175 protein-coding genes, 1 tRNA gene, 3 pseudogenes and 1 riboswitch (1 of these 180 only partly in view) are annotated in these 176,981 nt (G+C 73.8%); of the genes and pseudogenes, 102 read left to right on the forward strand and 77 right to left on the reverse strand.

Annotated elements, in window-relative coordinates:
• The 20 genes from tilS to PH191_RS18190 all read left to right on the forward strand — a co-directional run.
• A protein-coding gene (gene tilS, locus PH191_RS18095) for a tRNA lysidine(34) synthetase TilS (RefSeq protein ID WP_420791821.1) crosses the window boundary here: on the forward strand, positions 1-80 show its final stretch. It extends 958 nt beyond the left edge of the window; only the last 80 of its 1,038 coding nucleotides appear in the window; its start codon lies beyond the left edge, outside the window; the stop codon is at positions 78-80.
• Positions 81-94: 14 nt separating this feature from the next.
• Positions 95-640, forward strand: a complete 546-nt coding sequence (gene hpt / locus PH191_RS18100; protein ID WP_274196015.1) for a hypoxanthine phosphoribosyltransferase — start codon at positions 95-97, stop codon at positions 638-640.
• Between the two features lie 65 nt (positions 641-705).
• A complete protein-coding gene (locus PH191_RS18105) occupies positions 706-2,430 on the forward strand; it encodes an efflux RND transporter periplasmic adaptor subunit (protein WP_274196016.1) in 1,725 nt (574 codons plus the stop codon).
• 5 nt (positions 2,431-2,435) lie between these two features.
• A complete protein-coding gene (locus tag PH191_RS18110) occupies positions 2,436-3,146 on the forward strand; it encodes an ABC transporter ATP-binding protein (RefSeq protein WP_274189968.1) in 711 nt (236 codons plus the stop codon).
• A gap of 22 nt (positions 3,147-3,168) precedes the next feature.
• On the forward strand, positions 3,169-4,377 hold the full coding sequence (locus PH191_RS18115) for an ABC transporter permease (RefSeq protein WP_274196017.1): 1,209 nt from the start codon (positions 3,169-3,171) through the stop codon (positions 4,375-4,377).
• Positions 4,378-4,402: 25 nt separating this feature from the next.
• Positions 4,403-5,071, forward strand: a complete 669-nt coding sequence (locus PH191_RS18120) for a hypothetical protein (RefSeq protein ID WP_274196018.1) — start codon at positions 4,403-4,405, stop codon at positions 5,069-5,071.
• A 210-nt stretch (positions 5,072-5,281) separates the two neighbouring features.
• Entirely contained in the window at positions 5,282-6,853 is a 1,572-nt protein-coding gene (locus tag PH191_RS18125) for a helicase HerA-like domain-containing protein (RefSeq protein WP_274196019.1), read from the forward strand.
• A gap of 169 nt (positions 6,854-7,022) precedes the next feature.
• On the forward strand, positions 7,023-9,584 hold the full coding sequence (gene ftsH, locus PH191_RS18130) for an ATP-dependent zinc metalloprotease FtsH (protein ID WP_274196020.1): 2,562 nt from the start codon (positions 7,023-7,025) through the stop codon (positions 9,582-9,584).
• Positions 9,585-9,690: 106 nt separating this feature from the next.
• On the forward strand, positions 9,691-10,305 hold the full coding sequence (folE, locus tag PH191_RS18135; RefSeq protein WP_274196188.1) for a GTP cyclohydrolase I FolE: 615 nt from the start codon (positions 9,691-9,693) through the stop codon (positions 10,303-10,305).
• 70 nt (positions 10,306-10,375) lie between these two features.
• Complete coding sequence (gene folP, locus PH191_RS18140; RefSeq protein ID WP_274196189.1) at positions 10,376-11,194, forward strand: dihydropteroate synthase; 819 nt, start codon at positions 10,376-10,378, stop codon at positions 11,192-11,194.
• On the forward strand, positions 11,191-11,565 hold the full coding sequence (gene folB / locus PH191_RS18145) for a dihydroneopterin aldolase (protein ID WP_274196021.1): 375 nt from the start codon (positions 11,191-11,193) through the stop codon (positions 11,563-11,565). The genes folP and folB overlap by 4 nt, the downstream gene beginning before the upstream one ends.
• Positions 11,562-12,065: a 2-amino-4-hydroxy-6-hydroxymethyldihydropteridine diphosphokinase gene (folK, locus tag PH191_RS18150; protein WP_274196022.1), complete on the forward strand. Its 504-nt coding sequence runs from the start codon at positions 11,562-11,564 to the stop codon at positions 12,063-12,065. The genes folB and folK overlap by 4 nt, the downstream gene beginning before the upstream one ends.
• Positions 12,065-12,544 (forward strand): DUF3180 domain-containing protein, encoded by a 480-nt coding sequence (locus PH191_RS18155; RefSeq protein ID WP_274196023.1) that lies wholly within the window; start codon positions 12,065-12,067, stop codon positions 12,542-12,544. Before folK ends, PH191_RS18155 begins: the two co-directional genes overlap by 1 nt.
• A gap of 89 nt (positions 12,545-12,633) precedes the next feature.
• A complete protein-coding gene (locus tag PH191_RS18160) occupies positions 12,634-13,608 on the forward strand; it encodes a DUF6779 domain-containing protein (protein ID WP_274196024.1) in 975 nt (324 codons plus the stop codon).
• A gap of 51 nt (positions 13,609-13,659) precedes the next feature.
• On the forward strand, positions 13,660-14,880 hold the full coding sequence (locus tag PH191_RS18165; protein WP_274196025.1) for a PrsW family intramembrane metalloprotease: 1,221 nt from the start codon (positions 13,660-13,662) through the stop codon (positions 14,878-14,880).
• 196 nt (positions 14,881-15,076) lie between these two features.
• The gene (locus tag PH191_RS18170; RefSeq protein WP_274196026.1) at positions 15,077-16,060 is read left to right on the forward strand and encodes a Rossmann-like and DUF2520 domain-containing protein; all 984 of its coding nucleotides are present in this window, start codon (positions 15,077-15,079) and stop codon (positions 16,058-16,060) included.
• Positions 16,057-16,974: a pantoate--beta-alanine ligase gene (gene panC, locus PH191_RS18175; protein ID WP_274196027.1), complete on the forward strand. Its 918-nt coding sequence runs from the start codon at positions 16,057-16,059 to the stop codon at positions 16,972-16,974. Before PH191_RS18170 ends, panC begins: the two co-directional genes overlap by 4 nt.
• Before the next feature lies 1 nt (position 16,975).
• Entirely contained in the window at positions 16,976-17,572 is a 597-nt protein-coding gene (panD, locus tag PH191_RS30125; RefSeq protein ID WP_274196028.1) for an aspartate 1-decarboxylase, read from the forward strand.
• A 33-nt stretch (positions 17,573-17,605) separates the two neighbouring features.
• Positions 17,606-18,436: a type III pantothenate kinase gene (locus PH191_RS18185; protein ID WP_274196029.1), complete on the forward strand. Its 831-nt coding sequence runs from the start codon at positions 17,606-17,608 to the stop codon at positions 18,434-18,436.
• 153 nt (positions 18,437-18,589) lie between these two features.
• Positions 18,590-19,375, forward strand: coding sequence for a hypothetical protein (locus tag PH191_RS18190; protein ID WP_274196030.1), 786 nt, complete (start codon positions 18,590-18,592; stop codon positions 19,373-19,375).
• A gap of 14 nt (positions 19,376-19,389) precedes the next feature.
• Here PH191_RS18190 and PH191_RS18195 read toward each other — a convergent pair whose 3' ends face one another.
• On the reverse strand, positions 19,390-20,919 hold the full coding sequence (locus PH191_RS18195; protein ID WP_274196031.1) for a helix-turn-helix domain-containing protein: 1,530 nt from the start codon (positions 20,917-20,919) through the stop codon (positions 19,390-19,392).
• Positions 20,920-21,163: 244 nt separating this feature from the next.
• Between PH191_RS18195 and exaC the strand changes: the two genes are divergently transcribed.
• The 4 genes from exaC to PH191_RS18215 all read left to right on the forward strand — a co-directional run bounded on the left by exaC (position 21,164) and on the right by PH191_RS18215 (position 24,335).
• On the forward strand, positions 21,164-22,687 hold the full coding sequence (exaC, locus tag PH191_RS18200) for an acetaldehyde dehydrogenase ExaC (protein WP_274196032.1): 1,524 nt from the start codon (positions 21,164-21,166) through the stop codon (positions 22,685-22,687).
• A gap of 16 nt (positions 22,688-22,703) precedes the next feature.
• The gene (locus PH191_RS18205; RefSeq protein ID WP_274196033.1) at positions 22,704-23,141 is read left to right on the forward strand and encodes a DUF779 domain-containing protein; all 438 of its coding nucleotides are present in this window, start codon (positions 22,704-22,706) and stop codon (positions 23,139-23,141) included.
• A 102-nt stretch (positions 23,142-23,243) separates the two neighbouring features.
• Entirely contained in the window at positions 23,244-23,843 is a 600-nt protein-coding gene (locus PH191_RS18210; RefSeq protein WP_274196034.1) for a cysteine hydrolase family protein, read from the forward strand.
• Between the two features lie 120 nt (positions 23,844-23,963).
• Positions 23,964-24,335, forward strand: coding sequence for a histone-like nucleoid-structuring protein Lsr2 (locus tag PH191_RS18215; protein WP_274196035.1), 372 nt, complete (start codon positions 23,964-23,966; stop codon positions 24,333-24,335).
• Here the strand turns inward: PH191_RS18215 and PH191_RS18220 are convergent.
• Entirely contained in the window at positions 24,332-25,042 is a 711-nt protein-coding gene (locus PH191_RS18220; protein WP_274196036.1) for a Crp/Fnr family transcriptional regulator, read from the reverse strand. The genes PH191_RS18215 and PH191_RS18220 overlap by 4 nt on opposite strands.
• A gap of 275 nt (positions 25,043-25,317) precedes the next feature.
• Here PH191_RS18220 and PH191_RS18225 point away from each other — a divergent pair, with 275 nt between their 5' ends.
• The 3 genes and pseudogenes from PH191_RS18225 to PH191_RS18235 all read left to right on the forward strand — a co-directional run.
• Complete coding sequence (locus tag PH191_RS18225; protein ID WP_274196037.1) at positions 25,318-26,484, forward strand: M23 family metallopeptidase; 1,167 nt, start codon at positions 25,318-25,320, stop codon at positions 26,482-26,484.
• Positions 26,485-26,820: 336 nt separating this feature from the next.
• Complete coding sequence (locus tag PH191_RS18230; RefSeq protein WP_274196038.1) at positions 26,821-29,358, forward strand: ATP-dependent Clp protease ATP-binding subunit; 2,538 nt, start codon at positions 26,821-26,823, stop codon at positions 29,356-29,358.
• Positions 29,359-29,529: 171 nt separating this feature from the next.
• Positions 29,530-30,510 (forward strand): annotated as a pseudogene (locus PH191_RS18235) (oligosaccharide flippase family protein); the annotation flags it as partial.
• A 504-nt stretch (positions 30,511-31,014) separates the two neighbouring features.
• Here PH191_RS18235 and PH191_RS18240 read toward each other — a convergent pair.
• The gene (locus PH191_RS18240; protein ID WP_274196039.1) at positions 31,015-32,013 is read right to left on the reverse strand and encodes a helix-turn-helix transcriptional regulator; all 999 of its coding nucleotides are present in this window, start codon (positions 32,011-32,013) and stop codon (positions 31,015-31,017) included.
• A gap of 33 nt (positions 32,014-32,046) precedes the next feature.
• Positions 32,047-33,114 carry a YihY/virulence factor BrkB family protein gene (locus PH191_RS18245; RefSeq protein WP_274196040.1) on the reverse strand — a complete coding sequence of 356 codons (1,068 nt, stop codon included), beginning with the start codon at positions 33,112-33,114 and terminating at the stop codon, positions 32,047-32,049.
• Positions 33,115-33,188: 74 nt separating this feature from the next.
• Between PH191_RS18245 and PH191_RS18250 the strand changes: the two genes are divergently transcribed.
• Positions 33,189-34,289: a winged helix DNA-binding domain-containing protein gene (locus PH191_RS18250; RefSeq protein ID WP_274196041.1), complete on the forward strand. Its 1,101-nt coding sequence runs from the start codon at positions 33,189-33,191 to the stop codon at positions 34,287-34,289.
• A gap of 52 nt (positions 34,290-34,341) precedes the next feature.
• Here the strand turns inward: PH191_RS18250 and PH191_RS18255 are convergent, their stop codons facing one another.
• The 3 genes from PH191_RS18255 to PH191_RS18265 form a co-directional block, all read right to left on the reverse strand.
• Positions 34,342-35,124, reverse strand: a complete 783-nt coding sequence (locus tag PH191_RS18255) for an SIR2 family NAD-dependent protein deacylase (protein WP_274196042.1) — start codon at positions 35,122-35,124, stop codon at positions 34,342-34,344.
• 92 nt (positions 35,125-35,216) lie between these two features.
• Positions 35,217-35,531, reverse strand: a complete 315-nt coding sequence (locus PH191_RS18260) for an antibiotic biosynthesis monooxygenase family protein (RefSeq protein WP_274196043.1) — start codon at positions 35,529-35,531, stop codon at positions 35,217-35,219.
• A 9-nt stretch (positions 35,532-35,540) separates the two neighbouring features.
• A complete protein-coding gene (locus tag PH191_RS18265; RefSeq protein ID WP_274196044.1) occupies positions 35,541-36,428 on the reverse strand; it encodes an HhH-GPD family protein in 888 nt (295 codons plus the stop codon).
• A gap of 111 nt (positions 36,429-36,539) precedes the next feature.
• Here PH191_RS18265 and PH191_RS18270 point away from each other — a divergent pair, with 111 nt between their 5' ends.
• Positions 36,540-37,439: a DUF4232 domain-containing protein gene (locus PH191_RS18270; protein ID WP_274196045.1), complete on the forward strand. Its 900-nt coding sequence runs from the start codon at positions 36,540-36,542 to the stop codon at positions 37,437-37,439.
• Positions 37,440-37,460: 21 nt separating this feature from the next.
• On the opposite strand, the gene radA is transcribed toward PH191_RS18270, so the two are convergent.
• The gene (gene radA, locus PH191_RS18275) at positions 37,461-38,864 is read right to left on the reverse strand and encodes a DNA repair protein RadA (RefSeq protein ID WP_274196046.1); all 1,404 of its coding nucleotides are present in this window, start codon (positions 38,862-38,864) and stop codon (positions 37,461-37,463) included.
• 50 nt (positions 38,865-38,914) lie between these two features.
• The gene (locus PH191_RS18280) at positions 38,915-39,457 is read right to left on the reverse strand and encodes a copper chaperone PCu(A)C (protein ID WP_274196047.1); all 543 of its coding nucleotides are present in this window, start codon (positions 39,455-39,457) and stop codon (positions 38,915-38,917) included.
• Positions 39,458-39,677: 220 nt separating this feature from the next.
• Here PH191_RS18280 and PH191_RS18285 point away from each other — a divergent pair, with 220 nt between their 5' ends.
• From PH191_RS18285 to PH191_RS18310, 6 genes are all read left to right on the forward strand, one after another.
• Complete coding sequence (locus PH191_RS18285) at positions 39,678-40,160, forward strand: CarD family transcriptional regulator (protein WP_116707106.1); 483 nt, start codon at positions 39,678-39,680, stop codon at positions 40,158-40,160.
• 37 nt (positions 40,161-40,197) lie between these two features.
• A complete protein-coding gene (gene ispD / locus PH191_RS18290) occupies positions 40,198-40,890 on the forward strand; it encodes a 2-C-methyl-D-erythritol 4-phosphate cytidylyltransferase (protein ID WP_274196048.1) in 693 nt (230 codons plus the stop codon).
• 2 nt (positions 40,891-40,892) lie between these two features.
• Entirely contained in the window at positions 40,893-41,357 is a 465-nt protein-coding gene (ispF, locus tag PH191_RS18295; protein WP_274196190.1) for a 2-C-methyl-D-erythritol 2,4-cyclodiphosphate synthase, read from the forward strand.
• Between the two features lie 77 nt (positions 41,358-41,434).
• Complete coding sequence (locus PH191_RS18300; protein WP_274196049.1) at positions 41,435-42,856, forward strand: hypothetical protein; 1,422 nt, start codon at positions 41,435-41,437, stop codon at positions 42,854-42,856.
• Entirely contained in the window at positions 42,853-42,990 is a 138-nt protein-coding gene (locus tag PH191_RS18305) for a hypothetical protein (RefSeq protein WP_274196050.1), read from the forward strand. The genes PH191_RS18300 and PH191_RS18305 overlap by 4 nt, the downstream gene beginning before the upstream one ends.
• Positions 42,987-43,772, forward strand: coding sequence for an ESX secretion-associated protein EspG (locus tag PH191_RS18310; RefSeq protein WP_274196051.1), 786 nt, complete (start codon positions 42,987-42,989; stop codon positions 43,770-43,772). Before PH191_RS18305 ends, PH191_RS18310 begins: the two co-directional genes overlap by 4 nt.
• Positions 43,773-44,000: 228 nt before the next feature.
• Here the strand turns inward: PH191_RS18310 and PH191_RS18315 are convergent, their stop codons facing one another.
• From PH191_RS18315 to PH191_RS18325, 3 genes are read right to left on the reverse strand one after another with little or no spacing between them, the layout of a single operon-like run.
• Positions 44,001-44,927 (reverse strand): VWA domain-containing protein, encoded by a 927-nt coding sequence (locus PH191_RS18315; RefSeq protein ID WP_274196052.1) that lies wholly within the window; start codon positions 44,925-44,927, stop codon positions 44,001-44,003.
• A gap of 59 nt (positions 44,928-44,986) precedes the next feature.
• Positions 44,987-45,979, reverse strand: coding sequence for an AAA family ATPase (locus PH191_RS18320; protein WP_274196053.1), 993 nt, complete (start codon positions 45,977-45,979; stop codon positions 44,987-44,989).
• Positions 45,980-45,993: 14 nt separating this feature from the next.
• The gene (locus tag PH191_RS18325; RefSeq protein WP_274196054.1) at positions 45,994-47,118 is read right to left on the reverse strand and encodes an NDMA-dependent alcohol dehydrogenase; all 1,125 of its coding nucleotides are present in this window, start codon (positions 47,116-47,118) and stop codon (positions 45,994-45,996) included.
• 153 nt (positions 47,119-47,271) lie between these two features.
• Here PH191_RS18325 and cysS point away from each other — a divergent pair, with 153 nt between their 5' ends.
• Complete coding sequence (gene cysS / locus PH191_RS18330; protein WP_274196055.1) at positions 47,272-48,672, forward strand: cysteine--tRNA ligase; 1,401 nt, start codon at positions 47,272-47,274, stop codon at positions 48,670-48,672.
• Positions 48,673-48,677: 5 nt separating this feature from the next.
• Complete coding sequence (gene rlmB, locus PH191_RS18335; protein WP_274196056.1) at positions 48,678-49,700, forward strand: 23S rRNA (guanosine(2251)-2'-O)-methyltransferase RlmB; 1,023 nt, start codon at positions 48,678-48,680, stop codon at positions 49,698-49,700.
• 96 nt (positions 49,701-49,796) lie between these two features.
• Here rlmB and PH191_RS18340 read toward each other — a convergent pair whose 3' ends face one another.
• The 6 genes from PH191_RS18340 to PH191_RS18365 form a co-directional block, all read right to left on the reverse strand.
• The gene (locus PH191_RS18340) at positions 49,797-51,398 is read right to left on the reverse strand and encodes an adenylate/guanylate cyclase domain-containing protein (protein WP_274196057.1); all 1,602 of its coding nucleotides are present in this window, start codon (positions 51,396-51,398) and stop codon (positions 49,797-49,799) included.
• A gap of 53 nt (positions 51,399-51,451) precedes the next feature.
• Positions 51,452-51,823, reverse strand: coding sequence for a hypothetical protein (locus tag PH191_RS18345; RefSeq protein WP_274196058.1), 372 nt, complete (start codon positions 51,821-51,823; stop codon positions 51,452-51,454).
• Between the two features lie 102 nt (positions 51,824-51,925).
• Positions 51,926-52,687 carry a sulfite exporter TauE/SafE family protein gene (locus PH191_RS18350; RefSeq protein ID WP_274196191.1) on the reverse strand — a complete coding sequence of 254 codons (762 nt, stop codon included), beginning with the start codon at positions 52,685-52,687 and terminating at the stop codon, positions 51,926-51,928.
• Between the two features lie 8 nt (positions 52,688-52,695).
• Positions 52,696-53,544: a metal ABC transporter permease gene (locus PH191_RS18355; protein WP_274196059.1), complete on the reverse strand. Its 849-nt coding sequence runs from the start codon at positions 53,542-53,544 to the stop codon at positions 52,696-52,698.
• Positions 53,541-54,341, reverse strand: coding sequence for a metal ABC transporter ATP-binding protein (locus tag PH191_RS18360; RefSeq protein WP_274196060.1), 801 nt, complete (start codon positions 54,339-54,341; stop codon positions 53,541-53,543). Before PH191_RS18360 ends, PH191_RS18355 begins: the two co-directional genes overlap by 4 nt.
• Complete coding sequence (locus PH191_RS18365) at positions 54,338-55,270, reverse strand: metal ABC transporter solute-binding protein, Zn/Mn family (protein WP_274196061.1); 933 nt, start codon at positions 55,268-55,270, stop codon at positions 54,338-54,340. The genes PH191_RS18360 and PH191_RS18365 overlap by 4 nt, the downstream gene beginning before the upstream one ends.
• 189 nt (positions 55,271-55,459) lie before the next feature.
• Here PH191_RS18365 and PH191_RS18370 point away from each other — a divergent pair, with 189 nt between their 5' ends.
• Positions 55,460-56,548, forward strand: a complete 1,089-nt coding sequence (locus PH191_RS18370; protein WP_274196062.1) for a LacI family DNA-binding transcriptional regulator — start codon at positions 55,460-55,462, stop codon at positions 56,546-56,548.
• On the opposite strand, the gene PH191_RS18375 is transcribed toward PH191_RS18370, so the two are convergent.
• Together PH191_RS18375 and PH191_RS18380 are read right to left on the reverse strand one after the other, a co-directional pair.
• Positions 56,545-57,972 carry an alpha,alpha-trehalose-phosphate synthase (UDP-forming) gene (locus PH191_RS18375; protein WP_274196063.1) on the reverse strand — a complete coding sequence of 476 codons (1,428 nt, stop codon included), beginning with the start codon at positions 57,970-57,972 and terminating at the stop codon, positions 56,545-56,547. The two genes, PH191_RS18370 and PH191_RS18375, sit on opposite strands and share 4 nt — an antisense overlap.
• A complete protein-coding gene (locus PH191_RS18380) occupies positions 57,938-59,311 on the reverse strand; it encodes a threonine/serine exporter family protein (protein WP_274196064.1) in 1,374 nt (457 codons plus the stop codon). Before PH191_RS18380 ends, PH191_RS18375 begins: the two co-directional genes overlap by 35 nt.
• 337 nt (positions 59,312-59,648) lie before the next feature.
• On the opposite strand from PH191_RS18380, the gene PH191_RS18385 reads away from it, so the two are divergent.
• Positions 59,649-59,724, forward strand: a tRNA-Thr gene (locus tag PH191_RS18385).
• A gap of 54 nt (positions 59,725-59,778) precedes the next feature.
• Here the strand turns inward: PH191_RS18385 and PH191_RS18390 are convergent.
• The 10 genes from PH191_RS18390 to PH191_RS18435 all read right to left on the reverse strand — a co-directional run bounded on the left by PH191_RS18390 (position 59,779) and on the right by PH191_RS18435 (position 64,975).
• Complete coding sequence (locus PH191_RS18390) at positions 59,779-60,933, reverse strand: tyrosine-type recombinase/integrase (protein WP_274196065.1); 1,155 nt, start codon at positions 60,931-60,933, stop codon at positions 59,779-59,781.
• Between the two features lie 6 nt (positions 60,934-60,939).
• Positions 60,940-61,077, reverse strand: coding sequence for an excisionase (locus PH191_RS18395; RefSeq protein ID WP_274196066.1), 138 nt, complete (start codon positions 61,075-61,077; stop codon positions 60,940-60,942).
• A 119-nt stretch (positions 61,078-61,196) separates the two neighbouring features.
• Positions 61,197-61,526 (reverse strand): hypothetical protein, encoded by a 330-nt coding sequence (locus tag PH191_RS18400; RefSeq protein WP_274196067.1) that lies wholly within the window; start codon positions 61,524-61,526, stop codon positions 61,197-61,199.
• Positions 61,523-61,735, reverse strand: coding sequence for a hypothetical protein (locus PH191_RS18405; protein ID WP_274196068.1), 213 nt, complete (start codon positions 61,733-61,735; stop codon positions 61,523-61,525). The genes PH191_RS18400 and PH191_RS18405 overlap by 4 nt, the downstream gene beginning before the upstream one ends.
• Positions 61,732-62,163: a hypothetical protein gene (locus tag PH191_RS18410; RefSeq protein WP_274196069.1), complete on the reverse strand. Its 432-nt coding sequence runs from the start codon at positions 62,161-62,163 to the stop codon at positions 61,732-61,734. Before PH191_RS18410 ends, PH191_RS18405 begins: the two co-directional genes overlap by 4 nt.
• On the reverse strand, positions 62,160-63,668 hold the full coding sequence (locus PH191_RS18415; RefSeq protein WP_274196070.1) for an FtsK/SpoIIIE domain-containing protein: 1,509 nt from the start codon (positions 63,666-63,668) through the stop codon (positions 62,160-62,162). The genes PH191_RS18410 and PH191_RS18415 overlap by 4 nt, the downstream gene beginning before the upstream one ends.
• On the reverse strand, positions 63,665-63,874 hold the full coding sequence (locus PH191_RS18420; RefSeq protein WP_274196071.1) for a hypothetical protein: 210 nt from the start codon (positions 63,872-63,874) through the stop codon (positions 63,665-63,667). The genes PH191_RS18415 and PH191_RS18420 overlap by 4 nt, the downstream gene beginning before the upstream one ends.
• A 14-nt stretch (positions 63,875-63,888) precedes the next feature.
• On the reverse strand, positions 63,889-64,206 hold the full coding sequence (locus tag PH191_RS18425) for a hypothetical protein (RefSeq protein WP_274196072.1): 318 nt from the start codon (positions 64,204-64,206) through the stop codon (positions 63,889-63,891).
• Positions 64,206-64,571, reverse strand: coding sequence for a WhiB family transcriptional regulator (locus PH191_RS18430; protein WP_274196073.1), 366 nt, complete (start codon positions 64,569-64,571; stop codon positions 64,206-64,208). The genes PH191_RS18425 and PH191_RS18430 overlap by 1 nt, the downstream gene beginning before the upstream one ends.
• On the reverse strand, positions 64,571-64,975 hold the full coding sequence (locus tag PH191_RS18435) for a hypothetical protein (protein WP_274196074.1): 405 nt from the start codon (positions 64,973-64,975) through the stop codon (positions 64,571-64,573). The genes PH191_RS18430 and PH191_RS18435 overlap by 1 nt, the downstream gene beginning before the upstream one ends.
• A 158-nt stretch (positions 64,976-65,133) precedes the next feature.
• On the opposite strand from PH191_RS18435, the gene PH191_RS18440 reads away from it, so the two are divergent.
• Together PH191_RS18440 and PH191_RS18445 are read left to right on the forward strand one after the other, a co-directional pair.
• Positions 65,134-65,958, forward strand: a complete 825-nt coding sequence (locus tag PH191_RS18440; RefSeq protein WP_274196075.1) for an XRE family transcriptional regulator — start codon at positions 65,134-65,136, stop codon at positions 65,956-65,958.
• A 49-nt stretch (positions 65,959-66,007) separates the two neighbouring features.
• Positions 66,008-66,481, forward strand: coding sequence for an NUDIX domain-containing protein (locus tag PH191_RS18445; RefSeq protein ID WP_274196076.1), 474 nt, complete (start codon positions 66,008-66,010; stop codon positions 66,479-66,481).
• Here the strand turns inward: PH191_RS18445 and PH191_RS18450 are convergent.
• Positions 66,478-67,083 carry an HD domain-containing protein gene (locus tag PH191_RS18450; protein WP_274196077.1) on the reverse strand — a complete coding sequence of 202 codons (606 nt, stop codon included), beginning with the start codon at positions 67,081-67,083 and terminating at the stop codon, positions 66,478-66,480. The two genes, PH191_RS18445 and PH191_RS18450, sit on opposite strands and share 4 nt — an antisense overlap.
• 112 nt (positions 67,084-67,195) lie before the next feature.
• Between PH191_RS18450 and PH191_RS18455 the strand changes: the two genes are divergently transcribed.
• Positions 67,196-69,271, forward strand: a complete 2,076-nt coding sequence (locus PH191_RS18455) for a BbrUII/HgiDII family restriction enzyme (protein ID WP_274196078.1) — start codon at positions 67,196-67,198, stop codon at positions 69,269-69,271.
• 309 nt (positions 69,272-69,580) lie between these two features.
• Here the strand turns inward: PH191_RS18455 and PH191_RS18460 are convergent, their stop codons facing one another.
• The 6 genes from PH191_RS18460 to PH191_RS18485 all read right to left on the reverse strand — a co-directional run bounded on the left by PH191_RS18460 (position 69,581) and on the right by PH191_RS18485 (position 75,753).
• Complete coding sequence (locus PH191_RS18460) at positions 69,581-69,907, reverse strand: hypothetical protein (RefSeq protein WP_274196079.1); 327 nt, start codon at positions 69,905-69,907, stop codon at positions 69,581-69,583.
• Positions 69,908-69,988: 81 nt separating this feature from the next.
• The gene (locus tag PH191_RS18465; RefSeq protein ID WP_274196080.1) at positions 69,989-71,251 is read right to left on the reverse strand and encodes a hypothetical protein; all 1,263 of its coding nucleotides are present in this window, start codon (positions 71,249-71,251) and stop codon (positions 69,989-69,991) included.
• The gene (locus PH191_RS18470) at positions 71,248-72,801 is read right to left on the reverse strand and encodes an AAA family ATPase (protein WP_274196081.1); all 1,554 of its coding nucleotides are present in this window, start codon (positions 72,799-72,801) and stop codon (positions 71,248-71,250) included. The genes PH191_RS18465 and PH191_RS18470 overlap by 4 nt, the downstream gene beginning before the upstream one ends.
• 43 nt (positions 72,802-72,844) lie before the next feature.
• Entirely contained in the window at positions 72,845-73,273 is a 429-nt protein-coding gene (locus PH191_RS18475; RefSeq protein ID WP_274196082.1) for a very short patch repair endonuclease, read from the reverse strand.
• Between the two features lie 2 nt (positions 73,274-73,275).
• Positions 73,276-74,469, reverse strand: coding sequence for a DNA cytosine methyltransferase (locus PH191_RS18480; protein ID WP_274196083.1), 1,194 nt, complete (start codon positions 74,467-74,469; stop codon positions 73,276-73,278).
• A 150-nt stretch (positions 74,470-74,619) separates the two neighbouring features.
• Positions 74,620-75,753, reverse strand: a complete 1,134-nt coding sequence (locus PH191_RS18485) for a hypothetical protein (RefSeq protein WP_274196084.1) — start codon at positions 75,751-75,753, stop codon at positions 74,620-74,622.
• A gap of 806 nt (positions 75,754-76,559) precedes the next feature.
• Here PH191_RS18485 and PH191_RS18490 point away from each other — a divergent pair.
• Positions 76,560-77,222, forward strand: coding sequence for a hypothetical protein (locus tag PH191_RS18490; RefSeq protein WP_274196085.1), 663 nt, complete (start codon positions 76,560-76,562; stop codon positions 77,220-77,222).
• 731 nt (positions 77,223-77,953) lie between these two features.
• Here the strand turns inward: PH191_RS18490 and PH191_RS18495 are convergent.
• On the reverse strand, positions 77,954-78,745 hold the full coding sequence (locus PH191_RS18495) for a MerR family transcriptional regulator (protein WP_274196086.1): 792 nt from the start codon (positions 78,743-78,745) through the stop codon (positions 77,954-77,956).
• Positions 78,746-78,875: 130 nt separating this feature from the next.
• On the opposite strand from PH191_RS18495, the gene sigZ reads away from it, so the two are divergent.
• Positions 78,876-79,484 carry an RNA polymerase sigma factor SigZ gene (sigZ, locus tag PH191_RS18500; RefSeq protein ID WP_274196087.1) on the forward strand — a complete coding sequence of 203 codons (609 nt, stop codon included), beginning with the start codon at positions 78,876-78,878 and terminating at the stop codon, positions 79,482-79,484.
• Between the two features lie 47 nt (positions 79,485-79,531).
• Here the strand turns inward: sigZ and PH191_RS18505 are convergent, their stop codons facing one another.
• The 3 genes from PH191_RS18505 to PH191_RS18510 all read right to left on the reverse strand — a co-directional run bounded on the left by PH191_RS18505 (position 79,532) and on the right by PH191_RS18510 (position 81,673).
• Positions 79,532-79,996 (reverse strand): ArsI/CadI family heavy metal resistance metalloenzyme, encoded by a 465-nt coding sequence (locus PH191_RS18505; protein ID WP_274196088.1) that lies wholly within the window; start codon positions 79,994-79,996, stop codon positions 79,532-79,534.
• A 64-nt stretch (positions 79,997-80,060) separates the two neighbouring features.
• Positions 80,061-80,561, reverse strand: coding sequence for an HD domain-containing protein (locus PH191_RS30130; RefSeq protein WP_420791823.1), 501 nt, complete (start codon positions 80,559-80,561; stop codon positions 80,061-80,063).
• The gene (locus tag PH191_RS18510; protein ID WP_274196089.1) at positions 80,513-81,673 is read right to left on the reverse strand and encodes an MFS transporter; all 1,161 of its coding nucleotides are present in this window, start codon (positions 81,671-81,673) and stop codon (positions 80,513-80,515) included. Before PH191_RS18510 ends, PH191_RS30130 begins: the two co-directional genes overlap by 49 nt.
• Positions 81,674-81,730: 57 nt before the next feature.
• Here PH191_RS18510 and PH191_RS18515 point away from each other — a divergent pair.
• The 4 genes and pseudogenes from PH191_RS18515 to fmdA form a co-directional block, all read left to right on the forward strand.
• Positions 81,731-81,925 (forward strand): annotated as a pseudogene (locus tag PH191_RS18515) (fluoride efflux transporter FluC); the annotation flags it as partial.
• Between the two features lie 1,016 nt (positions 81,926-82,941).
• The gene (locus PH191_RS18520) at positions 82,942-83,178 is read left to right on the forward strand and encodes an FmdB family zinc ribbon protein (protein WP_274196090.1); all 237 of its coding nucleotides are present in this window, start codon (positions 82,942-82,944) and stop codon (positions 83,176-83,178) included.
• 84 nt (positions 83,179-83,262) lie between these two features.
• The gene (locus tag PH191_RS18525) at positions 83,263-83,934 is read left to right on the forward strand and encodes an AmiS/UreI family transporter (RefSeq protein ID WP_274196091.1); all 672 of its coding nucleotides are present in this window, start codon (positions 83,263-83,265) and stop codon (positions 83,932-83,934) included.
• A gap of 59 nt (positions 83,935-83,993) precedes the next feature.
• A complete protein-coding gene (gene fmdA / locus PH191_RS18530; RefSeq protein WP_274196092.1) occupies positions 83,994-85,247 on the forward strand; it encodes a formamidase in 1,254 nt (417 codons plus the stop codon).
• A gap of 469 nt (positions 85,248-85,716) precedes the next feature.
• Here the strand turns inward: fmdA and PH191_RS18535 are convergent, their stop codons facing one another.
• From PH191_RS18535 to PH191_RS18545, 3 genes are read right to left on the reverse strand one after another with little or no spacing between them, the layout of a single operon-like run.
• Positions 85,717-86,148 carry a chromate resistance protein ChrB domain-containing protein gene (locus PH191_RS18535; RefSeq protein ID WP_274196093.1) on the reverse strand — a complete coding sequence of 144 codons (432 nt, stop codon included), beginning with the start codon at positions 86,146-86,148 and terminating at the stop codon, positions 85,717-85,719.
• Positions 86,145-86,639, reverse strand: coding sequence for a Chromate resistance protein ChrB (locus PH191_RS18540; RefSeq protein ID WP_274196094.1), 495 nt, complete (start codon positions 86,637-86,639; stop codon positions 86,145-86,147). Before PH191_RS18540 ends, PH191_RS18535 begins: the two co-directional genes overlap by 4 nt.
• On the reverse strand, positions 86,620-86,850 hold the full coding sequence (locus PH191_RS18545; protein WP_274196095.1) for a hypothetical protein: 231 nt from the start codon (positions 86,848-86,850) through the stop codon (positions 86,620-86,622). The genes PH191_RS18540 and PH191_RS18545 overlap by 20 nt, the downstream gene beginning before the upstream one ends.
• A 393-nt stretch (positions 86,851-87,243) precedes the next feature.
• Between PH191_RS18545 and PH191_RS18550 the strand changes: the two genes are divergently transcribed.
• Genes PH191_RS18550 through PH191_RS18560 form a run of 3 tightly spaced genes read left to right on the forward strand, consistent with a single transcriptional unit; the run spans position 87,244 to position 88,757 of the window.
• Entirely contained in the window at positions 87,244-87,609 is a 366-nt protein-coding gene (locus tag PH191_RS18550) for a hypothetical protein (RefSeq protein WP_274196096.1), read from the forward strand.
• Between the two features lie 23 nt (positions 87,610-87,632).
• The gene (locus tag PH191_RS18555) at positions 87,633-87,917 is read left to right on the forward strand and encodes a chorismate mutase (protein ID WP_274196097.1); all 285 of its coding nucleotides are present in this window, start codon (positions 87,633-87,635) and stop codon (positions 87,915-87,917) included.
• A gap of 45 nt (positions 87,918-87,962) precedes the next feature.
• Complete coding sequence (locus tag PH191_RS18560) at positions 87,963-88,757, forward strand: alpha/beta fold hydrolase (protein ID WP_274196098.1); 795 nt, start codon at positions 87,963-87,965, stop codon at positions 88,755-88,757.
• A 7-nt stretch (positions 88,758-88,764) separates the two neighbouring features.
• Here PH191_RS18560 and PH191_RS18565 read toward each other — a convergent pair whose 3' ends face one another.
• On the reverse strand, positions 88,765-89,844 hold the full coding sequence (locus tag PH191_RS18565) for an AraC family transcriptional regulator (RefSeq protein WP_274196099.1): 1,080 nt from the start codon (positions 89,842-89,844) through the stop codon (positions 88,765-88,767).
• 146 nt (positions 89,845-89,990) lie between these two features.
• On the opposite strand from PH191_RS18565, the gene PH191_RS18570 reads away from it, so the two are divergent.
• Positions 89,991-90,395 carry a hypothetical protein gene (locus PH191_RS18570; RefSeq protein WP_274196100.1) on the forward strand — a complete coding sequence of 135 codons (405 nt, stop codon included), beginning with the start codon at positions 89,991-89,993 and terminating at the stop codon, positions 90,393-90,395.
• 15 nt (positions 90,396-90,410) lie between these two features.
• Here PH191_RS18570 and PH191_RS18575 read toward each other — a convergent pair whose 3' ends face one another.
• Complete coding sequence (locus tag PH191_RS18575; protein WP_274196101.1) at positions 90,411-91,307, reverse strand: AurF N-oxygenase family protein; 897 nt, start codon at positions 91,305-91,307, stop codon at positions 90,411-90,413.
• 103 nt (positions 91,308-91,410) lie between these two features.
• Here PH191_RS18575 and PH191_RS18580 point away from each other — a divergent pair, with 103 nt between their 5' ends.
• The 5 genes from PH191_RS18580 (at position 91,411) to PH191_RS18600 (ending at position 95,661) form a co-directional block, all read left to right on the forward strand.
• Positions 91,411-92,052: a TetR/AcrR family transcriptional regulator gene (locus tag PH191_RS18580; RefSeq protein WP_274196102.1), complete on the forward strand. Its 642-nt coding sequence runs from the start codon at positions 91,411-91,413 to the stop codon at positions 92,050-92,052.
• Positions 92,053-92,124: 72 nt separating this feature from the next.
• Positions 92,125-92,565: a VOC family protein gene (locus tag PH191_RS18585; RefSeq protein ID WP_274196103.1), complete on the forward strand. Its 441-nt coding sequence runs from the start codon at positions 92,125-92,127 to the stop codon at positions 92,563-92,565.
• A 2-nt stretch (positions 92,566-92,567) separates the two neighbouring features.
• Positions 92,568-93,233: a DUF3159 domain-containing protein gene (locus PH191_RS18590; RefSeq protein ID WP_274196104.1), complete on the forward strand. Its 666-nt coding sequence runs from the start codon at positions 92,568-92,570 to the stop codon at positions 93,231-93,233.
• A gap of 184 nt (positions 93,234-93,417) precedes the next feature.
• Positions 93,418-94,641 (forward strand): hypothetical protein, encoded by a 1,224-nt coding sequence (locus tag PH191_RS18595; protein ID WP_274196105.1) that lies wholly within the window; start codon positions 93,418-93,420, stop codon positions 94,639-94,641.
• A 108-nt stretch (positions 94,642-94,749) separates the two neighbouring features.
• On the forward strand, positions 94,750-95,661 hold the full coding sequence (locus PH191_RS18600; protein ID WP_274196106.1) for a S1 family peptidase: 912 nt from the start codon (positions 94,750-94,752) through the stop codon (positions 95,659-95,661).
• Positions 95,662-95,668: 7 nt separating this feature from the next.
• Here the strand turns inward: PH191_RS18600 and thiE are convergent, their stop codons facing one another.
• A complete protein-coding gene (thiE, locus tag PH191_RS18605; RefSeq protein WP_274196107.1) occupies positions 95,669-96,337 on the reverse strand; it encodes a thiamine phosphate synthase in 669 nt (222 codons plus the stop codon).
• Between the two features lie 32 nt (positions 96,338-96,369).
• Between thiE and thiO the strand changes: the two genes are divergently transcribed.
• The 3 genes from thiO (at position 96,370) to thiG (ending at position 98,591) form a co-directional block, all read left to right on the forward strand.
• Positions 96,370-97,503: a glycine oxidase ThiO gene (thiO, locus tag PH191_RS18610; protein WP_274196108.1), complete on the forward strand. Its 1,134-nt coding sequence runs from the start codon at positions 96,370-96,372 to the stop codon at positions 97,501-97,503.
• Between the two features lie 20 nt (positions 97,504-97,523).
• A riboswitch (TPP riboswitch) is annotated at positions 97,524-97,633 on the forward strand.
• Complete coding sequence (gene thiS / locus PH191_RS18615) at positions 97,630-97,833, forward strand: sulfur carrier protein ThiS (protein ID WP_274196109.1); 204 nt, start codon at positions 97,630-97,632, stop codon at positions 97,831-97,833. Its footprint overlaps the riboswitch before it by 4 nt.
• Positions 97,830-98,591: a thiazole synthase gene (gene thiG, locus PH191_RS18620; RefSeq protein ID WP_274196110.1), complete on the forward strand. Its 762-nt coding sequence runs from the start codon at positions 97,830-97,832 to the stop codon at positions 98,589-98,591. The genes thiS and thiG overlap by 4 nt, the downstream gene beginning before the upstream one ends.
• A gap of 65 nt (positions 98,592-98,656) precedes the next feature.
• Here thiG and PH191_RS18625 read toward each other — a convergent pair whose 3' ends face one another.
• Positions 98,657-99,196 carry a TetR/AcrR family transcriptional regulator gene (locus PH191_RS18625; RefSeq protein WP_274196111.1) on the reverse strand — a complete coding sequence of 180 codons (540 nt, stop codon included), beginning with the start codon at positions 99,194-99,196 and terminating at the stop codon, positions 98,657-98,659.
• Between the two features lie 71 nt (positions 99,197-99,267).
• On the opposite strand from PH191_RS18625, the gene PH191_RS18630 reads away from it, so the two are divergent.
• Complete coding sequence (locus PH191_RS18630; RefSeq protein WP_274196112.1) at positions 99,268-99,774, forward strand: nuclear transport factor 2 family protein; 507 nt, start codon at positions 99,268-99,270, stop codon at positions 99,772-99,774.
• A gap of 61 nt (positions 99,775-99,835) precedes the next feature.
• Here PH191_RS18630 and PH191_RS18635 read toward each other — a convergent pair whose 3' ends face one another.
• Entirely contained in the window at positions 99,836-101,122 is a 1,287-nt protein-coding gene (locus tag PH191_RS18635; protein WP_274196193.1) for a cytochrome P450, read from the reverse strand.
• A gap of 69 nt (positions 101,123-101,191) precedes the next feature.
• Complete coding sequence (locus tag PH191_RS18640; RefSeq protein ID WP_274196113.1) at positions 101,192-102,031, reverse strand: hypothetical protein; 840 nt, start codon at positions 102,029-102,031, stop codon at positions 101,192-101,194.
• A gap of 42 nt (positions 102,032-102,073) precedes the next feature.
• On the opposite strand from PH191_RS18640, the gene PH191_RS18645 reads away from it, so the two are divergent.
• The gene (locus tag PH191_RS18645; protein WP_274196114.1) at positions 102,074-103,033 is read left to right on the forward strand and encodes a D-2-hydroxyacid dehydrogenase family protein; all 960 of its coding nucleotides are present in this window, start codon (positions 102,074-102,076) and stop codon (positions 103,031-103,033) included.
• A 78-nt stretch (positions 103,034-103,111) separates the two neighbouring features.
• Here PH191_RS18645 and thiD (PH191_RS18650) read toward each other — a convergent pair whose 3' ends face one another.
• On the reverse strand, positions 103,112-103,948 hold the full coding sequence (gene thiD, locus PH191_RS18650) for a bifunctional hydroxymethylpyrimidine kinase/phosphomethylpyrimidine kinase (RefSeq protein WP_420791824.1): 837 nt from the start codon (positions 103,946-103,948) through the stop codon (positions 103,112-103,114).
• An 83-nt stretch (positions 103,949-104,031) separates the two neighbouring features.
• On the opposite strand from thiD (PH191_RS18650), the gene PH191_RS18655 reads away from it, so the two are divergent.
• Positions 104,032-105,039, forward strand: a complete 1,008-nt coding sequence (locus PH191_RS18655) for an NAD(P)H-dependent glycerol-3-phosphate dehydrogenase (protein ID WP_274196116.1) — start codon at positions 104,032-104,034, stop codon at positions 105,037-105,039.
• Positions 105,040-105,060: 21 nt separating this feature from the next.
• On the opposite strand, the gene thiD (PH191_RS18660) is transcribed toward PH191_RS18655, so the two are convergent.
• The 3 genes from thiD (PH191_RS18660) to PH191_RS18670 form a co-directional block, all read right to left on the reverse strand.
• Positions 105,061-105,894, reverse strand: coding sequence for a bifunctional hydroxymethylpyrimidine kinase/phosphomethylpyrimidine kinase (gene thiD / locus PH191_RS18660; RefSeq protein ID WP_274196117.1), 834 nt, complete (start codon positions 105,892-105,894; stop codon positions 105,061-105,063).
• Between the two features lie 52 nt (positions 105,895-105,946).
• Complete coding sequence (locus PH191_RS18665; protein WP_274196118.1) at positions 105,947-106,855, reverse strand: S1C family serine protease; 909 nt, start codon at positions 106,853-106,855, stop codon at positions 105,947-105,949.
• Positions 106,856-107,022: 167 nt separating this feature from the next.
• On the reverse strand, positions 107,023-107,610 hold the full coding sequence (locus PH191_RS18670) for a peptide deformylase (protein ID WP_274196119.1): 588 nt from the start codon (positions 107,608-107,610) through the stop codon (positions 107,023-107,025).
• Positions 107,611-107,752: 142 nt separating this feature from the next.
• Between PH191_RS18670 and PH191_RS18675 the strand changes: the two genes are divergently transcribed.
• Together PH191_RS18675 and PH191_RS18680 are read left to right on the forward strand one after the other, a co-directional pair.
• Positions 107,753-108,052, forward strand: a complete 300-nt coding sequence (locus PH191_RS18675; RefSeq protein ID WP_116707140.1) for a DUF3263 domain-containing protein — start codon at positions 107,753-107,755, stop codon at positions 108,050-108,052.
• 72 nt (positions 108,053-108,124) lie between these two features.
• The gene (locus PH191_RS18680; RefSeq protein WP_274196120.1) at positions 108,125-108,898 is read left to right on the forward strand and encodes a LytR C-terminal domain-containing protein; all 774 of its coding nucleotides are present in this window, start codon (positions 108,125-108,127) and stop codon (positions 108,896-108,898) included.
• 30 nt (positions 108,899-108,928) lie between these two features.
• Here PH191_RS18680 and PH191_RS18685 read toward each other — a convergent pair whose 3' ends face one another.
• The 4 genes from PH191_RS18685 to moeA form a co-directional block, all read right to left on the reverse strand.
• Positions 108,929-111,238: an AAA family ATPase gene (locus PH191_RS18685; protein WP_274196121.1), complete on the reverse strand. Its 2,310-nt coding sequence runs from the start codon at positions 111,236-111,238 to the stop codon at positions 108,929-108,931.
• Positions 111,235-112,380, reverse strand: a complete 1,146-nt coding sequence (pssA, locus tag PH191_RS18690; protein WP_420791829.1) for a CDP-diacylglycerol--serine O-phosphatidyltransferase — start codon at positions 112,378-112,380, stop codon at positions 111,235-111,237. Before pssA ends, PH191_RS18685 begins: the two co-directional genes overlap by 4 nt.
• Positions 112,381-112,388: 8 nt before the next feature.
• Entirely contained in the window at positions 112,389-113,153 is a 765-nt protein-coding gene (locus PH191_RS18695) for a phosphatidylserine decarboxylase (protein ID WP_274196123.1), read from the reverse strand.
• Positions 113,154-113,511: 358 nt separating this feature from the next.
• Positions 113,512-114,726, reverse strand: a complete 1,215-nt coding sequence (moeA, locus tag PH191_RS18700; protein ID WP_274196194.1) for a molybdopterin molybdotransferase MoeA — start codon at positions 114,724-114,726, stop codon at positions 113,512-113,514.
• Positions 114,727-114,856: 130 nt separating this feature from the next.
• Here moeA and PH191_RS18705 point away from each other — a divergent pair, with 130 nt between their 5' ends.
• The 6 genes from PH191_RS18705 to PH191_RS18730 all read left to right on the forward strand — a co-directional run bounded on the left by PH191_RS18705 (position 114,857) and on the right by PH191_RS18730 (position 122,815).
• A complete protein-coding gene (locus PH191_RS18705) occupies positions 114,857-116,293 on the forward strand; it encodes a serine/threonine-protein kinase (protein ID WP_274196124.1) in 1,437 nt (478 codons plus the stop codon).
• Between the two features lie 177 nt (positions 116,294-116,470).
• Positions 116,471-118,105 (forward strand): chaperonin GroEL, encoded by a 1,635-nt coding sequence (gene groL, locus PH191_RS18710; protein ID WP_274196125.1) that lies wholly within the window; start codon positions 116,471-116,473, stop codon positions 118,103-118,105.
• A 191-nt stretch (positions 118,106-118,296) separates the two neighbouring features.
• Positions 118,297-119,940, forward strand: coding sequence for an AMP-binding protein (locus tag PH191_RS18715; RefSeq protein ID WP_274196126.1), 1,644 nt, complete (start codon positions 118,297-118,299; stop codon positions 119,938-119,940).
• A gap of 16 nt (positions 119,941-119,956) precedes the next feature.
• Positions 119,957-120,970, forward strand: a complete 1,014-nt coding sequence (locus PH191_RS18720; protein WP_274196127.1) for an alcohol dehydrogenase catalytic domain-containing protein — start codon at positions 119,957-119,959, stop codon at positions 120,968-120,970.
• Positions 120,971-121,037: 67 nt separating this feature from the next.
• A complete protein-coding gene (locus tag PH191_RS18725; protein WP_274196128.1) occupies positions 121,038-122,336 on the forward strand; it encodes an MFS transporter in 1,299 nt (432 codons plus the stop codon).
• 44 nt (positions 122,337-122,380) lie between these two features.
• The gene (locus tag PH191_RS18730) at positions 122,381-122,815 is read left to right on the forward strand and encodes a YccF domain-containing protein (protein WP_274196195.1); all 435 of its coding nucleotides are present in this window, start codon (positions 122,381-122,383) and stop codon (positions 122,813-122,815) included.
• A 72-nt stretch (positions 122,816-122,887) separates the two neighbouring features.
• Here PH191_RS18730 and PH191_RS18735 read toward each other — a convergent pair whose 3' ends face one another.
• The 3 genes from PH191_RS18735 to PH191_RS18745 form a co-directional block, all read right to left on the reverse strand.
• The gene (locus PH191_RS18735; RefSeq protein ID WP_274196129.1) at positions 122,888-123,415 is read right to left on the reverse strand and encodes a cysteine dioxygenase family protein; all 528 of its coding nucleotides are present in this window, start codon (positions 123,413-123,415) and stop codon (positions 122,888-122,890) included.
• A gap of 10 nt (positions 123,416-123,425) precedes the next feature.
• Entirely contained in the window at positions 123,426-123,998 is a 573-nt protein-coding gene (locus PH191_RS18740) for a GNAT family N-acetyltransferase (RefSeq protein WP_274196130.1), read from the reverse strand.
• Positions 123,999-124,229: 231 nt separating this feature from the next.
• Positions 124,230-124,691, reverse strand: coding sequence for a GNAT family N-acetyltransferase (locus PH191_RS18745; RefSeq protein ID WP_274196131.1), 462 nt, complete (start codon positions 124,689-124,691; stop codon positions 124,230-124,232).
• Positions 124,692-124,802: 111 nt separating this feature from the next.
• Between PH191_RS18745 and PH191_RS18750 the strand changes: the two genes are divergently transcribed.
• Positions 124,803-125,264 carry an ester cyclase gene (locus PH191_RS18750; protein ID WP_274196132.1) on the forward strand — a complete coding sequence of 154 codons (462 nt, stop codon included), beginning with the start codon at positions 124,803-124,805 and terminating at the stop codon, positions 125,262-125,264.
• A gap of 15 nt (positions 125,265-125,279) precedes the next feature.
• On the opposite strand, the gene PH191_RS18755 is transcribed toward PH191_RS18750, so the two are convergent.
• On the reverse strand, positions 125,280-126,995 hold the full coding sequence (locus PH191_RS18755) for a DNA repair helicase XPB (protein ID WP_274196133.1): 1,716 nt from the start codon (positions 126,993-126,995) through the stop codon (positions 125,280-125,282).
• A 476-nt stretch (positions 126,996-127,471) separates the two neighbouring features.
• On the opposite strand from PH191_RS18755, the gene PH191_RS18760 reads away from it, so the two are divergent.
• Genes PH191_RS18760 through PH191_RS18775 form a run of 4 tightly spaced genes read left to right on the forward strand, consistent with a single transcriptional unit; the run spans position 127,472 to position 133,578 of the window.
• Entirely contained in the window at positions 127,472-131,854 is a 4,383-nt protein-coding gene (locus PH191_RS18760; RefSeq protein ID WP_274196134.1) for a nitrate- and nitrite sensing domain-containing protein, read from the forward strand.
• Complete coding sequence (locus PH191_RS18765) at positions 131,851-132,273, forward strand: roadblock/LC7 domain-containing protein (RefSeq protein ID WP_274189874.1); 423 nt, start codon at positions 131,851-131,853, stop codon at positions 132,271-132,273. The genes PH191_RS18760 and PH191_RS18765 overlap by 4 nt, the downstream gene beginning before the upstream one ends.
• A 23-nt stretch (positions 132,274-132,296) precedes the next feature.
• Positions 132,297-132,995: a DUF742 domain-containing protein gene (locus PH191_RS18770; protein WP_274196135.1), complete on the forward strand. Its 699-nt coding sequence runs from the start codon at positions 132,297-132,299 to the stop codon at positions 132,993-132,995.
• On the forward strand, positions 132,976-133,578 hold the full coding sequence (locus PH191_RS18775) for a GTP-binding protein (protein ID WP_274196136.1): 603 nt from the start codon (positions 132,976-132,978) through the stop codon (positions 133,576-133,578). The genes PH191_RS18770 and PH191_RS18775 overlap by 20 nt, the downstream gene beginning before the upstream one ends.
• A 152-nt stretch (positions 133,579-133,730) precedes the next feature.
• Here the strand turns inward: PH191_RS18775 and PH191_RS18780 are convergent, their stop codons facing one another.
• A complete protein-coding gene (locus PH191_RS18780; protein ID WP_274196137.1) occupies positions 133,731-136,103 on the reverse strand; it encodes a helicase-associated domain-containing protein in 2,373 nt (790 codons plus the stop codon).
• A gap of 111 nt (positions 136,104-136,214) precedes the next feature.
• Between PH191_RS18780 and PH191_RS18785 the strand changes: the two genes are divergently transcribed.
• From PH191_RS18785 to PH191_RS30135, 5 genes and pseudogenes are all read left to right on the forward strand, one after another.
• On the forward strand, positions 136,215-136,403 hold the full coding sequence (locus PH191_RS18785; RefSeq protein ID WP_274196138.1) for a hypothetical protein: 189 nt from the start codon (positions 136,215-136,217) through the stop codon (positions 136,401-136,403).
• A 44-nt stretch (positions 136,404-136,447) separates the two neighbouring features.
• Positions 136,448-137,011, forward strand: a complete 564-nt coding sequence (locus PH191_RS18790) for a nucleotidyltransferase family protein (protein WP_420791826.1) — start codon at positions 136,448-136,450, stop codon at positions 137,009-137,011.
• A complete protein-coding gene (locus tag PH191_RS18795) occupies positions 137,008-138,474 on the forward strand; it encodes an NAD-dependent malic enzyme (RefSeq protein ID WP_274196139.1) in 1,467 nt (488 codons plus the stop codon). The genes PH191_RS18790 and PH191_RS18795 overlap by 4 nt, the downstream gene beginning before the upstream one ends.
• Positions 138,467-138,976 (forward strand): cyclic pyranopterin monophosphate synthase MoaC, encoded by a 510-nt coding sequence (gene moaC / locus PH191_RS18800; RefSeq protein ID WP_274196140.1) that lies wholly within the window; start codon positions 138,467-138,469, stop codon positions 138,974-138,976. Before PH191_RS18795 ends, moaC begins: the two co-directional genes overlap by 8 nt.
• A pseudogene (locus PH191_RS30135) lies at positions 138,948-139,918 on the forward strand (molybdenum cofactor biosynthesis protein MoaE). Before moaC ends, PH191_RS30135 begins: the two are co-directional and overlap by 29 nt.
• A 3-nt stretch (positions 139,919-139,921) precedes the next feature.
• On the opposite strand, the gene PH191_RS18810 reads toward PH191_RS30135, so the two are convergent.
• Together PH191_RS18810 and PH191_RS18815 are read right to left on the reverse strand one after the other, a co-directional pair.
• The gene (locus PH191_RS18810) at positions 139,922-140,650 is read right to left on the reverse strand and encodes a LysM peptidoglycan-binding domain-containing protein (RefSeq protein ID WP_274196141.1); all 729 of its coding nucleotides are present in this window, start codon (positions 140,648-140,650) and stop codon (positions 139,922-139,924) included.
• 405 nt (positions 140,651-141,055) lie between these two features.
• Positions 141,056-141,685, reverse strand: coding sequence for a LysM peptidoglycan-binding domain-containing protein (locus PH191_RS18815; RefSeq protein WP_274196142.1), 630 nt, complete (start codon positions 141,683-141,685; stop codon positions 141,056-141,058).
• A gap of 524 nt (positions 141,686-142,209) precedes the next feature.
• Here PH191_RS18815 and PH191_RS18820 point away from each other — a divergent pair.
• From PH191_RS18820 to PH191_RS18830, 3 genes are read left to right on the forward strand one after another with little or no spacing between them, the layout of a single operon-like run.
• Positions 142,210-143,106: an AAA family ATPase gene (locus PH191_RS18820; RefSeq protein ID WP_274196143.1), complete on the forward strand. Its 897-nt coding sequence runs from the start codon at positions 142,210-142,212 to the stop codon at positions 143,104-143,106.
• Between the two features lie 28 nt (positions 143,107-143,134).
• Positions 143,135-144,382, forward strand: coding sequence for a vWA domain-containing protein (locus PH191_RS18825; protein WP_274196144.1), 1,248 nt, complete (start codon positions 143,135-143,137; stop codon positions 144,380-144,382).
• Complete coding sequence (locus PH191_RS18830) at positions 144,375-145,565, forward strand: XdhC family protein (protein WP_274196145.1); 1,191 nt, start codon at positions 144,375-144,377, stop codon at positions 145,563-145,565. The genes PH191_RS18825 and PH191_RS18830 overlap by 8 nt, the downstream gene beginning before the upstream one ends.
• On the opposite strand, the gene PH191_RS18835 is transcribed toward PH191_RS18830, so the two are convergent.
• Entirely contained in the window at positions 145,562-146,398 is an 837-nt protein-coding gene (locus PH191_RS18835) for a class I SAM-dependent methyltransferase (protein WP_274196146.1), read from the reverse strand. The genes PH191_RS18830 and PH191_RS18835 overlap by 4 nt on opposite strands.
• Before the next feature lie 180 nt (positions 146,399-146,578).
• Here PH191_RS18835 and PH191_RS18840 point away from each other — a divergent pair, with 180 nt between their 5' ends.
• The 7 genes from PH191_RS18840 (at position 146,579) to PH191_RS18870 (ending at position 154,688) form a co-directional block, all read left to right on the forward strand.
• Positions 146,579-149,242, forward strand: a complete 2,664-nt coding sequence (locus tag PH191_RS18840; protein ID WP_274196147.1) for an ATP-binding protein — start codon at positions 146,579-146,581, stop codon at positions 149,240-149,242.
• Between the two features lie 147 nt (positions 149,243-149,389).
• On the forward strand, positions 149,390-150,118 hold the full coding sequence (locus PH191_RS18845; RefSeq protein ID WP_274196148.1) for an AzlC family ABC transporter permease: 729 nt from the start codon (positions 149,390-149,392) through the stop codon (positions 150,116-150,118).
• Complete coding sequence (locus PH191_RS18850) at positions 150,115-150,417, forward strand: AzlD domain-containing protein (RefSeq protein ID WP_274196149.1); 303 nt, start codon at positions 150,115-150,117, stop codon at positions 150,415-150,417. Before PH191_RS18845 ends, PH191_RS18850 begins: the two co-directional genes overlap by 4 nt.
• Entirely contained in the window at positions 150,414-151,118 is a 705-nt protein-coding gene (locus PH191_RS18855) for a PIG-L deacetylase family protein (protein ID WP_274196150.1), read from the forward strand. The genes PH191_RS18850 and PH191_RS18855 overlap by 4 nt, the downstream gene beginning before the upstream one ends.
• A 127-nt stretch (positions 151,119-151,245) precedes the next feature.
• Positions 151,246-152,550 carry an iron-containing alcohol dehydrogenase gene (locus PH191_RS18860; protein ID WP_274196151.1) on the forward strand — a complete coding sequence of 435 codons (1,305 nt, stop codon included), beginning with the start codon at positions 151,246-151,248 and terminating at the stop codon, positions 152,548-152,550.
• Between the two features lie 57 nt (positions 152,551-152,607).
• Entirely contained in the window at positions 152,608-154,014 is a 1,407-nt protein-coding gene (locus PH191_RS18865; RefSeq protein ID WP_274196152.1) for a MadS family sensor histidine kinase, read from the forward strand.
• Positions 154,011-154,688, forward strand: a complete 678-nt coding sequence (locus PH191_RS18870; protein WP_274196153.1) for a MadR family response regulator transcription factor — start codon at positions 154,011-154,013, stop codon at positions 154,686-154,688. Before PH191_RS18865 ends, PH191_RS18870 begins: the two co-directional genes overlap by 4 nt.
• A 58-nt stretch (positions 154,689-154,746) precedes the next feature.
• Here the strand turns inward: PH191_RS18870 and PH191_RS18875 are convergent, their stop codons facing one another.
• Complete coding sequence (locus tag PH191_RS18875) at positions 154,747-155,625, reverse strand: sigma-70 family RNA polymerase sigma factor (RefSeq protein ID WP_274196154.1); 879 nt, start codon at positions 155,623-155,625, stop codon at positions 154,747-154,749.
• Between the two features lie 84 nt (positions 155,626-155,709).
• Here PH191_RS18875 and PH191_RS18880 point away from each other — a divergent pair, with 84 nt between their 5' ends.
• Entirely contained in the window at positions 155,710-156,162 is a 453-nt protein-coding gene (locus tag PH191_RS18880; protein WP_274196155.1) for a carboxymuconolactone decarboxylase family protein, read from the forward strand.
• A gap of 44 nt (positions 156,163-156,206) precedes the next feature.
• Here PH191_RS18880 and PH191_RS18885 read toward each other — a convergent pair whose 3' ends face one another.
• On the reverse strand, positions 156,207-156,749 hold the full coding sequence (locus PH191_RS18885) for a winged helix-turn-helix transcriptional regulator (RefSeq protein WP_274196156.1): 543 nt from the start codon (positions 156,747-156,749) through the stop codon (positions 156,207-156,209).
• 59 nt (positions 156,750-156,808) lie between these two features.
• Between PH191_RS18885 and PH191_RS18890 the strand changes: the two genes are divergently transcribed.
• Both PH191_RS18890 and PH191_RS18895 read left to right on the forward strand, forming a co-directional pair.
• A complete protein-coding gene (locus tag PH191_RS18890; protein ID WP_274196157.1) occupies positions 156,809-158,206 on the forward strand; it encodes an MFS transporter in 1,398 nt (465 codons plus the stop codon).
• Positions 158,207-158,239: 33 nt separating this feature from the next.
• Positions 158,240-158,764, forward strand: coding sequence for an OsmC family protein (locus PH191_RS18895; RefSeq protein ID WP_274196158.1), 525 nt, complete (start codon positions 158,240-158,242; stop codon positions 158,762-158,764).
• A 72-nt stretch (positions 158,765-158,836) separates the two neighbouring features.
• Here the strand turns inward: PH191_RS18895 and PH191_RS18900 are convergent, their stop codons facing one another.
• Together PH191_RS18900 and PH191_RS18905 are read right to left on the reverse strand one after the other, a co-directional pair.
• A complete protein-coding gene (locus PH191_RS18900; protein ID WP_274196197.1) occupies positions 158,837-159,943 on the reverse strand; it encodes an FAD-binding oxidoreductase in 1,107 nt (368 codons plus the stop codon).
• 867 nt (positions 159,944-160,810) lie between these two features.
• Positions 160,811-161,713, reverse strand: coding sequence for a superantigen-like protein SSL4 (locus PH191_RS18905; RefSeq protein WP_274196159.1), 903 nt, complete (start codon positions 161,711-161,713; stop codon positions 160,811-160,813).
• 863 nt (positions 161,714-162,576) lie between these two features.
• Here PH191_RS18905 and PH191_RS18910 point away from each other — a divergent pair.
• The gene (locus PH191_RS18910) at positions 162,577-163,731 is read left to right on the forward strand and encodes a nitric oxide synthase oxygenase (RefSeq protein WP_274196160.1); all 1,155 of its coding nucleotides are present in this window, start codon (positions 162,577-162,579) and stop codon (positions 163,729-163,731) included.
• A gap of 103 nt (positions 163,732-163,834) precedes the next feature.
• On the forward strand, positions 163,835-165,331 hold the full coding sequence (locus PH191_RS18915; RefSeq protein ID WP_274196161.1) for a long-chain-fatty-acid--CoA ligase: 1,497 nt from the start codon (positions 163,835-163,837) through the stop codon (positions 165,329-165,331).
• 65 nt (positions 165,332-165,396) lie between these two features.
• Here the strand turns inward: PH191_RS18915 and mftM are convergent, their stop codons facing one another.
• The 4 genes from mftM to mdo all read right to left on the reverse strand — a co-directional run bounded on the left by mftM (position 165,397) and on the right by mdo (position 170,595).
• Entirely contained in the window at positions 165,397-166,335 is a 939-nt protein-coding gene (gene mftM, locus PH191_RS18920) for a mycofactocin oligosaccharide methyltransferase MftM (RefSeq protein WP_274196162.1), read from the reverse strand.
• A gap of 7 nt (positions 166,336-166,342) precedes the next feature.
• Complete coding sequence (locus PH191_RS18925) at positions 166,343-167,887, reverse strand: VWA domain-containing protein (RefSeq protein ID WP_274196163.1); 1,545 nt, start codon at positions 167,885-167,887, stop codon at positions 166,343-166,345.
• Positions 167,888-167,916: 29 nt separating this feature from the next.
• Positions 167,917-169,176, reverse strand: a complete 1,260-nt coding sequence (locus PH191_RS18930; RefSeq protein ID WP_274196164.1) for an AAA family ATPase — start codon at positions 169,174-169,176, stop codon at positions 167,917-167,919.
• Between the two features lie 126 nt (positions 169,177-169,302).
• On the reverse strand, positions 169,303-170,595 hold the full coding sequence (gene mdo / locus PH191_RS18935) for an NDMA-dependent methanol dehydrogenase (RefSeq protein WP_274196165.1): 1,293 nt from the start codon (positions 170,593-170,595) through the stop codon (positions 169,303-169,305).
• 261 nt (positions 170,596-170,856) lie between these two features.
• Between mdo and PH191_RS18940 the strand changes: the two genes are divergently transcribed.
• Entirely contained in the window at positions 170,857-171,564 is a 708-nt protein-coding gene (locus tag PH191_RS18940) for an SDR family NAD(P)-dependent oxidoreductase (RefSeq protein WP_274196166.1), read from the forward strand.
• Between the two features lie 372 nt (positions 171,565-171,936).
• Here PH191_RS18940 and PH191_RS18945 read toward each other — a convergent pair whose 3' ends face one another.
• Together PH191_RS18945 and PH191_RS18950 are read right to left on the reverse strand one after the other, a co-directional pair.
• Positions 171,937-172,299, reverse strand: coding sequence for a GntR family transcriptional regulator (locus PH191_RS18945; protein WP_274196167.1), 363 nt, complete (start codon positions 172,297-172,299; stop codon positions 171,937-171,939).
• Positions 172,296-172,883, reverse strand: a complete 588-nt coding sequence (locus PH191_RS18950) for an acyl-CoA-like ligand-binding transcription factor (protein WP_274196168.1) — start codon at positions 172,881-172,883, stop codon at positions 172,296-172,298. Before PH191_RS18950 ends, PH191_RS18945 begins: the two co-directional genes overlap by 4 nt.
• A 145-nt stretch (positions 172,884-173,028) precedes the next feature.
• On the opposite strand from PH191_RS18950, the gene mftA reads away from it, so the two are divergent.
• The 5 genes from mftA (at position 173,029) to PH191_RS18975 (ending at position 176,142) form a co-directional block, all read left to right on the forward strand.
• On the forward strand, positions 173,029-173,121 hold the full coding sequence (mftA, locus tag PH191_RS18955) for a mycofactocin precursor MftA (protein WP_274196169.1): 93 nt from the start codon (positions 173,029-173,031) through the stop codon (positions 173,119-173,121).
• On the forward strand, positions 173,121-173,465 hold the full coding sequence (gene mftB / locus PH191_RS18960; protein ID WP_274196170.1) for a mycofactocin biosynthesis chaperone MftB: 345 nt from the start codon (positions 173,121-173,123) through the stop codon (positions 173,463-173,465). Before mftA ends, mftB begins: the two co-directional genes overlap by 1 nt.
• Positions 173,462-174,700, forward strand: coding sequence for a mycofactocin radical SAM maturase (gene mftC / locus PH191_RS18965; RefSeq protein WP_274196171.1), 1,239 nt, complete (start codon positions 173,462-173,464; stop codon positions 174,698-174,700). The genes mftB and mftC overlap by 4 nt, the downstream gene beginning before the upstream one ends.
• 165 nt (positions 174,701-174,865) lie before the next feature.
• Complete coding sequence (locus tag PH191_RS18970; protein ID WP_274196172.1) at positions 174,866-175,702, forward strand: alpha/beta fold hydrolase; 837 nt, start codon at positions 174,866-174,868, stop codon at positions 175,700-175,702.
• 110 nt (positions 175,703-175,812) lie between these two features.
• Positions 175,813-176,142, forward strand: a complete 330-nt coding sequence (locus PH191_RS18975) for a hypothetical protein (RefSeq protein WP_274196173.1) — start codon at positions 175,813-175,815, stop codon at positions 176,140-176,142.
• Positions 176,143-176,146: 4 nt separating this feature from the next.
• On the opposite strand, the gene PH191_RS18980 is transcribed toward PH191_RS18975, so the two are convergent.
• Entirely contained in the window at positions 176,147-176,689 is a 543-nt protein-coding gene (locus tag PH191_RS18980; protein ID WP_274196174.1) for a hypothetical protein, read from the reverse strand.
• Positions 176,690-176,981: the final 292 nt, after the last annotated feature.

The raw sequence follows: 176,981 nt of genomic DNA on the forward strand, positions 1-176,981 counted from the left end.
TCGTGCGGGCTCGTGGCAGGCTGCGCGTGGCTGCGGCCGGAGCAGGGACTGCGCCACACGCCCCACCACCGATCTGCTGAGGAGCTCGACAACGGTGTACGACGGCGACATCGCGTCCGTGCTGGTCACCGAGGAGCAGATTCAGAGCAAGATCGCCGACCTGGCGGCCGAGATCGGCGCCGCGTACGGCGAGCACGACCAGGACCTCGTCCTCGTCGGGGTGCTCAAGGGCGCCGTGATGTTCATGACCGACCTCGCGCGCAAGCTCCCGATGCCCACCCAGCTCGAGTTCATGGCCGTGAGCTCCTACGGGTCGTCGACGTCGTCCTCGGGCGTCGTCCGTATCCTCAAGGACCTCGACCGCGACATCTCCGGGCGCCACGTCCTGATCGTCGAGGACATCATCGACTCCGGGCTGACGCTGTCCTGGCTGCGCAAGAACCTGGAGTCGCGCGGCCCGGCGTCGCTGCAGGTGGTGACCCTCCTGCGCAAGCCCGAGGCGGCCAAGCTCGACGTGGACGTCGCCTACATCGGCTTCGACATCCCCAACGAGTTCGTCGTCGGCTTCGGTCTCGACTACGCCGAGCGGTACCGCGACCTGCCCTACATCGGCACGCTCGACCCGCACGTCTACGCCTGAACCGTCACTCACCCAGTGCGGACCCGGGCGTCGGGGCCGGGTGACGGCGGGATAACGTCCGCCACATGGCCGGTGGGCGTCGCTCTCTGTGGATCGTCAACGGGCTGATCGTGCTGGTCGTGCTGCTCGCCGCGGGCGGCGCGGTGGTGGCCCTGTCCTCGAGCGGCACGCAGGACGCCGGCCTGCGTACGACCCCGGTGGGACGCGGGACGGTCGCCGAGACCGTCACCGCCTCCGGCGCCGTGACGAGTGCCCGGAGCTCCACGCTGAACTTCGCCGCCGGCGGACGCGTCGAGGACGTCCGGGTGGCCATCGGGGACACGGTCACGGCCGGCGAGGTCGTCGCGACCCTCGACGCGGAGTACGCCGAGGCGAACCTCGAGGCCGCGCGCGCCCAGCGGGACTCCGCCCGCCAGCAGCTGCGCGACGCCCGCGAGGCGCGCGACAACCCGACGACCACCGCCGCGCCGGCCCAGCAGCCCGCGGCGCAGCAGCCGGCGGCCGGCGGCACGATGCCGCCGCCGGCGGGTGGGACCGTGCCGCCGGCAGGTGGTGGCGGTGGCGCTGCCACGGGTGGCGCCGGAGGACCGGGAGGCGCCGGGGGACCCGGCGGGACCGGTGGCGCCGGCGGAGCCGGAGGCCCGGGCGGAGCGGGCGGCGCAGGAGGTCCGGGTGGAGCACCGGGGCAGCCGGGTCAGCCGGGTCAGCCGGGTCAGCCGGGCCAGCCGGGTGGGCAGCCCCAGCAGCAGAACGGCCCGGTCGTCGGCGTCTACGGCTTCTCCTCATCACCGAAGGCCGCCGCCCCGACCCCCACGCCCACACCCACCCCGGGCACCGGCGGCACCGGCTCCGGCGCAGCCGGCGGCTCGGGCGCTGGCGCCGCGGGAGGCGCCGCCGGCGGCTCGACCCCCGAGGGCGCTGTGGCCTCCGCGGAGGCGGCGCTCGCGCAGGCCGAGGCGTCGGTCGTCCAGGCCGAGCAGAGCGCGGACGACCTCGAGCTGTCGTCCCCGCAGGACGGCACCGTGGTCAGCCTCGACATCGGACCCGGCCAGATCGTGCCGGCCGGCGCCACCGTGAGCAGCTCGACGTCGTCGGGCAACCCGACCGGCGGCACGCTGCCCGACGGCACCGCCGGCGGGACCGGTGCGGGCGCCTCCGCGGCGGCCGGCGCGGCCTCGGGTGGGGCCGGGGCGCAGTCGGGCGGAGGGACGGCGTCGGTCACGGGGTCGCCCACGGCCCCGGCGGCCATGACGGTCCTCGACCTCGCGACCCTCCAGATCCGCGCGGACGTCCCCGAGCTCGACGTCGGGCGGCTGACGGTCGGGCAGCCGGTGGCGGTCTCGGTGAACGCGCTGCCCGGGCAGTCGCTGCCCGGCACCGTGAGCGCGGTCGACCTGCTGCCCGGCGCCGGCACCTCGGTCGAGTACGGCACCGCCGTCACGCTCACCACCCCGCCGCCGAACCTGCGGCCCGGGATGTCCGCGAGCGTCGCCGTCACCGTCGCGCAGTCGCCGAACGTCGCGTTCCTCCCGTCGGTGGCCGTCACGCCGATCGGCGGGGAGAGCGCGACCTCCGGGACCGTGCAGGTCCTCGGACCCGACGGCGTCCCGCAGGCCCGCACCGTCGGGCTGGGGCTGAGCTCGGACACGCTCACCGAGATCCGCTCCGGCCTCGCGCCCGGCGAGCTCGTCGTCCTGCCCGACCCGAACACCGGCAACGCCTTCGCGCCGGGCGAGCCGCCGCCGCGTCTCGACAACAACGGTGGTGGCGGCTCCGGCGGGGGCGGGTGACGACGGTGTCGGCCATCGAGGGCGTCGGGGAGGTCGAGCACGTCCTCGACGTCCGCGGCCTCTCGAAGGTCTACGGCGAGGGCGAGACCGCGGTGCACGCGCTGCGGGACGTCGACTTCAGCGTGCGTCGCGGGGAGTACGTCGCGGTCATCGGCCAGTCGGGGTCGGGGAAGTCGACGCTGCTCAACATGCTCGGCTGCCTCGACGCACCGACCTCGGGTCGCTACCTGCTCGAGGGCCTCGACGTCGCGAACCTCGACGAGCGCCAGCAGGCCGTGCTGCGCAACCGGCAGATCGGCTTCATCTTCCAGGCGTTCAACCTCATCCCGCGCACCACGGCGCTCGCCAACGTCGAGCTGCCGCTGGTCTACGCGGGTGTCGGGCGGCGGGTGCGCCGCGAGCGGGCGGAGGCGGCGCTCTCGCTCGTCGGGCTCGAGGGACGGTCCGACCACCGTCCCAACCAGCTCTCCGGTGGGCAGCAGCAGCGGGTCGCGGTGGCGCGCGCCCTGGTCACGACGCCGGCGCTGCTGCTGGCCGACGAGCCCACCGGCAACCTCGACACGGCGAGCACCACCGACGTGCTCGGGCTGTTCGACCGCCTGCACGAGGCAGGGCGCACCATCGTGATCATCACCCACGACGACGAGGTGGCCGCGCGGGCCGAGCGCGTCGTCGTGGTCACCGACGGGCGGCTCACCGAGGCGGCGCGGCGGTGACCGGGCGGGTGGGTGACAACACATGAGCATCGTCGAGATCGTCCGCTTCGCGGTGCGCGGACTGATCGCCAACCGCCTGCGGTCGTTGCTGACGATGCTCGGGATCATCATCGGCATCGCCGCGGTCATCCTGCTGACGGCGCTGGGCAACGGGGCGTCGGTCTACATCCAGAGCCAGATCGCGGGCCTGGGCGCCAACAGCATCACGGTCCTGCCGCGCCAGCCTCCGGAGACCGCGGGCACCGACGGACGCCCGCTGACCTCGGCGGACGCCCGGGCGCTCGCCGATCCCCAGGGCGCGCCGGACGTCGCGTCGGTCTCCCCGGTGGTGACGCTCTCGGCGACCACGGCCGCGGGCCGGGCGACCAGCGACGTCACCGTCGTCGGCAGCACGCCGTCCTACTTCTCCGGCGCCAACGTGCAGATGGGCACCGGCCGCTTCTACACCGACGCCGACGTCGAGGCGGGCCGCAAGGTCGTGCTGCTCGGCCGCACGGCCGCCGACGACCTGTTCGGCGTCGGCTCGGAGCCGGTGGGTCGGGACGTGCTCGTGGACGACGTGCCGTTCCTCGTCATCGGCACCCTCGCACCCGCCGGCCAGGGGCAGGGGCTGTCGAACCCCGACGAGAACGTCCTCGCCCCGCTGACCGCGGTGCAGGGGTCGCTGACCGGGTTCGGCAACCTGAGCCAGATCGTCGTGCAGGCCCGGTCCACCGAGGCGCAGGCCGCCGCCGAGAGCGAGATCAACAGCATCCTGGACCGCCGGCACGGGATCGAGCAGCCCGACAACCGCGACTACCAGGTGCTCAGTGCACGCCAGCTCGCCGACGTCCTCGACGACACCCTCGGCGCGTTCACCCTGCTGCTCGCCGCGATCGCGGCGATCTCGCTGGTGGTCGGCGGCATCGGGATCACGAACATCATGCTGGTGTCGGTCACGGAACGGACCCGGGAGATCGGCATCCGCAAGGCACTCGGGGCACCGCCGTCGGCGATCCTCGGGCAGTTCCTCGTCGAGTCGATCATCCTCAGCGTGGTTGGCGGCATCCTCGGCGTCGCGGTCGGCTACGCCGGGACGCTCGTGCCGCTCGGCGACTTCCGGCCGGTGATCCTGCCCGCCGCGGTGGTGGCCGCCGTCGCGGTGTCGGCCGCCATCGGCATCTTCTTCGGTGCCTACCCCGCCCGCCGCGCCGCCCGCCTGCGGCCCATCGACGCCCTGCGCCGGGAGTGACACCCGTGGACCTCCAGGAGGAGCCGTGACCCAGCCGCCCGACCCCGACCAGGGGACGTCGACGGACACCGAGCCGGCGCGGGACGACCGCGACGCGAGCGACGGCCGTGACGCCCGCGACGGGCATGACGTCCGGGACGCCCGGGACGACGACGCGCCCGCGGCGGTGCACACGCCTGACGCCGCGCCGACCGAGCAGTTCCCCGTCCCGCCGCCGCCGGCGCGCCGGTCGGGGCCGGCCCAGCAGACCCGGCGGACCCCCAGGGAGGACGACGCGGCGTCGGTGCTCGACCGCCCCGTCGACGACGTGGACCTGGCCACCCGCCTGCAGCGTCCCGGGCTCGCGCGCTCCACCCGGATCCTGCTGCTGGTGCTCGGCGGGGTCGTCTGCCTGGTGCTCGGCGCCTTCATCGGCCGCGCGACCGCCCCGGACACCGGGCCCGGCTCGGTGCCCGACCTGCTCGGCGTCGTCGAGTCCGTCCAGCCGACGGGCGGCGGCTTCCCGATCGTCACGGTCCGCTCCGGCGACGGCACCCTCACGCCGCTGCGCACGACGGCGGGCACCGGCGTCGCCGTCCCGCGCCCCGACGGCCCGGCCGGCCTGCGCGTCGGCCAGCAGGTGACGGTGCACGCCGAGCGCGGCGCCGACGGCGCGATCACCGCGGTGCGCGTGGACGTCCCCGCGGGGTCCTGAGCGCTCCACAGGTGGTGGAGCGAGGGTCACCCCGGCTGCGTGGGAGGCAGCGAGGGCGTCCCTCGCTCACCGCTGCCCGCGGACCCGAGGTGGCGCGAGGGTCACCCCGACTGCGTGGGAGGCAGCGAGGGCGTCCCTCGCTCCCACACCCCCGCGGGCCCCGCACCGGTGATCCACCCCCGGAGAGGGCGGGCCCGCTAGCCTCCCCCCGTGGCCGACCAGGGTGCAGCTGCAGAGATCGCCGCCGGATACGCGACCGAGGCGGGAGCGCTCGAGCTGGGAGCCGTCGTGATCGACGGCGTCGCGGCGCCGGAGGCGCACGTCCGCATCCCGTTCGCGACGCTGAACCGTCACGGTCTCGTGGCCGGCGCGACGGGCACGGGCAAGACCAAGACGCTCCAGAACCTCGCCGAGCAGTGCTCCGCGGCCGGGGTCCCGGTGCTGCTCGCGGACATCAAGGGCGACCTCTCCGGCATGGCGCACCAGGGCGAGACGAGCGACCGCGTCACCCAGCGCGCGCACGAGACCGGGGACGACTGGGCGCCGACGGCCTACCCCGTGCAGTTCCTGTCGCTGGGGACGGGGATCGGCGTCCCGGTCCGCGCGACGATCACCGGGTTCGGGCCGATACTGCTGTCCAAGGTGCTCGGGCTCAACGAGACCCAGGAGTCGACGCTCGGGCTGATCTTCCACTGGGCCGACGGCCAGGGCCTCGCGCTGCTGGACACCAAGGACCTGCGGTCGGTCATCCAGTACCTGATCTCCGACGAGGGCAAGGCCGAGCTCAAGGGCATCGGCGGGGTCTCGGCGTCGACGGCCGGGGTCATCCTGCGGGCGCTCGTCAACCTCGAGGCCCGGGGCGGCGACGAGTTCTTCGGCGAGCCCGAGTTCGACCCGGAGGACCTGCTCGTCATCGAGCCGGACGGCAAGGGCCGGGTGACGCTGCTCGAGCTGGCCGACCAGCAGGCCGACCCGACGCTGTACTCGACGTTCCTCATGTGGCTGCTCGCCGAGCTGTTCGAGGAGCTCCCCGAGGCCGGCGACGTCGAGAAGCCGAAGCTCGTCTTCTTCTTCGACGAGGCGCACCTGCTCTTCAGCGACGCCTCGAAGGCGTTCCTCGACCGCATCGAGCAGACGGTCAAGCTCATCCGCTCCAAGGGCGTCGGCGTCTTCTTCTGCACCCAGCAGCCCACCGACGTCCCCAACGACGTGCTCTCCCAGCTCGGGGCGCGCGTGCAGCACGCCCTGCGCGCGTTCACCCCCGACGACCAGAAGGCGCTGACGAAGACGGCGCGGACGTACCCGAAGAGCGCGGTCTACGACATCGAGGAGCTGCTGACGACGCTGGGCACCGGCGAGGCGCTCGTCACGGTGCTCTCCGAGCGGGGGGCGCCGACGCCCGTGGCCTGGACGCGGATCCGCGCGCCGCGCTCGCTGATGGCCGCCATCGGGGAGCCCGCGGTCACCGAGGCGGCCCAGGGCTCGCCCCTGTGGCCGAAGTACGGGACGCCCATCGACCGCGAGTCGGCCCACGAGAAGCTCGCGGCGCGGACCGGGGCGACGAATGCGCCGGCCACGCCGCCTGCCGAGCCGGTGCCGCCGCAGCAGGCCCCGCAGGAGGCACCGCCGCAGGCCCCGCCGCCCGCCGAGGACGAGGGGCCGGGCATGGTCGAGAAGGCCATGGCCAACCCGGCGGTGAAGTCCTTCGTCCGCTCCCTCGCCAGCCAGCTCGGTCGTGAGATCACCCGCGGGCTGTTCGGGACCGCGCGCCGCCGTCGCTGAGGGCCACCGGGTCTTGCGCGCCCGGACCACCGTCGGGTCCGCGGGGTACATTGAGCAGATCAGGGCCCCACGGACCTCCGTGCGTGGGCGGACCCCGAGCCGAGACGACTGACACCGACCGCAGGGTCCACCCGGGGAGGGTCGAGGGCCGCCTGGAGGCCGCAACCGTATGGACCGCAAGCGCCTTCTCCGCAATCCACTCATCTGGATCGTGGTGTTCTTCCTCGTCTACCTCGGGGTCTCGTCGCTGCTCAGCGACACCCGCGGGTTCACCGAGGCCCCGACGTCGCTCGCCCTGCAGCAGGTCGAGGCCCGCAACGCGTCCGAGATCACGATCGAGGACAAGGAGCAGCGTCTCCGTCTGACGCTGACCAACCCCGTGCAGGTCCCCGGCGTCGACGGCGCCGCGCCCACGACGACCAACCAGATCTACGCGCAGTACCCCGCCGCCGCGACCGACCAGGTGTTCGCCCTGGTCCGCGAGAACCCGGCTGGGTCGGGCTTCGACACCCGGGTCACGCAGGACTCGATCCTGACCCAGATGTTGATCTACCTGATCCCGCTGGGCCTGGTGCTCCTGCTGCTGTTCTGGATGATGAACTCCCAGGGCGGGGGCAACCGCGTCCTGTCGTTCGGCAAGTCCAAGGCCAAGCAGCTCAACAAGGACATGCCGAAGACCACGTTCTCCGACGTCGCCGGGGCGAACGAGGCGGTGGAGGAGCTCTACGAGATCAAGGACTTCCTCCAGAACCCGGCCCGCTACCAGCAGCTCGGCGCCAAGATCCCCAAGGGCGTCCTGCTCTACGGTCCGCCCGGCACCGGCAAGACGCTGCTGGCCCGCGCGGTCGCCGGCGAGGCTGGTGTGCCCTTCTACACGATCTCCGGCTCGGACTTCGTGGAGATGTTCGTCGGTGTCGGCGCCTCCCGCGTGCGCGACCTGTTCGAGCAGGCCAAGCAGAACTCCCCCTGCATCGTGTTCGTCGACGAGATCGACGCCGTCGGCCGCCACCGCGGCGCCGGCATGGGCGGCGGCCACGACGAGCGCGAGCAGACGCTCAACCAGCTGCTCGTCGAGATGGACGGGTTCGACGCCCGCGGCGGCATCATCCTCATCGCCGCCACCAACCGGCCCGACATCCTCGACCCGGCGCTGCTCCGGCCCGGCCGCTTCGACCGCCAGATCCCCGTGGCCGCGCCGGACCTCGCCGGCCGTCGCGCGATCCTCGCGGTGCACTCCGCGGGCAAGCCGCTCGCCCCGGAGGCGGACCTCGACGGTCTCGCCAAGCGCACGGTCGGGTTCTCCGGCGCCGACCTCGCCAACGTCATCAACGAGGCCGCGCTGCTCACCGCCCGCCTGGGCAAGACGCAGATCGACAGCGCCGCGCTCGAGGAGTCCGTCGACCGCGTGATCGGCGGCCCGGCCCGCAAGAGCCGCATCATCTCCGAGCAGGAGAAGAAGGTCGCGGCCTACCACGAGGCCGGCCACGCGCTGGCCGCCTGGGCGATGCCGGACATCGAGCCGGTCTACAAGGTCACGATCCTCCCGCGCGGCCGCACCGGCGGCCACGCGCTCGTCGTCCCCGAGGACGACAAGGAGCTCATGACCCGCTCCGAGATGCTGGCGCGCCTCGTGTTCGCCATGGGCGGACGCTCGGCGGAGGAGCTCGTCTTCCACGAGCCCACCACCGGGGCGTCGTCCGACATCGAGCAGGCCACGAAGATCGCCCGCGCGATGGTCACCGAGTACGGCATGAGCGCCAAGCTGGGCGCGGTCAAGTACGGCCAGGAGCAGGGCGAGCCGTTCCTCGGCCGCTCGGCGGGCCGTCAGCCCGACTACTCGCTCGAGGTCGCCCACGAGATCGACGAGGAGGTGCGCAAGCTCATCGAGGCGGCGCACACCGAGGCGTGGGACATCCTCAACGTCCACCGCGACGCGCTCGACGCGCTGACCGGCGAGCTGATCGAGCACGAGACGCTGCAGCGCCGCGACCTCGAGCGAATCTTCGCGTCGGTCACCAAGCGGCCCCGCATCACCGCGTTCAACGACTTCGGTGAGCGCGTGCCGTCGGACCGGCCGCCGATCAAGACGCGGCGCGAGCAGGCCGCCGAGCGCGGCGAGCCGTGGCCCCCGCCCGGCGAGCAGCGCAGCGCCGACACCGAGCCCGCCACCGTCGGCTCCGTCGCCGGCAACGGCCACGCGGTGGCGCCCGCCGTCAACGGCTCCTACGGGGCCCACGCCGCGGGCAACGGTCACGACCGGTCCCAGGAGGCCGGCCAGTCGCCCACCCCGCCCCAGGGCACGCCCACCCAGGGCATCCCGGACGTCTACCGCAGCGGCGCCGGCGCCGGCGCCGGCTCGAACGGTGGCGGCGGCCGTCGCTCCGCCGAGGACAAGCCGTCCTCGGTGGCGCCGAACTACGGTGCCCCTCCCGGCTGGACGCCCGCGACCGTGCCGCACGGCACGACGTGGAACCCGGGCGGAGCCGGTCGCTCCGGCGGTCCGGGGCAGGGACAGGGCCCGGGCCAGTACGGCGCATCACGTGCGCCGGGCGAATCCGTGCCGAACCCGTACGGTGACCCGGATGGCCGAACCCGCGAGGGCCGGTCGGACGGCTGGCCGGAGGGTCGGCACACCGGTTCGTCGTCCACGGGCCGGGGTCACGACGGGTCCGACGGCACCACCGGCCCGTCCGGCACGGACGGACGGGACACCCCGCGCGGCCAGGGCTGAGCCCACCACTGGGCCCACCGCCGGGCCCACCACTCGGGCCACGGGCCGGCTGCCCGCCGGCCCGGTCGAGGAAGACCGCGAGGGAGACGTGACGACCAGTCAGGAACTGGACGGCCAGCCGACGAACGGCACCGGCCCCGTCCCGGAGCTGCCGCCGTTCGACGCCGAGCGCGCCGAGGCCGCCGTGCGCGAGCTGCTGATCGCCATCGGCGAGGACCCCGACCGCGAGGGCCTGCGGGACACGCCGGGCCGGGTGGCACGCTCCTACCAGGAGCTGTTCGCCGGGCTGCGCGCCGAGCCCGCGGCGGTGCTCGACCGCACGTTCTCCGAGAACCACGACGAGCTCGTCCTCGTCCGGGACATCCCGATGTTCTCGATGTGCGAGCACCACCTGCTGCCCTTCCACGGGGTCGCGCACGTGGCCTACATCCCCGGACCGGGCGGGCTCGTCACCGGCCTGAGCAAGCTCGCCCGGCTCGTCGACCTCTACGCCCGACGCCCGCAGGTGCAGGAGCGTCTGACCACCCAGGTCGCCGACGCCCTCGCCGAGCGCCTCGACACCCGGGGGGCGCTCGTGGTGATCGACGCCGAGCACCTGTGCATGTCGTCGCGCGGCGTCCGCAAGCCCGGGGCCCGCACGACGACGTCGGCCGTGCGCGGCAGCTTCAAGACCTCGGCCAGCACCCGGGCGGAGGCCCTCAACCTCATCCGGGGCGGCTGAGGTGGGGGCGCCCGGCGGCTCCGGGCCGGCCCGCTCGCACCGGTTGCCCGACCCGGGCCGGTGCGTCGTGATGGGCGTGCTCAACGTGACGCCGGACTCGTTCTCGGACGGCGGTCGCTGGCTGGACCGCGACCACGCGGTCGCCCACGGCATCGACCTGCACCAGCGCGGCGCCGACCTCGTCGACGTCGGCGGCGAGTCCACCCGGCCCGGCGCGGAACGGGTCGACGCCGCCACCGAGACCGCGCGGGTCGTGCCCGTGATCAGGGACCTCGTGGCGGCCGGGGCGCGGGTCACCGTCGACACCACGCGCGCGGCCGTCGCCGCCGCGGCCGTCGAGGCCGGCGCCAGCATGATCAACGACGTGTCGGGCGGCCTCGCCGACCCGCACATGGCGCGCACGGTGGCGGAGGCCGGCGTGCCCTGGGTGATCATGCACTGGCGGGGCCCGAGCGACCGGATGGTCGAGCTCGCCTCCTACGAGGACGTCATCGGCGAGGTGCGCGCCGAGATGGTCGAGCAGGTCGACCGCGCGGTGCTCGCCGGCGTCGACCCGTCGCTGCTGGTCCTCGACCCGGGCCTCGGGTTCGCCAAGACCGCCTCGCACAACTGGCAGATCCTGCGCAAGCTCTCGGTCTTCACCGGCCTCGGTTTCCCGGTGCTCGTCGGGGCCTCCCGCAAGCGCTTCCTCGGCGCCCTGCTCGCCGACGACGACGGCACGCCCCGCCCGCCCGACGGCCGGGAGATCGCGACGGCCGCCGTCTCGGCGCTCGCCGCCGCCCACGGCGCCTGGGGCGTGCGGGTGCACGAGGTCGGCCCGTCGCTGGACGCCGTGGCGGTCGCGGCGGCGTGGTCCTGGGGGACCTCGCCGGCGGAGATCGAGCCGTGAGCGATCGCATCGCCCTGCGCGGTCTCCGGGTGCGGGGGCACCACGGCGTGTTCGAGCACGAGCGCCGGGACGGGCAGGACTTCGTGCTCGACCTGGTGCTCGACGTCGACCTCGCGAAGGCCGGGGCGTCCGACGACCTCGCCGACACCGTCGACTACGGCGCGCTGGCCGAGGGCGCGGCGGCCGTCGTCGCCGGCCCGCCCCGGCGGTTGATCGAGGCGGTGGCGACCGAGGTCGCGCAGCGGGTGCTCGACGACGAGCGGGTCGCCGCCGTCGAGGTGACCCTCCACAAGCCGCAGGCCCCGATCACCGTGCCGTTCGACGACGTCGCGGTGGTGGTGCGGCGGTCCCGGGACGGGGAGCTCGGATGAGCCGGGCCGTGCTGTCGCTGGGCTCGAACATCGGCGACCGCCCCGCGAACCTGCGCGGCGCCCTCGCCACCCTGCGTGCCGCGGGCGCCCGGGTGGTGGCGGTGTCGCCGGTCTACGCCACCGCGCCGTGGGGCGGGGTGGAGCAGGACGACTTCCTCAACGCCGTCGTCGTCGTCGAGGACCCGAACTCGCGTCCGCGCGACTGGCTCGCCCGGGCCCGGGCCGCCGAGAGCCGCGCCGGCCGCACCCGGGACGTCCGCTGGGGCCCGCGCACCCTCGACGTCGACGTGCTCGACGTGGACGGGACCACCAGCGACGACCCCGAGCTCACGCTGCCGCACCCGCGCGCCGCGGAGCGGGCGTTCGTGCTCGTGCCCTGGCTCGACGTCGACCCCGAGGCCCGGATCGCGGGGCGCGGGCGGGTCGCCGACCTGCTCGCCGCGCTGCCCGACGCCGAGCGCGACGGGGTGCGCCCCGACCCCACGGCGCTGGTGTCGTGATGAGGACGCGCACGAGCCCCTCGCTGCTGGTGGTCGCCGCGGTCGCCGTCGGGCTGGCCGTCAACCTCGCGGTGCAGGTGGCCTACGGCGAGCTGCCGCCGCTGCCCCTGCTCGCCGGGCTCACCCCGCTGGTGCTGGGCATCGCCGAGCTCGTCCTCGCGGCGGTGCTGCGCGCCCGCATCCGGCACCGGCCCGGCTCGCGCCCGGTCGACGCGCTGGCCACAGCCCGCGCGGTCGCGCTGGCCAAGGCGTCGTCGGTGGCCGGCGCGGTGCTCGGCGGCGCGTGGCTGGGCGTCCTCGCCTACGTGCTCCCGCTGCGCGGGCAGGTCGACGCCGCGGGCGCGGACACCGCGAGCGCGATCGTCGGTGTGGTCGGCAGTGCGGTGCTGCTCGGCGCGGGGCTCTGGCTGGAGTACTGCCTGCGCATCCCCGACGACGGGGGCGACGACCGGGACGACCCGGATCGGCGGCGGCCCTGACCGCGGCGGCGGACCGGTCGTCGGTCGCGACCACGCGCTCGTCCGGCCGGGTGACCAGGACGGTCCCGGCGCGGCGCTATCCTGCGGCGATGAGCACCCCGGACGGGGAGCTGCGCGGACGCGCCGGCCCCGACCGCCGTCGCGCGGCGCTGCTGGCCACGGCGGCGACGCTCGCGGCGCTGGCCGCCGCGGCGGTGGTGCTCGCCGACGACGCCCGCTGGCTGCGCCTCGGCGTGGTCGCCGCCCTCTGGGCCGCCGTCGTCGCCGGCATCCTGGTCGCCCGCCATTCCCGCGGGGCGGCGGGAGCCGCCGAGGCGGCGCAGGACGCCGCCGCCGACCTCGCCGCGGCCCAGGACGAGGCCGACGAGAAGCTTGCTGCCCTGCGCCGCGACCACGACCTCCGGCTGGCCCGCGAGGCGGCCGCGCGGGAGGAGTCGGAGCGGGCGGCCGAGAAGGCCCGCGAGGACGCGGCGGCCCTGCGCGAGCAGCTCGAGCGGATGCGCGTCGACACCGCTGCCGACGCCGTGACGCTCCAGTCGGTCGGGATGCCCGTCCCGCCCCGGCCCCTGGCGCCCCGGTCCCGTGACACACGTCTGCGGGTCGTCGGTGACTCCGGGCCGCTGCCGGCCGGACGGTCCGCCGCCGTCCCGCCGCCGGTCCCGCCGCCCGCGCCCCTGCGCCCGGAGGTCCCCGTGGCGCCCGCGCCCCGCTCCGGCGGGGCCGCGAACGGTCGCCGGGCGGTGACGTCGCGGCCCGTGTCGCCGCCCCCGCCCCGGGCCGACCCGTCGCCGACCCCGGCCGACCCGTCGCTGCTCGCCACCGGGTCGTTCGTCGACCAGTACGTGCGCTCGGCGGGCTACGAACCCGCCGCCGAACCCGCCGCCGAGCCTGCCGTGGACCCGGGTCCCGGACGGCCCGACGAGCGCTCCGGCCGCCGCGCAGGCCCGGACGAGACGTCCCGCCGGTCCACCGACTCCGACTCCGGCGGGCGCACCGTGGCCGAGCTCCTGGCCGCCCACGCCGCCACCGGCCGCGCCGGCGGGAGGCGTCGCCGCGAGCCCTGACGCGGCGGTCGGGCGGGCTGGGCCGGGGAGGAGTCGTTACCCTCCGGCAGAGTGATCGCCCCTCCGGTACGGCTCGCGCCGCAGCAGCGCCGCACGCTCGTGTGGCCTGTCGTCGGCCTGATCGTGCTGAGCGTGTGCGGGCTCGTGACGGTCGGACTGGCGAGCACCGAGATCGGGGTCGTCGGCGTCGTCATCGGTGTCGTGCTGGCGCTGGTGCCCGTGGCGCCGGTCGTGGCGGCGTTCCTCTGGATCGACCGGTTCGAGCCCGAGCCCCCGCGGCTGCTGCTCGCGGCGTTCCTCTGGGGGGCCGGGCTCTCGGCGCTCGTGGCGGTCGTCATCAACTCCAGCGCGATCATCGCCGCCGAGCTGCTGCTCGGGCGCGGTCAGGGCGACGTGATCGGCGCGGTGATCTCGGCCCCGCTGGTCGAGGAGTTCGTCAAGGGCGCGTTCGTCGTCGGGCTCCTGCTGGTCCGGCGCCGGGAGTTCGACGGGATCGTCGACGGCGTCGTCTACGCCGGCATCACGGCGGCGGGCTTCGCGTTCACCGAGAACATCATCTACTTCGGGCGCGCCTTCACCGACGCCGAGGGCGCGCCGGCCACCGCCGTGCTCGCGACCTTCGTGCTGCGCGGGGTGCTCTCGCCGTTCGCGCACCCGCTGTTCACGGCCATGATCGGCATCGGGGTGGGCATCGCGTCGCAGGCGCGGTCGCGCGTCGTCGGGACGCTGGCGGTGCTCGGCGGCTACGTGCTCGCCGTCATCCTGCACGCGCTCTGGAACTCGTCGACGCAGCTCGGTGCCGGCTTCTTCGGCGTCTACGTCCTGATCATGCTCCCGCTCTTCGCCGGCATGATCGGGCTCGTCGTGTGGCAGCGACGCCGCGAGCGCGAGGTGCTCGCCCGCCAGATGCCGGGCTTCGCGGCCGCCGGGTGGATCGCGCCGAGCGAGGTCCCGCTGCTCTCCAGCCTCACCGGGCGGCGGCGCTGGCGCACGGCGGTGCACCGGCGGGCCGGGGCGCCCGCGGCGCGGGCGGTCGAGGACTACCAGCACGCGGTCACCGAGCTCGCGTTCCTGCGCGCCCGGGCCGAGCGGGGAGCCCTGCCGCCGCGGCCCGACTGGCACGCGGAGCTCCTCGACAACGTCGTGCGCGCCCGCCTCGCCGCGGTCAACGCGCCGGGCGTCCAGGGTCCCGCGGGGGCGCCGACGCAGGGGCACCTCGGCCCACCCCCGTCCTGGCCCGGCGGACCACCGCCGCGCCCGCCCGGTGCCTGAGCCCGGGACACCGGGAGCGAGGGTCACCCCGGCTGCGCCGGGAGCAGCGGGGGACGCCCTCGCTACCACCGTCCCGCGGGCGTGAACCCGCTCACCGCGGCGGCCGTCGCCGCCCCCGACGACTACCGTGGGTGCCAGTGATCGTCCGGTACCCGCGCTGGCGGGACGGGAACGAGCCGAGCGAGTGAGGTGGCGCGTGAGCACCGACGCCGACGGGGGCGCCGGGCGGTGGGAGCAGGGCTCCTCCGGTCCGTCGACGGGCGCGACCCCGACTCCTCGTGAGGGCTCACGGCTCGCGGTCGGCGTGGTCTCCGCCGGGCGGGTCGGCGCGGTGCTGGGCGCCGCGCTCGCGAACGCCGGCCACCAGGTCGTCGCCGCCTCCGCGGTCTCCCGCGCGTCGCGCGCCCGGGCCGAGGAGCTCCTGCCCGGTGCCGAGATCCTCCCGCCGGACGAGGTCGTGCGCCGCGCCGACCTCGCGCTGCTCGCCGTGCCCGACGACGTGCTGCCCGGCCTGGTCCGGGGCCTCGCGGCGTCGGACTGCCTGCGTCCCGGCCAGATCGTCGTCCACACGTGCGGCGCGGCCGGGGTCGGCGTGCTGGCCCCCGCCGCCGAGCACGACGTGCTGCCGATCGCCCTGCACCCGGCGATGACGATCACCGGGCGGACCGAGGACGTCGCGCGCCTCACCGGCGCCTGCGTCGGCGTCACCGCCCCCGAGGGCCCGGCGGAGGACGCGGAGGCCGCCTGGCTCGTCGGCGAGGCGCTGGTCGTGGAGATGGGCGCCGAGCCGGTGCGCATCCCCGAGGCCGTCCGCCCGCTGTACCACGCGGCGCTGGCGCACGGGGCGAACCACCTGGTCACGCTCGTGCGCGAGGCCGCCGACCTGCTCTCCGGCGCCGGCATCGAGCCCGCCGAGCGGGTCCTGGCCCCCCTGCTGTCCGCGGCCCTGGACAACGCCCTGCGCCACGGCGACCGCGCGCTCACCGGCCCCGTCGTGCGCGGCGACGCGGGCACGATCGCCACCCACGTCCGTCACCTCCAGGAGCGGGCCCCCGACGCGGTGCCGCTCTACCGGGCGCTGGCCCTGCGCACCGCCGAGCGCGCCCGCGCCGGCGGTCTGCTCGACGCGACCGCCGCGCAGGACGTGGTGGACGCCCTCGCCGAGAGGCCCCGCTCGTGACCAAGCCCTCCAGCCTGCGCACGCACGACCTCGTCGGTCGCGCCCGTCCGCAGTACCACGCCGACCGGCTCACGGTGCAGCGCGACCCGACCGCGCTGCGACGTGTCACGAAGGCCCTGCGCGGCGCCGGCCGTCGCGTCAACCTCGTGCCCACGATGGGTGCGCTGCACGAGGGCCACCGCGAGCTGATGCGCCGCGCGCGGGGCGTCCCGGGCTCCACGACCGTCGTCTCGATCTTCGTGAACCCGCGCCAGTTCGGGCCGTCCGAGGACTTCGACCGTTACCCGCGCGCCTTCGAGGGCGACCTCGAGATGTGCCGGGAGGAGGGCGTCGAGCTGGTGTTCGCGCCCGAGGTCGAGGACATGTACCCGGACGGATTCGCGACCTCGATCCACCCCGGGCCGCTGGGCGACGAGCTCGAGGGCGCGGTCCGCCCCGGGCACTTCGACGGGGTGCTCACCGTCGTCGCCAAGCTCTTCGCGATCGCCGTCCCGGACGTCGCGTTCTTCGGCGAGAAGGACTACCAGCAGCTCGCGCTGATCAAGCGGATGGTGCGCGACCTCGACATCGACATCCACGTCGTCGGCGTCCCGACGGTCCGCGAGCCCGACGGGCTGGCCCTGTCGAGCCGCAACGCCTACCTGTCGCCGGACGAGCGCGCGGCCGCGGTCGCGCTCTCGGCCGCGCTGTCCGCGGGGCAGTACGCCGGCGAGGAGGGCGCGGCCGCCGTCGTCGACGCCGCCCGGGCCGTGCTCGAGGCCGAGCCGCGCCTGTCCGTGGAGTACGTCGAGCTGCGCGACCCCGAGCTCGGGCCGACGCCCGACATCGGGGACGCGCGGCTCTTGATCGCCGCCCGCGCGGGGGGCACCCGATTGATCGACAACGCCGCCGTGTCCGTCGTGAGGAGAGTCTGACGTGCAGCGCACGATGCTGAAGTCCAAGATCCACCGTGCGACGGTGACGGACGCGAACCTGCACTACGTGGGCTCGGTGACCGTCGACGAGGACCTGATGCGGGCCGCGGACCTGCTCCCCGGCGAGCAGGTGGCGATCGTCGACGTCACCAACGGCGCGCGACTCGAGACCTACGTGATCACCGGTCCCGCCGGCTCGGGGGTCATCGGGATCAACGGCGCCGCCGCGCACCTGGTGTCGCCCGGCGACCTCGTCATCCTCATCTCCTACGGGGTGATGGACGACGCCGAGGCCCGCACCTACCAGCCGCGCGTGGTGTTCGTCGACGAGGCGAACCGCGTCCTCGACCGCGGCGCCGACCCGGCCCGGGTGCCCGCCGCCGCGCCGACGACGTCCCTGCTGCGCCCCGGCACCGAGGCCCGCCCGGCCGCGCGCCGCGAGGCCGTCGCCGGGCCCGCGATGACCACCGTCGGCAACAGCTGGGGCGCCGAGCCGGCCCCGCCGCCCCGGCCGCAGGCGAGCCGGCGTGGAGGGCGCAAGCCCGCCGAGACCACCGACGCCCGGCGCCTCGACGCGCTGCTGTCCGCCGACCACTAGGGCCCGGCACCCCGGGGGGAGGGCGCGGCCGTCGTGCTGCTCTGCGTGGACGTCGGCAACACCCAGACCGCGCTCGCCCTCTACCCGGACGACGAGGCCGGCGCCGCGGTCTGGGACGCCCGCCTGCGCACCGAGCCGCGCGCCACCGGCGACGAGCTCGCGCTGCTGGTGCGCGGTCTGCTCGGCACCCGGGTCGGTGACGTGTCGGCGGTGGCGGCCCTGTCCACGGTGCCGGCGCTGCTGCGCGAGCTGCGGGGGATGGTCACCCGGCACTTCGCGGGCCTGGACCACCTGCTCGTCGAGCCCGGCGTCCGCACCGGCGTGCCGCTGCTCGTCGACAACCCCAAGGAGGTCGGCGCCGACCGCGTCGTCCAGGCCCTCGCCGCCTACGAGCGCCACGGCGGGCCGTGCGTCGTCGTCACGTTCGGGACGTCGACGACGGTGGACGCGGTGTCGGCGCGCGGCGAGTTCCTCGGCGGCGCGATCGCCGCGGGCGTCGCCGTGTCCGCCGAGGCGCTCGCCGTGCGTGCCGCCGCGCTGCGCCCGGTCGAGCTCGTGGTGCCCCGCTCGGTGCTCGGGCGCAACACCGTCGAGAGCATGCAGGCCGGGCTGGTCCTCGGCGCCGCGGCCATGGTCGATGGCCTCGTGACCCGCGTGGCCCGCGAGATCACCAGCCGCGACCCCGAGGGGCGCGCGCCGGTCGCCGTCCTGGCCTCGGGCGGCCTGGCTCCGCTCGTGGTCGGCGAGTGCGCGACGGTCACCGAGCACGTGCCCGACCTGACCCTGCTCGGCCTGCGCACGGTGCACCGCCGGTGGCGCGAGCGGCGCGACGACCGGGCCGCCCGGCGGGCCACCCGCTCCTGAGGCACCACCTCCACGGCGGGGGGTACGCCCCCGCGCCCCGCGGGGGCGCGCCCGGCCCGGCACGGGGGCGCTCCCGATGGAGGGTCGCGGCCCGGCCGCGCAGGCTCGGACCGGCACGGGACACGCCGCGCACGGCCCGCCGGAGGAACGACCATGAGCCAGATCCACGAGCACCCCCACGGCGCCGGACCCCACCCGGGGACCTCCTGGCCGACGAGGCCGCCGCCGGCGCCCCACCCCTTCGTGCCCGCACCCCGCCGTGGTGACGTCCCGCCCGCCGGGCTGTCCTACGGCTACGGACCCCCGACCCCCTACGGCGCCGGACCGCCGACCTCGTGGATGCCGCCGGCGCCACCACCACCGCCGCCACCGCCCCGGCGCGGGAGGACGGCCCTGATCGCGGTCGTCCTCGGCCTGGTCCTGCTCGGCGGGATCGTCCTCGCCGTGACGATCATGGCCCGTGCGCTGCCGCCACCTCCGGCCTCCGGGCCCGTCGCGCCGCCGGCCCAGAGCGGACCCCCGTCGAGCCCCTACACGCTGACCAGCATGTTCGGGGGCAACGGCACCTGCACCCCGGCGACCGCCGACGCGCAGATCCCCATGAGCACGGAGGGGCTGACCTGCAGTGGGCAGGGCGACGGCACGGCGTTCGTCTTCTACGAGTACAGCGTGCCCACCGACACCTTCCAGGACACGATGGTGCGGGAGTGGGGAGGCTCGGGCCTGACGCAGCGCGCGCAGGACGACTGCCGCACCCAGTACACCGGCACCATCGACGTCCCCGGTGTCGGAGCCACCCCGGTGGTGGTCGACGTCTACCGGCACTCCCCGTTCATGGCCGTGACGGCATCCGTCGGTGGTGATGGTGGCGGCGGCACCGACTCCACCACCCCGCAGTACCGGGTCGCCGACCGCGGCGGCCTGTGCGCGGGGGGCTGACGCCGGACGGGAGCTCAGGCCGGGCGGTCGACGAGCTCGTCGCGGCGCGGGTCGCCGTCGGGCAGCAGGCGGCGCAGGCGCCGGGCGAGCTCGGGGTCCTCGGCGCCGGACTCGGTCCGGACGAGTGCCCACAGGGCGTCGACGTCCCCGCGACGCAGGACCGCACCGCGCACGCCGACCTCGATGATGTCGCGCTCCTCGCGCACACCGGGGGCGTCGGAGGTGGGCAGCAGGGCGCCGCGCCGCAGCACGTCGGGCGGGGGGAGGCGGCGCTCGCGCAGGGCGGTGCGGACGTCGATGAAGTCGGCGTCCACACGGGCCCGCAGCCGGTAGGGCTGGGTGCTGATGATGCTGTATCCGGCCTCCGGCGCGGCAGCTCCGCTGCGCTTCGTGCCGCAGGAGCCGAGGGCGGCGCGCAGGCGGTGGACCTCGGAGCGGACCGTCACGGGGTTGCCCGCGTCGCCGTAGAGCGCCTGGGCGAGCTGGTCGGCGGTGAGGCCGTCGGGGTGCAGGGCGAGGAGCACGAGCATCTCGGCGTGGCGCAGACTGATCCGCACCGGGCGCCCGTCGAGGCGGGCGACGGGACGCTCGGCGCCGAGGAAGGGCAGGGCGAGCGTCGGGCGTGACGTGGTGCGTGGCGCCAGGCGCAGCAGCCAGCCCTCGGCCAGTGGCTCGAGCAGGCCCTCGCCGCGGTCGCCGAGGTCGACGCGGTCGCCGTCCTGGGGGATCGACACCCGGTCGGGCAGCCAGCCGTCGGGCCGGGCGGTGAGCACCCGGCCGCGGGGCGCGAGCAGGGCGCCGGGCTCGCCGCGCAGCCCGTCGAGGTGGGGCTCGTTGCGCGCCCGCAGCCGCTCGTCACGCTCGACGAGACGCGCGCGCAGCGTCATCTCGGCGAGCTCGGCGGCGGCGCGCACGAGCGCCAGCGTGCTGGGGTGGAACGTCGTGAGTGGGCCGGTGAGGTCGACGGCCGCGATCACCTCGCCCGTGTCGGGGTCGTGGATCGGGGCCGCGGCGCACGTCCACGCGCGGTAGAGCCGCACCAGGTGCTCGGCCGAGTGGATCTGCACCGCGCGTCCGTCGGCCAGCGCCGTGCCCATGGCGTTGGTGCCGATCGAGTCCTCGCTCCAGCGCGTGCCCTCGACCAGGGCGACGTCGTCGGCGCGGCGCAGCACGCCGGTGTTGCCCTCGCGCCACAGGATGTGCCCGCGCGCGTCCGTCACGATCATCATGTGGACGGCCTCGTCGGCCGCGTCGAGCAGAGTGCGCCGCAGGACGGGCAGCGCGGGGGCGAGCACGTGGCTGCCGCGGACCTCGTCGAGCTCCTCGGCGCCGAAGACGTGACGGGGCCGCCCGTGGTCCGGGTCGACGTGCGCGTCGAGCGAGCGGCGCCACGACGCCGACACCACGTCGCGGGGCGAGGCGGGGCCCGTGCTGCCGGACAGGACGGCGTCCCGGACCCTCTCGAGCAGCCGGCCGCGCTCGACCGGGTCGCCGGTCGCGGTGCCCGTCGGGGGGCGTCCGCCATCGCCGTCGCGCTCCGGCATCGGCGCCCCCACCACTGGAACGGGAGGCGGGACCGGTGCCGTCGTGGCACGTCGGCGTCCCACCGGGGACACGGGTGTCCCTCCGAGAAGAGTGCTGCATCCCCGCGGGTGAGGCAACCCTTCATCGAAGCCGCGCGCGCGGTGCCGTTCGGCCGAGCTGCCCGAATCTGCGGTTGCAACGCCCGTGCAACCCCCGCGTGCCTAGTGTCCGCGATCACGTCACCCAGCATGTGGAGGTACACAGATGGCCATGTACGCGGCCCCGGGCACCGACGGCTCGGTCGTCACTTTCAAGCCCCGTTACGACCACTTCATCGGCGGCGAGTACGTCGCGCCGGCGAAGGGCCAGTACTTCGAGAACCCGACCCCGATCACGGGTCAGACGTTCACGGAGGTCGCCCGCGGCACCGCCGACGACATCGAGAAGGCCCTCGACGCCGCCGAGGCCGCTGCCCCGGCCTGGGGCAGGACCTCGGTCGGCGAGCGCGCGAACGTCCTGAACAAGATGGCGGACCGCATCGAGGCGAACCTCGAGATGATCGCCATCGCCGAGTCCTGGGAGAACGGGAAGGCCTGCCGCGAGACCCTCGTGGCCGACATCCCGCTCGCGATCGACCACCTCCGCTACTTCGCGGGCGCGATCCGGGCGCAGGAGGGCGGCCTCTCCCAGATCGACAACGACACGGTCGCCTACCACTTCCACGAGCCCCTGGGCGTCGTCGGGCAGATCATCCCCTGGAACTTCCCGATCCTCATGGCGATCTGGAAGCTCGCGCCCGCCATCGCGGCCGGCAACGCGGTGGTCCTCAAGCCCGCCGAGCAGACCCCGGCCTCGATCCACGTCCTCATGGACGTCGTCGCCGACCTGCTCCCGGCCGGCGTCATCAACATCGTGAACGGCTTCGGCGTCGAGGCGGGCAAGCCGCTGGCCTCGTCGAGCCGCATCCGCAAGATCGCGTTCACGGGTGAGACCACCACCGGGCGGCTGATCTCCCAGTACGCCTCGGAGAACCTCATCCCGGTCACCCTCGAGCTCGGTGGCAAGAGCCCCAACGTCTTCTTCGACGACGTCGCGGCGCAGCAGGACGCCTTCTACGACAAGGCGCTCGAGGGCTTCACGATGTTCGCCCTGAACCAGGGCGAGGTCTGCACCTGCCCGTCGCGTGCGCTCATCCAGGGCGGCATCTACGACGAGTTCCTCGGCCAGGCCGTCAAGCGGACCGAGCAGGTCAAGCAGGGCAACCCCCTCGACACCGACACGATGATCGGCGCCCAGGCCTCGAACGACCAGTTCGAGAAGATCCTGTCCTACATCGACATCGGTCGCCAGGAGGGCGCGAAGATCCTCACCGGCGGCGAGAAGGCCGACCTCGGCGGCGACCTCTCGGGCGGCTACTACATCCAGCCCACCGTGTTCGAGGGCGACAACAAGATGCGGGTCTTCCAGGAGGAGATCTTCGGGCCGGTCGTCTCGGTCGCGCGGTTCACCGACTACGACGACGCCATGAGCATCGCGAACGACACCCTCTACGGACTCGGCGCCGGAGTGTGGTCGCGGGACGCCAACACGGCCTACCGTGCAGGGCGGGACATCCAGGCCGGCCGTGTCTGGGTGAACAACTACCACGCCTACCCGGCCCACGCGGCCTTCGGCGGGTACAAGCAGTCGGGCATCGGGCGCGAGAACCACAAGATGATGCTCGATCACTACCAGCAGACGAAGAACATCCTGCAGAGCTACTCGGACAACGCGCAGGGCTTCTTCTGATCCTCGAGGAGGATCCATGACCGAGGCCACGACGGACACCGACGTCACGAAACCCGTCACCGCGGTGCCGGGGTCGGGCACGGCCCGGGTCGCGGTGACGCCCGCGGCGGCGGAACTGCTGCCGAAGCTCACCGAGATCCACGGACCGCTGATGTTCCACCAGTCCGGTGGGTGCTGCGACGGCAGCGCCCCGATGTGCTATCCGGACGGGGACTTCAAGATCGGCGGTTCGGACGTCCACCTCGGAGATCTCACGATCGAGGGGCTGGAGAAGCCGATCGGCTTCTACATGTCCTCGTCGCAGTACGAGTACTGGAAGCACACGCACCTCACCGTCGACGTGGTGAAGGGCCGTGGCAGCGGGTTCTCGGTGGAGGCGCCGGAAGGCGTGCGCTTCATCATCCGCTCGCGGCTGTTCACCGACGACGAGATGCGCGAGCTGGGCGACCTGTAGGGCGGTCTCCGAGCAGAGCACGATCGAGGGGCGCCCTGACTGCGTGGCACGCAGCCGGGGCGCCCCTCGCACGTTCACGACCCCCCGACAAGGAGTTCAAGGATGAGCACCCCGTCCACGACGCTGCGCGAGCTGACCGGCATGCCCGCGACGCCCGCGAGCCTGCGCGACTCCGCGCTGGTGATGATCGACCTCCAGAACACCTACACCCGGGGTGTCATGGCCCTCGAGAACGTCGAGCCGGCCATCGACGAGGCCGCCGCCCTGCTGGACCGCGCCCGCAGCGCCGGCATCCCGATCGTCCACGTGCAGCACGACGCCGGTGAGGGCACGCCCTACGACGTCCGCGACGAGATCGGCGCGATCGTCGACCGCGTGGCCGCCCGCGACGGCGAGCACCGCATCGTCAAGAACTTCCCCAACTCCTTCGTCGGCACCGACCTCGACGAGTACCTGCGCGGGGCGGGCGTGACGAATCTGGTCCTCGCCGGGTTCATGACGCACATGTGCGTGAACTCGACGGCCCGCGGCGCCTTCAGCGCCGGTTTCGCCCCGTCCGTCGTCGCCGGGGCCACCGCGACCCGCGCCCTGCCCGGCCCCGACGGCACGGTTTCCGCCGCGAGCCTCCAGGCGGCGAGCCTGGCCGCGATCAGCGACATGTTCGGTGTCGTCGTTCCGGACAACAAGGGGATCCCCGACTGAGGTTCAATTGTGGCCGTCCTGCGAAAATTCGCGTCGGGCGACGCGCGTCACTCGACAACTCCCGGCTCCGGAAATAGGGTCCGGCCACATTAATGGTCGGTTCTTGACGGAGGTCGCGTGATGGCGCAGAAAGTCGTGGTTTCCCTCGTCGACGACCTGGACTCGTCGGAGGCGGACGAGACCGTCGAGTTCGGGCTCGACGGTGCCACGTACGAGATCGACCTGTCGGACGCCAACGCGGCCGCCCTGCGCGACCGGCTCGCCGACTACGTGGCCCACGCCCGGCGCAGCGGCGGCCGGCGGCGGTCGTCGACCCCCGCGGCGTCGTCCTCGTCCGGCTCGCGCCGCGGCGGGGGCTCGGGCGGGCGTGCTGCCGTCGACCGCGAGCAGAACCAGGCCATCCGCGAGTGGGCCCGCAAGCAGGGCATGACGGTCTCCGAGCGTGGCCGCATCCCCAGCGAGGTCAGCGAGGCGTACCACAAGGCCCACTAGCGATCCGAGGCGTACGCGGCCAGGGCCGCGCGGTCGACGGTCAGCGTGCGGCCGCCGGGGTGGACGACGAGCAGGCCCCGGGCGGCCAGGCTGCGCAGCGCCGTGTTGAGCGTCTGGCGGGCCACCCCCAGGCGCTGGGCGAGCAGCACCTGCGGCCCGCCGAGGTCGATCCGGTCGTCCCGGTGCTCGAGCTCGAGCAGCAGGGTCGCGACGCGGTGGGTGACCGGGTGGAACACGCGCTCGACGACGGCCCGGTTCTGCAGCCGCACGATCCGCACGAGGTCCCCGAGCAGCGCGAAGAGCGTGTCGGGGCTGGAGCGCAGCACCCGGAGGGCGACCGCGGCGGGCAGGACGAGCACGGTCGCGTCGCGCAGCGCCACGGCGTCGTCGGCCCGCGGGCTCGGCCGGAGCACCTCGAAGTACCCGAAGGCCTGCCCCGCGACGGCGACCCCGACGTCGACGACGTCGCCGTCCGTCGAGCAGGTGCGCGCGACCACGGCGCCGCGCAGCAGCACGAACATCGACACGCAGGTCTCGCCCGTCCGGAACACCGCGTCCCCGGCGGCGTAGTGGCGCACCCACGCGGCCCCGGCCAGCGCGTCGAGGGCCGCGGGACCGAGCCCGTGGAGCTGCGGGCAGGCGAGGAGCGCGGCCCGGATGTCCTCGCGCCGGCCACCGACGGGCACGGCCGCCGCGGTCGTCGTCATGCCACCTCCCGGGAGGGGTCGGCCGTGGATCACTCCTCCGGCGCAGAGGTGCTGTCACGCCGGTGACAGCGTGTCGATCATCGGCTCCCTAGGTTCCCCGGTCGACGCCTCCGTCGGATCCCCGACAGTTGCCGGCGTCGGGACCCGGGGGAGACGGCGTGCGGACAGGTGGGCCTCGACGGGCGACGGCGATCGGGGCCGTGCTCGCGGCAGTGCTGGTGAGTGCGGCGTGCGGATCGCCCGCAGGGGGCCCACCGCCCCCGTCGGCGTCTCCCGTGGCCGGCGTCGCCTCCGTCGAGGGCCCGTTCGGCGGCCCGTCCGCCTCGGACACGGTGGCGGGCGGGGCATCGGTGTTCACCCCGGTGGCGGCGTCGGTGCTCCGGGCCCCGGTCCCGGTGCCCGCGACGGACGGCCGGGTGCACCTGGCCCACGAGCTCCAGGTCGACAACATCCTGGGCTCGCCGGCCACGATCGACGCGGTCGAGGTCGTCGGCGACGGTCGGTCGCTGCTGCGGCTGGAGGGCGACGCCCTCGCCGCCTGGATCAAGCCGTTCGGCGGGCAGCTGGGCTCGCGGGACCTGGAAGGGGGCCAGGGCGGGCTGATCTGGCTGGACGTGACCCTCGCGCCGACCGACCCCGTGCCCGCCCGCCTCGAGCACCGCCTCACGACGGCGTTCGCCCAGCCGTCGCCGCCGCTCACCCCACCGACCCTGACCGCGACGGTGGCGCCGACGGCGGTCGACCGGACGCCCCCGGCGCGCATCTCGCCGCCGCTGCGCGGACCCGGGTGGCTCGACGGCGACAGCTGCTGCCGCCTGGGCGCGCACCGGGGCGCGGTCAGCCCGATCGACGGGCAGCTGTTCGCGCCCGAACGCTTCGCCATCGACTACGTCCGGCTCGACGCGTCCGGCCGGATGGTGAGCGGGCCGCCGACGGACATCGCGAGCTACGCCTACGTGGTTGCCGACGTCCTGGCCGTCGCCGACGGGCCGGTCGTCGGGCTCGTGGGCGATCTCCCGCAGCAGCCGCCCGGGGCGAACCCGAGCGGCCTGACGCTGCAGCAGTACGGGGGCAACCACGTCGTGCAGGACATCGGCGGCGGGCGCTACGCCTTCTACGCGCACCTGCAGACCGGCAACCCGCTGAACCTCGCCGTGGGGCAGCAGCTGCGCCGCGGCCAGGTGCTCGGCAAGCTGGGCAACTCCGGCAACACCGATGCACCCCACCTGCACTTCCACGTGATGGACCGCCCCGACCCGCTCGCGTCGAACGGCCTGCCGTTCGAGTTCGACACCTTCACCCTCGAGGGCCGGGTGGTGTCCGAGGAGTCGTTGCAGCAGGGCACCGCCGGCCCGGTGCCGTTCGGGATCGACCGGGCGGGGGCCGGTCCGCGCGCGGGTGTGTCGCCGCTCGGCCTCGACGTGATGGGCTACGCGCCGTGACCGCGGTGACCTGACCCGGATAGGTGGTTCGCCCGTGGCGAACGCCTCGCGGGGATGAGGCGAACGTCTCCGGTGGTTGGAGAGGTCATGGTTCCCCGGGCTCCAGCGGCCCGGGGTGCAGGATCGATGTCGGCGCGCGTGACCGCCGTCACGGGCGCGGAACCGTCACCGTCCCGTGACGTCTCGCGCGACGACTAGGATGGGGCTGCGGTGTTCTGCCAGCTTGGGCATCGTGGGCGTCCCGATCCGTCATCGGGCACCAGCCAAGGGGCCACCGGGCCGTTCCTTCGTGGACACTCGGTGGAGGACCGCCGGCGCAGCAGTCAGGAGTGACGAATGTTCGAGAGGTTCACCGACCGCGCGAGGCGGGTGGTCGTCCTGGCCCAAGAAGAGGCCCGGATGCTCAACCACAACTACATCGGCACCGAGCACATCCTGCTCGGGCTGATCCACGAGGGCGAAGGCGTCGCCGCCAAGGCCCTCGAGTCGCTGGGCATCGCCCTGGAAGGCGTGCGCCAGCAGGTCGAGGAGATCATCGGTCAGGGCCAGCAGGCCCCGTCCGGCCACATCCCCTTCACCCCCCGCGCCAAGAAGGTGCTGGAGCTGTCGCTGCGCGAGGCGCTGCAGCTCGGGCACAACTACATCGGCACCGAGCACATCCTGCTCGGGCTCATCCGCGAGGGCGAGGGCGTCGCCGCACAGGTGCTCGTCAAGCTCGGCGCGGACCTCAACCGTGTGCGCCAGCAGGTGCTGCAGCTGCTCTCGGGCTACCAGGGCAAGGAGCCCGCGGAGTCCGGCAGCCAGCGTGGCGAGGGGACGCCGTCCTCGTCGCTGGTGCTCGACCAGTTCGGTCGCAACCTCACCCAGTCGGCCCGTGAGGGCAAGCTGGACCCGGTCATCGGCCGGGAGAAGGAGATCGAGCGGGTCATGCAGGTCCTCTCCCGGAGGACCAAGAACAACCCGGTCCTCATCGGCGAGCCCGGCGTCGGCAAGACCGCCGTCGTCGAGGGCCTCGGCCAGGCCATCGTCAAGGGCGAGGTCCCCGAGACGCTGAAGGACAAGCAGCTCTACACCCTCGACCTCGGGTCGCTGGTGGCCGGCTCGCGCTACCGCGGTGACTTCGAGGAGCGCCTCAAGAAGGTGCTCAAGGAGATCCGCACCCGCGGCGACATCATCCTGTTCATCGACGAGCTCCACACGCTCGTGGGTGCGGGTGCCGCCGAGGGCGCGATCGACGCCGCGTCGATCCTCAAGCCGATGCTGGCCCGCGGCGAGCTGCAGACCATCGGGGCCACCACCCTCGACGAGTACCGCAAGCACGTCGAGAAGGACGCCGCCCTCGAGCGCCGCTTCCAGCCCATCCAGGTGGGGGAGCCCTCGGTGGCGCACTCCATCGAGATCCTCAAGGGGCTGCGCGACCGCTACGAGGCGCACCACCGCGTCTCGATCACGGACCCGGCGCTGGTCGCGGCGGCCACCCTGGCCGACCGCTACATCAACGACCGCTTCCTGCCGGACAAGGCCATCGACCTCATCGACGAGGCCGGCGCCCGCATGCGCATCCGCCGCATGACCGCGCCGCCGGACCTGCGCGAGTTCGACGAGAAGATCGCCGACGTCCGTCGCGAGAAGGAGTCCGCGATCGACGCGCAGGACTTCGAGAAGGCGGCGCGGCTGCGCGACGAGGAGAAGAACCTCATCGGGCAGAAGACCGAGCGCGAGAAGCAGTGGAAGTCGGGTGACCTCGACGTCGTCGCCGAGGTCGACGACGAGCAGATCGCCGAGGTGCTGGCCAACTGGACCGGCATCCCCGTCTTCAAGCTCACCGAGGAGGAGACGACCCGTCTGCTCCGCATGGAGGACGAGCTCCACAAGCGGATCATCGGCCAGGAGGACGCCGTCAAGGCGGTCTCGCAGTCGATGCGCCGTACGCGGGCCGGCCTCAAGGACCCGAAGCGCCCGTCGGGCTCGTTCATCTTCGCCGGCCCCTCGGGTGTCGGTAAGACCGAGCTCACCAAGGCGCTCGCGGAGTTCCTGTTCGGTGACGACGACGCCCTCGTCCAGATCGACATGGGTGAATTCCACGACCGCTACACCGCCTCGCGGCTCTTCGGTGCCCCTCCCGGGTACGTCGGCTACGAGGAGGGCGGCCAGCTCACCGAGAAGGTGCGCCGCAAGCCGTTCTCGGTGGTCCTCTTCGACGAGATCGAGAAGGCCCACTCGGAGGTCTACAACACCCTCCTGCAGGTGCTCGAGGACGGTCGCCTGACCGACGGTCAGGGTCGCATCGTCGACTTCAAGAACACGGTCATCGTGTTCACGTCGAACCTCGGTACGCAGGACATCTCGAAGGCGGTCGGCCTGGGCTTCCAGTCCGGCTCCGACAGCGGCTCGAACTACGAGCGGATGAAGAACAAGGTCACGGACGAGCTGAAGAAGCACTTCCGTCCCGAGTTCCTCAACCGCATCGACGACATCATCGTGTTCCACCAGCTGACCGAGCAGGAGATCGTTCAGATGGTGGACCTGATGATCGGGCGCACCGAGAAGCAGCTCCAGAACAAGGACATGTCCCTGGAGCTCACCGACAACGCGAAGAAGCTGCTCGCCCAGCGCGGCTTCGACCCGGTGCTCGGGGCCCGGCCGCTGCGCCGCACCATCCAGCGCGAGATCGAGGACCAGCTCTCGGAGAAGATTCTCTTCGGCGAGATCGAGGGCGGTCAGATCGTGCTGGTCGACGTCGAGGGCTGGGAGCCCGAGACCGACGACAACGGGGTCACCAAGCAGGCCCCGGAGACGGCCACCTTCACCTTCCGCGGTGAGGCCAAGCCGACCCCGGTGCCCGACACCCCCGAGGTCGCCGCGGCGGAGTAAGCCCTCCGCCCGCTGCACGCCCGGAGCCCCGGTCCCCCTCGTGGGGGCCGGGGCTCCGGCGTGTGCGGGGAAGTAGGGCGTGCCCCACCTGCTCGGGGGGTCGGCTCCCTCCTGCCCGATCCCGTCCGCGACGAGGCTGGTGCCATCGCCGCAGGGAGAGGGCCGGAGACGATGCGCACGCTACGGGGACACCAGGAGGCCGCCGCAGGGACGGCCGTGCTGATGCTCGCGATCGTCCTGACCGCGCCCCTGCACTACGGCTTCGGGCTGGCGCTGACCTGGCTGCTGCCGGCGGCGGACTTCGGTGTCGTCAGCGTGCTGCTGACCGTCCTCCTGCTGGCCACCACGGTCCTCGCCGCCGGGTTCCCCTGGGCGCTGGCGCGCACCGTCGCCCGCGCCGGGGACGGCGACCCCGAGGCGGCCGCGGAGGTCGACGCCGCGTTCCGCTCCGCGCTGGTCGGCAACGTCGGCCTCGGCACGGCGCTCGCCCTCGGGTTCGCGGGCGTCCAGCTGACCACCGGCGCGATCCTCCCCGGCGTCGGCCCCGGCCTGACGATGCTGGCCGCCGGGACGATCGTCCTCGTCGCGCTCGGTCAGGTGCTCCTCGGCGGGCTGCAGGGGGCGCGGCGCTTCGCGGCGGTGAGCGGCGCCCGGATCGTCGAGGTCCTGGTCAAGGTCGTGGTCGGTGTCGGCGCGGTCGCGCTGATCGGGACCGGCGCCGTCGGGGTCGGCTGGGGTCTGCTGCTCGGCGCGGCCGTCGCCGCGCTCTGGGCCTGGTGGACGATGCGCGACCGCCTGCCGCGGCTGCGTGGCGCGCTCGCCGGATGGCGCTCCTTCGCGGCCGCCGCGCCGATGGCCGTCGGCACCACCGGCTTCGGTCTCATCGCCACGCTCGACGTCCTGCTGCTCGGCCCGCTGGGGCACGCGCACGGCGTCACGTTCGCCGCCATCGGCACCTACCAGGCCGCCGCGCTCCTGGCCAAGGCTCCGTTCCTGGTCGGCAGCACCCTGTCCGACGCCGTCTTCCCGTTCATCGCCCGGGCCCGCGGCGCCGCGGAGGCGCACGGCTGGGTCGTCGCCGCGATGCGCTGGGTGCCCCTGGCCCTCGTCCCCGTCCTGCTGGTCCTCGTGGTCACCCCCGACGCGCTGGTCGGCCGCATCTTCCCCGTCGAGCACGCCGCGGCCGGCGGCCTCGCCCGCCTGATCGCCGTCGGCACCCTCGGCCTGGTCCTCGGCGACATGCTGCTCAAGGCGCTGTTCGCCCGCGGCCTCGCCGGTGCCGCCGCGGCCCGCATCCCCGCCGCCGCGGTCGCCGAGGTGGCCACGATGGCGCTCCTCGTGCCGGGGTACGGCGCGGCGGGGGCGGCCGCCGGGTTCGCGGTCGGTGCCTGGGTCGGCGTCGGGGCGCTCGGCTCCGTCTACCTGCGCCACCACCGGCCGGGCGCGCTGCCCGCGCGCGCCGCGGTCGGCTGGGTCGTCGCGGCGAGTGCCATGACCGGCGTGCTCGCCCTCGCCACCGTCGCCGGGCCGGCCCTCGACCTGCCGCTCATCGCCCTGGCCCTCGTGGTCTACGCGGTGCTGGCCGTCCGCCTCGGGGCCGTGCCCGCCGCCGACGTCGACCGGGCCCGCGCCTGGATCGCCCGCGCGACCCGTGCGTCAGCCCGCGTAGAGCCCGGCGAGGGTGCGGGCGACGTCGGCCATCTGCTCGCGCAGGGCGACCGGGGCGAGCACCTCGACCTCGGCGCCGAGGCCCAGCAGCTCGGAGCGGGCGTGGGCGAGCGACTCGATCGGGATGACCGCGCGCACCCAGCCGTCGTCGTCGGTCGGCCAGCTGCCCTCGGCGAGCGCGCGGGCGGTGTGCGGGCGCAGGAGGGCCGGGGCCAGCTCCATCGCCCGCGGGGACAGGCGCACGGTCGCCTCGGCCTGGTAGAGGGCGTCGGCGAGTTCCTGGGTGCGCCGGTGCCAGTACTTCCAGAGGTCGAAGTCGTCGGGCCGGTCGAAGCGCACGTCGAGCGTCTCGAGCGCCAGGATGCGAGCGACGCGGTAGGTGCGCGGCGTCGCGCCGGGGTCGCCGCCGTGGGGGAGGGCCACCAGGTACCAGGTGCCGGCTTTGAGGACGACCCCGAGCGGTTCGAGCTCGCGCTCCACCTCCGGCTCGCGCCCGCCGGTGGCCCAGCGCCGGTAGCGCACGCGTAGCACGCGCTGGTTCCACACCGCGTCCGCGACGCCGGTGAGCGTGGGGACGTGGTCGGCCTCGCGGAACCAGCCGGGGGCGTCGAGGTGGAAGCGTTCGGCGATCCGGCCCGCGCGGTCGGAGAGCTCCCCGGGCAGGGCCGCCTGCACCTTGAGCTGCGCGGCCGCGAGCACCCGCCCGAGACCGAGCTCGGCGGCGGCCTCGGGCATCCCCGAGAGCGCGAGCGCGTCGGCCTCCTCGGCGGTCATCCCTGTCAGGTGGGTGCGGTAGCCCTCCAGGAGCGAGTAGCCACCGTCGGGGCCGCGGTCGGCGTAGACGGGCACCCCGGACGCCGAGAGGGCGTCCATGTCGCGGTAGATCGTGCGGATCGACACCTCGAGCTCGTCCGCGAGCTCGCGCGCGGTCACCCGTCCTCGGTTCTGCAACAGGAGGAGCACGGAGAGCAGCCGGCTGGCGCGCACGGGTCAGTCCTACCCCATCCCTGACATCCCCTGTCAGGCACGTCCCCCGTCCGGCGCCACGGGTTCAGCCGACTGCCGGTCCTGGGGCTCGGGCTGCAGCTCGTCGGGGATGCCGTCGGCGTCGTCGTCGCGCAGCAGCGGGTCGCCGATCCCGGCTCGCGCCCCCTCGAGCTGGGCGGCGACGGCGATCCCCAGGAGGAGCGCGACGCCGGTGACCGTCGCCCACAGCAGCAACGCCATGATCCCGGCGAGCGGGCCGTAGGTGTCGCTGAAGTCCCCGGACACGGCGACGTAGAGCGCCACGCAGCCCGACGCCGCCAGCCACAGGATCACGGTGAGGCCGGCGCCGAGCGCGAGCCAGGAGAGCCCGGGCTGGTGGCGCCGGGGCGAGTGCCGGAAGAGCACGGTGACGGCGACGACGAGGGCCGCGAGCCCGACGGGCCAGCGCAGGACGTCGAAGACCGTCTCCGCGACGTCGCCCCAGCGGTAGACCTGCTCCACGGCGTCACCGAGCGGCCCGCCGGCGATGATCAGCACGAGGCCCAGGCCCAGCGACGACCCCGCCGTCAGCGTGAGGACGGCGGCGCGGGTGTACTTGCGCAGGAACGGCCGGTCGCGCTCCGTGCCGTAGATGCGGTTGGTGCCGCGCTCGAGCTGGGCGATCGCGCTCGTCATGGCGAGGAATGCGGTGATCAGCCCGAACGCGACGGCGAACTCGCCGACGTTCTCCGAGCGCGTGTCGTCGCCGCCCGACTCCTCGGGGAGCTCGGCGGGCCCGCGGGCGACGACGTCGGCGAGCAGCTGGTCGCCCGCCCCGGGGGACACCGCCACGACGGTCTGCGCGACGACCTGCGCGACCGACTCGGCGCCCACGGCCGTCGCGAGTCCGCTGCCCGCGATGACGAGCGGGACGATCGCCAGCGCGAGCTGGAGCGCGAAGCCCCGCGCGTGGCTGAAACCGTCGCCGAAGCGGAACCGGACCAGCGCGTCCCGCAGCAGCGCGACCAGCCCGATCCGGCGCGCGGTGTGCCAGGCGTCGTCGGCCGACAGCGTGTCCCCGTCCATGTCCGTCGTGACGGGCACCGCGCGCACCGAGCTCACTCGCTCATCTTCCCCCGCAACCTGACGGGAGGTGTCAGGCACGGTGCGGAAAGCTGACCACCATGGTGGAGACGATGACGCGCGAGCAGGTCATGGCGCACCGGATCGCCGCGCAGGGCCTGCACCGCGACCGCCCCGGCGCGATCGCGGCCCTGGCCTCGCTCGGTATCCAGGACTCGGGTCCCACCGCGCGGCTCGTCCTCGCGGCACGCACCGACGGCGACGTCGACCCGGCCGCGCACCACCTGACGGACGGCTGGACCCACCGCGGCGCCCCGCACCACCACCCGACGCCACAGCGCAACGCGATCGCGGCGGCGGCGCGGCCGTTCGACGACGCCGACGCGGGCGCCCGCCTCAACTGGAGCGGGCCGGAGCAGCGGCGGGTCGGCATCCCGGCGCGGGAGGCGATCGACCGGGCGGCCGACGCGCTCGCCGAGGTCGTCACCGAGCCGATGACCAAGGGCGCGGCGAGCACCGCCGTCACGAAGCTGCTGCCCGACGCGCTGCTCCGCGACTGCCGGCCCTGCGCGTGCGTCCACGTCAACGAGCAGCTCATGCGGCTCTCGGCGTTGCCGGTCGGCGTCGGCCTGGACGCGACGGGCAGGACGCTGCTGCTCACCCCGCCGCCGCCCGACTGGTCCCGGCCGGTCGAGGGCGATCCGGCCCGCGCGGCGCGCCTGGTGCTCGACTACCTGCGGGTGCTCGGGCCGGCGGGGCCCCGCGAGGTCGCCGACTTCGTCGGCACGTCCCCGACCGCCTTCGCCCCCGGGTGGGAGGCCGCCCTGCCGGAGCTGGTCGAGGTCCGGGTGGACGATCGGCCCGCGTGGCTGCCGGCCACGGACCTCGACGCGGCGCTCGGCGCCCCGGAGCCCGACCTCGTGCGCTTCCTGCCGCCCCTGGACCCGATGCTCCAGGCCCGCGACCGTGAGCTCGTCGCACCCGACCCCGTGGTGCGCAAGGACCTCTACCGCGTCCTCGGGAACCCGGGCGCGCTGCTGGCCGACGGCGAGATCGTGGGGACCTGGCGCCCGCGGGCGTCGGGCAAGCGCCTGACGATCGAGATCGCTCCCGTCGCGGAGCTCGAGCCGGACGTCCGCGCCCGCCTCGACGACGAGGCCGAGCGCGTCGCCGCCGCCCGCGGCCTGACGCTCGCCGGCCTCACGGGCATCTAGGACGCAACGAACGAGCTGTTCGCTGCTTCTAGGCGCACGAAGTCCCCGTTGATCACGCGGGAAGGGCCGCGTCGATCGCCTCGAGCGTCGCCCGCGCCCCCGAGGCCAGGGAGACCCCGCGACCGTGGCGGATTCCCGGCTCGCGCACGTTGATCCGGATCAGCGCCCCGGAGGCCGCCGACGCCAGCTCGGCGTGCCGGCGGACCGTGGGGACCGCCGTCCCGGCGCCGAGCTCGACGACGACGAGGCCCTGCGCGTCCTGGGCGCGCAGCCACCGGCGATGGGCGGCCATGCGCTCGGCGTGGTGGCCGGGCACCCAGAAGCCGTCGCCGAACATCAGGATGTTGGGCCGCGCCACCGCACCGCACCGCGGGCACGTCGGCAGGGGAGGCCGGGCGCGCATCGTGTGCTCGTCGATCGCGACGTCGACCCGATCCCTCCTCCCCGTCGCTTCGCTCGCCGAACCGTCCGCCGACCAGGTCCCGTCGTGGCACGGCCGGGTGCACTGCAGCATCCCGATCGCGCCGTGGCACTCGACGACCGTCTCCGGGGTGAACCCCGCGGCCTGGAACGCGCCGTCGACGTTGGACGTGAACACCCGCGTCGGCCACCGATCCGCCCACCGGCGCAGGACGGCGAAGCCCGCGTGGGGCACGGTGCGCCGGTAGAGCGCGAGGCGGTGGCCGTAGAAGCCCCAGGCGAGCTCGGGGTCGGCGTGGAAGTGCTCGGGGTCGGCGATCTCCTCGAAGCGCAGCCCGAGCCGGCGGTAGGGCGGGTAGGCGCGCCAGAACCCCTCGGGTCCGCGGAAGTCGGGCAGCCCCGAGTCGACGCCCATCCCGGCCCCGGCGCACACCAGCAGCGCCGAGGCGCGCGCGAGTCGCTCCGCGGCCTCGGCGACGTCGTCGGGGTCCGGGGACTCCGGAGAGGTCAGGAGCCCGATCCGTCGACGTGCAGCACGACCTCGAACTCCATGAGGTCGGCGCCCGACGAGACCGGCTTGGCGCGCTCGCCCGCGTGGGCGGCGGCCGCGGCACCCCCGTCACGCCAGCTGGCGAACGCCTCCTCGGACTCCCAGCGGGTGTAGACGAAGTAGCGGTCATCCCCGGCGGTGGGACGCAGCAGCTCGTAGCCGAGGAACCCGGGTGTGTCCTTGATCGAGTCGCCCCGGGCGGCGAACCGGCGCTCCAGCTCGGCCTCGTTGCCCTCGGGGACCTTGATGGCATTGATCTTCACGACGGCCATGACCCGAGCCTACTGCTCTCCCGGCAAGCAGAAACGCCCGTCGGCGAGCTGCTCGACGAGCCCGTCGACGAGCAGCGAGTCGAGGCACCGGGCGCGCTGGGCGGGGTCGGTGAGCCAGGCCGCGTCGAGCGCCGCCGCCGGCACCGGCCCCGGTGCTCCCCGCAGCACGTCGAGCAGCCGCCCGCGGACCTGGCGGTCGGTGCCGGCCCAGCGCTGTGCCTTGCGCGCCGGACCGTCGCCGGCGGGACGCCCGAGGCGCTGCCAGGCGCAGGCGCCGGACACCGGGCAGTCGGCGCAGCGGGGGGTGCGCGCCACGCAGACCGTGGCGCCGAGCTCCATGAGCGCGGCGGACATGGTCGCCGCGTCGGCGGTGTCGTCCGGCAGCAGGGCCTCGGTGTCGGCGAGGTCGCGCGAGGCGGCGGCCCCGGCGTCCGCGCGGCCGAGCACCGCACGCGCCACGACCCGGCGGACGTTGGTGTCGACGACCGGGACGCGTTGGCCGTGGGCGAACGCCGCCACCGCGCGGGCCGTGTAGGTGCCGATGCCGGGCAGCGACTCGAGCGTCTCGACGTCGGCGGGGACGACGTCACCGTGGTCGGCGGCGATCGCCTGCGCGGCCGCGTGCAGGCGTAGCGCCCGGCGCGGGTAGCCGAGCTTGCCCCACGCCCGCAGCACCTCGGAGGCGGGCGCGGCGGCCATCGCCGACGGTCGCGGCCAGCGCTCGAGCCACGCGCGCCACGGCTCCTCGACCCGCGCCACGGGCGTCTGCTGCAGCATGATCTCGGAGACGAGCACGCCCCACGCCGTCGTCCCGGGGCGGCGCCAGGGGAGGTCCCGGGCGTGCGCGCGGAACCACGGGACGAGGACGTCGGCGAGGGTCGTGGTGGTGGGGCCCATCGACCGCCGATCCTGCCCCGGCCACCCGCTGACGCCACCGTCGGGTGAAACGGGCGGGCGACCGCGTGGTGGTCGGTCGCGGAGAGCTGAGTGGAACTTACTTTCCGTGACGTGTGGGAGCCGCTCGGACCGCTCGCGCCGTCGGTCTACTGGCGGCGCCGGATCGCCGCGCTCGGGGTGGTCCTCGCCGTGCTCGGCGGGTTCGTCTGGGCCGTGGCGGGTGTGAGCGGCGGCGAGCCCGACCGCGCCACCGTCGAGGCCCGCGCCCGGGCGGCCGCCATGGCGAGCGCGCCGACGCCGGAGCCCGCCGCTCCAGCAGAGACCGGTGCTCCCGGGCCCATCGAGGCCGCGCTGCCGGCGGTCGTCCCGCCCGGCGGGGCGCCGGGCCTGGTGGCGCCGCCCTCACCCGGCGACGCCCTGTTCGCGCCCCCGGGCGGCGACGGCTTCCGCGGGTTCCTCCCACCCGGGGTGCCGACGGGCTCGGCGGGGCCGCTGCTCTCGACGCCGACGAGCACCCCCGCCCCGGTCGTGCCGCCGAGCACGACGCCGCCGGCCACCTCGACGCCGACCACCGAGGCCGCGCCGGCCGAGCCCCCGCAGGAGCGGGCGGCCGCACCCGGCCCGTGCGCCGACGGCGACCTGAGGGTCACGGCGCGCACCGACGGCCCGCGCTACGCCGCCGGCACGAAGCCGGTGCTGAGCCTCGTCGTCACCAACACCGGCAGCGCGCCCTGCGTGCGCGACCTCGACGCCGCCAAGCAGGCCGTCGCCGTCGTCGTCCGCCCCGGCGAGGGGCTGTGGGGGAGCAACGACTGCTCGCCCGGCGACACCGACGACGTCCGCACGCTCGCGCCGGGCCAGGAGGCGGTGTTCTCGGTGCGCTGGTCGGGCAAGACCTCGGCGCCCGGCTGCGCGGGCACGCGGACGGTCGTGCCGCCCGGCGACTACCAGCTGCTCGCCCGCCTCGACGGCATCGTCAGCGAGCCGGCGCCGTTCACGCTCGCCGGCTGACCGTACGCCGACCGGCCGGGCTCAGACCGTCTGCGCCGTGGTCAGCCCGACGCGCAGCAGCGCGCCCTGGAGGTCGTCGACCTCCACCGCCCCGAGCCCCTTCGGCGTGCGCACGTCGCCCGGCGGCACGAGCGCCCGACTGATGCCCAGACGGCCGGCCTCGGCCAGGCGTCGTTCGAGCGCGACCACCCGGCGGACCTCGCCGCCGAGCCCGACCTCGCCGACCGCGATCAGCCCGGGACGGACGGCCTCGTTGCGGAACGCCGACGCGATGGCGATGGCGATGGCGAGGTCCGAGGCGGGCTCGCGCAGCCGCAGGCCGCCGACCGTGGCGACGAACACGTCCTTGTCGTGCAGGCGCAGGTGGCAGCGTTCCTGCAGCACGGCGAGGATCTTGGCGACGCGCCCGCCGTCGAGGTCGGACACGACGCGACGCGGCGCGCTCTCCGAGCTGCGCGTGGCGACGAGGGCCTGCACCTCGGCCATGAGCGGGCGCTTGCCCTCCATCGCCACCGTGACCGCCTGACCCGCCACGGTCTGCACGCGCCCGCCGGTGAACAGCCCCGACGGGTCGCTGACCTCGGCGATGCCGCCGTCGTTCATCTCGAAGCAGCCGACCTCGTCGGTGGCCCCGAAGCGGTTCTTCATCCCGCGCACCAGCCGCAGTGGGGAGTGCCGCTCGCCCTCGAACGACAGCACGACGTCGACGAGGTGCTCGAGCGTGCGCGGCCCGGCGACCGCGCCGTCCTTGGTGACGTGTCCGATGAGCACGACCGGCAGGTCCCGCTGCTTCGCGAGGGCGACGAGCGCCGACGTGACCGCGCGGACCTGCGACACGCCGCCGGGCGTGCCGTCCACGGTGGCGGTGCCCACGGTCTGGACGGAGTCGACGACGAGCAACTCCGGGTCGACCGCCTCGACGTGCGCCGCGACCTCCTCCAGATCGGCCGTCGCGGACAGGAACAGGTGCGGCGCGAGGGCGCCGGTGCGCTCGGCGCGCAGCCGGACCTGGCCCGCCGACTCCTCCCCGGTGACGTACAGCACGGTGGCCCCCAGCCGGGCGCGTCGCGCGGCGACCTCGAGCAGGAGCGTGGACTTGCCCACCCCCGGCTCGCCCGCGAGCAGCACCACGACCCCGGGTACGAAGCCGCCGCCGAGCACCCGGTCGAGCTCGCCCACGCCCGTCGGGCGCGCCGTGGCCGTCTCGAGATCGACCTCGCTGATCAGCCGCACGGGGCTGGACGGGCGCGCCGCGGGGGAGGGCGGCACGCCGGTGCGGCCGCCGCCCGTCGCGACGGCGGGGAGGTTCGGGGCCTCCTCGACCGTGCCCCACCCGCCGCACTCCGAGCAGCGCCCCACCCACTTCGCGGACGCGTGCCCGCAGGCGGTGCACTCGAAGCGGGGGGCGCGGGTCCGTGGGGGCACGGTCCGCACCGTAGGCCGGACCCCCGACAGCGCGGGGCCCGACGGGCGGATCAGCCCTCGGCGTCGCCCTCGCCGACGACGAGGACGGGCACGGACACGGTGCCGGCCTTCTCGAAGGTGAAGGTCACCTCGTACGTCGGCCCGGGACGGAGCTGCTGCGTGACGCCGGTGAGCACGATGCGCGCGCTGCCGCCCACGCGGACGAAGGGGTCGGGCGGGCCGACCGGGCCGGGGTCGTTGCCGATGATCCGCAGGGAGTTGTTGGGCGGGATCGTCGTCGGGCCCTCCGGCCGGGCGCTCACGGCGTACGGCGAGGTGACCGACACGAGCCGGTCCTCCGTCGGGGTCTGGTTGATGATCGTCAGACGCAGGGGGATCTCCGCACCCGCGGGCACGGTGTTGGTCGGACCGGCGTCGAGGGAGACGTCCCGCAGGAGGATGCCGCCGACCTGTCCGGCCGACCCGTCGGCCTGGGAGACGATGGTGTCGGTCTGGGTCACGGAGCCGGCGCTGCAGCCCCCGAGCGCGAGGCCCGCGGTCAGCAGCGTCGCGACGACGATCGCCGGTCGGGTCGCGCGCGGGCGGCGGCTCATGATCGGGAGCGTCCTCTCGGGAGGTGGGGCACACTGGTCTTCGGGCAGCGACACCCTAGTACCAGGTCGGCGTCCCGGCCTCGCGGGAGCGCGGGGTGCCGGGGCGAGCACGCCCCGATGCCTCTTGTCAAGTCCCTGACCTGCGAAGACGGCGCAATCCCCTGCGATGCCCGCCCGCCGGGCGTGTTAATCTGGGTGTAGCGAAAGGGGCTCGGGACACATGGTTTTCAAGGTCGGCGAGACCGTCGTCTACCCGCACCACGGTGCCGCTCTCATCGAGGCCATCGAGACCAGGACGATCAAGGGCGAAGAGAAGAAGTATCTCGTCCTCAAGGTTGCTCAGGGCGACCTGACCGTCCGGGTTCCCGCGGACAATGCCGAGATCGTCGGCGTCCGCGACGTGGTTGGCCAGGAGGGGCTGGATCGGGTGTTCGAGGTGCTGCGTGCGCCGCACACCGAGGAGCCGACCAACTGGTCGCGCCGGTACAAGGCGAACCTCGAGAAGCTCGCGTCGGGCGACGTGAACAAGGTGGCCGAGGTCGTGCGCGACCTCTGGCGCCGCGAGAAGGACCGCGGCCTGTCCGCGGGTGAGAAGCGGATGCTGGCCAAGGCCCGGCAGATACTGGTCAGCGAGCTGGCCCTGGCCGAGGGCACCGACGAGGTGGCGGCCGAGTCGCTGCTCGACCAGGTGCTGGCGTCCTGATCCGGTCCTGAACCGACGTGATGGCCGCGGTGACGCGGTGAGCGTCGCCGCGATCGTGCCGGCGGCGGGTCGAGGCGAACGACTGGGCCTCGGCCTGCCCAAGGCATTGGCGGTCGTCGGCGGGCTCAGCCTGGTCGCGCGCGCCGTCGACGGACTCGTCGAGGGTGGCGTGGACGCTGTCGTCGTCGTGGCCCCTCCGGGCGGCGAGGACGCGATGCGTCGCGCCCTCGGCGACCGTGACGTCACGGTGGTGCCGGGTGCCGACGACCGCGTCGGCTCGGTCTCGGCCGCCCTCGACGCGCTGCCGGCCGACGCCGACGTGGTGCTCGTGCACGACGCCGCGCGGTGCCTCTGCCCGCCGGAGGTCGTGCGCGCGGTCGTGGACGCCGTGCGTGCGGGACATCGCGCCGTGATCCCGGCGACACCCGTGGCCGACACGCTCAAGCGCACCGGCGCGGCGGGGCAGGTCCTCGCGACCGTCGACCGCTCGGACCTGGCCGCCGTCCAGACCCCGCAGGGCTTCGAGCCGGCGACGCTGCGCGCGGCCCACGACCGTGCCCGTGCCCGGCGCGACGCCGGCGAGCCGGTCGCGGCCACCGACGACGCCGGGCTCGCCGAGGATCTCGGTGTGACCGTCGTGACGGTCCCCGGCGACCCGCGCGCCTTCAAGGTGACCACCCCGCTCGACCTCGCGATGGCCGAGGCGCTCGTCACGGCGGGCCGGGCGTGACCATGCGCGTCGGCATCGGCACCGACGTCCACCCGGTCCGCGCCGGCGTGCCGTGCTGGGTGGCGGGCCTGTTCTGGGAGGGCGTCGACGGCTGCGCCGGGCACTCCGACGGCGACGTCGCCGCCCACGCGCTGTGCGACGCCGTCCTGTCCGCGTGCGGCCTGGGCGACCTGGGCGCGGTGTTCGGCACCGGGCGTCCGGAGTGGTCCGGGGCGTCCGGGGTCCGGCTGCTCGGCGAGGTGCGCGCGCTCGCCACGGCCGAGGGGTGGGCGCTGGGCAACGCCGCGGTCCAGGTGATCGGCAACGCCCCGAAGATCGGCACCCGCCGCGCCGAGGCGCAGACGGCACTGTCGGAGGCGCTCGGGGGCCCGGTGGCCGTGTCGGGCACGACCTCCGACGGGCTCGGGCTCACCGGTCGGGGAGAGGGTCTCGCGGCCGTCGCGACGGCTCTGCTCGTCCCGGCCTGAGGTCGCCCGCCGAGTTCCTCCGAACGGCACCCACGGCTCGCCCGCGGTTCCTACGATCCGCGAGGGGAGGTGGGCCGGTGTTCACGACCAACTGGCAGGGGAAGAGCCACCAGGAGATCTACGACCAGGTGAACGGCGGTCCCGCCAGCGGCGTCCCCGGCGACGGGTTCGTCGACAGCGGTCAGTCGTGGCACCGGCTGGTCGGGCGGATGCAGCGCGTCGCCGACACCGTCGACGCCGCCGGCTCGAGCCTGCGCGCGAACTGGCAGGGGCAGGCCGCGGAGTCCGCGGACCGGTCGATCCACCCCCTCAAGCCCTGGGTCGACCAGGCGCGCGCCGTCGGCCGCGCCGTCGGCAGCGTCTCGCACGAGCAAGCCGCCAACCTCCAGGACGTCCGCCTCGCCATCCAGGCGCCGACGCCCGCGCGCGCCCCTGCCGCTCTCGGGTGGGGCGACGTCTTCGGGTCGGCGGGTCCCCTCGGCAGCGACTACCAGAACGCGCTCGCGGCGCAGGCGGAGGGCGAGCGGGCCGCCCAGCAGACCATGGAGCGCTACCAGCACTTCAGCGCCGACCGGATGACCACGCTGCCGCAGTTCGCCGGCCCCGTCGGCCCGCAGATCACGCCGGCCGACCTGTCGGTGGGCGGTGGCGCCGGGCCCGAGGGCGGCGGGGCGGGCGGTGCTGGTGGTGGAGGCGGTGGTGCTGGCGGTGGTGCTGGCGGTGGTGCTGGCGGCGGCTCCGGGGTCGGCGGAGGGGCCGGTGCGGTGCCCGGAGCTGCCGGTGGTGCCGGTGGCGGTCTTCCGCCGGGCGCGGGAGGTCCTGCCGGCGGTGTTCCCGGCGGTGCTGCCGGGGGAGGCGGCGGCGGAGCAGGCACGGGCGCCGCGGCCCCGGTCGTGCCGTCGCCGACGACGGCGGCCGGGACGCCGGCCCCGAACGGGGTCCCCGCGGCCCCGGGTGGCGCGGCGGGGGTACCGGGCGCGGGTGGCGTGCCCGCCGGGAGTGCGCCGGGTGCGGGAGGGGGGCCGGCGCCGTCGTCCCGCCCGTCGGCGCCGTGCCGGGCGGCGGAGGACCTGGCGGGGGCGGTGGCAGCGGTGCCGGCCGGATCCCGCCGGGCCCGTCGACCGGTGCGGGCAGACCCGGTATCCCGGGGAGCTCGGGCCTACCGGGCAGCTCGGGGACCACGGGCGGCTCGACCTCGGGAGGGCTGGTGCCGGGCGCGCGGGTCGGCGGTGGCGTCGGGGGCGGGGCCGGTGGTGGCGTCGGGAGTGGGGCTGGCGGGGTCGGTGCCGGCGGTGTCGGTGGAGGTGGTGTCGGCGCCGGCCCGGGTGCCGCCGGGGGCACGGGACGCGGCGGCGTCGGTGGGGGAGCCATCGGTGGCGGCGGCACCGGCGAGGTCGGCGCGCGCACCGGGGTCGGCGGTGGTGGCGCCGTGGCGGAGACGGCCGCGGTCCGCGCGGCCGGGGCTGCCGCCGAGGGGCGCGGCGGTGCGGTCCCGATGATCCCGCCGGGCGGCATGGTCGGTGGCCAGGGTGGCGGCGGGGACCGGCGCCGCCCCGACTACCTCCACGAGGACGACCCCGACGCCATCGCGGGCACCCTGCCCGCGACGACACCCCCGGTGCTCGGCGAATGACGATCGGGATTCGGGGCGGCGTGCACCTCGACGTCGGCCAGTACCTCGCGCTGTGGCGCCATCTCGGCCTCGGCGAGCACCCGCTCCTGCTCTCCGTCCTCGACCACGGCCGCACCTACGCCGAGCGCGACGCCCTCGATGCCGCGGCCCGCGACCGGCTCGCGGCCCACGGTCTGCTCGAGGACCCGTCCCTCGCCGACATGCTGTCCGTTCTCGCCACCCCCGCCCGCGAGGTCGACGTGCGGGTGCTCGCCGAGGGCGCGCCACCGCTCGACGTCCTCGCCGCGACGCGGGGCGCGCTCGGCGTCGTGGCGTGGCTAGTCCCCGGCGGTCTGCGCCTCGATGCCGCCGACCCGGACGACCTCGCCGGCGCACTGCTCGCCCGCCTCCCCGACCGGCCCGCCGCCTCCGGCGTCCCGATGTCCCTGCCCGCCGACGCCCTGCTCGGCGACGGGGTCACCCTCGACGAGCGCGCGCGCCGCCTGCGCCGCGCCGGCGTCTCCGCGCACCACGTCGAGCGACTGCGCGCGATCTGGGCCACGCCGCCCGAGCGGAGCGTCACCTTCGGGGTCGCGGTCCGTGACGCGGCCGGTGTCCGGCGTCGCGGGCCCCGCGTGGTCACCGTGCTGGACACGGCGACCGGCCGCCTCGCGATGGGGCCCGACGCCTCGGGCTCCCGCATCGTGGTGCGCCCGACCGACCGCCCCCGCCTGCGCGCCGAGCTCGCCGCCCTGCTCGAGGGTCACGAGCGCGACGTCGCCGCGAGCTCTCGTCGCCGGTAGGACCGACTTCGCCCGATGCTTCGGTTTTCGAAGCATTCTGCGCCAGGGGTGGCGGCTCGACGGCCCGTCCGCTGGAGGCGTCCTCGCTGCGCTGCGGAAGCTTCGGTTTTCGAAGCGTCCTGCGCCGGCGGTCGCGGCTCGACGGCCCGTCCGGCGGAGGCGTCCTCGCTGCGCTGCGGAAGCTTCGATTTTCGAAGCTTCCTTGTCAGGGGTCGAACGACCGGACGCTCAGCGCAGGACCGCTCGCACGGCCGCCGGGGCGTCCGAGGGCCGGAGCAGCGGCACCGAGCGCCCGCCACCCGCGGCGGCGATGCGGGCGCACGACGTCCGCGCCTCCTCGTCGTCCACCGTCACCAGCGTGTGCACCCGCGCGGCGCCGGAGGCCCCGGCGATCGGGGCCGGGTCCTCGCCCTCGTTCCAGGCGCCGTCGGTGAGCACGAGGACGTCGGCGTGCGGCACCCGCGCAGCCGTGGCCTGCGCGAGGGCGGTGCGCAGGCCGAGCGCGAGGTCGGTGGTGGAGCCGCCGCGCAGGTCGAGCAGCGAGTCGAGCACCGCGGACGTCGGCGCGGGGGAGTGCAGGTGACGCAGCACCACCGCGCGCGACCAGAACGCGATCACCGCGAGCTCGTCGTCGGTGCGCAGCCCGGCCGCGAGGGCGCCGGCCGTCGTCACCGCCGTGGTCAGCGGCTTGCCGGCGACCGAGCCGGACGCGTCGACCAGCAGCACGATCGCCCGTCCCGGCGAGCGCCAGCCGCGCCAGCGGAGGTCTTCGGCGCGGATCGGCCGGTGCTCCAGGGACTGCTCGAGGGTGGCGTCGAGATCCAGGTCGAGCCCGTCACCGGTGACGGTCGCGAGCCGGGTCGAGCCCCGTCGCTCCGTCTCGCCCGCCCGGGCCGGGGGCACGAGCAGGCGGACGGCGAGGCGCCGCGCCTTCGCCCGCAGCAGCGGGTCGGTGGCGCGGGCGAGGTCGGCGAGCAGGTCGATCGTCCCGTCGGCGTCCTCGCCGAAGGCCCCGGCGGTGGCGGCCTCGTCGAGCACCCCGACCGTCGGGCTCACGCTCTGGAGGTCGTCGTGACGACGCTGCAGGTCGGCGCGGGTCTCGGTGCGGCGGGCCTGGTCGCGCAGCAGGTCGGCGACCTCCCGGGGATCCGACACCACCTTCGGCGGCGCCCCGGGCGAGCGGCCCGCCTGCGGGGGCGGCGAGCCTCCGGGGCTCAGGCTTTTCCCTCGCCACCACCCTCGGCGCCGACGCGCTCGTCGACGGGCGCGCTCGCCGCCCACAGGTCGGCGACGACCTCCTCGACGGTGCGCGTCGAGCCCTCGAGTAGCTGCACGCGCCCGGAGAGGGCGGCCAGCGCGGCGTCGGTGCCGGTGGTCTCGGCGTTCGGGGCCAGCCGTCCGGCGAGCCCCACGTCGCGCAGCTCGGCCAGCGAGGCCGCGACGGCCACGAGGTCCAGCGCGCCGCGCACCGAGGAGCCCAGGCGCAGGTCGGGGTGCTCGCGGGTCGCCCGCGTGGCCCGCACCGCGCGCGCGACGAAGCCCTCGTCGACGACGCCGTGGTCGCGACGGACGATCGCGGTCTCCTCGTCCGCGTCCTGGTGCACGAACCCGACACGGCACGACCGGTCGTAGAGCGCGGGCGTGATGCGCCCGGTGCCGACGGCGTCCGACGGGTTCATCGCCGCGACGAGGCGGAACGACGGCGCCGCGTCGACGATCCCGAGCCGCGGCACGTGCAGGCGCCGCTCGGAGAGCACGCCGAGCAGCACGTTGAGGGTCTCCTCGGGGACGCGGTTGAGCTCCTCGACGTAGAGCAGCGCGCCCGAGATCAGCGCCCGGACCAGTGGCCCGGGCACGAAGTTCTCGGGGGTGTAGTCCTCGGTGAGGACGCGCGACGGGTCGTGGTGGCCGACGAGACGCGCCGGCGAGAGCTCGGCGTTCCCCTCGACCAGCTCGAGCCCGACGCCGGCGCCCTCCGCGAGCGCGCGCAGCAGCGTCGTCTTGCCGGTGCCGGGCGGGCCCTCGAGCATCACGCTGCGGCCGGCGGCGAGCGCCGCGGCGATGACCTCGGACTCGCGCACGCGCCCGATCACCCGGGCCCGGGACGCGTCGATCATGGCGCGGACCGGCAGGCGGCCCGCGGTGGGCAGACGGGGGGCGGCCCCGGTGTCCACGAGGGAGACCGGGGCCGCGGAACCGTTCGTCACAGGGAGTCGATACCTCAGTCGAAGATCAGGACGCCGCGGATGTTCTTGCCGGCGTGCATGTCCTCGTAGCCCTGGGCCACCTCGTCGAGCTTGTACTGCTTGGTGACGAGCTCGTCGAGCTTGATCTTCCCCTTGTTGTACAGGTCGAGCATCTTGGGGATGTCGGCCTTGGGGTTGGACGAGCCGAACAGGGAGCCCTTGATCTTCTTCTCGAAGAGGGTCAGCTCGCCGATCGGGATCGGCACGCCCACCTCGGTGATGTCGCCGAGGCCGGTGACGACGACCGTGCCCTGCTTGCGGATCGAGGCGAAGGCGTTGCCGACGTGCTCGGGCTTGGTGATGCCGATGGTGACGATCGAGACGTCGGCGCCCTGGCCGTTCGTGTAGCCCTTGGCCAGCTCGGTGGCCTCCTCGATCGACTCGACGGCCTCGGTGGCGCCGAGCTCGAGGGCCTTCTCGCGCTTGAATGCGACGGGGTCGACGGCGATGACGTTGGCCGCGCCCGCGTGGGCCGCGCCCTGGACGGCGTTGGCGCCGATGCCGCCGATGCCCTGGATGATCACGGTGTCGCCGGGGGCGACCTCGCCGGTGTTCACGGCGGTGCCCCAGCCGGTGCCCACCGAGCAGCCGAGCAGGCAGGCGACCTCGAGCTTGGTGTCCTGCGGGACCTTGATCGCCGAGTCGACCGCGACGGTCGAGTACTCGGAGAAGGTCGAGATGCCGCACATCTGGCCGACGTTGCTGCCGTCCTCGAGGTGCAGACGGGTGGAGTCCTCGGTCCAGCGCGTGCCCGCGAGGAGGCCGGCGCCGAGGTCGCAGAGGTTCGAGTGGCCGGTGGCGCACCAGCGGCACTGCCCACAGGCGGGGAGGAAGGAGAAGAGGACCTTGTCGCCGACCTCGAAGCCCTTGGTGTTCGGGCCGACCGACTCGACGACGCCGCCGCCCTCGTGGCCCCCGGCGAACGGGTAGGTGCCGACCGGGATGTCACCGGTGGCGATGTGGTCGTCCGAGTGGCAGAGGCCCGAGGCGACCATCTTCACCCGGATCTCGTCCTGACGCGGGTCGTCGACCTCGACCGTCGCCGTCTCGTACTTGCCCGGGGCCTGGCGGACGAGGGACGTCCGGCACGTGATGGACAACGCTGACCACTCCTTGCGTAGCGGAACCGTCGAATGATGCAGCCGACTCTATGTCTCGCCTCACAGGTTGGGAAGAGGGTTACCGAACGATCGGTCGGTTGCGGTTCGGGTGCGTCCGTGGGATCGGATCCGCCGTTCCGTAGGATCCGGACGGTGAGCCTGCACCTGTACGACACCGCACGTCGCGAGCTGCGGGAGTTCCACCCGCAGTGCGCCGGCACGGCGTCGATGTACGTGTGTGGGGCGACCGTGCAGGGCGTGCCCCACGTGGGCCACGTGCGCTCGGGTCTGGACTTCGACGTGCTCCGTCGCTGGCTCGCCCACAGCGGCTACGACGTGCGGCTCGTCCGCAACGTCACCGACATCGACGACAAGATCCTGAACAAGGCCGAGGCCGCGGGCCGGCCCTGGTGGGAGTGGGCGGCGACGCACGAGCGCGCCTTCGCCGCGGCCTACGACGCGCTGGGCTGCCTGCCGCCGTCGGTGGAGCCGCGCGCCACGGGCCACATCACCGAGATGGTCGAGCTGATCGAGCGCCTCGTCGAGAGCGGCCACGCCTACGCCGTCGACGGCGACGTCTACTTCGCGGTGGGCACCTGGCCGTCGTACGGGGAGCTGTCCGGCCAGCGCGTCGAGGAGATGGAGCAGGGCGAGGGGGCCGACCCGCGCGGCAAGCGCGACGCCCGCGACTTCACGCTCTGGAAGGCCGCGAAGCCCGGCGAGCCGTCCTGGCCGACGCCGTGGGGCCGCGGGCGCCCGGGCTGGCACCTGGAGTGCTCGGCGATGGCCACCCACTACCTGGGCCCGCGCTTCGACATCCACGGCGGCGGCCTCGACCTGGTGTTCCCGCACCACGAGAACGAGCTCGCCCAGTCGCGGGCCGCCGGCGACGGGTTCGCCGAGTACTGGCTGCACAACGCCTGGGTCACGATGTCGGGCGCGAAGATGTCGAAGTCGCTCGGCAACACGCTGACGATCCCCGCGGTGCTCGAGCGCGTGCGGCCGGTCGAGCTGCGCTACTACCTCGTGGCGCCGCACTACCGCTCGACGCTGGAGTACTCGGAGCACGCGCTGGCGGAGGCCGCCGCCGCGTACCGGCGCATCGAGATGTTCGTGCACCGCGTGCACGACCGCGTCGGCGCCGTCGAGGTCGGGCGCATCTCCGACGCGTTCGCCGCCGCGATGGACGACGACGTCGCCACCCCCGCGGCGCTGGCCGAGGTGCACGAGACCGTGCGCGCCGGCAACGCCGCCCTCGACGCCGGCGACCGCGCCGGCGCGATGGCCGCCGCGAGCGCGGTGCGGGCGATGACCGGCATCCTCGGCCTCGACCCCGTCACCTGGGGCGACGCCGCCGCCGGCGGCGGTGCCGACGACGCGGCGCACCAGGCGCTCGGCTCGCTCGTCGACTCGCTGCTCGAGCAGCGCACCCGGGCCCGCGCCGAGCGCGACTTCGCGCGGGCCGACGCCCTGCGCGACGAGCTCACCGCGGCAGGCGTCGCCGTCGAGGACACCTCCGACGGCCCCATCTGGTCACTCAAGGACGGTGCCTGAACCCCATGGCCGGCAACTCCCGCCGCCCCGGCGCCCGCCGCAACCCGGGCTCGAAGAAGGGCCCGACGAAGGGCTCCGGCGGCAAGGGCCGCAAGAGCCTCGAGGGCCGGGGCCCGACCCCGCCCGCCGAGAAGCGCCCGAACCACAAGTCGTACCGCGGCGAGGGCGGGTCGAGCTCGGCGTCCGCGTCCCGGCGTCCCGCCACCGAGGAGCGCTCCGCGCCGCGCCGTGCCCCGGCGCGTCGTGACGACCCCGACGGCCCCCAGACCGTGCTCGGGCGCAACCCGGTGGTCGAGAGCCTGCGCGCGCACAGCCCCGCCATCGCGCTCTACATCGCCCAGAACATCGACGTCGACGACCGCGTCCGCGAATCGATCCGCAGCGCCTCCGAGCGCGGGATCTCGGTGCTGGAGGTGCCGCGCGGCGACATCGACCGGATGGCCGACGGCGCGGTGCACCAGGGGCTCGCGCTCTCGGTGCCGGCGTTCGACTACCTCCACCCCGACGACCTGCTGGAGGAGGCGCGCCAACGCGCCCACCTGCAGAAGGTCGAGCCGCTGCTCGTCGCCCTCGACGGCGTCACCGACCCCCGCAACCTCGGCGCCGTCCTGCGCTCGGTGGCGGCGTTCGGGGCGCACGGCGTGCTGCTGCCCCTGCGTCGGTCGGTCGGCGTGACGCCGGTGGCCTGGCGGACCTCGGCAGGCGCGGCCGCGCGTGTGCCCGTCGGCCGTGCGACGAACCTCAGCCGCACCCTGTCGGCGTGGCTCGACGAGGGCCTCGTCGCGGTCGGGCTCGACGGCGCCGCGGACGCCGACATCGACCACCTCGACGACGCCGCCGGCCCCGACGCCGCCCGCGGGCCCCTCGTGCTCGTCGTGGGTTCCGAGGGCAAGGGGCTGTCGCGTCTCGTCCGCGAGACCTGCTCGGCCTCGGTGTCGATCCCCATGGCCGGCGAGTTCGAGTCGCTCAACGCCTCCGTCGCCGCGGGCGTGGCCCTCGCCGAGATCGCCCGGCGGCGCCGCGGCTGACGTCGTGGCAACGAACGCGCCGTTCGCTGCTTGTAGGCGCACGAACTCCCCCTTCGCTCGCCCGGATCGTCCTGGCGGAGGGCGCCCCTCCCCGCTCTATCCGAGCGAAGGTGCCCTTCGGTCGGAATCCTCGGTCACCTCGGGCGACGACCCGGAGCGAGGCGCGTGCTCCCGCGGCACGGCCAGGTCGCTGTCGACCTCGCGACCCCGGAGCACGCGGGACTCGACGACCTCCCAGCGCTGCGCCTCCTCGCCCGCCCGCGACAGCGCCGCCCCCGACGCCACGACCCCGCCGTCGAGCTCCTTCGCGACCTCGGTCAGCCGCGCCGCCTCGTTCACCGGGTCACCGATCACCGTGTACTCGTAGCGGCGGGTGTCGCCGATGTTGCCGGCGACGGCCTCGCCGGCCGAGACGCCGATGCCCGCGGAGATGTCGTCGAGCTCGTCGGCGATGCGCCGCGCCATCTCCCGCCCGGCGCGCAGGGCGCAGCCGGCGGCGTCGTCGAGCGCGGTCGGCGCCCCGAAGATCGCGAGCGCGGCGTCGCCCTCGAACTTGTTGATCCAGCCGTCGTGCTGCTCGACCACGTCGATGACCACGGCGAAGAAGGCGTTCAGGGCCTCGACGACCTCATACGGGGGCCGGGTCGCGGCGAGGCGGGTGGAGCCGACCAGGTCGACGAACAGCACCGCGACCTCGCGCACCTCGCCCCCGAGCTCGACGTCGTTCTCCATGGCGGTGCGGGCGACGTCCTCGCCGACGTGGCGGCCGAACAGGTCCCGCACGCGCTCCCGCTCGCGCAGCCCGCCGACCATGGTGTTGAAGCCGGCCTGGAGCAGGCCCAGCTCGGTGGTGTCGAACACCGGGACCTCGGCGTCGTAGTCGCCGTCCTCGACCTGGCGCTGGGCGCGGCGCACGGCGAGCACGGGCGCCGCCGTCGACATGGCGGTGAGCACCGTGACCAGGAAACCCACGACGAGCGCGACCCCGCCGAGCACGAGGACGACGAGGGCGAGCCGGTCGGTGGTGTAGCCGCCGAACGCCAGCGAGGCCACGGCGGCGAGAAGGACGCCGACCAGCGGTACCGCGGTCCCGAGCACCCACGAGCCCACCGCGCGCAGCGCCACCCCGGGCAGGACGCGTCCCGAGGGCGGGCGGTCGTTGAGCACGCGCGCCACGTCGCGGCGCAGGACGCGCTCGACGAGTCGGTAGGTCACCGCGACCGTCGCCACCCCGCCGAGGGCCACGGTGATGCCGACCGACACGCCGAGCCGAGGGCTCGCGACGACGTTGATGAGCACGAAGACGACGACGGCCGCCGCCCACAGGACGGTCTGGACGGTGGCGAGCCGCAGCGGGCCGCGCAGCACCACGCGGCGCAAGCGCTTGCGCTGACGCCGCACGGCGCGGTCGTCGGCACCCGGACCCGGAGGCCGCGGGACCCGCATCCGGACGTGGCCCCAGACCACGCCGACGAGCACGGCGCCGAGCAGGTAGGCCCCGAACGCGACGAGGTTGCGCATCAGCGCGCCGGGGTCGTCCTCGACGAGCTCGCCGAGGGGCAGCACCCAGGCGGCGACGACGAGCACGACCCCCGCGCCCACGATGTTGGGGATGACGACGACGAGGGCGAGCGCGAGGCGCGTGACCATCCGGAGCCCGCGCTCCTCGGTCGCAGCAGCTCCCGACGCTCCGGACATGCGCGGACCCTAGCGGCGGGCCGTGGACCACCGACGTCACACCGCCGGGACGCTCACTCCCCCGTGGCAGGAACGGCGCGGCGGCGCCGCACGACGACCCACGCGACGACGTAGGCGAGCGCCGCGGCGACGACCACGGCCGCGAGGGCCGGGTGCATGTCCTTCGAGAGGCTCGGCGCGCGGTCCGGGCCGATCGCCCAGAGCACGAGCGGCGTCGCGAAGGCGACGGCGAGACCCGCCGCCCACCACCGCAGGGCGCGGAGCGCGACGTTGCGCCAGGTGCTGACGACGACAATCACGACCGGGACGACGGCGAGCATCGCGAACTGGCCCACGACCATGACGGCCACCGCTCCGGCGGCGATGGCGGCGGATCGCGGCAGGCGCTCCGTCGTGGATGACGGGCTGGAGACGGTGACGGGCATGGGACGCTCCCCGGAGTGTGACCGCTGCTCACGTCTGCGAGCACTGCTCTCAGGATGACAGTCGGCACGCCGAGCAGCAAGAGCACTGCTCTCGAAAGAGCGTCACCGCACCAGGAGCTGCACCAACGCCGCCACACCGACCACGACGATCACCCCGCGCAGCACCACCGGCGAGAGCCGCCGCCCGACGAGCGAGCCGATCACTCCGCCGACGATCGACCCGCAGGCCACGCACGCCACGACCGGCCACGACACCGGCGCCACCAGCGCGAACACGATCCCCGAGACGAGGTTCGCGAGCGTCGCGAGCACGTTCTTCACCGCGTTGTGCCGCTGCAGGTCGTCGTCGATCAGGAGGCCGAGCGTCGCGAGCAGCAGGACGCCCTGTGCGGCGCCGAAGTACCCGCCGTAGACACCCGTGCCGTAGGTCGCCGCCGAGACGGCGGGGCCGACGCGGGTGCGGGGCGCGCCGTCGGGGCGTCGCGCGGCCATCCGGCGCGAGACCCAGGGCTGGATGACCACGAGCACCACCGCCAGGGCGACGAGGACCGGCACCACGGCGTCGAACGCGTCCGGCGGCAGCCAGAGCAGCAGCACCGCGCCGGTGAGCCCGCCGAGCACCGACGCGACGGAGAGCCGGAGGACACGCCCGCGCAGACCCCGCAGCTCGCGCCGGTAGCCGATCGCGCCGGTCAGGGAGCCGGGCACGAGGCCGAGGCCGTTGGAGACGTTCGCGGTCAGCGGCGGGTAGCCGAGGGCGAGCAGGACGGGGAAGGTCACCAGCGTCCCGGAGCCGACGATCGTGTTGACCATCCCGGCCCACACGCCCGCGACGACGATGATCGCGGCATGCCCGAAGGTCAGGCCGGGGGTCACCCGGCCATGATGGTCGCGCGTGTCGCCCGCCGCCGGGTCCGCAGCGCCCCGAGGGCGCGGCACACCACATAGATCACGAACGCGATCGAGGCGACGAACGGGCTGATCGGCAGCCCGGCGTCGAGGGACGCGACGATCCCGCCGATCACGGCGACCTCGGCGAACACCACGGCGAGCACGGACGCCAGCGTCGGCGACGCCGTGACCTGCGCCGCGGCCGCGGCCGGCGTGATGAGCAGGCAGAGCACGAGCAGCGCGCCGACGATCTGCACGCCGAGGGCCACCGTCACGCCCAGCAGCACCGCGAAGACGATCGAGAGCGCGCGCACCGGCACGCCGCGGGCGGCGGCGACCTCGGGGTCGAGGCTCGCGAACAGCAGCGGCCGGCGGACCACCGCGAACACGCCGAGCACGACGACGCCCACGAGCGCGAGCGTCAGCACGTCGCCGACGTCCACGCCGACGATCTGCCCGACGAGCAGCCCGAACTTGTTGGCCGAGCGCCCGGTGTAGAGCGACTGGAACAGCACCCCGAGGCCGAGCCCGAACGACAGCAGCACCCCGATCACGGAGTCGCGCTCGCGCTGCGCCCGCCCGAGGGCGCCGAAGAGCAGGGCGACGAGCACCGCACCGACGAGGGCGCCCCAGCCGACGGCGTCGGTGCCGAAGACGAGCAGCGCCCCGGCGCCGCCGGCGAACGCCAGCTCGGCGGTGCCGTGCACCGAGAACGCCATGCCCCGCCCGACGACCACCGGGCCGAGCAGCCCGGACAGGACTGCGAGGACCACGCCCGCGATGAGCGCGTTGCGGACGAAGTCGAGCGAGAGGAGGTCGAGCGTGCTCACGGACCGCCCCCGGTGTGGACGAGGCGGTCCTCGGCGCCGACGACGACGATGCGGTCGCGCACCCGGACGACGTCGACCTCGGTGCGGTAGAGCTCGGAGAGCGTCTCGGAGGTCATGACCTCGTCGGGCGTGCCGATCCGGAACTGCCCGTCGACGAGGTAGAGCACCCGGTCGGTGACGGGCAGGACCGGGTTGAGCTCGTGGGTCACGAGCACCACCGCGGTGCCGTGCTCACGGCGGCGGCGCTCGAGCAGGTCGACGACCGTGCGCTGACGGGCGAGGTCCAGCGAGTGCAGCGGCTCGTCGGCCAGCAGCAGTCCCGGGTCCCCGACGAGGGCCTGCGCGATCCGCAGCCGCTGCTGCTCCCCGCCGGACAGCGCGCCGACCGGGGCGTCGGCCAGGTCCAGGGCGTCGACCTGCAGCAACGCCTCCCGCACCTTCCGGGCCCGCTCGGCCCGCCCGCGCAGGGCGGGCCCGAAGCGGTGTCCGTCGAGGCCGAGGCCGACGAGGTCCCGCTCGCGCAGCGGCGTGAGCGGGTCGACGTTCGTGTGCTGCGGGACGTAGCCGACGGTGGCGTTCCCGCGCCGCGGCGCGCGCCCGCCGACCTCGCACGTCCCGGCCGCCAGCGGGAGCAGCCCGAGCAGCACCGAGAGCAGCGTCGTCTTGCCCGAGCCGTTCGGGCCCAGCACGGTGACGAACTCGCCGGGCGCGACGTCGAGATCGAGCCCCGTCCACAGCGTGCGCCCGCCGCGGCGCACCTCGGCGCCGGACAGGCGGAGGGACGGGGTCGAGCTCATGCAGGGGCTCCCAGGGCGCGGGCGAGCTCGGTGCGGGTGGCGCCGAGCCAGGTCAGGTAGTCCTGTCCGGCAGGAAGTGTCTCGGTCACGTCGACGACCGGCACACCCGCGCCCGTCGCCGCGTCGCGCAGGCCGACGGTGAGGGGGGTCTCGGTCTGCGGGTTGAACACCAGCGCGTTCACCCCGCGGGTGCCGACGAGCTGGTTGGCCTCGGCGAGCGTCGCCGCCGGCGGGTCGGTCTCGTTCTCGATGGCCTCGCTGAACGCGGGCGGGGTGGCGTCGGCGACGCCCGCGCTCGCGAGCAGGTAGTGCGCGATCGGCTCGGTGGCGAGCACCCGCGAGCCGGGACGGGCCTGGCCGATCGCCGCGAGCCGCGCCGCCTCCTCGTCGACGCGACCGGAGAACGTGCTCGCCCGCTGGCGCAGCGCATCGGCCTGGGCGGGCTCGACGGCCGCGAGGCGGTCGGCGACCTGGGTGACGACGCCCTTGACCGCGGTCGGGTCGAACCACACGTGCTCGTTCTCCTGCGCCTGGTCGCCGCGCAGCGCGAAGGCCTCGACCGCGCGGCCCTGCAGGGCGGGGTCGCCATCGAGGATCTGCTCGACCCACTCGTCGTACCCGCCGCCGTTGTAGACGACGAGGTCGGCGTTCGTGATCGCCGCGGCGTCGGCGGGGGTGCTCTCGTACGAGTGTGGGTCGGCCGCGGGGTCCTGGATGATCGAGCGCACCTCGACCCCGGGGCCGGCGATCGCGCTCGCCACGGATCCCCAGACGTTGGTGGTGGCCACGACCGTCAGCGTCCGCCCCGGGGTCGGAGCCTGCGGAGCGGGGGTCGCCTGCGTGCCCCCGGAACCGCCGCAGCCGGCGAGCAGCAGCAGCGCGCCGAGCGCGAGGGCCACGACGGCCACGGGGCGGGGACGGACGGGCACGGGTGGGCTCCTCGTCGACGGCGGGCCGGCGGGTTCCGGCTCGTTCACCGAAACGATAACGGTTATCGATTGCGAGAGGGAGGGTCGGGTTCACCCGACTCGGTCACATGCCGTGTGCGTCCGGCGCCACACAGTGCCCTTCGGTGGCGCGGAGTGGCCCTAGATCGAAACAGTCGATACGTTCGGGCGGTGGGAGAGGCACTCGAGGGGCGCCGGTCGCGGCGTACCGCCACGCTCGCCTCGCTGGCGGCTGAGCTGGGCGTTTCCCGGACGACGGTCTCGAACGCCTACAACCGGCCCGACCAGCTCTCCCCGGCCCTGCGCCGCCGCGTGCTCGACACGGCGCGACGCCTCGGCTACCCGGGCCCGGATCCCGTCGCCCGATCGCTGCGCACCCGCAAGGCCGGCGCGGTCGGCCTGCTGCTCACCGAGGCGCTGTCCTACGCCTTCCGCGACCCCGTGGCGGTGCAGTTCCTCGAGGGCCTCGCGCTGGCCTGCGAGGACAACGGCTCCGGTCTGCTGCTCGTGCCGGTGAGCCCGGAGGCCGACGACCCCGGGGCCGTCGCGCGGGCCGGCGTCGACGGCTTCGTCGTCTACTCGATGCCCGACGACGACGACAACTTCGCCGCGGTGCTCGAGCGCCCGGTGCCCGTCGTGGTGTGCGACCAGCCCACCGCCGTCTCGGACGTCGACCGCGTGGGCATCGACGACCACGCCGCGATGGTCGACATGGCCCGGCACCTCGCGGGGCTCGGCCACCGCAAGATCGGCGTGCTGTGCATGCGCCTGTCGACCGAGCGCAACGACGGCTTCGCCAGCGTCGGCCGCCAGGAGAACGCCCGCTACGAGGTGCAGCGACGCCGCCTCTCCGGGCTGCGCGAGGGCTTCGCCGAGGCCGGCGTGGACTGGACGAACGTGCCGGTGGTCGAGCGCTTCGACCACAGCGAGTCGGCGGGCGCCTCGGGCGCCGAGCAGCTGCTCGCGCGCCACGACGTCACGGCGATCGCGTGCACGTCGGACCTCCTCGCCCTCGGTGCGCTGCGCCACGTCCGCGAGTCGGGCCGCCACGTGCCCGACCAGGTCTCCGTCACCGGCTTCGACGGCGTCCCCGCCGCCGAGCGCGCGGAGCTCACCACCATCCGCCAGCCGACCCTCGACAAGGGCCGCGCGGCCGGCGAGCTCCTGCTCGACCGCGGCGACCGTCAGCGCTCCCGCACCCTGCTGCTGCCCACCGAGCTGCTCGCCCGCGCCACGTCGGGGCCCCCGCCCGAGCGCTAGGAGCTCACGCCCAGCGCCTCGAGGAAGCGTGCCGCCCAGCGCTCGACGTCGTGCTCGAGCACCTGTGCGTGCAGCAGGCCCATCCGCCGCCGGGCCTCCTCCGGGTCCTGCGAGGCCGCGGCGACGATCGCGTCGCCCACCGCGTGGATGTCGTGCGGGTTGACCAGGTACGCGCCGTCGCCCAGCTCGTCGGCCGCACCGGTGAACTCCGAGAGCACCAGCGCCCCGCCGCCGTCGGACCGCGACGCGACGTACTCCTTGGCCACGAGGTTCATGCCGTCGCGGTAGGGCGTCACGAGCATGACGTCGGCGCAGCGGTAGAACGAGACGAGCTCCTCGCGCGGGACGCCCTGGTGCACGTAATGGATCACCGGTCGTCCGATCGACGCGTACTCGCCGTTGATGCGGCCCACGCTCAGCTCGATCTTGTCGCGCATCTCGGCGTAGTGCTCGACGCGCTCGCGGCTGGGCGTCGCCACCTGGACCAGGACCGTCTCTCCCGCGTCGAGCTTCCCGTCGCGCAGGGCCTCCGCGAACGCCTGCAGGCGGACGTCGATGCCCTTGGTGTAGTCGAGACGGTCGACGCCGAGCAGCACGGTGCGCGGGTCGCCGAGCTCGTGGCGCAGGGCCTCGGCGCGCTCGGCCGTCTCCGGGTCGCGGGCCATCTCGTCGAGCTGGGGCGCGTCCACCGAGATCGGGTAGGCGGCGACGCTGACGGAGCGGCCGTCCGGCGCGGTGAGGTGGTCGGCGCTGGTCTCGGGGCCGGTCCCGGGGTCGGCCTCGGCGTCGGTGAGCCGGGTGGCGACGCGACGGAAGTTCCCGGCGCCGCCCGCGGTCTGGAAGCCGATCACGTCGGCACCCAGCAGCCCCTCCACCACCGCATCCCGCCACGGCAGCTGGGCGAAGAGCTCGGGGGGCGGGAACGGGATGTGCAGGAAGAACCCGATGTGCAGGTCCGGTCGGCGCTCACGCAGCAGGTGGGGGACCAGCTGGAGCTGGTAGTCCTGCACCCAGACCGTCGCCCCCTGTGCCGCCGACCGCGCCGCGGCGTCCGCGAACCGCTCGTTCACCTGTCGGTAGGCCTCCCACCAGGACCGTTCGAAGTGCGGCGTCACGACGACGTCGTGGTAGAGCGGCCAGAGCGTCGCGTTGGCGAAGCCCTCGTAGTACTCGGCGACCTCGTCGGCGCTGATCGCCACCGGCCGGATCGCCAGGCCGTCGTCGTCGAACGGCTCCGCCTCGACGTCCGGCCGCCCGGGCCACCCGACCCAGGCGCCCTCCCGTGCGCGCAGGGTCGGCTCGAGGGCGGTGACGAGCCCGCCCGGGCTGCGCTGCCAACCGCCGTCCTCGTCGATGCCGAGGGGAAGGCGGTTGGCGACGACCACCAGGTCAGAAGACCCGGGGGCGTCCTCGGCGTGCGTCACGTTCTCTGTCCTCCGCGGTCTCTCCGGGCAGCACACGGCGGAGCAGCCGTTGCAGCGGCCAGCCGATCTGCTCCCCCACCGAGACCCCGGCCGCGAGAGCGAGACCGAAGGTCAGGGCGAGCAGGATCGTCACCGCGCCCACGGCCACACCGCCGTACGCGAGCTGCGAGAACCCGCGGTACATCGTGAGGCCGGGCAGGAGCGGCGTGATCCCGGCGATCACCAGCACCAAGGGGGGTGTACCCAGTGAGCGGGGCAGGACCATCGCGACGAGCCCGAGTGCGGCCGCCGCGAGCGCCGCGGCCACGACCTCACCGGCACCGAGGATCCCGAGCAGCCCGTAGCCGGCCCACGCGACCGCGCCCGCGAGCGCCGCGAGCGGCAGCGAACGCCACGGCGCGTAGGCCGAGAGGGCGAACAGCATCCCGGCCGCCGCGGCGGCGAGCAGCGAGATCGGGTGCAGCGAGGGCGCCGGGCTCTGCGGCACCACGGCCGCGTAGGCGCCCGCGTCGGTGCCGAGGACGGTGGCGACGAGCTTGATGCTCACGACGACGCCGACCAGCAGCCCCGCCGACGCGAGCACGACCTCGACCGCACGCCCGGCCGCCGTGAGCGGGAAGCCCGAGATCGCGTCCTGCACCAGGCCGACCAGCGACAGGCCGGAGAGCAGCACGACGATGCCGGCGGCGATGACGAACGCGGGGGAGTCCTCGAGCGTCCCGGTCCACGCCAGGGTCGTCGCGCTGAGCGTGACGACGGCCGCGCCCACCATCTGCTGGAAGAACATCGGGACCCCGTGCTTGCGCAGCCAGCGCGCCGCGGTCCAGATGACCCCGGTGGCCAGCGCGGCGAGCACCGCGACGAGCAGGCCGCCGCCGATGAGGAAGGCGACCGCGCCGGCGAACAGCGACCGGGCGAGGCCTGCGACGAACCGCGGGTAGGGGTGCGGGCCGTCGACCGCGGTGCCGAGGCGGGTGAACGCCTCCTCGACGCTCAGCGGCTCCTCGCGGTCGACGATCTCGGAGATGATCGCGTCGACGTCGGCGAGGCGCGTGTAGTCCTGGGTCCGGTAGCGGACGTTGCGCATGGTCGTCACCGGGCCGGCCTCGTTGCCGCGGTGGCAGCACATCGTGATCGTCGAGAACGCGATGTCGACGTCGCACGTCGGCAGGCCGTACGTCCTCGCGATGGACAGCATCGTGTCGTGTGCGACGGCCGCGCCCGCGCCGGTCGCGAGCTGCACCTCGCCGATGCGCAGCGCGAGGTCGAGCACGCGCAGCACGAGGGTGTCGTCGGCGACCTGCGGCCCCGGTACGGCCGGGAGCAGCGTGTCGCGCATCGTCGGCGCGTCGATCGCGCGACGAAGATCGGGTGTGACCGGGAACTGTCGGCGGAGCGAGCCTCGTGCTCGCTGGGCCACCCCCACGGGCGGACCTTCCTCTCCCTGCTCGCCGGCGTGCTCACGCTGATGACGGGGCACTCCGGGAAACTTCATCCAGCACCTGCCCAGACGTGTGGGAGCCGATCAACGTTGCCCCGGTGGCACGTGTGACGCCCCACCCCGGACAGGGGGCGGGCCGCCCCGGCTCGACCGCCACCCCCGCGTGACGACACTAGCCACCGCGGCGCCGGGCGGGGGCTGCCCGCCAGCAGGCGCCTCGTACCATGGCTCCCGTGCCGGCGTAGCTCAATCGGCAGAGCGCTCGCCTTGTAAGCGAAAGGTCCGGGGTTCGATTCCCCGCGCCGGCTCCATCGTCACTGGTCGCGCTGGGTGCTGGATGTTCGCCGCAGTGATCAACCCACGTCTTACTCACCGAATTCCTCCTCGTCGTGCCAGGCGTCGAGGGCGGCGGCAGCGCCGGGGTTGGCGATCCGTCGGCCCAGATAGTGGTTCTGGGTCATCGAGACGTGGGCGTGCCCGAGCTGGTCGGCAATCGCACGGGGCGTCTGGCCGGCGGTGTCGAGGATCGTGGCGCATGTTCGGCGGAACACGTGCGACGTGACCCAGGCGAAGCCGTCGCTGCCGCGTGCCTCGCGGAACGCCCGGCGGGTGTTGGACGGATCGCGCCACCCGCCGAGGGTGTCCGGGAACACCGGTCCGTCGACCTCACCCGCTCGGTGGCGCCGTCCCAGCATCGAGCGAAGGAACCCGGGCAGGATCAGGAGCCGCTCGCCTGTCTCGGTCTTGGTGCTCTTGCGAACCAGGCCGACACCCGTGACGCGGATCAGGGTGTGCCCGACGTCGACGGTTCCGGCGTCGAGGTCAACCTCCGCCCAGGCCACGGCCAGCGCTTCACCGATGCGGACTCCGGTCCCGATCATGAACAGGCACAGGTCCGGGAGGTCCTTCTCAGCCGCTGTCTCGTCCGCCTTGAGCTGCGCGAGCCAGGCACGGCACTCGTCGAAGGTGAGCGCCCGCGTCGCCTTGCGCCGACTCGTGTTGATGCGGCTGACATCCCGCACAGGGTTCGAGGGGATCGCCCCGTGCCGGACGGCGACCCCGAGCACGCCCGAGAGCACCGTCCTCGTGAGCTTCGCGGCGGCTGGACCTCGCTGCGTCCGTACGGCCTGGATGAACGCGTCGAGGACGGGAACGGTGGCCTCCCGCAGCCTCAGCTCACCGACGCCAGGGAGGATGATCCGGTCGAGCTGGCGGCGATAGTGCTCGGCCGTGCTCGGCGATCGGTCGCCTTCTTCCGCCGCGGCCTCGATCTTCTTCAACCACTCGGGAACGATCTCGCGGATTCGGGTGTCCCCGGTGACCCCCGTGCCGGTCCGCGCCCGGTCCTTGAGCGCCGCCTTGAGGTTGTCCCTGGCCTTGGTCTTGCTGGCGCCGCGTCGCTCGACCTGCCGAGCTTGGCCGTCGAGGTCGCGGAATAGCGCGCGTGCGACGTAGTTGCCGGCCTCGCCGCGGACGGTGATCTGGCCGTAGCTCCCGATCGGGATCGCCGGTCGTGGCATGGCGGATCAGCCCCGCTCGGTGTCGTCGAGGCCGTCGAACCACGCCCGGACCTCGGCAGGGTCGTAGCGCAGGTAACGGCCCACGCGCCGGCCGCGAGGGCCGTACTTGGTGTAGCGCCACTGGTAGATCGTTCGGAGCGGCACGCATAGGAAGCTCGCGACGTCCTCGGCGCCCCAGAGGCGCTCTGGGCGGCTGGATGCTGCGGCCCTCGTGCGATCACCGATGGGCCGGACGATGTCGTAGGTGGTCATCGCTAGTCCTCCTAGTTTCGTCGTGCGAGATGCGCGAGCTGGCCGAGCCCTCGCTCGAGGTGCGCCGCCACGGGCTCGAGGGCGGCTGCGTCCCCGACGAGCCCCGACTGCGCCTCGAGCAACGTGGTGGCGGGGTCGTCCCGGAAGCCGATGGCCTCTGCCCGCTGGAGACAGCGCCCGAGGTAGCCCAGGAGCTGGGGCAGGCGGCCGGCGACGGTGTCGAGCTGGAAGACCGCCGAATGGACGGCATGGACGTCGACCAGGCCCTGGAATGAGACGTGGTTGGCCTCGCTGATGCCGCGGGCAGCGCGGCCGAGGGGGTAGCGCAGCTCTTCGATCATGTGCGCGCCCCAGCCGATGCAGCGGACAGGGCGTCGCCGATACCGCTTGCGATGGCGCCCAGGACGTGGCCCGTGCCGGTGACAACGCCGGGGGCGACGACAGCGAGCAGGGCGACCGTGATGACGCCGAGGACGACAGCGGCGCCGACGGCCCGGGTCTGGGCGGCGATCACCGTGAGCAGGGCGGCGATGATGACTGCGGCGATCACGAGCGCTGCCCTCCGGATTCGGTGCGATCGAGCCGGACCGCGTGGACGTGGTGGAGCTGGCCAGGCTCCGGCTGGGATGGGGACGCGAGCCGGCGCTGGCGGTGGGCTTCGAGAGCGCGGTCGGTGGCGGCCGTGAAGGCCTCCACCACTGGGGCGTCCTTGAGGGCTCGACGGCGGGCGAGAAGGACCCAGCCGGCGGCGGTGAGTGCGCCGATGACGAGGACGATGGCGACGCCCCAGCCGACGACGCGGTTGGCCTCGGCTGTCGTGGCTGCGATGCCGCGGAGTCCGGTATCCAGGGCCCGGTAGCCCCCAGCGGCCAGGAGGACGACGCCGACCAGGCCGACGAGTGCCCCGACCATCGAGCCGCCATCGCGTCCGGCGTCGCCGGTAGTGCGGATGATGTTGATCAGGCCGGTCTGTCTCATGCCGCCTGCCCTCCCAAGGTGGAGCCGCCGGAGCGCTTGCTGCGGGTGGCGAGCGGGGGAACGTCGACCTGCTCAGGGGCGGGGTACTCGGCGGCCAAGTAGGACAGCTCCGCGTCGGAGACCCAGTCGGCGCGCACCTTGATCGGCTGGCGCTTGCCGCCGTCCTCGTCGATGACGAACCCCATGCCGGGGCAGGCCTCGGGGATGGCGTCGCAGCGGGCGCCGCGCTCGTAGGCGGAGTCCGAGAGGACCATGCGGGTCTCGACGTCGGAGTCCAGCCGCAGGGCGACGCGGTAGCCGAACATGTCGCGGAAGGAGAGGACTTCCTTGCGGGGGTCCTGCACGCACCCGATGACGACGACGCCGGGGGCGCGGCCCTGGGAGAGCATCCGGCGCACTGCGGCGTTGGCGCGGTCCTTGAGGTCGCGGTTGGCGATGTAGGTGGTCAGCGCGAGCAGCTCGTCGACCAGGATCACGTAGAGCGGGTAGTCGCCGAACATCCGCGCGAGCAGCTTGCGGACGTTGCCGCCGAGGGCTTCGGCGCGCTGGCGCATGAGGTCGGCGGCGAACTCCAGGGCGGCCACGAGGTGTTCGTCGTCGCCGTAGGCGAGCATGTAGAACAGCTCGGAGACCATGCGGTACTCCATGCCGCCCTTGGGGTCGATCCCGACCAGGCGCACCTTCCCGTCCCGGATCGCCGGGGCGAGGGCGCGGATGATCGCGGCGACGAGTCCGGACTTGCCGGCGCCGGTGAGCCCGGCGATCAGGACGTGGGTGCCCACGAGACGAAGCCACCAGGGTTCGCCGTCCTCGCGGCGCCCGACGCGCAGCCACTTGAGGTCGGCTGAGGCCGGCGGCTCGTCGTCGGCGTCCTCGGCCAGGACGTCGCGGTAGACCACGCGCAGCAGCACCCAGCCCTCGCGGTGCGGGTGGGCGAGGACGCGGACCTCGAGGGCGCACCACTCGCAGGCCAGGGCGTCGGCCTGGCGGGCGATGACGCCGGGGGTGACGCCGGCGCAGAGCTGGACGTGGAGCTCGTCGACGTGCTCAGCGAGGGACACCCAGAGCAGGCGGGGGACGATGACGCGGTGAGAGGCGTCGGTGGCCTTGACCCCGGTGGCGGCGCACACGTCGTCCCAGGACCACCGGTAGCGGGTCCGGCGGGCGAAGCGCCGGAGCCGCGAGGTCACCCGGGACTCCCAGGAGGAGGGGGAGGACCGCGACCACAGCCGCGCGACCAGCGCCCCGACCAGGGCGACGACGAGCAGACCCCACGGCCCGAGCGCGAGCCAGGCCAGCGCGGCAACGGTCAGGGCGCCGCCGAGAGCGGGGACGTACAGGCAGCCCCAGACGGTCATGACGGTCAGCCAGCCGGCCCACCAGCCGGCGGTGAGGCTCCAGCGGATGAGCCGGGAGCGCTCGTGGAGGCGCTCCATGCGCATGACGTCGGCGCGGGTGCGGATTGTCTGTCCGCGCCACAGCCGCGCGGTGCTGATCTCTCTCATCGGGCACGCCCCCCGAGCCCGCCACGGGCGATGCGGTCCTTGGGGGTGTGGTTGGCGAACTTGCCGCCCTTGCCGTTGCAGGCCCCGCACTTGCCGTAGGAGCGCTCCCAGCCACGGGAGGTCCAGGTGCGCTGGGCGCAGGACCCGGCGCCCTGGCAGGCGGTGCAGAAGTGGTAGCCGCCGGTCGTGAGGCCGGTGGCGCGCATCGGTCGAACCATGATCAGAAACCCCTTCCGGAGCGGGATGAACGGTGGGTGGTGCCGCGCCCGGGGCGGCGGGTGCGGGCGGACGGGGAGCTGGCGACCTGGGCCTCGGTGACCTCCCAGGTGGAGGAGCCGCAGGCCGGACATACCTCGACCGACAGGGCGACCACGAGCCGCCCGTCGCGCTCGATGGGGGTGGGGGTCCACTGCGCGAGGCAGTCGCCGTCGCGGCAGGTCAGGACCAGCACGTCGAGGGCGGCCGAGGTGTCGACGTGCATCGACGCCGCGGCGAGCGATAAGCCGGCCGTTCCGGGGCAGGGCAGTTGGCGGGTCACTATGCGGCCCTCCGCTCGACGCAGGCTGGGCACAGCTCCCCGTCGACCGCGGGTATCGGGAACAGCAGCGAACAGGCGGGACACGACGTGGCATCGCCGAACGAGGCGGCGGCGCCGGCCAGGCGCAGCCGGCGCATCAGTCGCCGCTCACCGGGGATGGTCGCGGCCCACACGCCGTGGTCCTCGCCGGAGTCGAGCGCCCAGACCAGGCACTCACGCTGCACCGGGCAGAACCGGCAGACCCGGCGAGCGGCGGCCACCTGCTGCTGCACGGCCGGCGCGTCGTCGAGGCCCTGACTGTCGTCGGGTGGGAAGAACAGCTCCGGGTCGTGGTTGCGGCAGGTGCCGCGGGTCTGCCAGCGCATTACGCGGCCTCGCCCTCGGCCGTGCGCCGACTCGGGCGCTGCGGACCGGCCACGGGACGGATGGCTTCGGCGGAGAAGCTGACCTCGACGCCCTTGCCGCCGTTCCGGGCGGGCTTGACCCGGACCCATAGCCCGTCCAGCTCCACGGGGGAGTACGGCGCCAGCTCCGGGGCCTCGTGGGACACGACCCGCACGCCGTGCAGCTCGTGGCGCCCGTCCCGGCCGGTCGGGAGCATGACGTCGTAGATGCGCACCGGGGCGCCGGTGGCCTCATCGATCAGTGGCTGGCCCGAGGATCGCCGGCCGGTCGGGGTGTCTTCCCAGCGCTCCATGGTGGCGCCGTGGCCGGTGGCGATGACGTCGAGCCGGCTCGTGTCGATCGGTGCGGAGATGTCGTATGGCATTTCGTCTCCTGGTGTCGGCGGCGTGCCCGCTTGTGCGTGCATCACCAGGAGACGGCGACGCCCGGGGACACCAGCACCACCAACTCGGGACGTGACGGGACGTCCATAGACGCTTAAAGTGTCCCCATCGGCGGTCAAACGTCCCGAGGAGTCCCTCCATGGCGACCAACCAGCGTCTCCGAGGCTCGATCGTGTCCGCAGGCTTCCGGCCCTCTGACCTCGCAGAACGGGTCGGCGTGGACGCCAAGACGGTGGAGCGCTGGATCACAAAGGGACGTCTCCCCCACCGGACACATCGAGTCGCCGTCGCATCCGCGCTCAACGTGGACGAGGCCTACATCTGGCCGGAGGTCGTCGACGCACCGGCCACGCAGTCAGCGAGCGTCGCCGAGCTCCTGGCGCTCCACCCGACCCGTGCCGCCATCCCGCACGAAACATGGGCTCAGCTCATGGTCGGGGCTCGCGAGGCCATCGACGTGCTCGTGTACGCGGGGTCGTTCCTGTTCGAGCAGTACGACTTCACCGCGACCATCACGCAGAAGGCGGCGCAGGGCGTCCGCGTTCGGATTCTGCTAGCCGACGAGACCGCGCCGGCGGTGGCTCTCCGGGCGGAGGAGGAAGGTACGACGGGCGGGCTGCAGGGCCGCATCCAGCTCCACCGTCGCTACCTCCGGCAGGTGCGCGACGTCCGAGGGGTCGAGGTGCGGACGCACGGGACAACCCTCTACAACAGCTTGTTCCGCTTCGACCAGGACATGCTGGTGAACGGCCACGCCTACGGAGCGCCCGCGGGCGAGTCACCGGTGCTGCACCTGCGTCGCGTGCCCGGCGGGCGCATGTGGGACCACTACATGCGGTCATTCGAGGACGTATGGGCGGGCGCTCGACCGGAGGGCGCGTCCGGTCCCGCTCAGCGTCATCCAGCGCCGCCGTTCGCTCCCGAGCTGGCTGCCGCGCCGCCGCACCCAGCCGAACCAGCGTGAGACGCCCTCGGAACGATATGGGCTGCGGTCCCCGGTGGATGATGACCCCATGGCCCGCATCGACTACTACGACGACCCAGAGGCGCCGCAGGCCAACAGCCTCGTGCCGTCAGTCACCGCCGCAGTGCGGGACGACCAGGGCCGGCTCCTCCTGATTCACAAGATTGACAACGATCGGTGGGCGCTTCCAGGTGGCGCGATGGACCTGGGGGAGTCCGTCGCCGACGCCGCGGTCCGTGAGGTCGAGGAGGAGACCGGCGTTCGCGTCGAGGTCACGGGTTTGGTCGGCATCTACACCGACCCCGGCCATGTCATGGCTTACGACGACGGCGAGGTGCGCCAGGAGTTCTCCGTGTGCTTCCACGCTCGCGTCGTCCGAGGAGAGCCCCGCCAAGACGACATCGAGACGAAGGCGGCGAAGTGGGTGAACGTCGCCGATGTCCCCGAGCTGGATATCCACCCCTCGATGCGTCGGCGCGTCGACGCCGCACTTAGAGAAGGGAGCGAGCCGGAGATCGTCTAAGGAGCCCGAAGGCGGCGGCTGGTCCGATCAATGGCCGCTTGTATCGACGGTTGTGCGCGAGACATAGAGCGCCCGACGATCGAGTCCTGGTCGTACCGGGCGAGAATCTCGGACAGGCGCTCTGCGTAGTCGAAGCGCTCACCCTCAGGGCCAGTCGTCATGTCCGCGGTCCACAGCGCATCGGGCACTGGTCCTTCCTCGCGCTGCCAGTCCGCGAGCTCGGCCTCGAGACCCCGCTCCGCCGCTTCGAACGTCGCGGCTGAGTGGTGGGCGACGAGCGCACACAGCCGCGGCGAGTGGCCCCTGGCGGCGAGGTACCTAGCGCCGTCGATCGGGTGAAACCCCGTCTGTACTAGCTCGGGCGCGTATCCCAGGTCGTGGAACCAAGCTGCGACGACAAGCAGCTCTTGATCTACCGCCGGGACCGCCGCCGTCAGCTCCTCGGCGCGAGCCGCCACACTGACGGTGTGCCGGTACCGGCTGCCAAGCGGCGCGAGGAGGTCTCGTGCGAGACCTGCCGCGAGTGAGCGCCCGGACGCACGCCCGCCGGCCTCCTGGTCTGTGTCGTCGCCCCCGCGAGCGGCTGCCTGTTCGTTCGGCACCCGACCGAAGGTAGCCGTCTTCGCGGCCGAGCCCCCCAACCGGTCGGAGGCTCCCTCGCTCGTCTCTGGGATAGCCTCGCCTTCGGTGGTCGCCGGAGTAGGGAGACAGCGCATGTCCGAGGACGGAACGCGGCCGTACGCGATGACGATTAGCCTCAATGTTCTGAACCACCTGGGGATCAATTTATATAGCAACGTCAGCGCGGTTCTGTCTGAAGTGGTGGCCAACGCATACGACGCTGACGCAGAAGTCGTGAAAATCGATCTTCAACGCACTCCTCCGCGAATCGTGGTGGAAGACGACGGCTCCGGCATGGACCTCGAAGGAATCAACGAACGCTTTCTAACAGTCGGCTATCGTCGGCGAGACTCGGAACTTAAGGGCTACTCGGAGAAGCGCAAGCGCCCGGTCATGGGTCGCAAGGGAATCGGCAAATTGTCATTGTTCTCGATCTCCAATGTCGTAGAGGTATACACGACGACGGATGGCGTGGAGAAGCACGCGTTCCGCATGGACATCGAGGGTATTCGTGCAGCCATCGAGGGCGAGGGCGGCGTCGGCACGTACGAGCCCGAGCCCATCAGCACGGACTCAATCGACTTCGATCACGGTACTCGTATCGTTCTGCCCGCCCTAAAGAAGAGCATGACCAACCTCGAGACCGGCCTCCGCAAACGTCTGGCGCGACGGTTCTCTATTCTTGGCGCCGAGCACGGCTTTCAGTTGGAGATCGGCGGCCGCGAGGTGACCGTGGCCGACCGCGACTACTTCCACAAGCTCCAATACGCCTGGGCGTACGAAGACGAACCTGCGGCAGGGGCGCTCCTGGATCAATGCACCAATGCTGATGAAAAGATTGTCTCAGGCGTTGGGCGGGCCGGCGACCAGAATGAGTTCCAAGTGACCGGTTGGATTGGAACCGCGTTCACTTCGAGCTCGTTGAAGGACGAGCACAACGACAAGTTGAACTCGATTACCCTGATGGTTCGCGGCAAGCTAGCCCACGAAGACCTGCTTGAGGAACTCAACGAGGGCGGGGTCTTCCGGTCCTACCTTATCGGTGAAGTTTCTGCGAACTTCCTCGACCTCGACGACGAAGCCGACATCGCGACAAGTAGTAGACAGAAGATCATTGAGGAGGACCCGCGCTATCTCGCGCTCCTCGCGTGGCTCCGCAAAGAGATCACGAGAATCGGTACGGCGTGGTCCCGCTTACGCGATCAGAAGGGTACGACCAGCGCGAGGACAAACCCTCTTATCGATCAGTGGTTTACGCGCCTGGGCCCAGATCATCGCAAGCGAGCGCAGCGTCTATTCGGCAAGATTAACCAACTGACAGTAGACGGCGAACGTGAACGGAATGAGCTCTTCGCCCATGCCGTCCTCGCCTTCGAGACTCTGCGGTATCGGGAAAACCTTGACGCGCTAGAAGACATGTCGGGCGAGCAAGTGACTGGTATCGCAGCGATCTTCAACGATATAGAGAACCTTGAGGCCGCGCAGTATCATCGGATCGTTGTGCAGCGGTTGACGGTGATAGAGAAGCTAAAGAAGTTGATGGACGAGAATGCGCTGGAGAAGTTCATCCAGGATCACCTCTTTCAGAATCTTTGGCTCCTTGACCCGTCGTGGGAACGGGCGACCGATCGAGCGAAGGAGAAGCGCATAGGAACCACCTTCGCCGAGATTGACGAGAAATTGACCGACGAGGAACGAAACTCGCGATTCGACATCAAGTACAAGCGGATGAGCGGGTCTCACGTGATCGTCGAGTTGAAGCGTCCAGAGGTCGTGACCAACTCGACTGAACTGCTCGGGCAGATTCGCAAGTACATCAACGCGTTGAGGAAGTTTCTTCGCGACACTGGAGTCGACGAGCCCGTCGAGACCGTCTGCGTTGTGGGGAAGGATCTTAGAGACTGGGCTGACCCTGATGGTCGCGAGGAGTCTAGGCAGATTTTAGGCGCAGTGAATGCCCGCGTAGTCAAATACGAAGAGCTCCTAGACAACGCCCAGAATGCATACCGGGAGTTCTTGGACGGCGCGGAAGAGCTTAGTCAGCTCCGCGCTATCCTCGATTCCCTGGCAGAGGAGTCGGGCCAAGAAGTTGGCCTAGCGAGCGAGGCCCCCGCGAGCGGCAGCGCAACACCTGATGCAGCCACACCTGACGCTGGGCCTGAGCACTAGCCTGCGGCCGGAGCTCCTCCGTCTCGATCTTCCTCGGTGGCAAGGTGCCCGTCCTGACGCAGCCTTCGCAGTACGTCCTCGGCAGTGGGCGGGTGTACGAAGGCTTCGTCGACAGCCAGTCCTGCCAGGAGGTACGGCTTCAGTCCCAGCCATTTATCGCCGGCCATCGAGTCATCGCCGGCCATCGAGTCATCCACGCCATCAGCCTGGCAGCCTCTCCGCCGGAACGCACTCACGTCCGTCCTGCTCGCCGTGCCAGGAGGTTCCCCCGGTCTGAGCGACCGCAGGGAGGCGTGATGTACCACCCGGTCAACGGTGCCGGCGCGCGTCCGCTACAGCGCTTAGACACTGATGGACGAGCGGGACGAGGAGGCCCACGTCGGGGGACTCAGCCTCGACGTACTCAACAGGGCCGTCTGATGCATCGTCGGACTCATAGAACCCGACGCCCCACCCGCGTTGGCCCGTGCGGTCCCACGGAAGCTCCTCAGAGGCATCGGTAATCAGCAAGTTGCCCCGCTCAAGCCGGACCTCAAGAGCCGCACACATGCCACCAGTCTGTGTGAACTGCGCAGCGAAGCCGGCGTCCCGGAGGACAGTCAGGGCTTGCGCGTACTCAGCCCCTCCGGCAGCCATGGCTTCTGCGTACCTGGTCGCGTTCATATCCCCCAGAATACAGCGCCCATCGAGATTTCTCGAGTGGCAGTTCGGCACCCGTCACAGTCCAAGCGACGCCTGCAGGAGGCCGGGCAGGTGCGAAGTCCCGACCAGCCTCGTCGGGACCTGAGCCAACGTGACCATGCTTGAGGTCGGTACTACTGAGTCTCGCCCGACAACGACAGTCTCTATGTGCTCGACGATGCCATGGAGCTCCGCGGCGTAGGTCGTGGCCTGATGGAAGCCATCACGGGAGACGTAGTCTCGGTCTCCCCACTTGCACTCGAATAGTATCGCCTTCCATGTTGGCGGCCGACCAACAAGAGCGATGTCTGCTCCCATAAGCGCAGGAGACGAGAACGCTTGCATATGCAAGTCGTTGTACGGAGAGGTCCAGCCGTAGTAGTCCCACATTCCCGCTGACTCGAACCAGAGGTCCCAGTGCGCCCCCGAATCGTCCACCACGGCGTACGAGGGCCCTGAGGTGTAGCTACCGGATAACGGGCGGACGCTAGTCGCTACGGCGCCTGCATCTCGAAGAGATCGCACGATCTCCCCAAAAGCCGCTAGATGAAACAATCGCCATGTGAGAGTGGAGACCGGAAAGATTGCCTCACGGGCGAACTCTACGAGGCTGCAGGTCACGAAGAAACGCTCTAGCTCTTGGGCGAGCGTTGCAAGCTGGGTCCACGGCGTACCGAGCTCGCGTAGGGCCTGAATCCGGTCGGTGGTTGGAGCCAACGCGACGAGCCTTCCGAGGTCTCCCTCTGAGAGAAGGTCGACCGCGGCCTGGACCTGACTCCTGCGAGCCTCTGTGAGAGGACGGTCCAGGGCTCGGGCATCGCGATGTAGCTCGCGAAGCTTATCGATGCACCACTTGGCTAGCCCTAGAGGGACGGGATCGACAGACCTTCTACGGCTTCTCAGATAGAAGGCGTTGGGTGGCCACCCCGTTAACCGAGTTCTGTTCCAGTCAACCCCAGGCCCGATTTCGTCAGACAGGACTGTGTACTTCTCTGTCATCGCAGGAAGAGCATCGAGCCAGACCGACCGGCGAGTAGGCAGCTCGTCTACGGCAGGAGCAACCTTCTCGTAAACGACTCGGTGTGCCCGACGTTGGACATCTCTCGCCGACCATGCGTACGGGTGCGCGTCGTCCGTCCCAGCCGAAACGGCAAGAGCTTCATAGAGCGCGAGGGCACCTCGGCCACTCCAGCCACGAAGCATCTCCACGAGGCCGTCCCACGGTATGTCCGAATGCGCGGAGTGCGGGACGGCTCCTGCAAGCACACGACCGTGCGGCGGCTCGTCTGACATGCTCATCCGAAGTTGCTGACCTGACGGTCAACCCACTCCCATTGTCCCCCAAGCAGTGCCTCATCCGTCAACTCTTGACCGATGAACGTTCGATCGTCGACGTCCATCCGGGAAAGCCACGTTCCGAAGGTGGCCAAATACCCCTCCGCGAGGAGCTCTGTTCGATTTGCCAGGGGATTCACGCTGAGTGCGATCTTGACGTACTTCGCCAGCTCAAGGAAGAGCGCTGGACCGAGTACGGCGGCGCTTGAGCTCATGTGTGCCTGGTAGATACCTACGAGCGCTTTCCCGAGGGAAGCACGGTCAGCATCGCTCCACTCTGGGTCCGACAGGACCTTCTCAACGAGACTCGAAAAGCGATCGACGGTTGGGGCGGGTATAGGAACTTGCGCGAAACGGCGGCCCAGGGCGAGCCCCAACTTGAAGACGCGGTGCGCATCGAGTGAGTTGTAGGTTCCGATCAGCCGCCAGTCGTCGCCCGCAGCAAAGGTGATCTGATCCTCACCGTCGTAACTGTCCGGGTCCCAGTCTTCAGGTGCTACAGACTCAGGTTTCCCGCTCCAGTCAAGCACGATCTCCGTGTTGCCCGTCGGGTTGAGCCTGCCCACGACGACATTCCGCTGCCCGCTTAGCCAGCTAAGGAGACCACCAAAGATGCGATCGAGATCGGCACGATTGGCCTCTTCGAGGAAAAGCCACTTGTCTTGCATGATCGCCTGGAGCACGTGCCCCGGAGCGAACTTCAGCTCGTTGTTCCGGTCGATGCTGTCGCCGCCGACTAGTTCGCGAGTAGTCCAACTCTCGTCCGCGGTCACCGTAAACAAGTCATGCGGAGCCTCAAGGTTGTACGCTTGAGGATTCTCGGCGATGTCGTCGGCGATCTTCCGGACTAGAGTTGATTTGCCGGTTCCCGGGGGCCCCACGAGCATTACCGCTCGGTTGGACATGATCGCAGTTCGGACCATGCGGAGAACCCGATCGTCCATATCGAGCGGAATGTTGATCGGTCCAGGTCCGGTCGGAGCTATCGCTTGAGGCCTCTCCGGCTCCGGCGTTTCGAGCTCTTCTGAGGGTTGATAGGTCTGGATTGGAAAGTTATTGGTCTCCTCGGCTAAGAGGATTAGTGGCGTGTAGTCAGGATGCCGCGCCTGGGCTTGCGAGTAGGGCTCTGCGCCCCAGATGAAGTTCCAGTCGTTGACTTCTTCGAGGTTGTAGGGGTCGACCTTGCCGACAAGAACGAAATATGGATTCGTTGTTGCTCTTGGGGCGACTCGTCGCACGGCCGCGATGGTGCGCTCCACTTGCTCGGGCCGAGAGATGACGCCGACAACAAGGTCTGCGGACTGGGCGCGCGCCGACTGGATCATTCGGACGCTTGCATTGCCAGCCTTGCTTACGTGAGTTGCGTAGACCTGGTCAATTAGAAGGCCGCTGGCTCTCCCGATCGCGCGTTCAAGGTCCTTGTACTTGTAAGGACTAGGTGCCTCGTGCCTGGCACTGCTGAGCTCGTTACGAATCTCCCGGAACACTGAACTCTCGTCAGCGGGGGACGCCATGGGCTGGGACGCTACACGCAAGGTCAGGTCGGACCGCGCGGTGCTACTCTTTCGGGCCCTGAGCTGCGTTCGTTAGAAGCGGTTCAAGCCGTCGGACCGCGCTCTCGGGGTCCTCGTGCTCCCAGACGCGCACGACTGTCCAACCGGCGGAAGCTAGCTCGCGGTCAGTTGTCGCGTCCCGGGCAACATTGGCCGCGAGCTTATCCCTCCACCACTCGCTGTTTCGCTTAGGTAACGAGCCGTGTTGCGGGCAAGCATGCCAGAAGCACCCGTCAATGAAGATGGCGACCTTCTTACGGGTAAAGACTATGTCCGCCCGTCGTCGGCCGCCAGCTATCTTGAAGTCGATACGATAGCGGTAGCCCAGCGCGTGCAGCCGACCTCGAATCTTTTGTTCCGGCTTAGTGTCTACTCTTCTCTGTCGCGTCATCCTCTTGCGGGTTGCCTCGTCCGAGGCGGTCGGAGTACGCACAGCTAGAGAGTCATAGCCAGTTCGTGTTCCTTGAGTGCGACCAGAAAACGATCGTCGAACCGAAGTGAACTGCGTTCGGCTCGCGAGAGGAAGCCCGCCGTAGCCTTCCGACTAAGTGGTCGCAGAGGTGCGTTCGTCAGCACCTCGCTCAGGTGAACGTACTCCTCGGCAGATGGCCACATGCTCGCCGACACCGCGAATTTGACGCCTTTCGCTCCGTGAGCGGCTGCGGGCCACCGAGCGCCGGCGGGCAGCTCGGCTCTCGGTGGAATAGCTGGAGCTGGCGGTGTCGTGAGCTTCTTGCCAATCCACTTAGCGACGCCGACAGTGACTGCGTTGCCGACTAGCTTCCATCGCAAGCTCCCGCGGCCGACTCGCTCGGCTGGCAACGTCCAGCCAGCAGGAAATCCCTGCAGCTCTTCAGCGTGTGTGATGTGCGGGGTCACCACCGCTTCGCCCGCCGATCGCTCGGGAAACCAAACCGCTGGCGACGAAGGGATGCCAAGACTGGACCCACCCTTAAGGGTCGGAACTGCATCCTGAGCCCAACCCACGCCGCGCAACCCCTCGGTCCAGTAGAAGCCGTAGGAGTCGTCCCAGTAGCGCCTGGTAGACATCTCGTCTACATCATCATTGAACAAGATGCGGGCGGGGTCGTTCGACTTGGAGGCGACAAAGATCACTCGCTGGCGGCGCTGCGGGACACCGGTGAAGCGGGAGTCGACCAAGCGGTAGGCCCAAGAGTACCCGAGTTCCTCGAACTTGGTAACGAGATATTGCATCGCGAGGCCATTGTCGAGAACAAGCATATTGCGAACATTCTCTACGATGACCCATTCGGGGCTCGCGTTCTTGAGGAGGCGGAAAAGATGTGAGACGAGGCCCGACTGAGCGCCCGCGATGCCAGTCGTTCGCCCAGCCTGCGAGAGATCAGTACACGGGAAGCCGGCCGTTACGACGTCCACGTCGGGAAGTGAGTCTAGGTCTCGCACATCCAGGGCGTGCTCGGCCTGCGGGAAGTGTTCCTGCAGGACGGCGGTCGCGGGCTTCCACCACTCACACAGGAGCTTGGCGTGGCCACCGCTTGCCTCAAGGCCCCGCTCAAGGCCGCCAATCCCGGCAAAGAGGCCTGCCACGGAGAACTGCTGATCTTCGGCCGGCGGAGGAGGGGCCTGATTGAGGATCTTGTCGGTCATCACCTGCACGCTCCTTCCGCTCGACCTATCGCGCTGAGGCGAACGCTTGTTCGATACTGCTCGCGGCATGCGAGGGGGGCACGGAGGCGCGCCGAGGACGAGCATCTCATCGTCTGAGGTCCTTCTTGGGTAGAGGGTCGCGGCCAAGGCCTAGTCGTCTGGAGGCGCAGCCGGGTGGTCGCGAGCTGCGACTCTTGCCTCCGTCCACCCGAGGCCCCTTGAAGCGAGCCACGCGCGTGCGCCGGCGAGACCGTGCTTCTCCGCGACAGTGAGGAGGACGGTTGGCGAGTTGGTGCGCCGTAGCGCCGACCACGTTGCGCGGCTCAAGGCGAGTCGGACGTCCGGCTCCTGGTCGTCAGCCGCGATCTCCTCGTCGGTGGCCTCGCGCCCGAGCCCGGCCAAAGTCCGTAAGTCTCGGTGGCCGGTAGACCAGGTGAGCTGGCGTCGGCCTTCGCTGGCGGCTTCCCATTCCCACCAGCGCGCCATGGCGCCGACCTCGTAGGTGTCGGCTGCGGTGCCGAGGAGCTGCATCGGAGTGAGGCCTCCGCGCGAGCGCGCGTCCTTCCGGTGTCCGCTTGTGACCTCGTGGGCCATCTTCACGAAGTAGTCGGCCAGGTCGCCATCGCCCAGCTGGACCCGCCGCAAGTCCCAGCCATGGTCCTCTGACGCGGAGTAACCGCGCCTTTGCAGCGCGCGGAGCCAGCGTCCGAACATCCGCGCGCCGATCGATGCTGCGGCGGTATCGGCAGAGACCTGTTCGCCGAAGCAAAGCAGGACGTGGACGTGGACGTGCCAGCCGTTGCGCTCGCCCCACGTCACCTCAACCGCCCGCGCCCAGCCGAGCAACCCACCGAAGAGCGCGGTGTCCTTTTGCCACGTCGCGCCGGAGGTGGTCGCTGACCAGGCGTAGCCGAGCACGTCCCAGCAACCCTCGCGAGCCTTGATGCTCGCGAGCTCAATTTCCTCGGCCTCCGCCGCCCGCTCGTCGACCTGCCATCCGTTCGCCTCCGCAACGCCGCGGTCCGCACGCCGCTCCTCGAGAAGGTTTCGGCGCGCGCGGTCGTCGCGCGCCAAACCAAGGCGGTCCAGCCGGTCGTGGCGCATGGTCAGAGTGAGCAGGAAGGCCGTTCCACCAAGACCATCAACGCAGCGCATGACCGTTGCGAGGTCGTCTGCGCGGCGAGTTGCGATCTTCGCCGCACACACCGGGCAGGCCCAGACCGACCCGCAGGTGGTTAGTCCGCCATAGGCGGCCGACCTAGAACCGTCCGGATTCTTGATCACCCCGAGCGTGGGGCCGCCCTCGCCGGAGGCGACATGGCCACAGGTGCGACAGCGATGCAGCTGCGTCAGCCGTCGCAACTGGCGTCGTCGCGCCCATCGCTGCTCCCGGCTCGCCTGGACGGCAGCGATGCAGTCCGCACTCCGCGATCGGCTTCCCTCGCGGCGTCGACGGCCCGGGTGAAGACCTATTGCCCCTTTACCGAGAGCCGCTCCGCTCACTGGGCACCACCAGCGGTCAGGGCCGGCGCTGGCGCGCCGGCGGTGGCCGGCCCTTCCGGGCCGGCCACGCTCTCACTCCTGACTTCGTCCCGTGCCGCGCGGCCGGCCCCCGGGCCAGCCACCACGGCAACGACAGCGGCGACCTGGACCAGGGTGTCGCCTGAGAGCAGGACGGGCCTCCGGCGGCCAGGCGCTCCGCCCTGGACCAGGGCACCGACCTCAGGAGAGCCCTTACGATCAACCGAGCCGGCGGCCGGAGAGTGGTGGTGGCCGGGGCGGGGCCTCACCCACGACGACGCGCCCGAGGGCTGCCAGACCGCCCGCACAGCCGCAAGCGCCACCACGCAGCACACGCGCCGGCCATCGAGGAGCGGGGCGCTTGCCCCCGCACGGGCGGCCCGGCAGGGCAGAGCCCGCGCCGCCGAGGGAGAGACCCCGAGCGCGAACCCTCTGCTGGCAGGAGGGCAGCCCACCTCGGCCTTGAAAGGGCTTGCCCGCATCTTCACGCCACGTGTGCTTTGCGTGGACGGTCGGGTGATGGGGGACTGTCGGTCGAACGCCCCGGGTAACCTTGATAAGATCATTTCATGTCTGTTGACTGGGGCTCGGTCCCAGACTGGCTCGCTGGAGTCGGCGCTGTCGCCGCATTGGCATTCGCGGCTGTTGCCGCCACCGCGGCCCGCGCGACCAACAAGATTCAGTCGATGCAGATTGCCGAACTCCAGGAACAGAATAGAAGGCGTGACGAGACAGAGCGCCGGTCGCTCGCCTCCAAGGTCGCTGTCTACATATCCGTCGGGGAGGACGAAAGCGGTTTCGATCAGGCTTTTGTTCGCTTCGTCAACAGTGGGGATCAGCCAATCTATGACCTCACGGTGTATTGTTTTACTCCTGCGGGCATATTGAGGAGAAGCTATTCTGCGAATAGTCCGCACCCGATTCGCATAAACTTGGAGGGTCTTTCGGTCGCGCTCGCGAAGACTCTCGGTCCGGTTGAGCCGGCCTACCTGCTTCGTCGAGGCGAACTGGTCGCTGCTTCTAGCTTCCGTGACGCCCTCGGCCTGTGGTGGTACCGGACAGCCAGCGGCGAGCTGCGCGAGGCACCCGACGGCGATACGGCCGCGGCCCGCGCGCGGGAGTCGGGTCCCGTGCTCAAGAGGGATGAGCACGGGAAGCCGGTAGAGAGCTATGCGTGGATGCCGCGCGAGGAAGGTACCGAACGAGTGTTCGATAGCCTTCGAGAGCGCTAAGCGGCACCCTGCCTGCTCGTGAGGACTTTCCGAACGTGGCTTGCACTCCGCCGCGAGGGACGCGGACTCAGCCTGTGGGCCGTCGCTCGAGGCTGGTCCTGAGGTGAGTTGACACCGACAGGTAGCAGCAGCGCCGATGTCTCTTCGGGCGGCTGGAACGGGTCTACGGGGCGCAGCCGCGCATACCGGAGCCCCAGTCACACAGTCCCCGGGCGCGTTGAGGGCGAACCAGGGCTTCAGGCGTGTTGAGACGTAGGCCCTGCCCGGGACTGCCTCGGAGAGCCAAGATCGAGCCACGGCGAACCCACCGGAATCGTCCCGACAGCACTCCCAAACATCGGTGGACCGCGAGAGGTGCGGAAGCGTGTTCACGCACGTCACTTGACGTCCGCGGTCAGCATTGCGAAGTTGGACGAAGTGACGAGCTAGATGCGAAAGGTCCGGGGTTCGATTCCCCGCGCCGGCTCCAAGTCAACAGGGGTGCGCCCCGTGTGATTCGTGCGCTGCCAGCAACGGCTGACAGCAACGGTGCAGTCCTCCGACGGGTCGTCGAGGTCGAGCTGAGCGTCCAGGCGACCGAGGCCCTCGCGCCGGGTGCCGAGCGTGATGTGGCCGTCGGTGAAGGCTCAGCCGTCGTCCCGGACCGTGAGCGTGGACTGCTTGTCAGACCAGCCAAGCACCGCCGGTCTCGAAGACCGCCTCGACGACGAACAGTCCGATGGACCGAACAGTCACGCCTCGGGCTCCCCGAACAGCTCGTGGACGAGGGCCAGGGCATCGGATGGGGCCCGTACCTCCATGGCGGGCGGGTCGCCGAAGTGCAGGCTGATGTCGAAGAAGCTGCAGCAGCCGGATTCCGCGGCCGCGAGCTCGGCGAGCTCGGCGAGGCGGGTGACGGCGGGCTCGAGCGTCAACCTGACCCCATGGGGGATGGCGACCCGGGCAACCACAGCGGTCAGGGCTGATCGCCACCGGTCGGCGCGTTCGATGCGCTCGGAGCCGTCGAGGGTGCACGCGATGACGGGACCATCGCTTGCGGACGCGAGGGGCAGCGCCATCAGGTTGGTCGTCGGCGGGTGCTCCTCGCCGAGGAAGGCGCAGGAGGGGTCGCAGGGGCCGTCGCGGTCGATCGCGACGAGCTTATGCTGGGCGCGCCGTAGCCGGGCGGCGAACTCGCGGAGCTGGCCGATGCGCTCCTCGGTGTCGGCGAGGTGACGGTCCAGCAGCGGCGCGAGTTCGCCCTGCACGTCGGAGCACAGGCCGTGCTCCCAGGGGTCGAGCAAGCGACGTATCTCGGGCAGCGGCAGACCGAGGCGCTTGGCGGTGCCGATGAAGTCGAGCCGGTCCACCGCTTCGTCGTCGAAGAGGCGGTAGCCCGAGGACGATCGTCGCGCGGGAAGGAGACCCTCCGCGTCGTAGAAGCGCACCGTGCTCGCCGGGACCCCGGTGCGACTCGCCAATTCGGACACCTTCATCCCGTTCACCTCATCGACGCTAGACCTCGAAGTCGACTCGAAGGTCAAGCTCGAGAGCGGGTCGGGCGAGTGAACGCCGACCTCCACAGCAGCGGACGCGGGGTGCTGCGTCCTTTCGACCGTTCTGCCGTCTGTGGGACTGTCCATCTCTATCCCGCACCCATGTACGGGGGTCGGCGTGACCGCATCAACCCACAACCCTGAGCTCGATCCGGGCAGCCGGACGAGCGAGGACGTCTGGCGGGAGTTCGGGGCGCAGCTGCGCGCGTTCGTGCAGCGGCGGGTCGCCGATCCGCAGCGGGCGGAGGACGTCCTCGGTGAGATCGTGCTGCGTATCCACCGCAATCTCGGACGGGTCGAGGACCACGAGCACCTGACGCGGTGGGTCTATCGGATCACCCGCAACGCGATCGTCGACGAGTACCGGCGGGCCGAGCGGGAGCGTGCCCGGGAGCGCGCTCTGCCCGACGACGCTGCCGAGCTCGCCGGCGAGGTCGACGACGAGGACGACCCGACGGTTCTCCGGGAGCTGTCGGCGTGCATGCGGCCGCTGCTCGACGGGTTGCCACCCGAGCAGCGCCGGGCGTTGGAGCTGACCGATCTGGAGGGCCTGACCCAGGTCGACGCGGCCGGACGCGAGGGAGTGTCGGTCTCGGGGATGAAGTCGAGGGTGCAACGTGGCCGGCGTCGACTGGCGGAGATGCTCGGTCGGTGCTGCAAGCTGACCCTCGACGCGCAGGGCACGCCGATGGACTACACCCGACCGCCCGGCTGTCGGTGTGGCTGAGTCCCGGGTCGGGGTCCCGCTGACGGCGGGACCCCGACCCGGCGCCGTCAGCTGCAGCACGTTCCGCCGTCGGCAGCGGCCTTCGCCTCGCACGAGGCGGCACACACCGACGTCGATTCCCGGTCGGGGTTGGCGACCGAGTCGTCGGTGACCGCGTAGTACTCCCACCAGCCGGTCGGGGTGTCCGGGGCGGTGACGAACACCTTGTCCTGTGCGGCGTGGCAGCACACGTCGTGCTCGGCCAGCGTCGCTTCGAGACCGGCCCCGCGGAAGCGGGTCAGCGCCGCGGTCACCTCCTCGGAGGTCTCGGCCTCGACCCCGAGGTGATTCAGCCGGTCTCCGTCTCCCGGCTTCTCGATCAGGACCAGCTTCAGGGGTGGGTCCTCGACGGCGAAGTTGGCGTAGCCCTCGCGCTGCTTGTGCGGCGGCACGCCGAACAGCGCCGTGTAGAAGGTCGTCGCTGCCGCGAGGTCGGTGACGTTGAGCGCGAGCTGGACGCGGGTGGTGGTCATGTCGGGCCTCCCTGATCTCCGGCACCCGGCCGGTCGCCCCGGTCGGGTGCCGGTCGCCGTGGTGTCACCGCCACTGACGGCCGCAGAGGGCGAGGGACGCAGCCTGCGTCCTTCGTCGGGGGTCGTCGTCAGTACCGGCGTCACAGGACGTCTCGGAGTAACGAGCCCGCAGAGCCGCGGCGAGTGGCCCTTGGCGGCCAGATACCGGGCGCCGTCTATCGGTGGAACCCCGTCTGGACGAGGTCAGGCGCGCGTGCCCGGGGTCGTGCCACCATGCCGCGACGACGAGCAGCTCGCGATCCGCGGGCGGAACTGCGCCGGCCAGTTCCTCCGCGCGAGCCGCGACCTTCACCGTGTGCCGGTACCGATCGCCAAGCGGCGCAAGGAGCTCGTGAGCCAGGGCGGCGGCGATGGTGCGACCAGTCGCGGGCCGAGCTCCACCTTCCTCGTCGCTTGGCTTGTGAGAACCACCAGCGGCGGGCGGCACACATCTCACGGTAGTCGTCCCGCTGGGACTCACTCGTGGCTGGCAGCGAGCCGTGCGTAGGTCCCGACGGAGGCCCACGACAGCGCAGCGACCACGAGGAAGGCCGAATAGACGGCGCCATAGCCGATCGCAGTGGCGAGCGTGGCAGCGGCGACGGGTGCGAGGAGGCCGGCGACGCCCCAGCTGGTGAACACGAGGCCATAGGTGGTGCCGAAGCGTTCGGGCGGCACCACGTCCGAGGTGGCCGCTGGCGTCAGCGTCGACAGCGCCCCGTACTGGGTGCCGAGCAGGAGCAGAGCAGCCAGGGCGAGGGGTCCGCTCGCGCCGAGCGCCAGCGGGGTGCAGGCGAGCACGAGCAGCGCCGAGTTGGCGTGGAGTGCGGCGCGCCGACCGATGCGGTCAGACAGAGGACCGGCGATGAGCCGGCCGGCGAAGTTGCCGATGTTGAGTAGCACCACCGCGAGCGTCACGACGGCCATGTCCCCGGCGAGGCTTCCGGCCTGGGCGAAGGCCGCAAGGGCGGGCGCGCTCCCGAGGCCGAAGGCCAGCCACAGCGCGATGACGGGCCCGCTCAGGCGAGTCGGTCGGACGCTGCTGTCACCCGGTCGACGCGAGGTAGGCGCGGCGCCGGGCACGAGGGTGGCCGCGACGGCGAGCAGGACTCCGAGCGCGCCGGCCAGGACGACGAAGGTCCAGCTGCGGCCCAGCGCCGCCAACAACAGCGAGGCAAGTGGTGCCAGGACGGCGGTGCCGGCGGCGTAGGCGCTGACGACCAGGCCGAGGGCGAGACCGCGTCCGGAGGCGACGGTTCCGGCGACGCGGACGGCCGCGGCGTAGCCGAGTCCGGTGGAGCCGCCGACCAGGACGCCGAAAGTCAGGAACAGGACGACCACCGACGAGGCGACGGCGCTGCCCAGCAGGCCGAGCACGGTCCCGGCGAGCGCGAGGAGGGCGAGCCGGCGCGGCGAGAACGTGTCCGCGGCCCGTCCGCCGATCAGGACGCCGAGCATGAAGGCGGCCAGGCCGACGGAGAACACGCCGGCGAGCAGGGCGTCGCTGGCGCCGAGGTCCGTGCCGAGGGAGTCGGTGAAGACGTCCCAGGCGAAGAGCGGGCTGACGGCGAGGTCGAGCAGGACTGCGCCGGTGAGTGCGCGTCTCTTGTTGGCCGTTGGGGCGCCGGTGTCGGCCACGGGTCACATGGTGCGCGCGGGCACCAGCTCGGTCAGCAGCTCGCGGACGCCACGGTCTCGCCCGCCGTTGCTGTTCTGATCGGCACCGGGTTCTGCGGGGCACTGTCCACCTGGTCAACCCTCGGCTACGACACCGTCCGGCTCGCGGAAGACCGCGCCTGGACCCAAGCGGCCTTCAACATCGTCGTCTCGGTGCTTGCCGGTCTGGGCGCCACGGGCCTCGGGTTCGCCGCCGCAGGAGGCACCGGCTGACTGCCGCCCGTGTGGCCCCATACGCCGGCGCCTCGACGCGGGTGCTCGCCCGACAGGGGTCTGGAGGACACCTCGCTCAGGTGGTCCCGGGGGGCTCGGAGGGACACGATGGTCTCGCCGTGACGACGACGTCCTGTCCGCAGCTCCAGCACGACGGCGAGGGCTCGGGATCACGCCCCTCGACGTCGCAACGGAGACAGCGCCAATGGCTGACGATGACGGTCAAGACAACTCACCTCCTCCCCTGAGGGGGCGGGACGACAGCTGGGAGCCCCCGGAGAAGCACCGGGCGGCAGACCGGTTCGCCGGGCGCAGCCTGCGCAGCGCGCAGGCGATCACGGATGCCCTCGCGGAGGCCGGTGTCGTCGATGACGGTGTAGTGGTCGTCGACAGGCGCGCTCCACGCCGTGGGCTCGGCGATCTGGAACGTCTGCTCGACTCCGCCCTCGAGGAGGTCGAGGAGGACCCCCCGCCCGCGCCGGGGGCTACTGGGCTTCATGGCGTGCCGCCGAGTCCCGACGATCCGGAGGGCGCTGGGCAGACCGGGCCTCGGTGAACCACGCACACCCAGAGCGGAGCGAAAGGGACGCCCTCGACGCGCGGGTGGTATGAGCGTGCGGGCTGCCCGTGCAGAACGGGGTACCAGCAGCGCTCGCAGAGCGGCGGCACTCGGTCGCCGCTCCACGGCCGTCGGATCATCGCGTCCGTGCCCGCCGGGTCACGGGCGGCGCTGGCCGCAGTATCGGGGTCTGCATGGTCGGTCCGCCCTCCTCGAGCTGGGGATTACCCCACCGATGAGGGGTGGAGCGGCCGCGGGCATTCCTGCGACAAGTGCACCGTGCCGGTCGCCCAACGGTGGATAGGCGGTGGGAGGCGGCCGCTCGCCGCTGATGACGGGCCACCGCGCGGTGTCCCGACCGTGGCCGAGGCGCAACCTGGGGCCCTTGCGCGGTTCCCGCAGGGAGGCGACTCTCGCTCCTTCGAGCGCGACGAGAGTCGGACCCACGGAGGTCGCGATGGCCACCTACGCCTATCGCTGCCCCGCCTGTGGTGACTTCGACCTGACGCGCCCGATGGGCGAGGCACCGGATCGCGCGATCTGCACGCGCTGTGGTGCGTCCTCGCCGCGGCGGTGGGACGCGCCGTCGCTGGCCGGGATGAACCCGGCACTGCGCTCCGCGTTGGCGCGCGAGGAGGCCAGCCGGGACGCACCCGAGGTGGTCCGTCGCTCGCCCGGCGGCGAGCGCCGCTAGTCGTTTCGCCCCGGCCGAGCGGGACCGCGCCGCCGCACCGGGATCTCGGGAGGTCGACGACGCCTGCCCGAAGGAGGACGTGTCGTGGCATCAGTAGGTCTGTTCTACGTCGGAGCCGTCCTGTTCATCAACGGCGTGATGCTGCTCGGGAGGGTCGAGCCGCGGGCCGGCGCGATCATGAATCTCTTCGTCGGTGGCCTCCAGGTGGTCACCCCGACGTTCCTGATCTTCACCGCGAACGGGGACCAGGACACCATCCTGCTGGCCTCGGGGCTCTACCTGTTCGGCTTCACCTACCTCTACGTCGGGATCGGGTTGCTGGCCGGGCTGGACTCCACCGGTGTGGGCTGGTTCTCGTTGTTCGTGGCCATCGCCGCGCTCGGCTACTCCTTCATGAACTTCACCCGACTCGAGGACGCCCCGTTCGGCGTCATCTGGCTCTACTGGGCGCTCCTGTGGTCCCTGTTCTTCGTCCTGCTCGGGCTCAAGCAGGAGTGGCTCACCCGCTACACGGGCTGGGTGGCCCTCATCGAGGGTTGGGTCACGGCCGCGATCCCGGGCTTCCTGCTGTTCTCCGGCTATTGGTCGACCTCCAGCACCACCGCGATGGTGCTCGCCGTCATCGGCGTGGCGATGGTGCTGATCCTGCTCCCCACCGCACGCCGTGACCGCCGTGAACGCGGGGCGCACGCCCAGCCGGCGCCCACCCCCGAGCCGACCGCACCGGCCCCTGACCGCCCGGTCAGCACCCGCTGAGCTGACCGTTCCACCACACCGGCCGGGTCGGGACCCGAGCCGCCCGAAGGAGGATCACCATGCCCGAAGTCGTGTTCTCGGTGGACCAGGGCAAGTCCATGAGCGAGCAGGCCGTACCCGGCCACAACCGCTGGCACCCGGACGTCCCGGTCGCGACGATGGTCCGCCCGGGGAGCGACTTCCGGGTCGAGTGCCGCGAGTGGACCGACGCGCAGATCGGCAACAACGACTCCGCGAACGACGTCCGTGACGTCGACCTGTCCCGGGCGCACATGCTCTCCGGACCGATCGGCGTGGAGGGCGCGGAGCCGGGCGACCTGCTCGTCGTCGACATCCTGGACCTGGGCCCGGTGCAGGCACCCCAGGAGTTCGGCGACGCCCCGGGTCAGGGCTGGGGCTACACCGGAATCTTCGCGCGGGAGAACGGCGGAGGGTTCCTGACCGAGTGGTACCCGGAATCGGCCAAGGCAATCTGGGACTTCCGCGGCCAGGTCGCCACCTCCCGCCACCTCCCCGGTGTGCGATACACCGGCATCACCCACCCCGGGCTGTTCGGCACCGCGCCGTCGGCCGACCTGCTGGCCCGATGGAACCGTCGCGAGCAGGCCCTCATCGATCGCGAACCCGACCGGGTGCCTCCGCTGGCCCTCCCACCGCTGACCGACAACAGCTTGGGCGGCACGGCCACCGGTGAGGTCGCCGACCGGATCGCGCGGGAGGGCGCGCGCACCGTCCCCGCGCGGGAGAACGGCGGGAACCACGACATCAAGAACTTCACACGGGGCAGCCGCGTGTTCTATCCGGTCCACGTGAACGACGCCAAGCTCTCCGGCGGCGACCTCCACTTCAGCCAGGGCGACGGCGAGATCACCTTCTGCGGCGCCATCGAGATGGGCGGCTTCATCGACTTCGGGGTCGACCTGATCAAGGGTGGGATGGAGACCTACGGGGTGACGACCAACCCGATCTTCATGCCGGGCAACGTCGAGCCGCGCTACTCCGAGTTCCTCACGTTCATCGGCATCTCGGTGGACCACGAGAACGACACCAACGAGTACCTGAACGCCACGCTGGCGTACAAGAGAGCCTGCCTCAACGCCGTCGAGTACCTCAAGAAGTTCGGGTACTCGGGCGAGCAGGCGTACCTCCTGTTGGGCTCCGCGCCCATCGAGGGGCGCGTCAGCGGCATCGTGGACATCCCGAACGCCTGCTGCTCGCTCTACCTGCCGACGGCGATCTTCGACTTCGACGTGCGCCCGTCGTCGGCCGGCCCGGTGTCCGCCGACCGCGGGATGGCGGCGATCAGCAGCTGAGCGTGGCGCCGGAGGCGGCCGCGGCCAGTCCTCGATCCCCGAGGCGGTCGCGGTCTCCCTCCGGGAAGATCAGGGTGTCCGACGGCCGTATCGCCGCCCGGGGTCTGCCCGAATCGGCTGACGGGGAGTCGCGCCGGCAAAGGCCGCTGGGCTCAGCGTCGCGCTCCAGCGACCAGGGTCGATGGAGCACGGTCGCCATGCGGACGATCAGGACGTGGCTCGCCCTCCGCCGAGAGGCACGCGGACTGAACTTGTGGGCGGTGGCCCGCGGCTGGTCGTGAGCTGTTCTGACAGCACCAGCTGACAGCAACCGCCCCGCACGCAAGCCGGTCCGAGCTGGACCACTGGAGGTGGCGTCTCCAGCTCAGGGCAAGTGACAACCACTCCTGATCGGGCTTGTCAACGAAAGGTCCGGGGTTCGATTCCCCGCGCCGGCTCCGGGTCTACGAGGGCGCGCTCCGGCGAGGGATCAGGAGGGCTCGCGGCCCAGCAGGGTGGCGCGGCGGTAGTACTCGTAGAGCCCGTCGAACAGTGGCCCGGTGTGGCTGAGCAGGGTCACGTCGTCGCAGACCATCCCGAGGGCGCGGACGACGACGTCGACGCCGGGAGCTTCCGGGGCGTCGAAGCGTTCGTCGTCGAGGTCGGCCTCGTGGACGATCTCCGCGATCCGCCACAGCACCGGGTCCGTGATCTCGTAGCGGCGCAGGATCGTCTCGAAGCTGCAGTCGCCACCGTGGTGGGACAGCTCGACACCACGCATGTCGAAGGCGGTCGCGTCGGCCGGGACCTCGGCGGGGTCGGCGACGAACACGAACTCGGCGTCCTCGTCGACGACCCGACGGATCAGCCAGGCGCAGGCCACCCGGTCGATGTGCATGTGCGCCCGGGTCGCCCACCTCATCGGGTCGCCTCCTCGTGCTCGCCGGAGGCGGCCAGCTCGTCGACCGCGCGCCGGGCCTCGGCGCGTTCCGGTGGGGGGAAGTAGTCGCGCCGGCCGATCTTGCGGAGCTCGCCGCGCAGTCGGCGCACCGTGTTCTGCCGGGCACCCTCGTCGAGGCCTGCGGACCGCGCCTGATCGGCCACGGCGCGGTACTCCGCCGCCCGGGCCTCGCTCATCGCCTCCGCCAGCTCGCGCTCGGCGTGCCGGCCGCCCGGTCGGGCGTCCCAGACGGTGGCCGCGCCCCCGTTCTCGACGACCTCGTCGGCGAGCCATTCCAACTGCTCGCGGGTGCGGGCGTCGGCGGGCAGCGCGACGACGCCGTCGGCGAGCTGGGCGACCCCGAGCCGTTTGAGCTTGCGCCACACCCCGACGCGGGCGGTCGACGGCTCCCGCGGGAGCCGATAGGTCAGCAGCACCCAGGCGCCCGCGCCGTCAGGATCCGCGCCGGGCATCCTCGCCCCCGTCCTCCGGGAGCCGCTGCTCCAGCCACCCGCTGAGCCTCCAGGCGGCCCACGCCGCGGCGACGGACGCCACCGCGAACACCTGCAGAGCCGGCGGGGCCATCAACAGCAGCAGGCCCACCACCAGCGCCGCGAGCCCGAGAGCGTCACGACCGCCCACGGCGGGCACGGAGTCCGGACGTCGACGACCGACCTCGACCATGCAACCACGGTTGCACAGCAACCGAGGTTTCACCAGGTGTCCGACCTGACCGTTTCCTGATCACGAAGAGTGACAGAGTTACCCTGACAGGGGCTGCTGCCGTCGCGTCGTGGCGTGCCACCACGTCGCTGCGCGCCGGCCTCGCCCAGACCCTGGCGTGGCACCGGGAGCAGCACGGCCGTGCGGCGGCCGGCGCGGCTCCCGGCGCCCTGACCGTCGTTCCACGGCCCTCGCGCACGACCTGACCCGGGGGAGGCGCCGCACCGTCGTCGGCTCGTCGCCCATCGTGAAAGCGCTGCTCAGAGCGCTGGGCGGATCGAGTGAGGGTCGGGTCGGGTCGCTCGTCGCGCTGCCACACTCGGCCGGACCGAACGGCGAACAACGGAGCGCCCGATGTCGATGATCGTGATCTCGATGCCCATCCCGCCCGAGAAGTACGCGGAGTGGCGGAATGCGATGGAGGAGTTCGCGGGGGCGCGGAGGGACGAGTACACGGCGGCCCGGGCGCGGCAGGGCGTGATCCGCCAGGGCGTCTTCGTCGACCACACCCCGGACGGGCCCCGGGAGATCATGGTGATGGAGGCCGACGATCCGGGGAGGACGCTCGAGCTCATGGCGACGTCCGAGGAGCCGTTCGACGTGGAGTTCCGGGAGTTCCTCATGAGCATCTACGGCCTGGACCTCTCGGAGCCGCCGCCCGGCCCGATGCCCGAGATGGTCCTCGACTGGCGTGCGCCCGTCCCGGCCCAGGACGGCTGAGCGGACGACGAGCGCCGATTCCCATGTCCCTCGACGACGTCCGCGCGGCCATCGACCGCATCGACGACCAGATCGTGGCGCTGCTCGGGCAGCGTCAGGAGCAGGTCCGGGCCGCGGCCGCGTTCAAGGCCGACGACGCGGCCGTCCGGGCTCCCGACCGGCGCGCCGCCCTCATGGCGAGGGTGCGGGAGCGCGCGGTGGCGGAGGGCGCCGACCCGGACGTGGTCGCGGCGACCTACGCCGCGATGGTCGACGCCTTCATCGCCCTGGAACTCGGTGAGCACCGCGCCCGCGGGCACCCCGCGTAGGTGCGGGGCCTCCCCCCGGGGGCGGGAGATTCTGGAGGAGTGTCCATGGACCAGGAGAGGGTCACCTCCCGCGACGGCACGCCCATCGCCTACTGGCGCAGCGGCCACGGGCCGCCGCTCGTGCTGGTGCACGGGACCTCCGCCGACCACAGCCGGTGGGCTCCCGTCCTTCCGGCGTTCGAGCAGCGCTACACGGTCTGCGCGATCGATCGCCGTGGCCGCGGCGCGAGCGGCGACGCGGAGGACTACGCGCTCGAGCGGGAGTTCGAGGACGTGGCCGCCGTGGTCGACTCGCTGGGGGAGCCGGTGACCCTCCTCGGCCAGTCGCACGGTGGGCTGTGCGCGCTCGAGGCCGCACTGCTCAGCTCCCGGATCCGGGCGTTGGTGCTCTACGAGCCCCCGTTCGGGGCGGCGGGCGCGGAGATGAACCCTCCCGAGGTCCTCGAGCGACTCGAGACCCTGCTGCAGGCGGGGGACCGGGACGGGGTGGTGGCGACCATGGCGCGCGAGATCGCGGGAGTGCCGCCGGAGGTGATCGAGTCCACGCGCTCCCTGCCCGTGTGGCGGGCGCGGATGGCGACGGCGCACACGATCCCGCGGGAGCTGCGGGCGACCAGGGCGTACCGGTTCGACCCGGAGCGGTTCCGCGAGCTCGCGGTGCCGACGCTGCTGCTGACCGGGAGCGAGAGCTCGCCCCTGCTGCGGCGGGCGACGGAGGCCCTGGACGAGGCGTTGCCGGACTCCCGCGTCGTCGTCATGGCCGGGCAGGGGCACGTGGCCATGGACACCGGGACCGACCTCTTCACCGCCGAGGTCCTCCGGTTCACCGAGGGTCCCTGACGGTGCCTCAGGCGCGCAGCGTCTCGCTGGGCGAGCAGCCGTAGCGCCGCCGGTAGGCGACGGAGAAGCGCCCGGGGTGGGTGAAGCGCCACCGGGAGGCGATGTCGGCGACGGTCCGGCCGTCGCGGGGGTCGGCGGCGCGCAGCTCCTCGTGGGCCCCGGCCAGCCGGACGTCGCGCAGGTGGGCCAGCGGCGTGGTGGCACGCCAGCGGCGGAACGCCATCTGCAGGCCACGGGTGCCGAGCCCGGCCGCCGCGGCGACGTCGGCGACGTCGACGTCCTCCGTCGCGTGCTCCTCGAGGTAGGCGAGCGCGCGGCGCACGTTCGCGGGCTCGGCGGGGTGGACCGGTCCGGCGACCTGGTCCTGACCGAGCTCGTCGACCACCTGCTCCGCGCACGCCAGGATCGACGCCCCGGCCTCGCTGGCGCGCTCGAGGAGCAGGTCGAACGCCGCGTCGGGGGTGATCCCGTGGTGGCGGGAGAGCAGCGCACGGGCCGCGACGACGAGGTCGCGCGCCCGGACCCCCGCCTCCGAGTCCGACGGGGTGAGGAGGCGGTGCACGTGACGGGCGAGCTCGGCGGCGACCGCCCGCGTCGCGGCGTCGAAGGCGGCGCGCGTGTCGGAGGCGAGCGTGAGGGCCCCGTCGCCGCCGGGGAGCGGCAGGACGAGCAGCGACGCAGGCGTTCGGGTGCCGTCGCGCAGGCCCGTCCAGCGGGGGTCGGCGGCGACGTCGTCGACGACGACCGTGGTGCCCGACCGGCACGCCGCGGTGCGGGGCCCGCGGGCCAGGGCCTCGGCGGTGGTCGGCGACACGTCGCCGGCCGATGCGATCACCGGTGGCGCACCCCGGACGGCGACCACGACCTGGGCCCACTGCACCGAGCCCGCGACCTGCAGCGCGTGCCCGCACATCCGCTCCAGGGCGTCGACGGGCACCGCGTCGGCCTCGAGCCGGGGGCGCCCGGCGCCGGTGTCGCGCTCCGGGCCGCGACGGGTCTCGCGGGCCATCACCGGGGCCCGCCCGTCGAGCAGGTCGGCCAGGCCGATGCCGTCCGACGACACGGGCGAACGCTGCTGGGTGCTCACGATCCCGGATCCGTCCCACGCGACATCCCCGCGACTTCCGGGGCGCAGTGGCTGGGCGGTCAACCGGCCCGTCACGGTAACCCACGACGGCTCCGTCCGGGAGCGCACTTCGGAGGGAACCCGTGTGCGCCGATACCCTGCACGTCATGCCGATCGGGACGGCCTCCGACGACGGTGCCGCGCGCGTGCGCCGGGCCGGGTGGCTGGTCACCGCGGCCGCGCTGCTCGTCGCCGTCGCCACCCTGGTCCTGGTCGGTCTCGTCCCGCCGAGCCCCGGGCGCACCGTCGCGATCGTCGTCGCCGTCGTCCTGGCCTTCGCGCTCGCCGGCTGGCGGGCGGTGCGGGCCCGCCGGGACCCGACGACGGTTGCCGGCCTGCGGCCGATCTCGAGCTGGCTCGCGGCCTTCGGATGGGGCGCGACGGTGTTCTCGGCGCTGGTCGCCCTCGCCGCGCCCGACTCCGGGGGCCGCGCGGTGATCGCCGGGATCCTCGCCGGGTGCCTGCTCGTGCTCGTCGGGCGCTCGAGCGAGCAGGTGGCGGCGCGGCGCTGACCCGGAGGCGCTGACTCAGATCAGCCCGGCGCGCCGCCAGACCAGCTCCGACGGTCCGCCGACCATGCCTACGCCCCGCAGGAAGTCCAGCACCTTCTCGAGCATGAAGCGCTTGGTGGCGAGGTGGTGCGGATTGGCCAGCGCCGCGGCGCGCCCGACCCGACCGGAGATCCCGACGGAGCGGTAGACCCGTGCCTGGACCAGGGCGTTCACCACCTCCGTCGACACGAGCGCGGTCAGCCAGCGCTCCCGCTCGAGCGCGGCCCGGGACAGCGTCGGGACGAGCCGGACGAGCTCCTCGCGGGCGAAGCGCACGTGGCGGGCCTCCTCGACGACGTGCACCCGGCTCACGGCGCGCAGCACCGGCTGGATGCGCTCGTCGTGCATCGACTCCCGCTGCAGGCGGTCGGTGGTCTCCTCGGCGACCAGGACGCTCGCGAACATGCTGGGCCCGGCCCCGATGTGGCCGTACAGCCCGCCGAAGCGGTGCAGGAGGCCGTGCGGGCGGTAGTCCGGCGTCCCGAGCTTGCTGACGGCCCGCGCGAACATCACCGAGTGCCGCGTCTCGTCGCCGACCTCGGTGAGCGCGTACTGGGCGTGGCCCTCGCGGAGGTCGAGGTCGTAGGCGTAGCGGGTGAGCATCTGCATGAGGATCACCTCGAACCACAGCCCGACCGAGAGCATGCTCGCGACCTCGTGCTCGGAGAGCGTGATCCGCTGCTGCTCGTCGAGGGTGTCCCACAGCTCGGTGCCGTAGAGCGAGGTGCGTTCCGGCGGCATGCCCCAGCCGCCCGGGACGAGCGGGGCGTCCCAGTCGACCTCGAGGGACGGGTCGAGGGTGTGGCGGGCCGAGGACGCCAGGAGCCGGGCGGCCGTGTGCTCCCGGTCGGTCGGTGCGAGCGCGCGGGTCATGGCGTGCCTCTCGTGCCGCGGGTAAGTGCGACGCAATGTAACAGATACATGGTGTCACGTGTAGTTGGTACGGCCCTGTCGGCGGTGGGACCCTCGGGGGACCATGAGCGAGACGCCCACCACCGACGGCCGGGCGCGGCGGTGGGCCGGGCATCGTGAGGCACGGCGCCTGGAGCTCGTCGACGCCGCGTGCTCCGCGATCGCCGAGCACGGTCCCGAGGTCACCACCGAGCAGATCGCCGCGCGCGCCGGGGTGTCCCGTCCCGGGCTGTACCGCCACTTCGAGGGCCGTGACGACCTGCAGAGCGCCATCGCCGCGCGTTCGGTCGAGCGGCTCGTGGCCGAGCTCGAGCCGGTGTGGCGTCCGTCGGGACGCCCGTTCGACATGCTCGCCAAGGCCCTGCGGGCGCACCTGCGCTGGCTGGGCGCCAACGGCAACGTCTACCGCTACCTCAAGCGCACGTCCTTCGGCACCGGCGGCGAGTCGGCGACCACCAACGTGCGCGCGACCGTCGCGGCGCACGTCGCCGGGATGCTCGTCGACGGCTCGCTGGGCGCCGAGATCGAGCCCGCGGTGGCCCACCCGCTCGCCTTCGGGCTCGTCGGGATGGTCGACTCGGCCAGCTCGCACTGGCTCGACGAGCCTCACGGCGCGACGCTGGACCAGCTCGTGAGCCAGCTCACGGAGTCCTGCTGGGCGGTCATCCGCGCCTCGGTGGGGACGGACGCCGTCGCCGGTCCGTGATCGCCCCCACGCCCCGGTGCCCGAGGGCGGTGCGCCACGATTGGGGCCCCCGCCGGAGAGAGGATCCGACGCATGGCGATGCGCCGCTCGTTCCCCACCGTCCTGTCCGACCGGCTGCCCGAGACGCGTGACTTCTACGTCGCGCTGCTCGGCTTCGAGGTCGCGTTCGACAGCGACTGGTACGTGGCCCTCACCCTCCTCGACGGGGACGAGGCCCACGAGCTGGCGATCTGGGCCGTCGGCCACGAGCTGGTACCGCCCCCGTACCGCGCCGACCCCGCCGGCGTGATCCTCACGTTCCTCGTCGACGACGTGGACGCGGTGCACGCCGAGGCGCGCCGGGCGCGGATCCCCGTGGTCGCCCCGCCGCGTGACCTGTTCCACGGTCGCCGCCAGATGCTGGTGACCGACCCCAACGGCATGCTCGTCGAGGTGTCCAGCCCGAGCACGCCGTCACCCGCGTTCGCCGCGGAGCTCCTCCGCCGGGGCCGCGCCCCGGAGACCACCGGCTGAACGTGCCCGACGGTCGGGGTCCCGAGACGAACCCGCTCGCCGAACTGCTCGGTGGCAAGGGCCAGGCGATCGACGCCTCGGTGCCGTCGGTGGCGTTCGTCGCCGTCTGGCTCGCGGCGGACGCGCTCGGCTGGCCGCAGTCGGTGCTGGCCGGCGGGATCGCCGCGGTCGTCGTCGCGGGCGGGGTGGCCCTGTGGCGCCACCGGCGCGGGGAGCGTCCCCGCGCGGTCGCGGTGGGGCTGCTGCTGGCCGTCGGCGCGGCGCTGCTCGCCCTCTACACCGGACGGGCGCAGGACTTCTTCCTGCCCCGCATCGTCGCCAACGCCGGGAGCCTCGCGGCCTGGCTGGTCTCGATCGCGATCCGCTGGCCCCTGCTCGGGCTCGTCGTGGGCGCCCTCACCGGCCACCCGACGCTGTGGCGCCGCGACCCGGACCTCGTGCGCGGGTACTGCCGGGCGAGCTGGGTGTGGGTCGCCCAGTACGCGGTGCGCGTCGTCGTGTTCACGGGCCTCTGGGCGGCCGACCAGGTCGTCGCGCTGGGGATCGCGCAGGTGGCGCTGACCTGGCCCCTCGTTGTTGCCTGTATCGCAGCGTCCTGGCCTCTGGTTCGCTCGGCCCTACCGCCCGGGCATCCAGGCCCGCGGCGTCCCGTCGTCCAGGAGTCATGATCCGGTCGGACCAGCCGTTGGGCCGATCGGTGGAGACATAGATCGTCCGCGGGTGAACGCTCTCACGGGCGGACAACGATGGACGATGGGAGACGTCGTCCGTTGTGGTCGGTGGGAGCATCGACCTGCCATCCGACCCCCCACGAGGGGGTCGACCGCACCCGATCCGCGCAGCCCGGGAGCCATGTCCGACACAACCTCCGAAGCGAAGTCCCCCGCAGCCTCGTCAGGTATTGGACTGACCTTCCCGCAGATCATCGCCAGCGCGCTGGCCGCCGCCACCGCGGCGATCCTCGGGTCGTTCATGGGTGTTCTCGGCACCATCGGTGGTGCCGCCGTCGCCTCGATCATCAGTACGGTCGGGTCGGCGATCTACCAGCGCTCCCTCGAGGCCACGCGTGACCGGGTCAAGCAGAAGCTCGTCGTCACGAGCGCCGGCAACACCCGCGTGGCCGCCGCCGTGGGCAAGGTCGCCGGTGCCGCGGGCCCGGCGGCCGTGCAGCCGGGCCCCACCCGGGTGCAGGGCGGTCGGCCGATGGTCGGCCCGCCGACGCCCGGTCCCGGCGTGCCGATGCCGCCGCCCCCGCAGGGGCGCCCGGGCATGCCGCCGGCCGACCCGACGCGTCGCGTCCCCACCGGTCCGCCGACGGCGCGCCCCGGGCAGCCTGGCCAGCCGCAGATGCCGCCCGGCCGGGTCGCGCTGCGGGCCGAGGGGCTCGCGGACCCGACCCGGGTGCACCCGCGGATGGACCCGAACGCGGACCCGCACGCCGCGCCCACCGAGGTGCGTCCGACGGCGTTCATCCCGCAGAGCCGTCAGACCGGCACGCCACCCGGCGGCGGCCCGACCGCGGTCATGGGGCAGCCCGGGCGTCCCGTCCCCGGCGGTCCGGGTGGCCCCTTCGGTCCGGGCGGGCCCGGTGGTCCGGACGACCCGGCCACGCGCGTCGCGCCGGTCGAGCCGGAGCCCGCGCGTCCGAAGTTCAGCCTGGCCGCACTGAAGGCGGGTCTGAAGGGCCTCGGCTGGAAGACCTGGCTGACGCTCGGCGGCGTCGCGGCCAGCGTGTTCGTCATCGCCCTGCTCGCCACCATCGGCGTCGAGACCGCCACCGGGCACCCGCTGTCCGGCGGATCGGGCGGCACCTCGGTGGGGAGCCTGTTCGGTCAGGAGACCGGCACGAGCGAGGCCACGACCACGCCGGCCGAGTCGTCCACCGACGACCAGGACACCGCGACGACGACGCAGGAGACCGAGCAGCAGCAGGCTCCGACGGACGGCGACACCACGACGTCGCAGCCCACGCGGTCGACCACGCAGCCGCCGCGGACCTCGCAGAACGGGATCCTCCCGAACCTCGGGGGCGGTACCGGCGGCCAGGGTTCCGGAGGCGGTTCCACCAACGGCTGACTTCTCCGGTGATCTCCCACCGACGGCCGGACGAACGTTCTAGCGTTCGTCCGGCCGTCGTCGTCTGTACGCCGAACGGCGCAACGGGCAGACGAGTCGGGGGGACGGATGGGTCGGCGGGTCCTGCTCCTGCTGGTCGTCGCCGCCGTTCTGCTGGGCGCTCCGGTCCCGGCGCTCGCGGCGCCGGCCGACACCCCCGCGGAGCTGGGGCAGGTCAAGGAGTCGATCGACGCGCTGGCCGAGCAGCGGGGCGCCCCGACGGCGGTCAGCGCGTGGTGGGTGGACGCGACGAGCCGTTCGGTGGTCCTGGCGCTCAACAGCAGCCCGCGCGACGCCCGCACGTCGGGGTGGGTGGACGAGGCCCGCGCCGTCGACCCGGCCGTCCGGGTGATCGACGGCGTCGCGGCGCCGACACCGCGCGCGGACCCGCCCGTCTACGACCTCGTGGGCGGTGACGCGATCCGGATCACCGGACGGCGCTGCTCCGTGGGCTTCTCCGCGACGGCCGCCTCCGGCGCGCAGCGGCTGGTCACGGCCGGGCACTGCACGCAGCGGGGCGGCGAGGTCGCCGGCGCCAACAACGTGCCCATCGGGCCCGTGCGCAGCTCGGTGTTCGACCGCACCGGGGACTGGTCGGTCGTCGACGTGGGCCCCGGCTGGCGCGCGACGCCGTCGGTGGCCGCCGAGGGGTCGAGCACGCGCGCGATCACCGGGACCGCGACCGCTCCCGTCGGCGCGGCCGTCTGCCGGTCGGGCTCCACCACCGGCTGGCGCTGCGGCACGGTGACCGCCGTCGACGTCACCGCCAACTACGCGGCGGGCCCCGTCCAGGGCCTCGTACTGACCACGGCGTGCAGCGAGGGCGGGGACTCCGGCGGGCCGTTCGTGTCCGGCAGCTCGGCGCTCGGGGTGCTCTCCGGCGGGACGGGCGACTGCACCACCGCCGGCGGCACGAGCCTCTACCAGCCGATCGACGAGGTGCTGCGCACCGAGGGGCTGCGACTGTCGACCGCCTCGTGACGAGGGCTCACAGGCGCGCGCGCAGACGGCGGGCCGCCGCCTCGGGGTCGTCGGCCTCGGTGATCGCCCGGACCACGACGACCCGGGTGGCTCCGGCGGCGAGGACCTCGTCGAGGCGGGCGTCGTCGATCCCGCCGATCGCGAACCACGGCCGGGCGGGCGACCGGGCGGCGGTCTCGCGGACCAGGTCGAGGCCGGGGGCCGGGCGCCCCGCCTTGGTCGGCGTGGGCCAGCAGGGGCCGGTGCAGAAGTAGTCGGCGCCGGGCTCGACGGCGGCCGCGGCCGCCTGGTCGGCGTCGTGGGTCGAGCGCCCGATCAGCACGTCGTCACCCACCACCCGGCGCGCCCACGGCACCGGGAGGTCGTCCTGGCCGAGGTGCAGGACGTCGGCGTCGGCGGCGAGGGCGAGGTCGGCACGGTCGTTGACCGCCAGCAGCGCGCCGTGGCGCCGTGCGGCCCCGCCCAGGACCGCGAGGGCGGCGAGCTCGTCGCGCGCCTCGAGGCCCTTCTCGCGCAGCTGGATGATGTCGACGCCACCCCGGAGCGCCGCATCGGCGAACTCGGCGAGATCGCCCTGCGCGGCGCGGGAGTCGGTGCACAGGTACAGCCGCGCCTCCTCGATGCGGGCGCGTCGGTCGGTGCGGCCGGCGGCTCCGGCGATCGGCGTGGCACTCACCGTGACGACGCTAGCGCGTAGCGTCGGCGGGCGTGTCGGACCGGCTCGTCATCGTGGGCGCGGGGGCGGTGGGCGCCGCCGTGGCGTGGGTCGCGGCGCGCGACCGGCTCGCGGGCGAGGTCGTGCTCGTCGACCCGGACCCGGGTTCCGGGGCCTCGCGGGTGGCGGGCGGGATGCTCGCGCCGATCAGCGAGGCGTGGCCGGGGGAGCGCGAGGTCCTCGAGCTGGGTGCGGCGTCGCTGGCGCTCTGGCCGGGGTTCGCCGAGGCCGTCGCCGCCGACGGCGGGCTCCCGGTCGGGCTGCGTCGCGAGGGCACGGTGCAGGTGGCGGTCGACGCCGCGGACGTCGCCGACCTCGACCGCGTCGTCGAGCACCTGCGCGCATGGGGCCGCGACGTCGAGCGGTACGGCGGCCGCGAGCTGCGCCGTCGCGAGCCCGCGCTGGGGCCCGCGGTGCGGGCGGGCCTGCTGATCCCCGACGACCTCGCCGTCGACAACCGCGCGCTGCTCGCCGCCCTCGAGGCCGCGGGTCGGGCGCACGGGGTGGTGGTCTCCCGGCGTCCCGTGTCGCGGGTCCTGGACGACGGGGCGCGGGTGACGGGGGTCGAGCTCGACGGCGAGGTGCTCGAGGCCGACCGCGTCGTCGTGGCCGCCGGCGCCTGGTCGGGCGCGCTGCACCCCGTCCTCGAGGGCCGGGTCCGCCCGGTGAAGGGCGAGATCCTGCGGGTGCGGGCGCGGCGCTCGTCGCTGCCGCCGCCGTCGCGCACCGTGCGCGCGGCCGTCAGCGGGCGGCCGGTGTACGCGGTGCCGCGGGAGGGCGGGCGGCTGGTGGTCGGGGCGACCCAGTACGAGGCCGGCTTCGATCCCGACGTGCTCGTGGGCGGGGTCCGCGATCTCGTCGGCGACGTCGAGCGGGTCCTGCCGGGCATCGCGGACTACGCGCTCGACGAGACCGCCGCGTCGTTCCGTCCGGGCACGGACGACAACCTGCCGCTGCTCGGGCCGGTCGGGCCCTCGGGCCTGTTCGCCGCGACCGGGCACGGGCGCAACGGGATGCTGCTGGTCGCGGTCACCGTCGGCGCGCTGGCGGCCGCCCTGCGCGGGGACCCGCTCCCCGACGAGGCCCGTGCCGCCGCGGCCGACCGCTCGGCCGTCGCGCCGGGCTGAGGTCCGCGCGTACTCTGGAAAACGGACACCACGGGAGCCCCGTCAGGGGGCTGAGAGGGGGCCATCGGGGCCCCGACCGTCGAACCTGATCCGGGTCATGCCGGCGCAGGGAGTGAGGGGCACGCGATGACCACCGTCTGGTTGAACGACGAGAGCCGCGAGGTGCCGGCCGGGACGACGGTCGCCGCCCTGATGGCCGAGCACGGCGTGCCCGAGCGGGGCGTGGCCGTGGCCCTCGACGGCGCGGTCGTGCCCCGGGCGAGCTGGGCGACCGTCCGGCTGCTCGAGGGCGCGCGCCTCGAGGTGCTCACCGCGGTGCAGGGAGGATGACCATGGACCCGCTGGTGATCGGCGACCGCAAGTTCGGCTCGCGACTGATCATGGGTACGGGGGGCGCCTCCGGGCTGGCGGTGCTCGAACGCGCGCTCGTCGCGTCCGGCACCGAGCTGACGACGGTGGCGATGCGCCGCCTCGACGCGGGCGGGGGACCGGGCGTGCTGGCCCTGCTCGAGCGCCTCGGCATCGAGGTGCTGCCCAACACCGCCGGCTGCCGCACCGCCGCCGAGGCCGTGCACACCGCCCGGATGGCGCGCGAGGCGCTGGAGACCGACCTCGTCAAGCTCGAGGTCGTCCACGACGAGCGGACCCTGCTGCCCGACCCCATCGAGCTCCTCGACGCCGCCGAGCAGCTCGTCGACGACGGCTTCACCGTCCTGCCCTACACCAACGACGACCCGGTGCTCGCGGCGAAGCTCGCCGACGCCGGGTGCGCGGCGGTCATGCCGCTGGGCGCCCCGATCGGCACCGGCCTGGGCATCCGCAACCCGCACAACATCGAGATGATCACGTCGGCGGCCTCCGTGCCGGTGGTGCTCGACGCCGGGATCGGCACGGCGTCCGAGGCCGCGCAGGCGATGGAGCTGGGGTGCGACGCGGTCCTGCTCGCCACCGCCGTCACCCGCGCCTCCGACCCGTGGGCCATGGCGCACGCGATGCGCCTGGGGGTGGAGGCGGGGAGGCTGGCTCGCGGTGCGGGGCGCATCCCCCGCCGCCACTGGGCGCAGGCGTCGAGCCCTCAGGTGGAGTAGCGGCCGTGCAAGCCCTGCGTCCACGCTTGCACTGAGCGCCAGGAAATCCGCATCCTCGCGAGTCGTCAGAGACCCGCGACGGCCAGGCGCCCCGCCGCGTGCATCGGCTCGGTGGAGCGCAGGGCGCGGCTGAGGACGAAGGCGCCCTCGAGGGCACAGAGGATCGCCAGCGCCCGGTCGCGGTCGCCGTCGAGGCGCTCGGTCAGGGCCTCGGTCCAGGCCGTGAACACCTCGGCGGTCGCCTGCCGGAGCAGCTCGTCGGTGCTCGCCACCTCGAGGGCGACGGTCGCGATCGGACACGCGTCGACGTAGTCGGTCGCCTCGAGCGTCTCGGCGGCCCCGGAGAACACGGCGCGGACGGACTCCGCGGTGCTCGTCTGCGCGTCGTACACGGCGGTGACCAGCGCCTGGAAGAACGCCCCGCTGGCGCGGATCACCTCGCCCGCCAGCTGCTGCTTCCCGCCGGGGAAGTGGTGGTACAGCGAGCCGAACGGAGCCTCGGCCTCGGCGACGACGGCCTTGAGCCCGGTGCCGGCGTAGCCCTGGCGCCGGAAGAGCTCGGCGGTGGCGACGAGGATCCGCTCGCGGGTGGGGGTCTTGTCCACGGTCACATCCTATGCTCTTCTCTCACTAGAGCGTTCTACCTAGAAGCGAGGGAGTGAGTGCGATGCGAGGGATGCGGACGGGGGTCGGGATCGGCGTGGCCGCGGGCCTGGGGGCGCGGGCGGCGCTGCCGGTGGTGCTCCGGAGGAAGTTCGCCGGGGACGTCGCACGGCTCAATGCGGGCGATCCGACGGCGCTGCTCGAGGCCTACGCCGACGACGCGGTGCTGCACTTCCCGCAGGGCGACCACCGTTTCTCGGGGCCGTGGGCGGGCAAGCCGGCGATCGAGCGCTTCCTGCGCATCTTCGTCGCCGCGCGGATCCAGGGCGAGCTGCGCGACGTCGCGGTCAGCGGGCCGCCGTGGGCGATGACGATCTGGGTGCGCTTCGACGACCACGCCGACGCCGAGGACGGCACGCGCCTCTACGAGAACCGGACGGTGCTCGTGCTGCGTACGCGCTGGGGCCGCGTCGTCGACCACGAGGACTTCTTCACCGACACCGAGCGGATCGCTGCCTTCGACCGCGCGCTGGCCGAGCGGGAGCCCGAGCTCGCGGTGGTGGGGTCAGCTCGCCGCTGACCGTCGACGATGGGGATTTCCTGGCGTTGAGTGCAAGCGTGGACGCAGGGCTTGCACGGGGTCAGTGCAGGGCCACCGGCAGGGCGTCGACGCCGTAGACGATCGAGGTCGTGCGGAAGGGCTGGTCGTCGAGGCTGCCGGCGTCGTCGGCGAGGCGCAGCTCCGGGAAGCGGCGCAGGAGGGCCGGGTAGGCCGCGCGCAGCTCCATGCGGGCGAGCTCGGCGCCGATGCACCGGTGGATGCCGTGCCCGAACGCCAGGTGCGGCGTCGGGGCGCGGCGGGGGTCGAAGCGCTCGGGGTCGGGGGTCAGGCGCGGGTCGCGGTCGGCGCCCGAGAGCGACACGAGCAGCCCGTCGCCCTTGCTGATCGCGACGCCGCCCAGGGTCATGTCCTCGGTGGCGAACCGCGGGAACGCGATCTGGACGACGGTCAGGTAGCGCAGCAGCTCCTCGACGAATCCGTTCACGGCCTCCGGCTCGTCGCGCACGAGGGCGAAGCTGTCGGGGTCGCGCAGCAGGACCATCGCGCCGAGCGCCAGCATCGACGCCGAGGTCTCGAGGCCGCCGGTGAGCAGGCCGTCGGCGAGCTCGGCGAGCTCGTCGGTGTCCAGCTCGTCGCCGTGCTCGCGGATCAGCTGCCCGAGCAGCCCCTCACCGGGCTCGATCCGCTGGCGCTCGACGACGCCGCGGAGGTACTGCAGCGAGCCGGAGATGTTGTCGAACACCGCGCCCGCGCCGCCGAAGAGGTCGAACCGGGCGGTGGAGAGCGCCTGGAACTCGTCGCGCTCCTCGTAGGGGATGCCGAGCAGCTCGCAGATGGTCAGCGACGGGATCGGTGTGGCGAAGTCGCGCACCAGGTCCACGGGCTCGCCGGCCGCCGCCAGCTCCGCCATCGCGTCGAGGCGGCCCTCGACGATCTCGGCGATCCGGGGGCGCAGCCGGCTCAGGCGCCGGTAGGTGAACTCCGGCGTCAGCAGCCGGCGCAGCCGCGTGTGCTCCGGCGGGTCGGTGAAGCCCAGCCCGCCGGGGTTCTGGCCGCCCTCGATGCCGGCCTGGCCGACGAGGTGCCCGAAGTCGTTCGAGAGCCCGCGGGTGCGGCCGAGGACGGCGCGCGCCTCCTCGTGGCCGGTGATCAGCCACGCCGTCACCCCGAAGGGCAGGGGGAAGTGCCGCACCGGCGCGTCCTCGCGCGCCTCGCGCAGCGCCGGCACCGGGTCCAGGCCCTCGCGCCGCAGGGGCATCAGCGCGTGGTCGGGGAGCAGCGTCACCGGGTCCAGGCCGCGGCGGCTGCGCCACGCGAGGTACTGCCGGGCCGCCCACCCCACGACGCGCGACCGCAGTGCGGCCAGTCGTGAACGGTCCACCACCGTGTCCACTGTGCCCTCCCTGCCCGGTGCGACGCCGACCGGGGACCGAGGCTAGGCCGTGTGTCCCCCGGTCGGACCCGGTGGAGGGGGTGTGTCACCCCACCGTTCGTCGGGGTCGCCCCCGGGGAGATGTCCGGGTGACCGTCGTGCGGTGCTGTCCGGATCGTCCCCGATGTCGCTGTTGCCGTCCACCGTCCGGGGCATCACGGGGCCCCGGACCAGCGTCGGGCTGCCCAGGCCGAGCCGCGAGAGCTCGAGATCGGCCAGACGCGCGAGGACGTGGGGGTCGCCCCGACGCCATCCGCTCGCCGCACCGGGCACCGATCGGGTGAGCCTGCGGGGCGACGCGTGGGCGAGCGCCCGCAGCGCGAGGAGGTCCGCGTCGGCCTCCCCGCCGCGCAGGCCGTCGCGCAGCAGGAGGACCGCCCGGGCCGAGAGCATCCACCGCACGCGCAGCCACGCCCACGCCACGACCACGGGGACGATCGCGAGCAGGGCGATCGCCCACGACAGGCCGGAGGCCAGCGCCTCGACCGCGGCGATCTCCTGGTCACCGGCCGCCACCAGGCCCTCGCCCGCCTGCGTGCCGTTCGAGAGCGCCCGGGCGAGGTCGTCGCCGACGAACGGGACCCCGGAGGCGGTGTCGGCGGCGCCGCCGAAGGTGTCGCGCACCTGCACCCCCGCCGCGCCGAGCTGGCGGCCCGGTGCCTGGAGGGTCAGCACCGCGTCGTAGAGCAGGATCGCGATCGAGACGACGACGGCGACCCAGGTCAGGACGGCGACGTCGGCGACGAACTGGCGCGCCCGCCGCCGCGGCCGCTCGGCGTAGATCGGCCAGCGGGCCCGCGTGGGGTTCAGGACGGGCACCGGGTCGCCGGCCTCGGGACGCACGGCGGGTGTGTGCCCCCGGGGCGCGGAGGGCACACCCGGCGCGTGCCGCAACCCCGTCGTGTCGCCGTCCTCGACGACTACCAGCAGGTCGCCTCCACCTACGCCGACTGGGACGCCCTCGACGCGGAGGAGGTGACGTTCTTCGCCGAGCACCTCGGTGACGCCGACGGCGTCGTCGCCGCGCTCGAGCCCTACGACGTCGTCGTCGCCATGCGCGAGCGCACCGCCTTCCCGGCCGACGTCCTCGCCCGCCTGGGGAACCTGCAGCTGCTGGTGACGACGGGTCCGGCCAACGTCGCCATCGACGTCGAGGCCGCCCGGGCGCGGGGCGTCACGGTGTCGGGCACCGGCGGGGTGAGCCCGTCCACCCCGACCGTGGAGATGACCTGGGCGCTGATCCACGCGCTCGCCCGCCACGTCCCCGCCGAGGACCGCGCCGTGCGCGAGGGGCGCTGGCAGCACACCGTCGGGCGCGACCTCTCCGGTCGCCGCCTCGGCGTGATCGGGCTCGGGGGCCTCGGACGGCCCGTCGCGACCGTCGGCCTGGCCTTCGGCATGGACGTCGTCGCCTGGAGCCAGCACCTCGACCCCGACGACGCCCGCGCCGCCGGCGTCGGCGCGGTGAGCAAGGACGAGCTGCTGGAGACCTCCGACGTCGTGACGATCCACCTCAAGCTCTCGGAGCGCACCACGGGGCTGCTCGGACGTGACGAGCTGGCGCGGATGAAGCCGGACGCGCTGCTCGTCAACACCTCGCGCGGACCCATCGTCGACGAGGACGCCCTGGTCGAGGCGCTGCACGCGGGCACCATCGGCGGGGCCGGGCTCGACGTCTTCGGCGCCGAGCCGCTCCCGGCCGACTCACCGCTGCGCACGGCCCCGCGCACCGTGCTCACCCCGCACCTGGGCTACGTCACCGAGGGCACCTACGACGTCTTCTACCGCGAGGCGGTCGAGGACATCCGGGCCTGGGCGGACGGGGCGCCGATCCGGGAGCTCTGAGGGCCCGAGGGCCGTCGGCCTCGTGAGTGTTCCGGGTCGCCGGAGCAACCCGGAACACTCACGTGCGGCGGAGCCGCCTCACACGTGCGCCTGCACCGCCCAGAACGGCGAGACCGGGCCGACGCCGGCGCCGAGGGGGTAGGACTCGGCGACGGCGCGGCGGATGTAGCGCTCGGCGGAGGCGACGGCATCGGGCATCGACAGGCCCCGGGCCAGCGCCGCGCAGGTCGCGCTGGCCAGGGCGTCGCCCGCGCCGTGGACGTGCGGGGTGTCGATGCGCGGCCCCGAGAACTCCCAGGTCTGCTCGCCGTCGAAGAGCAGGTCGACCACCTCGGGCGAGCCGTGCAGGTGGCCGCCCTTGACCAGCACGTACCGCGGCCCCATCGCGTGCAGGGCCTCGGCGGCCTCGCGCGCCGTCGCCGCGTCGGTCACCGTGATCCCGGCGAGCAGGCGCACCTCGTCGAGGTTCGGGGTCGCGAGCTCGGCGCGCGGGAAGAGCCGGGTGCGGATCGCCTCCATCGCGTTCTCGGTGAGCAGCGGGTCACCGCGCATCGAGGCCGCGACGGGGTCGACGACGAACGGCGTCCTGTCCGGTCCGCGCCCGATGTCCACCTCGTCGACGACGTCCGCGACCGCGTCGATGATCTCCCGCGAAGCGAGCATCCCGGTCTTGGCGGCGCCCACCCCGATGTCGGTGACGACCGCGCGCACCTGCGCCGCGACCGTCTCCGCGGGCACCAGGTGCACGCCGGACACACCCAGCGAGTTCTGCACGGTCACCGCGGTGACCGCGACGCACCCGTGCACCCCGCAGGCGGTCATCGCCCGCAGGTCGGCCTCGAGGCCTGCGGCGCCGCCGGAGTCGGAGCCGGCGATGGTCAGCGCGCGCGGCGGGGTGGGGTTCACGGCGGTCATCCTGACCCGTCGGGGCACGGCGTCGCGCCGCCGGGACCACCGTCGTTAGCGTGGCCCGGCTCACCCACGCGCAAGGAGGCTCCATGACCCGCGACGTCCGCGTCACCGTGCTCGGCTCCGGTTCCTGGGGGACGACGGTCGCGGGCCTGGCCGCATCGAACGCGCCGACCCTGCTCTGGGCCCGCTCGCCGGAGACCGCGGAGGAGATCACCACCCAGCACACCAACAGCCGCTACCTGGGCGACCGCCGGCTGTCCCCGAAGCTGCGGGCCACCTCGGACCTCCAGGAGGCCGCCGAGCACGCCGACGTGCTCGTCGTCGGCGTCCCGTCGCACAGCATGCGGGCGGTGCTCACCGAGGCCTCCCCGCACCTGCGGCCGTGGATCCCGGTGATCTCGCTGGCCAAGGGTCTCGAGCCGGACAGCCGCAAGCGCCCCACCCAGGTCCTCGAGGAGTGCCTGCCCGGGCACTCGGTCGGCCTGCTGGCCGGCCCGAACATCGCCGGGGAGATCGCCGAGGGTCTGGCCGCCGCGGCGGTGATCGCGACGCCGGACACCGCGGTGGCGACCGCGCTGCAGCCGCTGTTCGCCCGGCCCCGCTTCCGCGTCTACACCAACCACGACGTCCTGGGCTGCGAGCTCGGCGGCATCCTCAAGAACGTCGTCGCCATCGCGTCGGGGATGGGCGACGGCCTCGGGGTCGGCATGAACACCCGCGCGATGGTGATCTCCCGCGGGCTCGCCGAGATGACGCGGATCGGCGAGGCCATGGGCGCCGACCCCCGGACGTTCGCCGGGCTCACCGGCCTCGGCGACCTCATGGCCACGTGCATGAGCAGCGCGTCGCGCAACCGGCGGGTCGGCGAGGAGCTGGCGAGCGGGAAGAGCATCGACGAGGTGCTCGACGGGATGACCCAGGTCGCCGAGGGGGTCAAGACCGCGCGCAGCGTCGTCGAGCTCGCCGAGGAGCACGACGTCGCGGCCCCCATCGCGGGCGAGGTCGACGGCGTCGTCAACGAGGGCCGCACGCCCGCCCAGGCCTACCGGGGCCTGCAGAAGATCGCCGCGGGCAGCGAGTACGAAGCCGCCTGAGACGTCACGGCCTGAGAATCCTCACGGCTCCCAGTCGGCCACCGACCACAGCGCCGACACCGGGCCGTGGCCGGCGCCGAGCGGGTAGGCGTGCTCGACGGCGCGGGTGATGTAGGCCTTGCCCAGCGCGACGGCGTCGACGAGCGGGAGCCCGCGCGCGAGGCCCGCGGTCACCGCCGACGCGAGCGAGTCGCCGCCGCCGTGGCTGTGCTTGGTCTCCCGGCGCCGCGAGGTGAACCGGTGCTCGGTGCCGTCGGCGGTGAGCAGGAGGTCGACGACCTCGGGCGAGCCCTCGAGGTGCCCGCCCTTGACCAGCGCCGCCCCGGCGCCCAGCCCCACGAGCGCGCGGGCGGCCTCGCGCGCGGTGTCGTCGTCGACGACCTCGACGCCCACGAGCAGCCGGACCTCGTCGAGGTTGGGGGTCACGAGCGTGGCGCGCGGGATCAGGTCGTCGCGCAGCGCGCCGAGCGCGTCCGGCGCCAGCAGCGGGTGGCCGTGCATCGAGGCGGCGACGGGGTCGACGACGAACGGGATCCGAGTCCCGAGCCCGATCTCGTCCCCGGCTGCGACGACGGCCTCGATGATCTCCGTCGAGGCGAGCATGCCGGTCTTCGCGGCGTCGATGCCCATGTCGCCCGCCACCGTGCGGATCTGGTCGGCGACGACGTCGGGCGGGATCGGGTGGAACCCCGAGACGCCGACGGAGTTCTGCACGGTCACCGCCGCGATCGCGACGGCGCCGTGCACCCCGCACGCGGTGAAGGCCCGGACGTCGGCGGTGATGCCGGCGCCGCCTCCGGAGTCGGTGCCCGCGATCGCGAGGGCGACGGGCGGGGTGCGTGGTTCCGCGGTCACCCGGCCAGCTCACCCCGCGGGTCGCGGGTAGGCAACTCCGGGCGCAGACAGCTCAGTGGTCGGCGAGCTCCGTCGGGACGGCGAGCACGTCGACCATCGCGGCCCCGCGCAGCACGGTGACCGGCATCGTCCGCCCGATCGAGGACGCGAACAGGCGCCGCTGCAGGCCCTGCGCGTCGGAGACGGGCTCGCGGTCGGCGGAGACCACCAGGTCGCCCGCGCGCAGTCCGGCGTGGGCGGCGGGGCTGCCGGCGACCACCTCCGCGACCCGCAGGCCCCGCGGGCGCCCGAGGCGCGCGGCGATCTCGGCCGGCAGCGGCGCCGGAGCGCCGACGAGTCCGAGGTAGCCGCGGCGCACCCGGCCGTCGGCGCGCAGGGACTCGAGGATGCGCCGCGTGGTGGCCGAGACCGGCACCGCGAGCCCGAGCCCGACGCCCGCGACGGCGGTGTTGATGCCGACCACGCGCCCCGAGGCGTCGGCCAGCGCGCCCCCGGAGTTGCCGGGGTTGAGCGCGGCATCGGTCTGGATGACGTCCTCGACGACCCGGCTCGCGCGGCCGCTGCGCACCGGCAGCGCCCGCCCCAGCCCGCTGACCACGCCCGCCGTCACCGACCCGGCCAGGCCCAGCGGGTTGCCGACGGCCACGACGAGCTGGCCGACGACGAGCTCCGCGGCGTCGCCGAGCTCCAGGGGCGGTGGGGTGGGGTCGGGGGTGACGAGGACGGCGAGGTCGGAGAGCGGGTCGGTGCCGCGCACCGTCACCGCGCCCTCCGTGCCGTCGGCGTAGGCCACCGATCCCTCGCGGTGCCCGCCGACGACGTGCGCGTTGGTGACCAGGACCCCGTGGTCGACGACCACCGCCGACCCGCTGCCGCGGCCCGCCTGCACCGCGGCCACCGACGGGCCCACGTGCGCCGCGACCGCGCTGACCGTCCGGGAGTAGGCATCAAGCTCGTCCACACCCTCGTGCTTACACCGTTGCACGTGCTCGCGAGCGCCCTGTCCGCTGTGGGCGGACGCTGGTGGGCTCGTTCCACCGGGCCGGCGCGCGTCTCGTGATCAACGGGGAGTTTCGACGCGTAGAAGCAGCGAACAGGCCGTTCGCTGCGTCTGGGGTGGACGGCTGGCTAGTGGCCGAAGGGGTCCGGGTCGACGCCGGGCATCCAGGAGCGGCCGGGGACGCCCCAGCCGTGGTCGCGGACGGCGCGCTTGGCGGAGCGCCGGTACCGGCCGACGAGGCGGTCGAGGTAGGTGTCGCCGTCGAGGTGGTCGGTCTCGTGCTGCAGGCAGCGGGCGAGGTAGCCGGTGCCCGTCACGACGACCTCGTGGCCCTCGGCGTCGACGCCGCGGACCTCGGCGTGCTCGGCGCGACCGGTCGGGAACGACTCGCCGGGTACCGACAGGCAGCCCTCGTGGTCGTCCTCGGGGTCCGGCATCGTCTCCGGCGGCGGGTCCGCGGTGAGCACGGGGTTGACGACGACGCCGCGGCGGTTCTCGCCGTCGAGCTCGGGGTCGGGGCAGTCGAAGACGAAGACGCGGCGGTCGTCGCCGATCTGGTTCGCGGCCAGTCCGACCCCGTTGGCGGCGTCCATCGTCTCGAAGAGGTCGTCGACGAGGGTGCGCAGCGAGTCCCCGCCGAACTCCTCGGGCGTCACCGCGCGGGTCGGGCGGTGCAGCACCGGTTCTCCGACGATGACGACGGGCCTGACGGTCACGGCGGGCACCGTAGTGCCCCCGCTCGGCGGAGTTGCGGGCGAGGAGCGCCCGCGTTGTCGGGGCGCCGTGCTTGAATGGAGGGGCCCGAATGACAGGCGTGTCATTCGTGGGCCAGCGCCGGGTGAGCGGGAGGCGAGAAGCGTGGCGGACGCCGTACGGGTGCATCCTCCTCAGGACGAGCCGTCGGACGGGCTCGACCGTCGCGACCGGGAGATCCTCGCGTTCGAGCGCCAGTGGTGGAAGTACGCCGGCGCCAAGGAACAGGCGATCCGCGAGCTCTTCGACATGTCCGCGACGCGCTACTACCAGGTGCTCAACGCCCTGGTCGACCGTCCGGAGGCCCTCGCGGCCGATCCCATGCTCGTGAAGCGCCTCCGCAGGCTCCGTCAGAGCCGGCAGCGGGCCCGTGCGGCGCGTCGCCTCGGAGTCGAGCCCCGTTGATGTTCTCCTGACTCCGAGGCGGTCTTCCGCCGAGCGAGCGGGGCGGACACGGTCCGCCGAGGGGAGCACGAGATGACAGGGCCCGGGTCCGCCGACGCCTCGCGGATGCGTATCGCGGGCATCGTCCTGCTCGCGATCGCCGGCGTGGCCGCCGTGGTCGGTCTGCTCGCGCTCGGCGGGGAGGGGCCCTCGAGCCCCACGGCCGCGCCCGCGAGCCCGACCGCGACACCGCTCCCCGGCGCCAACGGCGCCCCCGCGCCCGGCGACCCCGCCGCCCCGAACCAGGCCGGCCTGCCGCCGGCGCCGGGCACGCCCGGTGGTCCTGCCCTTCCCGGCCCGGTCCCCGGCGGACCCGGCGCGCCCGGTGTCGCCGCTCCCGGCACCCCCGGCGCTCCCGGCGGCGGCCCTGCCGTCGGCGCGCCGATCGTGCCCGGCGGCGGTCCCGGTGGCCCCGGCGCTCCCGGCGCTCCCGGTGGCCCGGGCGGTGCGGGCGCGCCCGGTGGCGGCGGCGGCGTGGTGGCCGGCGGTTCGGGCGGCGGCTCCGGTGGCGGCGGCGTCTCGGCCGTCGGGGTCCGCGTGTTCAACAACTCGACGATCCCGGGTCTCGCCGATCGCGCGGCGAGCGAGATGCGCGCGCAGGGCTGGAACGTCGTCGAGGTCGGCAACTACCCGTGGGGCACGATCCCCGTGAGCACGGTCTACTACCGCCCCGGCACCGACGAGCAGGGCGCCGCGAGCGCCATCGCGGGCCAGTTCGGTCTGCGCTCGGAGCCCCGCTTCGACGGCATCCAGAGCGCCTCGCCCGGCGTCATCGTCATCGCCACCAACAACTGGGGCTCGAGCTAGTCCTCTCCGGCAGCTAGTTCTCTCCGGCAGCTAGTTCTCTCCGGCGTAGGCCTCGAGCGCGGCGAGCTGCCGGGGGTCCAGCGAGGGCCGCACGGCCTCGCGGGCGGTGGCCAGGTCGCGCGCCGACACCTCGGTGGACTCCAGCGACGTCCGCATCGCCGTCAGGGCCGCCTCGCGGATGAGCGCGGCACAGTCGGCCGCCGAGTAGCGGTCGAGGTCCTCGGCCAGCGCGTCGAGGTCGACGTCGTCGGCGAGCGGCGTGTCGCGGGACGACGCGCGCAGGATGTCCGCGCGGGCGGCGGCGTCCGGCGGCGGCACGTACACGCGGCGCTCGAGACGCCCGGGACGCAGCAGCGCGGGGTCGATGAGCTCCGGGCGGTTGGTGGCCGCGAGCACGACGACGTCGCGCAGCGGCTCGGCGCCGTCCAGCTCGGTGAGCAGGGCGGCGACGACCCGGTCGGCGACCCCGGCGTCGGTGGACCCCCCACGGCGTGGCGCCAGGGCGTCCACCTCGTCGAGGAACACCAGCGCGGGCGCGGCGGCCGCGGCCCGGCGGAACAGCGCGCGGACCGCCCGCTCGGACTCGCCGACGTACTTGTCGAGCACCTCGGCGCCCTTGACGACGAACACGTTCAGCGCGCCCGTGCCGGCCAGCGCCCGCACGAGGAACGTCTTGCCGCAGCCGGGGGGCCCGTAGAGCAGCACGCCGCGCGGGGGTGACACCCCGAGCCGCGCGAACGAGTCGGGGTAGCGCAGCGGCCACAGCACCGTCTCCGTGAGCGCCTGCTTCGTCTCGACCATGTCGCCGACCCGCTCGAGGGTCAGCCCGCCCGAGGACAGCGTCTGCGAGCCCGACGACAGCGACGCCGGGCGCACCGAGGTCACCGCGCCGAGCAGGTCGTCGGTCTCCAGCGTGGGGTCGTCCTCGCCGGCGCCCACCCGCAGCGCCGCCCGGACCGCCGCCTCCCGCCGCAGCGCGACGAGGTCGCCCGCGACGAAGCCCGGGGTCCGCGCGCCGACGGAGGCCAGGTCGACGTCCTTGGCGAGCGGCACCCCGCGCAGCAGCACCCGGAGCAGCTCGGCGCGGTCGCGGTCGCCCGGGGCGGGCAGGGTCAGCTCGCGGTCGACGAGGTCGGGGCCGCGCAGCCGCGGGTCGAGGGACTCGGCCCGCGACGAGGTCACGACCAGCGCCACCCCGGGCGTGTTCACCGCGCCCCGCAGGGACTCGAGGACCAGCGTCGCCAGCGGCGGCGGCTCGGAGGCCGGCAGCAGCACCTCGGCGTCGGTCACGAGGAGCACCGACGGCATCGACGAGGTGGCGTCGTCCACGGCCTCGCGCACCCGGGCGGCGGCCGCGCCGGCCTCGATGGCGGCGGCGCCCGGCCCGTCCAGGCGGACCACGCGCGCGTCGGTGTCGGCGGCCACGGAGCGAACGAGCGTCGTCTTGCCCACGCCCTCGGGCCCGCTCACCAGCACGCCGAGGCGCGGGGCCGCGCCGAGGCGTTCGAGCAGCTCGGGGCGGCGGAAGACGAGGTCGAACCACTCGCCGAGACGGCGCGCGGGGTCGGCCTGCCCCACGAGGTCGGCGACCGCGACCACGGGCTCGGTGGGCACCGACTCGACGGGCTCGGTGACCACGACCGGCCCGGCCTGCGTCCCGGCGGCCCGCGTCCCGGCGGCCTGCGTCTCCGCGACCTGCGTCGGCCGGGCCTGCGTCAGCACGGCGGACGACCCCGCGGCCGTGCCCGTGCTCGCCCCGTTGCGCCACCGCACGACCGTCGTCGGCCCGACGCAGAGCGCCGCGGACGGGTCGGCGCCCGCGGGCGGCTCGGCGGCGGTGACCGTCACGAGCTCGGTGGTCCAGGTGCCGCCCAGGGCCGCCGCGAGCCCGCGCCGGGCGCCCGCGGCGTCGGAGCCCGGGGTCGGGGCGAGGTCCTGGGGCAGCAGTGAGAGCGTGTCGCCGGGCAGCAGGACCTTGCCGGTCAGCGCGAGGCGCAGCGTCTCCGGGGCGAGGGCGACGGTCGCGAGGCGGGAGCCGGCCAGCTCGATGCCGCGTGCCACGGCCACCGGTGCGGCCGCGACCCCGACGGTGGCGCCGTCGACGACGCCGGCGTTGACCATCGTGGTCTCGTCGAGCACCGCCGCGCCCGGTGCCGCCGGCGCCGGGGCGGGGGCGACGAGGGCGGCGGTGGTGCGCGCCCCCGTGACCCGCACGGCGCCCCAGGCCTCAACGCCCAGGGCGGTGATGACCTCGGGGTGCAGGCGGACGACCCCGCGACGCGCGTCGCCCGCGGACGTGCCGAGACGCGCGAGGAGGTCGACCCCGTTCGGCGCGGTCACGGCCGGTCGTCCCGGGGCCGGTCATCGCGGGGCCGGTCGTCGCGGTGCCGGTCGTCGCGGTGCCGGTCGTCCCGGTGCCGCCGCAGTCCGAGCCGGCGGGAGCCCCGGGGGCGACGGCCGCCCGGGATGCCGCTCTGGGCGGGTGGCGGCGGCGGCAGCGGGCCGGTGCGCTCCGGGCCGCGGGCGCGGTCGCGCTCGTAGTCCCGCTGGTAGTCGAACTCGCGGGGGTAGTCGCCGTCGCCGTTGCGGTCGCGGTCCCGGTCGCGGCCGATGTTGCGGGCGGCGGTCCCGGCGCGCGCGGCGGCGCCCGCGACCCGTCGACGCAGCGGGCGCCGGGGCGGAGCCAGCCCGAGCCGGCGGTGGGCGCGGCGCACCGCGCGACGCTGGCGCGGCGGCACGTGCCAGACCTCGGGGTGGCGGCCCAGCCAGCGGTAGCGGTTGGCCGCGTAGGGGATGTGCAGCAGGTACGCGCCGACGGCGACGGCGTAGACGACGAACGGGAAGGTCACCAGCGCGGCGGCGGCGAGCGCGACGGCCACGAGCAGCGGGGCGACGAGCCGCGGCGGGACCCGCACGCTCTTCAGCGACGCCGTCGGCACCCGGCTGATCATCAGCGCGCCGACCATCACCGTCCACACCGACACCACGATCGGCTGCGACCAGAAGCCCGGGCCGAGCTGGACGTCGAGCGCCAGCGGGGCCAGCGCGACGAGCGCGCCGGCGGGCGAGGGGACGCCGACGAAGAACTCGCCCGCGTACGGCGGGGCCTCCTCGTCGTCGGAGAGCGTGTTGAACCGGGCGAGACGCAGCGCCGCCGAGACGACCATGGCGAGCGCGACCACCCAGCCGATGCGGATGTCGTTGAGCGTCCAGAGGAACAGGATCAGCGCGGGCGACACCCCGAACGAGATGCAGTCCGACAGCGAGTCGAGCTCGGCGCCCATGCGGCTGGTGGCGTCGAGGAGACGGGCCAGGCGCCCGTCGAGGGCGTCGAACACCGCGGCGAGGGTGATCGCGGCGAGGGCGGCGGCGCGGTTGTCCGTGAGCATGAACTGCACGCCGGAGAGCCCGGAGCACAGCGCGAGGACGGTGACCGCGTTCGGCAGCAGGCGCACCCCGCGGCCGCCGCTGCGCTCGGCGATGTCGGGCGTCACCGGGGCAGTGTCCCGGCGTCCGGGAGATCCGCGAGCACCGTCTCGCCGCCGACGGCGCGCTGGCCGGGCTCGACGCGGACGGTGCTGCCCGGCGGCAGCAGCAGGTCGACCCGCGAGCCGAACCGGATGAGCCCGTAGACGTCGCCCGCCCGCACCTCGTCGCCCGGCGCCGCGTCGCACAGGATGCGCCGCGCCACCAGCCCGGCGATCTGCAGGACGGCGAGGTCGTGGCCGTCGGTGCCGTGCACCCACATCGCGGTGCGGGCGTTGGTGTCGCTGGCCGCGGGCAGGTCGGCGGACAGGTAGCCGCCGGGACGGTGCTCGACGGCCTGGACCTGGCCGTCGACCGGGATGCGCTGCACGTGCACGTCGTAGACCGAGAGGAACACGCTGACCCGCGGTCGCGGGCCGGGCGGGAGGCCGAGGGCGACGAGGTCCTCGGGCGGCTCGGCGGTGTCGACGAGGCTCACCGTGCCGTCGGCGGGCGCCACCGCGATGCCGGCACGCCGCGGTGTCTGCCGGTGCGGCGCGCGGAAGAAGGCGGCGACGCCTGCGGTGACGGCGAGGGCGGCGAACGTGCCCCGCCCGCGCAGGGCGCGCAGGCCGAACGCGGCGGCGGCGACCGCGCCGATCACGGGCCGGCCGCCGGGGTGCAGCGGGGGCAGGGTGTCGCGGACGAGCGTCAACGCGTGGCGCACCGTGCCGCCGGGCGGGCCGGACGGGCGGTCGGCCTCTCGGGGGGAGTGGTCGGACAGGACCATCGTCGGTACGGATCCCTCTCGTCGACGGCGCGCGCAGGAAACCTATCGGCCGGGCGGGAGGTGCGACGAGGTGGGAAGGCCCGGGATGGGGCCGGGGCCGCCAACCCCCGAGTCGGCGACCCCGGCCGGGAACCGCTCGTCCGCTCCCCAGCGACAAGCGGTTGGTCCTGTGAGGGGCCCACCCGGTCAAGTGCCCGGACGCGTCGAGACGCTGTCGATGACACCTGTCACACATGGTGCCCGATGTCGCGTCACGGCGGAAGTGCGGGTCGCCCCAACGGCGCAACCGAAACGCTCGACGGGCGGGTGAACCCCCGATCGAGCCCCCCGCCCGGGGCTCCATCGAGCCCCACGCGCATCACCCGTCCAGGAGCCACACCTCGACGACCTCGCCGGCCTCGACGCGCGTCGTCTCCTCGCCGACCACGAGCAGGCAGTCCGCGCGGGCCAGCGCGGCGAGCAGGTGCGAGCCCGGCGCGCCCACCGCGGTCACCGTCCCGTCGACGGCGTTCAGGCGCCCGCGACGGAACTGGCGGCGCCCGGGCGGGGAGTCCAGGGGCTCGGACAGGCGGGCCCGCACGCGCGGGCGGCCGGGCTGCGGGTGGCCGAGCGCGGCGCGCAGGACCGGGCGGACGAAGACCTCGAACGACACCAGCGAGCTGACCGGGTTGCCCGGCAGCGTCACCACCGCGACGTCGCCCGTCGGCCCGTGGTGGTGCCCGAGCCCCTGGGGCATGCCCGGCTGCATCGCGACCTTGGCGAACGTGATCCCGCGGTCGGTGAAGGCGTCCTTGACCACCTCGTAGGCCCCCGCGCTGACCCCGCCCGAGGTCAGGACGAGGTCGACGGGGTCGTCGGCGCGGGCCGCGAGGGCCTCGTCGAGGGTGCCCAGGAACTGGTCGACGTCGTCGGGCACGAACCGCAGGAGCTCGGCGACCGCGCCCGCGTCGGCGACCGCCGCGGCGAGCATCGGCCCGTTCGACTCGTGGATCTGGCCGTGGCGCAGCGGTTCGCCCGGGGCGACGAGCTCGGAGCCGGTGGAGAGCACCAGCACCCGCGGCCGGCGGCGCACCGCGAGCGTCCCGGCGCCGACGGCGGCGGCGAGCCCGACCTGGGCCGGGCCGAGCACCGTGCCCGCGGGCAGCACGACCTGGCCCGCGGTGACGTCCTCGCCGGCGACCCGCACGTTCTGCCCGGCGGCGACCGCCCGCTCGATCCGCACCCGCTCGGTGCCGGCGTCCGTCCACTCGACCTGCACGACCGCGTCCGCGCCGTCCGGCACGGCGGCGCCGGTCATGATCCGGTGCGCGGTGCCGCCGTCGAGGGCGGGGCCGTCGGTGCGCCCGGCGGGGATGTCGGCGGCGACGGGCAGCTCGGCGGGCACGTCGGCCAGGTCGGCGCTGCGCACCGCGTAGCCGTCCATCGCCGAGTTGGAGAACGGCGGCAGCGCCATCGGGGAGACGAGGTCCTCGGCGAGGATCCGTCCCAGCACCCCGGCCAGCGGCACCGTCTCCGTCGCCGTCGGCCCCAGCAGGGCAGCCACGGCCTCGGCGTGCTCGGCGACCGGCCGCATGGCCGAGGGATTGCCGTGGTCGTGCCCGTGTCCCGTCACGGCGCGCATCGTCCCGCCCGCCGCGTGACCTCGCGATCGGGCCCCGCGATCCGGTCCGGGGGAGCACCCCCGCGGCGTTAGGGTCATCGGCGTGGCGGACCGGAACACGCAGGACCTGACCGGGCAGCGGCTCGGTCACTTCCGCGTGGACGGGGTAATCGGCCGCGGCGGGATGAGCGTGCTCTACCGCGCCACCGACACCCGTCTGGGGCGCCGCGTCGCGCTCAAGGTCATCGACGAGGCCCTCGCCGCCGACCGCGAGTTCCGCGAGCGCTTCACCGACGAGGCCCGCAACACCTCGGCCGTCGACCACTCCCACGTCGTGCCGCTCTACGACTTCGACGAGACCGACGGCCACCTCTACATCGCGATGCGCCACGTCGAGGGCCCGGACCTCGCCAGCGTCATCGACGGCAGGCCGCTCACGGTGGCGCGGACGCTGCGCCTGCTCGGCCAGGTCGCCGACGCGCTCGACGCCGTGCACGCCCGCGGCCTCGTGCACCTCGACGTCAAGCCCGCCAACGTCCTGGTGACGACGCGGGAGTCCGCCGGCGAGCACGTCTACCTCGCCGACTTCGGTCTCACCCGCCGCGGCGCCACCGGTCACCGCACCTCGGGCGGCGACTTCCTCGGCTCGCCCACCTACGCCGCGCCCGAGCACCTGCGCGGCGAGCCCGTCGACGCGCGCACCGACGTCTACTCGCTGACCTGCGTCCTCTTCACCTGCCTCACCGGCCGCGCGCCCTACCTGGGCTCGGTCACCGAGGTCATCGACGGCCACCTGGGCGGCGAGGTCCCGTCGGCCGCCGAGCTCGCCGGGCTCGACCCGCGCCTCGACGACGTCGTGCACCGGGGCATGGATCCCGATCGCCCGCGCCGCCACGAGTCGGCCAGCGCCGTGATCGAGGCCGCCCGGGGTGCGTTGATGGTCCCGGGCCCGGCGCCGCTGGTCGGTCCGCCGCCGCGTCGCCACGCCGCGGGCCCGCCCCGCCGCGCCGGGGTGCCGCCGGTGCGTCCGGTCGCCCCGGTCGCCCCCCTCGCCCCGGTGCCGCCCGTGCCTGCCGTGGGGGCCGCGACGAACGGGACCGCGTCGGCCCCGGGCGACGCCCCCGCCGGTGACCGGCCGCCGTCCGCGCCCGAGGCGGAGGTCGCGTCGGCCGCGGTCGCGGCACCCGCGAGCAGCACCCCGCCGTCGACCCCGCCGTCGACCCCGCCGTCGACCCCGCCGTCGACCCCGCCGCGGGGTGCGCCGTCCGGGCCCCCGGCTCCGGGGCGTCCGCCGTCCGGCCCGTTCCCGGCGCCCGACCGGCCCGGACACCCCGGCCCGGCGGGACCTCCCGGCCCGCCGCCGGGGCCGTTGACGCGGTCGTCGGTCGCGCCGCCGATGCGCCTGCGCGACCCCGTGCCCCCGGACCGCGACGGGTCGTTCGCCCGCAACACGGGACCCGTTCCGCCACGGGTCGTCGCCCTCGCCGGGGCCGCCGTGCTCCTGGTGCTCGTGGTGCTGCTCGTCCTGCTCCTGGCCTGAGCCCGACACCCGGGACCACGTCGGTTGCACTCACCCGACCCGAGTGCCAGCATGAGGTTGGCACTCGGTAGTGTCGAGTGCCAGGTCGGGCCGGTGAGGCCGGCGCAATGGAGCCGGTCGTCCGTCGCGGGCACCTCCCGACCGCGCACACGTGTCCCACATCGGAGGACCACCCGTATGGCCAAGATGATCGCGTTCGACGAAGAGGCCCGTCGCGGCCTCGAGCGTGGGATGAACACCCTCGCGGACGCCGTCAAGGTGACCCTCGGCCCGCGTGGCCGCAACGTCGTCCTGGAGAAGAAGTGGGGCGCCCCCACGATCACCAACGACGGCGTCTCGATCGCGAAGGAGATCGAGCTCGAGGACCCCTGGGAGAAGATCGGGGCCGAGCTCGTCAAGGAGGTCGCGAAGAAGACCGACGACGTCGCCGGTGACGGTACGACCACCGCGACCGTCCTCGCCCAGGCGCTCGTGCGCGAGGGTCTGCGCAACGTCGCCGCCGGTGCCAACCCGATGGCCCTGAAGAAGGGCATCGAGAAGGCCACCGAGGCTGTCTCGCAGCAGCTCCTGAAGTCGGCCAAGGAGGTCGAGACCAAGGAGCAGATCGCCGCCACCGCGTCGATCTCGGCCGGTGACTCGCAGATCGGCGAGCTCATCGCCGAGGCGATGGACAAGGTCGGCAAGGAAGGCGTCATCACCGTCGAGGAGTCGCAGACCTTCGGGCTCGAGCTCGAGCTCACCGAGGGCATGCGCTTCGACAAGGGCTACATCTCGCCCTACTTCGTCACCGACCAGGACCGGATGGAGGCGGAGCTCGACGACCCCTACATCCTGCTCATGTCCTCCAAGATCTCGTCGGTGAAGGACCTGCTCCCGCTGCTGGAGAAGGTCATGCAGTCCGGCAAGCCGCTCGCGATCATCTGCGAGGACGTCGAGGGCGAGGCCCTGGCCACCCTGGTCGTCAACAAGATTCGCGGCACCTTCAAGTCGGTCGCCGTCAAGGCCCCCGGCTTCGGTGACCGCCGCAAGGCGATGCTGGCCGACATGGCCATCCTCACCGGTGGCGAGGTCATCTCGGAGGAGGTCGGCCTCAAGCTCGAGACCGCCGACCTGACCCTGCTGGGCCGCGCCCGCAAGGTCACCGTCTCCAAGGACGAGACCACGATCGTCGACGGCTCGGGCGCCGCGGACCAGATCCAGGGCCGCGTCACCCAGATCCGCTCGGAGATCGACCGCAGCGACTCGGACTACGACCGCGAGAAGCTCCAGGAGCGCCTCGCGAAGCTGGCCGGCGGCGTCGCGGTGATCCGCGCCGGTGCCGCCACCGAGGTCGAGCTCAAGGAGCGCAAGCACCGCATCGAGGACGCGGTGCGCAACGCCAAGGCCGCGGTCGAGGAGGGCATCGTCGCCGGCGGCGGCGTCGCACTGCTGCAGGCCTCGGTCGGCGACGTCTTCTCGGGCCTCGGGCTCGACGGGGACGAGGCCACCGGCGCCAACATCGTGCGCACCGCGCTCGAGGCGCCGCTGAAGCAGATCGCCCACAACGCCGGCCACGAGCCCGGCGTCGTGGCGGAGAAGGTCCGTGGCCTCAACACCGGTGAGGGCCTCGACGCCGCCACCGGCGAGTACAAGGACCTCATCGCCGCGGGCATCATCGACCCCGCCAAGGTCACCCGCTCGGCGCTGCAGAACGCCGCGTCGATCGCCGCGCTGTTCCTGACCACGGAGGCCGTGGTCGCGGACAAGCCGGAGAAGGCCGGCGCCGGCGCCGGCGGCGACCCGACCGGCGGCATGGGCGGCATGGACTTCTGATCCACGCCGTCAGCGTCAGCTGATCACGCGAAGGGCCGCATCCCCTCGGGGGTGCGGCCCTTCGTGGTGCGCGGGGTCACCGCGCCCGGAGATCACGGGCACCTCGTCGACGTCGGACGCGCCCGCGAGGTGCACCAGGCGCCCCTGATCTCCGGAGCCTCGCCGCCGCCCCCGCGCCTAGGCTGTGGCCCGTGGCGACCGCCCCCGTGCCGCACGCCGTGTCCGCGCTCCCCGCCCCCGGCGAGCCCCCGGCCGACTTCGGTGACCTCCTCGGTCGCCTCGCCCGTCGCGCCCCCGAGGTCACCGCCGTGCTCGACACGACGCCCGACGGCGTGACCCACCCCGTGCGCCGCGGCGATCTCTGGCGGCGGACCCGCGCGCTCGCCGAGGAGCTGCGCGAGCACGGGATCGGGCGCGGCGACGCGGTCGCGGTGTGGATGCCGAACTGGAGCGACGCGCTGGTCTGGCAGGCCGCGGTCGCGGCCCGCGAGGCGCACGTCGTCGGCATCAACACCCGCTACGGCCTCGACGAGGTCACCCACCTGCTCGAGCGCGCACGGCCGCGGCTCGTCGCCCTGGCCCAGGGGTTCCACGGGCTCGACCTGCTCGACCGTCTCCGGGCCGCCGTCGAGCGCTCCGGCGTGGTGCCCGAGGTCGCCGTCGTCACCGGGCCGGGTGGGCCGGCCCCCGAGCCGGGGACGTGCGATGTCGGCGCCGGCGCCTGGACCCCGCGGCGCGACGACGGCCCCGATCCGGCTCCGTCGGACCCGGACGCGCTCGCCGTCGCGTTCACGACGTCCGGCTCCACGGGCCTGCCGAAGCTCGCCGCGCACACGACGCGGGCGGTGCTGACCCACGCCGCCGCCGACGCCGCCGTGCTCGGGCTCGTCGAGGGCGACGTGGTGCTCGGCGCGCTGCCGCTGTCCGGGGTCTTCGGCTACAACGCGGTCATGGCCGGGCTGGCGGCCGGCGCGGCGGTGCTGCTCGAGCCCACCTTCGACGCCGACCGCGTGCTCGACCACGTCGCGGCGCACCGCGTCACGCACCTCGCCAGCGGCGACGACCTCGTCCTGCGGCTGCACGAGGCCTGGACCGCGAAGCACCGTGACCTGTCGAGCTGGCGGTGGTGGGGCGTCGCCGACTTCCAGGGCCGCTCGCACGAGCTGGCCGCCTGGCTCGGCGAGCAGGGCACGCGGGTCGCCGGGGTCTACGGCTCGTCGGAGGTCTTCGCCCTCGCCGCCACCTGGCCCGACGACGAGCCCGCGCCCGCCCGCCTCGCCGGTGGCGGGCGCGTGGTGCACCCCGAGATCGCCGTCCGCGTCGTCGACCCCGGCACCGACGCCGTCCTCGAGCCCGGACGCGAGGGCGAGGTGCAGTTCCGGGGCCCGAACGTCGTCGACGCCTACCTCGGCGCCGAGGTGCCCGACGCGTTCACCGCCGACGGCTGGTTCCGGTCCGGCGACCTCGGCGTGCTCGTCGACGAGGGTGCGTTCGTCTACATCTGCCGGCGCGGCGACGCCCTGCGGCTGCGGGGGTTCCTCGTCGACCCCGCCGAGATCGAGCGCCGGCTGGCGGCGCACGAGGACGTCGCGACGGCCAAGGTGGTCGGTGTGCCCGGCGAGGACGGGGCCACGATCGCGGTCGGCTTCGTCGTCGCGACGGCGGGGCGGTCGCCGGTGGGGGACGATCTGGTCGCCTGGTGCCGCGCGACCCTCGCGGGGTTCAAGGTGCCGGCGGCGGTGCACGTCGTCGAGGCCATGCCCACGACGTCCGGCACGAACGGCACCAAGATCAAGGCCGCCGAGCTGCGCCGGTGGGCTCGCGAGAAGGGGTGAGGCGCCGGTGCGAGGCGTGTACCTGCCGGGCGGGCGCCGGGTGGACCTCCGCGAGGTGCCCGACCCCGAGCCCGGGCCGGGCGAGGTGGTCCTCGCGGTGCGGGCCTCGACGATCTGCGGCAGCGACCTGCGGGCGATCTACCGCGAGCACCTGGGCGAGGGTCCCGAGGCCTACCAGGACGTCATCGGCGGGCACGAGCCGTGCGGGCAGGTGCTCGCCGTCGGCTCGGAGGTCGAGCGGGTGCGGGTCGGCGACCGCGTCGTCGTCCACCACATCAGCGGCTGCGGGCAGTGCGACGAGTGCCGCCGCGGCTACCAGGTCAGCTGCACCTCCCCGCGCCGTCAGGCGTACGGCTGGCAGCGCGACGGCGGGCACGCGGAGCAGCTGCTGGCCCGCGAGCGCGATCTCCTGCCGCTGCCCGACTCCCTGACCTTCCTCGACGGCGCGTGCGTGGCCTGCGGCTTCGCCACCGCCTACGAGGCGCTGTGCCGCGTCGCGCTCGTCGGCGGCGAGCAGGTGCTCGTCACCGGGCTCGGACCCGTCGGGCTCGCGGCCGGGATGCTCGCCTCGGCGATGGGCTCGCCGTGGGTGGTGGGCACCGATCCCTCGCCCGAGCGCCGCGCGCTGGCCCGCGAGCTGGGTGCGGTCGACGTCGCGGTGGAGTCCGACGAGGAGCTCGGCGACCTCCTCGGCGACGGCGCCGAGGTGAGCGTCGAATGCTCCGGCGCGGGCGCCGCCCAGCTGACCGCCCTGCGGCACACCCGTCGGCACGGGCGCTGCGCGCTCGTCGGGGAGGGCGGGACGCTGACGGTCGACGTCAGCGCGGTCCTCATCCACCGCCAGCTCGCCGTCCACGGCTCGTGGGTGGCGCCGACGTGGCGGATGTCCGAGCTCCTCGAGCGCCTCGCGCGCTGGGATCTGCACCCCGAGCGCGTGGTCACCCACCGGTTCCCGTTGGCCGAGGCCGCGCAGGCCTACGAGACGGCCGACGCCGGCGTCGGCGGCAAGGTCGGCATCGTCGTGGAGTAGTGGCCTGTACCGGGAGCGCCCGGTCGCCTACGGTGCGTCGCAACGGGGGCGAGCGGGAGGGGCACGGATGAGTCAGGCGTCCGAATCGACGAGTACCGAGCGCCACCAACTACCGGTCCGCACACTCGTGGCGGCCAGCATCGGCAACGCGGTCGAGTGGTTCGACTGGACGATCTACGCGACGTTCGCCGTCTACTTCTCCTCGCAGTTCTTCGACAAGAGCAACCCGACGCTCGCGCTGATCGGGACGACGAGCACCTACGCGCTCGCCTTCTTCTTCCGGCCGCTGGGCGGGGTGCTCCTCGGGCGCCTGGCCGACCTGCGCGGTCGCAAGTTCGCCATGCTCGTCACGATCATGCTGATGGCGGGCGGCTCGCTGCTCATCGCCGTGCTGCCCACGTACTCGGTGGTCGGCTGGCTCGCCCCGATCCTGCTGCTGCTCGCGCGCATCGCCCAGGGTCTGTCGCTGGGCGGCGAGGTCTCCAACGCCAGCGCCTACCTCGCCGAGATCGCCCCGCCGAACCGCCGCGGGCGCTACTCGAGCTTCTTCTACATCTCCACGGGCACGGCGCTGCTCGCCGCGTCGCTGCTCGGCCTGCTGCTCACGACCACGCTCAGCCGGCCCGAGCTCGAGACGTACGGCTGGCGCATCGCGTTCGCCGTCGGCGGGGTCCTCGGCATCGTGGGGCTCTACCTGCGCCGGACGCTCGTCGAGACCGAGCAGTTCGAGGAGAACGTCGAGAAGGCGAAGGCCACCAAGAACCCGCTGCTCAAGACGCTCACCCACTACCCGCGGTCGGTCCTGCAGCTCTTCGGCTTCACCCTGCTCTCGACGCTGTGCTACTACACGTTCTTCAGCGCCCTGACCCCGTTCGCGGTGCAGTTCCGCGACGCCGCCGGGAGCGACGTGTTCCTGGCGTTGTCGATCGGCACGGTCGTGTTCATCCTGGGCCAGTACCCCTTCGGCGCCCTGGCCGACAGGTTCGGGCGCAAGCCCCAGATGCTGGTGTGGTCGGGGGCGTTCGTGATCCTCACCGTGCCGCTGAGCCTGCTCATCACCGAACGTCCACCACTGATCAACCTGATCATCGTGTTCACGGTGGGCCTCGGGCTCTACTCGGTGTTCTCCTCGATCGCGCCGGCGATCATGAGCGAGATCTTCCCGACCGAGCTCCGGGCGCTGGGGATCGGCGCCTGGTACAACCTCACCGTCGCGATCTTCGGCGGCACGGCGCCGCTGCTCATCGCGGCGCTGTCCGGTGCGGGGCGTCCCGACCTGTTCTTCTGGTACGTCTCCGGTGGCGCGCTGATCGCGTTCCTGATCATCCTCACGCTGCCCGAGACGAAGGGCCGTGAGCTGACGTAGGGGACGTTTCACGCGCGTGGTGGCAGGCTGGTGCCATGGCGCTGCTGCGGACCCTGCTCAACCTCGTCTGGCTGGTCCTGGCGGGGGTGTGGATGGCCCTCGGCTACCTGCTCGCCGGCATCATCTGCTGCATCCTGATCGTCACGATCCCGTGGGGGATCGCGTCGTTCCGGATCGCCCTGTTCGCGCTGTGGCCCTTCGGCAGCCGCATCGAGCGCCGCCAGGACGCCGGCGTGGGCTCCACGCTGGGCAACGTCGTCTGGATCATCGTCGCCGGCTGGTGGCTGGCGATCGGGCACATCGTCACGGCCATCCCGCTGGCGGTGAGCATCATCGGCATCCCGTTCGCCTGGGCGAACCTCAAGATGATCCCGGTGTCGCTCACCCCGCTCGGCCGGCGGATCGTCGACACCGACGACCCGCGGGGCTTCGGGGTGGACGGCCACCACGCCGCACCCCCGATGGCCGCGCGCCGCTGAGCGCGTGGCCCTCTCGGCGTGCTCCCTTCACTCGGACACTCGACGTCTGCGGCGCCACGCCGCTGACACTCCTCAGTCCGTGACCGGCAGGTCGTAGCGCCGGCGGATGCTCGACCCGAGACGGCGGACGTCGACGCCGTAGACGTGCAGCGAGATCGTCGTGACCGGCGCGGTGTTGGTGACGCGGTGGATGTCGCCCGGCGGCAGCAGCCCGGTGACGGTCCCCGGGCCCGCGACGTCCTCGCCGTCGACGACGAGGTGCTCGCCCACCCGGCGGTAGCGGATCTCGTGCTCCGCCCCGGTGTGGACGCCGACCACGCACCACGAGAGGTGGTCGTGGATCGGCGTGGTCTGCCCGGGCAGCCACACCAGCGCCACCAGCGAGAACGCGCCGTCGGGGGCGACGTGCAGGACGTGCTGCCGGTAGTGCGCGGGGTCGCCGACGCACTGCTCCGGCCGGAGCAATCGTGGATCACCGAGGTGCGGAACCAGGGCCCGGGCGACGGCGTCGACCCGGGTCCGGCCGGGGTGCGCGCCGCGCACGGCGGCGTCGAGGTCGTCGGTCAGGGCGGTCAGCGGGGTGGCGAGTGCGGTGGTCATGGTGGCCTCCTCAGGCGGCGGCGGTGAGGTGTCCGGCGGTGCGGGTCGAGCTGCCGGCGGTGAGGTCGGCGGTCAGGGTCGTCTCGTGGCCCCGGGTCTCGACCGTGACGACCGGGAGCACCGAGGCGAGCAGGACGCGCATCCCGGTGTTCTCGGTGAGCACGTCGGCGACGAGGCGCGAGTAGCCCTCCTCGCGACCGCGGGCGGCGACGGCGCGCAGCAGGCGTCGTCCGACGCCGCAGCCCTGCCAGGTGTCGACGACCTCGATGGCGAGCTCGGCGTCACGCAGACCCAGGGAGATGAGGCGTGCGATGCCGGTCGGCGCGCCGTCCGGGGCGAAGGCCGCCACCGCGATGTGGCGGCGGCCGTCGACGGCGGCGAGCTTCGTGCGCACCGCCCGGACCAGGCGCGGGGTGGCGCCGTGGAAGCGCAGGTAGCGGCTGTGGTCGGAGAGGCCGGCGAACACCGTGTCGAGCACGGCGACGTCGCCGGGCCCGAGCTCGCGGACGGTGGGGGCACGGCCGAGGGGTCGGGGCCCGGGTGTCTCCGGAGCCCCGGTGGTCCAGGTGCTGACGAGATGCATGGTGGGTCCTCCCTCGCGGGGCCGGACACCTCGTCCGGCGACGGACCGAGCCTGCGGCGCGAGCACCCCCCGCCTCGTCGGTGAGCACTCCCCATCTCGGCGCGCGCCGGTACCCATGCCGGGCGCGCCTCGGCCACGACGAAGCGGATTTCCTGGCACCCGGTGCCAGCGAGGACGCAGGGCTTGCACGGGCCCGTGCTCCGGACCGGGGGAGCACGGGCCGTGTCGTGCTCAGGGAGGCGCCAGGTCCCGGTACATCCGGATCGCGGGGCCGAAGCGCGTGGGCGCCTCGCCGACCGTGCGGAAGCCGCAGCGGGCGTAGAAGGCCTCGGCGCGGGGGTTCGCCGTGACCACGAGCAGCGGGGCGCCGGACTCGCGGGCCGTCCGCACCGCGTCCTCGACGAGGCGGGCGCCGATGCCGTGGCGCATCCGGGCCGGACGCACGAACAGGGCGTCGAGCTCGGCGGTCCCGTCGGGCAGGGGCAGCACGGTGGCGAAACCGGTCACGGTGCCGCCGACCTCGTGGACGCGGACCCGACCCGCCCGCAGGTCCGCGCGCGGCACCTCGATCGCGTCGGGGTGGGCGAGCAGGTCCTCGCGGTGGTCGTCCCAGATCATCGAGGCCTCGCGCATGAGGTCCTCGAGCGCGCCGGCCTCGTCCGTCCGGGCCGGGCGGAGGCGGCCGTCGTCCATCCGTCGATGGTGCGGGCGGTGTCGAGCGGGTTCACGGTCGCGGCGGAACGGTCCCCGGAGCGCGTCGGTGCCCCTAGCCTCGGAGCACACCCCGGGCACCAGGAGGACACGGTGAGCACTTCTCCGACGACGCCGACGAGCGGCGCCGACCTCGTGACCCGGTTGCTGGATCTCTGGTCGCGCCCGCTGCCCCCCGACGACACCGCCGCCCTCGCCGGGTTCGGCGAGCTCTACACCGACCCCGTCGAGGTCAACGGCACGTCGGTGTCCCTGGCCGACATGCTGGTCCGGGCCCGTGCGATCCAGGGCGCCTTCAGCGGGCTCGAGCGCGTCGTCCTCGAGCAGGTGGAGGCCCCCGGCAAGGTCGTGGTCGCGTTCCGGCTGGTCGGCACGCACACGGGCCCACTGCCGACGGCGCTGGGCGTCGTGCCCGCCACCGGCGGGGCCGTCGACCTCCGGGTGATCGACGTCCTGACCCTCACCGACGGCCGGATCAGCCGCATCGTGATGGCCGGCGACGAGCTCGGGAACCTCGTCCGGCTCGGGGCCGTCGCGCTCGCGGACGCCACCTGAGCCGGGACGATCCGCCTACGAGGGGTCGGGACGCTCCGTCTCGGGCTCGCCCTCGGTCTCGGTGGGCACGTCGGGGATGGCCGGCCCGAGCAGGTCGTCGGCGTCGACGATCCGGTAGGCGTAGCCCTGCTCGGCGAGGAAGCGCTGGCGGTGCGCGGCGTACTCGGCGTCGACGGAGTCCCGCGCGACCACCGAGTAGAAGTGCGCCTGCCGGCCGTCGGTCTTCGGACGGAGGATGCGGCCGAGGCGCTGGGCCTCCTCCTGGCGGGAGCCGAACGTGCCGGACACCTGGATGGCCACCGACGCGTCGGGCAGGTCGATCGAGAAGTTCGCGACCTTCGACACCACCAGCACCGGGAGCTCGCCGCGCCGGAACTGGTCGAACAGGAGCTCGCGCTCCTTGGTCTTCGTCGAGCCCTGGATCACCGGGGCGTCGAGGGCGACGCCGAGCTCGTCGAGCTGGTCGAGGTAGGCGCCGATGACCAGCGTCGGCTCGCCCGGGTGGCGCGCCAGGATGCTCTTCACCACCGGGATCTTGGTGCGCGCGCAGGCGCAGAGCCGGTAGCGCTCCTCGGCCTCGGCGGTGGCGTAGATGATCCGCTCGTTGTCGGTCATCGTCACGCGGACCTCGACGCAGTCGGCGGGCGCCACCCAGCCCTGGGCCTCGATGTCGCGCCACGGCGCGTCGTAGCGCTTGGGCCCGATGAGCGAGAAGACGTCGCCCTCGCGCCCGTCCTCGCGCACCAGTGTCGCGGTGAGGCCGAGGCGGCGACGCGACTGCAGGTCGGAGGTCATGCGGAACACCGGCGCGGGCAGCAGGTGCACCTCGTCGTAGATGATCAGGCCCCAGTCACGGGTGTCGAACAGCTCCAGCGCCCGGAACTCGCCCTTCGTCTTGCGCGTCATCACCTGGTAGGTGGCGATGGTGACCGGGCGGATCTCCTTGCGCTCGCCGGAGTACTCGCCGATCTCGTCCTCGGTGAGCGACGTGCGCGCGACGAGCTCGCGCTTCCACTGACGCCCGGCGACGGTGTTGGTGACGAGGATCAGCGTCGTCGCCCCGGCCCGCGCCATCGCCGCGGCGCCGACGAGCGTCTTGCCCGCGCCGCACGGGAGCACGACCACGCCGGAGCCGCCGTGCCAGAACCCCTCGACGGCGTCGGCCTGGTAGTCACGCAGCTGCCAGTCGGACTGGTCGAGCTCGATCGCGTGGGCCTCGCCGTCGACGTAGCCCGCCAGGTCCTCGGCCGGCCAGCCGACCTTGAGCAGCGCCTGCTTGAGGCGCCCGCGCTCCGACGGGTGCACGACGACGGTGTCGTCGTCGATGCGGTCGCCGATCATCGGGCTGATCTTCTTGTTGCGCAGGACCTCCTCGAGCACGGCGCGGTCGTTGGAGATCATGACCAGGCCGTGCACGGGGGAGTTCGTCAGCTGCAGGCGCCCGTAGCGGCCCATGGTGTCGACGACGTCGACGAGCAGGGCCTGCGGGACCGCGTAGCGGCTGTACTGCACGAGAGCGTCGACCACCTGCTCCGCGTCGTGGCCCGCCGCGCGGGCGTTCCACAGCGCGAGCGGGGTGACGCGATAGGTGTGGACGTGCTCGGGTGCGCGCTCGAGCTCGGCGAACGGCGCAATCGCCTGGCGAGCGGCGGGCGCCGCCTCGTGGTCGACCTCGAGCAGCAAGGTCTTGTCGGACTGCACGATGAGCGGTCCGTTGCCGGGCTGGCTCAACCTCTCGACCTCCGGGCACATCGACGGGTGGTCCGTCCCATTGTCCTCGTCGGTACGACACACCGTCGGGCGGAGCTGGGACGCCGCTCGGGGAGCGCACGGACGCGCCCGGTCATTCCCGGGAGCACGACGGATACAGTGAGCGCGCTCGACCCCGCCCTCGAGGAGTGACCACCCGACCCGATGGGCTCACGGCGCAGTGCCGGGGCCCGTCACCAGCGAGGACCGACGTGCGGTCCTCGCGATGACCGCCCTGGACGCCTGACCACTCTGATGCGCCCGTTCGCCTCGTTCCCCGATCGTCGCACCGACGTGTGCCCGCGTGACGTCGCGGTGTCACCCGTGTGCCATCGCTCGATCCGGTCGGCGGCGACTGTAGACCATGGCTGGTCACCGAGCGTGGACCAGGCAGGTCTTCGGCGTGGGGGAGTGTCGGGCGAAGTCCGACCGACCGGAGGAACCGGGAGGACCCGTCCGTGACCACCCCCGAGCGAAGCCCGGATCGGGCCTCCGTCCGGTACCACGATCCGCGCGACGGTCGTCCCGGTCCGGACGGCCCCGCCGGCGGTGACTGGACGGAGCGCCTGGCGCTGCGCAACTGGAGCCTGCCGGTCAAGCTCACCGCGGTCCTGCTGGTGCCGACGCTCTTCGTGCTGACCCTCGGCGTCCTGCGGATCATGGAGCAGACCCGGGACGCCGCCGAGTTCGACGGCGTCCAGCAGGCCGTGGCGCTCGAGGACGGCACGGCACGGGTGATGGGCAGCCTCGCCGACGAGCGCTCCGCCGCGGCGGTCTACGTGGCCGCGGGACGCGCCGGCGGCTCCGGTCCGGTCGAGGAGCGCATCGGCGCCACCCGCGACGCGACGTCCGAGCTGCGGCGCTCCTCCGGGCTGGCCGACTCGCTCGACGAGCAGACCCGCACGTCGTTCGACCAGGCCGACGCCGAGCTCGACCAGCTCGACCGCCTGCGCGACGACGTCATCGACGGCCGGGTGGACGCCGCGGGCGCCATCGCCCGGTACACCGAGGTCGTCGACACCCTCGAGATCTTCGACCGGTCGCTGTCGCGGGAGGCCGCCGACCCGAGCGTCGCCGGGCTCGCCTCGGGTCTCTACTCGCTCTCGGTGGTCCGCGAGGAGGACGCCTACGTCCAGGCCGTCGTCGCCGCCGGCATCGCCGCGGGCCGCATCGACGCCCCGTCGATCGACCAGGCGCGCAACGCGACGCTGCGCCGCTCGATCGCCGTCGACGACTTCCGCTCGGCGGTGGGCACCGACAACGCCGGGCTCGCCGACGCCGTGGTGGGCCCGGACGTCGACAACCGCGACCTGCTGGCGCAGGTGGTCCTCGGCCGCGGCGCCGCGGGGCTCCCGCTGCAGGTCTCGGGGCCGGACTGGGAGCGCGCGTCCTCGGCCGTCGAGGACCGGGACGCCGCGACCTCCGAGCAGCTGCGCGGCCAGCTCCAGGAGCAGGCCGGCGCGCTGCAGCAGGCGGCCCGCAACGGCGCGGGCGTCGCCTCGGTGATCCTGCTGCTGGCCCTGATGGCCGGCGCCGCGGTGGTCTTCTTCGTCACCCGCTCGCTGCTGCGGCCGCTGCGCCTGCTGCGCCGCAGCGCGCTCGACGTCGCCGAGCGGCGCCTGCCCCAGGCCGTCCGCAGCCTGCGCGAGGGCGAGGCGCCGGACACCACGATCGTCCCGACGCCGATCACCACGCGCGAGGAGATCGGCCAGGTCGCCCGCGCGTTCGACCAGGTGCACGAGCAGGCGGTCCGCCTGGCCGCCGAGCAGGCGGGTCTGCGGTCGGCGTTCAACTCGATCTTCGTGAACCTCTCGCGGCGCTCCCAGGCGCTCGTCGAGCGCCAGCTGCGCCTGATCGAGCAGCTGGAGAACTCCGAGGAGGACCCGGAGGCGCTCTCCAACCTCTTCCAGCTCGACCACCTCGCGACGCGCATGCGCCGCAACTCGGAGAACCTGCTGGTGCTCTCGGGCACCGACCTCTCGCGGCGGGGCAGCCGCCCGGTACCGCTGGTCGACGTGCTACGCGCCGCCGCCTCCGAGGTGGAGCAGTACCAGCGCATCGACCTCGCGCCGCCGCCCTCGGCCCAGCTCCTGGGTCGCACGGCGAGCGACGTCGTGCACCTCGTCGCCGAGCTGCTCGAGAACGCCACCACGTTCTCCGCCCCCGACACCCGCGTGCGGGTGCAGGCGAAGCAGAACGGCGACGGCTCCCTGCTCGTCGAGATCATCGACTCCGGTGTCGGCATGAGCGAGGAGGACCTGCACGACGCCAACGTGCGGCTCGACTCGCCGCCGACCGTCGACGTGTCGGCCTCGCGGCGCATGGGCCTGTTCGTGGTCGGGCGCCTGGCCACCCGCCACGGCATCACCGTCTCGCTGCGCAACCGCGAGGACGGCGGCGTCGCCGCCACGGCCCTGGTGCCCGCGTCCGCGGTGCTCGCCGTCGCGCCCGAGGGCGCGGCGACCCCGGCGGTGACGGCCGGGGCGTCCGCGGGGGCCTCGAGGTCCGTGCCCGAGCAGGCCCGCGGTGGCGGCTCCGGGCTGCCGCAGCGCGGCCAGCGCCAGGGTGGCGGCGCGCCCGGGTCGTTCTTCGCGCCCGGCGTCGACCCCGAGCAGGGTGGTGGGGACGCCGCCCGTCCCGGCGGCGCCCGCGAGCGGCGGTCGATGCTGCCGCGGCGCGGGTCGTCGAACGGGGCAGCCGGTACCAACGGCTCGAACGGCTCCCCCGGGCACGGGACGAACGGCACGAACGGGTCGGTGCCGGGTCCCGCAGGCCCCGGACGTCCGGGGGGACCGACCGGCCCGGCGCGTCCCGGGCTCGCCCCCTCCGAGCCGCCGCGTGAGCCCGTCGGCCGCGCCCCGGCCGAGGAGCCCGAGACCCCCGAGGCGCCCGCCGAGGACACGGCCGTCGACGGTGCGGGCGAGCAGGACGAGCGGGGTCGGCACGGCCTGGTCGGTGGCGCTGCCGCCGGAGGGGCCGCGGCCCTGATCGGTGCGGCCGCCGCCCGCCGTCGCAGCCGCCGCTCGGAGGACGGCGCCGAGGACGCCGCCCCCGACGCGGAGGCGCCCGCGGCCGACGAGGTCGCCGACGCGGACGGCGCCGACGGCGACGCGCCGGAGTCCGGCGAGGCGGACGCGGGCCGGCACGTCCTGCGTCCCACCGGGCTCGCTCCGGGCCAGGGTCCGGGCCCGACGCCGGGTCAGGGGCCCGGGCCGGCGCCCGGCCCGATGCCCTCTCGCCCCGGCTCCGGTGGACCGGCCGGCCCCGGCTGGGGTCCCCCCGGGGCCCCTCGCGGCGGCCCGCCCCCCGGCTGGCGCGGTCCCGGCGCCCCTCCCGGCCGCGGCCCGGCCGGTCCCGGCTGGGGACCGCCGCCCGGGGGGCCCGGACGGCCCGCCGCCGCCGGTCCGCCGATGTGGAACGGCGCGCCCGTCGTGCCCCCGCCCGGACCGGGCCCGGCGGAGTCGGACGAGGCGCCGGCCGAGGTCGTGGACGACGTCGAGAACCCGGTCGAGACTCCTGCCGAGGCGTCCGGCGAGGGCTCGGTCGAGACCCCGGTGGACGAGCCGGCCGACGAGCGGGTCGAGGACACACCCGAGGCCGCCGCCGCACCGACCGAGACCCCGGAGGCCGCGGCACCGCTGCCGACGCGTCGCGGGACCTTCCCGCTGCGTCCCCGGGTCGTGCGGCCCCAGCCGCAGGCCGACGCCGCCGAGAGCCCGGCCGAGAGCCCGGCCGACGCGACCGCGGCGACCCCCGCCGGCCCGACCCCGGAGCCCGAGCAGGCCGTCGAGGAGCCGGCGGCCGTGGACGCCGCCGAGCCCGTCGCCGAGGACCCGGCCTCCGCGGAGCCGGAGGAGTCCGAGGACGTCCGGCCCGCCCGCCCGTCGGGACGTCGCCTGTCGCCCAGCGGCGTGCCGTTCGCCCCTGGCATGGCGCCCCGCCTGCGTCCGCGACGCACCGGACCGCCGTCCGAGGGCGAGGACGCCGCCGAGCAGCAGGAGACGCCGGGCGAGGACACCCAGGCCGACGAGGCCCCGGCCGCCGCCCCCGACGAGGTCCCGGCGGCGGAGCCGGAGACGCCCGCCGGACCCCCGCCCCTCCCGGGCGGCCTGCCCCGCCGGACCGCGGGCCCGCCGGCGCCGAACGGCGCGCCCGCCCCGGGCGGGCTGCCGCAGCGGCCGTCCGGACCGCCGGCGCCGTCCGGTCCGTCGGCACCGGGCGCCCTGCCGCAGCGGTCGGCCCGGCCGCCGCAGGTCCCGGCCGGCGCGAACGGGTCGGCCACCGGGCCGGGCGACGGCGCACGGCTCTTCGACGCGCCGCCCCCCGCGGACGGAGAGGGCCGCACCCGCAACGGCGGCGGGCCCCCCGGCCGCGTGACGCCCGAGCGGCCCCCGGGCCGCCCCGGCGCGCCGCAGCGGGAGCGCACGCCGATCTACGACGAGGTCGCGTCCGCCTGGTTCCGGGAGGCGCCGCCCTCGGCGGGCCCGGACGAGGCCGAGTGGGCCTCGAGCTCGGGCGACGAGGGATGGCGCGCGGCCGCGGCCACCGCGGACGCCCTGGACACCGGCGTCAGCGCCGGCGGCACCACCGAGGCGGGCCTGCCCAAGCGGCGTCCCCGGGCACAGCTCGTGCCCGGTGCCGCCCGGTCCGGGGGCGCCGGGGCACCCGGCGGCGCCCCGGACGGAGCCGCCGCCGGACCGCGTCGCAACGCCGACGCGATCCGTGGGCGTCTCGCGAGCTACCAACGAGGCGTGGCCGACGGGCGTACCAGCCGTCAGGCCCGACCGGCCGACACCGGAGCAGAGCGCGACGCGCGCTCCGGGGATGAGGAGGAGCAGTGACGGGAGCCCAGTCGCAGCCGAGCCGGTTCGGCTGGTTGGTCTCGAACTTCGCCGAGCGGGTGCCCGGGGTGGCGCACGCGGTCGTGGTGTCCGCCGACGGGCTGTTGCTCACGGGGTCCAGCCGGCTGCCGCGCGACCGTGCGGACCAGCTGGCGGCCGTGGCGTCGGGGCTGATCAGCCTCACGCAGGGCGCCGCGCGGTGCTTCGAGGCGGGCGATGTCGTGCAGACGGTGGTCGAGATGGAGCGCGGGATCGTGCTGCTCATGTCGATCAGCGACGGCTCGTGCCTGGCCACGCTGGCGGCCCCGAACTGCGACATCGGCCTGGTGGGGTACGAGATGACGTTGCTGGTCGACCGGGTCGGCCAGCTGCTGACCCCCGAGCTCCGTGCCGAGCTTCAGGGGTCGGCGGTGCGATGAGCGCGTCGAGGGGGTGACGACCCGTGAGCGATGAACCCGGCGAGTCCTTCGCCGACGTCCTCAACGGGATCAGCGGACCGCCGCGGTCGAAGGGGCCGCGCGGCGAGCGGCGCGGGCTGTTCCGGCGTCGCCGCGACGAGCCGTCGGACGTCCAGGACGGCCCCGACGGCACCGACGGGTCCGACGGGTCCGACGAGGTCGCCCCCGGGACCGCGCCCGGCACCGTCGCCGCGGACGGCTACCTCTACGGGAGCGGCGAGCCCGACGGCGCGCACGCCCTCGCCGAGGGCGAGCCGCCGACCGCCCCCTACGGCGTCCCGAGCCCGGGCGGCGTGCCACGCCACGAGCTCCCGGAGCCCGAACCGCCGGACGAGCGCGCCGACGACGTCGCGATCGTGCGCCCCTACGCCTGGACGGGCGGGCGCACCCGTCCGGCCTACGACCTGGCCATCGAGACCCTGGTCTCGATCGGCAACGCGGGCCGCGACCCCTCGCGGATCCCCCAGTACGAGCACCGTGCCGTGGCCGAGCTGTGTCGCGAGCCCCGATCGGTGGCGGAGGTGGCCGCGTTGCTGACGCTGCCGCTGGGCGTCGCCCGGGTCCTGATCGGCGACATGGCTTCGCAGGGCACCGTCGTGGTGCACCAGACCGCCTCGACCTCGGGCGACGTCCCGGACATGGCGTTGATGGAGAGGGTGTTGAGTGGACTTCGACGGCTCTGACGCAGCGGTCGCGGACCCCGTCCCGACCACCACCTCGGCCAAGATCGTCGTGGCGGGGGGATTCGGGGTCGGCAAGACGACGTTCGTGGGCTCGGTCTCCGAGATCGACCCGCTGACCACCGAGGCCGTGATGACCGACGCGAGCGCCGGTGTCGACGACCTCTCGGCGGTGCCGAACAAGCGCACCACCACGGTCGCCATGGACTTCGGTCGCGTCTCCCTGGACTCCGACCTGATCCTCTACCTGTTCGGCACGCCCGGGCAGGACCGGTTCTGGTTCATGTGGGACGACCTCGTGCGCGGCGCCATCGGTGCCGTGGTGCTCGCCGACACCCGCCGGCTCGCCGACTGCTTCGCCGCGGTCGACTTCTTCGAGGACCGGCGCCTGCCCTACGTGCTCGGCGTCAACCTCTTCGACGGGATGCTCCGCCACGACATCGAGGACGTCCGCGAGGCCCTGGCCATCGACCCGTCCGTGCCGATCCTGACCGTCGACGCCCGCGACCGGGAGTCGACGAAGCAGGCGCTCATCTCGCTCGTCGAGCACGCCATGCAGGTCTGGGCGGTCGGCGCCCGCGCCTGATCCCCGAGGCAGCGAACGCGCTGTTCGCTGCTTCTAGGCGTACGAAGTCCCCGTTCGCGTCGGCGCCTCGCCTCCGAGCCGCGTGATCAACGGGGACTTCGCGCGCGTAGAAGCAGCGAGATACCCGTTCGCTGCGGACAGCGGGGCGAGACCTAGCGGTCGGCGAGGACGCTGACCGAGGTGATGCGGTGCAGGGCGAAGGACAGCGGCGAGCCGCCGATCACGTCGCCGTTGGTCTCGCCGTCATCGGTGTCCTCCACACCCTCGAGCACCCCGCCGCCGACGCGCAGGGGGCGCACGACGCGCTGGGACGCGGTGCCGTGGGCGTCGACGTAGCCGATCCACACGCTGCGCCCGGAGCGCGCCGCCTCGGCGAGGACCGCGACGGTGGCCGAGGTCGTCGCCGAGCGCGTGGGGTTCCCCGTCGCCCCGCGACCCCGGGCGGCGCTCGCGGCGCGGTCGCCGGCGCGCAGCTGGGCGACGAGGGCGGTGATCTGGTCGTCGGAGAGGGTCGGCGTGGTGCCCACCGCGCGCTCGGGGCGCCGCGCGGCGGTGCGCCGGCCCTTGGGGCGCAGGTCGAGCACGCCGCCGACGTCGTCCTCGGCGACGGGGGAGAGCCCGGCGGCGCGCAGGGCCTCGAGCACCTCGACCAGCGGCTGGGTGCTGACCAGCACGGTGGGGGCGATGCGCCGCAGCTCGAGACGCTCGGCCTCGGGGTGGACCATGACCTCGGCGATCAGCGCCTCGTCCTCGGAGCGCAGGAACGACGCCGCCGCCCCGCCGCGCAGGCGTCCGTGGCGGCGGGCGACGTCGTCGACGAGGTAGGTGAGCCCCTGGGGGACGGGGGTGGCCGAGCGGGTGCGGAACAGCTCGTGGAGGTCCGCGGCCGTCTGCCCCAGATCGAGCGCGCGGCGCACCGAGCCCTCGCTGATCCGGTAGACGGTCGCGCTGCCCGCGGACTCGACGTCGGCGACGCGGTCGAGCGCCGCCGCGAGCTCGGGCTCGAGGCGTCCCGGGGCGACGGCGGTGAGGTCGGCCTGCAGGAGCACGTGGTCGATGGGGTCGGGCAGCGCGCGGCGCAGCGCGGCGGCCGCGGCACCGTCGGGGTCGTCGCCGGGGCTGCGCGCGGGGACGAGCAGCTCGCGGGTGGCGGAGGTGACCGTGTCGTGGGCGACGAGCCCGAGCGTCGTCGCCTCGCGCAGCACCGTGCGCGCCATCTCGTCGCGCTGCCGCCCGCCCTTGCGCGGGGCGCGCCAGGCCAGGGACGCGATGAGGTCGTCGGCGCTCGGGGGGCCGTCGCCGTCGGCGAACTCGCGGAGCCGGTCGAGCACCCGGCGGCGCAGCGCCGGCGCCCAGGGCCGGCGCGCCTCGTCGGAGAGCGGGCCGATGAGCTTGTCGCCCACGTCGCGGGCGCCCACCAGCGACGGCGCGCGGGGCGTGTCGAGCCACCCGCGGGCGAGCGTCACCCAGCGCACGTCGGGGCCGGAGGCGAGCCACCGGTCGACGGCGCTGGTGGGCGTCCACGCGGGATCGTTGCCCTCGGAGACCGCGACGAGCCCCGCGCCGGCGAGCACCTCGACCAGCAGGGCCGCGTCCTGCTCGGTGACCCCGAGGTCGCGGGCCACCCGGCGCAGGTCGCGCACGCCGAGCCCACCGGAGCGCAGGACCGCCGGCGGATGCGCCGACCACGCGGTGAGCACGGCCTCCGCGCGCCGGGTGACCTCGAGGATCTCGCCGGCGGCGGTGGCGTCGACGTCGGCCGGGTCGCGGTGGCGCGGCGGGGGCATGGGGTCGGTGACCGCGACGTCGCCGAGCGGGCGGTCGCCGCGCACCGCGAGGGCCGCCTCGCGGGTGAGCTCCACGGTCTCGAGGTCGACGCGCACGAGGATGCCCGCCGCGAGGAGCCGGCCCACCGGCCCCCTATCGGCGTGCTCCCCCGAATCGGCCCCCTGCGCGCGGCTGCGGCCGACGGGCCCCTCGGTGGCCAGCGCGTCGACCACCCCGCGCTCGTCGGGGGGCAGGGCGTCGACGATCTCCGCGGGGTCGTCCGCGGTGGCGATCGCCGAGAACTCCGGTGCGGGCCGGCCGAGACCACCGGGGTAGCGCACCGAGACGTCGCGCAGCGCGGGGACGGCACGCACACCCGCGGTGGCCGACGGGTCCGCGCGGGCCAGCTCCGGGGGCACGGTGGCGCCGTCGGACCAGGCCAGCGCCCGGCGCTCGAGGTCGGCGAGCGCGGCCCGGCCGGCGTCGGCGCGGTCGGGACCGAGGAGCGCGAGCACGTCCCCGAGGGCGGCGGACATCTCGTCGGCGCGCACCACCAGCAGCGCGTCGACCACCTGGAGCGTGAACGCGTCGAGGTCCTCGCACGCACGGCCCACCGACATCCGCACGCTCGCGCGCGTCGCCACCACACCGATGTCGGCGGGGGCAGGCAGCGCCAGGTCCGGACGCGCGCGCAACAACGCGCCCAGGGTGTCGTCGTCCTGGGCGCGCAGGTGGTCGAGCAGGGTCCGGGCGGACATCGCCTCCCCACGGTAGTCGGGCTCCGGCGCGCGCACCCTCGAGGTGCGGCAGACTGGAGCCCCGCCGTCCCGGCGGGCGTGTGTGAGAGACGGCGGGAGGAGCCAGCGGCCATGGCAGACGACGACGAGACCACGACCCCGCGCCAGGATCCGTGGTGGCCCGCGGACGAGGGGGACCACCCGATCACCGAGCTGATGGCGCCCACCCAGGGTTCGCCGTCGCCGTACGGGGAGACGCAGTTCCCGCTGCCCGCCGACCAGCTCGGCTACGAGCACCCGGTCACCGAGATCAACCGCTGAGTACCGCCGCCGGTCTCCTGCTCGCCGCCGGCGGCGGCCGGCGGATGGGTCGGCCCAAGGCGGCCGTCGAGCTGGACGGCGAGCCCCTGGTGGCCCGCGCCGTGCGGACGCTGCGCGACGCGGGGCTCGACCCGGTGGTGGTCGTGCTCGGGGCGGGCCTGCCGGACGTCGCGGAGCTGCTGCCGGCCGGGACGCGCTGGGTGCCCGCGCCGGGCTGGGACACCGAGGGGCAGGCTGCCTCGCTGCGCGCCGGCCTGGACGCGTTGGACGCCACCGACGCGGACGCGGTCCTCGTGGCGCTCGTCGACACCCCGGGCATCGGGCCGACGGCGCTGGCTCGGGTGGCCGCGCACGCCACCGGCCCCGACGCCCTGGCCCGCGGTGCCGTCGACGGCCGGGCGGGGCACCCGGTGCTGCTCGGCCGGGCGCACTGGGCGAGGGTGCGGGCGGCGGCCGAGGGCGACGCCGGCGCGCGGGGCTTCCTGCGCGGCCGGGACGACGTGGTGGCGGTGGACATCTCCGACGTGGCGGTGCCCGACGACCTCGACACCCCGGAGGACCTCGCGCGCTGGACGGGCGAGCAGACGACAGGAAGGGGCACACCGTGACCGTCCCGGGACCGGGGTACGCGATCACGGCCCGCGTCGAGGCGCCGGCGAGCGCCACGGCGGCGGGCGACCTCGCGGTGGCCGTCGGCCGCGTCGGCGGGGTCATGACCGCGTTCGACGTCGTCGAGTCGCGCACCGACTCGATCATCATCGACATCAGCTGCAACGCCCTGTCCGAGGAGCACGCCGGGCAGATCACCGACGCGCTCGACGTCCTCGACGGTGTCCGGGTGCGCAACGTCTCCGACCGCACGTTCCTCGTCCACCTCGGCGGCAAGATCGAGGTGACGCCGAAGGTCGGCCTGCGGACCCGCGAGGACCTCTCCCGCGCCTACACACCCGGCGTCGCCCGGGTCTGCCAGGCGATCGCCCGCCGCCCCGACGACGCCCGCAGCCTCACCATCAAGCGCAACACCGTCGCCGTCGTCACCGACGGCTCGGCGGTGCTCGGGCTCGGCAACCTCGGCGCGGCCGCCGCGATGCCGGTGATGGAGGGCAAGGCGGCGCTGTTCAAGCGCTTCGCCGGTGTCGACGCCTGGCCGGTGTGCCTGGACACCCAGGACACCGAGGAGATCATCCGCACCGTCGAGGTCCTCGCCCCGGCGTACGGCGGGATCAACCTCGAGGACATCGCCGCACCGCGCTGCTTCGAGATCGAGGAGCGCCTGCGCGACAAGCTCGACATCCCCGTCTTCCACGACGACCAGCACGGCACCGCCGTCGTCGTCCTCGGCGCGCTCCGCAACGCGCTGCGCGTGGTGGACAAGGAGATGAACGACTGCCGGATCGTGGTCTGCGGCGTCGGCGCGGCGGGGTCGGCGATCATCCGGCTGCTGCTGCCGCTGGCGCCCGCCGACCTCATCGCCGTCGACGTCGACGGGATCATCCACCCGGACCGCGAGGGCCTGCACCCGAGCCTGGAGTGGGTGGCCGAACAGACGAACCGGGAGCACCGCACCGGGACGCTGGGCGACGCGATGCCCGGCGTCGACGTCTTCATCGGGGTCTCCGCGCCGAACCTGCTCCACGAGTCCGACATCGCCGCCATGGCCGACAAGGCGGTCGTGTTCGCGCTGGCCAACCCCGACCCCGAGATCGACCCGTCGCTGGCGCAGCGGCACGCGGCGATCGTCGCCACCGGGCGGTCGGACTACCCGAACCAGATCAACAACGTCCTCGCCTTCCCCGGCATCTTCCGCGGGCTGCTCGACGCCCAGGCCCGGGGGATCACCGACGACATGCTGCTCGCCGCCTCGGCCGCGATCGGCGACGTCGTCGCGGAGCCCAACCCGCTGTTCATCGTGCCGAGCGTCTTCGACAGCACGGTCGCCTCGGCGGTGGCCGGCGCGGTGCGCAAGACCGTCGAGCGGGCCCGCGAGCAGGGTGCCGAGATGGTCGACGTGGCCGCCGCCCTGGCCCTCGGCGAGGAGACGGCGAAGGCGGTGGAGGGTGCGGATGAATGAGGGTCCGGGCGACGGGGGCAGTGCCCGTGGCCTCACGCACGTCGACGCCACCGGCGCGGCGCGGATGGTCGACGTGGGGGACAAGGAGGTCACGCGCCGCACGGCGACGGCCACCGGGGTCCTGCGCACCACCGCCGAGGTCGTCGCGGCGCTGCGGGACGACACCGTCCCGAAGGGCGACGCGCTGGGCACGGCCCGGGTCGCGGGCATCATGGGCGCGAAGCGCACGCCCGACCTGATCCCGCTGTGCCACCCGATCCCGCTGGCCGGCGTGACCGTCGACCTCGACGTCGGCGACGACCACGTCGCGATCACCGCGACGGCGCGCAGCGCCGACCGCACGGGGGTGGAGATGGAGGCGCTGACCGCCGTCGCCGTGGCCGGGCTGACGCTGCACGACATGATCAAGGCGCTGGATCCGGCGGCGACGCTGGACGGAGTGCGCCTCGAGCGCAAGGAGGGGGGACGTTCCGGTGTCTGGACCCGACCCGACGGCCGCTGAGGACTCCACGGCCGACCCCACGGCCGACCCGACCCGACGGGCGCGCGTCGTCACCGCGTCCAACCGTGCCGCGGGCGGTGTCTACACCGACCGCGGCGGGCCGATCATCGTCGGCTGGCTGCGCGAGCAGGGCTTCACCACACCCGACCCCGTCGTGGTGCGCGACGGGGAGCCCGTCGCCGCCGCATTGCGCGACGCCGTCGCCGACGGGGCGCACGTCGTCGTCACCACCGGCGGCACCGGCATCTCCCCGACCGACGCGACGCCCGAGGCGACGCGCGCGGTCCTGGACTACGAGATCCCGGGGCTCGCGGACGCGATCCGGCGCGCCGGCGCCGACGCGGTGCCGACGTCGGTGCTCTCACGTGGCGTGGCGGGGGTCGCGAAGCGCACCCTGGTGGTGAACCTGCCCGGCTCCCCGGGCGGGGTGCGCGACGGGCTGACGGTGCTCGCACCGGTGCTGGCCCACGCCGTCGACCAGATTCTCGGAGGGGACCACCCGTGACGTCCACAGCCCCGGCCCGCGTCCTGCGCGCCACCGTCACCGAGGAGCTCCTGGACGTCTCGGAGCACGCGGCACTGGTCGACGACGCCGCCGCGGGCGCCGTGGTGACGTTCGCGGGCGTCGTCCGCGACCACGACCACGGCCGCTCGGTGACGGCCCTGGACTACGAGGGCCACCCGAGCGCCGCGGCCGTGGTGGAGAAGGTGGCCGCCGACGTCGCCGCCGCGTTCCCCGGCGTGCGCGCGCTCGCCGTCACCCACCGCGTCGGTGCCCTGGGCATCGGCGACGTCGCGCTGGCCTGCGCGGTCGCCGCGGAGCACCGCCGTCAGGCGTTCGACGCGTGCAGCGAGCTCGTCGACGCCGTGAAGCGCGAGCTGCCGGTGTGGAAGCGCCAGGAGTTCACCGACGGCACCGAGGAATGGGTCAACTGCCCCTGAGCCTCAGCTCATCGTGAGCGTCTGGCCCGGGAAGATGAGGTTCGGGTCGGTGGCGACGTCGGGGTTCCCCTGGGCCAGGGTGCGCCAGGTCGCGCCGTGCGAGGCGGCGATCGAGCTCAGCGTGTCCCCGGCCTTCACGGTGTAGGAGCCGGCCGAGCCCGACGCGGGCGTGTCGCGCACGGTGCGGGTCTCGGGGGCGGCCTCGTCCGAGGACGAGCCGGAGTCCTCGTCGCTCGAGGCGGAGCCGGAGCCGGAGCCGGAGCCGGCATCGGAGCCGGAGTCGGCGTCGCTGCCGGAGTCGGACGACCCCGCCGACGGCACGCTGCTGTTGGGCGAGTCGTCGGTGTTGCCCGTCTTCTTCGAGCACGTGGGCCAGGCGTTCATGCCCTGCTCGGCCTTGACGCGCTCGGCGACCTGGATCTGCTCCTCGCGGCTGGCGTCCTCGGGCTGCCCGGAGCCGCCGAAGGAGCGCCACGTCGAGTCGGTGAACTGCAGCCCGCCGCCGAAGCCGTTGCCGGTGTTGATGCCCCAGTTCCCGCTGCTCTCGCACTCGGCGAGGGCGTCCCAGTCGGTGTCCGCGTGCGCCGCGGGCGCGGCGAGCAGCGCGGCGGGGATGACCGGCGCGCCCGCGGCGACGACGGCGAGGGTCGCCCGGCCGAGGCGGCCGGGACGACGCGGCGCGCGGTGACGTCCGGTGGTGGCAGTGGGCAGCACGGCACGAACGAGGTCCACGTATCTCCCGGAGCCGCGCCACGGCCGACGTGCTCCGGGCCGTCGCGGGAGGGGAGCGGACGGCGCTCGGTGTCGGTCCCTGTCCGGGCCGTACGTCGCGGGGAGCGGGAGGCCCGTCGGACAGGGTGGCGCCCGGGCTCCGGTCGGCACCGTTCGAGCGGACCGACGCGTCGAGGCTAGATCCGCGCCGGGGCCACGGTGCGTGGCTCTCAGCTTCGTGAATCGACCGCGAGGTCACGAACGAGTGACGAAGGCGCTGCTCCGCGGTCTCGATGTCACCGAGGGCGACGCTCTTCGCACGGTCCGTCGCTGAGAAGACGTGACGACGATCACACACGACGGCCCCGGCTCCTGGGTGGAGCCGGGGCCGTCGGAGTGTGCGGGGTGTTGCCCCCGAGGAGTGCCTCAGCCCAGCTTCAGCTGCTGCCCCGGGGAGATCGCGTCGGGGTCGGCGATCGCGTTGTTCTGGGCGACGGACTGCCACGAGACGCCGTGCGCGGCGGCGACCGAGCTCAGGGTGTCGCCGGCCGCGACGGTGTAGGCAGCGCCGGCGGCGGCCTTGGCCGGCTGGGCCTGCGGGGTCGCGGCGATGCTCTCGGTCTCGGAGGAGTCCGAGTCGGACGAGCCCGAGTCGGACTCCGAGCCGGACGAGCCCGAGTCCTCGGTGTTCGCCGAGCTGTCGGTGTTGCCCGTCTTCTTCGAGCACGTCGGCCAGGCGTTCATGCCCTGCTCGGCCTTGACGCGCTCGGCGACCTGGATCTGCTCGGAGCGGCTGGCGTCCTCCGGGTCGCCGGAGCCGCCGAAGGCGCGCCACGTCGAATCGGTGAACTGCAGACCGCCGCCGAACCCGTTGCCGGTGTTCGTGCTCCAGTCGCCACTGCTCTCGCACTGCGCGAGCTCGTCCCAGTCCGTGTCGGCCGACGCCAGACCGGTGCTCAGGGCCAGCGGGGCCGCCGCCATGGCGCCCACCAGGACGACCTGGGCCGCCCGCCGGGTGAAGGCGCGCGTCAGCGACTCATCGGTGTTCCGAAGCATGACCTCTCTCCGTACCGCGCCCCGCGGGAGGGACCACACGAGCGGGGTCGACGGCCGGTTCCACGCGGCCTCACCGCCCGCGGGTGCCAAGCACCCTCGGTCTCACGTCCTCGCGCCCGTCCGGTCCGCCACTTTCGTTCCGGGTCACCCGAGATCGCTGGACGGGCATCCGGCGCGGCGACCTCGGGGGTGTCAGGCACCCGCACACACCAGTCCGGCGCGTCGTCGGGAGCCGTGTCCGAACGGTACGGAGCACAGTGCGTCTTTCAAGCCGTCCAGTTGCGAGCGCGGTCACGTCGCCGACACCGTTTCGTGACCCGCCGTTGTGGACAACGCCTGCTCCAGGGCCGACATGATCTCCCTGAAAGGCCTGTTCCGCCCGCGTGTCGCAGATCCAATCTGTGCGTGGCCTCACGGTGACACACGGCCGTTCGGAGCAGCCGAATCTGAGGACCGCGACGCGGCGTCCTCATGGAAGGGACCGTCCGGTGGCTGTCGGATGACGCCTGCGGGATGCTGGGGGGGTGACCGCGAGTACCACACCGACCAGTCCGGACGACCTGGCGAAGGCCCTGGACGGCACGGGGTACCTCGCCGACGCGGGCCTCGCGTCGGCCGCCTTCCTGGCGCTGCGCATGGGCCGGCCCCTCTTCTGCGAGGGCGAACCCGGGACGGGCAAGACCGCGCTGGCGCAGGCGCTCTCCGAGGCGCTGGGGCTGCCGATGGTGCGCCTGCAGTGCCACGAGGGCATCGACGCCGCGCAGGCCCTGTACGACTGGGACTTCCCGCGCCAGCTGCTGCACCTGCGCGCCCTCGAGGCCGCGGCGACCGCCTCGCAGTCGGCGCTCGACGTCGACGCCGTGGAGTCCTCCCTCTACGACCGCCGATTCCTGCTCGCGCGACCGATCCTGCAGGCCCTCCAGGACGCGCCGTGCGTGCTGCTCGTCGACGAGGTCGACCGCGCCGACGACGAGTTCGAGGCCTTCCTGCTCGAGGTGCTCGCCGAGAACTCGGTGACCATCCCCGAGATCGGCGTCGTCCGTGCCGAGACGCCGCCGCTGGTGGTGCTGACGTCCAACCGCACGCGCGAGGTGCACGACGCCCTCAAGCGCCGTTGTCTCTACCTCTGGCTCGAGCACCCCGACCTGGCCCGCGAGACCGCGATCCTGCGTCGCCGCCTGCCCGACCTGCCCGCGGAGCTCGCCGACCAGGTCGCCCGGGCGGTGCAGGCCCTGCGCGGGCTCGACCTTCTCAAGCCGCCGGGCGTCGCCGAGTCGATCGACTGGGCGCAGGCCCTGCAGCTCGTGGGCGCGCGTCACCTCGACCTCGCCTCGGCCACCGCGACGCTGGGCGCGGTGCTGAAGTACCGCGAGGACGCCGACCGGGCGCGCGACAAGCTGGACGCCCTGCTCGCCTCATGAGCACCAGGGGCGAGCGGAGCGACGGCGAATGAGCACAGGTGACCGGGGCGGGAGCAGCGACGGGCTCGCTCCTCGCCCGCACGCCGGCGCGGTCCTGGCCTCCGGCGTCGTCGAGACGCTCGGCGGAGATACAGACCTCGCCACCGAGGCCGACGGTGGTCCCGACGCCGTCCTCGAGGACTTCGTCGCCTTCACCCGGCTCGTCCGCAACGCCGGGGTGCCCGTCACCACCGACCGCGTCGCGGCGTACCTGCAGGCGCTGCGCCTGTCCGACCTCACCAGCGAGGTCTCCACGTACTGGGCGGGCCGCCTGACGCTGTGCGCCGACCCGGACGACGTCGTGCGCTACGACCACGCGTTCGCCGCCTGGTTCTCCGCCGATCCCCGCGACCAGCGCATGGGACGGCCGGCGCCGCCGAAGCCGCGCATCTCGACCATGGCGGCGCTCACCGAGCCCCCGCCGGGGTCGGGCCAGGACGGCGAGGAGGAGGAGACCCCGGAGCTGCGGGTGGCCGCGTCCGGCGAGGAGATCCTGCGCGACCGGGACATCGCCGAGCTCTCGATCGGCGAGCGCGAGCACCTCAAGAGCCTGCTCGCGCTCCTGCGCCCGGCACCCCCGAAGCGCCGGGCCCGGCGGCGCCGCCCGGCCCGTCGCGGCGAGCCGGATCCGCGCCGCACGCTGCGGGCGGCGCTCGCCAACGGCGGCGAGATCGGCGAGATGCACCGTCGACGGCGCCGGGAACGCCCGCGTCGCGTCGTGCTGCTCGTCGACGTCTCCGGCTCGATGAGCCCCTACGCGGACACCCTGCTGCGCTTCGCCCACGTCCTCACCCGGCGCACCCCCACCTCCGTGGAGACGTTCACCCTCGGCACCCGGCTCACCCGCGTGACGCGCGAGCTGCGCCAGCGCGACCCCGAGCGCGCCCTCGGCGACGCGGCCCGCGCGATCCCCGACTGGTCCGGCGGCACCCGCCTCGGCGAGGCGCTGCGGGCGTTCCTCGACCGGTGGGGCCAGCGCGGCGTCGCGCGTCGCGCGGTCGTCGTCGTGTTCTCCGACGGCTGGGAGCGCGGCGGGGCGGAGCTGCTCGGCGAGCAGTCGGCGCGCCTCGCGCGGCTGGCCCACAAGGTCGTCTGGGTGAACCCCCACGCCGGCAAGAGCGGCTACGCCCCGGTGCAGGGGGGAATCGCGGCGGCCCTCCCGCACGTTGACCGTTTGCTGGCGGGCCACTCCCTCACGACGCTGGCCGAGCTGCTGGAGGTGCTGCGGGATGCGTGACGTTCTCCCGACCCTGGAGGGCTGGTGGGCCGAGGGCCGACCGGTCGCCCTGGCGACCGTCGTCGGCACGTTCCGGTCCGCCCCGCGACAGCCCGGGGCGTCCATGCTCGTCGGCGACGACGGGCAGGCCGTGGGCAGCGTGTCCGGCGGCTGCGTCGAGGGTGCCGTGTATGAGCTCGGCTCCGGCATCCTCGAGGGCACCGACGACGCGACGCTGCAGCGCTACGGCGTCTCCGACGACGACGCCTTCGCCGTCGGCCTCACCTGCGGCGGCATCCTCGACGTGTACGTCGAGCGCGTCGACCGCGAGTCCTTCCCCCAGCTCGGGGCGATCGCCGAGGCCGTGCGGGAGCACCGCTCGGTCGCCGTCGCCACCGTGGTCTCCGGGCCCGCCGAGCGCGTCGGGCGCCGCCTGGTCGTCTGGCCCGACGGCCGGGGCGAGCGCAGCGACGGGGGGAACGGCGGGGTCGAGGGCAGCACCGGGTCGGTCCGGCTCGACGACGCGCTGCGCGACGACGTCCGCGGCCTGCTCGCCGCCGGCCGGTCCGCGCTGGTGTCCTACGGCACCGACGGCGAGCGCCGCGGCGAGGGCCTGCAGGTCTTCGTCGAGTCGTTCGCGCCGCCGCCGCGCCTGATCGTCTTCGGCGCCATCGACTTCGCCGCCGCCGTGGCCCGCATGGGGACGTTCCTCGGCATGCGCGTCACGGTCTGCGACGCGCGCCCGGTGTTCGCGACGTCGAGCCGCTTCCCCGAGGCGCACGAGGTCGTCGTCGACTGGCCGCACCGCTACCTCGCCGCCGAGGCCGAGGCCGGGCGGATCGACGGGCGCACCGCGCTGGCCGTCCTCACCCACGACCCGAAGTTCGACGTGCCGCTGCTCGAGGTGGCGCTGCGCCTTCCCGAGATCGGCTACATCGGGGCGATGGGCTCGCGCCGTACGCACTCCGACCGCGAGCAGCGCCTGATCGAGGCCGGGGTCACCGAGGCGGAGCTGGCCCGCATGTCGAGCCCGATCGGCCTGGACCTCGGCGCCCGGACGCCCGAGGAGACCGCGGTGTCGATCGCCGCGGAGATGATCGCCCACCAGTGGGGCGGACGGGGCACGCCGCTCTCGCGTCGCGACGGCCCCATCCACACCGAGTCCAACGTCGAGCCGGTGGTGTCGGCGGCCTCGTTGGGCTAGATCACGCGTGCGGTGAGCAGCAGGTACTCCCACTCCATCACCGTCGTGCCGCTGCCGCGGTCGTGGCGCTCCGCCACCGCGGCGATGTCGGCGTCGAGCGCGGCCGTGCGCTCGGCGTCCTCGGCGTTGTTGCGGTAGGCCACGATCGTCGGCCCGTAGGTCTCCTTCCAGTACGAGCGGAAGGTGTCCGGGGAGTCGAACATCGTGACCGTCACCGTCTGCTTGCGGGCCTCGACGTCGGTGACGCGGTCGCCGAGCAGGGCGCGGACGTGCGCCTCGTCGCCCCACAACGGCGGGGGCTGGGCGCCCGGCGGGGGCGGCGGCATGTAGGCCTTCATCGTCTTGAAGAGGTCCCCGACGAAGCCCTCGGGGGTCCAGCTGATCAGGCCGATGCGCCCGCCGGGACGGGTGACGCGGACGAGCTCGTCGGCGGCCTGCTGGTGGTGGGGCGCGAACATGACCCCGACGCACGAGGTCACGACGTCGAAGGTGTCGTCGGCGTAGGGCAGTGCCTCCGCGTCGCCCTCCTCCCAGCGCACGGCGACGCCCTGGCGCTCCGCGAACGCGCGACCGGCGTCGAAGAGCTCCGGGGTGAGGTCGGACGCGACGACGTCGGCGCCGGCGAGCGCGGCGGGCACGGCGACGTTCCCGGTGCCCGCGGCGACGTCCAGCACCCGCTCGCCGGGGCGGATCCCGACCGCGGTGACGAGGACGGGACCGAGCTCCGGGATGAGACGGGCCGCCACGTCGGGGTAGTCGCCCAGGCCCCACATCGTGCGGTGCTTGGCCTTGAGCGCACGGTCGGCGGCGGTGTCGGTGACGGTCTCGGTCATCGTGGTTCTCCCTCGTCGGTGTGACCTCGGGGGCCACGGACCGTGGCGACCCCGAGGGGTCACAGAGTTCCGCGACGAGGACACCCCGGACATCGGGAACGCCTCCCCATGTTGTGGGGAGCAGGCCCTAGGCCATTCGAGACGTTTCCCCCGTGACGTTGATCACGTACCGTGACAGAGATGGAGCTGCTCGAGCGCGAGGACGAGCTGCGCCTCCTCGGCCGGGCCTGGCAGGAGGCGCGCTCCGGGGCGGGGTCGATCGTCGTGCTGGGCGGCGAGTCGGGGATCGGGAAGACCTCGCTGGCCCGCCTGTTCGCCGCCGATCCGGAGGTCGGTGACGTCCTGTGGGGCGTCTGCGACCCGCTGGGCGTGCCCCGCCCCCTCGGCCCGTTGCACGACGTCGCCCACGACCTCGGCGAGCCCGCCGCGGGGCTGCTGCGGGCCGGGGCCCCGCCGCACGAGCTCCACCGCGTGCTCCTCGAGGCGCTCACCGCCCGCCCGGTCCTGCTCGTCGTCGACGACCTGCAGTGGGCGGACGAGGCAACGATCGACCTGTTGCGCTTCCTGCTGCGCCGCATCGCCGGCACCTGCTCGCTGGTCCTGGCCACCTACCGGGCGGACGAGCCGGACCCCCAGCCGGCGCTGCGCGCGCTGCTCGGGGACGTCGCGCGCACGCCCGCGGCCACGCGGATGGAGCTCGGCCCGCTGTCCGTGGCGGCGGTGACGACGCTCGTGGGGGAACGGCGCATCGACCCCGACCGTCTCCACCGGCTCACGCGCGGGAACTCGTTCTTCGTCACCGAGGTCGTCAGCCAGGATCCCTCCCTGATCGACGGCGCGCTGCCCGTCTCCGTCCGCGACGCGGTGCTCGCCCGGACCGCCGGGCTCGACCCGGATGCCCGGGACCTGGCCGACCTGCTCGCCTGCGCTCCCGGCGCCGTGCCGGACGCGCTGCTGCCCGCCCTCGGGGTCGGGATCGGCCCGCTGCGCACGCTCGACGGCGCCGGCCTGATCGCCCGCGACCGCCGGGGGATCACCTACCGCCACGACATCTGCCGTCTCGCCGTCGCGGGTGCGATCCCGCCGGGCGGCGAGATCGACCTGCACCGCCGGATGCTCGAGGCCCTCGAGACGCTGCCGGACCCGGACCCGGCGGTGCTCGCCCACCACGCCCTCGCCGCGGGCGACGACGGCCGGGTGTTCCGCTACGCCGCCCGGGCGGGGCGCGTCGCGGCCGGATCGGGCGCGCACACCGAGGCCGCGCGGTTCTTCACCCAGGCCCTCGAGCGGGCGCCCCGGGAGGCCATCGGCGCGCGGGCCGGACTCTGCGAGCTGCTCGCGCACGAGCTCTTCCTCACCAACCGGCTCGACGAGGCGATCGCGGCGTGCCACCGCGCCATCGCCTGGCACCGGGCGGAGGACGACCTCGACGGCGTCGGCGCCGGACACCGGTCGCTGGCCTCGTTCGAGTGGTACCACGGCAACCGCGACCGGGCCGTCGCGCACGCGGCCACGGCCATCGAGGTGCTCGAGCCCCGGGCCGCGCCGGGCAGCCCCGCGGCGGCCCTCCTCGGCCACGCGCTCTCGATCCAGGGGTTCCTGGCGATGCAGGCCAACGACCTCGCGAGCGCGCGTGAGCTCCTCCGCCGCGCCCACGACGCCGCCGACGGCGTCGAGGACGACGCCCTCGAGGTCCGGATGCTGGTGGTCGACACCGTGGCCGGGATGATGGAGGGCGACCCGTCGGCGCGGGCCCGGCTCCTGGACGCGCTCGAGGCGGTCGGCGACGAGATCCAGGTCGAGCACTCCACCTGCTGGACCCAGCTCGCCCACCTCGACGTCGAGCAGCGGCGTCTCGACGCGGCCGAGACGGTCCTCGGCCGGAGCCTGCCGCTGACCGTGCAGTGGGAGTACCCGCTGTGCGAGCACTGGCAGCGCGGCATGCGTGCGCGCCTGCGCGGCATGCGCGGCGACTGGGACGAGGCCGTCCGCGACGCCCGCGGCGTGCTCACCGACAGCGAGTCGCTGCTGACCCACACCTGGCCCTCGCTGGTGCTGGGACTCGTCGCCCTGCGTCGCGGGGACGGCGGCGCGGACGCCCACCTCGAGCGGGGCTGGGAGCTCGCGCTGCGGTTCGGCGAGCCCCTGCGGCTGCTCCCGGCCGCGTCGGCGCTCGCCGAGCGGTGCTGGGTCACCGGCACGGCCGACCCCCGCCTCGACGGGGTGCCCGCGATCCTGGCGGGCGCCGGCGCACGACCGGGGACGGAGTGGTCCGCGGGCGAGCTGGCGGTGTGGCTGGTCCGCCTCGGGTACGCCGTCGCGCCACCGGGCCTCCCGTCCGACTCCCCGTACGCCCTGATGCTCGCCGGCGACCCGAGGGCGGCCGCCGAGCGCTGGGCGGAGCTCGGGTCGCCCTACGACCAGGCGCTCGCGCTCGTCGACACCGGCGAGCCCGCCGACGTGTTCGCGGCGCTCGAGATCCTCGACCGACTCGGCGCCGACGCGGTGGCCGCCAAGGTGCGCCGCGACCTGCGGGGACGCGGCATCACCGGGGTGCCCGCCCGGCCGCGCGCCACGACGCGCACCAACCCCGCGGGCCTCACCGCCCGCCAGGTCGACGTGCTGCGCCTCGTCGCCGAGGGCCTGACGAACGCCGGTATCGCCGCGCGGCTGTTCATCTCCGAGAAGACCGCCGACCACCACGTCTCGGCGATCCTCGCGAAGCTGGACGTGCCCACCCGCCGCGAGGCCGCGGTCGTCGCCCGCCGCCTCGGCGTCGTCCCCGAGCGCCGGCGGCGCGACCGGGGCAGCAACGGCGGCAGGCCGCCGGTCGCCCAGGCCTGACATCTCGGTGGCCGGGGAGCCGCCTCCGGCCCTCCGTCCGCTGACCACGGGTCCGGCCGGTCGGCCCGGCATGGGGACACCCCGGCGCGCGAGATGGGGAGGCGGCACCGATGTGCCCGCCACCCGGACGGAGGCATCGTCGCCGGCATGGACATCACTCTCCGTCACACCCGCCGGGCCGACGGGGTCACGGACGCCGTGCGCGACCTGGCGCCGGTCGTCCTCGGCCTCGCCCCGTTCGCGATGCTCATCGGCGTCACGGCCGTGCGCTCCGGCCTCGGCGCCGGCACCGGCGTCCTCTCGTCCGCCCTCCTCTACGGCGGCAGCGGCCAGCTCACGGCCATCACGCTGATGGGCAGCGGCGCCGGGGCCGGCGCCGTGCTCGCCGCGGTGACGCTGGTCAACGCGCGCTTCCTGCTCTACGCCGCCGCGCTCGAGCCCCACTTCCGCGACCAGCCGCGCTGGTTCCGCTGGGCGGCCGCGCACTTCGTCGTCGACCCCACCTACGCGATGGTGACGCGCCGGACCGACCTCGAGGACCCGACGCGCTTCCGCCGCTACTGGCTCACCGCCGGCGGGGTGCTCGCGGTGGCGTGGGTGGCGCTGACCGCCGTCGGCGGCCTGCTCGCCCCGGTGCTGCCGGCGTCGTCGGCGCTCGACGTCGCGGCCCCCGCGATGTTCCTCGCGATGCTCGTGCCGCAGCTGCGCGCCCGCCCCGCCGTGGTCGGCGCCGGGGCCGCCGCCGTCACCGCCGCCCTCGCCTCGCCCCTGCCGTCGGGCCTCGGCCTGATGTGCGGCATCGCCGCCGGCGTCGTCGCCGCCAGCGTCACCCCCACCCCCACCCGCACCACCGCCCCGTCGGAGAGCCCGTCATGACCCTGCTCGTCTCGGCCGCCGCGACCTACGGACTGCGGGTCGTGCTCATCGCCCTCGTCCCCGCGCACCGGCTGCCCGCCGTGCTGCGCCGCGGGCTGGCCCACCTGGCGCCGGCCGCGCTCGCCGCGCTGGTGGTCACCGCCCTCGTCGGCCACCGGGGCGCGACGGCCCTGGTGGTGCCCGGCCCGATGCACCTCGCGCTCGGCGTCGCCGCGGTCGTCGCGTGGCGGTTCCGCAACCCCGCGCTGCCCGTCCTGGCCGCCGTCGCGGTGATGATCGTCGTGGAGGTGCTGTCGTGACCCGGACCCTGCTCGGCGTCTGGGCCCACCCCGACGACGAGACCTTCCTGTCCTCCGGGCTCATGCTGGCCGCCCGCGAGCGGGGCGACCGCGTCGTCGTCGTCACCGCCACCCGCGGCGAGCACGGCACCGACGACCCGGACCGCTGGCCCGCCGACCGTCTCGGCGCCCTGCGGGCCCGCGAGCTCGCCGAGGCCCTCGCCCTCCTGGGTGTCACCGAGCACCGCTGGCTGGGCTACGAGGACGGGGCGTGCCCGCTGGTCCCGCGGCGCACCGCGACCGACCGCGTCGCCGCGATCGTCGACGAGGTCCGGCCGGACACGATCGTGACCTTCGCCGACGATGGGGTCACCGGGCACGCCGACCACCGGACGGTGGGCCACTGGGCCCGCCGCGCGTGGCGCGCCGCGGCACCGCACGCCGAGCTCCTGGAGGCGGTGCTGCCGCCCGGCTTCACCCGGCGCTTCGCCGACATCAACGAGGCCTTCGGGGTGTTCATGGACGACCCCGCCGCGGAGATCGACCCCGACCTGCACCTGCGGCTCGACGGTGAGCACCTCGAGCGGAAGATGGCGGCGATGCGCGCGCAGGACAGTCAGACGCGCCGCCTCGTCGAGGGCGTCGGGCTCCCGACGTTCCGGCACTGGTGGGGCGAGGAGGCCTTCCTCCGCACGACGCCCGCCGCCGTGAGAGCAGCCTGATACGGACGGTGCCGAACGATCGCTGGCCCGGGCGGAGCAGCACGAGAACCCGCTGCTCACCCTGCCGTCGCCTGCCGTCCGTCTGTAACGTGGGCAACCGTCGTCGTCCGGCAGACAAGGGGGCAGCGTGGTCCTCGTCCACAGCGTCACCCGCGCGGGGGACTCCGTCATCGCCCACCGACGGTCTCCCGAGTCCGCGGTCGGTGCGGCGGTCACCCCGTCGCGGAGCCCGGCCGACCGGGCCACGACGCGGCCGCGGACGGAGACGCCCCGCCTGGCGAAGTTCCACGTCCCCGAGATCCTCTTCGGCCCCGGCTCGCTGAGCGAGGCCGCGCACGCCGCGGTGCGCCTGGGCGCACGTCGCCCGCTGCTCGTCACCGACCCCGGGCTGTGCGCCGCCGGCTGGCCCAACCAGCTGAGCGCGCACCTCGCGGAGGCTGGGCTGCGGACGTCGGTGTGGGAGGGGGTGACGCCCAACCCCAAGGACCACGAGATCGCCGCCGGGCACGTGCACTACCTGCAGGAGGGGTGCGACGTCATCATCGCGCTCGGCGGGGGCTCGGTGATCGACGCGGCCAAGGGCATCGCGCTGCTCGCCGGCAACGGGGGCACGATCCTCGACTACGAGGGCGTCGACCGGATGGCGCTGCCGATCCCGCCGATGGTGATGGTGCCGTCCACCTCGGGTACCGGCGCCGACGTCTCGCAGTTCTGCATCGTCACCGACACCGCTCGCAACACCAAGATCACGATCCTGGGTCGCGCGCTGGTGCCGGACATGTCGATCGTCGACCCGCACCTGCTCACCACGATGCCCGACTGGCTCAACGCCGCCACGGGTCTCGACGCGCTGACCCACGGCATCGAGGCCTACGTGTCGCGTGCGCACAACCCGCTCACCGACCACCATGCGCTGCAGGCGATCGCGCTGGTCGGCGAGAACCTCGAGCGCACGATGGACCACCCCGGCGAGGAGGCGGCGCGCACCTGCATGGCGCAGGCCGCCCTCGAGGCCGGGCTCGCGTTCACCAACGCGATCCTGGGCGCGGCGCACGCCATGAGCCACCAGGTCGGCGGCCTGCTCGACCTGCCGCACGGCGTCATCAACGGGGTGCTGCTGCCGCACGTCATCCGATTCAACGCCGAGCCCGACCCGCACCGCTTCGTTCCCATCGCCCAGGCGCTGGGCCTGCCCGGCACCATCACGCCGGACTCCGACGCCGGGGCCGCCGAGGCCGCGGAGTGGGCGGCACTCGAGGTCCGCCGGCTGGCCGACGAGCTCGGGGTGCCCAAGGGGCTCGCCGAGATCGGCGTCGGCGAGTCCGACATCGGCGTGCTCTCGGCGATGACGCTGGCCGACGCCTGCCTCTCGACCAACCCGCGCGAGGCCGACCAGGCGGACATCGAGACCCTGTTCCGGGCGGCGATGTAGTGGCAGCCCTTTAATGGCGGAGGCCCCGCGAGGGGTGGCCAGGTGGTGAGCAGCCCGATGTCCACGGATCACCACGACCTCGATCAGCTCACCGGGATCCGGTCGGGGAAACCGTCCTTCTACGTCGAGTACCTGGCCTCGGCCGAGCGCCTGCGCCGGGTCATCCACGCGCTGGACCGCATCTCCCGCGCGCTCGTGCGCACCACCGAGGGCCCCGGCACGCTCGTGCGCGCGGTGGCCGAGGCCGCCGCCGACCACCTCACCGCGCACTGGGTGGTGTTCGCGCTCGCCGACGGTGCGCTGCCCGAGGCGGCGCCGCGCCACCTCGTGCTCGGTCCCGCCGGCGAGGAGGTCGACGCCGAGGACCCCGACGTGCCGCCGTGGGTCGCGGTGCACCTACGGGCGGTCCGCTCCGGCGAGGGGCACACCCACGCCGACGGCGGGACGCCCGGCAACGGCGTCGCCGAGGCCGCCACCGACCCGCACCACCTCCACGTGCCGGTGCACCTCGACGGCGACGTCGTCGGCGAGATCGTCGCCTGGACGGGTGCCGACCGCGCCATCGACGCCACCGACGCGTCCGTGCTGCGCGTCCTCGCGGGCCAGACCGCGGCCGCGCTGCAGAACTCGGCGCTGCACCAGCGCACGATGCGGCTCTACGGCGAGGCCAGCCAGCAGGCCGACGACCTCGCGGCGCGCAACGAGCAGCTCCAGCGCACCCGCGACGCCCTCACCGTCGCGCGCCAGCGCGAGGTGCTCGACTCCGAGCGGCACCGGATCGCCCGCGAGCTGCACGACTCGGTCACCCAGTACGCGCTCTCGGCCGGCATGCAGATCGAGGTCGTGCGCTCGGAGATCCGCGACGAGCGCCAGCGCGAGCGCCTGGAGACCGCCAAGGCCCTCACCCGGCGCGCGGTGGAGCAGCTGCGCTCGGCGATCTACGCCCTGCACCACCACGGCGACCGCGGGCGGCAGAGCCTGCCCGCCATGCTCGAGGAGCTCTCCACCGTCCACATGCCCTCGGACCTGCGGGTCGAGGTGCGCATCGAGGGCCGGCCGGTGATGCTGCCGTCGGCCGCCGAACGCTCGCTCTTCCGCGTGGCCGGCGAGGCGCTGTTCAACGCCGCCGTGCACGCCGAGGCGGGCGTCGCCGTCGTGCGCCTGGCCTACCGCAAGGACCGCCTGGTGCTGTCGGTGTCCGACGACGGGCACGGCGACCCCGAGCACGTGCGCCGCTCCCTGCGCATCGCCTCCGCCGGCGACCTCGACGGCTCGCACCGCGGCCTGGTCAACATGGCCGAGCGCGCCCGCGAGATCGGCGGCACCCTGCGCATCCGGCGCGCACCCCAGGGCGGCATCCGGGTCGAGGTCGGCGTGCCCCTGGCCCCCGCCGGCCCGGCCCCCGAGCCCGCTGACACCTCCGACTCCTCTGACACCTCCGAGACGTCCGGGAGGCCGTCATGACCGAGATCCGTGTCCCCGCCCGCGCCACCGCCCGCCGGGGCGAGGTGCGCATCGTGCTCGTCGACGACCACGCGATCGTCCGCCAGGGCCTGCGCTCGGTGCTCGAGCGCGAGCCGCAGTTCGCGATCGTCGGCGAGGCGTCGAGCGCGCCCGAGGCGCTCGCCGTCGTCGCCCACCAGCGCCCGACGATCGTGCTGCTCGACCTGAAGCTCTCGACGAGCTCGGACTCCGAGGGCCTGCAGCTGTGCCGCCAGCTCACCCAGGCGCACCCCGGGGTCGGCGTGCTCGTGCTGACGACGTTCCTCGACGACCGGCTCGTCGTCGAGGCCGTCCACGCCGGCGCCCGCGGCTACGTCGTCAAGGACGTCGACACCACCGAGCTGACCAGCGCGATCCGTGCGGTGTCGCGCGGCGAGTCGGCGTTCGACTCCCGCTCGGCCGCCGCCGTCGTCCGCTCGCTCAACGGCCAGCAGCCCCACGGCGACCCGCTCACGAGCCGCGAGCTCGACGTCCTGCGCCTGCTCGCCCGCGGCATGTCGAACCGCACCATCGGCCGCGAGCTCTTCATCTCCGAGACCACGGTGAAGTTCCACGTCGGCAACCTCATGCGCAAGCTCGACGTCACCCGCCGCGCCGAGGCCGTCTACGCCGCCTCGAAGATGGGCCTGATCTAGCACCTCCGGTGCAAGCCCTGCGTCCTCGCTGGCACTGAACGCCTGGAAAGCCGCTTCGTCAGAGCTGCTCGACGTCCAGATCCGCGAGCACGTCCGGGTCGGCGATCATCTCGATCGCCGCGATCCGGCCGTCCACGATGACGATGTCGAACGCCGAGAAGACCCTGCCGCCCGGGGCGTAGACCACGCCGGGCACGCCGTCGAGCAGCGCGGGCTGCGCCATGCGGGCCCGGCCGCTGAACACGCGGGCCACGGCCTCGGCGCCGCGGACGGTCTCCTCGACGTCGGGGGCGCCCGGGTTGGCCTTCGCGGCGGCGACGGCCACACGGTCGGCGCGCAGCTCGACATCCGGGTCGAGGACGGTGAGCAGGCCGGCGAAGTCGCCGTCGCGGGCGGCGGTCAGGAACGCCTCGACGACCTCGCGGCGGCGTGCCGGGTCCACCTCGGCGTCGGCCGACCCGCCCTGGACGCGGCGACGGCCGCGGCTCGCGAGCTGGCGGGCCGCGGCGGGGCTGCGCTCGACCACCGTCGCGATCTCGGCGAACGGCACGGCGAACAGGTCGTGCAGCACGAACGCGAGGCGCTCGGCGGGGTCGAGGCGCTCGAGCACGACGTGCAGCGCCGCACCCAGCGCGTCCGCCTGGAGAGCGCGGGTCTCGGGGTCGGGCTCGGTGTCCGGTTCCGCGCCGGCCTGGTCGAGGTCGGACTCGGCCCGGGTGCCGCGGGTGCGCAGCATCGACAGCGCGACGCGGCTCGCGACCGTGGTCAGCCAGGCGCGCAGGTTCTCCACCTCCGAGACGTCGGTGCGCGCGAGGCGCAGCCACGTCTCCTGCACCGCGTCGTCGGCCTCGGCGGGGCTGCCGAGCAGGCGCATCGTCACGGCCCGCAGGTGCGGGCGGTGGCTCTCGAAGTCCGCCGCAAGAACCGTCTCGTCCATCGGTCACATCCTCCGCTCGTGGGACGTCTCCAGGGAGAGACCGCCGGGGACCGGCGGATGTGACCACCGAACGAGGAGCTTGTCATGACCGGACGACTCGACACCTTCACGCGCGCCCTGCCCGGTCTCGGTGAGGGGATCGGCACCGTGATCGGCGCGATCTGCGGCGCCGGCGTGCCGGAGACGACGCTGGAGCTCGTCCACCTGCGCGTCAGCCAGATCAACGGCTGCGCGTTCTGCGTGGACACGGGCACGAAGGGCCTGCGCAAGAACGGGGAGCCCGACGAGCGCATCGACCTCGTCGCCGTCTGGCGGGAGGCGCCCGGCTTCACCGACGCCGAGCGGGCGGCGCTGGCCCTCGGCGAGGCGGCGACGCGGATCGCCGACCGCCCGGACCCGGTGCCGGATGCGATCTGGGACGAGGCGGCCCGGCACTTCGACCCCACGGCGCTGGCCGGGCTCGTCGCGCAGATCGCCCTGACGAACCTCTTCAACCACGCCAACGTCACCATCCGCCGGCCCGTCGGCGCCTGGTGACCCGTGAGCGGAATTCACGGCGATAGCCGTGAATTCCGCTCACGTCAGGGCAGCGGCACCAACAGTCGGTGGGGGCGGCGCAGGGCGAGGCTGACGGCGTCGTCGCGGACGTGGCGCTCGCCGTCGGCCCCGGAATCCGGATCCAGCGGCCGCGTCTCCAGGCTCGCCGGGGCGGGCAGCGTCCCGCAGGCGGGGCAGACGCCGCCGTCGGCGAGGTCGGCGCCGCCGGCCGGGCAGTCGGCGTGGCGGAAGCGTCGCCGGCCCCCGTCCGGGCCCACACGGTGCCGGTCGCCCCACCGGGCGAGGCTGAACACCACGGGCCAGAGGTCGAGACCCGTGTCGGTGAGCACGTACTCGTCGCGTCCGGCGGCGTAGGGCCGGCGCTCGAGGATCCCGGCGTCGACGAGGGTGCCCAGACGCTCGGAGAGCACCGCGCGCGGGATGTCGAGGTGGGCGCGCAGGTCGGCGAAGCGGCGGACGCCGAAGAAGCAGTCCCGCAGCACGAGCAGCGTCCAGCGCTCGCCGACCACCTCGAGGGCGCGGGCGAGGGCGCAGTCCTGACGGTCGTAGTCGCGGCCCAGCGGCACGGTGACCACGCTAGCAGTTCGGTTCAACCACCGAACCTGACCTGCTAGCGTCCCCCGACGTGACCCCGAGCCCGGTCGACCGGCCCCGCGCCACCCTCGCCGTCGCCGCCGCGGCCACGTTCCTCGCGCTGGTCGCGTTCACCGTGCCGCTGGCGGCGCTCCCGTCGACGGCCACCGCGCTCGGCGCCGGCCCCGAGGCGCAGGCCTGGATCCTCAGCTCGATGAGCATCGGGCTCGGCGTGGCACTGCTGTCCGTCGGCGCGCTGGGCGACGACCTCGGCCGGCGCCGCGTCCTCGTGCTCGGCGCGACCGTCCTGGCGGCGTCCTCGGTCCTCGCCGCCCTCGCGCCGTCCGCGCTCGTCCTCGTGATCGCCCGCATCCTGCAGGGCGTCGGCGCCGCCGCGCTGGTGGCCTGCAGCCAGGGTCTGCTGGGCCACGCCTTCCCCGCCGGCACGCCGGAGGCCCGCACGGCGAGCAGCGTGTGGGGCGCGAGCCTCGGCGCCGGCATCGCCTCGGGCCCGTTCCTGGCCTCGGGCCTCGACCGCCTCGTGGGGTGGACCGGGCCCTACTGGGCGACCGCGGTCGCCGCCGTCGTCCTCGCCGTCGTCACCCGGCGGGCGGTCCCCGAGTCGCGCGCCGCGCAGCCCCGGCCCATCGACCTGCCGGGCGTGCTCGTCCTCGCCGCCGGGCTGGCGGCGCTGCTCGCCGGGCTCGTCGAGGGACGGTCGGGCTTCGGGCGCCCGGGGGTGCTCGCCCTGCTCGCGGTCGGGGTGGCGCTGCTCGCCGTCTTCGTGGTGCTCGAGCGCCGGCGCGCGGCGCCCATGCTCGACATGGCGCTCTTCGCCTCGCCCGCGTTCGTCGCGGCGACGGTCGGTGCGCTCGCGACCGGGATGGGCATCATCGCCACGACGTCGTTCCTGCCGACCGTCGTCGAGCGGGGCCTCGGCAGCACCGCGCTGGTGGGCGCCCTGCTGCTGCTCGCGTGGTCGGGCACGAGCGTGGTGACGGCCGTGCTCGCCCGGCGCCTGCCCGCCGCGTGGTCCGGGCGGCTCCAGCTCGCCGCCGGGCTGCTCGTCGTGGCGGCCGGGCAGGCGCTGCTGCTCGGACTCGAACCCGGCGACGCCCCGCTCTCGCTCGTCCCGGGGCTGGCGGTGGCGGGGGCGGCGAGCGGGATGGTCAACGCCGCGCTCGGACGCGAGGCCGTCGCCAGCGTGCCCGCCGGCCGCGGCGCCATGGGCGGCGGTGCGAACAACACCGCCCGCTACGTGGGCTCGGCGATCGGCACCACCGTCGTCGCCGTCGTGGCCACGCGCCCCTCGCTGGGCGGGGGAGCGGCCGGGCTCGTCGCGGGCTGGAACGACGCCCTGCCGATCGCGATCGCGTTCTCCCTGGTCGGGGCAGCTGCCGTCGCCGCCTGCCGCCCGCGACGGGTGCGTCAGTCCGTGACCACCGGGTGACGGACGGGCACGATCGAGGCAGGATCAGCGGTCATGGACAAGTCGAAGCTCGCCGAGACCCAGGGCCCGCTCAAGTCGCAGTACAAGGACGACCCCGAGTCGGCCGTCGTGACGCTCAAGGCCGACGGCGACGTCGACGGCTCGGGCATCGCGTGCCGGGTGCAGACGTCCCAGGCGCTCGTCGAGGCCGGCCTGCACCCCGCCACCGGCGGCGACGGCACCCAGCTGTGCTCCGGGGACATGCTGCTCGAGGCCCTCGTCGCGTGCGCCGGGGTGACCCTGCGCGCGGTGTCCACCTCGATGGGCGTCGAGATCCGCGGCGGCAACGTGCACGCCGAGGGCGACCTCGACTTCCGGGGCACGCTCGGCGTCGCCAAGGACGCCCCCGTCGGGTTCCGCGAGGTCCGCCTGCGCTTCGACATCGACACCGATGCGGACGCCGACACCCTCGCGACGCTGCACAAGCTCACCGAGCGGTACTGCGTCGTCTTCCAGACCCTGGCCAAGCCGCCGGAGCTGTCGGTCGAGATGACCCCGCGCCAGACCGCGAGCGCCTGACCTCTCGCTCCACACACGACACGGCGCCCCCGCTCTCGAGAGCGGGGGCGCCGTTCGTCGTGCCGGACGGTGTCAGTCCGTGTGGTACGGGTCGTAGTGGATGTTGCGGAACGGCGTCCCCGCGTCGAGGAGCGCGTTGGTGGTCGCGCGCACCATGGGCGGCGAGCCGCTGATGGTGATCTCGCGGTCGGCCCAGGCGCCGTAGCGGGCCACGACCTCGCCGACCGTGCCCGTCTCCGCGCCGTGCGGGCGTCCGTCGTCCTCCACCACCGGCACGACGCTGAGCCAGGGGTTCTCCTGCGCGCTGCGCCGGAGGCTCTCGATGTCGTAGAGGTCGGCCCACGTGCGGCCACCGACGAACAGCGCGACCTTGCGGTCGGTGCCCTCGAACATGAGCTGCTCGATGATGGAGCGCGCCGGCGCGAGGCCCGTGCCGCCCGCGACCATCAGCAGGTCGGAGCGTCCGCGGGGGTCGAGAGTCATCTGGCCCATCGGCGGGCCGATGCGCCACACATCACCCACGCGGGCGTGCGACACGATCGCGCGGCTGACCCACCCGCCCGGCACCGTGCGCACGTGGAACTCGAGCACGCAGTCGGGTCCGGGGGCGTTGGCCGGGGACATCGAGCGCCACATCCGTGGGCGCTGCGGGGTCTCGACGCTGACGTACTGGCCGGCGAGGTAGGGCACCGGCTGGCTGGTCTGCACGCGGACCACGGCGAGGTCCTGGTTGATGCGCCGGTGCTCCATGACCCGGGCCATCCACACCGCGGGCCCGCGCTCGGCGTCGGCAGCCTCGCGCATCGACTGCGCGACGATGCCGTACGCGCCGGTCCACGCGTCGTCGACCTCGGGGGTCCACAGCGCAGGCCCGGCGATCTCGCGCAGGGCGCCGAGCAGCGCCTCCCCCACCCGGTCGTAGTGCTCGCCGATGACCCCGAACTTGCGGTGGTCGCGGCCGAGCTGGCGCAGGAAGATCGAGAGCTCGTCGGGACGGTCGACCATCTGCACGACGTGCACCAGGGCCCGCAGGAGCCGGGTGCGCTGGAGCTCCATGGTGACCGGGAAGAGCTCCCGGGTCTCCGGCGCGATCCGGAACAGCCAGCCGTAGAACAGCGACGTCAGCTCGTCGGTGCGGTGCGAGACGGCGTTGAAGCTCGTCCGGATGGTCGTGACCATGTCGTGGACGTCGTTCGACGCGGCCGCCTCGCGGGGCGCGGGCAGGCCGACGCCCTCCGGCGGCCCGGCGGGCACGGCGGACGCCGGCATGGGCGGCGGCGGCGCTGTCGGGATGTGACCCGGGCCCGACGGCGGGCCGGACAGCTGCCCGCCACCGCCGTACTGCGGCGGGGCCGCGACACCGGGGTAGCGGGACCGCACGCCGGCGGGTGGGCCGTGCGGCCCGGACGGGTAGGTCATCGGGCTCCCCTCGGACGCGGAGCGGAACGAACCCGTGCGATCGAGTCCGGTGCCTGACGGTACGGCGGACCCGTACGGAGCTTCGCGACGGTCGTCGGCAATGTCGAAGACCGAGCTGTCGGTCTGGTCGGACCCACCCTGGCGGCCTGCACCGAGAGGGCGGGAGGGGGCCGGCACGGACGTCTCGTACCCGTCCGGCTCGGAGCGCCCGGAGCCACCGTGGCCGCCGTCGTACCCGGCGTCGCCGTGGCGGGGGCCGTGGTCACGGTCGGAGCGCACACCCGTGGTCGGGTGCCCGCCGAGCGGTCCCCCGGCCAGGGAGCGATCGTCCCTCGCTGCGGTCACGTCTGGTCGACTCCTCGTCCCGGATGAGTGGGCACCCCCGACGCCGCGCCACCCTAGCGGTTGTCCCCGACCACGAAACGCTACTCCGCGTCCCGGGCAGGACCGCTCTCCCGTGTGTTCGTGCGGTCAGCGTAGGGCCACGCCCGGTGAGCGGGATGCGGGCCCGCCCCCATCGGGTGACAGGGCCGAACGGCCGCGTCACCCGTCGTCGCCCGGCGACCGTTCCCCGTGATCACGGCACGGCCGGCCGCGGCGGGCGCGGCGTCCGTCGCCGGACGGGCCTCAGCCCGCGGTGGCGTCCTCGCCGTCGGACGTGGATCTGGTGCCCGGGCCGTCCTCGAGGCCGTCCAGCCCGCGCTCGGCGGCCGCGGAGCCCCGGTCCGACTCGTCCGCCCCGTCGGAGCGGGTGGTGGGACGGGGGGACGTCGAGCGCGGGGTGGGCGACGACGTGACGGTCGTCGGCTCGGCCCGCGTCGACGGGGTCGGCGAGGGGGTGCTCCGCGGGCGCGACGTCGGTGTGGTCGCCCTCGGAGGACCCGCCGGGGCCGGACGCGCCGCCTCCGCGGCCACCGACGACGGGGACGCGACCCGCGCGCCGCCCGCGTCCGGCTCGAGCGCCTCGACGACGCCGGTGTTGACGGTCGGGCTCACGGCCCCGGCGGTCCCCGTGCCCTCGCCGGTCTCCGGGACGGGGGTCTGCTCCGCGGGGACGTCGGGCATGTCGGGCAGCGCGACGCCGGTGCGCTGGGCGTCGAGACCCAGGGCGATCCCGACGCCGCCGACGGCCACCGCGCCCATCACCGCGGCCACCGCCGGCAAGAACGACAACGACGACAGCCCGCGCCTAGTCCGCGACGAGGGGGTCGCACGGGCCAGCAGGTGGGCCATCTCGTCGGCCCGGGCGCGCATGTGCCGCGACGGGCGGGGCCGGCGCGGGGCGGGCTCGTCGTCGGCGACGACCGCCTCCACGTCGGGACGTCCGGGGGCGGCGAGGTCGGCGATCGCGGGTACCTCGGGCACCGCCGGGGCGGCGCGCCCGACGGTGGGCGGGGCCGCTCCCGGGCGCACGACCGGCAGCGCGACGGTCGGGGCGTCGGCCGGGCCGCGGGGCGCGACCGTGGTCGGCACGTGCGTCAGCCGCGCGCCGTCCGGCTCGCGGGCCGCGGGCCCCGGGGCTCGCGTCACGGTGCACCTCCCGGCCCCGTCCGCGCGTCGTCCCCGACGACGTGACGCGCTGTGCACGAGGCCATCACACGTTGTCGACCGGTCAGCGTGCCAGATGCGATCGACCGACCGCTGACGACCCGCTCCGTGGGCGTCCGGGTGACGTGCCCGGTGTGTGCAGGGGGTGCCCGGACGACCCACTACAGTGGGCGCACGTGGAGCCGTCACGGGGATCCGGGACGCGGGCGCGCCCGGGATCGGGACGCCGCGTGGCCGCCGCGGTCGCCGCGTACTCGATCGTGGTCACCGTGTTCGGGGCCACCCTGTCCACCGATGTCGGCACCCGGAGGCGCTGGGGACGCAGGTTCGCGGACCACCGTCCCGGGACGCCCGGTGCCGGCGGCGCGGCGCGGATGCGCCGAACAGACCATCAGTGTGCGCACGCCCTCGGGTGTGATTGATCCGAACGGCGAGATCCGCTTCGAGCACAGGGGCGGCACAGTGGACGACGGCCGCGCGGGGACGGCACGAGACACGGAGGTGGCATGACGCGCGGCGTGGCGATCGATGTCGTCGGCTCCGGGGACCCCGTGGTCCCCACCCCGCATCCGCGGGACCGTCGACCCCAGCCCCGGCCCCGGGTTCCCTCGGTCGTCGGGGCGGCCGGACCGCCGACCCCCGTGGTGCCGCCGGGACCGCTCCTCGGACCCGACCCCGCCCCCGTGGCCACGCCCCCGGCGGGTCCCCCCGAGCCCGCGTCCGTCGCGGTGCCGGACCAGGGCGCGCTCACGACCGCCTCCCCCGAGAGCACGATCGAGGTCGGGCCCGGGGACCTGCCTGCCACGGACGGACCCGCGACGGACGTGCCGGCGACGGACCTGCCCGTGACCGACGTGCCGGCGACCGACGCGCCGGCGCCCGGCGTGGATCCCGGGGTGGCCGAGGAGTTCGTGCGGTTGTTCCACACCGAGAACCCGACGGCCGGTCCGGCTGAGCCGCGGGTGGCCGCGGTGCGCGAGGAGATCGCCCGGACCGGTACCTACGTGCACACCCACGCCGAGCTCGAGTTCGGCGCGCGGATCGCGTGGCGCAACTCGGCGCGCTGCATCGGGCGGCTGTACTGGCGCAGCCTGCACCTGCGCGACCGCCGCCACGTCACCGCGCCCGAGCAGGTCGCGGCCGAGTGCGTGGGGCACCTGCGCGAGGCGACCCGGCGGGGCCGTATCCGTTCGACGATCACGATCTTCGCCCCGGACGGGCCGGCGGGGCCGGGGCCGCGGGTGTGGAACGAGCAGCTCATCCGCTACGCCGGCTACCGCGCGGGGGGCCGGGTGCTGGGTGACCCGCGCTATGTGGGGTTCACCGACACCGCGCGCTCGCTGGGGTGGCTGCCGCCGAGCCCGATGGGGCGCTTCGACGTGCTGCCGCTGGTGGTGTCCGGTGGCGGTGAGCACGCCGCGGGGGGCCCGCAGTTCTTCGAGGTGCCCCGTGACGCGGTGCTGGAGGTGGCGCTGGCCCACGCCGAGCATCCGTGGTTCGCCGAGCTGGGGCTGCGTTGGCACGCCCTGCCGGTGATCAGCAACATGCGCCTGGACATCGGCGGGATCTCCTATCCGGCGGCGCCGTTCAACGGCTGGTACATGGCCACCGAGATCAGCGCCCGCAACCTGGCCGACAGCGACCGCTACGACATGCTCGCCGAGGTGGCCGAGGCGATGGGTCTGGACACCTCCAGCGACCGCACCCTGTGGCGTGACCGGGCGGCGATCGAGCTGACCGCCGCGGTGCAGCACTCCTTCGACGAGGCCGGGGTGTCCCTGGCCGATCACCACGGCGAGTCCCGGCGCTTCCTGCGTTTCGTGGAGAAGGAGGAGGCCGCGGGGCGCCACTGCCCGGTGGACTGGAGCTGGATCGTGCCGCCGATCTCGGGCGGGCTCACCCCGGTGTTCCACCGGTACTACGACGAGCCCACCGACACCGGCCCGATGTTCCACCTCGACGACCAGGCCGCCGCCCGCGGACAGGGCTGCCCGGTCTGACCTCCCCGCGTCGGGCCCGGAGCGGACCCGGCGGTTGGCCGAGCGCCGGAGGGGGCACCGTGCTGCCCAACCGCGCATGCGGCCCGACACACGGGAGTCGACGATGACGAATCTGGCGACGGCGCTGGTCGAGACGTCGAAGGAGCACGGCGATCGTCCTGCGCTGCGTCTCGACGACCAGGTCGTGACGTACGAACGGTTCCTCGACGCCGCGCGCGGCGTCGCGGGCCTGCTGCGGGCGCGGGGCGTCGAGCCCGGCGCGCGGGTGGGCATGGTCTTCCCGAACGTCCCGGCGTTCCCGATCGTCTTCTACGGCGCCGTGCTCGCCGGCTGCGTCGTCGTCCCGATGAACCCGCTGCTCAAGGGCCGGGAGATCGAGTACTACCTCGACGACGCGGGCATCTCGGTGGTGTTCGCCTGGGACCAGGCCGCCGACGCCTCGCGCGAGGCCGCGCAGGGCCGCGACATCGAGGTGGTGGCCGTCGGCGCCGCCGGGCCCGACGAGGCCCAGCTCGACGGCACCCCGGTGGAGGAGCCCGTCGAGCGCGACGACGAGGACACCGCGGTGATCCTCTACACCTCCGGCACCACGGGGTCGCCCAAGGGCGCGGAGCTGACCCACGCGAACCTGGCCACCAACGCCCGGGTCTCGTCGCGCACGCTGACCGAGCTCGGCACCGACGACGTCGTGATGGGGTGCCTGCCGCTGTTCCACGTCTTCGGGCTCACGTGCGGCCTGAACTCCGCGGTGCTCACCGGCGCCTGCCTGACGCTGCTGCCGCGCTTCGACGCGGGGAAGGCGCTGGCGATGATCGGGCGCGACGGCGTGACCGTCTTCGAGGGCGTGCCCACGATGTACGCGGGCCTGCTGCACGTGGAGGACCGCGAGCAGTACGACGTGTCGTCCCTGCGCTCCTGCATCTCCGGCGGCTCGGCGATGCCGGTCGAGGTGCTCCGCGAGTTCGAGGAGACCTTCGGGTGCGTGGTGCTCGAGGGCTACGGGCTCTCCGAGACCTCGCCGGTGGCCTCGTTCAACCACCCCCACGCCGAGCGCAAGGCCGGGTCGGTGGGCACCCCGGTCGCCGGCATGGAGCTGCGCCTGGTCGACGACGACGGCAACGACGTGACCGGCGACGACCCCGGCGAGATCGCCATCCGCGGCGAGGGCCTGATGAAGGGGTACTGGGGCCGCCCCGAGGCGACCGCCGAGTCGATCCCGGACGGCTGGTTCCGCAGTGGGGACGTCGGCCGCCGCGACGACGACGGCTACTACTTCATCGTCGACCGCAAGAAGGAGCTGATCATCCGCGGGGGCTACAACGTCTACCCGCGCGAGATCGAGGAGGCCCTCTACGAGCACTCGGCGGTCGCCGAGGTGGCCGTGGTCGGGATCCGGGACCGGGATCTCGGCGAGGAGGTCGGCGCCGCCGTCGCCCTGCGCCCCGGCGCCGAGGTCGGTGTCGACGAGCTGCGCGCCTTCGCCAAGGAGCGCGTCGCGGCCTACAAGTACCCCCGCCACGTCTGGCTGCTCGACGAGCTGCCGAAGGGGCCGACCGGCAAGATCCTCCGCCGCGAGATCGAGCCGCCCGAGGGCCTCTAGAGGGTGCGCTACGCGCTCGTGAGCACTTCGGAGTGCCACAGCACTCCGAACTGCTCACATGGGCGTCAGCCCACCTCGACGACCAGCCAGCCGCCGTGGTCGTCGGCGACGGTGAACGGGTGCGCGGAGCGCTCGCCGAGCGCGTGCAGGGCGGCGTGGTCGAAGGTCCTCAGGTGCCCGTACACGGGCTCGGCGACGTCCTCGTAGGGCACGGCCACCACCACGCGGCGGCGGGCGACGCGCAGCATCTCGTCGAGCACGGTCACCGTGTCCTGCGCGGGCAGGTGCTCGAGCAGGTGCACGGCGGTGATGGTGTCCACCGAGCGGTCCGCGGCGGGCAGCCGCCGGGCGTCGGCGACGACGGTGCGCACGGCCTCGTCGCGGCGCCGGGCGACGGCGCCGAGCAGGCCCATGGTGCCCGGGGTGTGGTCCGTCGCGACCACCGCGAACCCCTCCTGGGCGAGGCGCAGCGGCAGGAACCCGAAGCACGAGCCGACGTCGAGGACGGTGCGCCCGCGGATCTCGGCGACCGCGCGCTCGTGCACCGGGGCGAAGCCCGCGAGCGACGACTCCGGCGGAGCGAGCGGGTCGGCGGGCTCGCGGGGGTGGCGGAGCACGGCGAGGCTGTTCGCGTAGAACGTCGACCACGCCGTGAGCGGGTCGCTGATCGTCGAGCGCACGATCCCGGTGAACACCCGCTCGAAGTCGGCCGCCGAGGTCACGACCCCGGAGAGCTCGCTCGCGACGAGCCCGGCGATGTCGTCGTCGAGCTCGTCGGGGCGCAGCCGGTGCAGCACGAGCAGACGGTCGCCCGGCCGGTGGACCTCGAAGTGGTCGGTGACCCGCTCCGGGGGCCGCGCGGCCACCAGCCGGACGGGCACGGGTGCCCGGTCGACGTGGCAGACGACGATCCCCGCGTCCTCCCACCGCCCCGGGTGGGACGGGGCGAGCGGATCGATGCGGATCGAGCCCGCGGCCACGGTAGGTGTGTCGCGGACGGTCATCGCATCCTCAACGCCCGATCATCTCGGCCGCCATGTCGTGGCTGACCTCCGAGAGCCCGGTGAGGTCGCGGACGACGCGGATGCGGTCGACGAACTCCGCGTAGCGCGGCAGGTCGCAGGCGCCCAGGCCCCACGAGTAGCGGGGCTCCGGGGTCAGCCAGATCGTCTCCCGCGCCCGGCGGGTGATCTCGGCGAACGCCTCCATGTTGGCGTCGTTGCCGTTGCCCCGCCCGTCCCCGAGGACGATCACCGTCGAGCGCCGGTTCACCGCCGACCCGTGGTCGTCCAGGAACGTCCCGAACGAGGTCCCGTAGTCGGAGTTCGCGTCGACGTCGAGCAGGTCGCCGCCGAAGATCAGCCCCAGGGCGTTCTCGACGGTGTGGTCGGCGAACAGGTCGGTGACCTCGATGAGGTCGGCCACGAACGCGAACGAGCGCACCTGGCCGAACATGTCCTGCAGGCCGTGGACGAGGTGCAGCGTGAACCGCGCGGTCGCGCGCACCGACAGCGACACGTCCGCGAGGATCACCAGGCGCGGCTTGTCCTCGGTGCGCTCGACCGTCACGGGGCGGAACGGGATGCCGTCGAAGCGCATGTTGCGCCGCATCGTGCGGCCGGGGTCGATCCGCCCGCGCGCCGACTCGCGGCGCTTGTGGGTCAGCGCGCCGTGCAGGGTCTTGGCCAGCCGGCGCAGGGAGTCCTCGAGCTGCTGGCGCTCGTGCTCCTCGGCCCGGTTGACCTCGGCCATGTGCGCGTCCTCGTCGGCGTGCCCGCCGTCCATCACCCGCTGCTCGATCTCCAGCAGGCGCTCGAGGTGGCGCTTGATGGCCTCGGGGAGGTTCTCGAGCATCCCGGCCAGGCGCCGGCGCAGCGCCGTGGCGTCGCTCTCGTCGCCCTCGTCGGAGATCCCGTCCTCGACACCCTGCAGCCATCCCAGCAGGGCCTCCTGCTGGGCGACGTTGAGGTCGGCGTCGACCTTCGTGCCCGCGTCCGCGGCGATGTCCCCAGGGAGGCCGCCGCCGTGCAGGCGGTCGGTCTCAATCTGGACCTTCTCGGTCGTCCCGGTCTGGTCGGTGGCGCCGTCCTTGGAGAAGACGATCTCGTCGGTCATCGCCGCGAGGTCGATCTTGTTGGCCTCCTGGTGCAGGTTGTACTGCTGGGCCATGTCCTCGGGGTCGAAGAACTCCTTGATGTCGACGGGCGTGCCGTGGTCGTGACCCTCCTGCGGGGTCTCGCTCGGCTCCTCGGAGAGCGTGAAGTTCTCCAGGGCACCGTCGTCGGAGAGGTCCTCGTGCCCGTGCCCGTGGCCGTGCCCGCGGTCCTCGGCGCCGATGCGCACCAGGGCGAAGAACGCATCGAAGATCTCGTCGAACGACTCCTCGTCGCGGACGTCCTTGACCAGCGAGACGCGCAGGGCGGCCTTGAGCGTCTCGCGGTCCGCGAGCACGCCCGGCTCCCGCGCGCAGCGCATGGCGTCGAGGACCTCCGAGGTGGAGATCCGCACCTGCCGGATGCGGAGCAGCCGGACGAAGCGATGGATGCTGGCCTCCATGAGCGGGGCCCTCCTCTCCGTCGGTGCGGCTAGAGCGCGCGGCGCTTGCCGAGGCCCGCGCCGAAGGAGCGGGTGCCCTGGCCGGAGCTCACCGGGCGCTTCTTGGGCGGCTCGGCCTCGCCGGTGCGGGCCTTCTCCTGGTACTCGCGACCCGGCGCGCCGTAGACGCCCGCGTGGCGGCCCTCCTGGTCCTTGGCCGCCCGCACCTCGCGGCCGTCGGGGCCGTCGTCCTCGTCGTCGGCGACGGGCCGCGACGTGGCCGGCGCCGGGCCGCTCGAGTGCCCGTCGTCCTCGTGGCCGTGCCCGTGGCCGTGACCGTGGCCGTGCCCGTGGGCGTCGGGGATCTCGGCGTTGGGGTCGACGAGCTTCGGCATCGCGCCGAGGGCCTTGGTGACGTCCTTGTCGTACTTGACGACGACGCTCACGGTGTCCGAGAGGATCTGCGAGTTCAGCTCGTCGATGCCGAGCACGGCCAGCGTGCGCGCCCAGTCGATGGTCTCGGAGATGCTCGGCGCCTTGCGCAGCTCGAGCTCGCGCAGGCCGCGGACGACCTCGACCAGCTCGCGCGCGGCGGCCTCGGGCAGCCCGGTGTTCTTGGAGCGCACGATCTCCAGCTCGCGCTCCGCGGTGGGGTAGTCCAGGAACAGGTGCAGGCAGCGGCGCTTGAGGGCGGCGGCCAGGTCACGCGTGTTGTTGCTGGTCAGGATGACGTACGGCGCGTTCTTGGCGACGAACGTGCCGATCTCCGGCACCGAGACCTGGAACTCGCCGAGGGTCTCGAGCAGCACCGCCTCGAGCGCCTCGTCGGCGCGGTCGACCTCGTCGATCAGCAGCACGACGGGCTCGTCGGAGCGGATGGCCTCGAGCAGCGGGCGCTCGGCGAGGAAGTCCTCCGAGAAGAACACGCTGTCCTGGTTCTTGATCTTCTCCACCGACGACGGGATGTCGGGGGCGTCCTGCACGATCTCGGCGATCTTCTCGCGGAGCATCTGGGTGTAGAGGAGCTGCTTGCCGTAGTCCCACTCGTAGAGGGCCTTGGTCTCGTCCTGGCCCTCGTAGCACTGCAGACGCAGGAACCGCCGGCCGGTGGCGACGGCGAGCATCTTGGCGAGCTCGGTCTTGCCCACGCCGGCGGGGCCCTCGAGCAGCAGCGGCTTCTCGAGGCGGGTCAGCAGGAACACCGTCGTGGCCAGGCGCCGGTCGGCGATGTAGCCGTGCTCGGCGAGCGCGTCGACGACCTCGTCGACCGAGCCGAAGGGGGACGCGGTCTGGTCGGTCGGGGTGCTCACGCAGCGCTTCCTCTCGTGTCGGGAGACGGGGCAGGGGCCCCGTCCTCATCAGTGTGTCCCGGAAGACACGCCGGTGCCCGGCAGGGCTGACGGAAAGTCAGTCCCCGCCGGGCACCGGGTGGTCGGTCAGCTCAGCAGGTCGTCGAGGTCACCGTTGAGGCAGTGGTCGACGACGGGGCGCACCGTCGTGAAGGTGCACTCCTTGGGGTTGCCCGGCGTGCAGGCGTCCCCGAGGACGTGGTTGGTGATGCGGTCCACGTCGGCGTCGTTGCCCGTGATCGTCTTCTCGTTCTCGTAGAACTTGGTCGGGCCCTTGCCCAGCCGGTTCTTGGAGTACGAGTCCTGGGTGACGTCGGTGAACTTCTCCGGGATGCCCACGTCGCGCAGCAGACGGATGGCGGCGGCGAGCGCGGCCTCGGCGGCCTGGACGTCGGTCATGTGCGTGGTGTCGACGCCCATGGCCTGGGCGATGCGCGCGAAGCGCTTGTAGGCCACCGGCATGTTGAACGCCCACACGCGCGGGAGCGCGACGGCGTTGTTCAGGCCGTGGTGGGTGTCGTAGAACGCCGACACCGCGTGCGAGATCGAGTGGATGATCCCGAGGCCACCGGAGTTGAACGCCTGGGCGGCGATGTACTGCGCGTACATCATGCCCTCGCGGCCGGGCAGGTCCTGCCCGTTCCACACGGCCTCGCGGAGGTGGTTGTTGGTGAGCTCGATGGCCCGGATCGCGTTGCCCAGGCTCGGCTCGAAGTTCAGCCGCGAGACGTAGGGCTCCGAGGCGTGCGCGAGCACGTCGAAGCCGCACTGCGCGGTGAAGTCGACCGGGCAGTCGTAGTAGAGCACCGGGTCGTCGATCGCGAGGCTCGTCACCGAGTTGTCGTCGAACGCGACGTACTTGTGCGGGTTGTTCGGGTCGGTCGTGGTGTCGGTGATGACGTAGGCCCACGACGTCTCCGAGCCCGTGCCGGCCGTCGTCGAGACCGCGATGTGCGGCGGGTTCTTCGGGTTCTCGGACTGGTTGAAGCCCTCGAACTCGTTGACGTTGCGGCCGTCGTGGGCCACCGAGACGCGGGCGCCCTTGCACGCGTCGTGCGAGGAGCCGCCGCCGATGGAGACGAAGCTGTCACAGGAGTTCTCCTGGTACATCTTCACCGAGTCCATGACGTTGTAGTCCTTGGGGTTGGACTCGACCTGGTCGTAGATGACCGTCTCGATCCCGTGCCACTTCATGGACTCGGAGATCTTGTGGACGATGTCCGTGCCGCGCAGGCCGGAGGTCATGATCAGCGTCTTCTTGAAGCCCATCTTGAGGGCCTCGGGGCCGATCAGCTCGTGCGAGCCGGGCCCGAGCAGCGCCCGCGGGAAGGGGTGGAACTCCTTGATCGGGAACGGCTTGAGCAGCTCGTCTACCTGCATGCTGGTCCTCTCGTCGGGGGTCCGGTCCGAGGGACCCGCGCGCCTGCGGGGTCTCTCGTGATCCGGCGCGACGCTAGGCGTGGCGCGGGTCACGGCGACAGGGGTACGCGGTGATCCCGACCACGGCGACGGTGCCCGTCCTGCACCTTCGGACAGGTGGGACGCCTGCCCATCGTGCAGCGTTGTCGCTCCATCGCTGTTGCCAGTCTTACGCGACAAGTGTGGCGGGTGGAAGAGTCGATCGCGGGGAACCTCCGGCGGGTGACCAAGGACCTGGCCGGACGGTGCGCGCTCGTCACCGGCGCGAGCCGGGGGCTCGGGCGCGCGATCGCCACCGGTCTGGCGGCCTCCGGGGCGCGCGTGATCGGGATGGCACGCGACGCCGACGCGCTCGCCGAGGCCGCCGCGGCGTTCGGTGGTGAGGTGCTGGCGCACGACCTCGCCGACGTCGACGGGATCGCCGCGCGCGTCGACGAGCTCGAGGTTGACGTGCTGGTCAACGCCGCCGCGGTGATGAGCGCGAAGCGCTCGAAGACCCTCGACACGACGCTGGACGAATGGCGCGGCGTGCGCGCGGTCGACCTCGACGCCCCCTTCGCGCTGATCTCGGCGTTGGTACCGGGGATGGCCAAGCGCCGGTGGGGTCGCGTGATCAACCTGTCGGCGTGCCTCGGGCGCATGTCCGGGCCGGGCACGGCCGGCGGGCTCGCGCCCTACCGCGTCGCCAAGGCGGGCCTCAACGCGCTGACCCGCAACCTGGCCCACGAGCTGGCGCTCGGGCGCCGCGGCGTCCTCGTCGACGCGACCTGCCCCGGCCACTGCCGCACCGACATGGGCGGGCCCGAGGCACCCCGGTCGATCTCCGACGGTGCCGACACGGCGTTGTGGCTCGCGCGGCGGGACTCGACCCCCTCCGCCCCCGCGCCCACCGGGCGTCTCTGGGAGGACCGGGCCGAGGTGCCGTGGTGACGAGATCGCGGCTTCGGTGACGAACACCCACAGATCTGCGAGCGCTCGTCACCGAATCCGCGATCATGCCGGGGTCGGCCGGTCCTCCTGACGACTTCGGTGGCGCAACCCGCGCTCAGCGCGGGATTCGCCACCGAAGTCGTGGCTGGTCCGCACGGGCTGGTGCCGGCCGCGTCGCTCGGGTAGCAAGATCTGCAGTGGTGGAGCGGACGCTCCGCTCAGCGGAACGAACGCTCCACGGAACCGGATCTTTCGCCGTCGCGCGGTGAACGAGCCCCCGATGCGGCGGGCGAGGTCGAGAGGACGCCCGGAGGTCGAGCGGGTGACTGCGGGGGTCCGGGGGTTCCCGGCCACCCGTCGCCGACGACGCGATCAGGGGTCGGCGAGGGCGGCCCGGGCGAGGTCGAGGGCGCGCTCGGGGGAGACGCCGAGGGCCGTGACGCGGCGGGCGTACTCCGCGGCCAGCTCGCGCGCCGGGTCGGGCCTGCCCTCGTCGCCGACGACGAACGTGCCCAGGCGCCCGCGGGTCTCGACGATCCCGGCGGCCTCGAGCTCGCGGTAGGCGCGGGCGACGGTGCCCGGCGCGATGTTGAGGTCGGTGGCGAGGCGGCGCACCGCGGGCAGGCGGGTGTGGGGTGCCAGCCCGCCGGTCCGGGCGAGCTCGCTGATCCGCGCGCGGAGCTGCTCGTAGGGCGGGTCGGTGGACGCCGGGTCGAGATCGATCAGATCGCTCACGTCGCCGAGAATCCCCGCGAGAGGCTGTCGAACGCTTCCTCGACCAGCGCGCCGAGCGCGTCGGCGTCGGCCTCCGGCCGCGTGTGCCAGGCGCTGAACACCGCGCGCATCGCCGCCACCACCGCCCGCCCGAACACCTGCGCGCGCAGCCCGCCGACGTCGACGCCCCAGCGCCGGGCCGCGTCGGACGCCAGGGCCTGCTCCCAGTCGCGGTAGCGCACCGAGGCCCGGGCGGCCAGCTCGGGGACGTCCTCGATCAGCCCGAGACGCCGGCGCAGGGCGGGCAGCTCGGCGTCGGCGTAGTGGTTCACGGCGAGGAAGGCGGCGCGGGCCGCGGCCACGGGGTCGTCGCCCGGCTCGGCGGCGAGCGCACGGACGAGCCCGGCCCGTCCTTCGTCGAGCTCGCCGAGCACCACGTCGAGCTTCGTCGGGAAGTAGCGGAAGAACGTGCGCCGGCCGACACCCCCGGCGACCGCGAGCTCGTCGACGGTGGTCTCGTCGAAGCCCTGCGTGGCGAACAGCTCGAGCGCCACGTCCTCGAGGCGCTGGGCCACCGGGACCCGTCGCGCGCTCCTCGTCGTCACCACAAGAGCATCGCCTACCAAGCCGCGCCCGTGAACGCCCCCACCGAACGGACAGAGGTTTCCCACCCGGTCAACCTCTGGCGGTGGCACTGAGTGCCGCTTAGCGTTCCCAGCGCCCGAGGCACCCGCTGGTGAGGAGGACGCGATGGAGGAGAACGCTGTGACACAGGACGAGGGCTTGGTCGAGGAGACCCTCGTCGAAGAGGTCTCGATCGACGGCATGTGCGGCGTCTACTGATGACGACGACGGCGGCGGGGGCCGGCCCGGAGGCAGCCCCCGCCGGCGTCGACGACTTCGACGCGGACGCCCCGTACCGGATCTCCGGTTCGGTGTCCGTGCGCCCGGAGTCGTTCGGCGCCCTGGTCTACGACTTCCACACCCGTCGGCTGTCGTTCCTCAAGACCCGTGCGCTCGTGCGGGTCGTCGAGGCCCTCGCCGACCAGCCCGACGTCCACGGCGCCCTCGAGGTGGCCGAGGTTCCTGCACACCAGCGGGAGCAGTACCTCAAGGCCCTCGCCGGCCTCGCGAAGGCAGGCACGATCCAGCCTCGCTCCACCATCGAGGGGGACACCACCTCATGAAGCTCGTCGAGCACTTCGTCGAAGGCCTGACCTCCCCGATCTGCCTGACCTGGGAGCTCACCTACGCCTGCAACCTGTCCTGCGTGCACTGCCTGTCCAGCTCGGGGCGGCGCGACCCGAACGAGCTGTCGACCGACGAGGCGAAGGCCGTCATCGACGAGCTGCAGCGCATGCAGGTCTTCTACGTCAACATCGGCGGCGGCGAGCCGACCGTGCGCAGCGACTTCTGGGAGCTGCTCGACTACGCGATCGCCCACGACGTCGGCGTCAAGTTCTCCACCAACGGCGTGAAGCTGGACAAGGCGCGGGCCGCCCAGCTCGCGGCCACCGACTACGTCGACGTCCAGATCTCCCTCGACGGTGCGACGGCCGAGGTCAACGACCACGTCCGCGGCCCCGGCTCGTACGCCACGGCGATCCGCGCGATGGAGAACCTGTACGAGGCGGGCTTCGGTCAGTTCAAGATCAGCGTGGTCGTGACCCGCCACAACGTCGACCAGCTCGACGACTTCAAGGCGATCGCCGACCGCTACGGCGCCCAGCTGCGGATCACCCGCTTCCGCCCGTCCGGTCGCGGCGCCGACTCGTGGGACGAGCTGCACCCCACCCGCGAACAGCAGCGCCAGCTCTACGACTGGCTCGTCGCGCACGGCGAGGACGTCCTCACCGGCGACTCGTTCTTCCACCTCTCCGCGTTCGGCGAGGAACTGCCCGGGCTCAACCTGTGCGGCGCCGGGCGCGTGGTGTGCCTGATCGACCCGGTCGGCGACGTGTACGCCTGCCCGTTCGCCATCCACGAGCAGTTCCTCGCCGGCAACGTCCGCTCCGAGGGCGGGTTCAAGACCGTCTGGCAGGAGAGCGAGCTGTTCGCGGAGCTCCGCGGGCCGCAGTCGGGGGGCGCGTGCACGAAGTGCTCGCACTACGACGCCTGCCAGGGTGGCTGCATGGCCGCGAAGTTCTTCACCGGCCTGCCGCTCGACGGGCCCGACCCGGAGTGCGTGCTCGGCAACGGCGAGCGCGAGCTGGCGAAGCTGGAGATGGACACGGTCATCCCCAAGCCCTCGCTGGACCACTCCCACCGCACCAGCCCGCAGAAGAAGGACGCCGGCGGCCCGGTGCCGCTGACGTTGTCGGTGCGCCGCCCCAGCCAGGATTCTCGACCGGACAGAGCGTGCGACTCCGACCCGCTGGCCGGGGAGGGCACCCGCCTGCCCGCCGGCATCCGCGTGGGCTGACCGCCCGCCGGAGAGCACCGGTCGCGACCGCGGAGGTTTCCCGCGCGCGACCGTCGGGCCGGCCCGGGCACCCCCCGGGCCCGGGCCGGCCCACCCCACCGGCGACGTACGTAGTTCCCGCCGCGGCGATCCCTCCGCCCCGGCGGGCGCGCGAACCTGACGTGTATGCCCACGATCGCGGCCAACGGCACCACGCTCTACTACGAGCGACGGGGCGCCGGGCCACCTCTGTTGTTCATCTCGGGTGCCACGGGCGACGCCGGACACTGGGCCGACGTCGCGGATCTCCTGGCGGACCAGTACACGGTCGTCAGCTACGACCGGCGCGCCAACTCGCGCAGTTCCCGGCCGGAGGGCTACACGACCGCCTCGATCACTCAGCAGGCGGACGACGCCGCCGCCCTGCTCGAGGAGCTCGACCTCGCGCCCGCCGTGGTCTACGGCAACAGCGCGGGGGCGATGATCCTGACCGATCTCGTGGTGCGGCGGCCCGACCTGCTGCGCGGTGCGGTCCTCCACGAACCGCCGTACGCCGGTATGACCTCGGGCGGTGACGAGATCGTCGTCGGTCTCCAACAGCTCATCGGTGAGGGCATGGCGGAGGGCGGGCCGACGAGGGCCACCGAGCTGTTCCTGCGCTGGGTCGCCGGGGACGAGGTGTACGAGTCGTTCGACGCCGACCTCCGTGCCCGGATGCTGGGGAACGGCGAGGTCCTGTTCGGGATCGAGCTGGAGCCGATCCTGGGCTACCTGCCCACCTCCGACGAGATCGCGGGCGTCCGCGTCCCCTGCGTCGTGGCCTCGGGCGCCGAGAACCGTGATCCCTCGGCACCGCGGCACTGGTTCTGGGAGGCATCGGAGTGGCTCGCCGAGGGCCTGGGGGTGCCCGTCGTCGAGACGCCCGGGTCCCACGTGCCACAGGCCTCGCACCCACGCGAGCTCGTGGCGGTGCTCCGTCCGATCCTCGCCCGCCTCGCGGCGTCCTCACCGGTCACGGCCTGACTCCGATCTGGGCAGCCGGTTCCGTCTCCTGCTGAGGCAGGTCAAGGCCGAACGCACCCAATACCGTTCCGGTGTCGATCCGATCCCGTGGCCAGCACGGATGACGGTGCATGACCGGGTCATCACAGTCCGCGCCCGAACCCCTGGCCGCCCTGCCGTTGCTGGCGGAGGCCGGGGTCAGCGTCTACTGGGTGCCGCTCGACGGGCGGACGGCCTGGGTGGCCGACGCGGACACCCGCCAGGTGTGGATCTCGCGCGCGATCCCGCGGGAGGCGTTGCTGCGCCACCTCGTCGAGGCGCTGCAGTTCCTCGACGACGGGGCCGGGTCGGAGACGGACGAGCCCACGGGGCCGGACCTGCGGCTGGTCCACTCGACGGATCGCGTGGAGCGCCGCTCGCGTCGCCGGCCGCCGGCGTTGGGTGTCGTCGCCGGCGGGTGAGCGCTCAGTCCGACGAGCTGCTCGACGAGCCGGAGTCGGACGACGACGAGCCGGGGTCCGACCAGCCGGGGTCCGACCAGCCGCCGTGGTCGTGGTGCCCGTGGTGGTGTCCGTGGTCGTGGTGGTGGCCCGCATGGTGGTGGCCGGCATCCGGCCACGTCTCCCACGTCGGGTCGGGCCAGGGGACACCGCCGGGACCGCCGCGCGCGCCGTACCCCCCGCCGTACCCGCCCCCGGAGGACCCGCCGGCGACCCGTCCGCCGGGACCACCCGCGCCGTCGCCTCCGCCCGGCGCCGCCCGGGCGGCGACCTCGTGGAACATCACGGCCATCCGGGTGCGGATGTAGTTGACCACTGCGAGCACGGTCAGCATCGAGGCGAGGGCGAGGCACACCACGACGGCGACGAGCGCGCCGACCGGGGAGGCGGTCAGCAGGACCGCCGCGAACGCCAGCACGACGACCACCTCGAGGGCGATCGCGGCGACGAGGAGCACGAGGGCCGACCGCGCGCGCTCCGTCCACGGCCGGTCGGGCTGGGGGAGCATGGCCGGGGATTGTGTCGAGGTCCACCCCGGAGCGACAAGCACTGCAGGGACAAGCACGGCAGGGACATGCGCGCCCCGGGTCGGCGAGCTCCCCCGTCCCCTCCACCGCGCAGGGGACGTGCGGGCGCGACCGGGCTCCTAGCGTCGAGGACGCCCCGGGGCGGCGTTCGCGGCCCCGGGTGCCACCGACGAGGGAGGCACCCGTGTCCACGACGATCGCCACCAGCCCCCCCCCCCCCCGCACCCCCCCCCCCCCCCCCCCCCGCCCCCCCGCCCCCCCCCCCCCCACCCC

It is taken from the genome of Actinomycetospora callitridis (assembly GCF_028737265.1).
In the GTDB taxonomy this organism is placed as follows: Bacteria; Actinomycetota; Actinomycetes; order Mycobacteriales; family Pseudonocardiaceae; genus Actinomycetospora; species Actinomycetospora callitridis.

Coding starts and splice junctions, on each gene's coding strand:
- PH191_RS18445 (WP_274196076.1), top strand. CDS start 66,008: ATGGCCCGCATCGACTACTACGACGACCCAGAGGCGCCGCAGGCCAAC.
- PH191_RS18490 (WP_274196085.1), top strand. CDS start 76,560: ATGTCTGTTGACTGGGGCTCGGTCCCAGACTGGCTCGCTGGAGTCGGC.
- ispF (WP_274196190.1), top strand. CDS start 40,893: ATGCGCGTCGGCATCGGCACCGACGTCCACCCGGTCCGCGCCGGCGTG.
- rlmB (WP_274196056.1), top strand. CDS start 48,678: ATGGCCGGCAACTCCCGCCGCCCCGGCGCCCGCCGCAACCCGGGCTCG.
- PH191_RS18840 (WP_274196147.1), top strand. CDS start 146,579: ATGGAGCTGCTCGAGCGCGAGGACGAGCTGCGCCTCCTCGGCCGGGCC.
- PH191_RS18825 (WP_274196144.1), top strand. CDS start 143,135: ATGAGCACAGGTGACCGGGGCGGGAGCAGCGACGGGCTCGCTCCTCGC.
- moaC (WP_274196140.1), top strand. CDS start 138,467: ATGAATGAGGGTCCGGGCGACGGGGGCAGTGCCCGTGGCCTCACGCAC.
- PH191_RS18575 (WP_274196101.1), bottom strand. CDS start 91,307: ATGACCCGCGCGCTCGCACCGACCGACCGGGAGCACACGGCCGCCCGG.
- PH191_RS18585 (WP_274196103.1), top strand. CDS start 92,125: ATGGCGATGCGCCGCTCGTTCCCCACCGTCCTGTCCGACCGGCTGCCC.
- PH191_RS18345 (WP_274196058.1), bottom strand. CDS start 51,823: ATGCCCGTCACCGTCTCCAGCCCGTCATCCACGACGGAGCGCCTGCCG.
- PH191_RS18415 (WP_274196070.1), bottom strand. CDS start 63,668: ATGAGAGAGATCAGCACCGCGCGGCTGTGGCGCGGACAGACAATCCGC.
- mftM (WP_274196162.1), bottom strand. CDS start 166,335: ATGACCGTCCGCGACACACCTACCGTGGCCGCGGGCTCGATCCGCATC.
- PH191_RS18875 (WP_274196154.1), bottom strand. CDS start 155,625: ATGGACGAGACGGTTCTTGCGGCGGACTTCGAGAGCCACCGCCCGCAC.
- PH191_RS18975 (WP_274196173.1), top strand. CDS start 175,813: ATGACCGGGTCATCACAGTCCGCGCCCGAACCCCTGGCCGCCCTGCCG.
- moeA (WP_274196194.1), bottom strand. CDS start 114,726: ATGCGGCCGGTCGCCGAGCACGCCGAGGCCGTGGCTGCCCTGCTGGGG.
- groL (WP_274196125.1), top strand. CDS start 116,471: ATGGCCAAGATGATCGCGTTCGACGAAGAGGCCCGTCGCGGCCTCGAG.
- PH191_RS18900 (WP_274196197.1), bottom strand. CDS start 159,943: ATGGTCACGACCATCCGGACGAGCTTCAACGCCGTCTCGCACCGCACC.
- PH191_RS18420 (WP_274196071.1), bottom strand. CDS start 63,874: ATGCGCGCCACCGGCCTCACGACCGGCGGCTACCACTTCTGCACCGCC.
- PH191_RS18305 (WP_274196050.1), top strand. CDS start 42,853: ATGATCCCGCCGGGCGGCATGGTCGGTGGCCAGGGTGGCGGCGGGGAC.
- PH191_RS18830 (WP_274196145.1), top strand. CDS start 144,375: ATGCGTGACGTTCTCCCGACCCTGGAGGGCTGGTGGGCCGAGGGCCGA.
- PH191_RS18555 (WP_274196097.1), top strand. CDS start 87,633: ATGTCCCTCGACGACGTCCGCGCGGCCATCGACCGCATCGACGACCAG.
- mdo (WP_274196165.1), bottom strand. CDS start 170,595: ATGCAGGTAGACGAGCTGCTCAAGCCGTTCCCGATCAAGGAGTTCCAC.
- PH191_RS18970 (WP_274196172.1), top strand. CDS start 174,866: ATGCCCACGATCGCGGCCAACGGCACCACGCTCTACTACGAGCGACGG.
- PH191_RS18455 (WP_274196078.1), top strand. CDS start 67,196: ATGTCCGAGGACGGAACGCGGCCGTACGCGATGACGATTAGCCTCAAT.
- PH191_RS18215 (WP_274196035.1), top strand. CDS start 23,964: ATGGCGCAGAAAGTCGTGGTTTCCCTCGTCGACGACCTGGACTCGTCG.
- PH191_RS18440 (WP_274196075.1), top strand. CDS start 65,134: ATGGCGACCAACCAGCGTCTCCGAGGCTCGATCGTGTCCGCAGGCTTC.
- PH191_RS18740 (WP_274196130.1), bottom strand. CDS start 123,998: ATGCATCTCGTCAGCACCTGGACCACCGGGGCTCCGGAGACACCCGGG.
- PH191_RS18410 (WP_274196069.1), bottom strand. CDS start 62,163: ATGAGACAGACCGGCCTGATCAACATCATCCGCACTACCGGCGACGCC.
- PH191_RS18390 (WP_274196065.1), bottom strand. CDS start 60,933: ATGCCACGACCGGCGATCCCGATCGGGAGCTACGGCCAGATCACCGTC.
- fmdA (WP_274196092.1), top strand. CDS start 83,994: ATGCCCGAAGTCGTGTTCTCGGTGGACCAGGGCAAGTCCATGAGCGAG.
- PH191_RS18745 (WP_274196131.1), bottom strand. CDS start 124,691: ATGGACGACGGCCGCCTCCGCCCGGCCCGGACGGACGAGGCCGGCGCG.
- PH191_RS18360 (WP_274196060.1), bottom strand. CDS start 54,341: ATGAGCTCGACCCCGTCCCTCCGCCTGTCCGGCGCCGAGGTGCGCCGC.
- mftA (WP_274196169.1), top strand. CDS start 173,029: ATGGAGGAGAACGCTGTGACACAGGACGAGGGCTTGGTCGAGGAGACC.
- PH191_RS18480 (WP_274196083.1), bottom strand. CDS start 74,469: ATGACCGACAAGATCCTCAATCAGGCCCCTCCTCCGCCGGCCGAAGAT.
- PH191_RS18570 (WP_274196100.1), top strand. CDS start 89,991: ATGCCGATCGGGACGGCCTCCGACGACGGTGCCGCGCGCGTGCGCCGG.
- PH191_RS18310 (WP_274196051.1), top strand. CDS start 42,987: ATGACGATCGGGATTCGGGGCGGCGTGCACCTCGACGTCGGCCAGTAC.
- PH191_RS18255 (WP_274196042.1), bottom strand. CDS start 35,124: ATGGGCGTCGACTCGGGGCTGCCCGACTTCCGCGGACCCGAGGGGTTC.
- PH191_RS18380 (WP_274196064.1), bottom strand. CDS start 59,311: ATGCGCGACACGCTGCTCCCGGCCGTACCGGGGCCGCAGGTCGCCGAC.
- PH191_RS18465 (WP_274196080.1), bottom strand. CDS start 71,251: ATGAGCATGTCAGACGAGCCGCCGCACGGTCGTGTGCTTGCAGGAGCC.
- PH191_RS18600 (WP_274196106.1), top strand. CDS start 94,750: ATGGGTCGGCGGGTCCTGCTCCTGCTGGTCGTCGCCGCCGTTCTGCTG.
- PH191_RS18155 (WP_274196023.1), top strand. CDS start 12,065: ATGAGGACGCGCACGAGCCCCTCGCTGCTGGTGGTCGCCGCGGTCGCC.
- PH191_RS18545 (WP_274196095.1), bottom strand. CDS start 86,850: ATGGTCGAGGTCGGTCGTCGACGTCCGGACTCCGTGCCCGCCGTGGGC.
- PH191_RS18210 (WP_274196034.1), top strand. CDS start 23,244: ATGAGCACCCCGTCCACGACGCTGCGCGAGCTGACCGGCATGCCCGCG.
- PH191_RS18195 (WP_274196031.1), bottom strand. CDS start 20,919: ATGCCGGAGCGCGACGGCGATGGCGGACGCCCCCCGACGGGCACCGCG.
- PH191_RS18655 (WP_274196116.1), top strand. CDS start 104,032: ATGACCCGCGACGTCCGCGTCACCGTGCTCGGCTCCGGTTCCTGGGGG.
- PH191_RS18735 (WP_274196129.1), bottom strand. CDS start 123,415: ATGACCACCGCACTCGCCACCCCGCTGACCGCCCTGACCGACGACCTC.
- PH191_RS18190 (WP_274196030.1), top strand. CDS start 18,590: ATGAGCCAGATCCACGAGCACCCCCACGGCGCCGGACCCCACCCGGGG.
- PH191_RS18280 (WP_274196047.1), bottom strand. CDS start 39,457: ATGAGCCGCCGCCCGCGCGCGACCCGACCGGCGATCGTCGTCGCGACG.
- PH191_RS18400 (WP_274196067.1), bottom strand. CDS start 61,526: ATGATCGAAGAGCTGCGCTACCCCCTCGGCCGCGCTGCCCGCGGCATC.
- PH191_RS18430 (WP_274196073.1), bottom strand. CDS start 64,571: ATGCGCTGGCAGACCCGCGGCACCTGCCGCAACCACGACCCGGAGCTG.
- PH191_RS18250 (WP_274196041.1), top strand. CDS start 33,189: ATGACGCGCGAGCAGGTCATGGCGCACCGGATCGCCGCGCAGGGCCTG.
- PH191_RS18160 (WP_274196024.1), top strand. CDS start 12,634: ATGAGCACCCCGGACGGGGAGCTGCGCGGACGCGCCGGCCCCGACCGC.
- PH191_RS18925 (WP_274196163.1), bottom strand. CDS start 167,887: ATGGAGGCCAGCATCCATCGCTTCGTCCGGCTGCTCCGCATCCGGCAG.
- PH191_RS18105 (WP_274196016.1), top strand. CDS start 706: ATGGCCGGTGGGCGTCGCTCTCTGTGGATCGTCAACGGGCTGATCGTG.
- PH191_RS18695 (WP_274196123.1), bottom strand. CDS start 113,153: ATGGTCCTGTCCGACCACTCCCCCCGAGAGGCCGACCGCCCGTCCGGC.
- PH191_RS18265 (WP_274196044.1), bottom strand. CDS start 36,428: ATGGGCCCCACCACCACGACCCTCGCCGACGTCCTCGTCCCGTGGTTC.
- PH191_RS18725 (WP_274196128.1), top strand. CDS start 121,038: ATGAGTCAGGCGTCCGAATCGACGAGTACCGAGCGCCACCAACTACCG.
- PH191_RS18850 (WP_274196149.1), top strand. CDS start 150,115: ATGACCCTGCTCGTCTCGGCCGCCGCGACCTACGGACTGCGGGTCGTG.
- PH191_RS18895 (WP_274196158.1), top strand. CDS start 158,240: ATGGACAAGTCGAAGCTCGCCGAGACCCAGGGCCCGCTCAAGTCGCAG.
- PH191_RS18595 (WP_274196105.1), top strand. CDS start 93,418: ATGTCCGACACAACCTCCGAAGCGAAGTCCCCCGCAGCCTCGTCAGGT.
- PH191_RS18460 (WP_274196079.1), bottom strand. CDS start 69,907: ATGGCTGCCGGAGGGGCTGAGTACGCGCAAGCCCTGACTGTCCTCCGG.
- PH191_RS18550 (WP_274196096.1), top strand. CDS start 87,244: ATGTCGATGATCGTGATCTCGATGCCCATCCCGCCCGAGAAGTACGCG.
- mftB (WP_274196170.1), top strand. CDS start 173,121: ATGACGACGACGGCGGCGGGGGCCGGCCCGGAGGCAGCCCCCGCCGGC.
- PH191_RS18780 (WP_274196137.1), bottom strand. CDS start 136,103: ATGTCCGCCCGGACCCTGCTCGACCACCTGCGCGCCCAGGACGACGAC.
- PH191_RS18505 (WP_274196088.1), bottom strand. CDS start 79,996: ATGACCACCACCCGCGTCCAGCTCGCGCTCAACGTCACCGACCTCGCG.
- PH191_RS18865 (WP_274196152.1), top strand. CDS start 152,608: ATGTCCACGGATCACCACGACCTCGATCAGCTCACCGGGATCCGGTCG.
- PH191_RS18220 (WP_274196036.1), bottom strand. CDS start 25,042: ATGACGACGACCGCGGCGGCCGTGCCCGTCGGTGGCCGGCGCGAGGAC.
- PH191_RS18870 (WP_274196153.1), top strand. CDS start 154,011: ATGACCGAGATCCGTGTCCCCGCCCGCGCCACCGCCCGCCGGGGCGAG.
- ftsH (WP_274196020.1), top strand. CDS start 7,023: ATGGACCGCAAGCGCCTTCTCCGCAATCCACTCATCTGGATCGTGGTG.
- PH191_RS18470 (WP_274196081.1), bottom strand. CDS start 72,801: ATGGCGTCCCCCGCTGACGAGAGTTCAGTGTTCCGGGAGATTCGTAAC.
- PH191_RS18115 (WP_274196017.1), top strand. CDS start 3,169: ATGAGCATCGTCGAGATCGTCCGCTTCGCGGTGCGCGGACTGATCGCC.
- PH191_RS18535 (WP_274196093.1), bottom strand. CDS start 86,148: ATGAGGTGGGCGACCCGGGCGCACATGCACATCGACCGGGTGGCCTGC.
- PH191_RS18845 (WP_274196148.1), top strand. CDS start 149,390: ATGGACATCACTCTCCGTCACACCCGCCGGGCCGACGGGGTCACGGAC.
- thiS (WP_274196109.1), top strand. CDS start 97,630: ATGACCACCGTCTGGTTGAACGACGAGAGCCGCGAGGTGCCGGCCGGG.
- PH191_RS18835 (WP_274196146.1), bottom strand. CDS start 146,398: ATGACCGAGACCGTCACCGACACCGCCGCCGACCGTGCGCTCAAGGCC.
- PH191_RS18580 (WP_274196102.1), top strand. CDS start 91,411: ATGAGCGAGACGCCCACCACCGACGGCCGGGCGCGGCGGTGGGCCGGG.
- PH191_RS18680 (WP_274196120.1), top strand. CDS start 108,125: ATGACAGGGCCCGGGTCCGCCGACGCCTCGCGGATGCGTATCGCGGGC.
- folK (WP_274196022.1), top strand. CDS start 11,562: ATGAGCCGGGCCGTGCTGTCGCTGGGCTCGAACATCGGCGACCGCCCC.
- exaC (WP_274196032.1), top strand. CDS start 21,164: ATGGCCATGTACGCGGCCCCGGGCACCGACGGCTCGGTCGTCACTTTC.
- folP (WP_274196189.1), top strand. CDS start 10,376: ATGGGCGTGCTCAACGTGACGCCGGACTCGTTCTCGGACGGCGGTCGC.
- PH191_RS18560 (WP_274196098.1), top strand. CDS start 87,963: ATGGACCAGGAGAGGGTCACCTCCCGCGACGGCACGCCCATCGCCTAC.
- PH191_RS18540 (WP_274196094.1), bottom strand. CDS start 86,639: ATGCCCGGCGCGGATCCTGACGGCGCGGGCGCCTGGGTGCTGCTGACC.
- thiG (WP_274196110.1), top strand. CDS start 97,830: ATGACCATGGACCCGCTGGTGATCGGCGACCGCAAGTTCGGCTCGCGA.
- PH191_RS18260 (WP_274196043.1), bottom strand. CDS start 35,531: ATGGCCGTCGTGAAGATCAATGCCATCAAGGTCCCCGAGGGCAACGAG.
- PH191_RS18230 (WP_274196038.1), top strand. CDS start 26,821: ATGTTCGAGAGGTTCACCGACCGCGCGAGGCGGGTGGTCGTCCTGGCC.
- PH191_RS18630 (WP_274196112.1), top strand. CDS start 99,268: ATGCGGACGGGGGTCGGGATCGGCGTGGCCGCGGGCCTGGGGGCGCGG.
- PH191_RS18880 (WP_274196155.1), top strand. CDS start 155,710: ATGACCGGACGACTCGACACCTTCACGCGCGCCCTGCCCGGTCTCGGT.
- PH191_RS18520 (WP_274196090.1), top strand. CDS start 82,942: ATGGCCACCTACGCCTATCGCTGCCCCGCCTGTGGTGACTTCGACCTG.
- PH191_RS18790 (WP_420791826.1), top strand. CDS start 136,448: ATGGGTCGGCCCAAGGCGGCCGTCGAGCTGGACGGCGAGCCCCTGGTG.
- PH191_RS18785 (WP_274196138.1), top strand. CDS start 136,215: ATGGCAGACGACGACGAGACCACGACCCCGCGCCAGGATCCGTGGTGG.
- mftC (WP_274196171.1), top strand. CDS start 173,462: ATGAAGCTCGTCGAGCACTTCGTCGAAGGCCTGACCTCCCCGATCTGC.
- PH191_RS18915 (WP_274196161.1), top strand. CDS start 163,835: ATGACGAATCTGGCGACGGCGCTGGTCGAGACGTCGAAGGAGCACGGC.
- PH191_RS18205 (WP_274196033.1), top strand. CDS start 22,704: ATGACCGAGGCCACGACGGACACCGACGTCACGAAACCCGTCACCGCG.
- PH191_RS18435 (WP_274196074.1), bottom strand. CDS start 64,975: ATGCCATACGACATCTCCGCACCGATCGACACGAGCCGGCTCGACGTC.
- PH191_RS18980 (WP_274196174.1), bottom strand. CDS start 176,689: ATGCTCCCCCAGCCCGACCGGCCGTGGACGGAGCGCGCGCGGTCGGCC.
- thiD (WP_420791824.1), bottom strand. CDS start 103,948: ATGACCGCCGTGAACCCCACCCCGCCGCGCGCGCTGACCATCGCCGGC.
- PH191_RS18340 (WP_274196057.1), bottom strand. CDS start 51,398: ATGTCCGGAGCGTCGGGAGCTGCTGCGACCGAGGAGCGCGGGCTCCGG.
- PH191_RS18285 (WP_116707106.1), top strand. CDS start 39,678: ATGGTTTTCAAGGTCGGCGAGACCGTCGTCTACCCGCACCACGGTGCC.
- PH191_RS18815 (WP_274196142.1), bottom strand. CDS start 141,685: ATGCTTCGGAACACCGATGAGTCGCTGACGCGCGCCTTCACCCGGCGG.